Annotated in this window: 215 protein-coding genes and 2 pseudogenes (2 of these 217 running past the window's edge); 125 read left to right on the top strand and 92 right to left on the bottom strand. The window is 69.2% G+C overall.

Annotation, left to right across the window (positions count from 1 at the left end):
* The 3 genes in view from OCQ_RS24645 to OCQ_RS24635 are tightly spaced (at most 21 nt apart) and all read left to right on the top strand, a layout consistent with a single transcriptional unit that may run on beyond the window.
* Positions 1-827 carry the 3' portion of an NAD(P)H-dependent amine dehydrogenase family protein gene (locus OCQ_RS24645; RefSeq protein ID WP_014386054.1) on the top strand. 274 nt of this gene lie to the left of the window's left edge, so only the last 827 of its 1101 coding nucleotides appear in the window; its start codon lies off the left edge, out of view; its stop codon occupies positions 825-827.
* Positions 828-843: 16 nt separating this feature from the next.
* On the top strand, positions 844-1587 hold the full coding sequence (locus OCQ_RS24640; RefSeq protein WP_009956630.1) for a glucose 1-dehydrogenase: 744 nt from the start codon (positions 844-846) through the stop codon (positions 1585-1587).
* A 21-nt stretch (positions 1588-1608) separates the two neighbouring features.
* Positions 1609-2949, top strand: coding sequence for an FAD-binding oxidoreductase (locus OCQ_RS24635; protein WP_014386053.1), 1341 nt, complete (start codon positions 1609-1611; stop codon positions 2947-2949).
* A 72-nt stretch (positions 2950-3021) separates the two neighbouring features.
* Here the strand turns inward: OCQ_RS24635 and OCQ_RS24630 are convergent, their stop codons facing one another.
* The 4 genes from OCQ_RS24630 to OCQ_RS24615 all read right to left on the bottom strand — a co-directional run bounded on the left by OCQ_RS24630 (position 3022) and on the right by OCQ_RS24615 (position 5793).
* Positions 3022-3570 carry a TetR/AcrR family transcriptional regulator gene (locus OCQ_RS24630; protein ID WP_009955708.1) on the bottom strand — a complete coding sequence of 183 codons (549 nt, stop codon included), beginning with the start codon at positions 3568-3570 and terminating at the stop codon, positions 3022-3024.
* Positions 3571-3585: 15 nt separating this feature from the next.
* Positions 3586-4407: a thioesterase family protein gene (locus OCQ_RS24625; protein WP_014386052.1), complete on the bottom strand. Its 822-nt coding sequence runs from the start codon at positions 4405-4407 to the stop codon at positions 3586-3588.
* A gap of 18 nt (positions 4408-4425) precedes the next feature.
* Positions 4426-5244 carry an SMP-30/gluconolactonase/LRE family protein gene (locus OCQ_RS24620; protein ID WP_014386051.1) on the bottom strand — a complete coding sequence of 273 codons (819 nt, stop codon included), beginning with the start codon at positions 5242-5244 and terminating at the stop codon, positions 4426-4428.
* 72 nt (positions 5245-5316) lie between these two features.
* Positions 5317-5793, bottom strand: a complete 477-nt coding sequence (locus OCQ_RS24615) for an SRPBCC family protein (RefSeq protein WP_014386050.1) — start codon at positions 5791-5793, stop codon at positions 5317-5319.
* 132 nt (positions 5794-5925) lie between these two features.
* Here OCQ_RS24615 and OCQ_RS24610 point away from each other — a divergent pair, with 132 nt between their 5' ends.
* Genes OCQ_RS24610 through OCQ_RS24600 form a run of 3 tightly spaced genes read left to right on the top strand, consistent with a single transcriptional unit; the run spans position 5926 to position 8928 of the window.
* A complete protein-coding gene (locus tag OCQ_RS24610) occupies positions 5926-6816 on the top strand; it encodes an acyl-CoA thioesterase (RefSeq protein ID WP_014386049.1) in 891 nt (296 codons plus the stop codon).
* 15 nt (positions 6817-6831) lie between these two features.
* On the top strand, positions 6832-7752 hold the full coding sequence (locus tag OCQ_RS24605) for an LLM class F420-dependent oxidoreductase (RefSeq protein WP_014386048.1): 921 nt from the start codon (positions 6832-6834) through the stop codon (positions 7750-7752).
* Positions 7753-8928: an acyl-CoA dehydrogenase family protein gene (locus OCQ_RS24600; RefSeq protein WP_014386047.1), complete on the top strand. Its 1176-nt coding sequence runs from the start codon at positions 7753-7755 to the stop codon at positions 8926-8928. It abuts the gene before it with no gap.
* A 55-nt stretch (positions 8929-8983) separates the two neighbouring features.
* Here OCQ_RS24600 and OCQ_RS24595 read toward each other — a convergent pair whose 3' ends face one another.
* Both OCQ_RS24595 and OCQ_RS24590 read right to left on the bottom strand, forming a co-directional pair.
* Positions 8984-9691 carry a DUF427 domain-containing protein gene (locus tag OCQ_RS24595; RefSeq protein WP_041785299.1) on the bottom strand — a complete coding sequence of 236 codons (708 nt, stop codon included), beginning with the start codon at positions 9689-9691 and terminating at the stop codon, positions 8984-8986.
* Positions 9692-9840: 149 nt separating this feature from the next.
* Entirely contained in the window at positions 9841-10593 is a 753-nt protein-coding gene (locus tag OCQ_RS24590) for an SDR family NAD(P)-dependent oxidoreductase (protein ID WP_014386045.1), read from the bottom strand.
* A gap of 182 nt (positions 10594-10775) precedes the next feature.
* Between OCQ_RS24590 and OCQ_RS24585 the strand changes: the two genes are divergently transcribed.
* From OCQ_RS24585 to OCQ_RS24540, 10 genes are all read left to right on the top strand, one after another.
* Positions 10776-11945, top strand: a complete 1170-nt coding sequence (locus OCQ_RS24585; protein WP_014386044.1) for a CaiB/BaiF CoA transferase family protein — start codon at positions 10776-10778, stop codon at positions 11943-11945.
* 158 nt (positions 11946-12103) lie between these two features.
* A complete protein-coding gene (locus OCQ_RS24580; protein WP_009955720.1) occupies positions 12104-12667 on the top strand; it encodes a hypothetical protein in 564 nt (187 codons plus the stop codon).
* Between the two features lie 3 nt (positions 12668-12670).
* Entirely contained in the window at positions 12671-13375 is a 705-nt protein-coding gene (locus tag OCQ_RS24575) for an NIPSNAP family protein (RefSeq protein WP_014386043.1), read from the top strand.
* Positions 13376-13392: 17 nt separating this feature from the next.
* Complete coding sequence (locus OCQ_RS24570) at positions 13393-14613, top strand: cytochrome P450 (RefSeq protein ID WP_014386042.1); 1221 nt, start codon at positions 13393-13395, stop codon at positions 14611-14613.
* A gap of 1 nt (position 14614) precedes the next feature.
* A complete protein-coding gene (locus tag OCQ_RS24565; RefSeq protein WP_014381466.1) occupies positions 14615-15583 on the top strand; it encodes a zinc-binding dehydrogenase in 969 nt (322 codons plus the stop codon).
* Positions 15584-15593: 10 nt separating this feature from the next.
* Positions 15594-16352 (top strand): HpcH/HpaI aldolase family protein, encoded by a 759-nt coding sequence (locus OCQ_RS24560; protein WP_014386041.1) that lies wholly within the window; start codon positions 15594-15596, stop codon positions 16350-16352.
* The gene (locus tag OCQ_RS24555; protein WP_014386040.1) at positions 16349-16759 is read left to right on the top strand and encodes a nuclear transport factor 2 family protein; all 411 of its coding nucleotides are present in this window, start codon (positions 16349-16351) and stop codon (positions 16757-16759) included. The genes OCQ_RS24560 and OCQ_RS24555 overlap by 4 nt, the downstream gene beginning before the upstream one ends.
* Entirely contained in the window at positions 16756-17484 is a 729-nt protein-coding gene (locus OCQ_RS24550; protein ID WP_014386039.1) for an SDR family NAD(P)-dependent oxidoreductase, read from the top strand. The genes OCQ_RS24555 and OCQ_RS24550 overlap by 4 nt, the downstream gene beginning before the upstream one ends.
* Positions 17466-18986 carry a flavin-containing monooxygenase gene (locus tag OCQ_RS24545; RefSeq protein WP_139826555.1) on the top strand — a complete coding sequence of 507 codons (1521 nt, stop codon included), beginning with the start codon at positions 17466-17468 and terminating at the stop codon, positions 18984-18986. The genes OCQ_RS24550 and OCQ_RS24545 overlap by 19 nt, the downstream gene beginning before the upstream one ends.
* On the top strand, positions 18983-19906 hold the full coding sequence (locus OCQ_RS24540) for an alpha/beta hydrolase (protein ID WP_014386037.1): 924 nt from the start codon (positions 18983-18985) through the stop codon (positions 19904-19906). Before OCQ_RS24545 ends, OCQ_RS24540 begins: the two co-directional genes overlap by 4 nt.
* Here the strand turns inward: OCQ_RS24540 and OCQ_RS24535 are convergent.
* Positions 19903-21015 carry an alcohol dehydrogenase catalytic domain-containing protein gene (locus OCQ_RS24535; RefSeq protein ID WP_014943124.1) on the bottom strand — a complete coding sequence of 371 codons (1113 nt, stop codon included), beginning with the start codon at positions 21013-21015 and terminating at the stop codon, positions 19903-19905. The genes OCQ_RS24540 and OCQ_RS24535 overlap by 4 nt on opposite strands.
* A gap of 14 nt (positions 21016-21029) precedes the next feature.
* Between OCQ_RS24535 and OCQ_RS24530 the strand changes: the two genes are divergently transcribed.
* Together OCQ_RS24530 and OCQ_RS24525 are read left to right on the top strand one after the other, a co-directional pair.
* Positions 21030-21506 carry an acyl-CoA thioesterase gene (locus OCQ_RS24530; RefSeq protein WP_139826554.1) on the top strand — a complete coding sequence of 159 codons (477 nt, stop codon included), beginning with the start codon at positions 21030-21032 and terminating at the stop codon, positions 21504-21506.
* Positions 21507-21565: 59 nt separating this feature from the next.
* Complete coding sequence (locus tag OCQ_RS24525; RefSeq protein ID WP_041785297.1) at positions 21566-22006, top strand: SRPBCC family protein; 441 nt, start codon at positions 21566-21568, stop codon at positions 22004-22006.
* 158 nt (positions 22007-22164) lie between these two features.
* On the opposite strand, the gene OCQ_RS24520 is transcribed toward OCQ_RS24525, so the two are convergent.
* Positions 22165-22845, bottom strand: coding sequence for a GntR family transcriptional regulator (locus OCQ_RS24520; RefSeq protein WP_014386033.1), 681 nt, complete (start codon positions 22843-22845; stop codon positions 22165-22167).
* Positions 22846-23039: 194 nt separating this feature from the next.
* Between OCQ_RS24520 and fadD5 the strand changes: the two genes are divergently transcribed.
* The 14 genes from fadD5 (at position 23040) to OCQ_RS24450 (ending at position 38400) form a co-directional block, all read left to right on the top strand.
* Entirely contained in the window at positions 23040-24626 is a 1587-nt protein-coding gene (gene fadD5, locus OCQ_RS24515) for a fatty-acid--CoA ligase FadD5 (protein ID WP_009957279.1), read from the top strand.
* Positions 24627-24886: 260 nt separating this feature from the next.
* Positions 24887-25702 carry an MlaE family ABC transporter permease gene (locus tag OCQ_RS24510; protein WP_014381458.1) on the top strand — a complete coding sequence of 272 codons (816 nt, stop codon included), beginning with the start codon at positions 24887-24889 and terminating at the stop codon, positions 25700-25702.
* A 1-nt stretch (position 25703) separates the two neighbouring features.
* Positions 25704-26573, top strand: a complete 870-nt coding sequence (locus OCQ_RS24505; protein ID WP_008261964.1) for an MlaE family ABC transporter permease — start codon at positions 25704-25706, stop codon at positions 26571-26573.
* A 2-nt stretch (positions 26574-26575) separates the two neighbouring features.
* Positions 26576-27883, top strand: coding sequence for an MCE family protein (locus tag OCQ_RS24500; protein WP_014386032.1), 1308 nt, complete (start codon positions 26576-26578; stop codon positions 27881-27883).
* The gene (locus OCQ_RS24495) at positions 27880-28920 is read left to right on the top strand and encodes a virulence factor Mce family protein (RefSeq protein WP_009957839.1); all 1041 of its coding nucleotides are present in this window, start codon (positions 27880-27882) and stop codon (positions 28918-28920) included. Before OCQ_RS24500 ends, OCQ_RS24495 begins: the two co-directional genes overlap by 4 nt.
* Positions 28917-30479: a virulence factor Mce family protein gene (locus OCQ_RS24490; protein WP_009957841.1), complete on the top strand. Its 1563-nt coding sequence runs from the start codon at positions 28917-28919 to the stop codon at positions 30477-30479. The genes OCQ_RS24495 and OCQ_RS24490 overlap by 4 nt, the downstream gene beginning before the upstream one ends.
* Positions 30476-32089 (top strand): virulence factor Mce family protein, encoded by a 1614-nt coding sequence (locus OCQ_RS24485; RefSeq protein WP_014386031.1) that lies wholly within the window; start codon positions 30476-30478, stop codon positions 32087-32089. Before OCQ_RS24490 ends, OCQ_RS24485 begins: the two co-directional genes overlap by 4 nt.
* A gap of 8 nt (positions 32090-32097) precedes the next feature.
* Complete coding sequence (locus tag OCQ_RS24480) at positions 32098-33249, top strand: virulence factor Mce family protein (protein WP_009955415.1); 1152 nt, start codon at positions 32098-32100, stop codon at positions 33247-33249.
* Entirely contained in the window at positions 33243-34793 is a 1551-nt protein-coding gene (locus tag OCQ_RS24475; RefSeq protein ID WP_014381454.1) for a virulence factor Mce family protein, read from the top strand. Before OCQ_RS24480 ends, OCQ_RS24475 begins: the two co-directional genes overlap by 7 nt.
* Positions 34763-35443 (top strand): hypothetical protein, encoded by a 681-nt coding sequence (locus OCQ_RS24470; protein WP_014386030.1) that lies wholly within the window; start codon positions 34763-34765, stop codon positions 35441-35443. Before OCQ_RS24475 ends, OCQ_RS24470 begins: the two co-directional genes overlap by 31 nt.
* Positions 35440-36411: an RDD family protein gene (locus OCQ_RS24465; protein WP_014386029.1), complete on the top strand. Its 972-nt coding sequence runs from the start codon at positions 35440-35442 to the stop codon at positions 36409-36411. Before OCQ_RS24470 ends, OCQ_RS24465 begins: the two co-directional genes overlap by 4 nt.
* Positions 36408-36962, top strand: coding sequence for a hypothetical protein (locus tag OCQ_RS24460; protein WP_014386028.1), 555 nt, complete (start codon positions 36408-36410; stop codon positions 36960-36962). The genes OCQ_RS24465 and OCQ_RS24460 overlap by 4 nt, the downstream gene beginning before the upstream one ends.
* Positions 36929-37660 (top strand): hypothetical protein, encoded by a 732-nt coding sequence (locus OCQ_RS24455; protein WP_014386027.1) that lies wholly within the window; start codon positions 36929-36931, stop codon positions 37658-37660. The genes OCQ_RS24460 and OCQ_RS24455 overlap by 34 nt, the downstream gene beginning before the upstream one ends.
* Positions 37661-37734: 74 nt before the next feature.
* Positions 37735-38400, top strand: a complete 666-nt coding sequence (locus tag OCQ_RS24450) for a YoaK family protein (protein WP_014386026.1) — start codon at positions 37735-37737, stop codon at positions 38398-38400.
* Here OCQ_RS24450 and OCQ_RS24445 read toward each other — a convergent pair.
* The 4 genes from OCQ_RS24445 to OCQ_RS24430 all read right to left on the bottom strand — a co-directional run bounded on the left by OCQ_RS24445 (position 38393) and on the right by OCQ_RS24430 (position 42671).
* Positions 38393-39502, bottom strand: a complete 1110-nt coding sequence (locus OCQ_RS24445; protein ID WP_085976465.1) for a phosphodiester glycosidase family protein — start codon at positions 39500-39502, stop codon at positions 38393-38395. The two genes, OCQ_RS24450 and OCQ_RS24445, sit on opposite strands and share 8 nt — an antisense overlap.
* Positions 39503-39581: 79 nt before the next feature.
* Positions 39582-40985 (bottom strand): YhgE/Pip domain-containing protein, encoded by a 1404-nt coding sequence (locus tag OCQ_RS24440; RefSeq protein ID WP_014386025.1) that lies wholly within the window; start codon positions 40983-40985, stop codon positions 39582-39584.
* Between the two features lie 56 nt (positions 40986-41041).
* Positions 41042-41767, bottom strand: a complete 726-nt coding sequence (locus tag OCQ_RS24435) for a pirin family protein (protein ID WP_009955428.1) — start codon at positions 41765-41767, stop codon at positions 41042-41044.
* A gap of 25 nt (positions 41768-41792) precedes the next feature.
* Complete coding sequence (locus OCQ_RS24430) at positions 41793-42671, bottom strand: MarR family transcriptional regulator (protein ID WP_041785292.1); 879 nt, start codon at positions 42669-42671, stop codon at positions 41793-41795.
* A gap of 75 nt (positions 42672-42746) precedes the next feature.
* Here OCQ_RS24430 and OCQ_RS24425 point away from each other — a divergent pair, with 75 nt between their 5' ends.
* Entirely contained in the window at positions 42747-43880 is a 1134-nt protein-coding gene (locus tag OCQ_RS24425) for an NAD(P)H-dependent amine dehydrogenase family protein (protein WP_008261939.1), read from the top strand.
* Between the two features lie 151 nt (positions 43881-44031).
* Here OCQ_RS24425 and OCQ_RS24420 read toward each other — a convergent pair whose 3' ends face one another.
* Positions 44032-45444 (bottom strand): alpha/beta hydrolase domain-containing protein, encoded by a 1413-nt coding sequence (locus tag OCQ_RS24420; protein WP_014386022.1) that lies wholly within the window; start codon positions 45442-45444, stop codon positions 44032-44034.
* A 13-nt stretch (positions 45445-45457) separates the two neighbouring features.
* Complete coding sequence (locus tag OCQ_RS24415) at positions 45458-46510, bottom strand: sigma-70 family RNA polymerase sigma factor (protein WP_369751755.1); 1053 nt, start codon at positions 46508-46510, stop codon at positions 45458-45460.
* A gap of 35 nt (positions 46511-46545) precedes the next feature.
* Between OCQ_RS24415 and OCQ_RS24410 the strand changes: the two genes are divergently transcribed.
* The 4 genes from OCQ_RS24410 to OCQ_RS24395 all read left to right on the top strand — a co-directional run bounded on the left by OCQ_RS24410 (position 46546) and on the right by OCQ_RS24395 (position 50896).
* Positions 46546-47379, top strand: coding sequence for an alpha/beta hydrolase (locus tag OCQ_RS24410; protein ID WP_008261933.1), 834 nt, complete (start codon positions 46546-46548; stop codon positions 47377-47379).
* 144 nt (positions 47380-47523) lie between these two features.
* Positions 47524-48273 (top strand): DUF2786 domain-containing protein, encoded by a 750-nt coding sequence (locus OCQ_RS24405; RefSeq protein ID WP_008261931.1) that lies wholly within the window; start codon positions 47524-47526, stop codon positions 48271-48273.
* Complete coding sequence (locus tag OCQ_RS24400; protein ID WP_014386021.1) at positions 48270-48782, top strand: TIGR04338 family metallohydrolase; 513 nt, start codon at positions 48270-48272, stop codon at positions 48780-48782. Before OCQ_RS24405 ends, OCQ_RS24400 begins: the two co-directional genes overlap by 4 nt.
* Positions 48779-50896 carry a glycoside hydrolase family 3 protein gene (locus OCQ_RS24395; RefSeq protein WP_014386020.1) on the top strand — a complete coding sequence of 706 codons (2118 nt, stop codon included), beginning with the start codon at positions 48779-48781 and terminating at the stop codon, positions 50894-50896. Before OCQ_RS24400 ends, OCQ_RS24395 begins: the two co-directional genes overlap by 4 nt.
* A 42-nt stretch (positions 50897-50938) precedes the next feature.
* Here OCQ_RS24395 and mymT read toward each other — a convergent pair whose 3' ends face one another.
* The gene (gene mymT, locus OCQ_RS26375) at positions 50939-51085 is read right to left on the bottom strand and encodes a copper-binding metallothionein MymT (RefSeq protein WP_008261926.1); all 147 of its coding nucleotides are present in this window, start codon (positions 51083-51085) and stop codon (positions 50939-50941) included.
* 157 nt (positions 51086-51242) lie between these two features.
* On the opposite strand from mymT, the gene OCQ_RS24390 reads away from it, so the two are divergent.
* Complete coding sequence (locus OCQ_RS24390; RefSeq protein WP_008261924.1) at positions 51243-51899, top strand: O-methyltransferase; 657 nt, start codon at positions 51243-51245, stop codon at positions 51897-51899.
* Between the two features lies 1 nt (position 51900).
* Here the strand turns inward: OCQ_RS24390 and OCQ_RS24385 are convergent, their stop codons facing one another.
* The gene (locus OCQ_RS24385) at positions 51901-52884 is read right to left on the bottom strand and encodes an NAD(P)H-dependent flavin oxidoreductase (protein ID WP_008261922.1); all 984 of its coding nucleotides are present in this window, start codon (positions 52882-52884) and stop codon (positions 51901-51903) included.
* A 116-nt stretch (positions 52885-53000) separates the two neighbouring features.
* On the opposite strand from OCQ_RS24385, the gene OCQ_RS24380 reads away from it, so the two are divergent.
* On the top strand, positions 53001-53441 hold the full coding sequence (locus OCQ_RS24380) for an SPW repeat protein (protein ID WP_080588050.1): 441 nt from the start codon (positions 53001-53003) through the stop codon (positions 53439-53441).
* A gap of 64 nt (positions 53442-53505) precedes the next feature.
* Here the strand turns inward: OCQ_RS24380 and ilvD are convergent, their stop codons facing one another.
* The gene (gene ilvD / locus OCQ_RS24375; RefSeq protein WP_008261918.1) at positions 53506-55218 is read right to left on the bottom strand and encodes a dihydroxy-acid dehydratase; all 1713 of its coding nucleotides are present in this window, start codon (positions 55216-55218) and stop codon (positions 53506-53508) included.
* Positions 55219-55326: 108 nt separating this feature from the next.
* On the opposite strand from ilvD, the gene ricR reads away from it, so the two are divergent.
* From ricR to OCQ_RS24350, 5 genes are all read left to right on the top strand, one after another.
* Positions 55327-55617, top strand: a complete 291-nt coding sequence (ricR, locus tag OCQ_RS24370; RefSeq protein ID WP_008261917.1) for a copper-sensing transcriptional repressor RicR — start codon at positions 55327-55329, stop codon at positions 55615-55617.
* A gap of 119 nt (positions 55618-55736) precedes the next feature.
* Positions 55737-56981 carry an MFS transporter gene (locus tag OCQ_RS24365; RefSeq protein ID WP_008261916.1) on the top strand — a complete coding sequence of 415 codons (1245 nt, stop codon included), beginning with the start codon at positions 55737-55739 and terminating at the stop codon, positions 56979-56981.
* A 118-nt stretch (positions 56982-57099) separates the two neighbouring features.
* A complete protein-coding gene (locus OCQ_RS24360) occupies positions 57100-58140 on the top strand; it encodes a L,D-transpeptidase (protein WP_014386017.1) in 1041 nt (346 codons plus the stop codon).
* A gap of 148 nt (positions 58141-58288) precedes the next feature.
* Positions 58289-58888, top strand: a complete 600-nt coding sequence (locus OCQ_RS24355) for a TetR/AcrR family transcriptional regulator (protein ID WP_014386016.1) — start codon at positions 58289-58291, stop codon at positions 58886-58888.
* Complete coding sequence (locus tag OCQ_RS24350; RefSeq protein WP_014386015.1) at positions 58885-61140, top strand: molybdopterin-dependent oxidoreductase; 2256 nt, start codon at positions 58885-58887, stop codon at positions 61138-61140. Before OCQ_RS24355 ends, OCQ_RS24350 begins: the two co-directional genes overlap by 4 nt.
* On the opposite strand, the gene OCQ_RS24345 is transcribed toward OCQ_RS24350, so the two are convergent.
* Positions 61124-63112: a M13 family metallopeptidase gene (locus tag OCQ_RS24345; protein WP_008261910.1), complete on the bottom strand. Its 1989-nt coding sequence runs from the start codon at positions 63110-63112 to the stop codon at positions 61124-61126. The two genes, OCQ_RS24350 and OCQ_RS24345, sit on opposite strands and share 17 nt — an antisense overlap.
* 41 nt (positions 63113-63153) lie before the next feature.
* On the opposite strand from OCQ_RS24345, the gene OCQ_RS24340 reads away from it, so the two are divergent.
* Positions 63154-63837 (top strand): hypothetical protein, encoded by a 684-nt coding sequence (locus OCQ_RS24340; protein WP_014386014.1) that lies wholly within the window; start codon positions 63154-63156, stop codon positions 63835-63837.
* Positions 63834-64517 (top strand): hypothetical protein, encoded by a 684-nt coding sequence (locus OCQ_RS24335; RefSeq protein WP_008261908.1) that lies wholly within the window; start codon positions 63834-63836, stop codon positions 64515-64517. The genes OCQ_RS24340 and OCQ_RS24335 overlap by 4 nt, the downstream gene beginning before the upstream one ends.
* A 1-nt stretch (position 64518) precedes the next feature.
* Here OCQ_RS24335 and OCQ_RS24330 read toward each other — a convergent pair whose 3' ends face one another.
* Both OCQ_RS24330 and OCQ_RS24325 read right to left on the bottom strand, forming a co-directional pair.
* Positions 64519-65067, bottom strand: a complete 549-nt coding sequence (locus tag OCQ_RS24330; RefSeq protein WP_008261906.1) for a helix-turn-helix domain-containing protein — start codon at positions 65065-65067, stop codon at positions 64519-64521.
* Positions 65064-68120 (bottom strand): MMPL family transporter, encoded by a 3057-nt coding sequence (locus OCQ_RS24325; protein WP_009952659.1) that lies wholly within the window; start codon positions 68118-68120, stop codon positions 65064-65066. Before OCQ_RS24325 ends, OCQ_RS24330 begins: the two co-directional genes overlap by 4 nt.
* Before the next feature lie 341 nt (positions 68121-68461).
* Between OCQ_RS24325 and OCQ_RS24320 the strand changes: the two genes are divergently transcribed.
* Entirely contained in the window at positions 68462-69013 is a 552-nt protein-coding gene (locus OCQ_RS24320; RefSeq protein WP_041785834.1) for a hemophore, read from the top strand.
* Here OCQ_RS24320 and OCQ_RS24315 read toward each other — a convergent pair.
* A complete protein-coding gene (locus tag OCQ_RS24315) occupies positions 69010-70188 on the bottom strand; it encodes a lysylphosphatidylglycerol synthase transmembrane domain-containing protein (RefSeq protein WP_014386011.1) in 1179 nt (392 codons plus the stop codon). The genes OCQ_RS24320 and OCQ_RS24315 overlap by 4 nt on opposite strands.
* A 167-nt stretch (positions 70189-70355) precedes the next feature.
* Here OCQ_RS24315 and OCQ_RS24310 point away from each other — a divergent pair, with 167 nt between their 5' ends.
* Entirely contained in the window at positions 70356-71504 is a 1149-nt protein-coding gene (locus OCQ_RS24310; RefSeq protein WP_014386010.1) for an AI-2E family transporter, read from the top strand.
* 31 nt (positions 71505-71535) lie between these two features.
* On the opposite strand, the gene OCQ_RS24305 is transcribed toward OCQ_RS24310, so the two are convergent.
* Genes OCQ_RS24305 through trmB form a run of 3 tightly spaced genes read right to left on the bottom strand, consistent with a single transcriptional unit; the run spans position 71536 to position 75957 of the window.
* Positions 71536-74379 (bottom strand): MMPL family transporter, encoded by a 2844-nt coding sequence (locus OCQ_RS24305; RefSeq protein ID WP_041785289.1) that lies wholly within the window; start codon positions 74377-74379, stop codon positions 71536-71538.
* Positions 74380-74437: 58 nt separating this feature from the next.
* A complete protein-coding gene (locus tag OCQ_RS24300) occupies positions 74438-75160 on the bottom strand; it encodes an NYN domain-containing protein (protein WP_008261879.1) in 723 nt (240 codons plus the stop codon).
* 14 nt (positions 75161-75174) lie between these two features.
* A complete protein-coding gene (trmB, locus tag OCQ_RS24295; RefSeq protein WP_179960108.1) occupies positions 75175-75957 on the bottom strand; it encodes a tRNA (guanosine(46)-N7)-methyltransferase TrmB in 783 nt (260 codons plus the stop codon).
* A 156-nt stretch (positions 75958-76113) separates the two neighbouring features.
* Here trmB and OCQ_RS24290 point away from each other — a divergent pair, with 156 nt between their 5' ends.
* The 3 genes from OCQ_RS24290 to OCQ_RS24280 all read left to right on the top strand — a co-directional run bounded on the left by OCQ_RS24290 (position 76114) and on the right by OCQ_RS24280 (position 80742).
* Positions 76114-77214, top strand: a complete 1101-nt coding sequence (locus OCQ_RS24290) for a hypothetical protein (protein WP_014386008.1) — start codon at positions 76114-76116, stop codon at positions 77212-77214.
* Complete coding sequence (locus OCQ_RS24285) at positions 77211-78776, top strand: hypothetical protein (protein WP_014386007.1); 1566 nt, start codon at positions 77211-77213, stop codon at positions 78774-78776. Before OCQ_RS24290 ends, OCQ_RS24285 begins: the two co-directional genes overlap by 4 nt.
* A gap of 139 nt (positions 78777-78915) precedes the next feature.
* Positions 78916-80742 (top strand): phosphoenolpyruvate carboxykinase (GTP), encoded by a 1827-nt coding sequence (locus OCQ_RS24280; RefSeq protein ID WP_014386006.1) that lies wholly within the window; start codon positions 78916-78918, stop codon positions 80740-80742.
* Here OCQ_RS24280 and OCQ_RS24275 read toward each other — a convergent pair whose 3' ends face one another.
* A complete protein-coding gene (locus tag OCQ_RS24275) occupies positions 80743-81828 on the bottom strand; it encodes a GGDEF domain-containing protein (protein ID WP_014383463.1) in 1086 nt (361 codons plus the stop codon). It abuts the gene before it with no gap.
* 191 nt (positions 81829-82019) lie between these two features.
* Between OCQ_RS24275 and fadD4 the strand changes: the two genes are divergently transcribed.
* On the top strand, positions 82020-83549 hold the full coding sequence (gene fadD4 / locus OCQ_RS24270; RefSeq protein ID WP_014386005.1) for a fatty-acid--CoA ligase FadD4: 1530 nt from the start codon (positions 82020-82022) through the stop codon (positions 83547-83549).
* Positions 83550-83552: 3 nt separating this feature from the next.
* Positions 83553-84494, top strand: a complete 942-nt coding sequence (locus OCQ_RS24265) for an enoyl-CoA hydratase/isomerase family protein (protein ID WP_041785286.1) — start codon at positions 83553-83555, stop codon at positions 84492-84494.
* Between the two features lie 41 nt (positions 84495-84535).
* Here OCQ_RS24265 and OCQ_RS24260 read toward each other — a convergent pair whose 3' ends face one another.
* Together OCQ_RS24260 and OCQ_RS24255 are read right to left on the bottom strand one after the other, a co-directional pair.
* On the bottom strand, positions 84536-85033 hold the full coding sequence (locus OCQ_RS24260) for a CD225/dispanin family protein (RefSeq protein WP_008261870.1): 498 nt from the start codon (positions 85031-85033) through the stop codon (positions 84536-84538).
* An 85-nt stretch (positions 85034-85118) separates the two neighbouring features.
* A complete protein-coding gene (locus OCQ_RS24255; RefSeq protein WP_008261869.1) occupies positions 85119-86264 on the bottom strand; it encodes an acyl-CoA dehydrogenase family protein in 1146 nt (381 codons plus the stop codon).
* A 123-nt stretch (positions 86265-86387) separates the two neighbouring features.
* Here OCQ_RS24255 and OCQ_RS24250 point away from each other — a divergent pair, with 123 nt between their 5' ends.
* The 3 genes and pseudogenes from OCQ_RS24250 (at position 86388) to OCQ_RS24240 (ending at position 89924) form a co-directional block, all read left to right on the top strand.
* On the top strand, positions 86388-87404 hold the full coding sequence (locus OCQ_RS24250; protein WP_014386003.1) for a MaoC family dehydratase: 1017 nt from the start codon (positions 86388-86390) through the stop codon (positions 87402-87404).
* Positions 87405-87427: 23 nt separating this feature from the next.
* Positions 87428-88617: pseudogene (locus OCQ_RS24245) on the top strand (CoA transferase).
* Positions 88611-89924 carry an amidohydrolase family protein gene (locus tag OCQ_RS24240; protein WP_014386000.1) on the top strand — a complete coding sequence of 438 codons (1314 nt, stop codon included), beginning with the start codon at positions 88611-88613 and terminating at the stop codon, positions 89922-89924. Before OCQ_RS24245 ends, OCQ_RS24240 begins: the two are co-directional and overlap by 7 nt.
* 8 nt (positions 89925-89932) lie before the next feature.
* Here OCQ_RS24240 and OCQ_RS24235 read toward each other — a convergent pair whose 3' ends face one another.
* Entirely contained in the window at positions 89933-90832 is a 900-nt protein-coding gene (locus OCQ_RS24235) for an alpha/beta hydrolase (RefSeq protein WP_008261865.1), read from the bottom strand.
* Between the two features lie 174 nt (positions 90833-91006).
* Between OCQ_RS24235 and OCQ_RS24230 the strand changes: the two genes are divergently transcribed.
* The 5 genes from OCQ_RS24230 to OCQ_RS24210 all read left to right on the top strand — a co-directional run bounded on the left by OCQ_RS24230 (position 91007) and on the right by OCQ_RS24210 (position 96355).
* Positions 91007-91735: an alpha/beta fold hydrolase gene (locus OCQ_RS24230; RefSeq protein WP_014381419.1), complete on the top strand. Its 729-nt coding sequence runs from the start codon at positions 91007-91009 to the stop codon at positions 91733-91735.
* Between the two features lie 226 nt (positions 91736-91961).
* Positions 91962-92624: a class I SAM-dependent methyltransferase gene (locus OCQ_RS24225; protein ID WP_008261863.1), complete on the top strand. Its 663-nt coding sequence runs from the start codon at positions 91962-91964 to the stop codon at positions 92622-92624.
* A gap of 168 nt (positions 92625-92792) precedes the next feature.
* Complete coding sequence (locus tag OCQ_RS24220; protein ID WP_014385999.1) at positions 92793-93998, top strand: alpha/beta hydrolase; 1206 nt, start codon at positions 92793-92795, stop codon at positions 93996-93998.
* 44 nt (positions 93999-94042) lie between these two features.
* Entirely contained in the window at positions 94043-95452 is a 1410-nt protein-coding gene (locus tag OCQ_RS24215; protein ID WP_014385998.1) for a WS/DGAT/MGAT family O-acyltransferase, read from the top strand.
* A 126-nt stretch (positions 95453-95578) separates the two neighbouring features.
* Positions 95579-96355, top strand: a complete 777-nt coding sequence (locus OCQ_RS24210; protein WP_008261853.1) for a crotonase/enoyl-CoA hydratase family protein — start codon at positions 95579-95581, stop codon at positions 96353-96355.
* Here the strand turns inward: OCQ_RS24210 and OCQ_RS24205 are convergent.
* On the bottom strand, positions 96352-96942 hold the full coding sequence (locus OCQ_RS24205) for a TetR/AcrR family transcriptional regulator (protein WP_008261850.1): 591 nt from the start codon (positions 96940-96942) through the stop codon (positions 96352-96354). The genes OCQ_RS24210 and OCQ_RS24205 overlap by 4 nt on opposite strands.
* 98 nt (positions 96943-97040) lie before the next feature.
* Between OCQ_RS24205 and OCQ_RS24200 the strand changes: the two genes are divergently transcribed.
* The 3 genes from OCQ_RS24200 (at position 97041) to OCQ_RS24190 (ending at position 99596) form a co-directional block, all read left to right on the top strand.
* A complete protein-coding gene (locus OCQ_RS24200) occupies positions 97041-97583 on the top strand; it encodes a methyltransferase family protein (protein ID WP_008261849.1) in 543 nt (180 codons plus the stop codon).
* Between the two features lie 178 nt (positions 97584-97761).
* Complete coding sequence (locus OCQ_RS24195; protein WP_008261848.1) at positions 97762-99279, top strand: class I adenylate-forming enzyme family protein; 1518 nt, start codon at positions 97762-97764, stop codon at positions 99277-99279.
* Between the two features lie 20 nt (positions 99280-99299).
* On the top strand, positions 99300-99596 hold the full coding sequence (locus OCQ_RS24190) for a hypothetical protein (protein WP_008261847.1): 297 nt from the start codon (positions 99300-99302) through the stop codon (positions 99594-99596).
* A gap of 5 nt (positions 99597-99601) precedes the next feature.
* On the opposite strand, the gene OCQ_RS24185 is transcribed toward OCQ_RS24190, so the two are convergent.
* The 4 genes from OCQ_RS24185 to OCQ_RS24175 all read right to left on the bottom strand — a co-directional run bounded on the left by OCQ_RS24185 (position 99602) and on the right by OCQ_RS24175 (position 103016).
* Positions 99602-100267, bottom strand: a complete 666-nt coding sequence (locus tag OCQ_RS24185; RefSeq protein ID WP_172417544.1) for a TetR/AcrR family transcriptional regulator — start codon at positions 100265-100267, stop codon at positions 99602-99604.
* Entirely contained in the window at positions 100264-100395 is a 132-nt protein-coding gene (locus OCQ_RS27255) for a hypothetical protein (protein WP_014381414.1), read from the bottom strand. The genes OCQ_RS24185 and OCQ_RS27255 overlap by 4 nt, the downstream gene beginning before the upstream one ends.
* A gap of 277 nt (positions 100396-100672) precedes the next feature.
* Complete coding sequence (locus OCQ_RS24180; RefSeq protein WP_008261845.1) at positions 100673-102142, bottom strand: aldehyde dehydrogenase; 1470 nt, start codon at positions 102140-102142, stop codon at positions 100673-100675.
* A gap of 103 nt (positions 102143-102245) precedes the next feature.
* Positions 102246-103016: a class I SAM-dependent methyltransferase gene (locus tag OCQ_RS24175; RefSeq protein WP_008261844.1), complete on the bottom strand. Its 771-nt coding sequence runs from the start codon at positions 103014-103016 to the stop codon at positions 102246-102248.
* A 117-nt stretch (positions 103017-103133) separates the two neighbouring features.
* Here OCQ_RS24175 and OCQ_RS24170 point away from each other — a divergent pair, with 117 nt between their 5' ends.
* From OCQ_RS24170 to OCQ_RS24160, 3 genes are read left to right on the top strand one after another with little or no spacing between them, the layout of a single operon-like run.
* Positions 103134-104363, top strand: coding sequence for a TerC family protein (locus tag OCQ_RS24170; RefSeq protein ID WP_008261842.1), 1230 nt, complete (start codon positions 103134-103136; stop codon positions 104361-104363).
* Between the two features lie 41 nt (positions 104364-104404).
* A complete protein-coding gene (locus tag OCQ_RS24165) occupies positions 104405-105016 on the top strand; it encodes a DedA family protein (protein WP_008261841.1) in 612 nt (203 codons plus the stop codon).
* 46 nt (positions 105017-105062) lie between these two features.
* On the top strand, positions 105063-106229 hold the full coding sequence (locus OCQ_RS24160) for a glycosyltransferase family 4 protein (protein ID WP_008261840.1): 1167 nt from the start codon (positions 105063-105065) through the stop codon (positions 106227-106229).
* Here the strand turns inward: OCQ_RS24160 and OCQ_RS24155 are convergent.
* Positions 106213-107931, bottom strand: a complete 1719-nt coding sequence (locus OCQ_RS24155; protein WP_008261839.1) for a hypothetical protein — start codon at positions 107929-107931, stop codon at positions 106213-106215. The two genes, OCQ_RS24160 and OCQ_RS24155, sit on opposite strands and share 17 nt — an antisense overlap.
* Before the next feature lie 21 nt (positions 107932-107952).
* A complete protein-coding gene (locus OCQ_RS24150) occupies positions 107953-109266 on the bottom strand; it encodes a porin PorA family protein (RefSeq protein WP_158020471.1) in 1314 nt (437 codons plus the stop codon).
* Between the two features lie 119 nt (positions 109267-109385).
* Between OCQ_RS24150 and OCQ_RS24145 the strand changes: the two genes are divergently transcribed.
* Together OCQ_RS24145 and OCQ_RS27250 are read left to right on the top strand one after the other, a co-directional pair.
* Positions 109386-110621, top strand: coding sequence for an acyltransferase family protein (locus OCQ_RS24145; RefSeq protein WP_085977587.1), 1236 nt, complete (start codon positions 109386-109388; stop codon positions 110619-110621).
* A 148-nt stretch (positions 110622-110769) separates the two neighbouring features.
* Positions 110770-110898: a hypothetical protein gene (locus OCQ_RS27250; RefSeq protein WP_009957638.1), complete on the top strand. Its 129-nt coding sequence runs from the start codon at positions 110770-110772 to the stop codon at positions 110896-110898.
* Positions 110899-110930: 32 nt separating this feature from the next.
* On the opposite strand, the gene OCQ_RS24140 is transcribed toward OCQ_RS27250, so the two are convergent.
* The 3 genes from OCQ_RS24140 to OCQ_RS24130 form a co-directional block, all read right to left on the bottom strand.
* Positions 110931-111953 carry a methyltransferase gene (locus tag OCQ_RS24140; protein WP_014381408.1) on the bottom strand — a complete coding sequence of 341 codons (1023 nt, stop codon included), beginning with the start codon at positions 111951-111953 and terminating at the stop codon, positions 110931-110933.
* Between the two features lie 192 nt (positions 111954-112145).
* The gene (locus OCQ_RS24135) at positions 112146-113627 is read right to left on the bottom strand and encodes an AMP-binding protein (RefSeq protein WP_009957639.1); all 1482 of its coding nucleotides are present in this window, start codon (positions 113625-113627) and stop codon (positions 112146-112148) included.
* Positions 113620-114600 (bottom strand): phosphotriesterase family protein, encoded by a 981-nt coding sequence (locus OCQ_RS24130; protein WP_009957640.1) that lies wholly within the window; start codon positions 114598-114600, stop codon positions 113620-113622. The genes OCQ_RS24135 and OCQ_RS24130 overlap by 8 nt, the downstream gene beginning before the upstream one ends.
* 196 nt (positions 114601-114796) lie before the next feature.
* On the opposite strand from OCQ_RS24130, the gene OCQ_RS24125 reads away from it, so the two are divergent.
* The 4 genes from OCQ_RS24125 to OCQ_RS24110 all read left to right on the top strand — a co-directional run bounded on the left by OCQ_RS24125 (position 114797) and on the right by OCQ_RS24110 (position 119559).
* A complete protein-coding gene (locus OCQ_RS24125; RefSeq protein WP_009957641.1) occupies positions 114797-115732 on the top strand; it encodes a DUF5996 family protein in 936 nt (311 codons plus the stop codon).
* 248 nt (positions 115733-115980) lie between these two features.
* Positions 115981-117690: an acyl-CoA dehydrogenase gene (locus OCQ_RS24120; protein ID WP_009957642.1), complete on the top strand. Its 1710-nt coding sequence runs from the start codon at positions 115981-115983 to the stop codon at positions 117688-117690.
* A gap of 244 nt (positions 117691-117934) precedes the next feature.
* Positions 117935-118621 carry a TetR/AcrR family transcriptional regulator gene (locus tag OCQ_RS24115; RefSeq protein WP_014385994.1) on the top strand — a complete coding sequence of 229 codons (687 nt, stop codon included), beginning with the start codon at positions 117935-117937 and terminating at the stop codon, positions 118619-118621.
* Positions 118618-119559, top strand: a complete 942-nt coding sequence (locus OCQ_RS24110) for a R2-like ligand-binding oxidase (protein WP_014385993.1) — start codon at positions 118618-118620, stop codon at positions 119557-119559. The genes OCQ_RS24115 and OCQ_RS24110 overlap by 4 nt, the downstream gene beginning before the upstream one ends.
* Positions 119560-119563: 4 nt before the next feature.
* On the opposite strand, the gene OCQ_RS24105 is transcribed toward OCQ_RS24110, so the two are convergent.
* Entirely contained in the window at positions 119564-120982 is a 1419-nt protein-coding gene (locus tag OCQ_RS24105; RefSeq protein WP_026071133.1) for an NADP-dependent succinic semialdehyde dehydrogenase, read from the bottom strand.
* Between the two features lie 80 nt (positions 120983-121062).
* On the opposite strand from OCQ_RS24105, the gene OCQ_RS24100 reads away from it, so the two are divergent.
* Positions 121063-122709, top strand: a complete 1647-nt coding sequence (locus tag OCQ_RS24100; RefSeq protein WP_009957646.1) for an acetolactate synthase large subunit — start codon at positions 121063-121065, stop codon at positions 122707-122709.
* A gap of 18 nt (positions 122710-122727) precedes the next feature.
* Positions 122728-123201: a DUF309 domain-containing protein gene (locus tag OCQ_RS24095; RefSeq protein WP_008261822.1), complete on the top strand. Its 474-nt coding sequence runs from the start codon at positions 122728-122730 to the stop codon at positions 123199-123201.
* Positions 123202-123236: 35 nt separating this feature from the next.
* On the opposite strand, the gene usfY is transcribed toward OCQ_RS24095, so the two are convergent.
* Both usfY and OCQ_RS24085 read right to left on the bottom strand, forming a co-directional pair.
* Positions 123237-123512 carry a protein UsfY gene (gene usfY, locus OCQ_RS24090; protein WP_008261820.1) on the bottom strand — a complete coding sequence of 92 codons (276 nt, stop codon included), beginning with the start codon at positions 123510-123512 and terminating at the stop codon, positions 123237-123239.
* Positions 123513-123528: 16 nt separating this feature from the next.
* Complete coding sequence (locus OCQ_RS24085) at positions 123529-123966, bottom strand: hypothetical protein (RefSeq protein WP_225331558.1); 438 nt, start codon at positions 123964-123966, stop codon at positions 123529-123531.
* Between the two features lie 167 nt (positions 123967-124133).
* Between OCQ_RS24085 and OCQ_RS24080 the strand changes: the two genes are divergently transcribed.
* Positions 124134-124838, top strand: coding sequence for a helix-turn-helix transcriptional regulator (locus OCQ_RS24080; protein WP_008261816.1), 705 nt, complete (start codon positions 124134-124136; stop codon positions 124836-124838).
* Positions 124839-124883: 45 nt separating this feature from the next.
* Here OCQ_RS24080 and OCQ_RS24075 read toward each other — a convergent pair whose 3' ends face one another.
* Positions 124884-125441 carry a DUF488 domain-containing protein gene (locus tag OCQ_RS24075; RefSeq protein ID WP_014385992.1) on the bottom strand — a complete coding sequence of 186 codons (558 nt, stop codon included), beginning with the start codon at positions 125439-125441 and terminating at the stop codon, positions 124884-124886.
* A 19-nt stretch (positions 125442-125460) separates the two neighbouring features.
* Positions 125461-125673, bottom strand: coding sequence for a hypervirulence associated TUDOR domain-containing protein (locus OCQ_RS24070; protein WP_008261813.1), 213 nt, complete (start codon positions 125671-125673; stop codon positions 125461-125463).
* 88 nt (positions 125674-125761) lie between these two features.
* Between OCQ_RS24070 and OCQ_RS24065 the strand changes: the two genes are divergently transcribed.
* Positions 125762-126673 (top strand): LysR family transcriptional regulator, encoded by a 912-nt coding sequence (locus OCQ_RS24065; protein WP_008261812.1) that lies wholly within the window; start codon positions 125762-125764, stop codon positions 126671-126673.
* A gap of 109 nt (positions 126674-126782) precedes the next feature.
* Positions 126783-127937: an NAD-dependent formate dehydrogenase gene (locus OCQ_RS24060; RefSeq protein ID WP_008261811.1), complete on the top strand. Its 1155-nt coding sequence runs from the start codon at positions 126783-126785 to the stop codon at positions 127935-127937.
* Positions 127938-127961: 24 nt separating this feature from the next.
* Here OCQ_RS24060 and OCQ_RS24055 read toward each other — a convergent pair whose 3' ends face one another.
* From OCQ_RS24055 to OCQ_RS24025, 8 genes are all read right to left on the bottom strand, one after another.
* Positions 127962-128312 (bottom strand): DUF732 domain-containing protein, encoded by a 351-nt coding sequence (locus OCQ_RS24055; protein WP_008261810.1) that lies wholly within the window; start codon positions 128310-128312, stop codon positions 127962-127964.
* 19 nt (positions 128313-128331) lie between these two features.
* Positions 128332-129702, bottom strand: coding sequence for a PPE family protein (locus tag OCQ_RS24050; RefSeq protein WP_008261809.1), 1371 nt, complete (start codon positions 129700-129702; stop codon positions 128332-128334).
* A 14-nt stretch (positions 129703-129716) separates the two neighbouring features.
* Positions 129717-130967, bottom strand: coding sequence for a PPE family protein (locus OCQ_RS24045; protein ID WP_008261808.1), 1251 nt, complete (start codon positions 130965-130967; stop codon positions 129717-129719).
* A gap of 622 nt (positions 130968-131589) precedes the next feature.
* Positions 131590-132594 (bottom strand): ABC transporter substrate-binding protein, encoded by a 1005-nt coding sequence (locus OCQ_RS24040; RefSeq protein ID WP_008261807.1) that lies wholly within the window; start codon positions 132592-132594, stop codon positions 131590-131592.
* 238 nt (positions 132595-132832) lie between these two features.
* Positions 132833-134281: a lipase maturation factor family protein gene (locus OCQ_RS24035; RefSeq protein ID WP_008261794.1), complete on the bottom strand. Its 1449-nt coding sequence runs from the start codon at positions 134279-134281 to the stop codon at positions 132833-132835.
* Between the two features lie 98 nt (positions 134282-134379).
* A complete protein-coding gene (locus OCQ_RS24030; RefSeq protein ID WP_014385989.1) occupies positions 134380-138588 on the bottom strand; it encodes an alpha-(1->3)-arabinofuranosyltransferase domain-containing protein in 4209 nt (1402 codons plus the stop codon).
* Between the two features lie 58 nt (positions 138589-138646).
* A complete protein-coding gene (locus tag OCQ_RS26365; RefSeq protein ID WP_007769006.1) occupies positions 138647-138820 on the bottom strand; it encodes a DUF2613 domain-containing protein in 174 nt (57 codons plus the stop codon).
* An 86-nt stretch (positions 138821-138906) separates the two neighbouring features.
* A complete protein-coding gene (locus OCQ_RS24025; protein WP_014385988.1) occupies positions 138907-139101 on the bottom strand; it encodes a DUF2613 family protein in 195 nt (64 codons plus the stop codon).
* An 87-nt stretch (positions 139102-139188) separates the two neighbouring features.
* Between OCQ_RS24025 and OCQ_RS24020 the strand changes: the two genes are divergently transcribed.
* The 3 genes from OCQ_RS24020 (at position 139189) to OCQ_RS24010 (ending at position 142608) form a co-directional block, all read left to right on the top strand.
* Entirely contained in the window at positions 139189-140340 is a 1152-nt protein-coding gene (locus OCQ_RS24020; RefSeq protein ID WP_014385987.1) for a glycoside hydrolase family 3 N-terminal domain-containing protein, read from the top strand.
* Positions 140341-140684: 344 nt separating this feature from the next.
* Positions 140685-141329 (top strand): TetR/AcrR family transcriptional regulator, encoded by a 645-nt coding sequence (locus OCQ_RS24015; RefSeq protein WP_008261784.1) that lies wholly within the window; start codon positions 140685-140687, stop codon positions 141327-141329.
* A gap of 25 nt (positions 141330-141354) precedes the next feature.
* Positions 141355-142608 carry a chloride channel protein gene (locus OCQ_RS24010; RefSeq protein ID WP_008261783.1) on the top strand — a complete coding sequence of 418 codons (1254 nt, stop codon included), beginning with the start codon at positions 141355-141357 and terminating at the stop codon, positions 142606-142608.
* 20 nt (positions 142609-142628) lie between these two features.
* Here OCQ_RS24010 and OCQ_RS24005 read toward each other — a convergent pair whose 3' ends face one another.
* Positions 142629-143471 (bottom strand): MaoC/PaaZ C-terminal domain-containing protein, encoded by an 843-nt coding sequence (locus OCQ_RS24005; RefSeq protein ID WP_008261782.1) that lies wholly within the window; start codon positions 143469-143471, stop codon positions 142629-142631.
* Between the two features lie 9 nt (positions 143472-143480).
* The gene (locus OCQ_RS24000) at positions 143481-144845 is read right to left on the bottom strand and encodes a 3-oxoacyl-ACP reductase (protein ID WP_008261780.1); all 1365 of its coding nucleotides are present in this window, start codon (positions 144843-144845) and stop codon (positions 143481-143483) included.
* A 151-nt stretch (positions 144846-144996) separates the two neighbouring features.
* Between OCQ_RS24000 and OCQ_RS23995 the strand changes: the two genes are divergently transcribed.
* Positions 144997-146343: an acetyl-CoA C-acetyltransferase gene (locus OCQ_RS23995; RefSeq protein ID WP_008261765.1), complete on the top strand. Its 1347-nt coding sequence runs from the start codon at positions 144997-144999 to the stop codon at positions 146341-146343.
* 287 nt (positions 146344-146630) lie between these two features.
* Here OCQ_RS23995 and OCQ_RS23990 read toward each other — a convergent pair whose 3' ends face one another.
* On the bottom strand, positions 146631-148466 hold the full coding sequence (locus OCQ_RS23990) for an acyl-CoA dehydrogenase (protein ID WP_008261764.1): 1836 nt from the start codon (positions 148464-148466) through the stop codon (positions 146631-146633).
* Positions 148467-148626: 160 nt separating this feature from the next.
* Between OCQ_RS23990 and OCQ_RS23985 the strand changes: the two genes are divergently transcribed.
* The gene (locus OCQ_RS23985) at positions 148627-149688 is read left to right on the top strand and encodes an isopenicillin N synthase family dioxygenase (protein ID WP_170320617.1); all 1062 of its coding nucleotides are present in this window, start codon (positions 148627-148629) and stop codon (positions 149686-149688) included.
* 81 nt (positions 149689-149769) lie between these two features.
* Complete coding sequence (locus OCQ_RS23980) at positions 149770-150258, top strand: flavin reductase family protein (RefSeq protein WP_008261762.1); 489 nt, start codon at positions 149770-149772, stop codon at positions 150256-150258.
* Positions 150259-150278: 20 nt separating this feature from the next.
* Here OCQ_RS23980 and OCQ_RS26835 read toward each other — a convergent pair whose 3' ends face one another.
* The 5 genes and pseudogenes from OCQ_RS26835 to OCQ_RS23960 all read right to left on the bottom strand — a co-directional run bounded on the left by OCQ_RS26835 (position 150279) and on the right by OCQ_RS23960 (position 154534).
* Complete coding sequence (locus tag OCQ_RS26835) at positions 150279-150443, bottom strand: hypothetical protein (RefSeq protein WP_008261761.1); 165 nt, start codon at positions 150441-150443, stop codon at positions 150279-150281.
* A 124-nt stretch (positions 150444-150567) separates the two neighbouring features.
* On the bottom strand, positions 150568-151314 hold the full coding sequence (locus OCQ_RS23975) for a succinate dehydrogenase/fumarate reductase iron-sulfur subunit (RefSeq protein ID WP_003874034.1): 747 nt from the start codon (positions 151312-151314) through the stop codon (positions 150568-150570).
* Positions 151315-153259, bottom strand: a pseudogene (locus OCQ_RS23970) (fumarate reductase/succinate dehydrogenase flavoprotein subunit).
* A 46-nt stretch (positions 153260-153305) separates the two neighbouring features.
* Positions 153306-154133, bottom strand: coding sequence for a hypothetical protein (locus tag OCQ_RS23965; RefSeq protein WP_008261757.1), 828 nt, complete (start codon positions 154131-154133; stop codon positions 153306-153308).
* Between the two features lie 95 nt (positions 154134-154228).
* Positions 154229-154534, bottom strand: a complete 306-nt coding sequence (locus OCQ_RS23960) for a hypothetical protein (RefSeq protein ID WP_008261755.1) — start codon at positions 154532-154534, stop codon at positions 154229-154231.
* A gap of 105 nt (positions 154535-154639) precedes the next feature.
* Here OCQ_RS23960 and OCQ_RS23955 point away from each other — a divergent pair, with 105 nt between their 5' ends.
* On the top strand, positions 154640-155413 hold the full coding sequence (locus OCQ_RS23955; protein WP_014385984.1) for an isocitrate lyase/PEP mutase family protein: 774 nt from the start codon (positions 154640-154642) through the stop codon (positions 155411-155413).
* Between the two features lie 65 nt (positions 155414-155478).
* Here OCQ_RS23955 and OCQ_RS23950 read toward each other — a convergent pair whose 3' ends face one another.
* Positions 155479-155919 (bottom strand): Hsp20/alpha crystallin family protein, encoded by a 441-nt coding sequence (locus tag OCQ_RS23950; RefSeq protein WP_008261751.1) that lies wholly within the window; start codon positions 155917-155919, stop codon positions 155479-155481.
* Positions 155920-156147: 228 nt separating this feature from the next.
* On the opposite strand from OCQ_RS23950, the gene nirB reads away from it, so the two are divergent.
* Complete coding sequence (nirB, locus tag OCQ_RS23945) at positions 156148-158742, top strand: nitrite reductase large subunit NirB (RefSeq protein ID WP_080588047.1); 2595 nt, start codon at positions 156148-156150, stop codon at positions 158740-158742.
* Positions 158739-159107, top strand: a complete 369-nt coding sequence (gene nirD, locus OCQ_RS23940; protein ID WP_008261748.1) for a nitrite reductase small subunit NirD — start codon at positions 158739-158741, stop codon at positions 159105-159107. The genes nirB and nirD overlap by 4 nt, the downstream gene beginning before the upstream one ends.
* Before the next feature lie 12 nt (positions 159108-159119).
* On the opposite strand, the gene OCQ_RS23935 is transcribed toward nirD, so the two are convergent.
* The 7 genes from OCQ_RS23935 to OCQ_RS23905 all read right to left on the bottom strand — a co-directional run bounded on the left by OCQ_RS23935 (position 159120) and on the right by OCQ_RS23905 (position 166063).
* Positions 159120-159572 carry a TetR/AcrR family transcriptional regulator gene (locus tag OCQ_RS23935; RefSeq protein ID WP_008261746.1) on the bottom strand — a complete coding sequence of 151 codons (453 nt, stop codon included), beginning with the start codon at positions 159570-159572 and terminating at the stop codon, positions 159120-159122.
* Between the two features lie 31 nt (positions 159573-159603).
* A complete protein-coding gene (locus OCQ_RS23930) occupies positions 159604-160365 on the bottom strand; it encodes a sirohydrochlorin chelatase (RefSeq protein ID WP_014385982.1) in 762 nt (253 codons plus the stop codon).
* Entirely contained in the window at positions 160356-161507 is a 1152-nt protein-coding gene (locus OCQ_RS23925) for a uroporphyrinogen-III synthase (protein WP_085978391.1), read from the bottom strand. The genes OCQ_RS23930 and OCQ_RS23925 overlap by 10 nt, the downstream gene beginning before the upstream one ends.
* Before the next feature lie 89 nt (positions 161508-161596).
* A complete protein-coding gene (locus tag OCQ_RS23920) occupies positions 161597-163042 on the bottom strand; it encodes an MFS transporter (protein WP_043955461.1) in 1446 nt (481 codons plus the stop codon).
* A gap of 277 nt (positions 163043-163319) precedes the next feature.
* Entirely contained in the window at positions 163320-164237 is a 918-nt protein-coding gene (locus OCQ_RS23915) for a 5-oxoprolinase/urea amidolyase family protein (protein ID WP_014385978.1), read from the bottom strand.
* A gap of 33 nt (positions 164238-164270) precedes the next feature.
* Positions 164271-164945: a 5-oxoprolinase subunit B family protein gene (locus OCQ_RS23910; protein ID WP_008261736.1), complete on the bottom strand. Its 675-nt coding sequence runs from the start codon at positions 164943-164945 to the stop codon at positions 164271-164273.
* Positions 164946-165058: 113 nt separating this feature from the next.
* On the bottom strand, positions 165059-166063 hold the full coding sequence (locus OCQ_RS23905; RefSeq protein ID WP_041785277.1) for an ABC transporter substrate-binding protein: 1005 nt from the start codon (positions 166061-166063) through the stop codon (positions 165059-165061).
* Between the two features lie 181 nt (positions 166064-166244).
* Here OCQ_RS23905 and OCQ_RS23900 point away from each other — a divergent pair, with 181 nt between their 5' ends.
* Positions 166245-167636 carry an MFS transporter gene (locus OCQ_RS23900; RefSeq protein ID WP_014383439.1) on the top strand — a complete coding sequence of 464 codons (1392 nt, stop codon included), beginning with the start codon at positions 166245-166247 and terminating at the stop codon, positions 167634-167636.
* Here the strand turns inward: OCQ_RS23900 and OCQ_RS23895 are convergent, their stop codons facing one another.
* Positions 167637-168905 (bottom strand): DNA polymerase domain-containing protein, encoded by a 1269-nt coding sequence (locus OCQ_RS23895; protein WP_014385975.1) that lies wholly within the window; start codon positions 168903-168905, stop codon positions 167637-167639.
* A 57-nt stretch (positions 168906-168962) separates the two neighbouring features.
* Between OCQ_RS23895 and fadD2 the strand changes: the two genes are divergently transcribed.
* Complete coding sequence (gene fadD2 / locus OCQ_RS23890; RefSeq protein ID WP_038538862.1) at positions 168963-170651, top strand: long-chain-fatty-acid--CoA ligase FadD2; 1689 nt, start codon at positions 168963-168965, stop codon at positions 170649-170651.
* Between the two features lie 3 nt (positions 170652-170654).
* On the opposite strand, the gene OCQ_RS23885 is transcribed toward fadD2, so the two are convergent.
* The 4 genes from OCQ_RS23885 to OCQ_RS23870 form a co-directional block, all read right to left on the bottom strand.
* On the bottom strand, positions 170655-171017 hold the full coding sequence (locus OCQ_RS23885; RefSeq protein ID WP_008261730.1) for a hypothetical protein: 363 nt from the start codon (positions 171015-171017) through the stop codon (positions 170655-170657).
* 993 nt (positions 171018-172010) lie between these two features.
* Positions 172011-174212: an acyl-CoA dehydrogenase gene (locus OCQ_RS23880; protein ID WP_009954759.1), complete on the bottom strand. Its 2202-nt coding sequence runs from the start codon at positions 174210-174212 to the stop codon at positions 172011-172013.
* Between the two features lie 83 nt (positions 174213-174295).
* A complete protein-coding gene (locus tag OCQ_RS23875; RefSeq protein ID WP_014385973.1) occupies positions 174296-175426 on the bottom strand; it encodes an alpha/beta hydrolase in 1131 nt (376 codons plus the stop codon).
* A 1-nt stretch (position 175427) separates the two neighbouring features.
* Complete coding sequence (locus OCQ_RS23870) at positions 175428-176075, bottom strand: TetR/AcrR family transcriptional regulator (RefSeq protein WP_038537956.1); 648 nt, start codon at positions 176073-176075, stop codon at positions 175428-175430.
* 96 nt (positions 176076-176171) lie between these two features.
* On the opposite strand from OCQ_RS23870, the gene OCQ_RS23865 reads away from it, so the two are divergent.
* The 4 genes from OCQ_RS23865 to OCQ_RS23850 all read left to right on the top strand — a co-directional run bounded on the left by OCQ_RS23865 (position 176172) and on the right by OCQ_RS23850 (position 180575).
* On the top strand, positions 176172-176753 hold the full coding sequence (locus OCQ_RS23865) for a VOC family protein (protein ID WP_014385971.1): 582 nt from the start codon (positions 176172-176174) through the stop codon (positions 176751-176753).
* A gap of 36 nt (positions 176754-176789) precedes the next feature.
* On the top strand, positions 176790-177338 hold the full coding sequence (locus tag OCQ_RS23860) for a hypothetical protein (protein ID WP_014385970.1): 549 nt from the start codon (positions 176790-176792) through the stop codon (positions 177336-177338).
* 403 nt (positions 177339-177741) lie between these two features.
* Positions 177742-179217: a condensation domain-containing protein gene (locus OCQ_RS23855; RefSeq protein WP_014385969.1), complete on the top strand. Its 1476-nt coding sequence runs from the start codon at positions 177742-177744 to the stop codon at positions 179215-179217.
* Positions 179218-179219: 2 nt separating this feature from the next.
* The gene (locus OCQ_RS23850; RefSeq protein ID WP_014385968.1) at positions 179220-180575 is read left to right on the top strand and encodes a hypothetical protein; all 1356 of its coding nucleotides are present in this window, start codon (positions 179220-179222) and stop codon (positions 180573-180575) included.
* A 4-nt stretch (positions 180576-180579) separates the two neighbouring features.
* Here OCQ_RS23850 and OCQ_RS23845 read toward each other — a convergent pair whose 3' ends face one another.
* A complete protein-coding gene (locus OCQ_RS23845) occupies positions 180580-181242 on the bottom strand; it encodes a TetR/AcrR family transcriptional regulator (protein ID WP_009955646.1) in 663 nt (220 codons plus the stop codon).
* A gap of 81 nt (positions 181243-181323) precedes the next feature.
* Here OCQ_RS23845 and OCQ_RS23840 point away from each other — a divergent pair, with 81 nt between their 5' ends.
* Both OCQ_RS23840 and OCQ_RS23835 read left to right on the top strand, forming a co-directional pair.
* A complete protein-coding gene (locus OCQ_RS23840; RefSeq protein ID WP_014383431.1) occupies positions 181324-182232 on the top strand; it encodes an oxygenase MpaB family protein in 909 nt (302 codons plus the stop codon).
* Between the two features lie 97 nt (positions 182233-182329).
* Positions 182330-183907 carry a PPE family protein gene (locus OCQ_RS23835; protein ID WP_014385967.1) on the top strand — a complete coding sequence of 526 codons (1578 nt, stop codon included), beginning with the start codon at positions 182330-182332 and terminating at the stop codon, positions 183905-183907.
* A 34-nt stretch (positions 183908-183941) separates the two neighbouring features.
* On the opposite strand, the gene OCQ_RS23830 is transcribed toward OCQ_RS23835, so the two are convergent.
* Genes OCQ_RS23830 through rpmB form a run of 5 tightly spaced genes read right to left on the bottom strand, consistent with a single transcriptional unit; the run spans position 183942 to position 185299 of the window.
* Entirely contained in the window at positions 183942-184331 is a 390-nt protein-coding gene (locus tag OCQ_RS23830; protein ID WP_008261713.1) for a hypothetical protein, read from the bottom strand.
* Positions 184328-184591: a 30S ribosomal protein S18 gene (gene rpsR / locus OCQ_RS23825; protein ID WP_008261704.1), complete on the bottom strand. Its 264-nt coding sequence runs from the start codon at positions 184589-184591 to the stop codon at positions 184328-184330. Before rpsR ends, OCQ_RS23830 begins: the two co-directional genes overlap by 4 nt.
* Complete coding sequence (gene rpsN, locus OCQ_RS23820) at positions 184591-184896, bottom strand: 30S ribosomal protein S14 (protein WP_008261701.1); 306 nt, start codon at positions 184894-184896, stop codon at positions 184591-184593. Before rpsN ends, rpsR begins: the two co-directional genes overlap by 1 nt.
* A 2-nt stretch (positions 184897-184898) precedes the next feature.
* Entirely contained in the window at positions 184899-185063 is a 165-nt protein-coding gene (rpmG, locus tag OCQ_RS23815) for a 50S ribosomal protein L33 (RefSeq protein ID WP_008261699.1), read from the bottom strand.
* Positions 185063-185299, bottom strand: coding sequence for a 50S ribosomal protein L28 (gene rpmB / locus OCQ_RS23810; RefSeq protein ID WP_008261697.1), 237 nt, complete (start codon positions 185297-185299; stop codon positions 185063-185065). Before rpmB ends, rpmG begins: the two co-directional genes overlap by 1 nt.
* Positions 185300-185402: 103 nt before the next feature.
* On the opposite strand from rpmB, the gene mrf reads away from it, so the two are divergent.
* From mrf to eccE, 14 genes are all read left to right on the top strand, one after another.
* Entirely contained in the window at positions 185403-186602 is a 1200-nt protein-coding gene (mrf, locus tag OCQ_RS23805; RefSeq protein WP_008261696.1) for a ribosome hibernation factor-recruiting GTPase MRF, read from the top strand.
* Entirely contained in the window at positions 186599-186853 is a 255-nt protein-coding gene (locus OCQ_RS23800; RefSeq protein WP_008261694.1) for a type B 50S ribosomal protein L31, read from the top strand. The genes mrf and OCQ_RS23800 overlap by 4 nt, the downstream gene beginning before the upstream one ends.
* Positions 186854-186934: 81 nt before the next feature.
* Entirely contained in the window at positions 186935-187840 is a 906-nt protein-coding gene (locus tag OCQ_RS23795) for a class I SAM-dependent methyltransferase (protein WP_008261692.1), read from the top strand.
* 478 nt (positions 187841-188318) lie between these two features.
* Positions 188319-190172, top strand: coding sequence for a type VII secretion system ESX-3 AAA family ATPase EccA3 (gene eccA3 / locus OCQ_RS23790; RefSeq protein ID WP_008261690.1), 1854 nt, complete (start codon positions 188319-188321; stop codon positions 190170-190172).
* A complete protein-coding gene (gene eccB / locus OCQ_RS23785; RefSeq protein WP_008261687.1) occupies positions 190169-191788 on the top strand; it encodes a type VII secretion protein EccB in 1620 nt (539 codons plus the stop codon). The genes eccA3 and eccB overlap by 4 nt, the downstream gene beginning before the upstream one ends.
* A complete protein-coding gene (locus OCQ_RS23780) occupies positions 191785-195774 on the top strand; it encodes a type VII secretion protein EccC (protein WP_014385965.1) in 3990 nt (1329 codons plus the stop codon). The genes eccB and OCQ_RS23780 overlap by 4 nt, the downstream gene beginning before the upstream one ends.
* Positions 195775-195776: 2 nt before the next feature.
* Positions 195777-196085: a PE family protein gene (locus tag OCQ_RS23775; protein ID WP_008261668.1), complete on the top strand. Its 309-nt coding sequence runs from the start codon at positions 195777-195779 to the stop codon at positions 196083-196085.
* Positions 196086-196087: 2 nt separating this feature from the next.
* On the top strand, positions 196088-197578 hold the full coding sequence (locus tag OCQ_RS23770; protein ID WP_036429551.1) for a PPE family protein: 1491 nt from the start codon (positions 196088-196090) through the stop codon (positions 197576-197578).
* A gap of 64 nt (positions 197579-197642) precedes the next feature.
* A complete protein-coding gene (esxG, locus tag OCQ_RS23765; protein ID WP_008261664.1) occupies positions 197643-197936 on the top strand; it encodes a type VII secretion system protein EsxG in 294 nt (97 codons plus the stop codon).
* A 43-nt stretch (positions 197937-197979) separates the two neighbouring features.
* Positions 197980-198270, top strand: coding sequence for a WXG100 family type VII secretion target (locus OCQ_RS23760; RefSeq protein ID WP_008261663.1), 291 nt, complete (start codon positions 197980-197982; stop codon positions 198268-198270).
* Between the two features lie 20 nt (positions 198271-198290).
* Positions 198291-199193 carry an ESX secretion-associated protein EspG gene (locus OCQ_RS23755; protein WP_008261661.1) on the top strand — a complete coding sequence of 301 codons (903 nt, stop codon included), beginning with the start codon at positions 198291-198293 and terminating at the stop codon, positions 199191-199193.
* A 78-nt stretch (positions 199194-199271) separates the two neighbouring features.
* A complete protein-coding gene (gene eccD, locus OCQ_RS23750; RefSeq protein ID WP_085981113.1) occupies positions 199272-200696 on the top strand; it encodes a type VII secretion integral membrane protein EccD in 1425 nt (474 codons plus the stop codon).
* A complete protein-coding gene (mycP, locus tag OCQ_RS23745) occupies positions 200693-202102 on the top strand; it encodes a type VII secretion-associated serine protease mycosin (RefSeq protein WP_014381361.1) in 1410 nt (469 codons plus the stop codon). The genes eccD and mycP overlap by 4 nt, the downstream gene beginning before the upstream one ends.
* A gap of 2 nt (positions 202103-202104) precedes the next feature.
* Positions 202105-203136: a type VII secretion protein EccE gene (gene eccE, locus OCQ_RS23740; RefSeq protein WP_041785830.1), complete on the top strand. Its 1032-nt coding sequence runs from the start codon at positions 202105-202107 to the stop codon at positions 203134-203136.
* Here the strand turns inward: eccE and OCQ_RS23735 are convergent.
* Positions 203126-204313 carry an alpha/beta hydrolase family protein gene (locus OCQ_RS23735; protein WP_085978357.1) on the bottom strand — a complete coding sequence of 396 codons (1188 nt, stop codon included), beginning with the start codon at positions 204311-204313 and terminating at the stop codon, positions 203126-203128. The genes eccE and OCQ_RS23735 overlap by 11 nt on opposite strands.
* Positions 204314-204489: 176 nt before the next feature.
* On the opposite strand from OCQ_RS23735, the gene OCQ_RS23730 reads away from it, so the two are divergent.
* A complete protein-coding gene (locus OCQ_RS23730) occupies positions 204490-205269 on the top strand; it encodes a trans-aconitate 2-methyltransferase (protein WP_009955670.1) in 780 nt (259 codons plus the stop codon).
* A gap of 28 nt (positions 205270-205297) precedes the next feature.
* Here OCQ_RS23730 and OCQ_RS23725 read toward each other — a convergent pair whose 3' ends face one another.
* Complete coding sequence (locus OCQ_RS23725; protein ID WP_014385962.1) at positions 205298-206695, bottom strand: sulfatase family protein; 1398 nt, start codon at positions 206693-206695, stop codon at positions 205298-205300.
* Positions 206696-206764: 69 nt separating this feature from the next.
* Positions 206765-207433, bottom strand: a complete 669-nt coding sequence (gene bluB / locus OCQ_RS23720; protein WP_014381357.1) for a 5,6-dimethylbenzimidazole synthase — start codon at positions 207431-207433, stop codon at positions 206765-206767.
* Positions 207434-207480: 47 nt separating this feature from the next.
* On the opposite strand from bluB, the gene OCQ_RS23715 reads away from it, so the two are divergent.
* Positions 207481-207765 carry a hypothetical protein gene (locus tag OCQ_RS23715; protein ID WP_014381356.1) on the top strand — a complete coding sequence of 95 codons (285 nt, stop codon included), beginning with the start codon at positions 207481-207483 and terminating at the stop codon, positions 207763-207765.
* Here the strand turns inward: OCQ_RS23715 and OCQ_RS23710 are convergent.
* On the bottom strand, positions 207749-208231 hold the full coding sequence (locus OCQ_RS23710) for a mitochondrial porin family protein (RefSeq protein ID WP_014385961.1): 483 nt from the start codon (positions 208229-208231) through the stop codon (positions 207749-207751). The two genes, OCQ_RS23715 and OCQ_RS23710, sit on opposite strands and share 17 nt — an antisense overlap.
* Positions 208232-208311: 80 nt before the next feature.
* Here OCQ_RS23710 and OCQ_RS23705 point away from each other — a divergent pair, with 80 nt between their 5' ends.
* Both OCQ_RS23705 and OCQ_RS23700 read left to right on the top strand, forming a co-directional pair.
* A complete protein-coding gene (locus OCQ_RS23705; protein ID WP_041785273.1) occupies positions 208312-208998 on the top strand; it encodes a phosphatase PAP2 family protein in 687 nt (228 codons plus the stop codon).
* A gap of 55 nt (positions 208999-209053) precedes the next feature.
* Positions 209054-209713: a L,D-transpeptidase family protein gene (locus tag OCQ_RS23700; RefSeq protein ID WP_009955662.1), complete on the top strand. Its 660-nt coding sequence runs from the start codon at positions 209054-209056 to the stop codon at positions 209711-209713.
* A 4-nt stretch (positions 209714-209717) separates the two neighbouring features.
* Here OCQ_RS23700 and OCQ_RS23695 read toward each other — a convergent pair whose 3' ends face one another.
* The gene (locus OCQ_RS23695; protein ID WP_014383424.1) at positions 209718-210194 is read right to left on the bottom strand and encodes a nuclear transport factor 2 family protein; all 477 of its coding nucleotides are present in this window, start codon (positions 210192-210194) and stop codon (positions 209718-209720) included.
* Positions 210195-210252: 58 nt separating this feature from the next.
* Complete coding sequence (locus tag OCQ_RS23690; RefSeq protein ID WP_014385959.1) at positions 210253-210885, bottom strand: TetR/AcrR family transcriptional regulator; 633 nt, start codon at positions 210883-210885, stop codon at positions 210253-210255.
* A 38-nt stretch (positions 210886-210923) separates the two neighbouring features.
* On the opposite strand from OCQ_RS23690, the gene OCQ_RS23685 reads away from it, so the two are divergent.
* The 4 genes from OCQ_RS23685 (at position 210924) to OCQ_RS23670 (ending at position 216273) form a co-directional block, all read left to right on the top strand.
* Positions 210924-212153: a hypothetical protein gene (locus tag OCQ_RS23685; RefSeq protein ID WP_008261630.1), complete on the top strand. Its 1230-nt coding sequence runs from the start codon at positions 210924-210926 to the stop codon at positions 212151-212153.
* Positions 212154-212307: 154 nt separating this feature from the next.
* Positions 212308-214296, top strand: coding sequence for an Hsp70 family protein (locus tag OCQ_RS23680; protein ID WP_014385958.1), 1989 nt, complete (start codon positions 212308-212310; stop codon positions 214294-214296).
* Between the two features lie 132 nt (positions 214297-214428).
* Positions 214429-215820: a DUF7159 family protein gene (locus tag OCQ_RS23675; RefSeq protein ID WP_041785272.1), complete on the top strand. Its 1392-nt coding sequence runs from the start codon at positions 214429-214431 to the stop codon at positions 215818-215820.
* Between the two features lie 66 nt (positions 215821-215886).
* On the top strand, positions 215887-216273 hold the full coding sequence (locus OCQ_RS23670; protein ID WP_008261626.1) for a hypothetical protein: 387 nt from the start codon (positions 215887-215889) through the stop codon (positions 216271-216273).
* Between the two features lie 14 nt (positions 216274-216287).
* Here OCQ_RS23670 and OCQ_RS23665 read toward each other — a convergent pair whose 3' ends face one another.
* Positions 216288-216947 (bottom strand): DUF3060 domain-containing protein, encoded by a 660-nt coding sequence (locus tag OCQ_RS23665; protein WP_008261624.1) that lies wholly within the window; start codon positions 216945-216947, stop codon positions 216288-216290.
* A gap of 57 nt (positions 216948-217004) precedes the next feature.
* Here OCQ_RS23665 and OCQ_RS23660 point away from each other — a divergent pair, with 57 nt between their 5' ends.
* Both OCQ_RS23660 and OCQ_RS23655 read left to right on the top strand, forming a co-directional pair.
* The gene (locus OCQ_RS23660; RefSeq protein WP_008261621.1) at positions 217005-218024 is read left to right on the top strand and encodes an NADP-dependent oxidoreductase; all 1020 of its coding nucleotides are present in this window, start codon (positions 217005-217007) and stop codon (positions 218022-218024) included.
* Positions 218025-218140: 116 nt separating this feature from the next.
* A complete protein-coding gene (locus OCQ_RS23655; protein ID WP_009956078.1) occupies positions 218141-218968 on the top strand; it encodes a glycoside hydrolase family 16 protein in 828 nt (275 codons plus the stop codon).
* Positions 218969-218971: 3 nt separating this feature from the next.
* Here OCQ_RS23655 and OCQ_RS23650 read toward each other — a convergent pair whose 3' ends face one another.
* Entirely contained in the window at positions 218972-220507 is a 1536-nt protein-coding gene (locus OCQ_RS23650; protein WP_036429635.1) for a glycosyltransferase family 39 protein, read from the bottom strand.
* 71 nt (positions 220508-220578) lie between these two features.
* On the opposite strand from OCQ_RS23650, the gene OCQ_RS23645 reads away from it, so the two are divergent.
* From OCQ_RS23645 to OCQ_RS23635, 3 genes are all read left to right on the top strand, one after another.
* Entirely contained in the window at positions 220579-220884 is a 306-nt protein-coding gene (locus OCQ_RS23645) for a hypothetical protein (RefSeq protein ID WP_008261617.1), read from the top strand.
* 30 nt (positions 220885-220914) lie between these two features.
* Positions 220915-221589, top strand: coding sequence for a GAP family protein (locus OCQ_RS23640; RefSeq protein WP_008261616.1), 675 nt, complete (start codon positions 220915-220917; stop codon positions 221587-221589).
* Positions 221590-221655: 66 nt separating this feature from the next.
* A complete protein-coding gene (locus tag OCQ_RS23635; protein WP_008261614.1) occupies positions 221656-222327 on the top strand; it encodes a GAP family protein in 672 nt (223 codons plus the stop codon).
* Here OCQ_RS23635 and OCQ_RS23630 read toward each other — a convergent pair.
* Entirely contained in the window at positions 222315-223088 is a 774-nt protein-coding gene (locus OCQ_RS23630) for a hypothetical protein (protein WP_008261612.1), read from the bottom strand. The genes OCQ_RS23635 and OCQ_RS23630 overlap by 13 nt on opposite strands.
* 41 nt (positions 223089-223129) lie before the next feature.
* Between OCQ_RS23630 and OCQ_RS23625 the strand changes: the two genes are divergently transcribed.
* Positions 223130-224638, top strand: a complete 1509-nt coding sequence (locus OCQ_RS23625; RefSeq protein ID WP_008261610.1) for a bifunctional phosphatase PAP2/diacylglycerol kinase family protein — start codon at positions 223130-223132, stop codon at positions 224636-224638.
* Here OCQ_RS23625 and OCQ_RS23620 read toward each other — a convergent pair.
* The 4 genes from OCQ_RS23620 to OCQ_RS23605 all read right to left on the bottom strand — a co-directional run bounded on the left by OCQ_RS23620 (position 224574) and on the right by OCQ_RS23605 (position 228294).
* Entirely contained in the window at positions 224574-226013 is a 1440-nt protein-coding gene (locus OCQ_RS23620) for an FGGY family carbohydrate kinase (protein WP_008261608.1), read from the bottom strand. The two genes, OCQ_RS23625 and OCQ_RS23620, sit on opposite strands and share 65 nt — an antisense overlap.
* Entirely contained in the window at positions 226010-227413 is a 1404-nt protein-coding gene (locus OCQ_RS23615; RefSeq protein ID WP_014385954.1) for a mannitol dehydrogenase family protein, read from the bottom strand. Before OCQ_RS23615 ends, OCQ_RS23620 begins: the two co-directional genes overlap by 4 nt.
* A 44-nt stretch (positions 227414-227457) precedes the next feature.
* Positions 227458-227802 carry a DUF732 domain-containing protein gene (locus tag OCQ_RS23610; protein ID WP_008261604.1) on the bottom strand — a complete coding sequence of 115 codons (345 nt, stop codon included), beginning with the start codon at positions 227800-227802 and terminating at the stop codon, positions 227458-227460.
* Positions 227803-227955: 153 nt separating this feature from the next.
* Positions 227956-228294, bottom strand: coding sequence for a DUF732 domain-containing protein (locus OCQ_RS23605; protein WP_008261601.1), 339 nt, complete (start codon positions 228292-228294; stop codon positions 227956-227958).
* 391 nt (positions 228295-228685) lie between these two features.
* Here OCQ_RS23605 and OCQ_RS23600 point away from each other — a divergent pair, with 391 nt between their 5' ends.
* A complete protein-coding gene (locus tag OCQ_RS23600; protein ID WP_036389690.1) occupies positions 228686-229183 on the top strand; it encodes a hypothetical protein in 498 nt (165 codons plus the stop codon).
* Between the two features lie 148 nt (positions 229184-229331).
* On the opposite strand, the gene OCQ_RS23595 is transcribed toward OCQ_RS23600, so the two are convergent.
* On the bottom strand, positions 229332-230138 hold the full coding sequence (locus OCQ_RS23595; protein WP_014943058.1) for a L,D-transpeptidase: 807 nt from the start codon (positions 230136-230138) through the stop codon (positions 229332-229334).
* Between the two features lie 265 nt (positions 230139-230403).
* Here OCQ_RS23595 and OCQ_RS23590 point away from each other — a divergent pair, with 265 nt between their 5' ends.
* On the top strand, positions 230404-230686 hold the beginning of the coding sequence (locus OCQ_RS23590) for a hypothetical protein (RefSeq protein ID WP_014385952.1). Its footprint extends 497 nt past the window's final position; only the first 283 of its 780 coding nucleotides appear in the window; the start codon lies at positions 230404-230406; its stop codon lies beyond the right edge, outside the window.

The following is a 230686-nucleotide window of genomic DNA, read 5'->3' as shown; positions in this document are numbered from 1 at the left end:
CCGACGTCATGCGCATCCTGGCCGCCGGCATCAACGTCGTCGGATCCTCGCCGGGGCTGCTGCAGTACCCGTGGGGCGTGATGCCCGACAAATACATCGCCCGCGTGGAAGACGCTGCCAAGCAAGGCAATTCAAGCATCTTCATCAGCGGCGTCGACCCCGGGTTCGCCAACGACCTGATCCCGTTCGCGCTCGCCGGGACGTGTCAGCGCATCGAGCAGGTGCGCTGCATGGAGATTCACGACTACGCGTCCTACAACGGCACCGAGGTCATGGACTACATGGGATTCGCCAAGCCCATGGACGAGATCCCGATGCTGCTGCAGCCGGGCATCCTCAGCATCGCCTGGGGCACCGCGATCCGTCAGCTGGCGGCCGGCCTGGGCATCGAGGTCGACGAGATCACCGAGTCCTACCAGCGCGAGCCCGCGCCCGAGGACTTCGACATCGCGGTCGGCCACGTCGCCAAGGGGACCGTGGCCGTGCTGCAGTTCGAGATCCGCGGCATGGTCAAGGGCCACCCCGCCATCGTCATCGAGCACGTCACCCGGCTGCGGCCCGACCTGCGCCCGGACCTGCCCCAGCCCGCCGCGGGCGACGGCTCGTACCGCGTCGAGATCACCGGCGAGCCCTCCTACGCGGTCGACATCATTCCCAGCAGCCGCAAGGGCGACCACAATCACGCCGCGATCGCGGGCGCCGCGGGCCGCGTCGTCAACGCCATCCCGGCGGTGATCGCGGCGCCCCCCGGCATCCGGACCACGCTCGACCTGCCGCTGGTCACCGGAAAAGGCCTTTACGCACCAAGCACTTTGGTGACCAGTTAATCGAAAGGAGACCCAGGTGGGTCGCGTTGACGGAAAAGTTGCACTGATCAGTGGCGCCGCCGGTGGGATGGGCGCCGAAGACGCGCGCCTGCTCGTCGAGGAGGGCGCCAAGGTTGTCATCGGCGACATCCTCGACGACCAGGGCAAGGCGCTGGCGGACGAGATCGGGGAATCCGCGCGCTATGTACACCTCGACGTCACCCAGCCCGACCAGTGGGAAGCCGCGGTCGCGACCGCGGTCGGCGAATTCGGCAAGCTCGACGTTTTGGTCAACAACGCCGGCACCGTCGCGCTCGGCCCGCTCAGGAGCTTCGATCTGGCCAAGTGGCAGAAGGTCATTGACGTCAATCTGACCGGAACATTCCTGGGCATGCGGGTGGCCGTCGACCCGATGATCGCGGCCGGCGGTGGCTCGATCATCAACGTGTCGTCGATCGAGGGCCTGCGCGGTGCGCCCATGGTGCACCCGTATGTCGCATCCAAGTGGGGAGTGCGGGGCCTGGCCAAGTCGGCCGCCCTGGAGCTGGCAAAGCACAACATCCGGGTCAACTCCATACACCCCGGCTTCATTCGCACCCCGATGACCAAGCACCTGCCCGAGGACATGGTGACCGTCCCGCTGGGCCGGCCCGGGCAAGTGCGGGAGGTCGCAACGTTCGTGCTGTTTTTGGCCAGCGACGAATCGTCGTATGCCACCGGCAGCGAGTTCGTCATGGACGGCGGCCTGATCACCGACGTGAACCACAAGGACTTGTTCTAGTGCGGTGCTATAACCGCAATCATGCTGCGTAGGCTGGCCGGCCTGGTCGGATCGAATCACGTCGTCACCGACCCCGACGTGCTGGCGGCGCGCAGCGTCGACCACACCGGCCGCTACCGCGGGCGGGCGAGCGCGCTGGTGCGGCCCGGCTCGCCCGAGCAGGTCGCCGAGGTGCTGCGGGTGTGCCGCGACGCGGGCGCGCACGTGACGGTGCAGGGCGGCCGGACCTCACTGGTGGCCGGCACCGTCCCCGCACACGACGACGTGTTGCTGTCCACCGAGCGGCTGCACGCCATCGGGGACGTCGACACCGTCGAGAGCCGCATCGAGGTCGGCGCCGGAGCCACCCTGGCCGCGGTGCAACGGGCCGCGGCCGCGGCCAATCTCGTGTTCGGCGTGGACCTGTCCGCCCGCGACACGGCGACCGTCGGCGGCATGGCGTCGACCAACGCCGGCGGCCTGCGCACCGTCCGGTACGGCAACATGGGTGAGCAGGTGATCGGCGTCCAGGTCGCGCTGCCCGACGGCTCGCTGCTGCGCCGCCATAGCCGGGTGCGCCGGGACAACACCGGCTATGACCTTCCGGCGCTGTTCGTGGGCGCCGAGGGCACGCTGGGCGTCATCACCGGGCTGGATCTGCGGCTGCACGCCATCCCCCCGCACCGGGTGACGGCCATCTGCGGATTCGCCGACCTCGACGCGCTGGTTTCCGCCGGCCGGATCTTCCGCGACGTGGACGGCATCGCGGCCCTGGAATTGATCGACGGCCGGGCCGCCGCGCTGACCCGCGAGCATCGCGGCGTGGGGGCCCCGGTCACCGGGGACTGGCTGCTGCTGGTGGAGCTGGCCGCCGATCACGACCAGACCGAGCGCCTCGCCGGGCTGCTCGAGAACGTGCCGATGTGCGGTGAACCGGCGGTGGGCGTGGATCTTGCCGCGCAGCAACGGTTGTGGCAGGTGCGCGAATCACTCGCCGAGGTGCTCGGCGTGTACGGCCCGCCGCTGAAGTTCGACGTGTCGCTGCCGTTGTCGGCGATCAGCGAATTCGAAAGGCACGCCGTCGAATTGGTCAGCACGCACGCCCCCGGGGCGGTGCCGGTGCTGTTCGGGCATATCGGCGAGGGCAACCTGCACCTGAACGTATTGCGTTGCCCGGGCGAGCAAGAGCGGCACCTCTACGAGCCGATGATGGACCTCATCGCCCGCTGTGGCGGCAACGTCAGCTCCGAGCACGGCGTCGGCAGCCGCAAGCGGCCCTACCTCGCGATGTCACGCGAGCCCGCGGACATCGCCGCGATGCGCACGCTCAAGGCGGCGCTGGACCCGACCGGCTATCTCAACGCCGCGGTGCTGTTCGAGTAGCGCGCCTTCGCGAGCCCCTCGTTACCGACGCTGCTACTCGGGAAACGCGCTGCCAGTTACAGTTTCGCGGGGCTAGGACGAGCCCTTGATCCCGACCGCGTGGCGCAGCTGCGCCAGGAACTGGTCGGCGTCGTCGCTGCGCACGATGTAGTGCGAGATCGCGATCCGGATCACCGTCGCCGCCTTCACCGCGGAGTTGGGCCCGGGCAGGTGCCGCTGCAAGCCCTCGCGCATCTGCGGGATCACCCACGAGAACTGGGCGATGGTGTGCTCGGGCTCGACGTCGACCATGCGCACGCCGGAGTACGAATGCTGGTAATCGACGATGAACCGCAGCACGGCGTCGAGCTTGTCCACGCCCTTGAGACCCGCGGTGGCCTTCACGAGGCCGCTTTCGAAGATCTGTCGCTCGTAGGCCGAAAACGCCGACAGCAACTCCTCTTTGGAAGCGAACCAGCGGTACAGCGTCGGGCGGGAGACGCCCGCCTGGGTGGCCACGTCGGACAGGCTCAGCTTGGTCTTGCCGTTGCGGCCGAGCACCTCGGCGGTGGCCGCCAGAATGCGCTGACGGGTCGAGGTGTCAGTGTCGGCGATCGTCGTCGCCCGGATCGGGTGGCTCATGTTTTCGCCTCCACGTTAGGCCCGAGGCGGGCGCCGGCGCACCAGCACCGACTGCTGGATGGCGCCGACCGCGCCCTGTTCGTCGAACAATGTGCCGATCGTCGTCCCGATCCCGTCCGGCCCGTAACTGGTTTCCGCCCTGATCCCGATCCAATCACCATCGGGGACACGAAACACGTGCACGGCCAGATCGGTGTTGAGGAAGGTCCATTTGGTGATGTCCAGCTTGCTGCCGATGCCGTTGGCGCAGTCGGCGACCGCGAACAGCCGTTCCAGCTGGGTCATGGGCTCGCCGTTGACCAGATCGACGGTCGGGTTGATCCACGATTCGCCCGGGCCTTCGCTCAGCGGCTCGGTCAGCCACAGCCACTCGAGGCTGTGCACGTAGTTGCGGTCCCAGTCCTTGGCCTTGAGGTTGCGGTCGTAGGCCTCGGCCCTCGGCCGGGGCAGGGGAGCCGCGGCGTGCGCGAGCTCCTCGGTGTCCTGGTGCTGCAACCGCCAACCGGTGGCGCGCGCCACCGGCCGGGGAGCGCCGTCGGGACCCGGCGCCAGCATCTCGGCGCTGACGAGTTCGATCTGCTTGCCGGGCCGTTGCACCTGCGAGCGGACCCACAGGTCGCCCTCGGCCGGCACCCCGCCCAGCAGGTCGATCACGACCCGGGACAGGCGGGTGTCATCGCGCTGTTCGCAGCGCTCCAGCGCCCGGACCAGCAGCCCCGACACCGGACCACCGTGCTGGATCGCCGCCGACCAGGTGCCGCGCGCCAGGTCGGTCGCCCGGAACTTCTCGCCCGGCGCGTCGGCCGGGTCGATCAGCTCGTAGTAGGCGTCGGTCATCGTCAACCTCTTCGGGGGTCAGGGCAGGCCGGCGCCGGGAGTGGTCACCGTGACGGCGTCCAGCCGGGAAAGCCGGGTGCCGGCCAGGCGCTGAGGATAGGCGTCCGTGCTCGACAACAGAAACAGGGTGCGGCGCTGCGGGCCGCCGAGGGCGCAGGCGATGGCGACCCGGTCGCCCATGTCGATCCGGTCGGTCACGTCCCCGCCCGCCACGATCCGCTCGAACTGGTGGGCCAGGGTCATCGACGTCCACACCCCGCCCTCGGCGTCGAGCGCGATGCCGTCGGGCGGCCCGTCCAGGCCGTCGGCGAAGATCCGGCGGTCGGTCAGCCCACCGTCGCCGCCGATCGAAAACGCGGTCAGCCGCCGCCCGGTCGACTCGGCGACGATCAGCGTCTTGCGGTCCGGGGTGATCACCATCCCGTTGGGGAAGTCGAGATCCTCGGCTACGACGGTCGCGCTGTCGTCGGGGTCGAGGCGGACGATGACGCCGCCGCGCAGCGCCTGGCATCCGATGTAGGCGCGGCCCACGTCGTCGATGACCATGTCACCGAGGTTGGCCGGCGCCACGTCGGCGAGATCGGCGATGGTGGCGACGCTTTCGCCGTCGTAGCGCAGCACCCGCCGGTCCTCGGTCGACGCGATCAGCAGCGAGCCGTCGGGACGGAAACCCAAGCCCGACGGCGAGTGCCCGGGCAACGGCAGCGTGGTCAGCGAGCCCCCCATGGTCGAGGTGTGGACCGCCTCGCCTAGCATGTCGGAGAACCACAGCAGGCCCTCGAACCAGCGCGGCCCCTCGCCGAAGCAGAACCCGTTGGCCAGCGGCTCGGGGATCATCCGCTCATGCCTTTGGCCAACCTTCCGCTTTACAAAACACCGAAAAAGTGTCACGCACCGCGGGTACCGGTGTCAATCTGCCGACCGGGCGAGTTCTCGTGCGACGGCCTCGTGGTAGGCGTCGATCTTCGCCGGGTTGGCCTGGATGAAGAGCTGATCGGGCAGGGGCGCGTGCTTGTACGCCTCGATCGTCATGGTCCGGGAGAACAGCGTGACGTCCTGGCCCGGCCGGGTGAAGTGGTACGACACGGTGATCCTGCCCTCCATGCCGCCGTTCCCGTCGCGGCCATGGCCCAGGCGGCCGATCGAGGTGAACACGAACAGCGTCGGCCGCACGGCGGCGGCCAGCTGCCAGCGGAAGATCCGGTCGCCGTCGGGCCCTGCTTCCTCCCAGGTGTCACCCACCTTGAGGGGTAGGTCGGGCAACCCGCCGATGTGCGCGCTGCCGGGGTAGGTCTTGGTCCAGTTCAACGGGTTGGTGACGAAGTCGTAGACGGTCTCGGCGGACTGCGTGAACGCGGTCTCCGAAGTGGTGGTCACGATGCCCAATGGCGTTGCCTCCCTGCGCTTTTCGTCGGCGGGCTGGTCCGCCGGGCCGCGGTCTTGTTAGCCAAGCTTTACAAATCCTACTCAAAGTGTCACGCTGAGCCCTGAGCTGCTAGCGCGAGAGGTGGAGCGGATTTGACGAAAGCTTCCGAGGAGTCTCAGCAGACCGAGTGGACGGTGCAAGGCCTGCTGGATCTGTTTGACGTGCAGGCCGACGGGCAGGACCGGTTCACCGGCGAGACCGGCATCGCCGGCGGCGACGAACGTCAGGTGGTGGAGGGCACCCAGGTGCTCGCCCAGGCGATTGTCGCGGTGGCCAAACGATTCCCGGACAAGTCGGTGCGCTCGGCGCACGCCGTGTTCTCCCGAGCCGTGACCGTCGGCCCGCCGATCGAGCTGATCCTCGACGTCGTGGCCGAGGGCCGGTCCACCGCCACCGCCGTCGTGGCCGTGCACCAGAACGGCCGCCGGTGCCTGAGCATCACGGTGCTGGCCGACGTCCCCACCGCCGACGTCATCCGTCACCACCTGCCGCGCCCCGAGGTGGCCGCGCCGGCCGACGCCAACCCCTCAGCGATGCCGATGGTCGGCCGCGAGCTGCGCCTGGTGGACGTCGTCGACGTCAACAGCCCCGACGAGGTCGGCCCGCCGGAGCTCTACGCGTGGCTGCACTACGACCCCATCCCGACCCGCGACGACCTGGCCAAGGCGCTGCTGGCGTACTTCACCGGTCACCTGGGGATCTCCACCACCATGCGCGCGCACGAGGGCATCGGCACCGCCCAGGCGCACCTGACCGTGTCCACCGCGCCGATGAGCATCTCGGTCGCCTTCCACGAGCCGGCGCGCTGGAGCGGCTGGCTCCTCTACACCCATGAGAGCACCCAGGTGGGCGCGGGCATGTCGTACGTGCGCGGCACCGTGCACGCCGAGGAGGGGGAGCTGCTGGCGTCGTTCTCCCAGGAGGCGCTGATCCGCCCGCTGCGGACCAGCGACACCGCGATCGATTCCCGCGCGCGCTTCTGACGGCTGGAAAGTCAGATGCGCTTCACCATCACCCACCCGATGCACAGCCATCCCTACAACCCGGAATTGGTCAGTGGGGACGGCATCGGCAAGGTGGCCGCGGCCACCGAAGCGGCCGGGATCCACGGTTTCGGCTTCACCGATCACCCCGCGCCGTCGCAGCGGTGGCTGGACGCGGGCGGGCATGACGCGTTAGACCCCTTCGTCGCACTGGGTTTCGCCGCCGCCACCACCTCCACCCTGCGGCTGATTCCCAACATCGTCGTGCTGCCGTACCGAAACCCGTTCGTGGTGGCCAAGTCCGGCGCCACCCTGGATCTGCTGTCCGGCGGCCGCTTCACCCTCGCGGTGGGCGTGGGCTACCTCAAGCGCGAGTTCGCGGCGCTGGGCGTCAGCTACGACGAGCGCGCCGAGCTGTTCGAGGAAGCGCTGCAGGTGATCCGGGCCGTCTGGACCGAAGACGACATCTCCTTTGAGGGCAAGCACTTCAGCGCGCGCGGCATCACCGCGCATCCCCGGCCGCTGAGCAGCCCGCACCCGCCGATCTGGATCGGCGGCAACACCACCGCGTCGCGCCAGCGGGTGGCGCAGTACGGCGACGGCTGGTGCCCGTTTCCCGCCCCGCCCCAGTTGGCGCAGACCGCGGGCACGGCCACCATCGACTCGGTGCCAAAGCTCGCCGAGGGCATCGAGGACCTGCGACGCAGATGCGATGCGGCGGGCCGGGATTGGTCGGCGATCGACATCACCTTCACCAACTTCGAGGGCGGCAGCCCCGCCGATGACGCGTTCAACGCCGACGCGTACCTCGACGGCCTGGACAGGCTGGCGAAGCTGGGCGTCACGTGGGTCAGTGTCCACCTGCCCGGCGACAGCATGACGCACGCGCTCGAAACCCTCGACCGTTTCCGCACCCTCGTGATCGACGCGGCCTGAATGGACTTCTCCCGCGTCGCGCTCTCACCCGAGGACCAGGATTTCTACGATCAGTTCCGGGAGTTCATCGCCGAGCATGTCACCGATGAGGTGCGGCGGCGTGACCGGGAGACCGGTGAAAACTTCAGTGAACCGGTGCATTTGGCGTTGGGCGAAGCCGGCTATCTGGAATCGGACTGGAAGCTGGAGTCCGAGGGCGGCTTCAATCCGGTGCGCCGCCGGATCTTTCACCTCGAGATCGGTCGCGCCCACGCCCCGTGGTTCCACTGGGGCACCACGGCGGTCGTCGCGCGGTTGGTGCAGCAGTTCGGGGCGGCCGAACTCGTCGACGCGGTGCTGCCGGGCGTGCTGTCCGGCGAGATCCGGCTCTGCCTGGGCTACACCGAACCCGAGGGCGGCTCCGACGTCGCCACCTGCAAGACGCGCGCCGTGCGCGACGGTGATGCGTGGGTCATCAACGGGTCCAAGATGTTCACCTCGAACGCGCAGAACGCCAAGTACGTCTTCCTGCTCACCAACACCGATCCGCAGGGACCCAAGCACAAGAACCTGACCATGTTTCTGGTGCCGCTGGATTCGGAGGGCATCGAGATCCAGGGCATCCGCACGCTGGATGGTGACCGCACCAACATCGTGTACTACAGCGACGTGCGGGTCGATGACCTCTACCGGATCGGCGAGGTCAACGGCGGCTGGACGGTGATGCGGTTCGCCCTCGACGCCGAACACGGCATCACCGAGGTCCAAGACCATGGCCTGCAGAACATTTCGATGCTCTCCGAGCACGGCCAGCTGATGGCCGAGGCGGCCGACGGAGTCGCGGCCATCCTGGCCACGCCCGACGCCGACGGGCGCCGCCCGATCGACGACGAGGCGACGAAATACCGCCTCGGGCGCGCCATGGCCCGGATCGAGGCGGCCATGTCGACTCCCGGGATGTACGGGCGCGTGGGCCTCATCCAGACCATGCGGGAGGTCTCCCAGGAATTGATGGACCTGCTGGGGACGGCCTCGGCATTGCCCACCGCCACAACGGGTTCCGCGGACGACGGTGCCATCGAATTCATCTTCCGCCACGGCGTGCCCGCCGGAATCTACGGCGGCACCATGGAGGTGTTCCGCAACATGATCGCCCAGCACGAGCTGGGGCTCGGGCGTCCCAGCTACGGCCGCTGACTTTTGCCGCGAGAGTGTCACCACCGACGGCGGCACCCGGGAGATGCGTTGCCAGTTACACTCTCGCGGGATCGTGCGGGCCACCGGGCAGCTCGGCGAGCACGTCGGCGCGGGTGTCGTCGAAGCTGAGAAATCCCTTGATCGGCAGGCTTTCCGGCGGCGGATCGGGATAACACCAGGCGACGTCCTCGACGACACGCTCACCCGAGACCAGCGACCAATACGTCGCAAAGCCCTTGTAGTTGCAGTAACTCGACGTCTCGGAGCGCACCAGCAGATCGGTGCGCACGTGCGCCGGGTCGACATACAACCTCGGCTCGAGCGCCGTCTCGAAGAGGATCGTCGTGTCGTCGGTGTCGACCAGCGTGGTGCCGCCGACGCGGACGCGCAGGCGGCGCTGCGTCGGACGGCAGTCGACGCGGTGATAGGGATTGGGCGGGTAGTGCACGAGTTTGCGCCCCTCCTCGAACCACGTGTCCACCGCGTCCCAGGGAACGTGAACGAAACCGGGGGCCTCCGGCTCGGGCTCAGTCGGCAGGTCGCCGACGTCGTCGGGCGCGAAGACGTAGCTCAGCGGTCGGCCCCGCCGGTGCACCATCAGCGCCCGCTCGGTGTCGATCACCAGCCGCCCGTCCTTGACCGCCTGCACGCGCCGGGGATGCGGCTCGACGTACACAATCCCTTCTGGCCCGTCGGGTATCGCGGGCGAGAAGCGCCCCGCCGGATCGCTGCTGAGCGGTCCCCGCCCGGCCACCAGAGTCATGCGTTCCTCCCGGTTGCAACCACTCATCTAGCTCCCGCGTAGGCCATTGTGGTGCACACCGGCCTCGATCCGACAGACCCGGTTAGGGCGGGAGCCCGACTTGAGCGCGGCCGAGTAAGCGTGGCGGCATTCGGATTCGTGATTGAGAGTCAGGATGTGACGCGATCTCCGGGTGCGAGCAGGGCCGCGTACTGCTGCTCGAGCAGCTTGGCGACGCCCACCTGCCAGCGCTGCGCCAACGAACGCGACATCGGGTCGGGAAAGATCTCGTCGTCGCCGTTCTCCAGCCCGTCGAAGATGCCTTGCGCCACGGATTGCGGTGAGGCCTTGGGGATGTCGAGGCCTCGGGTCATGTCGGTGTCGACGGGACCGGTCAGCACCGCATGAACCCGCACGCCCCGCCCGGCCAGGATGACACGCAGCGATTGCGTGAGGGAGAACGCCGCGGCCTTGGAGATCGAATACGCCGGGATCAGCGGCAACGGCGCCAGGGCGTTCACCGACAGGTTGTTGACGATCGATCCCCCGGATCGCGTCAGCATCGGCAGGAAGGCCTGAATCACGTCGTACGTGCCGAGCAGATTCACCGCAAGGTGCGTCCGCAGTGCGGAGGCGTCGCTGAGATCGTCGTACACCGCCAGGCCGGCGTTGTTGACCAGGACATCGAGCGAGTCGACCCTGGCCGCGGCCCGCCGAATCTGCGCGGGGTCGGTGATGTCCAGGGCCAGCGGGGTCACGCGGGAATCGCCGTTGCCGGCCAAGGCCTTCCGGGTGCCGACGTACACCCGTCGGGCGCCCCGGCGTAAGGCCTCCGCGACCAGCGCGGCGCCGATGCCACGATTTCCCCCGGTGATCAGCACCGTCCTGCCTGAGATTGTGGCCACGATGACGGCCTCCTTCATTGATTGGTGTCGGATTGGGCAGGCCGCATAGGTGAGGTGGCTTGCCGCGGTCAGTCGTTGCGCGACGCCCGCATGTATTCCGATCCACGGGGCCGCCCAGATTCATCGGCGGGCAGATCAGAACGGCGAACCGGATGACCCGGTGGCATCGGGCGGCCGGCGCAGGGAGTAGGAACTTACGCATGGCGGGACCGGTGGAAGGCGTCAAGGTCGTCGAACTCGGGGTGTGGGTGGCCGGACCGGCCGCCGGCGGCATCCTGGCGGACTGGGGCGCCGACGTGATCAAGATCGAGCCGCCGACGGGTGACCCGGCGCGCATGTTCGGCCGCATGCTGGGCTGCGACATGGGCCTCAACCCGCCCTTCGAAATGGACAACCGCTCCAAGCGCAGCGTGGTCCTCGATCTCGGCACCGACGCGGGCCGCGCCACCGCGTTCGAATTGCTCGCCGGCGCAGACGTTTTCCTGACCAACGTGCGACCCGGCGCGCTGCAGCGTCTGGGGCTGGACTTCGAGTCGGTGTCGGCGACCAACCCCCGCCTGGTCTACGGGCTCATCACCGGGTACGGCGAAAACGGGCCGGACGCCGATCGCGCCGCCTTCGACGTGGCCGCGTTCTGGTCCCGGGCCGGGGTGGCCCACCTGCTCACCCGGCCCGGCGAGACGCCCCCGTTCCAGCGTGGTGGCATGGGCGACCACTCCGCGGGGATGACGATGGCCGCGGCCGTGTGCGCGGCGCTGCTCGCGCGCGAACGCACCGGGGCGGGCCAACTGGTGACCACCTCGCTGTACCGGCAGGGCGCCTACACCGTGAGCTTCGACCTGAACACCTACCTGATGAGCGGGCAGCCGATCGCGATCGGGCAACGCGAGTCGATGGGCAACCCGTGCATGAACAACTACGCCGCCCAAGACGGGCGGCGGTTCTGGGTCGTCGGCCTGGAGCCCGAGCGGCACTGGCCGGCCCTGTGCCGCGCCGTGGGGCGACCCGAATGGCGCGACGACCCGCGGTTCGCCGACGCCCGCTCCCGCGCGGCCAACTCGGCGGCGCTGATCGTCGCGTTGGACGAGATCTTCGCGACGCGCCCGCTCGACGAATGGGCGCAGATCTTTGCCGGCGAACCGGATTTCTTCTGGTCGCCGGTCAACACGCTCGAGGACGTCGTGGCCGACGAGCAGTTCCACGCCGCGGGCGGCATCGTCGACGTGCCCGACGGGGACGCGGCCGTGCCGATGGTGGCCACGCCGGCGGATTTTCACGGCACCCCCTGGGCACCGCGTTCTGCGGCACCGGAACTCGGGCAGCACACCGAGGAGGTCCTGGCCGACCTCGAGGCGCGCCGCGGGTCGTGAGGACCCGACCGGACCTTTACAAATTTCGCCGGAAGTGTCACGCTGTGCGGTGAGTCGCTTCACCCGACGCGTGCAGCGGCTCCAGCCCTTGAGAAAGCCGTGACAAGCGCGTGAGGCCCGCCAACGGAGTCGTTGGGGCCGTGGTGAGGAATGGATCGATGGTCGCTCCAACGTTCGACATCAGCAAGACCGACGCCGCCCGAGCAACCCAGGCCAACGCCGACGGCCTGCGCTATCGCCTGGACGTCGTCGCCGCCAGCGCCGTCGACGTCGTGCAATCGGCCGGGGGGTGGCTCTACGACCGGGCGATGGCCGGCTGGGAGGTGACGGTGCTGCTCCCGCAGGGCCGCGACACCCGCGCGCTGCGGATCCTGGGGGTGCGGGCGTCCGACCTCGAGCCGTCCCTGGGCGCGCTGGGTGCGGGCTCGACCAGCCTGGCCGTCAGCGCCGACGCGTTCACCGCCGACGCGCGGGTGCGCGACGCGGTGCTCGAGTCGCTGGATAACCGGCTGACGGAGGTCGCGTTGTGGGGCGACGGGTGGCCGCTGGGAGTGCAGCGTGCCACGACCCGCGCCCAGCACCTGCTCAGCGGGGCGGCGCGCATGTTCAAGGGCTATGCGCTTGCAGCAGAGGGTATTTCGGACGCCACGGTCGCCCCGACGGAGACGCTGCTGTGCGACGTGGGTTCGGGGGCCGACTCCGAGCTGATCCGGCTCGACTAGGCCATGAAGAAGTACTACAAACACGCGTTGCTCTACCTGCACGAGACGATCTCGCTGGGATCCGGGCGCAGCGACCGGTTCACCGAGGCCTTCGCCGACACCTACCAGCCGATGATGGAACAACTCGGCGCCCGGCTGTTCGCGATCTGGGAATCCACCCTGTACAACGGCCACTGGCCACAGGTGACGGTGATCTGGGAGATCGACGGGTTCGCCGATTACGCCAGGATCGGCGCCGCCCAGGCCCGCGGCGGCAGTCACGAGGCCGCCGCCGGCAAATGGTCGGCGTTCCTGGCCGACCTCGGCGCCTCGGGCGAGGGCCGCATCATGTACGCCGGCCCCAGCAACAGGACGCTCGCCCAGCTGCGCGAGGCCAATTTCACTGCGCCGCTGGTGATCCAGGAGATCATGCAGACCAAGCCCGGCCGGCAGGACGACTACATCCGGGAGCTCGAGCGGCTCTACGTGCCGTGGTCGGAACGCACCGGAAAACGCTGGCTCGGTTCGTTCACGACGACCTTCCGCTTCAACGAGGTCATCCACTACTGGGCGCTGGACGGGGGATGGGACTGCTTCGCCGAGCACTACCCGTCGTGGAAGGAGAGCCCACCCGCCGAGATCGTCACCTGGATGAGCGTGGCCCCCGCGTTGCGGGACGGGTGGGAAGATTCCATCCTGCAGGCTCTCCCGCCCTCACCCCTGCAGTGACCGAGCGCCAAGGACCCATGGACCACACCGACTTCAGCTACGACCCTTTCGACGCTGCGGTGATGGCAAACCCCTTGCCGTACTACCGAATCCTGCGCGACCAGCACCCGGTGTATTACATGCCGCAATGGGACACCTTCGCGCTGTCGCGTTTCGAGGACATCTGGAAGGTGCTGGAAGTCAACAACGGCACGTTCGTCGCCTCGGAGGGCACGCTGCCGGCGGCATCGGTTCTGGCCCAACACAACTCCGGACCGGTCGACGACCCGCCGCTGCACCCGCTTCCGTTCCACGCCATGTTCGACGCCGACCTGTACGGCGAGATCCGGCGCACACACTCCCGGCCGTTTCGGCCGCGTTCGGTCACCGACCTCGAGGGCAGGATCCGCGAGCTGGCCAACGAACGCCTCGACCTGCTGTTGCCGCGCGGCTCGTTCGACCTGACCCAGGACTACGGTGGCGTCGTGGTTGCCGCGATCGTCTGCGAACTCCTCGGCATTCCCACCGATCTCGCGCCGCAGGTCCTCGCCGCGGTCAACGCCGGCAGCCTCGCCCAGCCGGGTGTCGGCGTGGACACCGGGCAGGCGCGCCCGAACTATTTCGAGTTCCTGCTGCCCGCGGTCGCGCGCCGCCGCGCCGACCGGTCCGGGCCGCCGCTGGACGTGGTCGACGGCCTGCTCGGCTACCACCTGCCCGACGGCAGCGCCCTGGACGACATGGAAGTCGCCACCCAGATGCTGTGCATCTTCATCGGCGGAACCGAGACGGTCCCCAAGATCGTCGCCCACGGGCTGTGGGAGCTCAGCCGGCGGCCCGACCAGCTGGCCGCCGTGCGCGCCGATCCCGAAGGCAACGTGCCCGTCGCCCGCGAGGAGATGATCCGATACTGCGCGCCCGCGCAGTGGTTCGCGCGAACGGCGCGCAAGCCCTTCGACATTCACGGTCAGACCATCAATCCCGGCCAGCGCGTCATCACCCTGCTCGCCTCGGCCAGCCGCGACGAGCGGGAATACCCCGAGCCCGACGAGTTCATCTGGGACCGGCCCATCCGCCGCTCGCTGGCGTTCGGCCGCGGCCAGCACTTCTGCATCGGCTACCACCTGGCCAGGCTGGAAATCGATGTGCTGCTTGCCGAATGGCTGCGTCGGGTGCCCGACTACGCGATCCAGACCCACGCCGCCACCCGGTTGCCGTCCAGCTTCCAATGGGGCTGGAACAACATCCCGGTGGAGGTCTGAGGTGTGGTCCTACCGGCTCATCGCCCCGTATCTGTTCGAGCGGACGACGATCGCCGACACCGCCCCTGAGTCCCTGACCGACGGGCAGGTGCTGCTGCGGTTCCTGGCGGCCGGCGTCTGCGGCAGCGATCTGCCCGCGTTTCGCGGCGCCAAGGGCCGAATCCCCGGCGACGACGGCCGCAGCGGACCCGAGAAGGACGGCTTCCCCATCCACGAGGTCGCCGGCGAGGTGATCGCCAGCCGCCACCCCGCGCACCGCCCCGGGGACCTCGTCGTCGGCTGGGCCTCCGGGTTCGACGGCATGATGGAACGCATCGTCACCGACGGTGACGGTTTGGCGCCCTACGACCCGGCGCTGACGCCGGCGCAGGCTATCGGCCTGCAACCGCTGGCCTGTGTGCTCTACGCCTGCGAGCAGCTCGGCGATCTGGCCGGGCGGCGCGTCGCGATCATCGGCCAGGGATCGATCGGCCTGCTGTTCTCCTACGTCGCCAAGGCGGCCGGTGCGCGCCGCGTCACCGGGGTCGATCCGATCGACCGCCGCGATGTGGCAAGGGCATTCGGCGTCGACGAACCGGTGCGCGCCACCAGCGACCGCTGGGCGAGTCAGCTGGAACCGGGGGACCGCGCCGACGTCGTCATCGAGGCGGTCGGTCACCAGGTGGCCACCCTCACCCACGCCATCGACGCCACCGCCCCCGGCGGCACCGTCTTCTACTTCGGTGTCGCCGACGACGAGATGTATCCCATCAGCATGCGGGCCATGCTGCGCAACAACCTGACGCTGAAATCCGGTGTGACGCTTGACCGTCGGCGGATGCTGGAGCTCGCGAGCAAGTTCGCCGCCGAGCATCCCTGGCTGCTCGGCGCGTACCTCACCCACACGTTCGGCGTCGAGCAGGTGCAGGACGCGTTCGAGCTGGCCTGCCGACCGGTGGCCGAGCGCATCAAGATCGCGATCGCCGGGTGAGGGGCCGACCGTGACCGACGCTTCGCCGGGCAATCTGCAGCTGGCGCTCAGCAGCAAGCCCGCCATCTTCGGCGGCTGGGTCACCGGCCCCACCTGGCTGGGACCCGAGGAATTCGCCCGCGCCGGTTACGACTACGTCGGATTCGACGCCCAGCACGGCTATCTCGACGACGCCGGCATCGCCCGCATGCTGCGCCGCACCGAACACCTGCCGCTGGGCACCGTCGTGCGCCTGCCCAACGCCGACGCCGCACCGATCGGGCGGGTGGCCGACGCCGGGGCCGACGCCGTCGTCATCGCGATGATCGAATCGGCCGGCGAGGCCGCCGCCGCCGTGGCCGCCACCCGCTACCCGCCGGCGGGCGTGCGCAGCTTCGGACCGCTGCGCGCCAGCCTGGGGCACGACCCCGCCGCCCACGAATCCCGGATCGGCGTGTTCGCGATGATCGAGACCGCGGCGGCGCTGGCGGACATCCGCGAGATCTGCGGGGTCGACGGCCTGACCGGGATCTACGTCGGCCCGGCCGATCTCGCCATCTCGATGGGCGCCGGCGTCCTCGGTGCGACCCGGCATCCCGAGGTGCTCGACGCGATTACGCGCATCCACCGGGCGGCCTCGGATGCGGGGCTGGTCACCGGCATTCACGCCGGGGACGGCATGACGGGCCAGGCCATGGCGCGGCTGGGCTTCGGCATGATCACCCTGGCCGCCGAGTCCCAGGCGCTGCGGCGCGGGGCCGCCGAACACCTGCGTGAGGCGACGCAATGACCGCCTACCCGCCGGACGACGAGGCAGCGATCCGCGATTTGATCGCCGGCTACGCGCTCGCTCTCGACGCCGGTGATGTCGACGGTTGCGTCCGGCTGTTCGCCCCCGACGGCGAATTCCTGGCGTACGGCCGGACTTTCGCGGGCCATGACGGGATCGCCGACATGTTTCGCGCCGCGGCGCGCGGCCTGCATCTGACCGGCGTCTCGCGGATCACAGTCGACGGGGACCGCGCGAGCGCCCGATCGCAGGTGCTGTTCGTCCGGGCCGGCGACCTGCAGTTGCGGCCCGCCCTCTACGACGACGAGCTGACCCGCGTGGACGGCCAGTGGCGTTTCGCGCGGCGCCGGTGCCGCTTCATCACCAGCGGCGGATTGGCCGAGAGCCCGGAGGTGACGCCGGCATGAATCCACGTGTCGCACTGGTGACCGGCGCGGCCGGCGGGCAGGGCCGGGCCATCGCCGAACGGCTACGCGCCAAGGGGTTTTCGGTGGCGGCCTGCGATCGGCGGGCCGACGATCTCGCCGCCGCGGTGCGCGAATCGGGCGACGAGGAACTGATCGCGGTGGAGCTCGACGTCACCGCGGAGCGGCAGTGGGACTCCGCGGTGGCGGCGGTGGTCGAGCGCTTCGGGTCGCTGAGCACGCTGGTCAACTGCGCCGGCGTGCTGCACCGCGCGTCGTTGACCGAGGAGACCGCCGAAGGATTCGAAAACTCGTGGCGGGTCAACTGTCTGGGCGCGTTCCTCGGCATGCGCGCCACGCTCGAACACCTGCGCGCGGCGCCCGACGCCTCCATCGTCAACATCTGCAGCACCGGCGCGATCCGCCCGTTCCCCCAGCATGGCGCCTACGGCTCGTCGAAGTGGGCGCTGCGCGGCCTGACCCAGACCGCGGCCGCCGAACTCGCGCCCTCCGGCATCCGGGTCAACGCGGTGTTCCCCGGGCCGATCGCCACCACGATGCTCGACGAGACCACCCAGGCCCGGCTCGCCGCGGCATCGATGTTCGGGCGGATAGGCCGGGCCGACGAAGTCGCCGACGCCGTGGCGTTCCTGGTCTCCGGTGAGGCGTCGTTCATCACCGGCTCCGAACTCATCATCGACGGTGGTCAATGCCTGCAGATCCGATGACCGACCTGTCGGTCGGCATCATCGGCGCGGGCCCGGGCGGCCTGGCGCTGGGAATCATGCTGTCCCGCGCCGGTTTTGGCAACTTCACCATTTTCGACCGCGAGGATGGTGTCGGGGGCACCTGGCGGATCAACACCTATCCGGGACTGGCGTGCGACGTCAAGTCGCACCTCTACTCGTTCTCATTCGACCTGAACGCCCACTGGTCACGGCTGTGGTCGGGCCAACCCGAAATCCTGGACTACTTCCAGCGCAGCGCCGACAAGCACGGCCTGGGGCCGCACCTGAAACTGCGCACCGAAATCCGTTCCGCACGATGGGATTCGGACACCCAGCGATGGTGCCTGACCACCGCGACCGGCGAACGGCACCACTTCAACGTCGTCGTCTCGGCCGTGGGCCTGTTCACCCGGCCGCTGCTGCCCGACCTCGTCGAGGAAGAGCCCTTCACCGGAACGGTGATGCACTCGTCACGCTGGGACCACTCGATCCCGCTGGAAGGCAAGAAGATTGCGGTGCTCGGCACCGGATCGACGGCCTCCCAGCTGATCCCCGAATTGGCCAAGGTGGCCGGCACGGTGTATTCGGTGCAACGATCGCCCACCTGGATACTGCCCAAGCCCGACCGGCGCTACACTCGGGGGGAGCGCTGGGCCTTCGCGCACCTCCCGTTTGCCAAGAAGATCTACCGCACCCGGCTGTGGCTGCGCAGCGAATCCAACATCGCGGTGATCGAGCACGGCAGCGAAAAGACCGAGCAATTCACCGCCCTTGCCCTGCGGCTGCTCGAAAACACGGTCGACGATGAGGAATTGCGCCGCAAGCTCACACCGGACCACCCGATGGGCTGCAAGCGGCTGGTGTTCTCGTCGGACTACCTGCCCGCGCTGACCCGCCCCAACGTCGAGGTGCTGACCAGCCCGGCGCGCTCCCTGCGCGCCCGGTCCCTGGTCACCGAAGACGGCACCGAACGCGAGGTCGACCTGGTGGTGTGCGCCACCGGCTACGCCGCCGCCGACTATCTCGGGGAGCTGGACGTTTCCGGCGAACACGGAATCACGCTGCGGCAGGTCTGGCGCGACGGCGCGCACGCCTACCTCGGCATGGCCGTGCCGGATTTCCCCAATTTCTTCATGCTGTACGGGCCGAACACCAACGTCGGCTCCAACAGCGTCATCTTCATCCTCGAAGCCCAGGCGCGCTACATCGTGCGAGCGGTGCGGCACCTGCGCCGCCGCCGCAAACGCTACGTCGCGGTGCGTGCCTCGGCGCTGGCCGAGTTCGTCGCCAAGGTCGACCGCTGGATGGTGGGCACCGTCTGGACCACCCAGTGCAGCAACTACTTCCGCGCCCCCAACGGGCGCGTGGTCACCCAGTGGCCGCGCAGCGCCCGAACCTTCTGGGGGATGACGCGCAGGTTCAGGCCCGCCGACTTCCGTTTCGAACCGCCCGCCACCTCCGCCGCGCCCCCGGTCGCGGTGCCCGAGCGGGGCACCCGATGACGGAGCTCGACGGCGCCGACCGCCTCGACCCGGCGCTGCGCGCACTGGCGACCACGCGCACGGACTTCTCGGCCGCCGCGATCCAGCTGACGCGTGGACCGTTCAACGAACGCCGCCGCATCACCGCCGAGCAGACCGACGCCGGTGACGTCCGGATCGACGAGGACAACGCCGCCGGCGTCGGGGTGCGCATCTACCGCGGCGGCCCGGCCCCGGCGCCCACCGTCGTGTATTGCCACGCCGGTGGTTTCGCGCTGGGAAACCTGGACACCGATCACCGCCAGTGCGTGGAGCTCGCCCGCCGCGGGCGCTGCACGGTGGTGTCGGTGGACTACCGGCTGGCTCCGGAGCACCCCTATCCGGCCGGGCTCGACGACGCGAGCGCCGTGCTGCGCTGGGTGATCGACGACGCGGCGTCGCTCGGCGTGGACCCGGCGCGGGTGGCCGTCGCGGGCAGCAGCGCCGGCGCCGCCCTGGCCGCATGCCTGGCGCAGCGCGCCGCCGACGGATCATTGCCGCCGGTGGTGTTCCAGCTGCTGCACCAGCCGGTGCTCGACGACCGGCCCACCGGATCGAAGTCGGAGTTCCGCACCAGTCCCGCCTTCGACGGCGAGGGCGCCGAGCTGATGTGGCGCCACTACCTCGACCCAAAGGCCGCGCCGGAGGCCGCGGTGCCCGCACGGCGACCCGAATTCGCCGGGCTGGCACCGGCTTTGATCACCTGCGCGGAGATCGATCCCTTCCGCGACGAGGCCATCGACTATGCGCTGCGGCTGCTGCACGCCGGGATCTCGGCGGAGCTGCACGTGTTTGCGCGCGCCTGCCATGGATTCGACTCACTGCTGCCGGAATGGCCGGGCTCGCAACGCCTGTTCGCGCTGCAAGGCGAGGCGCTGGCCGGCGCGCTGCACGGCGACTAGGCGTCGAATCGGATCAGCTGGCGCACGGCGGTGCCGTCGGCCAGGTGGTCCATCGCCTCGTTGATCTCGTCGAGCGCGATCGTCGACGACACCAGCGATTGCACCGGCAGCCGGCCGGAACGCCACAGCTCGACGAACCGCGGGATGTCCCGGCTGGGCACCGCCGAACCGAGGTAGCTGCCGATCAGCGACCGGCCCTCGGCCACAAAACCCAACGGCGACACCGTGATCCGGGCGTCCGGCGGGGGCAAGCCGACGGTGATGGTGCGCCCGCCCGGCGCGGTCAAGGCGATCGCGGTCTCGAGCGCGGCGGGGTGGCCGACGGCCTCGACGACCACGGCCGCCTTCACCCGCGCGTCGTCGGCCTGCTGCGGCGTGTAGGCCTCGTGGGCGCCCAGGGCGCGGGCGGCGGCCAACTTGTCGGGCAACTGGTCGACGGCGACGACGCGCACGTCGTCATAGGTGAGGGCGGTGAGCAGCGCCGCCATCCCGACGCCGCCCAGCCCGACCACGGCGACCGTCTGGCCCGGCCGCGGCTGCCCCACGTTGAGCACCGCGCCGCCGCCGGTGAGCACCGCGCACCCCAACAGCGCGGCGACATCGGCGGGCACGTCGGGCGGCACCGCGACCGCGCTGGCCCGATTGACGACCGCGTGCGTCGCGAAACCCGAGACCCCGAGGTGGTGATACACCGGTTGGCCGGCCCGGCTGAGCCGGATGTCGCCGCCCAGCAGGGTGCCGGCGCCGTTGGCGGCGCTGCCCGGCTCGCACGGCGTCAGGCCTTCGGTCGCGCACGCCGCGCAATGGCCGCAGCGCGGCAGGAACACCAGCACCACCCGCTGGCCGACGGCCACATCGCCGACACCGTCACCGACCCGCTCGACGATCCCGGCGGCCTCGTGGCCGAGCAGCATCGGCACCGGGCGCACCCGGTTGCCGTCGACCACCGACAGGTCGGAGTGGCAGAGGCCGGCCGCCTCGATGCGGACCAGCACCTCGTCGCGACCCGGCGGCGCGAGGTCGACGTCGGCGATGCTGATGGGCCGCGACCGCGCGTAGGGCCGGGGCGCCCCGATGTGCTCCAGTACCGCGCCCCGAATTCCGGACATGCTGGAATACAACCATGGCGTCGGCTCCAGTAGTTCCCCCCGCCCCGGACGGGTTGACCAGCAACGACTTCCCGGTGCTGTGGCCGGTCGGGACGCGATGGGCCGACAACGACATGTTCGGCCACCTCAACAACGCTGTCTACTACCAGTTGTTCGACACCGCGATCACCGCCTGGATCAACACCGCCACCGGGCTGGACCCGATCACCACGGCGGCGCTGGGCATCGTCGCCGAGTCGGGCTGCCGCTACTTCTCCGAACTGCATTTCCCCCAAGACCTCACGGTGGGCCTGGCCGTGACCCGGCTGGGCCGCAGCAGCGTCACCTACCGGCTGGGCGTGTTCGAGTCCGGTGACGGCGACCCGCGGCCGATCACCGCGCTGGGACATTGGGTGCACGTCTACGTCGACCGGGTTACGCGCAAGTCCGTCCCGATTCCCGACCCGGTCCGGACCCTGCTGTCGACGGCCAGCGTCGGCGAATCGGCCTAGCTCCGGGCCCAGATACCGCCCTGCGCTGGGGTTTTCGCGCACCCCGTTATGCTGCGCGCATGCCAGTGTTGAGCAAGACCGTCGAGATCGGCGCCGACGCCGGGTTGATCATGAAGATCGTCGGCGATTTCGAGGCCTACCCGCAGTGGAACGAGGAGATCAAGGGTCTCTGGGTGCTCGCCCGCTATGACGACGGGCGGCCCAGCCAGGTGCGGCTCGACACCGATTACCAGGGCATGCAGAGCATGTTCATCCAGGCCGTGTACTACCCGGGGGAAAACCAGATCCAGACCGTCCTGCAGCAGGGCGACCTGTTCACCAAGCAGGAGCAGCTCTTCTCCGTGGTGGCCATGGGCGCTTCAAGCCTGCTGACCGTGGACCTGGACGTCGAAACGTCGATGCCGGTCCCGGCGCCGATGGTCAAGCAGCTCCTCAACAACGTCCTCGACCACCTCGCCGAGAGCCTCAAGCAGCGCGCCGAGCAGCTGGCCGCGACCTAGAAATTGGCGGCGACCCGCTTCGCCCGGCTAAGCCGCGCTCGCGATCGCCGCTAGGAGATGGCGGCGACCCGCATCGCCCGGCTGCGCCGCGCTCGCGATCGCCGCTAGGAGATGGCGGCGACCCGCATCGCCCGGCTGCGCCGCGCTCGCGATCGCCGCTAGAAGGGATTGCCGGCGCGGTCGCGCATCTCGGTCAGCCGGGCCGCCGCGTCGGTGAACTGCCATACGGTGTGCTCGATCACCGCGGCGGTGTCGCGGTGGCGCAGCGCGGCGATCAGCTTCCGGTGGTTGTCGACGGCGGCCTTGCCCCAGTGCGGATCGGCCGCGTACACCAGCACCGGCATGTAGCGGGCGGCGTTGAGCAGGAACCACGCCAGCTTGATCCGGCCGCTGGCCTGGTTGAAGACCCGGTGAAAGGCGAACTCGATGCCCGCGATGGTCTCGGCGTCGCCGGATCCGACGGCCGCGGCGAGCGACTCGTTGATGCGGTCCAGCTCGTCGATCTCGGCGTCGGTGATGTGGTCGGTGGCCGCGGCCGCCAGCTCCTTGGCGATCGAGGCCTGCAGCCAGAAGATGTCCTCGATGTCCTGGCGGGTGAGCGGCAACACGACGTGGCCGCGGTGCGGCTCCAGCTGCACCATGCCCTCGCCGCGCAACTTCAGCAGGGCTTCGCGCACCGGGGTGACGCTGACCCCTAGCTGGGCGGCGGTCTCGTCGAGACGGATGAACGTCCCCGGACGCAGCGTTCCGGACATGATCGACGCCCGCAGATGGCCCGCGACCTCATCGGACAGCTGAGCCCGCCGCAGCGGCCGCCGGCTCCTCGGCTGCATGGACATCGGTGCGTTCACAGGGTCTGCCAGGACTTTCAGTGACTTGGCGGGACGGGATTCAAGTTTTGACGGACCTTGACGGGCGCTTGTCGAGGACTTGTCAGTGGACCGTCAAAGCCATAGTGTGACCCACACAACACTATGTTTTATCAAATATCAACCTGGCGCAAGCGGTGCGCGAGTGAAGGGAAGTGTCGAGTTTGACCGCGCAATTGGCAGACCATCTGACAGAGCAGCCGTACCTCGCCCGGCGGCAGAACTGGGTGAACCAACTCGAGCGGCACGCGCTGATGCAGCCGAACGCGACCGCGCTGAGGTTCCTGGGCAAGACACTGACGTGGGGCGAACTGCGCGGCCGGGTGGCGGCGCTGGCCGACGCGCTGAGCCGCCGGGGTGTCGGCTTCGGCGACCGCGTCATGATCCTGATGCTCAACCGCACCGAGTTCGTCGAATCGGTGCTGGCCATCAACATGCTCGGCGCCATCGCCGTGCCGCTGAACTTCCGGCTGACCGCGGCCGAAATCGCCTTCCTGGTCCAGGATTGCGAAGCGCGGGTGATCATCACCGAATCGGTGCTCGCCCCGGTGGCAACCGGCGTACGCGACATCGAGTCGATGCTCGGCACCATCGTGGTCGCCGGCGGTTCGACCGACGACACCGTGCTCGGTTACGAAGACCTCGTCAACGAGACCGGGGAGTCGCACCAACCCGTCGACATCCCGAACGACTCGCCGGCGCTGATCATGTACACCTCGGGCACCACCGGCCGCCCCAAGGGCGCCGTGCTCACCCACACCAACCTGACCGGACAGACGATGACCGGGCTGTACACCAACGGCGCCGACATCAACAGCGACGTCGGGTTCATCGGGGTGCCGTTCTTCCACATCGCCGGCATCGGCAACTTGCTGACCGGGGTGCTGCTCGGCATCCCCACGGTCATCTACCCGCTCGGCGCGTTCGAGCCCGGGCAGCTCCTCGACGTGCTGGCGGCAGAAAAGGTCACCGGGATTTTTCTGGTTCCCGCGCAGTGGCAGGCGGTCTGCGCCGAGCAACAGGCGCGCCCGCGCGACCTGAAACTGCGGGTGATCTCGTGGGGTGCCGCCCCGGCTCCCGACGCGCTGCTGCGGGAGATGTCGGCGAGGTTTCCCGGCACCCAGATCCTGGCCGCGTTCGGCCAGACGGAGATGTCGCCGGTCACCTGCATGTTGCTCGGCGAGGACGCCATCCGGAAGCGCGGCTCGGTCGGCAAGGTGATCCCGACGGTCGCCGCCCGGGTCGTCGACGAGAACATGAACGACGTGCCCATCGGCGAGGTCGGTGAAATCGTTTATCGCGCACCAACTTTGATGAGCGGCTACTGGAACAATCCCGAGGCGACGGCGGAAGCGTTCGCCGGCGGCTGGTTCCACTCCGGCGACCTGGTCCGCATGGACTCCGACGGCTACGTGTGGGTGGTCGACCGCAAGAAGGACATGATCATCTCGGGTGGCGAGAACATCTACTGCGCCGAGGTGGAGAACGTCCTGGCCAGCCACCCGAGCATCGTCGAAGTCGCCGTCATCGGCCGGGCCCACGACAAGTGGGGCGAGGTGCCGATCGCGGTCGCCGCGGTGGCGGGCGAGGGGTTGGCGCTCGACGAGTTGGACGAGTTCCTGACCGAGCGACTGGCGCGCTACAAGCACCCGAAGGCGCTCGAGATCGTCGACGCGCTGCCGCGCAACCCGGCCGGCAAGGTGCTCAAAACTGAGCTGCGGATCCGCTACGGGGCCGCAAAAATCGACTAAATCCATTCTAGGGCAAGAGGTTTTAGGACCAGAAAGGAAATTGGGCAGGAGCTGTAACGTTTGCCAGTCGTTGGCGAAGGGTTAATTGTGCGGATGCGGTTCACACGTGCTTGGCCATCGGGTACATTCCTGTGGTCTCCGTTACTACTTGCCAGTAGGGAGCCGATGGTCACAGACGTCGAATCGGGGCGAGGAGGGGGCGTGCTATATGTTCCGCCGCGGCGCCGGACGGCGCGCGGTGACGGCCAGAGGGGGCAGCGGTGACTTCGACGTCGACTAGTCGACGGGGCCCCTACCTGGTCGGCTATGTGCGCGATCAACTGCAAACCCCGCTGGAGCTTGTCGGCGGGTTCTTCCGGATGTGCGTGCTCACCGGGAAAGCCCTGTTCCGCTGGCCGTTCCAGTGGCGCGAATTCGTCCTGCAGTGTTGGTTCATCATGCGAGTGGCGTTCCTGCCGACGATCATGGTGTCGATCCCGCTGACGGTTCTGCTGATCTTCACCCTCAACGTTTTGCTGGCGCAGTTCGGCGCCGCCGACCTGTCCGGCGCCGGCGCCGCGATCGGCGCGGTCACCCAGCTTGGCCCGCTCACCACGGTGCTGGTGGTCGCCGGGGCCGGGTCGACGGCGATCTGCGCCGACCTGGGCGCGCGCACCATCCGCGAAGAGATCGACGCGATGGAGGTGCTCGGCATCGACCCGATCCACCGGCTGGTGGTGCCCCGGGTGATCGCCGCGACCCTGGTCGCCACCCTGCTCAACGGCCTGGTGATCACCGTCGGCCTGGTCGGCGGCTACCTGTTCGGCGTCTACCTGCAGAACGTGTCGGGAGGGGCATACCTGGCCACCCTGACCACCATCACCGGCCTGCCCGAGGTCGTCATCGCGACGGTCAAGGCCGCGGTCTTCGGCCTGATCGCCGGACTGGTCGGCTGCTTCCGCGGGCTGACGGTGCGCGGCGGATCCAAAGGCCTGGGCACCGCCGTCAACGAGACCGTCGTGCTCTGCGTCGTCGCGCTGTATGCGGTCAACGTCGTGCTGACCACGATCGGCGTGCGATTCGGGACGGGGCACTGACATGTCGACGACCACCGTCTTTCGCTCCCGCTTCCCGCGGGCCGCAGAGAATCTCAACCGCTACGGCCTGGCCGCGGCGCGCGGGCTCGACGACATCGGCCAGATGGCGTGGTTTGGCGGGGTGGCCCTGGCGCACATCCCGCACGCGCTGCGCAACTACCGCAAGGAAACCCTGCGTCTGGTCGCCCAGATCGGGATGGGCACCGGCGCCATGGCCGTCATCGGCGGCACCGTCGCCATCGTCGGCTTCGTGACGTTGTCCGGTAGCTCCCTGGTCGCGATCCAGGGGTTCGCCTCGCTGGGCAACATCGGCGTCGAGGCGTTCACCGGATTCTTCGCCGCGCTGATCAACGTGCGCATCGCCGCGCCCGTCGTCACCGGCATCGCGATGGCCGCCACGGTCGGCGCCGGCGCGACGGCCGAGCTGGGCGCGATGCGCATCAGCGAGGAGATCGACGCGCTGGAAGTGATGGGTATCAAGTCGATTTCGTTTTTGGCGACCACCCGGATCATGGCCGGGCTGGTGGTGATCATCCCGCTGTACGCGCTGGCGATGATCATGTCGTTCCTGTCGCCGCAGATCACCACGACCGTGCTCTACGGACAATCCAACGGCACCTACGAGCACTACTTCCGGACGTTCCTGCGCCCCGACGACGTCTTCTGGTCGTTCCTGGAAGCCATCCTTATCACCGCGGTCGTCATGATCACCCACTGCTTCTACGGCTACAACGCCGGCGGCGGGCCGGTCGGCGTGGGCGAGGCCGTCGGCCGATCGATGCGCTTCTCGCTGGTGTCGGTGCAGGTTGTCGTGTTGGCCGCCGCGTTGGCGCTCTATGGCGTCAACCCCAACTTCGCGCTCACGGTGTAGCCATGCCAGCGCCGATCCAGACCAACGCCCCCCGGACCCCGCCGTACAAGTGGGCCGGGTTGGCGGCGCTGGTGATCGCCGCGCTGGTCCTCGGTTTCGTCTACGGCCAGTTCCGCGGCGACTTCACCCCCAAGACCAACCTGACGATGCTGGCGTCGCGGGCTGGGTTGGTGATGGATCCGGGCTCGAAGGTGACCTATAACGGGGTGGAGATCGGGCGGGTCGGCAGCATCGCGGAGACGGTGCGCGACGGCAAGCCGGCGGCAAAGTTCACGCTCGAGGTCTATCCGCGGTATTTGAAGCTGATCCCGTCCAATGTGAATGCCGATATCAAGGCGACGACGGTGTTCGGTGGCAAGTACGTGTCGTTGACGACGCCGGCGCACCCGTCGCCGCAGAAGATCTCGGCGCACACCGTGCTCGACGCGCGTTCGGTGACCACCGAGATCAACACGCTGTTTCAGACGATCACCTCGATCGCGCAGAAGGTCGATCCGGTCAAGTTGAATCTGACGTTGAGCGCGGCGGCGCAGTCGTTGGCCGGGCTGGGGGAGAAGTTCGGGCAGTCGGTGGTGAATGCGAACGCGGTTTTGGATGAGGTGAATCCGCGGATGCCGCAGGCGCGCAAGGACATTCAGCAGTTGGCGGCGCTGGGGGACACGTATGCGGACGCCTCGCCGGATCTGTTCGACTTTTTGAACAACGCGGTGGTGACCTCGCGCACGATCAACGCGCAGCAAAAGGATTTGGATCAGGCGTTGTTGTCGGCGGCCGGGTTCGGCAACACCGGCGCGGACCTGTTCACCAAGGGCGGCCCGTATCTGGCGCGCGGGGCGGCCGATCTGGTGCCCACGGCCCAGCTGCTCGACACCTACAGCCCCGAACTGTTCTGCGCGGTCCGCAATTACCACGACATCGAGCCCAAGGCCGCCTCGTTCCTGGGCGGCAACGGCTACTCGCTCAACAGCCACACCCAGGCCCTGTCCGGGCTGGGCCTGATCGCCAACCCGCTGTCGCTGGTCGCCGTCGCCGCGCTCACGCTTGGGCTCGGTGCCACGGCAGGTTTGGTCGGTGGGGCGCCCAACCCCTACGTCTGGCCCGAGAACCTGCCGCGGGTGAACGCCCGCGGCGGCCCCGGCGGCGCCCCCGGTTGCTGGCAGCCGCTCACCCACGATCTGTGGCCGGCACCGGAGTTGGTGATGGACTCCGGCAACAGCATCGCGCCGTACAACCACCTGGACACCGGATCGCCGTACGCGATCGAGTATGTCTGGGGCCGCCAGGTAGGGGATAACACGATCAACCCATGAAAATCTCCGGAACCATTACCAGGCTCAGCATCTTCTCGGTGGTGCTGTTGATCTTCACCGTGATGATCTTCGTGGTGTTCGGTCAGATGCGCTTCGACCGCACCAACGGGTATTCGGCGGAATTCAGCAACATCAGCGGCCTGCGGGCGGGCCAGTTCGTCCGCGCCTCGGGCGTCGAGGTCGGCAAGGTCGACAAGGTGGAGCTGGTCGACGGCGGCAAGCGCGCCCGGGTGAAATTCAACGTCGACCGCTCCATCCCGCTGTACCAGTCGACGACCGCCCAGATCCGCTACCTCGACCTGATCGGTAACCGCTACCTGGAGATCAAACGCGGTCAGGGCGAAGGCGCGGACAAGGTCCTGCCGCCCGGCGGGTTCATCCCCTTGTCGCGGACGACGCCGGCGCTCGACCTCGACGCCCTGATCGGCGGTTTCAAGCCACTGTTCCGGGCGCTCGACCCACAGAAGGTCAACACCATCGCGACCGCGCTGGTCACCGTGTTCCAGGGCCAGGGCGGCACCATCAACGACATCCTCGACAACACCGCGCAGCTGACCAACCAGCTCGGCGAGCGCGACCAAGCGATCGGTGAGGTCATCAAGAACCTGAACATCGTCTTGGACACCACGGTCCGGCACCGGCAGCAATTCGACCAGACGGTCGACAAGCTCGAGGTGTTGATCACCGGCCTCAAGAACCACGGCGACTCGCAGGCCGCGGGGTTCGCCCACATCAGCAACGCCGCCGGGACGGTCGCCGACCTGCTCGCCGAGGACCGAGCGCTGCTGCACAAGACGATCAACTACCTGGACGCCGTTCAGCAGCCGCTGATCGACCAGCAAGACCAACTGCAGGACTACCTGAAGAAGGTGCCCACAGCGCTGAACATGATCGGGCGCGCGATCGGCTCCTACGGGGACTTCGTGAACTTCTACGCCTGCGACATCACCCTCAAGATCAACGGTCTGCAGGCCGGCGGCCCGGTCCGCACGGTCCGGTTGTTCCAGCAGCCGACGGGTAGGTGCACGCCGCAATGAGAACACTGGAACCGCCGAACCGGGTCCGCATCGGGCTGATGGGCATCGTCGTGACGGTGCTCGTGATCGGCGTCGGCCAAAGCTTCACCAGCGTCCCGATGTTGTTCGCCAAGCCGAGCTACTACGGCCAGTTCACCGACTCCGGCGGCATCAACACCGGCGACAAAGTGCGTATCGCCGGCCTGGACGTCGGCAAGGTGGAGGGCATCAAGATCGACGGGGACCACATCCGGTTGAAGTTCTCCATCGGCACCAACACCATCGGCACCGAGAGCCGGCTGGCGATCAAGACCGACACCATCCTGGGGAAGAAGATCCTCGACGTCGAGGCCCGCGGCAACCAGCCGCTGCGGCCCGGGGCGAGTCTGCCGCTGGGCCAAAGCACCACGCCGTACCAGATTTACGACGCGTTCTTCGACGTCACCAAGGCCGCCCAGGGCTGGGACATCGACACCGTCAAGCAGTCCCTGCACGTGCTCTCCCAGACCATCGACCAGACCTACCCGCACCTGAGCCCGGCGCTCGAAGGGGTGGCCAAGTTCTCCGACACGATCGGCAAGCGCGACGAGGAGGTCAAGCACCTGCTCGCCCAGGCCAACCAGGTGGCCGGCGTCCTGGGGGATCGCAGCGACCAGATCGACCGGGCCTTGGTCAATGCGAAAACGCTCCTGGCCGCCTTCAACGAGCGCGGCCAGGCCATCAACGCCTTGCTGGCCAACATCGCCGCCTTCTCCGAACAGGTCAAGGGGCTGCTCGACGACAACCCGAACATCAATCACGTGCTCGAGCAATTGCGCACCCTCAGCGACATCCTGGTGCAGCGCAAAGACGACCTTGCCAATGGGCTCACCGAGGTCGGCAAGTTCCTGCCGTCGTTGAACGAGGCCATCGCCTCGGGACCGTTCTTCAAGGTGGTCCTGCACAACCTGGCCCTGTATCAGATTTCGCAGCCGTGGGTCGACGCGGCGTTCAAGAAGCGTGGGATCGACCCGGAGGACTTCTGGCGCAGCGCCGGATTGCCGGCCTACCGGTTCCCCGACCCCAACGGCACCCGGTTCCCCAACGGCGCGCCGCCCCCGGCGCCCCCGGTGCTCGAGGGCACGCCCGACCACCCGGGGCCGGCCGTCCCTCCGGGATCGCCGTGCTCGTACACGCCGGCGGCGGACGGGCTGCCCCGCCCCGACAACCCGCTGCCCTGTGCGGGTGCGGTGTCCGGGCCGTTCGGTGGACCGGGCTTCCCGGCGCCGGTGGACGTGATGACGTCACCGCCGAACCCCGCGGGCCTGCCACCCACGCCCGGCATCAATATCGCGGGCCGGCCGGGCGACCCGCCGCCGGACGTGCCCGGGACACCCGTCCCGTTGCCCACACAGGCGCCCCCGGGTGCGCGTACCGAGAACCTGGCGCCGGCCGGACCGGTGCCGCCGCCGTCGACGTTCGCGCCGGGGCTGCCGCCGGGTCCGCCGGCACCGCCCGGGCCGGGCAACCAGTTGCCGGCGCCGTTCATCAACCCCGGTGGAGCCGGAGGCAGCGGTGTCACGGGAGGTAGCCAGAATTGAGCACCATCTTTGACATCCGCAACATTCGACTCCCGAAGCTGTCCCGGGCGTCGGTGATCATCGGATCACTGGTGATCGTGCTGGCCCTCATCGTCGGCTACGTCGGCTGGAGGCTCTACGAGAAGCTGACCAACAACACCGTGGTGGCCTACTTCCCGGCGGCCAACGCTTTGTACCCGGGGGACAAGGTCCAGATCATGGGCCTGCGGGTGGGTGCGATCGACAAGATCGAGCCCACCGGCGACAAGATGAAGGTCACCTTCCACTACGAGAACAAATACCGGGTGCCGGCCAACGCGTCGGCGGTGATCCTCAACCCCACCCTGGTGGCCTCGCGCGCCATCCAGCTGGAGCCGCCGTACAAGGGCGGTCCGGTGCTGGCCGATAACGCCGTGATCCCCGAAGAGCGCACCCAGGTTCCGGTCGAATGGGACCAGCTGCGCAACAGCATCACCAACATCATCTCGAAACTGGGTCCCACCGCCGAGCAGCCGAAGGGCCCGTTCGGTGAGGTCATCGAGTCGTTCGCCAACGGGCTGGCCGGCAAGGGCAAGCAGTTCAACACCACGCTGAGCAACCTGTCGCAGGCGTTGACCGCATTGAACGAGGGCCGCGGCGACTTCTTCGCCGTGGTGCGCAGCCTGGCGCTGTTCGTCAACGCGCTGCACCAAGACGACGCGCAGTTCGTCGTGCTCAACCAAAACCTGGCCGACTTCACCACCCGGCTCGCGCACAACGACACCGACCTGTCCAACGCGATCCAGCAGTTCGACAGCCTGCTCACCACCGTGCGCCCCTGGCTCGACAAGAACGCCGGGGTGCTGACCTACGACGTCAACAACCTCGAGACCGCGACGAACGCGTTGCTGCAACCGGATTCGCTGAACGGTTTGGAGACCGCGCTGCACGTCCTTCCGACGGCCGCGGCGAACATCAACCAGATCTATCACCCGTCGCACGGATCGGTGGTCGCCATCCCGTCGATCACCAACTTCGCCAACCCGATGCAGTTCATCTGTAGCGCGATTCAGGCCGGCAGCCGGCTTGGGTACCAGGAGTCGGCCGAACTGTGCGCGCAGTACCTGGCGCCGATCCTCGACGCGATCAAGTTCAACTACCCGCCGTTCGGCTTGAACCTGTTCAGCACCGCCGAGACATTGCCCAAGCAAGTGGCCTACTCTGAGCCGCGGTTGCAGCCGCCCAACGGGTACAAGGACACGACCGTCCCCGGCATCTGGGTGCCCGACACCCCGACCTCGCACCGCAACACCCAGCCGGGCTGGATCGTCGCCCCGGGCATGCAGGGTCAGCAGGTCGGTCCCATCACCGCGGGCCTGATGACGCCGGAGTCGTTGGAAGAGCTCATGGGTGGCCCGAACATCGAACCCGTCCAGTCGAACCTGCAGACCCCGCCGGGTCCGCCGAACGCCTACGACGAGAACCCGATCCTGCCGCCGATGGGACTGAACGCCCCGGTGCCGATCCAGCCGCCGCCGCCCGGGCCGGGCGTGGCCCCGGGCCCCGTGGCGCCGACCCCGGCGCCGGTGTCCGCGCCCGCGCCGAACGCTGGCGGGCCGGCGTCGGCCGCTGACTTCGGAGGTGGCCAGTGACGAGCGCGATGAGGCTGATCCGCCACCGTGCGTGGCAGACGCTGGTGCTGCTGGTGGCCGCGATGGTGCTGAGCTCGTGTGGCTGGAAGGGCATCTCGAACGTCTCGATTCCGGGCGGCCCCGGCAGCGGCGCGGGTTCGATGACCATCTATGTGCAGGTGCCCGACACCCTGGCGATCAACGGCAACAGCAAGGTGATGGTGGCCGACGTGTTCGTCGGCTCGATCAAGGCCATCAACCTGAAGAACTGGGTGGCCACCCTGACGCTGGGCTTGGACAAGCACACCAAGCTGCCCAAGAACGCCACCGCCAAGATCGGCCAGACCTCGCTGCTGGGTTCGCAGCACGTCGAGCTCGCGTCGCCGCCGAACCCGTCGCCCGAGCTGCTCAAGGACGGCGACACCATTCCGCTGAAGAACTCGTCGGCGTATCCCACCACCGAGCAGACGCTGGCCAGCCTTTCATTGATCCTGCGCGGCGGCGGCATCCCCAACCTGGAGGTGCTGCAGAACGAGATCTACAACATCTTCAACGGCCGCGGCGAGGCGATCCGGTCCCTGCTCGGCAAGCTGGACACCTTCACCACCCAGCTCAACGCGCAGCGCGACGACATCACCCACGCCATCGACTCCACCAACCGGCTGCTGACCTACGTCGGCGGGCGGGCGGATGTCCTGGACCGGGTGCTCACCGACATCCCGCCGCTGATCAAACACTTCGCCGACACGCAAAACCTGCTGATCAACGCCGTCGATTCGGTGGGGCGCCTGAGCCAGGTCGCCGACCAGTACCTGTCGGAGGCGCGAGCGCCGCTGTACACCGACCTGCAGGCGCTGCAATGCCCGTTGAAGGAGCTCGGCCGGGCCTCGCCGTACCTGATCGGCGCGCTGAAGTTGATCCTCACGCAGCCGTTCGACATCGACACGGTGCCGAAGATCTTCCGCGGCGACTACATCAACATCTCGTTGACGCTGGACCTGACCTACAGCGCGGTCGATAACGCGTTCCTGACCGGGACCGGGCTGTCGGGAGCCCTGCGGGCGCTCGAGCAGTCGTTCGGGCGTGACCCCGAGACGATGATCCCCGACGTGCGCTACACGCCGAACCCGAATGACGCGCCGGGTGGACCGCTGGTGGAAAGGGGGGACAGGAATTGCTGACTCCCTTCATCCGACGCCAGCTGATCGCCTTCGGGATCCTGACCGTCATCTCGCTGCTCGTGCTCGGGGTGTACTACCTGCAGATCCCGAGCCTGATGGGCATCGGCCGGTACACGCTGAAGGCCGAGCTGCCCGCCTCGGGCGGGCTGTATCCGACGGCGAATGTCACCTATCGCGGCATCACCATCGGCAAGGTCACCGACGTCGAGCCGACCGAGCGCGGCGCCGAGGCGACGATGAGCATCGACAGCCACTATAAGATCCCGACCGACACGATCGCCAACGTGCACTCGGTCTCGGCCGTCGGTGAGCAATACCTGGACCTGGTGTCGAGCGGAAACCCCGGCAAGTACCTCGCGGACGGACAGACCATCACCAAGGGCACGGTGCCCGCCGAAATCGGGCCGGCCCTGGACACGGCCAACCGCGGCTTGGCGGTGCTGCCCAAGGAAAAGATCGGCCAGCTGCTCGACGAGACGGCGCAATCCGTCGGCGGGCTGGGTCCCGCCCTGCAGCGCTTGGTCGACTCCACCCAGGCCATCGTCGGCGATTTCAAGACCCAGATCACCGACGTCAACGACATCATCGAGAACTCCGGCCCGGTGCTGGACAGCCAGGTCAAATCGCGCGACAACATCGAGCGCTGGGCACGCAACCTGAACAGGCTCGCCGCCCAGTCCGCGCAGCAGGACCAGCGTCTGAAAAGCCTGCTGCACCAGGCGGCGCCGACGGCCGATCAGGTCAACGACCTCTTCAGCGGCGTCCGGGAGTCGCTGCCGCAGACGCTGGCCAATCTTGAGGTCGTCTTCGACCTGCTCAAGCGCTACCACACCGGCGTCGAGCAGGTCCTGGTGTTCCTTCCGCAGGGCGCGTCGATCGCCCAGACGGTGGCCGCCCCATTCCCGAACATGGCCGCGCTCGACCTGGCGCTGTCGATCAACCAGCCGCCGCCGTGCCTGACCGGCTTCATCCCGGCCTCGGAGTGGCGGTCCCCGGCGGACACCAGCATTCAGCCGTTGCCGACGGGCACGTACTGCAAGATCCCGATGGAGACACCGGCCAACAGCGTGCGCGGGTCGCGCAACATCCCCTGTACGGACATCCCGGGCAAACGGGCGGCCACCCCGCGGGAATGCCGCGACCCCAAGCCGTACGTTCCGGCGGGCACCAACCCCTGGTACGGCGACCCCAACCAGATCCTGACCTGCCCCGCGCCGGGAGCGCGATGCGATCAGTCGGTGCGCCCGGGCATGGTGATCCCCGCGCCGTCGATCAACAACGGGCTCAACCCCGCGCCCTCGGACCGGGTGGCGGGGACTCCCCCGCCCACCAGCGATCCGTTGTCGCGGCCGGGGTCGGGTAGCGTGCAGTGCAACGGCCAGCAACCCAACCCGTGTGTCTACACCCCCAGCGGGCCTCCCACGGCGGTCTACAGTCCCCAAAGCGGTGAACTGGTGGGGCCAGACGGGGTTAAATACTCCGTCGAGAACTCGACCAGAACAGGAGACGACGGATGGAAGGAGATGCTGGCACCAGCCGGCTGAACCCCATCGACACGGACGACGATTCGTTGAGCCCCGAAGACAAGGACGAGGATTCGACGGCACCCGACAGCGGAGCCGAGCAGGCCAATCCGCAGGGTGACCCCCAGGATCCGGCGGAATCCGGTGAGCCCGGTGCGACCGCGCCGCGCGGCCCGTCGCGGGTGGGACGCGGGTGGCTGGCCGCCATCGCGGTGCTGCTGGTGCTGTGCGCGGGCGCGATCGGGGCGGGGGGCTACCTCGCGCAGCGCTATCACCGCGACAGCCTGGTGATCGCCCGCAACGATGCCACCGCGCTCAAGGCGGCGGTCGAATGCGTCACGGCGACGCAGGCGCCGGACACCAACGCGATGACCGCGGCTGAGCAGAAGATCATCGAATGTGGCACAGACACTTTCCGCACGCAGGCCTTGCTGTACACCAGCATGCTCGTTCAGGCGTACCAGGCCGCGAACATCCACGTTCAGGTGTCCGATGTGCGGGCGGCGGTCGAGCGCAACAACCCCGACGGGTCGATAAATATCCTTGTCGCGCTCCGCGTCAAGGTGGCCAGCGATCAGACTGAGAACGAGACCGGCTACCGCCTGCGGGTGAAAATGGCCTTCGCCGAGGGGCAATACAGGATCTCCAAACTCGACCAGGTGACGAAGTGACGGTGGTGGTCGAACAGACTGCACCCACGGACGTCCCAGAGCCACCGCGGGAAGCCTTGGCGCCCTGGCATTCTCGCGTCGGCGCCTTCGCCATCGACGTGCTGCCGGGCGTGGCGGTGCTGGCGACGCTGGCGTTGGTGTCGCTCACGGTGCCGGCGCGCGGCGTGTGGTGGTGGGTGTCCATCTGCGTCATGGGACTCGCCGTCCTGGCGATGCTGGTCAACCGGTTGCTGCTGCCGACGATCCTCGGCTGGAGCCTGGGCCGCGGCGTGGCGGGCATCGCCGTGACGCGTCGCGGCGGTGAGGCCGCGGGGCCCTGGACGCTGCTGCTGCGCGACGCCGCCCACCTGCTCGACACCGCGACGGTGGTGGGATGGCTGTGGCCGCTGTGGGATTCGCGTCGCCGCACCTTCGCCGACATGGTGGCGCGCACCGAGGCGCGACGCCTGCAGCCGGACCAGGCGCCCCCGAACGTCCGGCGCTGGGCCGCGGGCGCGGTGCTGGCCGCGACGGCGGTGTGCCTGGGCGGTGCCGCGCTCAGCTACGGCGCGGCGTACGCCCCACAGCGGGCGAGCGATCAGACCCGCGCCGAAATCGCCACGCAGGGGCCCAAGATCGTGGCCCAGATGCTGACGTATGACCCCAAGTCGCTGCAGGACGACTTCGCCCGGGCGCAGTCGCTGGCGACCGACAAGTACCGCGGACAGTTGGCGGCCCAGCAGGACCTGGTGCGCAAGGGCACCCCGGTCATCAACGAGTACTGGGTCACCAACAGCTCGATCGAATCGGCCGCCCCGAACCGGGCCACCATGCTGCTGTTCATGCAGGGACGGCGCGGCGCGGCACCCGAGGTGCGCTACATCAGCGCAACTGTGCGGGTGAACTTCGCCAAGGGCGGCGGAAACGCTTGGCGCGTCGACGATCTCACCGTACTGTCCAAGCCGAAGCCGCCGGGGAACGGCAAATGAGCCCGCGCCGCAAGTTCACGCCCGGCGAGCGGCCACTGCTTGTCGAGCACCCGGTGCCGCCGCGGCAAGGATGGCTGGTGCCGCTGGCCGCCACGGTGGCGGCGGTGCTGATGGTCGCGGCGATCGGCGTCTGTGCGCTGATGTGGGGCTCCCACGAATCCCGGGCGCGCGCCGCCTCCCGGGACCGCGAGGTGCTCACCTACGTGACCGGATTCATGACGCAGTTCACCTCCATCGACCCGTTTCATGCCAACGACTACGTGAACCGGATACTCGCCCAGGCGACCGGCGATTTCGCCAAGCAGTACGAGAAGAACGCCAACGAGATCCTGCTTCAGGTCGCCCGTGCCGAACCGGCCACGGGCAGCGTGCTCGACGCCGGCCTGGAGCGATGGAACGACGACGGCAGCGCCAATGTCATGGTGGCCACGGCCATCACCACGAAATCACCGGACGAGAAACAGGTTTTGGAGAACGCCAATCGTTGGGCGGCAACCGCGACGCAGGAAGGTAACCAGTGGAAGATCAGCAACCTGCAGCAGGTGATCTGACCGCCGAGGACGAGGCGACCGTTGACGAGGCGACCGTTGCGGCACCGGACGACGCCGACGCCGGGGCCACCGACGACGCTACCGACGCCGAGGCTACCGACGACGCCACCGACGCCGAGGCTACCGAGGACGCCGCCGAGCAGGCGACGGACGGCCCGGCACCGGCGCCACGCAAGCGACGCCTCGCCGGCAAGGCATGGGCGATCGTCGCCCTGGTCGCCGCTGTGCTGTTCGTCGGCTCCGCCGGGTTCGCCGGCGCGATGGTGCAGCCCTACCTAACCGACCGGGCCGTCGCCGAAACGAAAATCAACGTCGCGCGCACGGCGGCCAACGCGATCACCACCCTGTGGACGTACACCCCGGAAAACATGGACACCCTCGCCGACCGCGCATCCGCCTATCTCACCGGCGATTTCGCGGCGCAGTACCGCAAATTCGTCGACGCCATCGTGGCGCCCAACAAGCAGGCCAAGATCACCAACCACACCGACGTCACCGGCGCGGCGGTCGAATCGCTCGACGACAACAACGCCGTGGTCATCATCTACACCAACACCACGTCGACCAGCCCGCTGACCAAGAACGTGCCGTCGCTGAAGTACCTTTCCTACCGGCTGTTCATGAAGCGCCAAAAGAGCCGCTGGCTGGTGACCAGGATGACGACGATCACCTCACTGGATCTGACACCGAAAACCTGACGCCGCAGCGACGGGCACGCCGAAATAGACTGCACCCCATGGCGGTTACCTCACCGGTCTCACAACGATCGACGGTGGCGGCGCTGCTGTTGCTGACGTTCGCGACGGGACTGGCCGACGCGATCAGTATCCTGGTGCTCGGCCACGTGTTCGTCGCCAACATGACCGGCAACGTGATCTTCCTGGGTTTCTGGCTGGCGCCGAGAACCAGCATCGACCTGACCGCCGTCGTGGTCGCCTTGCCGACCTTCGTGTGCACCACCGTGCTCAGCGGCCGGCTGTCCCGGCATTTCGGCGAGCGGACGCGGGCGTGGATCACCACGGTGCTGGCCACGGAGATCGTCCTGCTGGTTACGGTGGCAATCCTGGCGGGCGCGGGAGTGCTGACCTACCAACGGAATTCCACCCTCGTCATGATCGGCATCCTCGCCGTGACGTTCGGGCTGCAGCACTCGAGCGCGCGCCAGTTCGGCATTCCGGAACTCTCCACCACCGTGCTGACGTCGACGATCGTCAGCCTCGGCCTGGACAGCCGGCTGGCCGGCGGCACGGGTGAGCGCCAAAGGCTGCGGGTCGGCGTTGTCGTCACGATGGGCGCCGGCGCCTTCGTCGGCGCGACGATGTCGAGGTACACGGTCGCCCCGGTGTTCGTCGTGGCCGCGGCGGTGATAGCGACGAGCCTGCTGATCTTCAGGTTCGGGCCTGGTGCAACGAAAGGCGCTGCGGCCGTGGTTAGTTGAACGCGAGCCAGCTCGGCAGCGCCCGCTCGTGTGAGTCGCAGAGCACCTGTCGGGTGTCGCACGACCCCCTGGGGGAGCCGGCGCCGGCCCACATGCCGCCGGTGTCACGGCGCAGCACGATCGCCGAGGAGCCACCGCCGTCGAGCAGCACGGCGTTGTCGCTGCCCAGCCCGCGGAACAGGTCCTGCATGTTGTCCGGGGTGTAGTTGCCGCCCTCGAAGATGTACATCTCGTCCTTTTGCCGCGCGTAGGCCAACGCCGTTCGCGCGGCGCTGGGCCCGCCGTCGTGCAGCTGTTCGGTGTTGCCCGGCGCCAGCAGCCCGATGCCCGACACCGCCACGAACCTCTCGTTCTTGCTGAGCAGATCCTGGACGACCGGGGTCGCGGCGTCGTAATCCTTTTTTGTCTTGGGCCACACCACATACGGCGCGCCGCCGGACGGCAGGATCATGGTCGTCAGCGCGCTCCAGCTCTCGCCGCCGCCGGAGAGACCCTGCTTGCCGGGATAGGCGAGGGTGCCCGTGACCGCCTGGTTGGCGCGGCCCCGGCCATTGGTGTTGTCCACGAAGGCGCCCAACGGTGAGCTGCACCCGGTCTGGCGCCACGAACCGCCCTTTTGCCCGCGCACGTCGAAGAAGTTGGCGTTGATCGCGATCGTCGGCTGGCCCATGCGTTGCCACGCCTGCAGCGGTGTGTAGAGCTCCGAGGCCTGCCACAGCCCCTCCCCGGTGCGGGCACCGGGATTGTTCTCGCAGCGGGCCTGGTCGCCCTGGTGCGTGTCGACCAGCAGGTGCGGTGAGAGACGTCCGGCCGCGTTCTTGATGATCATCAGGTGGCCGCCGTTGTTCATCTCATACCAGCTGCCGGCGGCGTTGAGCATCGGCGCGGGATGGCCGGGGCCGAAGTTGTACACCAGGTAGGAACCGCGGGTGCTGCCGATGGCGTTGGCGAGCAGATCGCGCCCGTCGGCGGCTCGCGCCAGGGGCAGCCCGTTGGTGGCGGCCAGCGTGAAGCAGGCGAGGAGGGCGGTGCAGCACGCCGCCAGCCGGCGGAAGCTGGCGCGTCGGGTCAGCACGATAGCCCTTTCGGCCATGATCTGGATGCAACAGAGACATCATCAGCCTCATTAGTCACACTGTCAATAAAGATAACGAGCCGATGACGCTGGGGCCACGTGCGAATTACGTTTGCTCGCTGGAACTTTCGGGCTCGGCGACGTCCGGGGTTGATTCGGTGGCGGCGGGCTCGGCCCGCTTGCCGCGGCGGGCCTTGTGTTGAGCCTGGTGTTCCTGCGCGAGCGCCAGGGCGGCCGCGCCCTGGATCCGGTGAAAGCCCTTGCGGTCGTAGAGGTGCGTGACGATGCCGCCGAGCAGCAGGCCGATGACGAGGCCCACCGACGTCATGGTCAGCGCCTGGCTCAGGCCCGCATCCCCGCGGCCGCCGAAGTACAGCAGCGATCGCGCGCCCAGGAAAACCTGATGCATCGGCTCGAATTCGGCCAGCCATCGGAAGAAGGACGGCGTCGCCTCCAGCGGCACCGTGGCTCCGGCCGACGGCAGGCCGAGGATCACGAAGATGAGCATGCTCACCAACATCCCCGCCGTGCCGAGCACCGAGAGCAGCGAACTGGACGTGATGCCCACCGCGGCGATCGCGAACACGCCGAACGCCCAGAGCTGCCAACTGAGATCGATGGGCATACCGAGCGCGTCGGCGATCCAGACGTACACCGCCGAGGTGAGCAGCCCGAGCAGCACCATCATGGCCCACTTGAGCAGCAGCGTCTGGAATCTCGAGATCCTGACCTGCTCGGCGAATCGGTACACCGGGCCGAATTCGGCCGGCACGTAGCCGAGCAGCGCGTCGACCAGCGTGCTGACCACGATGCTGCCGGTGAACCCGGCAAGCAGGAGCAGCAGCGCGTAATAGAACGCGGACAGCCCGTTGCCGGTGCCATTGGGCAGCGGGTTGTAGACGACCGACTGGATCTCGATGGGGGCGGCCAGCCCCACCTGGGCCGCGCCGGGTAGCGGCGCGCCGCCGGTCTGCGCGGCCACCTCCGCTGTAACCCGTTGCCCCGCTATGCCGTTGGCCATGCCCATGGCCGTGCTGAGGGTTTGGCCGGCGATGCTCGCGCCCAGCGTGCCGGCCCGCGGGTTGGTGGAGACGGTGATCGACGGCCGTTCGGCGCGGGTCGGCGCCACGGCGCTGGTCCCGAAGTCCCGCAGCTTGGACGAGAAGCTGGGCGGTATCACGACCGACCCGTACACCCGGCCGGTGTCCAGTTGACGTTTGGCCTCGCCGCGGGAGAGCACGCGGACGTCGAACTTGTTCTTGTCCAACCCATTGACCAACCGGTCGGTGATCTGCGCACCCCCGGGGCCGGCGTCCTCGTTCACCACCGCGATGGGGAAATGGTGCAGGTTGGTGCTCGGGTTCAAGATGCCGCCGAGGTAGAGCGCGCACAGCGCCGACATCAGCGCCAACGTGATGATCAGGGGCGCCGCCCAGAACCGCACGGTGCGGATCGCCTTGATGTTGTGCTTGGGATTGGGCGCCGCGTGCTGCGCGTGCGACTGAGGCATGCCGACTCCTGTCTGTCGTGCCCACTCTATGGGCTGCGTCGCCGGCCCTCCATGTCTCAGTCGCCCAGCTTGGCGTGCATCTCCCACAGCAGCAGTTCCGAGGGCTCGCTCGCCGCCGCGCGGCGGCCGTCGGCGTCGGTCAATCGCACGGCGTCGCCCGCGTGCAACTCCCCGATCCCTTCGACGCTGACCCGGCCGCGGGCCAGGAAAAGATGCAGGTAGGGCGCGGCCGGGAGGTGCGCGGCCGCCCCGGCCCGCAGGCGCGTGCCGTGCAGCGCGGCGTGGCGGTTGTGCAGGGTGATGGCCGCGTCGTGGGTGGGGATGCCAGAGGCGATCGTCACCAGGTTGTCGTCCAGCATTTTCGGGTCGATCTCGTGCTGTTGGTAGCTCGGGTCGATGCCGGACTCGTCGGGTACCACCCACATCTGCACGAAATGCACCGGCTCGCTGGGGGAGTCGTTGCGCTCGGAGTGCAGGATGCCGCTGCCGGCCGACATGCGTTGCGCCAGTCCGGGATAGACGACTCCGTGGTTGCCGGTGGAGTCGCGGTGGGACAGTTCGCCGCGCAGCACCCAGGTCACGATTTCCATGTCCCGGTGCGGGTGCGTGTCGAATCCCGTTCCGGGGGAGACGATGTCGTCGTTGTTGACCAACAGCAACCCGTAGTGGGTGTTGTCCGGGTCGTAGTGGTCGCCGAAGGAGAACGAGTGCCGGGAGGTCAACCACGGCGTGGTGGTGACGGCCCGATCGGCCGCGCGGCGGATCTCCGCGGTGGCAGACATGATCCCAGCGTAATGCCCGGGCGGGTCAGCCGACCGCCGCGGTGAGCAGCCGCTGGGCGTGGCGGAGCGCGGCGTCGAGCTCGGGCAGAGTCAACCCGGTGGCGTGGCCCAGGTGGATCTCGATCTGATACTCCGGCTGGCCATCGGGGGAGAAGATCGGCAGCACGACGAATTCGGCGGTGGCCAAGTCCGTTTCGAGGACATCGGTGACCGACCGCAGCGTCACCATCGTCATCAGCGTGGTGAGCTGACGCGTGACGTGGGCCGTCGGCTCCAGCGAGGCCAGCACCTCGGCCAGCCGATGGTGCAGCGACTGGTGGGTGTCGTCGAAGCGCCACGCGCCATAGCCGCGGGCACGGATATCGGCCAGCACCCGCTGGTGCTCGGAGATTTCGGCGCGGGTGAGCCGGGGCATCACGCGATGCAGCCAGGCCTGGACGAAATCCTCGTCGCGCCAGGCCATGGCGACCAGGCCGAAGGGCGGGTCGATGGGAAAGCGCTGGCCCACAGCGTGTTCGCCGTCGGTGCCGTGGCCGACCGTGTCGACGGTGATCAGGTGCCGGGCGCCGATCTTCGACATCGAGCAGCCCGCGCCGAGCCTGTCGTGCAGGAAGCGCAGCGCGTCGCGCCCGCGGTCCAGCAGCGGAAACTGCTCGCGCAGCCCGTGCACCAGCCCGAACAGCCCGCTGCCCAGCACGTAGCGACGATCCCCGCGCCGCGCCACCCAGGCGCGCCGTTCCAACTCGGCCAGCACGAGGGCGCACGTCGAGGTGCTGATGGCGCAACGTTTTGCCAGTTCCGCCGATGTGAGCCCACCCGGCGAATTCGCCAGGGCGGCAAGGACATCCATCACCCGAGCCGTCGGCGGCGATTTGGGGCGTGGTTCGCCGCGCGCCTCCGCCATTGACGTAGCCACCGCCGCCTCCCTACGATCCGTCCAAAATGCCAGATTATACGTCCTAATATTAGGAGAACAATCGTGTTGAAGGTGGGGGTGTGGGGGCCCGGGTCCATGGGAGTGGTCGCCCTGCGTGGCGTGATCGACCATCCGGAGCTGCAACTGGTCGACGTCGTGGTGCACAGCGATGCCAAGGCCGGCCGAGATGCCGGGGAGCTGTGCGGCATCGCACCGGTGGGCGTGGTGGCCACCCAGGATCCGGCGGCCATGCTCGCCGGCGACGCCGACGCCGTGGTGTACGCCGCCGCCGCCAACCTGCGGCCACTGGACGCCGTCGAGGACATGGTGTCGATCCTGCGGGCCGGAAAGAACGTGGTGTCGTGTTCGGTGGTGCCGCTGGTCTTTCCCGACGCCGTCGACGCCGCGTTCACCGAGCCGCTGCGCCAGGCCGCGATCGACGGCGGGGTGTCGTTCTTCACCACCGGCATCGACTCCGGATTCGCCAACGACGTTCTGCCGCTGATGCTTACCGGCGTGTCGCGGGTGATCGAATCGGTGCGCGTGACCGAGATGTTCAACTACGCGACCTACCCGGACCGCTCCGCCGTCTACGAGATCCTCGGGTTCGGGCAGCAACCGGACTACCCGGCCTTCGCGGCCCAGCCGGGGATTTTCACCTTCGGCTGGGGGCCCGTGTTGCACCAGCTCGCCGCCGGGTTGGGGGTCAAGATCGACAACATCGAGGAGGCCAACGAGCGGATCCCCGCCGGCGAATCTTTCGACACGCCAACGGGGCACATCGCGGCCGGAACGATCGCGGCCATGCGCTCGACGCTGACCGGTTACGTCGGGGGGAAACCGACCTTCGTCCTCGACCACGTGACGCGCATGCGAGACGACATCGCCCCGGACTGGCCCCAGCCCCGCATCTGCATCGAGCCGAAGGACCTCGGTTACGGCCCGGCGTCCGGCCGCGGGTTGTACCGCGTCGAGATCGAGGGTTCTCCGAGCATGCGCTGCGAATTCGAGATGGCCGAAGACCACGACCACGATCTGGGGGCGCGCATCGCGGGCTCCTCGAGGATGGTCAACGCCATCCCCGCCGTGTGCGCCGCCGCGCCCGGGCTGCTCTCCGCGCTGGATCTGCCGCTGATCACCGGGAACGGCCTGGTGCGTCCGGTGCCGGGCCCGCCGCCCGACAGCCGGCTGTTCTAGTTGGTGACGGCGCGAGTGAGGAGGCGGGCAATCTTGCCTCGCCCGGTGACGGCGAGCGCCGGAACGGCGCGAGTGAGGAGGCGGGCAATCTTGCCTCGCCCGGTGACGGCGAGCGCCGGAACGGCGCGAGTGAGGAGGCGGGCAATCTTGCCTAGGACCGCGCGCCGGGGTACGTCGCGGCGGCGAGCTCCAGGATCTCGGCGCGGTCGGCCGCCAGAATGAATCCGGAGCGGATCGCCGCGTCGAGCGCGCCGGTGAAGCGCTCCAGGTATTCCGTGTTCCCGCCGGGATAGAGCCGGCGCAGCGTGGCGGCGTCGAAAAGCTCGCCGGAGCCGAAGATCATGGACATGATGCTTTCCTCGCCACCCAGCCCCGACGTCCGGGCGACCGGCACGTCCACCCAGGGGGTCCTGAGCCCTCCGCGGGCGAGGCCGTTGCCATCCAGAACCGGTTGCGGCCCTTCGGTTTCCCGGGCCTTAAGGGGTTCCGCGCTCGGCGCCGGCTCGCCGCTGGCGACCCACGTGTTGAGGGCGGCGAGCGCGGCCTGCACCACATAGTGGTGTTGCGGCCCGAAGTTGATGCAGTGCGCCAACTGCTGGCCCATCAGCATGTTGGTCGGCGTGTAGGCGGCGGCGATGTCCGCGAGCGGCGCCGACCCGCTGTCGATGAACGCGACCTGGATGGTGTAGTTGTCGGCGTGGGCGGCGCCGGCGATCTCCCAGACCCGCAGGTAGTTGCTGTCGGGCTGGCGGGCGAAGTAGTAGCCCTGCCGGGCTCCGCCGAACACGTCGGTTTCCGTGACGACCGTCAGCAGCGGGACGCGCAGCTCCGGGCGGAACGCAACCCCTTGCGGCTCTTCGGTTTCCGCGAAGATCGAGGTTCCGTCGAGCGGGGCGGCCGAGCCGAAACGGGAATGGACGAGGAACCCGTCGTAGCTGCGGGCCAACGGGTCGACGGCGTTGATGTAGGTCGTGAGGAACATGGCCGATTGCGATTCGCCCAGAGCGATGACGCGCCGCACGGGCAGATCCCCCAGCAGGGCCCGGCCTTCGTCGCTTTTGAGCAGGCCGCCGATCTGGGAGAAGATGTCGTAGCAGAAGGCGTCGCCCGGGTGGTGTAGGGGCGCATACCGTTGTGGGTCCTGGGTTTTCAGCGACATGTCCGCGCCGAGCAGGCTGTCGCCGCCCTCGACCCCCACCCGCTGCGCCGAGACCCCGACGTAGGCGTAGCCCGACCGGATGATTTCGCGGTGCGCCATCATCCATACCGCGGGAGCGTCGATGCCGCCGCTCACGTTGAGCCATTCGACCAGCACTGTTCCGTTGAATCGGGCCGGATCGGTGGGTGTCAACACCACGATCCGCGTCGTGAAATCGGCGGAGCCCGAGGGTGTTACGTCCCAGCGGCCATCGGGTCCCAACTCGGTCACCGGGGTATAGGACGAGGCCGTCGCGGAAACGAAGAATTCCTTGACGCGGTAGCCCACGTCGGCGAGGTCATAGGCGCTCAGCAGCAGCAGCGGCTTTCCGGGCGCGGCTGTGACCAGGGCGGTGGAATTCGTCATGTGCGCAACCTTCTTACTCCTGACCGGCGGACAGTGAACCGGGCAGCCCGAACTTCGTGAACAACGTCTCATCGAGGAACGCCACCACGTGAGACACCTTCTCGCCGTGCACATCCAGCACATGCAACTGGAAGGGGACATGCACGTCGCCGGCGCGCATGTACATCGCGGCGGCGAGCTGACCGTTGGCGACCAGCGGCAGCAGCCGCATGTCTCCGCCCGCCTCGGCCGGGCATTGCTGGTGGATCAGGGTCACGATGTCCGCCGCGCCCCGATACCAGCCGGCGTACGGCGGCATTTCCCAGATCGCCTCCGCGGTGAACAACTCCACCAGGCGGTCGATGTCGTAGGTCTCGAACGCGGCGATGTAGCGGGCCAGCAGGTCTTGGGCCTCGGGCGAATCCGGCGGCGCCAGTTGGTCGTCGGCGCTGGGACCGACGGCATCCAGTTGCGACCGGGCCCGCTGCAGCAGGCTGTTGACGGCGGTCGTGGTGGTGCCGACCGCCTCGGCGACCTCGGCGGAGCGCCACTGCAGCACGTCGCGCAGCAGCAGCACCGCCCGCTGCCGCGGCGGAAGGTATTGCAGCGCAGCCACGAACGCCAGCCGTACCGACTCCCGCGACCCGACGACCACCGACGGGTCCGCCGGGTGATCGGTCAACTCCGGCAGCGGCTCGAGCCAGGGCACTTCGCGGCGCTCCACCAGCTCCGCGGTCGGGTCCGAGCTCGGGGCGCCCAGGCCCACCGGCAACGCCCTGCGCCCCTTGCCCTCCAGCGCGCTCAGGCAGGTGTTGGTGGCGATGCGGTGCAGCCAGGTCCGCAGCGAGGACTTGCCTTCGAAACGGTCGTAGGACTTCCAGGCCCGCAGCAACGTCTCCTGCACCAGATCTTCGGCGTCGTGCAGCGACCCGGTCATTCGATAGCAGTGGGCGAGCAGCTCGCGGCGATAGGGCTCGGCCTGGGCCGAGAAATCGGTCCCCAGCACCGCGTCGCCTTCGGGGTCTTGGGCGAGAAGACTCACGCGGATGAGCCTACGCAGTGTCCGCAACCCCGGCCGGGATCCCAGCCATTACGCTGCACCTCAATGACTAGGACCAGCCGATGAACCGCACCGAACGCAGTTTCGACGGATTCGGCGGTGTGCGTATCGTCTACGACGTCTGGACCCCCGACACGCCGCCACGGGCGGTCGTGGTGCTGGCGCACGGTCTCGGCGAGTACGCCCGCCGCTACGACCACGTCGCCCAGTGCTTCGGGGCGGCGGGCCTGGTCACCTACGCGCTGGACCATCGCGGGCACGGCCGCTCGGGCGGCAAACGGGCGGTGGTGCGTGACATCCACGAGTACACCACCGACTTCGACACCCTGGTCGGCATCGCCGCGCGCGAACACCACGGCCTCAAGTGCGTCGTGTTGGGCCACAGCATGGGCGGGGGGATCGTCTTCGCCTACGGCGTCGAGCGCCCGGACAACTACGACCTGATGGTGCTGTCGGGGCCCGCGGTGGCGGCCCAGGACCAGGTGTCACCGCTGCTGGCCCTGGCCGCCAAGGTGCTGGGGGCCCTCGTGCCCGGCCTGCCGGCGCAGGACCTCGACGTCGACGCCATCTCGCGCGATCCCGCGGTGGTGGCGGCCTACAAGAGCGATCCGCTGGTGTACCACGGCAAGGTTCCGGCCGGCATCGGCCGCGCGTTGCTGCAGGTCGGCGAGACGATGCCGCAGCGGGCGCCGGCGCTGACGGCGCCGTTGCTGGTGGTGCACGGGTCCGAGGACCGGTTGATTCCCGTCGCCGGCAGCCGTCGGCTCGTCGAGTGCGTCGGGTCCACCGACGTCGAGCTGAAGGTGTATCCCGGCCTGTATCACGAGGTCTTCAATGAGCCCGAGCGCGAGCAGGTGCTCGACGATGTCGTCTCCTGGATCACCGCTCGGCTGTGAGCGGGCGTGTCGGACCGCTCCCGTACGTTGGCGCTAATGACCCGCACGGGCGATGAGGCGCAGAGCGCAGCGATGAGGAGGAACGGCGCTAATGACTCGCGCCGGTGACGATGCAGAGCGCAGCGATGAGGAGGAACGGCGCTAATGACTGACGACAAGATGCTGGCGCGCATCGCCGCGCTGCTGCGTCAGGCCGAAGGCACCGACAACTCCCACGAGGCCGACGCGTTCATGTCGGCCGCGCAGCGGCTCGCGACGGCCGCGTCCATCGACCTCGCGGTGGCGCGCTCCCATTCGGCCCAGCGTTCGGCCGCGCAGGCCCCGACGCAGCGCACCATCACCATCGGCGCGGCGGGCACCAAGGGGTTGCGGACCTACGTTCAGCTCTTCGTGCTGATCGCCGCGGCCAACGACGTGCGGTGCGACGTCGCGTCCAATTCGACGTTCGTCTACGCCTACGGGTTTGCCGAGGACATCGACGCCAGCCACGCCCTGTACGCCGGCCTGGTCGTGCAAATGGTGCGCGCGTCGGACGCCTACCTCGCCTCGGGCGCGCACCGTCCCACGCCGACGATCACCGCCCGGCTCAACTTTCAGCTGGCCTTCGGGGCGCGCGTGGGCCAACGGCTGGCCGAGGCCCGCGACGAGGCCCGGCGGGAAGCCACCAAGGACCGGCAACGTGCGCCGGGAACCGCTATCGCCTTGCGGGACAAGGAGGTTGAGCTCGTGGACTACTACCGCGGTGCGTCCAAGGCGCGCGGCACCTGGCAGGCCAGTCGAGCCTCGGCCGGGTATTCCTCGGCGGCGCGGCGCGCGGGCGACCGGGCCGGCAAGCGAGCGCGGCTCGGCAACAGCCCGGAACTCCCCGGGGCGCGGAGCGCGCTGAGCGGGTGACTCCCGGGAACTTCCCGCGGCGGGATTCTCAACGCTCCAGGGTCTATGCGGCCGAGGAATTCGTCCGCACGTTGTTCGACCGCGCCGCCCAGCACGGTTCACCCGCCGTGGACTTCTTCGGCACACAATTGACGCTGCCGCCGGAGGGCCGCTTCGGCTCGGTGGCCTCCGCCCAGCGCTACGTGGACGACGTGCTGGCGCTGCCGGCGGTGCGCAGCCGGTGGCCGGGGGTGGCCCCGTTGCGGGTCCGGCCGCGCCGGGCTGCCACCGCCGCGCACTACGAAAACCAGGACGGCGCAGGCGTTATCGCGGTCCCCGACCGTGACACCGCCGACTGGGCGCTGCGTGAGCTGGTGATGTTGCACGAAGTGGCGCATCATTTGTGCCGGGCCGAGCCGCCGCACGGCCGCGAGTTCGTCGCGACGATCTGCGAGTTGACGGAGCTGGTGATGGGACCCGAAGTGGGGCATGTGCTGCGCGTCGTCTACGCCAAAGAGGGTGTGCGGTGAGCGATCCCGACGAGAGGGCCCGCGAGATCGAAGCCCAGATGACCGACGACGAGCGGTTCTCCCTGCTGGTCTCGGTGATGGGCGCCGGCGACCTGTGGCCGGTGCGCGACGAACGCATCCCGGCGGACACGCCGATGAGCGCGGGGTACGTGCCCGGGATTCCCCGCCTCGGGGTGCCGCCCCTGCGGATGAGCGATGCCGGCCTGGGCGTCACCAACCCCGGCTACCGTCCGGGCGACACGGCCACCGCGCTGCCCGCCGGGCTGGCGCTGGCCGCGGGTTTCGATCCGGCGCTGGCCCGGTCCGCAGGCGAAGTGATCGGCTCAGAGGCGCGCAGCCGCGGATTCAACGTGCAGCTCGCCGGGGCGATGAACCTCGCGCGCGACCCGCGCAACGGCCGCAACTTCGAATACCTTTCCGAGGACCCGCTTTTGACCGCCGCGATGATCGCGGAGTCGATCGACGGCATTCAGCGCCACGGCGTCATCTCGACGGTCAAGCACTACTCGCTGAACTGCAACGAGACCAATCGGCACTTCCTGGACGCGGTCATCGATCCCGACGCGCACCGCGAGTCCGACCTGCTCGCCTTCGAGATCGCGATCGAGCGGGCGCAACCGGGCGCCGTGATGACCGCCTACAACAAGGTCAACGGCGTCTACGCCGCGGCGAACGATGTCCTGATCAACGAGGTGCTCAAGGGCGCCTGGGCGTATCGCGGTTGGGTCATGTCCGACTGGGGCGCCACGCCGAGCTGGGAGTGCGCGCTGGCCGGCCTCGATCAGGAGTGCGGCGCCCAGATCGACGCGCTGCTGTGGCAGGCCGAGGCCTTCGGCGCGCCGCTGCGCGACGCGTACGCCGAGGGCAGGCTACCCAGGGAGCGGTTGTCGGACATGGTCCGACGGATCCTGCGGTCCATGTTCGCCGTCGGTATCGACCGCGACGCCGCGCCGCCGGAGCCGGATCGGGCCGCGCACAACGAGATTGCGCTGCGCATCGCCCGCCAGGGGGTCGTGTTGCTGACCAACCGGGGAGCGCTCCCGTTGACGCCCGAGCCGGGCACGCGCATCGCCGTCATCGGCGGATACGCGCACCTGGGCGTGCCGGCCGGTTATGGTTCGAGCACCGTCGTTCCCGACGGCGGCTACGCGGGCGTGGTCCCGATCGGCGGCGCGGGGCTGGAGGCCGGGCTGCGCAACCTGTACCTGCTGCCGTCGTCGCCGTTGCAGGAGTTGCGAAACCAGTTGCCGCGGGCGCAGATCGAATTCGACCCCGGCATCAGTCCGGCCGAGGCGGCGCTGGCGGCGCGGCTCGCCGATGTCGCGATCGTGTTCGCGGTGCGCGCGGAAGGGGAGGGATACGATCTCGCCGACCTGTCGCTGCCCTGGGGCCAGGACGAAATGATCGCGGCGGTGGCGGCGGCCAACCCCAATACCGTGGTGGTGCTCGAGACCGGCAACCCGGTGAGCATGCCGTGGCGCGACGCGGTGAATGCCGTTGTGCAGGCGTGGTATCCGGGTCAGGCCGGCGCCCGGGCGAGCGCCGAGATCCTCACCGGCCGGGTCAATCCTTCGGGCCGGCTTCCGATCACCTTTCCCGCCGATCTGGACCAGACGCCTCGCCCGCGGCTACCCGGTGTCGGCACGCCGTGGGGGACCGCGAGCACGATCGAATACTTCGAGGGCGCCGATGTCGGCTATCGATGGTATGCGGCCAGCGGCCACGTCCCGATGTTTGCCTTCGGTCATGGCCTGTCCTACACCAGGTTTGACTACCGTGACCTGGTGGTCACCGGCGGGGAGACCATCACGGCCAGTTTCACCGTCGTCAATGCCGGCGACCGCGCCGGGGCCGACGTGCCGCAGCTGTATGTGACGGCGGAGCCCGGCGGACCGTGCCTGCGGCTGCTGGGATTCGAGCGGATCGAGTTAGAACCGGGCGCCAGCCGCCGGCTGAGGATCGAGGCCGATCCGCGCCTGCTCGCACGCTACGACGGCGGCGCCGGATGCTGGCGGATCGAGGCGGGCGATTACACGGCGGCCGTGGGCATTTCGGCGTTGGCCATGCGGCTCGCGGCGGGGGTCGAACTGACCGGCCGTACGTTCGGGCGATGACCCCCTCGGGCTGACGCCCGAACGTACGACCGGCCCGAGGCGTTACTCGACGGGGGTCAGCGCGTCGCCGCACGTGCAGCGGTAGCCCTCGCCGGCGCCCGAGCAATGGCAGGGCACCTCGATGCGGACACGGCAGCCGCAGCCTTCGTGACCGCACGTCAGCAGGGTCCCGGCTTCGTAAGTTGCCATTTGACTCACCCTTTTCTCCTGGTGTGACTCGTGCGGCGCGGTTCGGCCGCACCCCCACTATATACCCCCCATGGGTATACGTAAACGGTCGCGACGGGTTTCGTGGCGGGGACGGCTGTCGTGCGGGGGCCCGGCGGGCGCGGCTAGCGTTGACGTCATGAGCGAGAAACCGACCCCCCACGACGTCGACGCATTCCTGGACAGCACGGTGGTGGGCGACGATCCGTCCTTGACCGCGGCGCTCGAGGCCAGCAACGCGGCCGGCCTACCGCCGATCGCGGTGTCGGTGCAACAGGGAAAGTTCCTGAGCCTGCTCGCCGGCGCCATCGGCGCGCGGCGCATCCTCGAGATCGGCACCCTGGGCGGCTTCAGCACCATCTGGTTGGCGCGTGGCGCCGGGCCGCAGGGCCGCGTGGTGACGCTGGAGTACGAGCCGAAGCACGCCGAGGTGGCGCGGGGCAACTTGAAGCGCGCCGGCGTCGACGATCGGGTGGAGGTGATCGTCGGCGCGGCGCTGGATACACTGCCGACGGTCACCGGACCCTTCGATCTGATCTTCATCGACGCCGACAAGGAGAACAACCTGGCCTATGTGGAGTGGGCGGTCCGATTGGCCCGGCCCGGTGCGGTGGTGGTGGTGGACAACGTGATTCGCGACGGGCAGATTCTGCGGCCGCATTCCGACGATGCCAGGGTGCGGGCGACCCGCGAGACGCTGCAGGCGATGGGCGAGCACCCGCGGCTGGACACCGCGGTGATCCAGACGGTGGGGGCCAAGCACTGGGACGGCTTCGCCTTGGCGCTGGTGCAGTAGCTCAGCGCGGGGACAGGTCGGCGACCGCCTGCGCGGCGGAGGTGAGTTCGCCGATCCGCAGGGCGGCTTCACCGGCGTACAGGGCGGCGCCGTCCAGCCAGGAGTCGGGCACACCGGCCACCGGTGCCAGCGGCGTGAAGAACGGGAGGGCCGGCGACTGCAGGCGCATCAGTGCGCCCGCATCGAAATAGCCCAGCGCCGACAGGGGACGACTGGCCGCGTTGAGCGCCGCCGGCACCGCCTTGGCCCGCCCGTCGGCGCGGCACCACCGGCGCGTCGCCTCGTTGGGCACGACGCGGTGCCGTAGCGGCCAGCTCAGGCCGAACAGGTTTGTCTCGATCGTCCTGTCGGCCCGAAGGATTCGCCGCTGATACTCGCGGCTCGCGTTGGCCTCGTGCGTCAACAGGAATCGCGTGCCCGCGATGACACCGCTGGCGCCGCCGTCGAGCGCGGCGCGAGTGTCGGCGGCGGTGGCGACGCCGCCGGCCAGGAACACCGGTCGGTTCCCGGCCGCGCGCAGGGCGTGCGGGAGAAAATCCAGGGCCGGCACGGTCCCCACGAGGTGCCCGCCGGCCTCGCGCCCCTGAGCGATCAAACCGTCAGCGCCGCAGGCGATCGCGGCCCGAGCCTGCGCCTCGGTGCCCACCATCACGAAGACGAAGACCCCGGCGTCGCGCAGATGCTCGACGAGGCCCCGCTTGTCGCCGAACGCCAACACCACCGCGTCCACCCGGGCGTCGACGCAGGCCGCGACGTGATGGCGATGCACAAAGGGCAGCAACAGGTTTACCGCGACGGCACGACCCGGCGCCTGCTCGCGCACCTCGTCGATCGAGGCGCGCAGCCGGCGCGGGGTGTCGATGCCCAGCGTGCCGAGCCCGCCCGCGTTGGCGACCGCGGCCGCCAGGGCCGCCCCCGCAAGACCGCCGCCCATGCCGGCCTGTCCCACCGGGTGATCGAGCCGCAATCGATCCGCGAGGTCCATGCCTCAAGAGGCTACGCGGTTTCTCGAACTGGGCCGCGATCGAGCGTAATGTTGATCACAGATGGATGGGTGCAGCCCAGCTCAAAAGGCTTGCTGCATAACAGAAAGGTCACAAAATGAGTACAGTCCATTCATCAATCGATCACCACCCCGATTTGATGGCGTTGCGCGCCCGCTACGAGCGTGTCGCCGAGTCGATGAGTGCGCATTTCACCTTCGGCCTGGCGCTGCTGACGGGTCTGTATGTGGCCGCGTCGCCGTGGATCGTGGGGTTCAGCGCGACGAGGTCGCTCGCCACGTCTGACCTGATCGCCGGTATCGCGGTGGCGTTCCTGGCGTACGGGTTCGCCACGACGCTGGATCGCGCGCACGGCATGACATGGACGCTGCCGGTACTCGGCGCGTGGATCATCGTGTCGACGTGGATCCTGCCGGACGTCACGCTGACCACCGGCATGACCTGGTCGAATGTCGTCGCGGGCGCGTTGCTGACCTTCCTGGGTCTCAACGCCACCTACTTCGGCATGCGCACGCGCGCCACGGGAACGCACGCCTAGCCCCGAACTCGGTTAGGGCACAGGTCGATTCGCCGCCTGGCCGGGCGATCCGGTCAGGCGGAGATCAACCGCAGACTGCGCCGATGGCGGCCGAGCTGACCAGCTTGACGTACTTGGCCAGCACCCCGGTCTTGTAGCGCGGCGGCGGCGGTGTGAAACCCTTTCGCCGCGAATCGAATTCAGCCGGATCGGCGAGCACGTCGAGCACCCGGTTGGCGACGTCCAGCCGGATGCGGTCGCCGTCGCGCAGAAACGCGATCGGTCCGGCGTCCACCGCCTCCGGGGCGATGTGACCGACGCACAGCCCCGTCGTCCCGCCGGAGAACCGGCCGTCGGTCAGCAACAGCACGTCCTTGCCGAGACCGGCGCCCTTGATCGCGCCGGTGATGGCGAGCATCTCGCGCATGCCGGGTCCGCCCTTCGGGCCCTCGTAGCGGATCACCACCGCGTCGCCCTTGGTGATGGTGCCGTCCTCGAGGGCATCGAGCGCGGCCCGTTCACCGTCGAAAACCCTTGCGGTGCCCTCGAACACGTCGGAATCGAAGCCGGCGGACTTCACCACCGCGCCCTCGGGAGCCAGCGATCCGCGCAGGATGGTGATGCCGCCGGTGGGGTGAATAGGATTGCTCAGGGCCCGCAGCACCTTGCCGTCGGGGTCGGGCGGGGCGATCTCGGCCAGGTTCTCGGCCACGGTCGCACCGGTGACCGTCAGGCAATCGCCGCGCAGTAGGCCGGCATCCAGCAACGCCTTCATCATCACCGGCACGCCGCCGATGTGGTCGACGTGCGACATCACGTGGCGGCCGAACGGCTTGACGTCGGCCAAATGCGGAACCTTCGACCCGATCCGGCTGAAGTCGTCGAGCGTCAGCGCGACGTCGGCCTCGTGGGCGATGGCCAGCAGGTGCAGCACCGCGTTGGTGGACCCGCCGAACGCCATCACCACCGCGATGGCGTTCTCGAACGCCTCCTTGGTGAGGATGTCGCGGGCGGTGATCCCGCGCCGCAGCAGTTCGACGACCGCCGCGCCGCTGCGCCGCGCGAACCCGTCGCGGCGGCGGTCGGTCGCCGGCGGCGCCGCGCTGCCCGGCAACGACATCCCGAGCGCCTCGGCGGCGCTGGCCATCGTGTTGGCGGTGTACATGCCGCCGCAGGCGCCCTCGCCGGGGCAGATCGCCCGCTCGATGGCGTCGACGTCCTCGCGCGGCATCAGCCCGCGGGCGCAGGCCCCCACCGCCTCGAACGCGTCGATGATGGTGACCTCGCGCTCGCTGCCGTCGGAGAGCTTGGCCACCCCCGGCAGGATCGAGCCCGCGTAGAGGAACACCGAGGCCAGGTCCAGCCGCGCGGCGGCCATCAGCATCCCGGGCAGCGACTTGTCGCAGCCGGCCAGCAGCACCGAGCCGTCGAGGCGTTCGGCCTGCATCACCGTCTCGACGCTGTCGGCGATCACTTCGCGCGACACCAGGGAGAAGTGCATCCCCTCGTGGCCCATCGAGATGCCGTCGGACACGGAGATGGTGCCGAACTCGAGGGGGTACCCGCCGGCCGAGAACACCCCCTCCTTGACGGCCTTGGCGAGCCGGTCCAGCGAGAGGTTGCACGGCGTGATCTCGTTCCAGGACGACGCGACGCCGATCTGCGGCTTGGCGAAGTCCTCGTCTCCCATGCCTACTGCCCGCAGCATGCCACGGGCGGCGGCCTTCTCCAGGCCGTCGGTGACGTCACGACTACGCGGCTTGATGTCGGCGGTCCGAGCCGAATCGGTGGTGGGCATCGTTCAAGTATGCGCTGGCCAGTCGCGATGCCCGTTCCCGGGGTAATACCCCGTCGGGGTATAAGCTGGGATGGGCGGGCCAGACGGAGCGGCAGGGGTGAATCGACGATGACAGACGAACACGGGTACTCGCAGCAGAAGGACAACTACGCCAAGCGGCTGCGGCGCATCGAGGGCCAGGTGCGGGGCATCGCCCGCATGATCGAGGAAGACAAGTACTGCATCGACGTGCTGACCCAGATCAGCGCCGTCAACAGCGCGCTGCGGTCGGTCGCGCTGAATTTGCTCGACGAGCACCTGAGCCACTGCGTCACCCGGGCCGTTGCCGAGGGCGGCGACGAGGCCGACACGAAGCTCAGCGAGGCCTCCGCCGCGATCGCTCGCCTCGTCCGCTCCTGATCGCAGGGCGTGTTGCCGCGCCAAGTTGGAGGAACCGGTAGCCGGTGTGCGTACGGTATGGGGAGCGTGACCTCGGCGACGTTGCTCAGCCGATTGCGCACACCCAAGCGATGACTGTGATGACTGCCGAAACCGCCAACGCAGCCGCGCGAACGTGGACGCCACGGATCGCGGCTCAGCTCGCCATCCTCGCGGCCGCGGCCTTCACCTATGTCACCGCCGAGATCCTGCCGGTGGGGGCGCTGCCGGCGATCGCCCGCAACCTCAACGTCAGTTTGGTCCTGGTTGGGACCCTGCTGTCCTGGTACGCCCTGGTCGCGGCCCTGACGACGATCCCGCTGGTGCGCTGGACCGCGCACCTGCCGCGCCGCCGCGTGCTGGTCGCGAGCCTGACCTGCCTGACCGCCTCCCAGCTCATCTCGGCGCTGGCGCCCAACTTCGCGGTGCTGGCCGCCGGGCGGGTGCTGTGTGCGATCACCCACGGGCTGCTGTGGTCGGTCATCGCGCCGATCGCGACCCGGCTGGTGCCGCCCAGCCACGCCGGGCGAGCCACCACATCGATCTACGTCGGCACCAGCCTGGCGCTGGTCGTCGGCAGCCCGCTGACCGCGGCCCTGAGCCTGATGTGGGGATGGCGCCTGGCCGTCGTGTGCGTCACCGTCGCGGCCGCGCTCGTCACGGTCGCCGCCCGGCTGATGCTGCCGGAGATGGTGCTCACCGAGGATCAGCTGGCCCACGTCGGGCCCCGGTCCCGCCATCACCGCAACCCGCGGCTGATCATCGTGAGCGTGCTGGCGATGATCGCGGTCACCGGCCACTTCGTGTCCTACACCTTCATCGTCGAGCTCATCCGCAACGTCCTGGGCGTGCGTGGGCCGAACCTGGCCTGGGTGCTGGCCGCCTACGGGCTGGCCGGCCTGCTATCGGTGCCGCTGGTGGCGCGGCCCCTGGACCACCGCCCCAAGGGCGCCGTCATCCTGTGCATGACGGGTCTGACGGCCGCCTTCGTGGTGCTGACGGCGCTGGCGTTCGGCGGCCGGTCCGGCGCGACGACGGCGCTGATCGGCACCGCCGCCATCGTGCTGTGGGGGGCCATGGCCACCGCCGTATCGCCGATGATGCAATCCGCTGCCATGCGCAACGGGGCCGACGACCCCGACGGGGCCTCGGGCCTCTACGTGACGGCATTCCAGGTCGGCATCATGGCCGGCTCGCTGGCGGGCGGTCTGCTCTACGAGCACAGCGTCACGATGATGCTGATCGCTTCGGCGATCCTGATGGCGGTCGCGCTGGTCGGCATCGCCGCCAACCGGCGGATGCTCGACGTCCCCCCGCCGCGGCCGACAAGCTCACTCGATTCATAACCGCCCAGCTCAGAGGCGTGTTCTTGGCGGCTCCGGGGCCGCGGACGCCCGCCGGCGACGGTCGACGGCGCCCGCCCTATGCCAGACTGTGTCGGAGTAGACGAGTGGAGGTATGCATATGTCGGGCTGGACGAAGGCCTGGACTTTCAAGGGTCTCTTCGCCGCTCTGAACGTCACCGGCTGGGGCGCAGTGTTGACCCTGGCGCTGGTGCTGAGCGCCGCCCCCGCGCTGGCCGACCCGGACCCGGCTCCCGCCGACCCGGGCGCCGTCGCCGCCCCGCCCGGCCCACCCGCGCCGCCGGACCCCTTCGCGCCGCCACCCCCGCCCGACCCGCTGGCACCCCTGCCCCCGCCCGACCCGGCGGCGACGCCACCATGGCTCCCGCCCATGGCGGAACCCGCTGCGGCCTCGGCCGCCGGGCAGAACCCCACCCCGTTCACCGGGACGGCCCCGTTCGGGCCCCCCAAGATCCAGCCCGCCAACGGGTCGACCGTCGGCGTCGCCCAGCCGATCATCATCAACTTTCCGGGACGCGTCGACGACGCCGGCGCCGCGGAGGGCGCGGTCCACGTCTCGTCGGTGCCCGCGGTCCCGGGCAAGTTCTACTGGATGACCCCGACGCAGCTGCGCTGGCGGCCGTTGAGCTTCTGGCCCGCCCACACCGCGGTGACCGTCGACGCCGGGGGCACCGTGTCGAGCTTCCGCACCGGAGACACGCTGGTCGCCACGGCCGACGACGCCACGCATCAGCTGACCGTCACCCGCAACGGCACGGTGGAGAAGACGATCCCGATGTCGATGGGCATGACGTCCGGCAACCACCAAACCCCCAACGGCACCTACTACGTGCAGGACAAGAAGGCGTCGGTGGTGATGGATTCGTCCACCTATGGGGTCCCGGTCAACTCGACCTACGGCTACAAGGTGACGGTGGAGGACGCGGTCCGGTTCGACAACGTCGGCGACTACGTGCACAGCGCCCCCTGGTCGGTGGACGACCAGGGCAAGCGCGACGTCAGCCACGGCTGCATCAACATCAGCCCCTCCAACGCGAAGTGGTTCTTCGACAACTTCGGCGCGGGAGACCCGATCATCGTGAAGAACTCCACCGGCGGCAACTACAAGAAGAACGACGGCTCCGCCGACTGGATGAACTAGCTGTCCGAGAGCAGTCGCAGAATCGCCCGTTTCCCCCGCGAAATCGGGCGATTTTGCGTCTGTTGACCATCTCCTCCCCGAGGGGGCTTCCGCGGACCCGGCGGTTATGTATAGCATCATATATAACTTCGGCCCCTGAGGAGCGGCGATGCGCGGTCCACGCGACCGGATGGTGGTTTCGGCCGCCCTGCTGATCAGGGAGCGCGGCGCCCACGCCACCGCCATCTCCGACGTCCTCGAGCACAGCGGCGCGCCGCGCGGATCGGCCTACCACTACTTCCCGGGCGGGCGCACGCAACTGCTTTGCGAGGCCGTGGACTACGCCGGCGACCACGTCGCCGCGATCATCGCCGACGCCGCGAGCGGCCTCGACCTGATCGACACCCTGATCGACAAATTCCGCCAGCAGCTGCTCGACAGCGACTTCCGCGCCGGCTGCCCCATCGTCGCCGTGTCCGTGGAGGCGGGCGAGCAGGACGCCGAGCGCATGGCGCCGGTCGTCGAGCGCGCGGCGGCGGCGTTCGACCGCTGGACCGACCTGATCGCCCAGCGCTTCATCGCCGACGGCGTAGCCCGGGAACAGGCGGGCGAATTGGCGGTCCTGGCCACCACCGCGCTCGAGGGCGCGATCCTGCTGGCCCGGGTGCGCCGCGACCTGATGCCCCTCGACGTCGTCCGCCGCCAGGTGCGCGAACTGCTCTTGGCTACGTCGTCGTATCGGGTGACCGGAGAGGATGTCCCACAGTGACCACAGACACGACCGGTGAATGGCACTCCACCGCATGCATCCTGTGCGAATGCAACTGCGGCATCGTCGTTCAGCTCGACGATCGCCGGCTGGCCCGCATCCGCGGTGACAAGGCGCACCCGGCATCGCAGGGCTACACCTGCAACAAGGCGTTGCGGCTGGATCACTACCAGAACAGCCGCACCCGGCTGACCGCCCCGCTGCGCCGACGCGCCGACGGCAGCTACGAGGAAATCGACTGGGACACCGCGATCGTGGAGATCGCCGAGGGATTCAAGCACATCCGCGACACCTACGGCGGGGACAAGATCTTCTACTACGGCGGCGGCGGGCAGGGCAATCACCTGGGCGGGGCGTACAGCGGCGCCTTCCTGAAGGCGCTCGGCTCACGGTACCGCTCAAATGCGTTGGCGCAGGAGAAAACCGGCGAGTCCTGGGTCGACGGGCAGCTGTACGGCGGTCACACCAGGGGAGAGTTCGAGCACGCCGAGGTGGCGGTGTTCGTCGGCAAGAACCCGTGGATGTCGCAGAGCTTTCCGCGCGCCCGGGTGGTGCTGAACGACATCGCCAAGGATCCGGCCCGGTCGATGATCGTCATCGACCCCGTCGTCACCGACACCGCCAAGATGTCCGACTTCCACCTGCGGGTGCGGCCCGGCACCGACGGGTGGTGCCTGGCGGCGCTGGCCGCCGTCCTCGTCCAGGAAAACCTCTGCGACGAGACGTTTCTCGCCGAGCACGTGCGCGGCGCCGACACCGTCCGCGACGCGTTGCGCGACGTCGCGGTCGCCGACTACGCCCAACACTGCGGGGTCGACGAGGAACTGCTGCGCGCGGCGGCGCGGCGCATCGGCGCCGCGGCGAGCGTCTCGGTCTTCGAGGATCTCGGCGTGCAGCAGGCACCCAACAGCACGCTGTGCTCCTACCTGAACAAGCTGCTCTGGGTTCTCACCGGCAACTTCGCGAAAAAGGGTGGCCAGCACCTGCATTCGTCGTTCGCGCCGCTGTTCGGCCAGTTCTCCGGCCGCACCCCGGTCACCGGCGCGCCCATCATCTCCGGGCTGGTGCCCAGCAACGTGGTCCCCGAGGAAATCCTGACCGACCATCCGGACCGCTTCCGCGCCGTGATCGTGGAAAGCAGCAACCCCGCTCACTCGCTGGCCGATTCGACCGCCTGCCGCGAAGCCTTCCAGTCGCTGGAACTGATGGTGGTCATCGACGTCGCGATGACCGAGACCGCCAGGCTCGCCCACTATGTACTTCCAGCCGCGTCCCAATTCGAGAAGCCGGAAGCCACCTTCTTCAACCTGGAGTTCCCGCACAACACTTTCCAATTGCGCCGTCCGCTGCTCGAGCCGTTGCCGGGAACACTGCCCGAGCCCGAGATCTGGGCGCGGTTGGTGCGGGCGCTCGGCGTGGTCGACGACGCGGATCTGCGGCCCCTGCGCGAAGCCGCCCAGCGGGGTCGGCAAGCGTACGCCGAGGCCTTCCTGTCCGCCGCCGCCACCAATCCCACGGTGGCTCAGCTACTTCCGTACGTGCTCTACGAGACGCTCGGACCGACCTTGCCGGACGGGCTGCGCGGGGCGGCCGCCCTGTGGGGCCTGGCTCAGAAGACCGCGATGAACTATCCCGACGCCGTGCGGCGCGCCGGTCACGCCGACGGCAACGCCCTGTTCGACGCGATCCTCGACAACCCCTCGGGCGTGACGTTCACCGTCCACAATTACGAGGACGACTTCGCGTTGATCAGCCACTCCGACCAGAAGATCGCGCTGGAAATCCCGTCGATGCTCGACGAATTGGCAGCGCTGGCCCGGACCCCGGCCGAGCTGACCACGCCCGATTTCCCGATCGTGCTGTCGGTGGGGGAGCGGCGCGCCTACACCGCCAACGACATCTTCCGCGACCCGTCGTGGCGCAAACGCGACGCCGACGGCGCGCTGCGGGTGAGCGTGGAAGACGCCCAGGCCCTAGGGCTCGTCGACGGATGCCGGGCCCGCATCAGCACCGCGGCCGGCAGCGCCGAGGCCACCGTCGAAATCACCGAGACCATGCTCGCCGGACATGCCGCCCTGCCCAACGGTTTTGGGCTCGACTATCTCGACGACGACGGTCACACCGTGGTGCCCGGAGTGGCCCCGAACGCCCTGACCTCGATCGGGTGGCGCGACCCCTACGCGGGCACGCCGTGGCACAAGCACGTGCCCGCGCGCATCGAGGCGCTGACGCCGGTCAGTTCCAGATCTTGACCCGGCGCTCCGGTTCCAGGAACAGCGCGCCGGTGTCGGCGCCGTCGAACGCGTCGTAGAAGGCGTCCATGTTGCGCAGCACGCCGTTGCAGCGGAATTCCGGTGGCGAGTGCGGGTCCACCGCCAGCCGCCGGATCGCTTCGGCCTCGCGGGATTTGGTGCGCCACACCTGGGCCCAGCCGTAGAACACGCGCTGCACGCCGGTCAAGCCGTCGATCACGGGGGCGGGTTGGCCGTTCAGTGACAGCTGATAGGCCAGCAGCGCGATCGACAACCCACCCAGATCCCCGATGTTCTCCCCGACAGTGAACGCGCCGTTCACGTGGTGGCCGCTCGACAGCCCCCTCGGGATGTACGTGTCGTACTGCGCGATGAGGGCCTTTGTGCGAGCACCGAATTCGGCGCGGTCGGCGTCGGTCCACCAGTCGACCAGGTTGCCGTCGCCGTCGTACTTGGCGCCCTGGTCGTCGAAGCCGTGACCGATCTCGTGCCCGATCACCGCGCCGATGCCGCCGTAGTTCGCGGCGTCATCGGCCTCGGCGTCGAAGAACGGCGGCTGCAAAATGGCCGCCGGGAAGACGATTTCGTTCATCCCCGGGTTGTAGTACGCGTTGACCGTCTGCGGGGTCATGAACCACTCGTCCTTGTCCACCGGGCCGCCGAGCTTGGCCAGCTCGCGGTCGTGGTTGACGGCGTACCCGCGCTGGTAGTTGCCGTAGAGGTCGTCGCGGTCGATCACCAGCGTGGAGTAGTCCCGCCATTTCGCCGGGTAGCCGACCTTGGCGGTGAACTTGTCGAGCTTGGCCAGCGCCCGCTCCCGCGTCTGGGGCGTCATCCACTCCAGGTCGTTGATGCTCATCCGGTAGGCCGCCTGCAGGTTGGCCACCAGCTCGTCGATGCGCGCCTTGGCGCCGGGCGGGAAATGCCGTTGCACGTACAGCTTTCCGACGGCGTCGCCCATCAGGCTCTCGACCAGCGAGACCGCCCGCTTCCACCGGTCCCGGATCTGCTCGGTGCCGGTCAACCGGCGGCCGTAGAAGTCGAAGTCCGCGGCCACCACCTCGTCGGTCAGCCAGGCGGCCCGCGCGCGGATCACCCGCCACCGCGCCCAGCTCTTCCACACCTCGAGGTCCTCGCTGCGCCACAGCTCGGCGAATGACCGAACGTAATCCGGTTGGCGCACAACGACTTCCGCGAGCGCTTCGGGCTGGGTGCCCAGCGCGGCGACCCACGTGCCCCAGGCGAAACCCACCGACTCGTCGCGCAGTTCGGCGAACGTGCGCAAGTTGTAGGTGAGGTCGGCGTCGCGGCGCTTGACCACATCCCAATGCGCCTCGGCCAGCCGGGTCTCGAGCGCGACGATGCGCTCGGCGGTCCGGATGTGGCTTTCCGGGTCGCCGCCGAAGACCAGGCCGAACATCCGGGCGATGTGCCCGGGGTACGCCTCGAGCACCTCGGCGTGCTGTTCTTCGCGGTAATAGGACTCGTCGGGCAGCCCGAGTCCGGACTGGGTGAAGTGCACCAGGTAACGGGCCGAGTTCTTGGCGTCGGTGTCCACATACATCGCGACACCGCCGCCCACCCCGGTGCGCTGCAGGGCGCCGAGGGCGGCGGCCAGCGCGTCGGCGTCGGCCGCGTCGTCGATCACGGCCAGTTCGTCGAGCAGCGGGCGCACGCCGCGCCGCTGGACGGTCTCCTCGTCGAGAAAGCTCGCATACAGGTCGCCGATGCGTTGCGCGTCCGCGTCGCCGGCGGCCGCACCCCGCTCGCTGGCCTCGACGATCAGGTCCCGCACCTGCTCCTCGGCGCGGTCGTACAGCTGCCGGAAGGCGCCGTCGGTGGCCCGGTCCGCCGGTATCTCGTATTCGGCCAGCCAGCGGCCGTTGACGTGACCGAACAGGTCGTCTTGGGGGCGGATGCTGTCGTCTACGTAGCTCAGGTCGATGCCCGAGCGGAGGGCCGTATTCGTCACCCCGCCATCCTTCCATCTTTCCCGGGTGCGACGATCGGGCCATGTCCGAGGGCGCGCGCACCGAGCCACCTGCCGAAGAAGATGTCGTCGACGCCGGCGACGACGCCGAAGAGGGCGGCCACCCGACCGCCGACGACGCTGACGACGGCGAACCCGGCGATGGGGTCTTCTCGCATTACGGGGTGGCGTCAACGGTTCTCGGCGTGCTGTCGGTGGCCGCGGTCGTGCTCGGGGTGATCATCTGGTCCGGCCACCGCGACCAGGTCGCCGAGCGCGGTTATCTGAGCCGCGTCATGCAGACCGCCGCCGGGTGGACCAACGTGCTGATCAACATGAACAGCGGCAACGTCGACGCCAGCCTGCAGCGGCTGCACGACGGCACGGTCGGCGAACTCAACACCTACTTCGATGCCGCCGTGCAGCCCTACCGGGCGGTGGTGGAAAAGCTGCAGTCCAAGAGCGCCGGGCGGATCGACGCGGTGGCGATCGAAACCGTGCACCACGAGCTGGACGCCCAGCCCGGCGCCGACAGGCCCCCGGGGTCGGAATCGGTGACGACCAAGCTGCCGCCGTTCGCCAGCCGGACCGACTCGGTGCTGCTGGTCGCCACGTCCGTCAGCGAAAACGCCGGCGCCAAGCCGCAGACCGTGCACTGGAACCTGCGGCTGGACGTGTCCGACGTCGACGGCAAGCTGATGATTTCCGGACTGAGTTCGATCCGATGAGAAACATCTGGCGACTGTTCGCATTCGACATCGCGGCCCCGCTGGCCGCGATCGCCGCGTTGGTGGCCATCGGGGTGGTGCTCGGCTGGCCGCTGTGGTGGGTGTCGGCCTGCTCGGTGCTGGTCCTGCTGACCCTCGAGGGCGTCGCGGTCAACTTCTGGCTGCTGCGCCGCGATTCGGTCAGCCTCGGCACCGACGACGACGCGCCGGGGCTGCGGTTGGCGGTGGCCCTGCTGTGCACGGCCGCCCTGGCGGCGGCCGTCGCGACCGGATACACGCACTGGACGAAGACGGACCGCGACTTCACCGACGACTCCCGCAAGGTCGTGCGGATCGCCACCGGCATGGCCGAGGCCATGGCGTCGTTCAGCCCCACCGCCCCGACCGATGCGATCGACCGGGCCACGGCCATGGTCGTCCCCGAGCATGCGGCGGCGTTCAAGGAGCAGTACACCAAGTCCAGCGCCGAGCTGGGCCAGCACAAGGTCACCGCCCAGGCCGCCACGGTCTCGGCCGGCGTCGAGGCGCTCGGGCCGACGGCGGCCAGCGTCGCGGTGATCCTGCGGGTGACCCAGAACGCGCCGGGCCAGCCACCCAGTCAGGTGGCGCCGGCGCTGCGGGTGACGCTGACCAAGCGCGGTAGCGACTGGCTGGTCGCCGACGTGCTGCCGATCAGGTAGCTCAGTTGGATTCGGCCGAGGGGCCGGACTTCACCTTCACGAACCGGTCCGACAACCGGCGGATGCGGATCATCAGTGCGGCCGTCGGGCTGGTGCTGCCGTCGAGGTAGCCGCCCAGCTCCTCGGGGCTGACCCCGATGCGGGACGCGAACTCCTGCTGCGCGAGTCCCGAGCGGTCGATCAGTAGCCGCACGTGGCGGGCCACCTCGGCGCGCTCGTTGGCGTCCAGGTGGGTGCGGGCGCGCTCGAGCACCTCCCACAGCGCCTTGGCGATGCCGTAGGGGCGGGTGCCGCCGAGGACCTCTTCGACCTGGCGGGCGGTGCGCCCGTACGGGTCGCGCTTCAACGCGCCGGCGATGCGCTTCCAGGTGGCGATGTCACCGCCCTGCAGGGCCGACCGGATGGCGGCGGTCGGCCAGAACTCCACCGGCTGGTCCAGGTCCGGAACGGATCCGGACGGCCCCTCGGACGGGCCACCGCCGCGGTTGCGCTGTTCGGGGGCCGGCCGGCGGGGCGGCGGTGGGGGGCGTCGGTCGGATGCCAACGTCACCTCGCCTCCTCCAGCATCGCTACCGCCACGGACAGGCAGCGTTCCCTGATCCCCTCCCAGTCCGAGTTCGCGTCGGCTTCCGACCCCTGGTCTTCCGGGTAGTCGCACGGATCGGGATCTGCGAGTCGACGGACCAACTGGGTGGCGATGCATTGCCGCCTGGACGATTCACAACAGTAATACCTGTCCATTCCGGCCAGCACCACCGCGGCGGTCTCGGGTTCCATCGCATCCACCATGTCTGCAAAGTCGGCATAATCGCGGCGACTGTTACGGCACATGATGAGGTAGCCCTTGAGCCGCAGGGTCTCCGCGCCGGTCGGGACCAGCAACCGGTCGCCGGTGGGCAGCTGCACATGGGTCGTCTCCACCGGGCTGCGCCGCGCGTACCTCGGACGGTCGGTGGCCCCCGCCGGTGCGGCGTCCGGGTCGGTCTCGAGCGCGTCGATCGCCACCGACAGGCGGCCCCGCCACAGCGTCACCGGATGAACGGGCCGGTCCGACCCGGAAATGGCCTTGGCGATCCCGTTGCGCGCCGCCAGCCCGCCGACGAGCTTCTTGGGGCCCGACGAACCGTTGGCATGGCCGTTGGTGGCGGTCTTCCTGTCGGCCGCGGTCACCCCGACGGCGACCTTCTCCTCGCCCAGCGCTACCTGGTGGGGGATCTGCCCGGGCCCCAGGCCGCGGGTGCGTTCCTCGTCGGGGCCCGACGAAGCCTGACCGCGGCCGCGACCGCAGCCGCTGAAGGCCAGTGGATCGGTCACGCAGATGGCGTCGGGCGCCAGGTGCTTGAGCTTGGCGGCGGACTTGAGCACCATCCGCAGGTCCGCGCTGGGCGCCACCAGCGCCGAGATGTCGTCGGGAATGACGACGACGTCGCCGAGGTCGACCTCCGGCAGCGGCCGGTCGAAGTCGACCGACGGCAGCACGCGGGACAGCCACGGCGGCAGCCACCAGTTCCACTGCGCGAACATCGCCATCAACGCCGGAACCATCACCAGCCGCACCACGGTGGCGTCCACCGCGATCGCCACGGCACAGGCCACGCCGATCTCGGCCACCAGCGGCATGCCGGCGAAGGCGAACCCGACGAACACCGCGATCATGATCAGCGCCGCGCTGGTGATGGTGCGGGCGCTGGTGCTGACGCCGTAGGCCACCGCGTCACGGGTGTTGCCCGAATGCAGGAACCGTTCCCGGATGCGGGTGAGCAGGAAGATCTCGTAGTCCATCGACAACCCGAAGGTCATCGCGAGCACCAACGGGGGAACCGTGCTGTCGATCGAGCTGATCTGGGCGAAGCCGAGATCCTTCAGCCATCCCCACTGGAACACCATCACCAAACTGCCGTAGGCGGCCGCGACCGACAGCAACGTCATCAAGACGCCCTTGAGCGCCAAGAACACCGAGTGGACGGACACCAACAGCATCACGAACGCGATCAGCGCGACGAAGCCCAGCACCAACGGTTCGGTCGCCGACACCTGGTCGTCGAAGTCCTTGATCAGCGCGGTCGGGCCGCCGACGTCCACGCGCGCGGTCCCCAACTGTTGGACCTTGGGGAGCTCCGCGCGCATCCAGCCCACGGTTTCGCGGGCCCGCATGTCCTCGGGGTCCACCGACAGCACCGCGGACAGCAGCGCGCTGCCGTTGTCCTCGGCGTACTGGGGCGGTGACACCGAGACGATGTTCGGCGCCTGCGTCATCCGCTGGCGGACCGCGCCGACGGTGTGGCTGTGCTCGGGCGAGGCCGCCCCGCCCTCGGGGAAGTTGATCAGCACCCGGATCGGCCCGAGCGCGCCCGGACCCAACGCCTGGGCGGCGGCGCCGACGCCGGCGCGGATCTCGTGGGACGAGTCGAACTGGCGTAACAGGCTGTTGCCCAACACCATTGACGCCGCGGGCGCGGCCATCACGAGCAGCACCAGCGACGCCGCCAGCGCGGACATCCACGGCCGGCGCATCACCCATCCGATCCACCGGTTCCAGAACCGCGACTGGGTGCTTTCGGGCCGACGGGACCAGTGCAGGAAGCCCGACCGCTTGGCGGCCGCCCGGCCGAACGTCGCCAGCGCCGCCGGTGTCAGGGTGGTCGAGGTCAGCATCGCGACGGCGACGGCCAGGATCGCGCCGGTGGCCATCGACTTCAGCGCCGGGGTGTTGATCACGTAGATCCCGGTGAGGGACGCGACGACGGTCGCGCCGGACAGCACCACGGCCAGCCCGGAGGTCGCCATCGCGGCGTCGACGGCCTCGCGGGGCTGGCGCCCGCTGCGCAGTTCCTCGCGGAAGCGCATCAAGATGAACAGCGAATAGTCCACGGCCAGCGCGATCCCGAACATCGACACCGTCGAGGTCACGAACACCGACATGGTGGTGTACGCGGAGAGCAGGTACACCAGGCCCATCGTCACCACGACCGTGCACACGCCCAGTGCCAGAGGGATCGCCGCGGCGGCCAGTGAGCCGAACACGGCGAGCAGGACGATGAGGATCACCGGCAGGTTCCACCGTTCCGCGGCGGCGATGTCGTGCTTGGTGTTGGCGGCCGCGGCGGCGCTCAGCGCGCCCTGGCCGATGACGTAGAGCCGCACCCGGCCGTTGGCGGTCTGGCCGGGCTGGTCGCCCTTGATGCCGACCTTCGTGCGGAGCTTCTTGGCGACGTCGCTGGTGTTGCGGGAATCGAGCCGCACCGACAGCACGTAGGGGCGATCGGGTTGCGGCGGCCGCTGGGTGGGGTTGGGGATCTCCGAGGTGCCGGGGACCTCGGCGGTGAGCCGTCGCAACTGTGCGACCGCCTCGTTCATGTCCTGGTAGGTGGCGTCGGCGCGGGGCGCGGCCACCAGCGCCAGCGATGACCCGCCCTGGTCGTGGTAGAGCTCCTCGAGCTGGTCGTGGACCGCCAGCGATTGGGAACCGGCCACGTCGAAACCGCCGCCGGTGAGGTTGCCGGATTGCGTCAGCGCCAGGTAGACCGCAGGAACCAACGCCAGCAACCAGCCTGTGAAGACCAACCAGCGGTACTTACGCAGGCTGCGGCTGAGGCGCATCATCAACTGCTGGATTTTTCTCGCTCCCCGGTTCTCGCGTAACGCGTGCAGGCGAGGATACCGGAGCACGCTGTGGTTTATGTGGGGTTATGTAGTTCCTGAGCTGCGGTGACGGCGTCGTTGCCAAGAAGCTGCGGAGTCGTTGTGAACCGGTGACCAAGCGGGATCTCGGTCACATCCGCAGTTCGCGGCTGGCCGGGCGATATCGGCGGTGGCAGGATGTCGGTTGGCCTGGCGGGTCCTCGGGGGATTCAGGGGGACCCGGCCATCGGTAAGGCCGTCCATTGCAGCTGTTTGCGACGCGCTCATCCGTGGCGGTCCGCGCAAACTGTGAGGAGTTCTCGATGACGACAGGCAGCGCTGGACGGCGTGGCAAAATCTTGGCCGGCCTGATCGCCGCCGCCGCGCCCGGCGCCGCCCTCGCGGTGCTCGCCGGTCCGCCGGCGACCGGCGCCAACGATCCGTGCGCGGCCAGCGAGGTCGCCCGCACCATCGGCTCGGTCTCGAAGTCGATGGGTGACTACCTGGATTCGCACCCCGAGACCAACCAGACGATGACCTCGATGCTGCAGCAGCAGGCGGGGCCGCAGTCGCTGAGCGGGCTGAAGAGCTACTTCGACGCCAACCCGAAGGTCGCCGGGGACATGACGTCCATCGCGCAACCCCTGACCAGCCTGTCGCTGCAGTGCAAGCTGCCGATCTCGATCCCGCAGATGATGGGCATGATGCAGCAGGCGCAGGGGGCCGCGGGCGCCCTGCCCGCGCTTCCCGGTAACCCCCCGGGCGCCTCCCCGCTGGGCGGAACGGCCGCCCCGCCCGCCGCGCCGCAGCCCGCTCCTCTCCCTGCCGGCACCAACCCGCTCTCGGGCCCGCCGCGCGGAAACACCGTCGGCTAGCTGTCCCGGCCCTCGGTCTCCGGGTTTCGGTCGGGCGGCAGCGGCCCCTGCAGGGCGGCCTCGGTCGGGTCGGCGGAAGCGTCGCCCGGCTGCGGCACGATCGGCAGCGGACCGGTGATCGGGTCGTCGTCGGAGTCGTCGACGTTCTCGGTGCGGAACACGAAGAAGAACACCACCCAGCCGACCGCGGCGATGAGCAGCCAGCTGATCAGCCGGTAGATCAGCATGGCCGAGATCGCGCTCGACAGCGACATCCCACTCGAGACCAGCCCCGGCACCAGCACCGCCTCGACGACCAGCAGACCGCCGGGCATCAGCGGGATGGTGCCGACCGCGCGGGCGGCCGCGTAGGCGACGGTCAACCCGGCCACCGACGCGTGGTCCCCTGCGGCGTACGCGGCGAACCCGAGGCAGGCGACGTCGGCGACCCAGTTGAACATCGACCACCCGAACGCCACCCCCAGGTCGCGCCGGCCCAGGCTCACCGATTCGAGTTGCCTCAGCGTCTCGCGCCACTTGTCCAGGCCGGTGTCCGCCGGCCGCCCGCGAACCGAGTTGACCCACGCCAGAACCCGGCTGCCGATGCCCTCGATCAGCTCCGGCCGCGAAGCGACGGCCTGCGCCAGGAGCAGCAGCGCGACGAAACCGCCGAGGGTGAACAGCAACGAGAACGGGTTGTTCTTCGCGCCGAGCAGGAAAGCCCCGCCCAACCCGAGCAAAGCCAATCCCACCGCCTGCAGCACGCCCGACATCACCAGCTGCCACGACGCCACCACCGTCGAGGCGCCCCAGAGCCGCTGCTGGCGAAACAGGAAAGTCGCCGACAGCACCGGTCCGCCGGGCAGCGTGGTGCTCAGCGAGTTGGCGGCATAGAACGCGGCCTCCGAACGCAATTGCTTGACGTGCACCCCGGCCGACCTGAGCAGGGTGCGCTGGATCTGAGCAAAGCTGTGCATCGACGCGGCCGCCGCCACCACCGATGCGAGCAACCACCACCAGTTCGCCTCGTACAGGCTCATCCAGCCTTTGGCCAGCTGATCCCAGCCCAGTGAAACCTCGACGGCAAGCACGATGGCAACCATGCCGAGGATGACCCACCGCACCCACCAGTACTTCCCGCGCGGGGTTTGTTCGCGCGGGAAGTCGAGATGGTGGGCGGGCGCGTCGTGCGACACGTGATTTAGGGTAACGGTGCAGGTGGCGCGGCGATCGCTGCGCGCCGCCGACTGTGTCGCCGTCGTGACCGGATCGTGCCGGCTCCGACGGCTGCAGGCGACCCGCAGGCGCCTCGGAACGGGTTCGGAGCGGCACCAGCGCCCCTTGCGGCCGATAGGCTGGCCAGATGTCAGCAAACATCGACGACGCCTCGGTTGAACCCGTCATACGCAAGACCGCAGCCTGGGCGTGGCGGTTGCTCGTCATTTTGGCGGCCGCGGTCGCCCTGTTGTGGGTGATCCAGAAGCTGGAAATCATCGTCGTTCCGGTGCTGGTGGCGCTGCTGTTGAGCGCGTTGCTGCTGCCGGTGGTCGACTGGCTGGACCAACGGGGCCTGCCCCGTGGCGGCGCGGTGGCGTTGGTGTTGCTGGGCGGCTTCGCGATCCTGGGCGGCATCCTGGCCTTCGTCATCCTGCAGTTCATCGACGGTCTGCCCGGTCTGACCGAACAGGTGGCGCAGAGCATCGAGTCGACCCGCCGGTGGCTGATCAACGGGCCGACGCATCTGCGCAGCGAACAGATCGACAGCGCGGGCAACGCGGCGATCGAGGCGCTGCACAACAATCAGGCGAAGCTGACCAGCGGTGCACTGTCTACCGCGGCTACCGTCACCGAGCTGGTCACGGCGGCGGTGCTGGTGCTGTTCACGCTGATCTTCTTTCTCTACGGCGGGCGCAACATCTGGCAGTACGTGCTCCAGGTCATCCCGTCGGACGTTCGCGCCCGGGTGCACGAGGCTGGCAAGGCCGGGTACGGGTCGCTGATCGGGTATGTGCGGGCCACCTTTCTGGTGGCGCTGACCGACGCGGCCGGGGTCGGTGCCGGCTTGGCGATCATGGGCATCCCGCTGGCGCTGCCGCTGGCCTCCTTGGTGTTCCTGGGTGCCTTCATCCCGCTGATCGGTGCGCTGATTTCGGGCCTGCTGGCCGTGGTGGTCGCCCTGTTGGCCAAGGGCATCGTGTACGCGCTCATGACGCTGGGTGTGTTGATCGCGGTCAATCAGGTCGAGGCCCACCTGCTGCAACCGCTGGTGATGGGCCGCGCGGTCTCGATTCACCCGCTCGCCGTGGTGCTGGCCATTGCCACCGGCGGCGTGCTCGCCGGGATCGTCGGCGCGCTGCTGGCCGTCCCGACGGTCGCATTCCTCAACAACGCGTTCCAGGTGCTGCTGGCGCCGAATCCCGAGGCGGAAGCCGAAAGACAGACCGAGGAGGCGGACGAGACGAACGCCATCCTGCAAGCCGAACCGGACAAACCCGGGGACGGCTCCGGCTGATACAGCTTCAGCAGGCGCCGAAGCGCTTGCCCTATAGCCGTCCCTCGCGCCGCAGCAGATCCGCCGCGGACAGCCCGCCGCCGGAGCGGCGCCGCTGCCGCGCCGGGTCTCCGTTCTCGGCCTGGCCGCGCGGGTTCACCTGCTCGCCGGCGGCGTCGCTGTTGGTGTCGTCGGGACGGTTGCCCGGGACGGGGATGGCCCGCGTCTGATCGCCGGACGGCGGCGTCGCCGGCGCCGGGGGCCGCTTCGGCGCCTGCGGTGCCTGCGGCGCCTTTGGTGCGGCCGGCCGGTCCCGGGCAGGGGCGCCCTGTGCCGAGAACCGCGTCGTCTTGGCTTCGGTCGGCTGACTGGGCCGGGCCGGGATGCGGGTGGTGTCCACGCTGTCGTCGGCCCGGGTGGTCGACGCGCTCGGGGTGGGTTCCTTTGCGGGCCTGGGTTCCGGCGCCGGCCGCGCCGATCGCGACGGCTCCAGCGGCGCGGGGTGGGTGGGGTCGTGCGGCGGACGCGGCGCGGCGGCGACCAGGCTGGCCGCCACCGGCGGCCGCGCGGGGCGCCCGTTGAGCGTCGGCCGCTTGCGCTCGTCGGGCAGATCGATCTCGCCCAGCCCGATCTTGTTCTGCAGGCGCCGGGCCCAGCGCGGCGCCCACCAGCAGTCGTCGCCGAGCAACTTCATCACCGACGGCACCAGGAACATCCGGACGACCGTCGCGTCCAGCAGCAGCGCCGCCATCAGACCGAACGCCAGATACTTCATCAACACCAGGTCGGAGAACACGAACGAGCCCGCGACCACGGCCAGCACCAGCGCGGCGGCCGTGATCAGGCGGCCGGTGGTCGCGGTGCCGATCCGGATGGCCTCGGCGGTCGACATGCCGCGTTCGCGCGCCTCGACCATGCGCGAGACCAGGAACACCTCGTAGTCGGTGGCCAGGCCGAAACCGACGGCGACAACCAGCGCGATGACCACCACCATCAGCGGGGTCGGCGTGAAATTCAGCACCCCCGACAGGTGACCGTCGACGAAGATCCACGTCAGGATTCCCATCGTGGATCCCAGCGTGAGAGCGCTCATCACCGCGGCCTTGACGGGCAACACCACCGAGCCGAACGCCAGGAACATCAACAGCATGGTGGCGCCGAGCAACAGCACCAGCATCAGCGGAGCCTTGTCGAACAGGCTGTGGATGCTGTCCTGCTCCAGCGCCGGGGTGCCGCCTACATAGAGGTTCAGCCCCTTCGGGGGGTTGACCGCCCGCAGTTCGGTGATCTTCTTGGCGGCGTCATTCTTGTTGACCAGGCCGTTCTGGATCACCCGCACCGAGCCGTCCTTGGGCACCGTGGTGCCGTTCGGGCCGGCGACGCAGGGATTGCCGGCGATGGTCGGGCAGGCCCGCTCCTCCCATTGCTTGTCGGTGAACCCGCCGATCGAGGAGATCCTGTTGCGGATGTCGGCCACCTGCTGGTCGGTGACCTTGCTGTGGTTGTCGCTCTGGATCACCACCGTCAGCTGCTCGGTGCGGTAGCCGGGGAATCGCTTGTCGAAGTGTTCCTGCGCCAGGCGCACGGCGTTGTCGGGCGGCAGATACTTCTCGCTCATGCCGCCGAACGAGAGGTTGCCGAGCGGGATGACCAGCAGGATCATGCCGACGGCGATCGGGATGGCAAACGCCAACGGCCGCTTCATCACCCAGTTGACGAGTTTGCCCCAGAAGCCGGCCTCGACCTCCTCGCGGGTCTTGGTCTTCTGCAGCCGGTCGGCGAGCCAGTTCAGGTAGGCGCGTGAATACTTCCAGTTGCGCAGGAACGGCACCCGGAACGCGGTCCGCACGCCCAGCGCATCGACGTGGCGGCCGAGGATGCCCAGGCACGCGGGCAGGAACGTGATCGACAACAGCGCGGCAAGCCCTACCGCCGCGAAGATCGCGTAGGTCAGCGAATGCACGAAGCCCTGGGGCAACACCAGCAGGCTGGCGCTCGAGGCGATGATCAGCACCGCCGAGAACGTCACTGTGCGCCCGGCCGTCATCACGGTTCTTCGCACGGCGGCCTCGGTGTCGTAGCCCTCGGCGATCTCCTCGCGGAACCGGCTCACGACGAACAGCCCGTAGTCGATGGCGATACCCAGGCCGATCAGCGAGACCACCGGCTGGGCGAAGAAGTGGACCGGCCCGAACAGGGAGACGAGCCGCAGGATGCCCAGCGAGCCCGCAATGCTCAGCCCGCCGACGATGGCCGGCAGGCCGGCGGCGACCGCGCCGCCGAACACCAGGAACAGGACCACTGCCACCAGCGGCACCGCGAGGACCTCCATGCGGCGCTGGTCGGTCGCGATCGTGCCGGTCAGGGCGTTGGCGATTGGCTCGAGGCCGGCCAGCTCCACGTTGCCGCCGCCGAGCTTCTGCAGGCCGGGCGCGATGGCCTTGTAGTTGTTGAGGATGCTGTCGTCGTCGTCGCCCTTGAGCGGAACGCTGACGAAGGTGTGCTTCTTGTCCTCGCTGACCATCCCCTTGATCACGGGGTTGTCGCTATTGGGGGCCGCCAGCCAGCCCGCCCACCCGACGACCTGGTCGGGATGATCGGCCTTGAACTTGTTGAGCTCGGCGACGACCTTGTCCCGCCACGCCGGGTCCTCGACCGTCTTGCCGTCGGGGGCGGTGAACGTCGCGACCACGTGGCTGGTGCGGTCGCGGCCGTAGGTCTCGTCCCCCAGCACCGAGGCTTTGACGGATTGACTGCCGTCGTCGTAGAAGCCGCTCTGTGTAACATGCTTGCCCAGGCTGATGCCGAAGACGCCGCCGAGCAGACACAGAGCTACCGTGACCCCGATCACGATGTACCGATACCGGTACACAGTTCGACCCCACCAGGCGAACACGCAAGCTCCTTACTGGATCGTCTTAGTCGTCAACGACCCGCGCACTGGTTTTTCAGTGTCACACACGCGCGGTCAACAGCGCTGACAGCGGCCGGAATGGCTGCAGCCATGCGCCCTGGTCAGGCAGCGAATCTAGGCCGATCCGCGGCAATGGTTCCCGGAAGACGCCGGCGATCTCCTCCAGGTCAACGAAGTCCAAGGTATCCGACGCTAGCGCCCAACTCGCATGTTCGCGAAATCCGATCACTTGGACGCTGGTGCCGCTCCGGGCGATCTCCTCGAGCGGTTGGCGGAACGCCTGTCCGTCGGCCGAGGCCACCACCAGGGCCGCCAGCCCTTCGGTCCGCCGGAGTTCGATATGGGCCAGCATGTCGCGGTCGACGTCGCTGTCCTCATCGATCTTCGGCTTGGCGAACACCGCGAACCCAACGTTACGCAATGCGTCCACCCAAGGCCGGACGACGTCGGCGCTGCCCGGCGCGATGTTGGTGAACACGGTGGCCTCGGGCTCGACGACGACGCCCGGTCGCTGCGCGCTGATCTCGGCCGTGCGCGACAGCAGCCAGCGTCCCAGGGCGTCGAACCGCGGGCGTTCCAAGGCGGTCGGCCGGCGACCCAGGATCGAGCCCAGACCCATGTCGAGGTTGGGGGCGTCCCACACCAGCAACACGCGTCCGCCGGACGGCGAAAAGCCGCCCAGGGCGCCCACGCCGTCGTCCGGCAGCACCGCCGGCGGCGCGACGGGTTCCGCTCCGGCGTTGGTCGTCTCAGTCAGGCTCATCACTCATCGCCTACTCATCGTTTAAGCCAAACGAACTCGGTGACGGCGCTGCCCGCTTCTTGGGCTTTCGTCTCGTACTTGGTGGTCGGGCGGACAGTCGAGATGGGCAGCGGGGTTTCGGGCTCCGCCCGGCGCAACCGGGACTCGCCCGCGCCGACTTCGGCGATGTGCTCGGCGTAGCCGGCGTGGTCCGTCGCAACGTGGAGGACACCACCAGGGAGTAGCCGGTCGGCTATCAAGCCAACCGTGCCCGGCTGCAGGAACCGGCGCTTGTGGTGCCGCGCCTTGGGCCACGGATCGGGGAAGAAGACGCGGACCCCGGTCAGCGAAGCCGGGGCGATGAGCCGCTGCAGCACGTCGAGCGCGTTGCCGCGGACCAATCGGATGTTGGTCACCGCGTCGCGGTCGATCGCGCACAGCAACTGCGCCAGCCCCCGCCGGTAGATCTCGACCGCGATCACATCGACGTCGGGCTCGTCCTTGGCCATCGCCAGCGTCGATGTGCCGCTGCCACAACCGATTTCGAGCACCAGCGGCGCCTGGCGCCCGAACCACGAGCGGGTGTCCAGCGGCGGCTCGTCGCCGACGGTCCCGTCGGCGGGGGCGCCCACCGACAGGCCGAGGTCGGGCCAGCGCCGCTCCCACGTCTGGCGCTGCGCGTCGGACAGCGCGGATCGTCGCGACCGAAACGCCGTCGCGGGCAGGTAGCGCTGGTCGGGGCGGGCCGATTCCCCGATCGGCGTGTCGGCAGACATCGCCACCCCGCGCTGCGCATGCATTTGTCCATGGTGGCCTATAAACCTCGGATGTAGCCGCCCCTGGTCCGGATTGATACCCAACAGTTGCCTTGAACTGGTAACTGATTAACGGTGGCTCGCTTCTTGGCGACGTGAATGCCACCATTCGGTGGGACCGACGGGGCGATCGGGTCATTCGGACCGAACAGGCGGGGTATGAGGGGACAAGGACACCAGATTTTCGTCGACGAGCTGACGCGGTTTGCCGACGGCGTCGTCGATCCGCGCGTGACGGCGATCGCCAGGCGAACCGCCGCACCCCTGCGCGTCGTGGTTCGCGGCCGCCGGGGGGTCGGCCGCCGCACGGTGGCCCGCGCGCTGGACCGCGCGGGAACCGCGTCGGGGATCGCGGCCGACCTCCAGCTGAGCGCGTCGGCGCCCGATCCCGGCGCGGACGCGGTGGTCTACGTGGTCGCCGAGGTGGTCAAGCCCGAGGACGCCCACGCCATCGCGGCCGCCGCGCAGCCGGTGGTGGCGGTGCTGAACAAGGCCGACCTGTCGGGCCGGCGCGGCGACGGGCCGATCGCGGCGGCCCGGGCGCGGTGCGCCGATCTGTCGGCGCTGATCGGCGCTCCCATGGAACCGATGATCGGCCTGCTCGCGGTCGCGCTCGACGAACTCGACAAAGCCGACGACCACGCGCTGTGGGCGGCGCTGCACACGCTCGCCACGCACCCCGGTGCCGCGGCGTGCCTCGACGGCTCGTTCGCCGGGTTCCTGGCGGCGGACGGCCCGGTGCCGACCGGCGTGCGTCAGCGCCTGCTGGACACCCTCGACCTGTTCGGCACCGCGCTGGCCGTCGCCGCCATCCGCCAGGGCAGGACCCCGGCGCAAGTGCTCACCCTGCTGCGCCGGGTGAGCGGTGTCGACGCCGTCCTGGGCAAGGTCGGCGCGCTCGGCGCCGAGGTTCGCTACCGGCGGGTGCTCGAGGCCGTCGGGGAATTGGAGGCGCTGGCCGTGGGCGGCGGCGGGCTGGGCGAGCAGATCGGCGGATTCCTGTCCCGCGACGACACGGTGGTCGCCCGGATGGCGGCGGCCGTGGACCTGGCCGAGGCCGCCGGGTTGGACGCGGACGATTCCGGGTTCGCCGACGCGGCTCGCTACCCGTCCGCGCACCTGCCCCGCGCGGTGCGATGGCAGCGCTACAGCCGCGCCTCGATGAGCGAACTGCACCGCACCTGCGGCGCGGACATCGCCCGCGGATCGCTGCGGCTGTGGTCGCAGGCCCGCGCGTCACTGCCGGGGGAATCCTGGTGAGCGGCGAGGGAAACAACGATCCCGTCGCGCAGGTGGATGCGTTGGTGGCAGCGGCCGCGCCGGACCTGGATCCGCCGGCCGTGCACCGCTGCGACGTGGTCCTGGTGACCGGCCCGTGGATGGCCGGGGTGAGCGCGGTGGCCACGGCGCTGCAAGGCCGCCTGCCGCAGCACAAGTTCGTGGAGTCGACGGACCTGGGGCCCGGCGAGGTGCCGATGGCGGTGGTGTTCGTCGTGTCCGCGGCGGCCCACTTGACTGCCTCCGACTGCGCGCTGCTGGACGCCGCGACCGAGCACACCGACGCGGTGGTGGGGGTGGTGTCCAAGATCGACGTGCACCGGGGTTGGCGTGAGGTGGTCGACGCCAATCGCGAAGCGCTGGCCGCACATTCGCCGCGCTACGGCCGGGCGCCGTGGGTGGGCGCGGCCGCCCTGCCCGATGCCGGTGAGCCGGACGTCGACGCCCTGGTCGCCGCCGTCTCGGCGCAACTCGACGACCCCGACCTCGCCCGGCGAAACAGGTTGCGGGCGTGGGAATCTCGCCTACAGACCGTCAAACGGCGGTTCGACCGCGACGTCGAGGGATCTGGTCGTCGCGCGCGGGTCGAGGCGCTGCGCGAGGAACGCAGCACGGCGTTGCAGCGGCGGCGTCAGGCGAAGAGCGAACGCACCATCACCCTGCGCGGCCAGATCCAGCAGGCTCGGGTGCAGTTGTCGCACTCCGCGCGCAACCAATGCGCGACGGCGCGCACCGAGCTGCAGGAACACGCGGCCGGGTTGTCGCGGCGCGACATGTCCGGGTTCGAGGCGCACACCCGCGCCCGCCTCGACGAGGTGGTGGCCGAGGTCAGCGACGGCACGGACACGCAGCTGTCCGACGTCGCGCAGGCGGTGGGTGTGCCGGTGGACCTGCCGGCCCTCGAGAAGATGCCGGAGGTCGACGTCTCGGCGCCGCCGCTGAAGTCGCGCCGGCAGGAAACCTGGCTGATGATCGTGCTGGGCGTCGGCTTCGGGCTGGGGGTGGCGCTCACGCTGAGCCGGCTGCTGAGCGGCGTGGTCTCGCGGCTCAACCCCGCGCTGGCGGTCGTCGCGGCGGTGGTGTGCGTGGCGATCTCGGTGGCGCTCACCTTCCTGGTGATCAACATTCGCGCCCTGCTGCATGACCGGGCGCTGCTGGACCGCTGGGCGGGCGACGCGACGTCCTCGCTGCGCTCGGTGGTCGAGGAACTGGTCGCGACCCGGGTGCTGGTCGCCGAGTCGGTGCTCAGCAAAGCCTTGCTCGCCCACGACGAGGCCGAGAACGCGCAGGCGTCCGCCGCCGTCGGCGTCATCGACACCGAACTGCGCGAGCACGCCATGGCCGCCGCGCGGGCCGCGGCCGCGCGGGATCGGGAGATGCCCGCGGTCGCCGCCGCCCTGCGGGCGGTGCGTGCAGAACTCGGAGAACCGGGTATACAACCGGCTGAAAGTCCCGCCGAAACCGGCGACGGTGACGAAACCGAAAAACCCGCTTCGAGGAGCGAAGATGGCGACCCGTCGGGAGCTTCTGAATCGTTGTTGTGAGAAGGCTTATACCTGCCCGAGACTTCCCCGACAAGTTCCTCACGATAACCTGTAGTTAACGCCACCAAGTCCTTAATTATGTGGGCGACGGCATACCGAGCAACACAAGCCCGATACGCAACGGATCCAGGAGAGTTCGATGACCTCAGCGACCATTCCCGGTTTGGACACAGCACCCACGAAGCACCAGGGCCTGCTGTCATGGGTGCAGGAGGTTGCCGAGCTCACCCAGCCCGACCGGGTGGTGTTCGCTGACGGCTCCGACGAGGAGTTCAACCGGCTGGCCGCGCAACTGGTCGAGGCCGGCACGCTGAAGAAGCTGAACGAGAAGAAGCACCCCAACTCCTACCTGGCGCTGTCCGACCCGTCCGACGTGGCGCGCGTGGAGTCGCGGACGTTCATCTGCACCGAGCAGGAGAGCGGCGCCGGCCCGACCAACAACTGGATGGACCCGTCCGAAATGCGGTCCATCATGACCGACCTGTACCGCGGCTGCATGCGCGGCCGCACCATGTGGGTGGTGCCGTTCTGCATGGGCCCGCTCGGCGCCGACGACCCGAAGCTGGGTGTGGAGATCACCGACTCCGAGTACGTCGTCATCTCGATGAAGGTGATGACCCGGATGGGCAAGGCCGCGCTGGAGAAGATGGGCGACGACGGGTTCTTCGTCAAGGCGCTGCACTCGGTGGGGGCTCCGCTGGAGGAGGGCCAAAAGGACGTCCCGTGGCCGTGCAACGACACCAAATACATCACCCACTTCCCGGAGACCCGCGAGATCATGAGCTACGGCTCGGGTTACGGCGGTAACGCGCTGCTGGGCAAGAAGTGCTACTCGCTGCGGATCGCCTCGGCCATGGCCCACGACGAGGGCTGGCTGGCCGAGCACATGCTGATCCTCAAGCTCATCTCCCCGGAGAACAAGGCGTACTACTTCGCCGCGGCGTTTCCGTCTGCCTGCGGCAAGACCAACCTGGCCATGCTGCAGCCGACCATTCCGGGCTGGCGCGCCGAGACGCTCGGCGACGACATCGCCTGGATGCGGTTCGGCAAGGACGGCCGGCTGTACGCGGTCAACCCCGAGTTCGGTTTCTTCGGCGTCGCGCCCGGCACCAACTGGAAGTCCAACCCCAACGCCATGCGCACCATCGAGGCCGGCAACACCGTCTTCACCAACGTCGCGCTCACCGACGACAACGACGTGTGGTGGGAGGGCCTCGAGGGCGACCCGCAGCACCTGATCGACTGGAAGGGCCGCGACTGGACGCCGGACTCCGACGAGAAGGCCGCCCACCCGAACTCGCGCTACTGCACGCCGATGTCGCAGTGCCCGATCCTCGCGCCGGAGTGGGACGACCCGCAGGGCGTGCCGATCTCGGGCATCCTGTTCGGCGCCCGCCGCAAGACCACGGTCCCGCTGGTGACGCAGGCCCGCGACTGGCAGCACGGCGTGTTCATGGGTGCCACCATGGGCAGCGAGCAGACCGCCGCCGCCGAGGGCAAGGTCGGCACCGTCCGCCGCGACCCGATGGCCATGCTGCCGTTCCTGGGCTACCACGTCGGTGACTACTTCCAGCACTGGCTCGACCTGGGCAAGAACGCCGACGAGTCCAAGATGCCGAAGGTGTTCTTCGTCAACTGGTTCCGTCGCGGCGACGACGGCGGCTTCCTGTGGCCGGGCTTCGGCGAGAACAGCCGCGTGCTCAAGTGGATCGTCGACCGCATCGAGCACAAGGCCGGCGGTCAGGACACCCCGATCGGCATCGTGCCGAAGGCCGAGGACCTCGACCTGGACGGGCTCGACGCCAGCGGCGACGAGGTCGCCCAGGCGCTGGCGGTCAACCCGGCCGAGTGGCGCGAGGAACTGCCGCTGATCGAGGAGTGGTTCGAGTTCGTCGGCGACAAGCTGCCGACCGGCGTCCGCGACGAGTTCGAGGCGCTCAAGCAGCGGCTGTCCGAAGCGGGCTGATCAGCCCGCCAGCCGCGAATTGGGGCTGGCCTTCTTCTGCGCGTACATCAGCTCGTCGGCGCGGGCGAGTAGTTCGCCCACGTTCGCGGTGTCGGAAACCGGCGCCCGCACGAAGCCGATGCTGGCCGAGAGACGGTAGGGCCGTTCACTCGTCTTGTTGAAATTCCCGAACGCGAGCGCGAGCCGCTCCTCGAGCGACGGGGTGTCGCCGTCGCTTTCGGTGATCATCACACAGAATTCGTCGCCGCCGATGCGGGCGAGGATGTCGGACTCGCGCCGGATGGTGCGCAGCACCCCGGCGACGTCTTTGATCAGTTTGTCGCCCGTGTCGTGGCCCAGCTCGTCGTTGACCTTCTTGAGGCCGTCGACGTCGAGGAAGGCGAGCACGCAATTGTGGCCGAGGTGGTGCGACCCGCGCAGTTTCTGCTCGGCCAGCAGGTAGAAGCCGCGACGGTTGTTCAACCCGGTCAGCTCGTCGGTGACCGACAGCCGGCGGATCTCCTCGTTGGCGTCCTCCAGGGCGGCGGTGCGGTCGCGCACCCGCCGTTCCAGCTCGGAGTACACCCGCACGTTCTCCATCGCGATCGACGTCGAGTCCGCCAGGGCCTGCAGCAGGTGGACCTCCTGGTCGGACGGCTGGTGCCGGCTGGCCCAGTAATTGCCGATCGCGCCGATCGGCTCGAGCTTGCGGATGGGCACCATCACCAGGCTCTTGACGAAGGTGGGGCGGTACAGGGCGTGCGGGATGCGCGGGTCGCCGTAGATGTCGGGGATCACCGCCGCGTCGCGGTTGAGCATCGCCCAGCCGCTGATGCAGGACCCGATGGGGAAACGGCTGCCCTTCCACAGCGGGGCGATCGCGTCCTCGTCGGCGTAATAGCAGCTGTCGTTGTCGCGGAGCACGAACGTCGCGCCGTCACAACCGGTGAGCTCGCGCGCCGAGGAGCGGACGATGCGCTGCAGGTCGGGCAGGGTGCGCGCCAGCGACAGCTCCTGAATGGCGTGCACGAGCCGCTCCATGCCGTCGACATAGTCGGAATCGGCGAACGAAGATGCGGCAGGCTCCGATTCTTGCTCGGCGGTCATGCGCACCTCCGTGCGGCAGTGGCGTATCCCGCCGCGCGTTGCTGACCAAGGTCGGGTTCCAGGGCCCACGGCGCTCTACTTGACTGCATTATGGCTGGCGCCGCGCGCCCCGCGCCGGGATTGACGCAGAAACTCGCCGGGTCCACCCACCACTTAACACCCGTCAAGTTTGGCGGCGGTACAGTCTGCGCATGCAGATCCGCCCGTATATCGGCGCCGACAAACCTGCTGTCATCCTGTACCCGTCCGGCACGGTCGTCACCTTCGATGACCTCGAGGCCCGCGCCAATCGCCTGGCGCACCGGTTCCGTCAGGCGGGCCTGCGCGAGGGTGACACGGTCGCCATCCTGATGGAGAACAACGAGCACATCCACGCGGTGATGTGGGCTGCTCGCCGCAGCGGTTTGTACTACGTGCCCATCAACACCCATCTGACCGCGGCGGAGGCCGCCTACATCGTCGACAACAGCGCCGCCAAGGCGATCATCGGCTCGGCCGCGCTGCGCGACACCTGCGCCGGCCTCGCCGAGCAGCTGCCGCGCGGGCTACCGGAACTGTTGCTGATCGCCGCCGAGAAGCACGACGAGGGCCTGCCGGGCTGGGAGCGCTACCCGGAATGCGTTGCCGGCCAACCGGATACCCCGATCGACGACGAGATCGAGGGTGACCTGCTGCAGTACTCGTCCGGAACCACCGGCCGGCCCAAGGGCATCAAGCGCGAATTGCCGCACGTTCCCCCGGCCGACGCCCCCGGCATGATGTCGGCGCTGGTCGGCTTCTGGATGACGCCCGATTCGGTCTACCTGAGCCCCGCGCCGCTGTACCACACGGCGCCGTCGGTGTGGTCGATGAGCGCGCAGGCCGGCGGCATCACCACGGTGGTGATGGAGAAGTTCGACGCGGAGGGCTGCCTGGATGCCATCCAGCGGCACCGGGTCACCCACGGACAGTTCGTGCCGGCGATGTTCACCCGGATGCTGAAACTGCCTGATGCGGTGCGTCATTCGTACGACCTGAGCAGCCTGCAGCGGGTGATGCACGCCGCGGCGCCGTGCCCGGTGGAGATCAAGAAGCAGATGATCGACTGGTGGGGTCCGATCATCGACGAGTACTACGCCTCCTCCGAGGCGCACGGGTCGACGCTGATCACCGCCGAAGATTGGCTGGCGCATCCGGGTTCGGTCGGCAAGCCCATGGGGGGCGCCGTGCACATCCTGGACGAGAACGGCGACGAGCTCCCGCCCGGCCAGGCCGGCGAGATCTACTTCGAGGGCGGGTATTCGTTCGAATACCTCAACGACCCAACGAAAACCGCGTCATCGCGCTCCAAGCACGGCTGGGCCACCGTCGGCGACATCGGCTACGTCGACGACGAGGGCTACCTGTACCTGACCGACCGGCGCCACCACATGATCATCTCCGGCGGGGTCAACATCTACCCGCAAGAAGCCGAGAACCTTCTGGTCACACACCCCAAGGTGATGGACGCGGCGGTGTTCGGCGTTCCCGACGACGAGATGGGCCAGCGCGTCACCGCGGTCGTGCAGACCGTCGACCCCGCGGACGCCACCGACGCGTTCGGCGATGAGCTGCTGGCCTGGCTGCGGGATCGCCTGGCGCACTACAAATGTCCGCGATCGATCGCCTTCGAAGCGCAGCTGCCGCGCACCGACACCGGCAAGCTCTACAAGAATGGGCTGATCGAGAAGTACTCGGTGTGACCGATGCTCCGGGTGGTCGACCTGTCGAGCGCGCCGGAGGACGGTCCGGCGTCGCCGCCCGGCGTGATCATCGCCGTCGGCTCGGCCGACGACATCGCTAGGGCCGGAACCTGGCTTGACGCAGCGACTTTCACGCTGACCGAGGACGCCTGCGCCGACCGCCGGGTCATCACCGTCGATTCCGTGTCCGACGCGCTGGTCGAGCTGACCGATCGCTGTCGACGTTGGCCGCACGCCGGCGGGATCTGTGACGACGTATTGCGCGCGGTGGATCCCGAGGGGCCGACGCTGGCCGGGGTGGTGGCCGAGTCGCTGGGGTATTCAACGCTGCAGTCCGGCCCGGAGTTCGCGCGGTGGCTACAGGAGCGCGGCCGGGTCCGCATGCCCGACATCGCCGACCCGGTACTGGCGGACCGTGACGGCGACATCCTGCGCATCGCCTTCAACCGGCCGCAGCGCCACAACGCGTTCTCCACCGACGCCCGCGCGGCGCTGTTGGAGGCGCTGTCCGTCGCGCAGCTGGATCCCTCGGTCACCGGCATCGTGTTGATCGGCAACGGCCCATCGTTTTGCAGCGGTGGAGATCTCGCCGAATTCGGCACCTTCGCCGACCCGGCGAGTGCCCACCTCGCCCGCACCCGGCACAGCCCCGCCCTCGCGCTCGACGCGCTGACCGCGCGACTCGGCCGCGCGTGCCGCGCCGAGGTGCACGGCCGGGTGATGGGCAGCGGACTGGAGATGGCCGCGTTTTGCGGGTGGGTCACCGCCCGCGGCGACGCGGTGTTCGGGCTACCCGAATTGGCGCTCGGCCTGATCCCCGGCGCCGGCGGCACCGTCAGCGTCACCCGGCGGATAGGCCGGTGGCGCACGGCGTATCTCGTGCTGTCCGGCCACACCGTGGACGCCGAGACCGCGTTGGCCTGGGGGTTGGTGGACGAGGCCTAGCGATCGCGCCGCGGCACGCTCGACGTGGCCCGGGTTCGGCGTCAGAAGCCCGAATACGTGGTCGTGGTCGTCGAGGGCAGATGGGAGACGACCAGCACCCCGGCGACGACGTAGATCAGCACGAAGATCACCGCCGCGACGACGCCCACGATGGCGCCGATGATGGCCCACTTCTTGGCGTTGTTGGCCGCCTCGTGCGCCTCGGCGTAGCGGCCCTGCGCCCACAGCCCGGAGACCTTGTTGGAGTACACAATCGAGACGATCCCCAGCGGCAGGCAGCACAGCACCGTGCACAGGATCGCCCAGACCAGATAGTTCTCGGGTTCCGGCTGGCCCTGCCAGCCCGGCTGGGCCGCGGGCCATCCCGCGGGCGGCTGACCCGGCCACGCCGGCGGCGGCTGCGGCGGATACCCCGGCGGCGGCTGACCTTGCCAGTCCGGCGGCGGTTGGCCTTGCCATTCCGGTTGTTGCCCTTGCCATTCCGGTTGTTGCCCGGGCCATTCAGGCGAACCGCCGGGCGGCGCGGGAGGATAACTCATGGCGGCTGCCTTTCCCTTTGGTTCGGAAGTCAGGCAAATATACTCCCAAACGCCGTTCTGCCGCCGCGCGATTGACAAGCCCGCGTCAGATCCCGCCGCGGGTCACCAGTTGCCGGGCGATCACATTGCGCTGGATCTCGTTGGTGCCTTCACCGACGATCATCAACGGCGCGTCCCGAAAGTAGCGTTCGACGTCGTACTCGGTGGAATAGCCGTAGCCGCCGTGGATTCGCACCGCGTTCAGCGCGATCTCCATCGCCACCTCGGAGGCGAACAGCTTGGCCATCCCGGCTTCCATGTCACAGCGTTCACCGCTGTCGTAGCGCTCGGCGGCGTAGCGGGTGAGCTGGCGGGCGGCGGTGAGTTTGGTCGCCATGTCGGCCAGGTAATTGCCCACCGACTGGTGCTGCCAGATCGGCTGCCCGAAGCTCTCCCGCTGCTGGGCGTAGGCCAGCGCATCCTCGAGCGCGGCGGTGGCCACGCCCAGGGCGCGCGCCGCCACCTGGATGCGGCCCGTCTCGAGTCCCTTCATCATCTGTGAAAAGCCCTCGCCCGCAACGCCACCCAGTATCGCCGTTTCCGGCACCCGGTAATTGTCGAAGGACAGCTCGCAGGACTCCACGCCCTTGTAGCCCAGCTTGGGCAGGTCCCGCGACACCGTCAGCCCCGGCCCGTGCTCGACGAGCACGATCGAGATGCCCGTGTGGCGCGGCTTGGCGTTCGGGTCGGTCTTGCACAACAGGGCGATCAGCCCGGAGCGGCGGGCGTTGCTGATCCAGGTCTTGGACCCGTTGATCACCAGGCCGCCCGCGTCGTCGCTCAGGGCGGTGGTCGCCATGTTCTGCAGGTCCGAGCCGCCGCCGGGCTCGGTCAATGCCATGGTGGCGCGCACCTCGCCGCCGGCCATCGGCGGCAGGTAGGTCCGTTTCTGCTCCTCGGTGCCGAACAGCGTCAGCAGCTTGGCGACCACGGTGTGCCCGCCCATCGCGCCGGCCAGGCTCATCCAGCCCCGCGCCAGTTCCTCGGTGACCCGCACGTAGCAGGGCATGGACACCGGCGAGCCGCCGTACTCCTCGGGCACGGCCAGCCCGTAGATGCCGATCCGCTTCATCTGCTCGATCCACGCCTCGGGATAGGTATTGGCGTGTTCGGTCTCGCGCACGCTCGGCTTGACCTCGCGGTCGATGAACGCCCGCACCGTCGCGACCAGCATGTCCTCTTCGTCGTTCACCTATGAGCACCTCGTCGATTCGCGCCGAACGTCGACTTGCTGGGGAAAATCGGCACCAGCAGGTCGACGTTGGGCCTGATCCGGATTGACCCTCGATTCCACAGCCTGCCAGCATGTGGCGTTGTGACTAGTGACGGGTATGCGCGGATTCGCGAGGGTGGGCCGTACTTCGACGACCTCTCGGTGGGGCAGGTGTTCGACTGGGCGCCGTCGATGACGCTGTCGTCCGGCCTGGCGGGCGCGCACCAGGCGATCGTTGGCGACCGGCTGCGCCTGGCGCTCGACGCCGATCTGTGTGGGGCGGTGACGGGGCTGCCCGCCCCGCTGGCCCACCCGGGGTTGGTGTGTGACGTGGCGATCGGCCAGTCGACGCTGGTGACCCAGCGGGTCAAGGCCAACCTGTTCTATCGCGGCCTGGTGTTTCACCGGTTCCCCGTCATCGGCGATTCCCTCTACACCCGCACCGAAGTGGTTGGGCTGCGGGCCAATTCACCCAAGCCGGGCCGGGCCCCGACGGGCTTGGTGGCGCTGCGGATGATCACGATCGACCAGGCCGACCAGTTGGTACTCGACTTCTACCGTTGCGGGATGCTGCCCGCCGGACCGGATTTCGATGCCGACAACGCACCGCACGACGATCTGTCCACCATCGGCGCCGACGTGCCCGGCCCGGCCCACGATCCCACCGCGCAATGGGACGGTGAGGTTTTCCGCACCAAGGTGCCCGGGCCGCACTTCGATCCCGCTCTGGCGGGATCGGTGCTGCACAGCACCGCCGACGTCGTCACCAATGCCCCCGAGCTCGCCCGGCTCACCCTGAATATCGCTGCGACCCATCATGATTCGCGGGTCGGCGGGCGCCGGCTGGTGTACGGCGGACACACCATCGGGCTGGCGCTCGCGCAGGCCGGCAGGCTGCTGCCCAATCTGGTGACGGTGCTGGGCTGGGAGTCGTGCGATCACACAGGTCCCGTACACGAGGGCGACACCCTCTACAGCGAGCTGCACATCGAATCCGCCGAGCCGACCGAGCATGGGGGAGTGCTCGGGTTGCGGTCGCTGGTGTATGCCGCCGGTGACGCGGAGGGCGGGCCGGACCGGCCGGTGCTGGATTGGCGGTTTCGCGCGCTGCAGTTCTAACGACGATGCGCGCCACGAGCACAATGGGGGGCGTGAGCTCGGCCGCAACCGCCTGGGGAAGCAGCGGGCTGGCCTACCTGACCGGCCCGCCCGACGGACCCGCCGACTTCTCCCGCGCCCGCGTGCTGTCCCGCGCGCACGAGGTGGCCGCGGCGATCGGCGGCCGCTGGGGCATCGACGTCGACGCGGCCGGGCTGCTGACCGGCCGGGCCGCCCTGCGGGGCCTGACCCGCGCCGGCCGGGTGTCGCCCGGCGGCGCCACCCGCCTGCTCGCGGCGCGGGACGGCTGGTGCGCGCTCACCCTCTCCCGCGCCGACGACCTCGCCGCCGTCCCGGCGCTCCTGCAGGTCGACGACGCCGCGGTCGACCCGTGGCCGCAGCTGCGACGGTGGGCCGCCACCCGTGCGGTCCCCGACATCGTCGAGCGGGCGGCGCTGCTCGACATCCCGGCGGCGGGCCTGGGCGAGGCGACGGCCGCGCCGCCGCACACACGCCGCATCGGACCGCCGGCGCCACCGCGCGCGCCGCGGGGATGCTGGTGGCCGATCTGTCCTCGATGTGGGCGGGCCCGCTGTGCGGTCGGCTGCTGGCCCACGCCGGGGCGACGGTCGTCAAGGTCGAAAGCCCTCGCCGCCCGGACGGAACCCGCGCCGGGGACCGAACCTTCTTCGACTGGATGAACCACGAAAAGCTGTGCTATGGCATCGATTTCGACAGCCAGACCGACGAATTACGCGAGCTCCTCACGGTCAGCGACGTCGTCATCGAGGGCTCCCGCCCGGCCGGGCTGGCGCGCCGGGGCCTCGGGCCCGACGACGTCGCGCCACGACCGGGCCGAATCTGGTTGCAGATCACCGCCTATGACGGGCGCCGGCCGGGATTCGGGGACGACGCCGCCGTCGGCGGCGGCCTGGTCGGGACCAGCGCCGAGGGGCCGGTGTTCTGCGGCGACGCCATCGCCGACCCGCTGACCGGCCTGCAGGCGGCGCTGGCGGTGGCCGAATCCCTGGCGCGCGGCGGCGGCGAATTGATCCGCCTCTCCATGGCGGCCGTCGCCGCGACCTACGCGGCGCTGCCCACGGGGCCCTCGGAGTCGCCCGCGCCGGTGTCACCGCCGCTAATGCCGCCGGCGGCGCCACCCGCGTCCGGGCTGGGCGCCGACAACGCGGCGGTGCGCCACCTCGTCGGCCAAAGACGTTGCCCGTCATGCTGATTCGTCAGGCGACCCTGCTGGATGGGACCGTGACCGACATCCGCGTTGGCGCGCAGATCGAGGAGATGGCGCCCTCGGGCGAGGGTCTGACCCCGCGGGCCGGCGAGGGCGTGCTGTACGCGGGCGGCGGAACCGTGCTGCCCGGGCTGCACGACCACCACGTGCACCTGCGCTCGGCGGCCTCGGCGCTCGATTCGTTCTTCGTCGGACCGCCCGGGGTCAGCACCGAAGCCGAGCTCACCCAGTTGCTGGCGAACGCCACGCCCGGGCCCGACGGGTGGATTCGCGCCGTCGGCTACCACGATTCGGTCGCCGGGGAACTCGACCGGACCGCTCTGGACGCGATGGTCCGCAGCGTGCCCGTGCGCATCCAGCACCGCAGCGGCGCGCTGTGGATCCTCAACTCCGAGGCGCTGGGCCGGATCGGCCTGGCCGAACACCCCGACGGGCGACTGCGCAGCGCCGACGACGGCTGGTCGCAGGCCCTGGACCGACGCGAAACCGACCTCGCCGAACTCAGCCGCCGCATCACGGCGACCGGCGTCACCGGGGTCACCGACGCCACCCCCGACCTCGACGCCGACGACAGGGCCTTGCTGGCGGCGGCGCACGGCCGCGGCGAGTTCCGGCCACGGGTCAGCTTCCTGTCCCCGGGCAAGAAAATCCTGCACGACGACCGCCTCAACCTCGACGGCCTCACGGAATGGATTGCCGGCCAGCACAACACGGGCCAACCGGTCGCCGTGCACTGCGTGACCGCGGCCCAGCTGGTGGTGACCATCGCCGCCCTGCGCGCGGCCGGCGGCCACCCGCAGGACCGCATCGAACACGCCGCGGTGGTGCCCGACGACAACGTGGCCGACCTCGCCGAGCTCGGGGTCACCGTGGTCACCCAGCCCAACTTCGTCGCCGAGCGCGGCGATCAGTACCTCGCCGAGGTTTCCGCCGCCGAGCACGATCAGCTGTGGCGCGTCGCGGCGCTGCGCGACGCGGGCGTGCCGGTCGCGCTGTCCACCGACATGCCGTTCGGCCACGGCGACCCGTGGACGGCGATGCGCGCCGCGGTGCACCGCACCACACCGAGCGGTGCCGTTCTGGGCGCCGACGAATGTGTCTCGCCGTCAACGGCTTTGACGATGTTTCTGGGCTGCGCGGATCGACCGGACCGGGTGCGCGCGGTGCGCACCGGGCAGCCGGGCGACCTGTGCGTGCTCAGCGAGCCACCGGCGACGGCGCTGGCCGAGCTGGACGCCGGCATGGTGGCCGCCACCGTCATCGGCGGCGAGCTGGTGTACTTCGCGATGTGACCCGGCGGTCAGGACGCCGGGGCGAGCGCGGCGCGCAGGATGTCGCATTGGCTGCCGAAGAACTGTTGCGACACTTGAAGTTTCGGCGCGATCAGGTCGAACCCGTGGAAGGCGCCGGGAACGATCTCGACCTGGCACGGCACCCCGGCGGCTTTCAGCCGTTCGGCGTAGGCCAGGTCTTCGTCGTGGAACAGGTCATGGGTGCCCACACCGATCCATGCCGGGGGCAGCCCGCTCAGGTCGTCGCGCCGGGCGGGCACCGCGACCTGCGGGTCCGCGCCGCCCAGGTATGCGGCCCAACCGAATCGGTTGCTGCGGTTGTCCCAGAGCCGGTAGTTCGCGCTGGGCTCGGTCGCCGAACTGCGGTCGTCGAGCATGGGATAGGTCAGCAGCTGGAACGAGGGGCTCACCTCGGCGCGGTCGCGGGCCAGCAGGGCCAGGGCCGCGGCGAGGCCACCGCCGGCGCTGGCACCCCCGATGGCCACCCGGTACCGGTCCACCGACGGCAGCCCGGCGAGCCAGGTCAGCGCCGCGTAGCAGTCTTCCAGCGGTGCGGGGTACGGATGTTCGGGCGCCAGGCGGTATTCCACCGACGCCACGGTGATGCCCAGCCGCCTGCTGAACCCGCTGCACAACCGGTCGTCCTGCTGGGCGGTGCCGATCACGTATCCACCGCCGTGAATCCACAGCAGCGCGGGCGTCGGCTCGCTGACACCGGCCGGCCGGAACAGCCGGACGCCGGCCCCGGACTCGAGGGTGATCACCTCGACGTCGCGGACGGGCTTGCCCAGTCGCGCCCGCCAGTCCATCGCCGCCCGCATGATGGGCAGGGTGCGTGGGCCGACGAGCCGCCGGGGAGCGAAGCGGGCGAGTTTTTGCAGGTCAGGATGAACAGCGTCGTTCGTCACCGATCCAGTATCACCGACGGGGAAAATGAAGGGACCGCTATCGGTGTTCTGCCGTTCATGACACGAGGAGGCCGCGTGCCCGCAAACGTCCCCCACCTCGCCACGCGATTGGTCGACACGACGCTCGGGACGCTTCGGGTCCAGGTGAGTGGCGGAACCGGTCCCGCGGTCCTCATGTGGCCGAGCCTGCTGATGACGGGCGACCTGTGGGCCGGGCAGGCCGCCCGGTTCGGCGACAGCCATCGCCTGGTGCTCGTCGACCCGCCCGGCCACGGCGGCAGCGCGCCGCTGAGCGGGCCGTTCAGCTTCGCCGACTGCGCGCGCTGCGTCGTCGACCTGCTGGACGGGCTCGGCATCGACCGCGCCCACTTCGTGGGCAACTCCTGGGGCGGGATGATCGGCGGCACCTTCGCCGCGCTGCACCCCGAACGGCTCGACCGCGCCGTGCTGATGAATTGCACCGCCTCCAAAGCCGGTGTCGCACAAAAGATTCAGTACGCCGCCATGCTGTGGCTGGCGAGACTGCTCGGCGGCATCCGGCCGCCGCTGACCCGGTCGAGCATCCGCGCCTTCCTGGGGCCGACCACGCTGCGCACCCGCCCGGACGTGGTCGAGGCCGTGCGGACGAACGTGGCTGCGGTGAACGCCGATTCGGTCCGCTGGGCGGTGCACAGCGTGGTCTCGGCCCGGCCCGATCAGCACGCCCTGCTGGCGCGCGTCACGGCGCCGGTGCTGGTGGTCGCCGGCGCGGAAGACGCCACCTTCCCGGTGGCCGAAACCCGGGCCATGGCCGAGTCGATCCCTACCGCGTCCTTCACCGTCCTGGACGGGGTCGCGCACCTCGCGGCGCTCGAGGACCCCGCCCGGGTGAACGCGCTGCTGGAGTCGTTTCTGTTCGGGTGACGCGGCGCCGCTATCGAACCGAAACACGCGTTGCCACGTAGCCCTAACGGGCCCGTGCAGGGCCCACAAGGCAGTGGATTAACCGAACCGCGATCGGGGTATCGGTGCAATGCTGGCGAACGTGCTTGCCGTCAGCTTGTGGGGTTTGTCGGCTCGTGTTCGCTACGTCCCGCCTGGGGCCGCGCGTCGCAGGCCGCCCGATCGGCCGCGACGCGAGGGGCGAGACATGCTGGGGCAGCTATACGATCGGGCACTCGGCGGGGAGCGATGTTGGATCCGCCATGACGACGGCGAACTGCGGCCGCTGCCGGCGCACCGCTGGTTGGGCGTGCGATGTCCCCCCGACGGCTCAGGCGGATCCGGTGACGCCGTCGACGAGGTTTTCGACGAGGCCGTCACCCAGATGTGCACCGGGCCGACCATCGAGCTGGGCTGCGGTCCGGGGCGGTTGGTGGCGAGACTGATCCAGCGGGGCATCCCCGCACTCGGTATCGACCGATCCGCGACCGCGATCCAGCTGGCGGGCCGGGGCGGTGCGCCGGCCCTGTTGGGTGACGTGTTCGAGGAGCTGCCCGGAACGGGCTTGTGGCAGACGGTGTTACTGGTCGACGGCAACGTCGGGCTCGGTGGAGACCCGCTGCGGATTCTCGCGCGCGCCTTCGAGTTGTTGGCCCGCGGCGGCCGTTGCATCGCCGAATTCGAAGCCGAGACCATCGGCATCCGGTCGCGCTGGGTCCGCCTCGAGTCGTCGTGCGAGGTCGGGCCCTGGTTTCGCTGGGCCACCGTCGGGGTGGACAGCGCCGCCGCGCTGGCCGCGCAGGTGGGGCTGACGCTGACCGGCGTCCGCCTGATCGGCGACCGGGTGATCGCCAGCCTGGCGGCGGTCTGAGCGTGTCGCGCGCAGCTAAATCAGGCGCACGTAGCGAACCGCCAAATGCGTTCCAAACAGGGTGAATAACCCCGTCAGCGACACCCCTGGGCAAAGCGTGAGCGCAACCATAGCCGGTTCTACGTAAACACCGGTTTCGGCGACCTGCCCGGGGGTACAGTTCCCGACATGACGGCGAACCGACCGGGTTTCACACCGTGGATGAAGTGGTTGCTGCGGGCCGGTCCCGCCGACTATGCGCTGGCGCTGAGCGTGGCCGGGGCGTCGCTGCCGGTTGTCGGCAAACACCTCGAGCCGCTGGCCGGCATCACCGCCATGGGCGTGTGGGGCGCGCGGCACGCACCCGAGGCGATCTCCGCGGCGAAAAAGGACTGGTTCACGCCGGGGATCAACGACGCGCGGCGCCGGGACCGTGAGAGCACGCGGCAGGTCTCCCTCGCGGCGTTGCGGGGGGTCGTGTCGGCGGCGGACCTCGAGATGGATTGGCCGGCGGCCGAACGGACACCGCCGATCTGGGACGGCCTGCGCCAGCGGCGCCACCTTTATCGCCGGGGCGTCCACTACGGGGACCACCCCGCACAGGTGCTCGACGTCTGGCGCCGCAAAGACCTGCCCGCGCAACCCGCGCCGGTCCTGATCTTCCTGCCGGGCGGCGCCTGGGTGCACGGCAGGTGCATGGGTCAGGGGTCCGCGCTGATGTCGCGGCTGGCCGAGCAGGGGTGGGTGTGCCTGGCGGTCGACTACCGCGTCGCGCCACACCACCGCTGGCCGCGCCACATCGTCGACGTCAAAACCGCCATCGCGTGGGCGCACGCCAACGTCGACAAGTTCGGCGGCGACCGCAATTTCGTTGCGATAGCGGGGTGTTCGGCCGGCGGCCACCTGTGCGCGCTGGCCGGGCTGACCCCCGACGACCCGGAGTACCGGGCGAAGCTGCCCGAGGGTGCGGACACGTCGGTGGACGCGGTCGTCGGAATCTATGGCCGGTACGACTGGGAGGACCGCTCCACGCCGGAGCGCGCCCGGTTCGTCGAATTCCTGGAACGGGTCGTGGTGAGAAAGTCGATCGCCCGTCATCCCGAAGTATTCCGGGCCGCCTCGCCGATCGCCCGAGTGCACCGTAATGCGCCGCCCTTCCTCGTGATTCACGGCAGCAAGGACAGCGTCATCCCGGTGGAGCAGGCGCGCAGCTTCGTCGAGCGGCTGCGGACGGTGTCGCATTCGACGGTGGGCTACCTGGAGTTGCCGGGCGCGGGCCACGGATACGACCTCATCGACGGCGAGCGCGCCGGCGCGGCGGCACACGTCGCCTCCCTGTTCCTCAACCAGGTTTATCGCACCAAGACACGGATCGGGGCAAAAGAGGTTATCTGAGCCGGCGCCGCTGAGTATGGTCCCTCTATGGGTAAGGGGCAGCGGTGAAGAGGCTTAGCGGCTGGGACTCGGTGCTGCTGTACAGCGAAACGCCGAACGTGCACATGCACACCATCAAAGCCGCCGTCATCGAACTGGACGTTGATCGGCGTTCCCTGGACGTCGACGCGTTCCGGCAAGTCATCGCCGGCCGGCTGAACAAGCTCGATCCGTTCTGCTACCAGCTCATCGAGGTCCCCCTCAACTTCCACCACCCGATGTGGCGGGAAAACTGCGAGGTCGACCTCGACTATCACATCCGTCCCTGGCGAGTGTCGCCGCCCGGGGGCCGCCGCGAGCTGGACGAAGCCATCGGGCAAATCGCCAGCACCCCGCTCGACCGCAGCCGCCCGCTCTGGGAGATGTACTTCGTGGAAGGGTTGGCCAACAACAGGATTGCGGTCGTCGGCAAAATTCACCACGCGCTCGCCGACGGCGTCGCATCCGCGAATTTGTTGGCCCGCGGCATGGACCTGCAGCCGTGCCCGGACGGCGGACCGTACATGTGCGACCCGCCCCCGACCACGCGGCAGCTCGTCGCCTCGGCGCTCGCCGACCACGTCCGCCACGTTGGGCGGCTGCCGCACACGATCCGCTACACCGCGCAGGGTTTGGGCCGGGTGCGCCGCAGCACACGCAAGTTCTCCCCGGAACTGACGCGGCCGTTCGAGCCGCCGCCGACGTTCATGAACCACAAGCTCACCCCGGAACGCCGGTTCGCCACCGCCACACTGGCCCTGGCCGACGTCAAGGAGACCGGCAAGCGGCTCGGGGCGACGATCAACGACATGGTGCTGGCCATGTCGACGGGCGCGTTGCGCACCCTGCTGTTGCGCTACGACGGCAAGGCCGAGCCGTTGTTGGCTTCGGTGCCAATGAGTTTCGACTTCTCGCCCGAGCGGATCTCCGGCAATCGTTTCACCGGCGTGCTGGTCGGCCTGCCGACCGATTCCGACGATCCGCTGGAGCGGGTGCGGTGCAGCCACGAGAACGCGATCGCCGCCAAGGAAAGCAACCAGCTGATGGGACCGGAGTTGGTCAGCCGGTGGGCGGCCTACATGCCGCCGGGCCCCACACAGGCCTTCTTCCGGTGGGCGTCCGGCCGCGATGGCCACAACAAGATCCTCAACCTGAACATCTCCAACGTCCCCGGGCCGCGCGAGCGCGGCCGCGTGGGCGGTGCGCTGGTCACCGAGATCTATTCGGTGGGCCCGTTGACCGCCGGCAGTGGGCTCAACATCACCGTGTGGAGCTATGTCGATCAGCTCAACATCTCGGTGCTCGCCGACGGGGCCACGTGCGAGGACCCGCACGAGGTCACCGACGCCATGGTCAACGATTTCATCGAAATACGCAGGGCCGCAGGGATTTCGGAGAAGCTCACCACAATCGAAGCCGCGATGGCGCCGGCCTGACCGGGTCGGCACGGTCGCTGACCGCGCGCGGGCGGTAACCCGAATCTCGCCGGGCCGTTAACGCCATTCCCGTCGACCGTTACCATCGGTCCGACAAGTCAGTAGCGTGACGAACAAGGGAGCACCGTGAGCGAAGAGGCCAACGAACCCGAAGTCCTGGTCGAACAGCGGGACCGGATCCTCATCATCACGATCAACCGGCCGAAGGCCAAGAACGCGGTCAACTCCGCGGTGGCCAACGGCCTGGCCGCCGCCGTCGACCGGCTCGACGACGAACCCGGCCTGTCGGTCGGCATCCTCACCGGCGCGGGCGGCTCGTTCTGCGCGGGCATGGACCTCAAGGCCTTCGCCCGCGGCGAGCTCCCGATCGTCGAGGGCCGCGGCATGGGCTTCACCGAACGTCCGCCGGTCAAGCCGCTGATCGCGGCGGTCGAGGGCTACGCGCTGGCCGGCGGCACCGAGCTGGCGTTGGCGACCGACCTGATCGTGGCCTCCAAGGACTCGGCGTTCGGCATCCCGGAGGTCAAGCGCGGCCTGGTCGCCGGGGGCGGCGGGCTGCTGCGGCTGCCGCAACGCATCCCGTCCGCGATCGCCATGGAGCTGGCACTGACCGGTGAAAACCTGAGCGCCGAGCGCGCGCACGCGCTGGGAATGGTCAACGTCCTCGCCGAGCCCGGATCGGCGCTGGACGCGGCGATCGAGCTGGCCGAGAAGATCGCCGCGAACGGGCCGCTGGCGGTGGCCGCCACCAAGCAGATCATCGTCGAGTCCCGCGGCTGGAGCCCCGAGACCATGTTCGCCGAGCAGAACAAGCTGCTCGCCCCGGTGTTCTCCTCCAACGACGCCAAGGAGGGCGCGATCGCCTTCGCCGAGAAGCGCCCGCCCAAGTGGACGGGCACTTAATCGGTCAGGTAGCGCTGCAGCGTCGGCCCCAGCCGGCCGACCAGGTCCTCGATGCTGGTCGACGCGAGCGGCTCGATCTTCAGCTGGTAGCGCGCGAAGGCGAGCCCGGCCAGGTGGCTGGCCACCAGCTCGACCCGTAGCTCGGCATCGGCAACCCCGAATTCCGTCGCGACCCGCTCGGCGATCGGGCCGGCGAGGCTGTCGTGCAACACCTTTCGCGCCTCGGGGTGGATCGCCGCCGAACGCCACAGCGTCAGGAACGGCTCGAACACGGCGCCTTGTTCCCAGTGCTCGAGGAAGCGGCGCGCCAGCCGTTCGCCGACCCGTTCGGTCCCCTCGTCGAGCAGCGTGGCCAGCTGGTGCAACGGGTGCTCGGGACCGGTCAGCGTGGACGCGGTGAACAGACCTTCCTTGTTGCCGAAAAAGTAGTAGACCATCGCGACGTCCACACCGGCGTCGGCCGCGATTGCGCGGACGGTGGCCCGTTCGTACCCGTCGCGCATGAAGCGTTCGCGCGCCGCATCGATGATGCGCTGTCTGTTCACTTGGCCGGTGCGCCACCGGCCGGCGCGCCGCGCTGCTGGCATGCGCACCAGAATACTTCAACAAGCGTTGGCGAATGCCGTCGCGCGGCGTACCTTAGTTGTTGAACGAAGGTTGAAGTATTAGCTGAAGGAGGCCTTCAATGGTGACGAGGACGCGGCGACGCCTGTGGTGGCGCCACCTGATGTCGGTCCTGTTGTTCCCGGCGACGATGACGCTCGTGGTGCCGGCCCTGATCGTCGGCACGGCCGGCGTGCACGAGCCGCGCCTGGATGCCGCGCCGACGATCGCGCTGATCACGGTCGGCTGCGTGCTGATCGCCGCCGGCCTGGCCCTGATGATCTGGACGAATGTGCTGTTCGACCGGGTGGGCGAGGGGACGCTCGGGCTGGGCAACGTGATGGGGGAGCCGGTCCATCTGGTGGTGCGGGGCCCGTATCGGCACGTGCGGAACCCGATGATCACCGGCGTGCTGTGCATCCTGCTCGGCGAGGCGGCCATCATTGCATCGGGCCCGCTATTGCTTTGGTTCGCAATCTTTTTCACGTTCCAGGCCATCGCCATCCGGTTCTGGGAGGAACCCCATCTCGCCGAGCGCTACGGCCGTGAATACGTCGACTATCGAAGCAACGTGCCGCGCTGGATCCCGCGGGTCTCGGCCTGGGATCCGCCCGCCCGCTCCTGAGGCGGTGGCAAGCGCCGGCACCGATCGCAACTCGGGGTTCCCGTCCCACCGTTGCCGTCGAGGGACCCGCCGTGACCAGGGCGCCCGTCGCGCGGCAAGCTCGGCATCGAGGGACAATCCGGCTGAGTTACACTGCAGACGAGATTTGTAAAGGGCCGGGAATCCAGAAGGATCGAGGATGAGCATTTCGTTGCTGCTCGAGATGGCCGTGTCCGGCGACGCCGAGCGCACCGCGGTGGTGTCCGGCGATTTGCGGCTGACCACGCAGCAGCTCAGCGATCTTGCCGACGGCGGCGCGGGGGTGGTCGCGGCCTCGGGAGCCAAGCACCTGGTGTACGTGGGCACCGGCGGCGCGATGCTGCCGGTGTTGATCTTCGCCGCGGCGCGCGCCGGGGTGGCGTTCACGCCGATCAATTACCGGCTCTCCGCCGAGGGCATCCAGGCGCTGATCGAGCGGCTGCCCGAGCCGTTGGTGGTGGTCGACGGTCGCTACCGGGAGATGATCGGCGGCGTGTCGGACCGGGTGATGGTGTCCGACGACTTCCTCGACGCCGCCGGCGGTGCCGAGCCCGCGGCGGAATTCCCCGATCCGGACGCCGTCGCGATCGTGCTGTTCACGTCGGGCACCACCTCGCAGCCCAAGGCCGTCGAGCTCTCGCACAACAACCTGACCAGTTACGTCACCGGGACGGTGGAATTCGGGGCGGCCGCCGACACCGATGCCGCGCTGATCTGCGTGCCGCCGTACCACATCGCCGGGGTCAGCGCCGCGCTGTCGAATCTGTATGCCGGCCGCAAGATGGTGTACCTGCCCAATTTCGATGCGCAGGAATGGGTTCGGCTGATCAACACGGAGAACGTGACCACCGCGACGGTGGTGCCGACCATGCTCGACCGCATCGTCACGGTGCTGGAGAACGGGGACGGGCCGGCCATCGAGTTGCCGTCGCTGCGCAACCTCGCCTACGGCGGCTCCAAGGTCGGTTTGCCGCTGGTTCGCCGGGCCCTCGAGCTGCTGCCCGACGTGGGCTTCGTCAACGCCTACGGCCTGACCGAGACCAGCTCGACGATCGCGGTGCTGACACCCGACGACCATCGCGCGGCGCTGGCGGCGTCGACTCCGGAGGGCGCGCGGCGGCTGGGGTCGGTCGGGCAGGCGGTGGCGGGCATCGAGCTGCAGATCCGCGACGAGGCCGGCAACGTGCTGCCGCCGGGCGAGACCGGTGAGCTGTTCGTGCGGGGCGAGCAGGTCTCGGGCCGCTATACCGGGATCGGTTCGGTGCTCGACGAGAACGGCTGGTTCCCGACCAAGGACATCGCCATGCTCGACGACGAGGGCTACCTGTTCATCGGTGGGCGCAGCGACGACACGATCATCCGCGGCGGCGAGAACATCGCGCCCGCCGAACTCGAAGAGGTCCTGGTCGAGCACCCCCACGTGCGGGACGTCGCCGTGGTCGGGGTCGAGGATCCGCAGTGGGGCCAGGCGATCGTCGCGGTGGTGGTGCCGGCGCCGGGCGTCGACCCCGACCCCGCGGAACTGCGCGAATTCGTCCGCAAGAGTTTGCGCGGATCACGCACCCCCGACGAGGTAGTGTTTCGCGACGAGCTGCCCACCACCGCCACCGGCAAGGTGTTGCGGCGGGAGATCATCCAGACCCTCACGGAATTGCGCTCCGCGCCGGCCCAGCAGTAAGCGATCAAGGACGGAAATCAATGATCAAGAACGGAACTCGTCTCGCCAGCCAGGTATGCGACACCCAGGTGATCGTCGTCAGAAGCGCGGACAGCCTCGACGACCTGCGGTGTGGCGGTGCGCCGATGGTGCCGGTGGGCGCCGAGCGCTCGGGCGAACTGGACCCGGCGTTCTCCGACGGCACGGTCATGGGCAAGCGCTACGTGGACGAATCCGGCGCCGAGGTGCTGGTGACCAAGCCCGGCGCCGGAAGCCTGAGCATCGGGCAGACCGCGCTGCACCTCAAAGAGGTCAAGCCGCTACCCGCGAGCGACTGACGACGTCACTGCGAGCCGGCAGGCTTGCCCGGGATCTTGTTCCGGAGAACGAATTCCTTTGCCTTGATCAGGAATTCGAGCTGCTCACCCACTTGGTGTAGTGGGCCTGCGTTGCGGGTCGACCGCGACAGGACGATGGCGCCCTCCAGCGCGGAGATCGACATCACGGCCAGCGACGCGGCGTCAGCGTCGTCGAAGCCGTCATTGACGAACGCGCGGGTGAGCGCGGTGCACCAGCGGCCCAGGATCGCGCCGGCCTCGGTGGAGAGCTTGGGCCCGTCACCGTCGGAACACCCGATCGCCGCCGCCACCACCGGGCAGCCGGCGGTGAAGCCGCCCTCGGTGAGCAGCCGCTCCCAGTACCCGACGAACTCGGCCAACAACTCCCGGGCGCCGCGCCCGGCGGCGTCGTCGATCAGGGCGGTGATGGAGTCGCCGGAGTAGCGCAGCGCTTCGGTCAGGATCTGATTGCGCCCGTCGGGAAAGTGGTAGTAGACCGAGCCACGCGGGGCGCCACTGCGGGCGAGCACCGCGTCGATCGTCACGCCCGCGGCGCCGCGCTCACGCATCACCTCGGCGGCGCTGGCCAGCATTTTTGTCCGGGTGTCCCCGCGCTTCGTCGGGGCGTCACCGATAGTCGGCACTGTCGTACCTCCCGAGGCTGGCGTCATGCAGCGTGCGAGTGGCGCAGCGCCGGCCAGTGCATATGACGCGGGCTGAAGCGGAATGTCCGGCGCCGCAACTCTGGCATCTCGCGGGTGAATTGATAGCCGGCGACGTTGAGCTCAATGATCCACATGGTGTTCTCCCGGCCTGTGTGCGGCCCTTGATTATGCTAAGAACCATATAAGACATCCGTAAATTAAGCAATTTCTCAGGCGAAATGTGACGTACGCCGCACAAACAGGGCGCGTCGGCGCGGCGGTCCGCACTTGCGGCCGCGTGAACCGGCCGAAAATATGCTCTATTGCATAACCGCTAGAACGCGGCCAGGGACGGCCCCCCAAACGCCGAACGCGCACCCACGGCGAAAAATCGGCAGATATCTCGCCCTGCGTGCACGTTCGACGCGGGATTTAGCTTTCGATCGTGTGGCCCATCGGCATCAGCACGCTCTTCTGCTGGGTGAAGTGCTCGACGCCCTCGGGTCCGTTCTCGCGGCCGATGCCGGAGTTCTTGTAGCCGCCGAACGGGCAGCACGGGTCGAACGCGTACCAGTTGATCGCGTACGTCCCGGTGCGGATCTTCTCCGAGACCTCGATGCCCCGCTGCACGTCGGCGGTCCACACGCTGCCGGCCAGCCCGTACACCGAGTCGTTGGCGATCTTGATCGCATCCTCCTCGGTGTCGTAGGGGATGATCGAGAGCACCGGCCCGAAGATCTCCTCCTGGGCGATCGTCATCTTGTTGTCGACGTCGGCGAACACCGTCGGCTGCACGAAGAAGCCGCCGTCGAGGCCCTCGGGACGGCCGCCGCCGCACACCAGCCGCGCACCCTCCTCGATGCCCTTGGCGATGTAGCCCTCCACCCGGGCCCGCTGCTTCTCCGAGATCAGCGAACCGATCTGGGCGGCCGGGTCCGACGGCAGGCCCACCGGCAGCGCCTGCACGAAAGTGCTTACCGCGTCCACGATTTCGTCGTACCGCGAGCGCGGAGCCAGGATGCGGGTCTGGGCCACGCAGGCCTGCCCGGTGTTCATGATCCCGGAGAACACCAGCATCGGGATCGCCGAAGGCAGGTCGACGTCGTCGAGGACGATGGCCGCCGACTTCCCGCCCAGCTCCAGGGTGCACGGCTTGAGCATGTCGGCGGCGCGACGGCCGATCTCCTTGCCCACCGCCGAGCTGCCGGTGAAGGAGAAGATGTCGACGTCCGGGTTGGAGGTCAGCGCCTGCCCGGTCTCGATCCCGCCGGGCACCACCGACAGCACGCCATCGGGCAGCCCCGCCTCGGCGAAGGCCTCCGCCAAAGCGTTTGCGCTCAGCGGTGTTTCGGCCGCCGGCTTGAGCACCACCGTGCAGCCGGCCAGCAGCGCCGGGCCCAGCTTGTTGACCGCCAAAAACAGCGGCACGTTCCAGGCCACGATCGCGCCCACCACACCGATCGGCTCGCGGTGGACGATGCTCTGCCCGTAGCCGCCGGTGCGGACCTCTTTCCACTTGACCTGGTCGACGGCCGGGCCGGCGAAGAAGTTCAGCGCCCCGATCGAGCTCATCCAGTGCATCGTTTCGACGGTCGTCGGCGGCTGGCCGGTCTCGGCCGCGAGCAGCTGGGTGAACAGGTCCTTGCGCTCCTCCATCACCTTGAGCGCGTTGGCGATGACGGCGGCGCGCTCCTTCGGCGGCGTGGTCGGCCACGGGCCGTTGTCGAAGGCCGCGCGGGCCGCGGCGACGGCGGCGTCGACGTCGGCCGCGGCGGCCAGCGGCACCTTGCCGACGTAGTCACCGGTGGCCGGACAGGTCACCTCGATCACCTCGGAGGTCGACGGTTCCGTCCACTTGCCGCCGATGAAAAGCTTGTCGTATTCGGTCTTAGCGTCTGTCATCTTCCGCCACTCCTCCTGCTTGTTCAGATCGCACTGCCCTGTCATCGTCGTCGGCGGGCATGCGCGCCACCCTACCCAAGCCAGGGCAAAACGAGAACACGTTTCACTCTTGGGGTTGCAGGACCAGCACCAGATTGCTCACCAGGAACTCGCGCAGCACCGGCACGCCCGTCAGCCACCACGCCCATCGCGGGTGGTAGCGGGGAAATGCGGCCAGCGCGGCGCCGGTGTTCGCGGCCCACGTCAGGCCGTCGGCCGCCGACACCTCGAACAACGACGACCCGTAGTTGTTTTTGGCGGGATGGCCGTGCTTGCGCGCGTAGCGCGCCGCGGCGCGCTCGCCCCCCAGGTAGTGGGTCAGGCCCATCTCGTGTCCGCCGAACGGGCCCAGCCAGACCGTGTAGGACAGCACGGCCAGCCCGCCGGGCCGGGTCACTCGCAGCATCTCGGCGCCGAGTTGCCAGGGCCGCGGCACGTGTTCGGCGACGTTGGACGACAGGCAGATGTCCACCGAATCGTCGGCGAACGGCAGCGCCATGCCCGACGCGCGCACGAAGGTTCCCCCGGCCGCCGCGTCGGCGGGTCCGGCCGCGTGCATCTCGCCCGGGTCGGGCTCGACGCCGACGTAGTCGAGTCCGGCGCGGGCGAAGGCCGTCGCGAAGAAGCCCGGCCCGCCGCCGACGTCGAGCAGCGTGCGGCCGGCGGGGGAGTCCGCGTGGGCGGCGCGCCACAGGTCGCTCACCATCGCCACGGTGTCGGCGGCCAGCGCGCCGTAGAAGCGGGCGGGATCGGTCTGCTCGTAGCGAAACTCCGACAGCAACCGCACCGAGCGGGCCAGCGTCGCCCGGCGAGCGAAGAGGTCGGTCACGGCCACCGGCCAACCCTACGGCCGGGCGCGCAACCGGGCGCGCACATAGTGTGGCGGCAAAGAGGGTACGGAAGCGACGAAGACCCAGACGACGGCTCCGACGAAGGTGGCTCAGGCAGCGAAATGGATGTTCCCGATTGGGTGTGGGCCCTGACCGTCTTGGCCATCGTCGGGCTGTTGGCCTTCGACTTCTTCTTCCATGTCCGCAAGGCGCACGCCCCGACGCTGCGGGAGGCCGCGCTGTGGTCGATGGCCTACGTCGGCATCGCGCTGCTGTTCGGCGTCGGCCTGCTCGCGTTCGGAGGCCACGAGGAGGGCCCGGAATACTTCGCCGGGTACGTCACCGAGAAGGCGCTCTCGGTCGACAACCTGTTCGTCTTCTTGATGATCATGGCCAGCTTCCGGGTGCCGCGCGAGGATCAGCAGAAGGTGCTGCTGTTCGGGATCGTCTTCTCGCTGATCGCGCGGACCGGCTTCATCTTTCTGGGCGCCACGCTGATCAACACGTTCGCATGGGTCTTCTACCTGTTCGGGCTGATCCTGCTGCTCGCCGCCGGCGGCGTGCTGCGGCCCGACGAGCGCGAGGAATCCCACAAGGCCGACAACGTCGTCATCCGGATCGCGAAGAAGGTCCTGCACACCACCGAGCACTATGACGACGACAGGTTGTTCACGATGGTGGATGGCCGGCGCGCGATGACGCCGATGCTGCTGGTCATGGTGGCCATCGGTGGAACGGACATCTTCTTCGCGCTCGACTCGATCCCGGCGATCTTCGGCCTCACCCAGAACGTCTACATCGTGTTCACCGCGACGGCCTTCTCGCTGCTGGGCCTGCGCCAGCTGTACTTCCTCATCGAGGGCCTGCTGGACCGGCTGGTCTACCTCTCGTACGGCCTCGGGGCGATTCTGGGCTTCATCGGCGTCAAGCTGATCCTGCATGCGCTGCACGAGAACAACGTCCCCTTCATCAACGACGGCGAGCCGGTCTCGCTGGTCGAGATCAGCACCTACCTGTCGCTGGCCGTGATCGTCGGCGTTCTGGTCGTCACCGTCGTCGCCTCGTTGCTGAGCCCCATGGGCAAGGCCCGGACGGCCATCGCCGGCGCCCGGCGGCACGCGACGGCCTATCTCGACTCCGAATACACCCACGACGCGGGCGAACGCGAGCGCATCTTCCGCAAGCTGCTGGACGAGCGCGACCAGATCCTCGCGCTCGGTCCCAAGTACCGCCAGCTGGTCCGCGACGAGCCGGCGCTGATCGACCTGTTCGACCGCGCGGCCGCCAAGCACGACGAAGCCGTCGGCCGCGGCGAGGCCGAGCCGTTCGTCAGGATGGGCCTGACCTCCTGAGAAGCCGGCCGCCGGCGCGCGCTGTGTAGTGTTGCGCTCTAGTGTTCGATTCCCTGCTTGATGCGCTCGGCAACTCGTGGTGGGCGTATCCGCTGATCCTGGCCTCGTGCACTTTCGACGCCATCCTCCCCCTGTTGCCGAGCGAGACGGCGCTGCTGACCGGCGGCATCCTTGCGGCCAACGGTTCGATGCTGCTGGGCTGGGTGATCGTCATGGCGGCCATCGGCGCGTTCGTCGGCGACAACCTCGCGTACGCGATCGGCCACTCGGCCGACGACTTCGCCCGCCGCTGGATCACCCGCGGCGAGAAGGGACAGCGCAGCCTGGACTGGGCCCACCGGGAACTGGAGCGGCACGGGGGCCCGCTGGTGATCGTGGCCCGGTTCCTGCCCGGGGGCCGCACGGCCACCACCATCGCCTGCGGCGTGCTGGACTTCCCCTATCGCCAGTTCGTGGTGTTCGACGCGATCGGCGCCGTGGTGTGGGCGACGCTCAACACCCTGATCGGCTACATCGGCGGCAACGCGTTCGCCGATAACACGGTCGCGGCGTTCGCGGTGGCGTTCGGGACGGCGCTGGCGCTGGCCGGGATCATCGAACTGATCCGGTGGGTGCGCCGTCGCGCCCGGCAGGAAGGGCGGGTGCGGCGCTAGCGGTCCCGCATGGCGCGCCGACCGATTCCCATTAGGCTGACCGGTGATGTCTGCTCTGCGCTCGGTCCTGCTGCTGTGCTGGCGCGATACCGGGCACCCGCAGGGCGGCGGCAGCGAAGCCTATCTGCAGCGCATCGGTGCGCAGCTGGCCGCCTCGGGGATCGACGTCACGCTGCGCACCGCCCGCTATCCCGGCGCGGCGCGCCGCGAAGTCGTCGACGGCGTGCGGATCGACCGCGCCGGTGGCCGGTACTCGGTGTACGTCTGGGCGTTGCTGGCGATGGCGGCGGCCCGGCTCGGGGTGGGCCCGCTGCGCAAGGTGCGGCCCGACGTGGTCGTCGACACCCAGAACGGGTTGCCCTTTCTGGCGCGGCTGGTCTACGGCCGCCGCGTGGTGGTGCTGGTGCATCACTGCCACCGCCAGCAGTGGCCGGTGGCCGGCCCGGTGCTCGGCCGGCTCGGCTGGTTCGTCGAGTCGACGCTGTCGCCCCGGGTGAACCGGCGCAACCAGTACGTGACGGTGTCGCTGCCGTCCGCGCGGGACCTGGTCACCCTGGGCGTCAATGGCGCGCAGATCGCGGTGGTGCGCAACGGCCTGGATCTGGCGCCGGCGCAATCGTTGTCGGGCCCGCGCGCGGCCGCGCCGCGCGTGGTCGTGTTGTCGCGGCTGGTGCCCCACAAGCAGATCGAGGACGCGCTCGAAGCGGTCGCGGCGCTGCTGCCGCGGACGCCGGGCCTGCATCTCGACATCGTCGGGGACGGCTGGTGGCGCGAGCGGCTCGTCGAGCACGCGCGACGGCTCGGCATCTGCGCCGCGGTGACGTTCCACGGTCACGTCGACGACGTGACGAAACACCATGTGCTGCAAGCGGCTTGGGTGCACGTGCTGCCCTCGCGCAAGGAGGGCTGGGGGCTGGCGGTCATCGAGGCGGCCCAGCACTCGGTGCCGACCATCGGCTACCGGTCCTCGGGCGGCCTGTCGGACTCTATCGTCGACGAGGTGACCGGGATCTTGGTGGACACCCACGCCGAGCTGGTGGACCGTCTCGAGGAACTGCTCGCCGATCCGGTGCTGCGCGACCAACTCGGCGCCAAGGCGCACACCCGCAGCGGCGAGTTCTCCTGGGCGCAAAGCGCCGACGCGATGCGCGGCGTGCTGGACGCGGTGCACTGCGGCCGCACGGTGCACGGACTAGTCACCGGGCGGGGCTGACCGAGGCGCGGCGCCGCCACGCGCCGATTCCCGCGCCGGCGCCGCCCGCGACCAACAACGCCAGCCACGCCGCATGGGCGATCACCGTCGCCGCCCGGCGATCGGCCGACACCCCGGCGCTTTGCCCGCCGACCCGGTAGAGCGCGATCGCGTCGTCCCGGTAGACCGGCGCCAGCGCGCCCAGGGTGCGGGCGGCCGCCCCCATGTCGCCGGCGCTGTCCGATTCCACCACCAGCCATCCCACGCCCGCCGCCGCCAGCGCCGACGGATCGGGCCCGGCCAGAAGCAGCCGCTGCACTTCGCGGGCGTGCGCGCCCTCGCCTGCGATGGTGGACCCCGAAATCACCAGGTCGCCGCTGCTCAGCACCTCGGCGCGCACCCAGCGCGGCAGCGGGTCCAGCACCGGCGCGGCGCCCGACCAGAAGAAGAGCCGCATCGTCCCGGCCGGCAATACCGCCACCGCGGCCGGCCGTGCGTTGATCGCCGCGGCGACGGCGGTCCAGCCGTGCGGGTAGTGCACCGGCGACACCTTGCCCCACACCCCCCAGGCCAGGTCGGGCAGCGCCAGGAGCAGCGCCAGGCAGCAGACGAGCGCCGCCGCAACGTCCGCAGGCGGCGGCGTCCGCCGTCGCAACGTCACCACCGCGCCGGCGCCCGCCACCGTGTAGCCGGGCACGGCGAGCGCCACCCACTTCTGCCCGTCGCGCAGCACGCCGAATCCCGGCACGGCGTCGACCACCGCGCCCAGCAGGTGCAGGCCCGGCCCGGTGGCCAGCGCCGCGGGAACCAGCACCGACACCGCGGCCAGCACCAGCAGCGGAACCGCCACCGACCGGCGGGCGACCGCCGGCAGGCCCGCCGCCACGATCCCGAGCAGCACCACGGCCGAGGACACCGCGAAAAGCGTGGCGCGCGAAGCGGGTACGGCGTCGCCGTTCCAGATTCCGCCGAGGCTGGCCAGGCTGGCGAGCGTGCCCAGGCCGGGCTCGGCGCGCGGCGCGAACGCCTCGACCCCCAGCCGGTTCGCCGCGGTGTGGGCGGTCAGCGAAGCGCCCAGCGCCGACGCGACCAACCACGGCAGCGCGGCCACCAGCGCGACGCCCAGCGCCGCCGCGGCGCACCACCGGCGCGGCCAGGGCCCGGCCGTGCCGTCACCCGGGGCGGCCACGCAGACCAGCGCCACCGTCGCGGCCAACAGCAGCCCGGTCGGGGTCAGACCGGCCAGCGCGATCCAGAAGGCCAGCCCGAACAGCGAGCCGGATCCCGCGCGCAACGTCAGCATGGCCGTCGCCACCCAGGGCAGGCAGCCGTAGCCGACCAGCAGGCTCCAATGGCCCTGCAGAAGTCGTTCGGCGACATAGGGATTCCAGATCGCCAGCGTGATCGCGACGAACTGCCCGGGCGCGCCCGCAGGCGGCAGGGCCACCTCGACGAGCCGGGCCGCGCCCCAGCCCGCCAGCCACAACCCCACCACGAGCAGCGCTTTGACCACGATGCCGCCGTCGACCACATGCGAGGCGAGCGCCACCGCGAAATCCTGGGGGGTGGCGCGCGGCGCCGAGGTCAACCCCAGGGCGGTGTCGGACAGGTATGACCGCGGCGTCGAGACGGCGTCACGCAGCAGCAGGTACCCCGGGGCCAGCAGCGGCCCGACCACCAGCAGCGCCAGGACCAGTGCGTACCCGGGTCGGGTCCAGCGCACGGCTACCGCATCCGGGCCGGGCTATTCGCGGTCGTGCGGGCCGGGCGGGTTGGACTCGGTGGGGCCCGCCTCGGTGGGCTCGTCCGGGCCGGACGGTCCGGGGGCCCCAGGCGAGCCGGCCGAGCCGGGCGGATCCCCACCGGACTCCTGGCGCAGATCGGGACGCTGGGTGGGCAGCTTCTCCGTCTCGGCCTCGGCCCCGGGCACCGGCTCCTCGAGGCCGCTGCGGCCGAAGAAGTCCTGATCGCCGCGATCCAGGCCGGGGTCGGTCAGCGCGCTCTCGCTGCGCAGGCTGAACGAGGCGAGCAGCCCCCCGCCGACCAGCGCGATCAGCCCGACCGCGGTGAACGTGATGGGCAGCACCCGCGACCACAGCGCCAGCCGGTCGCGCTCGTCGCGGGCGGCGTTGACCTGGGATTCGACGGTGTCCTCGTTCGAGGTGACCTTGTAGTCGGCCAGCGTGAGCTCCGGCTTGAGCGGGTCCCGGGCGAAGTAGTGGTCGGCGTGCACGGTCTGCTTGACGATGGTGCCCGACACCGGGTCCACCCAGAACGTGCGCTGCGCCGCGTAGTAGCGGGTCATGGTGATCTGTTCGTTCGGATCGCCGCCCTGGACGCCCCACATCGACGCCGACGTGGTCTGCTTGGCGTCCTCGTTGCCGGCCAGCAGCGACGGGTACGCCACCGGGGCCACCAGCTTGCCGTCGGCGTTGTAGCCGACGTTCTGGGTGAACTTGTAGGTGGTCAGCCCGTTGACGTCTTCCTCGGTGTCGTAGTTGACGTCGAACGGCTTCTGGGCGATCGGATCGAAGTAGGGATAGGTCTTCTTCTCGGTGTGGAACGGAAACCGGTACGACAGCCCGTCGTGCCGCAGGGGCATCGCCGTGGGCGGGTTCTCGTCGTTCACGGCGCGCGGCTTCTGGACCGAGCCGCCGGTGTGGGTGTCGTCGGAGACGGCCAGCGCGGTCTTGCGGTTGAGCGTGACGGTGTCGACGATTGCCAGCAGCAGCCCGCTGTCCTTCTGCTTGTCCGTGCGCCGCAACGAACTTCCGACCTGCAGGGTGACCACGTCGGCGTTGGCGGGCGACTCGACGCTGATCTGCTGCTGGGAGACCAGCGGCACGTTCTGGTTGACGACGACGTGGTCGGTGGACAACGACGCGGAGTCCAGCGCCGTCCCGGTGCCGTCGCCGACCAGCGTGGCGTCGAGGTCCAGGGGGACCTTGGTGATCCTGCTGGTGGTGTACGTCGACAACAGCAGCGCGGCGATCAGCAGGGCGGCTCCGAGTCCGATGATCCCGCATGCGGCGAACCGCAACATGACTGCTCGGTTCACGTCGCTGTGCCCTCCTCATGTCCTTGCATTTCTCAGCCGCGACCCGACCCGAGCGAGCAGCCCGGGGCAAACTCGTTTGACCCTAACAGCAGAAAGTAAGGCGGCGGCTTACGAACCTGATGCTCGCGCGGGCGGGTCCTTCGGGTGTACCCATTCGCCGGGCAACCCAGCACGGGCACACTGTGGTGGTGAGCGACGACCAGCGGGTGGGCGGGGTGCGCAGCTTCCTGCCGGCGGTGGAAGGGATGCGCGCCTGCGCGGCGATGGGCGTGGTGGTCACCCACGTCGCCTTCCAGACCGGGCACTCCAGCGGCGCCTCCGGCCGGCTGTTCGGCCGGTTCGACCTCGCCGTCGCGGTGTTCTTCGCGCTGTCGGGTTTCTTGCTGTGGCGCGGACACGCCGGGGCGGCAAGGGATCTGGGACCCCGCCCCCGCACCGGCCACTACCTGCGGTCCAGGGTCGTGCGCATCATGCCCGCTTACCTGGTGGCGGTCGTGGTGATCCTGACGCTGCTGCCCGACGCCGACCACGCCAGCCCGACGGTGTGGCTGGCCAACCTGACGCTCACCCAGATCTATGTGCCGCTCACGCTGACCGGCGGGCTGACCCAGATGTGGAGCCTGTCCGTCGAGGTCAGCTTCTATCTGGCGCTGCCGGTGCTCGCGCTGCTGGCCCGCCGGCTCCCGGTGCGCGCGCGGGTGCCAGCGATCGCCGCGCTGGGGGCGCTGAGCTGGGCGTGGGGCTGGGTGCCGGGCCACGCGGCCGAGGGCGTCAACCCGCTCAACTGGCCGCCGGCGTTCTTCTCCTGGTTCGCCGCCGGCATGCTGCTGGCCGAGTGGGTCCACAGCGGCGTCGGGTTCCCGCACCGCATCGCGCGTCACCGCCTGGTGATGGCCGTCGTCGCGGCGGCGGCCTACCTGGTCGCGGCCTCGCCGCTGGCCGGGCCGGAGGGTCTGGTGCCCGGCAAGCCCGCGCAGTTCGCGGTGAAGACCGCGATGGGCGCGCTGGTGGCCTTCGCGTTGGTCGCGCCGCTGGTGCTGGACCGGCCGGACACGCCGCACCGGCTCTTGGGGACCACCGCCATGGTCACCCTGGGCCGCTGGTCCTACGGCCTGTTCATCTGGCACCTGGCCGCGCTGGCCATGGTGTTTCCGGTCGTCGGGACGTTTCCGTTCACCGGCAACATGCCGACGGTGTTGGTGCTGACCCTGGTCTTCGGGTTCGCGATCGCCGCCGTCAGCTACGCGCTGGTGGAGTCGCCCTGCCGAGAAGCCTTGCGGCGCTGGGAGAAACGCGAGCGACCCGCAGATTCCGCGCAGGCCGTCGATGCGGAGGCGGACGCGATCGCGCCCTAGCCGCTGCGGTCCGTCTATCGTTTCCAGCGCGTCAGCGCCAACCGAAGGGCAGGTTCACCGGCGCTGACAGGCTGATACGTTCGTCGGGGTGCGCACGAGATTCGACTTCGACTTGACAACGGCATCGCCTCATGGGGTCGTCGAACTCATGACCGATTTCTCGCCCAACCGACCGCACCGCTGGCCGGCATTGTCGGCCAAGGCGTTCGAGGTGTATCACGTCGGCGCGACCGAGGCCGATGTCCGCGAGGGCCAAGACTTTCCGGTGTCCACCTAGACGTCTGCTGGTGCTATTGGCATGACATACCGCTAGCTGGGCACGGCTTCGATGACGCAGAGCGGCCCTGCCGTCTGCACCACGCGCTGCAGCCGGAAGCCGCCCTGCCGGAGTAGGTCGGTCCACTGCGTGAGGCTGCGTTCCAGTGCGCCCGCCATTACCAGCATCTCCATATCGGCGTAGTGGCCGAGGAATTCGCGGTCGTGATCGGGGACGACCATCTCCAGCAGCAGCAGCGTCGCGCCCGGAGGGGCCGCGGCTTTGACGGTGCCCAGGATCGCGACGGCCTTGTCATCGGGCCAGTCGTGGATGACGTTCTTCATCACATAGGCGTCAGCGGCCGGCACGCTTTCGAAGAACGACCCGCCCGTCACGGTGACTCGGTCGGCGACACCGTGCCCGGTCAACACCGGTGGCGCCCCCTCGACCGCCTCGGGGAGGTCGAACAGCACGCCGCGGGCATCGGGGGCGGCGGCGAGAATCGACGAGAGTAGCCGGCCGTGGCCGCCACCGATGTCGGCGATGACACCGAATTGGGTGAAGTCGTAGGCCGCGACCACCGCCGCCTCCAGCACCGACGACGTGGAGGTCATGGCGCTGTTGAAGATCTCCGCGAACTCGGGGTCGTCGCGGAGATAGTCGAAGAAGTCCTTACCGAACACTTTCGGGGGGTTCGGCTCTCCGGTGCGCACCGCGTCGGCCAGCCGCGTCCAGTTCGCCCGGTGCTGCGGCGAACCGAAAAGCAGGGCGGCCCCACGCGTCGAGACCGGCGAATCGGTGCGCAAGGTGTCGGCCAGCGCGTTCAGTGCGAAACGGCCGTCGCGGCGCCTGCGAAACACGCCGCGGCTGATCAGCAACCGCATCAGCCGCGCCACGCTGTCCGGGTCGGCCCCGATGCGCCCCGCCAGTTCCTCCTTGGTCAGCGGGCCCGCGGCCAGCTCGTCGGCGATACCCAGCTGCGCGGATGCCGAGATGGCCTGCGACAGAAAGGCGCCGAAGATGATGTCGATGACCGCGATCGGCGGGGGAGCCAGGCGCAGGTATAGCCGCCCCACATGATGACGGACTCGTTCGACCGCGCGAGCCACCCGGGCGGGCGGCAGTTTCGGGGTCGATGACGGTGACTTAGGCGGCATCGTTCTCCATTACCCGGTGATGACAGGACTCGACAAGTATCACTTCTTGCTCTCGAGCGCCCCCCGCCGCCTCATATCGAGTGGCTTGCCGCCGATTTCGAAGGTGTCGGGTCAGCCGGCTTCCGCGGTCTGGAGCCGCTGCAGGATCCGGTCCCGCACCGCCGAGCGGCGGGCCTTGCCGGCGTCGTCACGCAACGGGGTGTTGACGAGTTCGATGAAGTCGGGGCTGGGTGGAACCTTGTACGCCGCCAGGTGTTCGCGCAGGAACGCCTGCACGCCAACGGAATCCAGGGTGGAGCCGTCGGCCGTGTGCACCAGGGCGTAGGGCACCTGGCCCAGGTCCCCGTGCGGAACTCCGACGACCAGACACGACAACACGTCCGGGTGCGCCGACAGCGCGTTCTCGATTTCGGCGGGGTAGACGTTGCGGCCGCCGACGGTGAACATGTCGACCCGCCGGTCCGACAGGTACAGGAAGCCGTCGTCGTCGAAATACCCGAGGTCGCCCAGCGAGTCCCAGCCGTCGCGGCTTTTCGCCGTGGCGCCGACGTAGCGGTAGGTGGGCGCGCTGTCTGGCCCGGGCCGCATGTAGATCTCGCCGACCACGCCGGGCGGGCACGGGTTGCCGTCGTCGTCGAGCACCTTCATCTCGCCGGCGACGACCACGCCCACCGAACCCCGGTGCGCCAGCCACTGGTCGCCGGAGATGAAGGTCAGCGCCTGTAATTCGGTGCCGCCGTAGAGTTCCCACACTTTCTCCGGGCCCAGCAGGTCGATCCAGGCCTGCTTGATGGCCGGCGGGCACGGCGCCCCCAGGTGCCAGAACCGTCGCAGCGACGACAGGTCGTACGAGGCGGGGTCGGCGTGATAGACCGGCAGCGTCCGCTGCATGATCGTCGGCACCGTCGTCAGGAACGTGACGCGATGATCGGTGATCAGCCGGAGGAACTGAACCGGATCGAACCGGCTCATCAGCACCAGGTGATGGCGCATCAGCAGGGCGATGGTGGCGGTGGTGAAGCCCGTGTTGTGGCTCAGCGGCACCGGCACCAGCGTGGTGTCGCCCTCCTGGGCGCCCAGCGGGTAGCCGATCAGCGGCGGTATCCGGCTGTCGCCGCCGGATTCGATCAGCTTGGGCCGCCCGGTGCTGCCGCCGGATCCCATCGCCTTCCACACCGGCGACACCGCCTCGGGCAGCGCGCCGTCCGGCAGCGCCGGATCGGGCACGAAACCCGCTGGCACGCAGGGGAATTCGACATGATCGCGCCCCACCAACAAGGCCGGTGGCCGCAATTCGAGCAGGCCCGCCAACTCCGCGTCGGGCAGCCGAGCCGACAGCGGCTGGGGCACCGCGCCCAGCTTCCAGCAGGCCACGGCGGCCTGGATCCACTCGATCGAGTTCGGCAGCACCATGGTCACGTAGTCGCCGACGCCCACGCCCCGCTCTGCGTAGGCCCGGGCCAACCTATTCGTCGAGCGGTCGAGCTCGGCCCGGGTCAGGGTCACCCCGTCACAGGTGACGGCGGGCTCGTCGGGGGCGAGTTGGGCTAGCTGCGAAATCTGGGTGCCGATCGGCGGGACCGGCTCACTCATAGCCACCCTGACGCTCGAAGATGCGGCGCGGATTGTCGACCAGCATGGTGTGCAGCTGCTCGTCGGTGACGCCGCGCTCCTTGAGCGCGGGGATGACGTCGTTGTGGATGTGCAGGTAATGCCAGTTCGGGGCCATCTGCGGCACCAGCTCTTCGGGGAGCGCGTCGAAGTAGCAGTTGGCGTCGTGGGAGAGCACCATCCTGTCGGCGTGCCCACGCTCGCACATCTCCGCCACGATCCGCACCCGCTCCTCGAACGGCGAGATCACGTCGAGGCCGAACCGATCCATGCCGAGGTAGGAGCCGGCGGAGATCAACTCCTCGAGGTAGCCGATGTCGGTGCTGTCGCCGGAATGGCCGATCACCACCCGGGTCAGGTCGACGCCCTCCTCCTCGAAGATGCGTTGCTGCTCGAGGCCGCGTCGCAGTCCGGCGTGGGTGTGCGTGGAGATCGGCACCCCGGTGCGTTTGTGCGCCTGGGCGACGGCGCGCAGCACCCGCTCGACGCCGGGGGTGATGCCGGGCTCGTCGGTGGCGCACTTGAGGATTCCGGCCTTGATGCCGGTGTCGGCGATGCCCTGCTCGATGTCGCGGACGAACATCTCGGTCATGATCTCCGGGCCGCCCAGCAATCCGCCGGGGCCCTCGTAGTGGAACCGGAACGGCACGTCGTTGTAGGTGTAAAGCCCGGTCGCCACAACGATATTCAGCTCGGTGGCCGCCGCGACGCGGGCGATCCGCGGGATGTACCGGCCCAAACCGATCACCGTGAGGTCGACGATGGTGTCCACGCCGCGGGCCTTGAGCTCGTTGAGCCTGTCGATGGCGTCGGCCACCCGCCGTTCTTCGTCGCCCCAGGCTTCGGGATAGTTCTCGGCGATCTCGGTGGTCATGATGAACACGTGCTCATGCATGAGCGTGACGCCGAGGTCGCTGGTATCAATCGGTCCACGTGCGGTATTCAGTCGCGACACGCATCCGATGCTAGAGCTCCGGCCGCCTGAATTCGACGGGTTCGAGGACCTTACCTCCGCGCATCGCTCGTGCACCGGCCGTACCAGTGGATATGACGCATCGGATGACCGCAGAAACGTGCGGCACGTTCCCGTTCTGGTAGCGGGCAGCTGCGGCGGGTACCCGCGAACTGAGCCGCATACAAGGGGAGCCGACATGGACGCCGCAACCGGGACCGATCGATGGCCGTCGCTACGGGTCGACGACTGGACTCCGACTCGCGAAACGCTGCACATGTGGACCCAGATCGTCGGCAAGGTCCGCATGGTGCGCACGCCGATGGTCAACCACTGGTGGCAGGTGACGCTGTACGTGAGCCCGCGCGGATTGACCACGGGCGCGATACCCCACGAAACCGGGGTGTTTGACATAGAATTCGACGTCATCGACGCCGTGCTGCGGATTCGTCACAGCGACGGGCGACAAGTCTCGGTGCCGTTGACGGCCAAACCGGTGGCGCAGTTCTACGACGAAACCATGTCGGCCCTGGACGATTTGGGGGTCGCGACACGCATCAGCGCCAGCCCCAACGAGGTGGATCCGGCCATCCGGTTCGCCGAGGACCATCAGCACGCCTCCTATGATTCCGACGCCGCGCGCTTGTTCTGGCGGCAACTCCTGCAGGCGCACCGGGTGATGAGCCAGTTTCGCGCATCGTTCATCGGCAAGGTCAGCCCGGTGCATTTCTTCTGGGGGGCAATGGATCTGGCGTGTACACGGTTTTCCGGGAGGCCGGCGCCCAAACATCCCGGCGGCGCACCGAACTGCGGCGACTGGGTGATGGTCGAGGGTTATTCGCACGAATTGAGCAGCTGCGGCTTCTGGCCCGGCGGCGGTGAGGAAGGCGCTTTCTACTCCTACGCCTACCCGCAACCGGACGGCTACGCCGACTACCCGATAGCGCCCGCTGCGGCGCATTTCAGTGCAGACCACGGTGAATTCGTCCTGCCCTACGAGGCGGTGCGCATTGCCGAGGATCCCGACGGGGATTTACTGCAGTTCCTGCAAACGACTTACGCGGCCGCCGCGGACCTCGGCCGCTGGGATCGCGGCGCCTTGGAGGCCGATCCCGACCGGTGGCAAAAGCCGTGAGCACCACGCCGATCGCGGACTATGCCCTGCTCTCGGATCGTCATACCGCTGCGCTGGTCAGCCGCGGCGGGTCGGTCGACCGGCTGTGCATGCCGCGATTCGACTCACCGTCAGTGTTTCGGGCGCCTGCTCGACGATGACGCCGGGTGCCGCCGGCTCGACGGCCTCCTGCGCACAAGTGCCCCGACGGGCGCGCCGTTGCAGTACCGTCACCCTCGTCTGCGTCGAGAACCGCTGGGAGTCCCGCCATGTTGCTCAACCCCAATCACCTGCAACGCCAGTACCCGGACCGCCGCTCGGCGGAGATCATGGCCGCCACGGTCGACTTCTTCGAGTCCCGGGGCAAGGCGCGGTTGAAGTCTGACGACCACGAAAGGGTCTGGTACTCCGAGTTTTTGGACCACATCGGTCGGGAGCGCATCTTCGCGTCGCTGCTGACGCCGTCGGCCTACGGTGCCCCCGACTGCCGCTGGGACACCTACCGGATCAGCGCGTTCGCCGAGATCGTCGGCTTCTACGGGCTCAACTACTGGTACCCCTTCCAGGTCACCGCCCTGGGTTTGGGCCCGATCTGGATGAGCGCCAACTCCGACGCCAAGCGCAAGGCCGCCGGGTTGCTCGAGGCCGGCGAGGTGTTCGCGTTCGGCCTGTCGGAGCAGACGCACGGCGCCGACGTCTACCAGACCGACATGAACCTGACGCCCTCCGGCGGGGGCTGGGTCGCCAATGGGGAGAAGTACTACATCGGCAACGCCAACGTGGCCCGGATGGTCTCCACCTTCGGCAAGTTCGCCGGCGCCTCGAAGAACGACGCCGAGTACGTGTTCTTCGCCGCCGACTCCCAGCACGAGCGCTATCAGCTGATCAAGAACGTGGTGAACTCGCAGAACTACGTCGCCAATTACGCGCTGCGCGACTACCCGGTGACCGAGGCCGACATCCTGCACCGCGGCCCCGAGGCGTTCCACGCCGCGCTCAACACCGTCAACGTCTGCAAGTACAACCTCGGATGGGGCGCGGTCGGCATGTGTACCCACGCGATGTACGAGGCGGTCACCCACGCGTCCAATCGCATCCTGTATGGGACCGTCGTCACCGACTTCACGCATGTGCGGCGGCTGCTCACCGACGCGTATGCGCGGCTGGTCGCGATGCGGCTGGTCGCCACCCGCGCCTGCGACTACATGCGCAGCGCGTCAACCGACGACCGCCGCTACCTGCTGTACAGCCCGCTCACCAAGGCCAAGATCACCAGCGAGGGCGAGCGCGTCATCACCGCGCTGTGGGACGTCATCGCCGCCAAGGGCGTCGAGAAGGACACCATCTTCGAGGCCATGGCCCGCGAAATCGGCCTGCTGCCCCGGCTGGAGGGCACCGTCCACATCAACATCGGGCTGCTGGGCAAGTTCATGCCCAACTTCCTGTTCGCCCCCAACGACGCGCTGCCGTCGATCGGCCGCCGGGATGACGCCGCCGACGACACCTTCCTGTTCGCGCAGGGCCCGACGGGCGGCCTGGGCAAGGTGCGCTTCCACGACTGGCGCGCGCCGTTCGAGAGCTTCGGCCACCTGCCCAACGTCGCGCTGCTGCGCTCGCAGGTCGACGTGCTGGCCGAGATGCTGGCCAGCGCCACCCCGGATGCCGCGCAGCAGAAGGACATCGACTTCGCGTTCGCCGTCGGTCAGCTGTTCGCCACGGTGCCCTACGCCCAGCTCATCTTGGAGGAGGCCGGGCTCTCGGGTGTCGACGAGGGATTGCTCGACGAGATCTTCGCCGTGCTGGTCCGCGACTTCAACGCCTACGCCGTGGAGCTGAGCGACAAGCCCGCGACGACGGACGCCCAGGCGCGCTACGCGATGCGGATGATCCGTCGCCCCGTCCACGACCCGTCGCGGTACGCGCAGATCTGGAAGGAGCACGTCCTTCCGCTCAGTGGCGCCTACCAGATGCGCCCCTAGGTTCGTTGCCTTCGGCACCCGGGCGTGACTGTGCCGTCACGCCCGGCGCCGGACGTGACTCTGCCGTCACCGTCGGCAAGCAAACCCCCGCCTGAAGTTCGCTCACCGAGCCCCCGGCCGGGCGGGCGTTGGGATTCGAGCGCCCAGGCCGCCGGGCACTCGGCGAGGCGGCTGGACCCGACCCCTTGACTGTGACGCAGGTCACCGTAATATGACCAGTGGTCATCGAAGCGAGGAGCCAGCATTGCCGACGGTCACCTGGGCGCGCGTCGACCCCGCTCGTCGCGCCGCGATCATCGAAGCCGCGGAGGCGGAATTCGGGGCGCACGGCTTCTCCCGTGGCAGCCTCAACGTCATCGCGCGCCGAGCGGGCGTCGCCAAGGGCAGCCTGTTCCAGTACTTCGCCGACAAGCGCGACCTGTACGCATTCATCGCCGACATCGCCAGCCAGCGGGTGCGGGCCTACATGGAGGGCCGCATCCGCGAACTCGACCCGAGCCGGCCCTTCTTCGAGTTTCTGACCGACTGGCTCGACACCTGGGTGGCCTACTTTGCCGACCACCCGCACGAGCGCGCGCTGCACGCCGCGGCGACCCTCGAAGTCGACACCGAGGCCCGCGTCAGCGTGCAGAACGTCATCCACCGCCACTACCTGGAAGTGATGCGCCCGCTGGTCCGCGACGCGCACGTGCGCGGCGACCTGCGCGCCGAGTCGGACACCGACGCGCTGTTGTCGTTGCTGCTGTTGATCTTTCCGCACCTGGCGCTGGCGCCCTACATGCGCGGGCTGGACCCGATCCTCGGGCTCGACGAGCCCACCCCCGAGCAGCCGGCGCTGGCCGTGCGCCGGCTCGTCGGCGTGCTGGCCGCGGCATTCTCGGCGGACTCCTCCGTCAACTCAGCCCCCCAACGATCTGAGGAGGTCTCATGAATCGAACCCGAATCGCCTCGATGGCCGAGGGCGGTCTCAACTGGGATAGCTTGCCGCTCAAGCTGTTTGCGGGCGGCAACGCGAAATTCTGGAATCCGGCCGACATCGACTTCTCCCGCGACCGGGAGGACTGGGAACGCCTCACCGAGGACGAACGCAGCTATGCGACGCGGTTGTGCGCCGAGTTCATCGCCGGCGAGGAATCGGTGACCCAGGACATCCAGCCGTTCATGGCCGCGATGCGGGCCGAAGGCCGGCTGGGTGACGAGATGTACCTGACGCAGTTCGCCTTCGAGGAAGCCAAGCACGTCCAGGTGTTCCGCATGTGGCTCGACGCCGTCGGCATCACCGAGGACCTGCACTACTTCCTCGACGACGTCCCGACCTACCGCACCATCTTCTACGAGGAACTGCCGGCGTGTCTGAACGCGCTGACGCTCGATCGGTCGCCGGCCGCCCAGGTGCGGGCGTCGGTGACCTACAACCACATGGTCGAAGGCATGCTGGCGCTGACCGGCTACTTCGGCTGGCACAAGATCTGCGTGGAACGCGGCATCCTGCCCGGCATGCAGGAGCTGGTCCGGCGGATCGGCGACGACGAGCGCCGCCACATGGCGTGGGGCACCTTCACCTGCCGTCGCCACGTGGCCGCCGACGACGCCAACTGGGGCGTCTTCGAAACGCGCATGAACGAACTCATGCCCCTCGGGCTGCGGCTGATCGAGGAGGGCTTCGCCCTCTACGACCCGATGCCGTTCGGCCTGTCCGTCGACGAGTTCATGCAGTACGCCTCCGACAAGGGGATGCGGCGGTTCGGCACCATCTCCAGCGCCCGCGGCCGGCCGCTCGGCGAGATCGACCTGGACTACTCGCCGCTGCAGCTCGAGGACACGTTCGCCGACGAGGACGAAAAGGCGCTGGCGGGCGCGTCGGCCTAGCAGCTCACTCGACCTTGTCGTCGCCCGACGAGGAGCCGCTTTCGGATTCGCCGACCCAGACGGTCTTGGCGTTGACGAACGCGCGGATGCCCAGGCCCGCGAGTTCGCGTCCGTAGCCGGACCGTTTGACGCCGCCGAACCCCAGCTCGGGGTAGGACACCGTCATCCCGTTGATGAAGACCTGGCCGGCCTCGATGTCGTCGATGAAGCGCTGCTGCTCGGCCTCGTCGTTGGTCCAGGCGTTGGACCCCAGGCCGAACGTGGTGGCGTTGGCGATCTCGATGGCCTCGTCGATGTCGGCCGCCCGGTACATCGACGCGACGGGCCCGAACACCTCCTCGGTGTAGAGGGCCATGTCCTTGGTGATGTCGGTGACCACCGTGGGCGGGTAGAACCACCCCGGCCCGTCGATGGGCTTGCCGCCGAGGCGGATGGTGGCGCCCGCGGCGGCGGCGTCGTCGACCTGCTTGGCGATCTCGTCGCGGCCGGACTCGGTGGCCAGCGGGCCCACGTCGGTGTCGGGGTCGGTCGGGTCGCCGACGGTGAGCGCCTGCATGCGCTCGGTGAACTTGTCGACGAACGCGTCGTAGATGTCGGTGTGGACGATGAACCGCTTTGCGGCGATGCAGGATTGGCCGTTGTTCTGCACCCGTGCGGTGACCGCGGTCTTGGCGGCCTCGTCCAGGTCCGCCGAGGGCATCACGATGAACGGGTCGCTGCCGCCGAGCTCGAGCACGGTCGGCTTGATCTCGTCGCCGGCGATGGCCGCCACCGATTGGCCGGCCGGCTCGCTACCGGTCAGGGTGGCCGCCGCGACGCGCGGGTCGCGCAGGATGCGCTCGACGGCGCCCGAGGAGACCAGCAGGGTCTGGAAGCAGCCCTCGGGGAAGCCCCCGCGGGTGATGACGTCGGAAAGGTACAGCGCGCTCTGGGGGACGTTCGAGGCGTGCTTGAGGATCCCGACGTTGCCGGCCATCAGCGCCGGGGCGGCGAACCGCACGGCCTGCCACAGCGGGAAGTTCCAGGGCATCACCGCCAGCACGACGCCGAGCGGTTGGTAGCGGATGTAGGCCTTCTTCGCGCCCACCGCCTTGGCGTCGGCCGGCTCGTCGGCGAGCAGCTGCTCGGCGTGCTCGGCGTAGTACCGAAAACCCTTGGCGCACTTCAACACCTCGGCCTTGGCCGATTTCAGGGTCTTGCCCATCTCCAGCGTCATCATGGCGGCGACGTCGTCGGCCTCCGCTTCCAGCAGGTCGGCGGTGGCGTTTGCCCACCCCGCGCGCTGGGCAAACGTGGTGTTGTGGCGGTAGTCGAGGAAGCGTTCGTAGGCACGGGCGATCGCGGCATCGACTTCTTGATCGGTGGCCGGGGTGAAGGTCTTCACCGTCTCGCCGGTAGCCGGGTTAATGGTGGCGATGGGCACCTGGCCCTCCTTCATCGGATGAGTAGCTGAAAAGTCCAACACCCACCCTGCCACTATCGTTCCTTCAAGGGAGGTGCCGGATGAGCAGAGCCGCCGAGTTGATCGTCAAGTGCCTGGAAAACGAGGGCGTTTCCGTCGTGTTCGGGGTGCCCGGCGAGGAGAACATCCGATTCGTGCAGGCCCTGGCGGCGTCGCCCATCCGCTACGTGCTCACCCGGCACGAACAGGCCGCGTCCTTCATGGCCGAGATGTACGGCCGGGTCACCGGCCGGGCGGCGGTGGTGTCGGCCACCCTGGGGCCCGGCGCGATCAACATGCAGCTCGGCGTCGCCGACGCCACCACCAACAGCACCCCGCTTGTCGCCATCTCCGCGCAGGTGGGCCACGACCGGGAGTTCAAGGAGTCACACCAATACGTCGACCTGGTGTCGATGTTCGCCCCGATCACCCGGTGGGCGGCCGGCATCCCGACCCCGCGCGCCATCCCCGAGATGGTGCGCAAAGCGTTCAAGCTCGCCGAGTCCGAACGCCCGGCCGCGGTCTATCTCGCGGTGCCCGAGCACATCGACGCCGACGAGAAGGATTACGACCTGGGGCCGTTGCCGCGCAACGTCGTGCGCCCCGACGCTCCGGCGCCCCGCCAGGTGGAACGCGCCGTCGCAATCCTGCGCAACGCCAAGCGCCCGGTGGTGCTGGCCGGGCACGGCGCCGCGCGCGCCGACGCCACCAAAGCCCTGGTGCGCTTCTCCGACGAGTTCGGCATCCAGGTGGCCAACACCTTCCACGGCAAGGGCGTCATGCCCGACGACCACCGCAACAGCATCGGCACGCTGGGCTTCATGCGGCACGACTACGTCAACTTCGGGTTCGACAACGCCGACGTCGTCATCGCCGTCGGCTACGAGTTGCAGGAATTCGACCCGGTCCGCATCAACCCCCAGGCCGATAAGAAGATCATCCACATTCACCGGTTCCCCGCCGAGGTCGACGCGCACTACTCGGTCGACGTGGGGATCATCGGGGACATCAGCGATTCGCTGAACGCCCTCACCGACGCGCTGTCCGGTCACAGCTTCAGCCACGCCGCCGACGTGCCCGGGTCGGGCCTGCTCGCCGAGGAATTCGCCCGGGGGCAACAGGATTCGCGCTACCCGCTGGCGCCGGCGCGGGTGGTCGCCGACACCCGCGCGGCGCTGGGCCGCAGCGACGTCGTCCTGGTCGACACCGGCGCCACCAAGATGTGGATGGCCCGGCTCTACCCGACGTACGAAAAGAACACCTGCCTGATCTCAAACGGCCTGTCCACCATGAGCTTCGCCCTTCCCGGGGCGCTCGGCGTCAAGCTGGCGCAGCCGGAGTCCAAGGTGCTGGCCGTCGTCGGCGACGGCGCGTTCCTGATGAACTCGCAGGAGATCGAGACCGCCGTGCGCGAGCGGATACCGCTGGTCGTGCTGATCTGGGAGGACGGCGGGTACGGCCTCATCGAATGGAAGATGGATCTCGAACTCGGGGCGCACTACTACGTGAAATTCAACAACCCGGACGTGGTGACGTACGCGGAAAGCTTCGGCGCCAAGGGATATCGGATCACTCATGCCGACGAACTGCTCCCGACGCTGCGCGCCGCGCTCGACGACGAGGGCGTCTCGTTGATCAGCTGCCCGGTCGACTACTCGGAGAACCTGCGGCTGACCGACCGGCTCGGCGAGCTGGACGAAACGCTGTGATTCGGGAATCCATTGCCGATGACCGAGCGTGATCGCGACGAATCGGGCCGGCCGCGCAGCGCCCGACCCCGCGACGCCCTGGGCCGGCCCCTGCCGCCGGGCAGCGAAGGCGTTCCACGCATTCCGGACGACCTGGCGCTGGCGCCGGTCGAGACGCTGGCATACGCCCAGGATCTGCTGGACCGAGGCCTCGCCTTCAACGCCCATGAGGTGCTCGAGGCCGCCTGGAAGAACGGACCGGCCGACGAGCAGGCCCTGTGGCAAGGCCTGACGCAGCTCGCGGTGGGGATCACCCACGCGCAGCGTGGCAACGTCAAGGGTGCGACCACGCTGCTCAGCCGTGCCCGCGCCCATCTGGCGCAGCAGGATCGGCCGGCGCCGCACGCCGTTGATGCGGCCGGGCTGGTGGACTTCGCCGATGCGCTGATCGACGCCCTCGCCGCCGGGGCGGATATCACCGCATCGCGGCTACGGCCCCGCCTGACGGCCTGAAATGGCCGGCTCGCCAACGGGATCGGCGCGTCCCGTTACCCGTCTTGTTGATTCTCCAACAGCGTGACCCGGCGAAGTTCCACAACGAACCACAAGGTTGCGGCGACGGTGGCGAGTAGCGCGATGATCGCCACCGTGCTGAGCCATTCGTAATGCTGGTAGGCGGCGACGGCCAAGCTGGCGATGATGCCGCACAATGCGACCCCCAGCAGAATGAACCCGGGCCAAAAGAAGTTGTCCTTCATCGTGAGACCGGCGCGTGGGTGTGCCGTCCGATGACGATCGGTCGGGTCGTGATGTGTGTCTCCCATGGTTCCCTCTCGTCGGTCAATTCCGCAGTGACTCGGCAACTTTGGGGAAGCCGATATCACGGGGAACGTAGACGTCGAACAGCAGGATCGCGCCGATCGTCGTCACGAGCCAGACCATGACCGTCGCGGCGAGCCACGATGCGCCGCCGTAGATGCTGAGTCCGTGCGTCGACACCGAAGCCAGGCTCATCGCGCCGATGGTCAGGGTCAGGCCGGTGCAGCCCAGCAGCAGCGACGCGTATCCATGGGGCAATTTCAAGATCTTCACCGACAGGGTCGTCTGCGTTACCGAGAAGAACACCACGGCAACGATGAGGCCCGATGCCGTCAGCACAACGTGGGGAACGGTCCTCGCCGCCAGCGCCAGCCCGATGGTCCAGGTGGCCGACCGCGCGGCGGTCCGGAGCACAAAGTGCTTCACGACACCGGGCGCTTTACCACGGCGATATCGCATCGTGGTCGGCGATGCGCGCGGGTAGCCTGATCGTCGAACCGATGGATGTGGGCGGCGCTGGTTGGCAAGGTGACCATGGCGGCTCCTGAAAACTAACAGATAAGTAATTAAACTTTAGAAATTATTCGCTGTAACGTCAAGACTTTTGTGATTTAGAAGTGGGCGCGATGGACCAACTGCAACGCGATGCCGCCGGAATCGGCGCCCTCGCCGACCCCGTGCGCTACGAGCTGTATCAGTTTGTGTGTTCGCAGCCCGGACCGGTGAGCCGCGATCAGGCGGCCGAAGTGGTGGGAATCGCCCGGCACCAGGCGAAGTTTCATCTCGACCGGCTGACGGCCGAAGGCCTGCTGGAATGTGACTACGCCCGGTTGACCGGCCGGACCGGCCCGGGAGCGGGGCGCACCTCGAAGCTGTACCGACGTGTCCGTCGCGACATCGCCGTGAGTTTGCCGCAACGTCAGTACGAGTTGGCCGGGCGGCTGATGGGCCGGGCCATCGTCCAATCCCAGCAGAGCGGCGCGCCCGTCGTAGAGGTGTTGCACCGCAACGCCCACGACTACGGCCGGAGCATCGCGGAGAGCGCGCTGAGCGCGGCCCGCCGGCGGCCGGCCGACGCGCGTGCGGCGCTGAAACTGGTGGCCAGCTTGTTGCGGGAGTATGGCTATGAACCGGGTCACGACGACGACGGCGTGTATCTGGTCAACTGCCCGTTCCATGCGCTGGCTCAGGAACAGACCGAATTGGCCTGCGGCATGAACCACGCGCTGATCAACGGGATGGTGGACGCGATGACCCCGCGTTGCCTGGATGCCCGGCTGCAGCCGACGCCGGGCCGGTGCTGTGTGGTGGTCGCGGCAAGCGCTGACTAGCTCACGGCGCTGCCGCGTGCCAAACCCGTTGCCTCAGTGTGTTATTCAGGCACCGCCGGCGTCCGCCGGGTACGTCACCCGCCCGCGCTCGTCGACGACGGGTGTGGCGCCCCATTGTCCGAGTCGATGCTCACGCGGCGCGGATCCGCTGATGAGGTGCCATACCGTCCAGCCCTGGGCGACAAGGCTGTTCGCGATCAATTGCCGATGGCATCGCCACGGCACGGGCTCACCGCACATGATCGCCACGCGGTGGGAGCGGGCGAGCGTGATCAGTTCCGCCAGGCCGCGCTGGTATTCGTCGGTGAGGGTGTAATCGGCGTAATTCTTGAAGCTGGCGTTCTGCCAGCCCGCGTTGATGGTGGGGTCGACGCTTTGCCGGCCGCGTCGTCCCCCGAGCGCGGGAAGGTGGAGGTAGCCGATGCCGGCGTCGCCGAGCCAGCGCGCCATCTCCGCACTGCGGAACTGGGGATTGCGTCGCGAGCCGGGCTGGGCGCGCACGTCGACGAGCAGGTCGATGCGGGCCTGATCGAGGGGTTCCAGGAAGGTGGGCACCGGGCATGTCCAATGCCCGATCGTCCAGATCTCGCCGTCGTCGCTCATGGTGGTGTCGCGGCGTGTCCTAGTCGATCTTCTCCAGGGCGTCGCCCTTGTGCATCGCGATGTGGTCGGTTTTGTCGCTTCTGATCTCGTATTGCGGGTCGTCTTTCGTGCAGTGCCGTTTGTGGCCCTTGTACTCGGTGTCGCGGGTGTGCTTCTTGACCACGATGCCGCTGACGTGACCGGCTTCCGAATTCCATCGGACGTGGTCCCCGACCTCGAACTGTTTGGCCACCGTGCGCCTCCTTCGCGTGCGTTGTGGTTCGCTGCGTGGGTTCCCCCACCACTGCGACGAGTAACCGTGCGCGTGGTCGAATGGGCGCATGCTGTTTCGTCAGCTGGAGTACTTCGTCGCGCTCGCGCAAGAGCGCCACTTCGCGCGCGCCGCGCGGGCGTGCTACGTGTCGCAGCCCGCGCTGTCGGAGGCCATCCGCAAGCTCGAATCCGAACTCAACGTCCCGCTGGTGCGGCGGGGGCAGCGGTTCGAAGGCCTCACCCCCGAAGGCGAGCGGCTGGTGCCCTGGGCGCGGCGCATCCTGGCCGACCGCGACTCGCTCAAACGGGAGGTCACCGCGCTGCAGGCCGGGCTGACCGGCGAGTTGCGGCTGGGGGTGGTCCCGGCCGCATCGACCACCGTTGCGCTGCTTACGGATCCGTTCTGTGCCGCGCATCCCCTGGTGCGGGTCCGGCTCGAGGTCAATCTGCGATCGGCCGGCATCGTCGAACGCGTCCGCAAGTTCGAATTGGACGCCGGCATCCTCTATCCGGACCAACAGGACACGGCCGACCTGCTGGTCACCCCGCTCTACCACGAACAACCGGTGCTCATCGCCGCCGCCGAGCTGCTGGGCGGCGAGTCGGACACCATCGCGTGGTCGGATGCCGTGCAGCTGCCGCTGTGCCTGCTCACCCAGGGCATGCGCGGGCGCCGGGTCATCGACGACGCGTTGGCCACCCACGGCCTCGAGGTGACACCGCAGCTGGAAACCGACTCCGTGGCAGCGTTGTTCGCGCACGTGCGCACCGGCCGGTGGGCGAGCATCGTGCCCCAACCGTGGATCCACACCCTGGGCATCCCCGCCGGGGCCAGCGTGCTGCGACTGCGCCGGCCCTCGGTCACCGCGCTGATCGCGTTGGTCACCAACCGGGCCGAGCCGGGTTCGTTGCTGGCGCGGGCGTTGCGGCGGACCGCGCGCGAGGCCCGCATCGGCGCCACGCTCTCCGAGCGGTCCTAGCCCCCGTCTCCACTGATCGGCGTCGCCTATCAGCCAGTCGGAATCGCGTCTTGGACAGCCCGTGGCCGCGCCGTGAGACTGGGGTTGATCGCCAGTTAAGGAGAATTCAATGGCCAAGTGTGTGATGGTGCTTTATCCCGACCCCGTCGACGGATACCCGCCGGCCTACGCGCGCGACAGCATCCCGACGATCCACGGATATCCCGACGGCAGCACCGTGCCGACTCCGTCAACGATCGATTTCACGCCCGGTGAGTTGCTTGGCTGCGTGTCGGGCGCCCTCGGGCTGCGCAAGTTTTTCGAAGACGCGGGCCACGAACTGGTGGTGACGTCGGACAAGGACGGACCCGACTCGGAGTTCGAACGCGCGTTGCCCGACGCCGAAATCGTGATCTCGCAACCGTTTTGGCCGGCCTACCTGACCAAGGAGCGCATCGCCAAGGCGCCCAAGCTCAAGCTGGCCCTGACCGCCGGCATCGGCTCGGACCACGTGGATCTGGATGCGGCCAAGGAGCGCGGGATCACCGTGGCCGAAGTGACCTACAGCAACAGCATCAGCGTCGCCGAGCACGCGGTGATGCAGATCCTGGCACTGGTCCGCAATTTCGTCCCGTCCCACCGGTGGGCCGTCGAGGGCGGCTGGAACATCGCCGACTGCGTCGAGCGCGCTTACGACCTCGAGGGCATGGACGTGGGTGTGATCGCCGCCGGACGGATCGGGCGTGCGGTGCTGCGCCGGTTGGCGCCGTTCGACGTCAACCTGCACTACACCGACACCCGCCGGTTGGCACCGGAGGTCGAAAAGGAACTGAACGTGACGTTCCATCCCACGGTGCAGGAGCTGGTGCGGGCGGTCGACGTGGTCTCGATCCACTCGCCGCTGTACGCGGACACCCGCGCGATGTTCGACGAGAAGCTGATCTCGACGATGCGGCGTGGCTCCTACATCGTCAACACCGCCCGCGCCGAGGAGACCGTCCCGGAAGCGATCGCCGACGCGCTGCGCAGCGGGCAACTCGGCGGTTACGCCGGCGACGTGTGGTACCCGCAGCCCCCGCCGGTCGCCCATCCGTGGCGGACGATGCCGAATAACGCGATGACGCCGCATGTTTCGGGGACGACCCTGTCGGCGCAGGCGCGCTACGCGGCCGGCACCCGGGAGATCCTGGAAAGCTGGTTGGCCGGCACGCCGATCCGTCCGGAGTACCTGATCGTCGAGGGCGGCAGGCTCGCGGGCACCGGGGCGCTGTCCTACCAGAAGTAGTCGCGGGCATCGGCCAGTTGGCGCTCAGCCCCCGCCTTTGCCCTTGCTCTCTTCGAGTTGTCCGGGGCAGTAGGCCTTCGCCGATATCGTGGCGAATTGGGCGGCGCCGTGGGTGGTCAGGGCGGGGTTGTTGTCGCGTATGTCGGTGAGGAGTTGCAGGCCGGATACGCCGCGAGTGATCATGCCGCACACCGACTTTCCCGCGGCGACGGCCTGGCCGGGGTCCTTGAAGCTGATCCCGACGGTGTGGAGGTCGGACAGGAAGGATCCGTTGTTGTCGTCGGCGGGTGCCTCGTCCTCGCCCGGCGTGGCGTGTGCGGGTGCCGCGAGCGTGATGCCCAGCGATACGGTGAGAAGCGCGAGCAGCCGTGTCATGGAGCCTCCTTCGGTGTGGTTATCCCAGCTGGGATTCGGGGTGTGCGGCGGCGGGCGTCGGTTCGTCGTTGACGTGCACGGCGTGCACTCCGGGTGTGGTTCTGAGTTGGGCGACCAGGTCGTCGAGGCCGGACTCGTCGACGTTCCAGTGCTGCACCTGGTCGGGCATTTCTTGTAGTTGGGCGATGATGCGGTCGAGTTTGACCGGTTGGGTGCGGCGCTGGCCGGCGATCGCGCGGGTCTGGATCCCGGTGGTGGTGTTGATGACGCGGGCGGCGGGGCCGCCGAGTGCGCCGCCGGCCAGGCTGCCCAGGGTGGCGTCGTTGACCAGCTCGGCCGGGAAACCCGCCGCGGCGGCCGCGGCCGCGCTGGTGGCCGGCAGTGCGGTGGAGGCCAGCCGGATGGCGGGGGCGGCGGTGGCCCAGCTCGAGGGCACCGACAGCTTTCCCACGGTCGGCGCGGTGCCCAGCACCGCCGATACGGGACGCACCGGGACGCCGGCGCCAAGGCCTCCGGGGGAGGCCAGACCCGCGCCCAGCGAAGCTTTGGGCAAGCCGGCGCTCCAGGGGGCATAGACGAAGGCCCCCTTCCATTCCGAGACGCCCAGGCCGCCACTGGCGCCGACGACGTTGGTCCAGGTGGCCTGCCCGCCGACGCCCTTGACGCTGGAGAACAGCGCCTCCCACAGCGGCGCGACCTCCTTACTGCCGGTCATGCCCTCGATCAGCTTCTGCCACGATTGGGTGTATCCCGTGGTAAGCGAGTTGATGTAGTCCTGCAGCTGTTGCGTCCACGAGGACGACGAGCTCGACGCCGCGGCGGCCGTGGTGCTCGCCTGAGCCGCCGACCCGGTGTCCTTGCTGACAGCGGGCGCCTGCTCGAACGGCGCCAGCTCCCCGGCGGACTGGGAGGCGGCGGCGTAGCCGAACATCGCGGTGACGTCTTGGGACCACATCTGGGCGTATTCGGCTTCGGTGGCCGCGATCGCCGCGCCGTTTTGCCCCAACAGGTTGGTCGCCTGCAGCGCTGCCAGCTGGGTGCGGTTGGCGGCGATCAGCGCGGGCGGGACGACGGAGGCCAGCGCGGCCTCATAGGCGGCAGCCGCGGCTTGGGCTTGGGCGGCAGTCTGCTCAGCGAGGCCCGCCGTGGTCGAGATCCAGTTCACGTACGGTGCCGCGGCGGACGCCATGGAGTCCGACGACGGGCCCTGCCAGTCCTCGCCGATGAGTTCGGAGATCGCCGCGCCGTACGAGGATGCGGTGGAATGCAATTCGGCGGCCAGCGCCTGCCATGCGGCGGCCGCGGACAGCATGGGCGCCGCGCCGGGGCCGGCGTAGAGCTGGATGGAGATGACCTCTGGTGGGAGCGCTGCGAAATCGGTGAAAACCATGGCGGTGCCTTTCCTTATTTCGGGTTCGGCGGGATCACGATGACCGTGGAGGTGGTGGCGATGTCATCAACGGCCACCGCCCCGGGCACCCGGACCGCCGGCCCGGCCACCGCGCGGGTGGCGCTGCCCCCGACGGCGCGTCCGGCCAGGCTCGACAAGGCGGTGGGGCCGAACAGGCCCTGGCCGGGGTTCATCGTCATCGCGGGTGCGGCGTCCAGCATCGTCTCGGGCAGCTCGGCGGCCAGGGTCCTGATCGCGGGCGCGGCCGAGGCCCAGTTCGCGGGAACCGACAACGATCCGACCACACCGGCACGACCCACCGCCGCCGACACCGTTCCCGCACTCGGTGCCTGAAAGGAGGTGGCGCCGGTCAGCAGATCGCTGTGCAGCAACGGGGCCAGAACCCCATGGAGACCCTTGGGATGCAGTGTGGGGTCGACACTTTGAACGTTGCCGCCCATCGCCTTGGTGTTGAGCGCAAGCTGATAAAAACCCTTCCCCGCGTCTGCGACCCCGAGCGGCGAGTAGGGCCCGGTCAGGGTGCTGAGGAAGCTGTTGAAACTTTTCAGGCCTCCCGTGGCTTCCCCGAGACCGAGCGAGATTCCCGGCGACGTCGTCGCCGCGGTTTGTGCCGCGGCCGGGGCCTGCGAGAGCGCCTGGGAGACCGCGGTTTCCACATTGGAGCTCGCCGAGGACTGAGTCGCGGCGGCGACCGCGGTGGTCTGGTTGGTTTCCGCGCTGCCGTCGGTGGTCGTCGGCGGCGTGGTGAACGGTGCCAGTTGAGTCGCGGCCGCCGAGGAACCCGCATAGCCATACATCGCGGCCGCGTCTTGGGCCCACATCTCGGCGTACTGGGCCTCGGTGGCCGCGATGGCCGGGGTGTTTTGGCCCAGGATGTTGGTCGCGACCAGTGTCGCCAACAACGCCCGGTTGGCCGCGATCACCGGCGGCGGCACCGTGGCCGCGAAGACGGCCTCGTACGCGCCCGCCGCCGCCTTCGCCTGACTTGCCGACTGCTCGGCCTGCGCGGCGCTGCCGATCAGCCACGCGACGTACGGCGCGGCCGCGGCCGCCATCGACGTCGACGAGGGGCCATTCCACGCGGTTCTCAGCTCTGCGACGACGGACCCGTAAGACGCTGCCGTGGCGCGTAATTCGGACGCTAATCCGTCCCAGGCGGCCGCGGCGGCCAACAACGGGGCCGGCCCGGGGCCTGAGTAGATCCTGCCGGAGTTGATCTCCGGCGGTAACGCTCCGAATTCCATTTGTTTCCTCCGCCTCCGGCCGCGAACACCACGGACCCCGCGCTCGTCCTTGCCGATAAGGTTGGTCTTCAACAACATTGAGCAACTTCGGTCGGCACCCGCCAGTGGATGCCAGTTGCTTGAAATGTTCGGGTGCTCAGAAGACTAGCCAGCTCTGCCCGAAGAGCTCGTGGCAAATGCAGGCCGACGCCGGGGGAACACCGCGTTCGAATGGCAAGGCCTGCAACGCAGCGGTTTGATTGGCAAGGCGCCGATAGCCCCGTCTACCTCGGGCGAATTCGTACACGTCCCAGAGTGAAAACACGATCAACACCCGGCAAACATGAGCGTGCCAGGGGGTTTCCTCAATAAAAATCTCACCATCCAAAATTCGCTGCCCCGCACCGGGCGCGGTCATCCGCGTGCGCTTGACCAGAGTCCACTGGCAACACGACGTCGCCGTCGCGGCCCGGAATCACCGGCGCAGCGACGACCGCGAATGTTGTTTCGCTCCACAGCCTCCGGTGCCTGAGCCGGCCGCCCCGGCGGCGTCAACCGATGCGAACACCACTACGTCGGCCTTGCCGCGCCCACTATCGCGGGGCGGTCTGGCCTCGTCATCAGAAGTCCCACCTCATGCGGGTCAGTGAGTTTCGGCGGCGGTGGCGGCAAAGCGACGATCCACCCAGTTGCCGAAGCGCGGTGCGGACTTGATCTGGCCCGCCGCCGCCAGTAGGTCGGTGAGGCGCTGTTCGGCGTCAATCACGGTGTCGTCGAGGGGGATCGGCTGTCGCAGAGTGCGCCCCTGCGCGACGGCGGCGACGGCGGGGTCGATGCCGGCGGACCCGGCGTACTGAGCGGCCCACTCCTGCGGGTGCTCGCGCGCCCAGACCGCGGCTCGGGTGTATCGCGCCAGCAGATCCGCCAGGGCGGTGTTCCGTTTGGCGTCGGCCAGCGTTTGGTCGGAGGCGATCCCGAACGAGTACTTGTACTTGCGTGTGACCAGGCCCCGCACCGGGAGTTGCTGTTCGGCCTGCGCGGTATAGGGATCCCACACGGCCCACGCGTCGACCTGGCCATTGCGGAATCCCGACAGGGCGTCGGCCGGTTGCAGGAACACCAGGTGGACGTCGTCGGGTTTGAGTCCGGCCTTGTCGAGCTGATCAAGCACATTGGCGTGCGCCGAACTGCCCTTGGCCAGCGCGATGGTTTTGCCTCGCAGGTCGGTGACGGAGTGAATAGGCGAATCGGCGTGAACCAGAATCTGATCGCCGGGGCCCCCACCGTCGAATGCGGACACCACCTTGATGCGGGCGTTGGCGACCGCGCCGAAAATCGGTGGGGTGTCACCGGTGATGGCGAAATCGATCTTGCCGGCGGCGGCGGCCTCGACCATCGGTGGTCCCGAGGTGAAGGTGGAGAATTCGATCCGGTACGGAAGGTTCTGCAGCTCGCCGGCGGCCCTCAGCATGGCTTCGGTGCCAACGCTCTTTTGATCGCCGACCTTGAGAGTCAGGTCGGCCAGCTGTGACAGCGGAACTCGGTCCGGCACCGCGCCGGGGCCGGCGGCCTGTTGGCGGGAGACGCACGCCGGCAGCAGCAGAGCGATGGCAGCCAGCAGTAGCGCGGTATGGCGTCGTGTCGACATCGAGCTCCTCAGATCAGGACACCGAGCTGGCTGAGCACGTCGGTGCGGTACCCGGGACGGGGCCGGTTGGCACGGGATTCGCGCAGGCAAGGCTGCGGCGCTGTGGAAGGCGAGGCTATGGCAGATCGGTTGGGCGGACAACGGTTTGAATTTCCGTGAACGCAACCGCGCCTAGAGGGGGTTCACGCGGCCTTGCGTCGCGTCCTGGCCGATACGACCGGTGACGCCGAGATTGGCCTCAATTGGTGGTGGTAGGTGTCGACAACGTCATGGGCGGCGCATAGCCACCCACCAGGGCGCGATGCCACCACGCCCGGTCGCGGCGCAGCTCGGCCGGGGTGGTGAAGCGGTACTGGTACAGCTGGGCGCGCACAAACCGCGGTGGCGCATCCGGGAACGGGTTGTGGCGCAACAGACGCAGGGTCGGCCGGTCGTTGCGCAGCAGCCGCTGCAGGAACGGCCGCAGCCAGGGCTGCGCGTAGCCCGGCGAGATCGCGGCGAACCACATCAGCCAGTCCAGGCGCAGATGATAGGGGGCCCACTGTCGCGGCAGCCGGCGCGGCCCACCCGGCTTGCCTTTGAATTCATATTCCCGCCAGACGGTCTGGTCGCTGAGCTGGTCATCGTCGGTGCCCTCGATCACCACCTCCCGACGGATCCGCCCGATGCTGCCGAAGGCCCCGTAGGTGTTCACCAAGTGAAATGAGTTGAACGACATGTTCATTCGCTGGCGCGACGACAACATGTTCCGTATCGGCCAGTAGCTCATGAACAGCACCGCCGCCGACACCGCGGCAACCAGGACCGCAAACCACGCGGGCGCCGCCGGGCCGTCGTGCGCCGGGACCAGCCCCCCGGGAAGCAGCGACGCGACCGACGCGTCGTCGATGGCGCTGCACGCCAACAGAATCGTCACCCAGTTCAGCCAGGCGAAGTTGCCCGACGCGACCAGCCACAGCTGCGTGATGACGATGATCGCCGCGGCCACGCTGGCCACCGGCTGCGGCGCGAACAGTCCGAACGGCACGATCAGCTGCGCGAAATGGTTGCCCGCCACCTCGACCCGGTGCAGCGGTTTGGGTAGGTGGTGGAAGAACCAGCTCAGCGGCCCGGGCATGGGCTGCGTCTCATGGTGGTAGTACAGACACGTCAGGTCGCGCCAGCACGGATCGCCGCGCATCTTGATCAGCCCCGCACCGAATTCGACTCGGAACAACAGCAATCGGACCATCCACAACGTCAGCACCGGGGGCGCCACGTCTTCGTTGCCGAGAAAGATCATCAAAAACCCGGTCTCGAGAAGCAACGACTCCCAACCGAACGAGTACCAGGTCTGCCCGACGTTCACGATCGAGAGATAGAGCACCCACAGCACGAGCCACATCGCCATCGCGGCCCACAGCGGCGCCGCGTCGGCCGCGCCGGCGGCGACGGCCGCCGACAGTGCCGCGCCGAACCAGGCGACCGCCGCGAACAGCCGATCGGAGTAGCGCAGATGAAAGATGCTCGGCGTGCGCCAAAACGACTGCGCCGCCACAAACCGCGGAATGGGCAGCATCCCGTGTTCGCCGATGAGTGCGCGGAATTGCGCGGCCGCCGCGACGAACGCCAGCAGATAGATCGCCGCGGCGCCGCGCTCGAGGACCAGTCTGCCCACCCAGTATTCGGGCGCGGAAAACCAGGTCATGGCGCTCACTCCCCGATCGGCGGCTGTCGCACCGACCGCATATCCAGTCAATCAGCCGATAAACGGGGGTAGCCACTACGCGCCAAAACTATTCGGCACTATTCGTCGCCGGACCGGCGCTCCCGGTCGGGCATGACGATCACCGAGGCGGTCAGCACCGCGAGCGAAACCAGCGCCAGCAGTTGGACGTTCGCCGAATGACCCGCGTAGCCGTCCGCCGAGCGCCAGGGCTGGCGCGACAACGCCGCCCCCGCCACAATCAGCCCGCCGGCGCTGCCCACCAGGGCGAGGCGTTCCCAGCGCCGGGCGCGCAGCGCGTAGCGCAACCCCAGGGCGGCGCCCATCACGACGACGCCGCCGGCGCCGGCGATCAGCGCCCCGGCGGCCAGCGCCGGGACCGCCGCCCATGCCCCGGGCCGCCATGGTTGCGTGGGGGCGCCCGCGTCGCGGGTTCGGGTGCGCCAGAACGCCAGCAGCGCCAGCAGCGGCAACAAGGCCAGTCCCACCACCAGTCCCGCGCGGTAGAGCGGGTTGGAGGCGAACGTCAGCGTGATGGTGCCGGGGTCGCCCGCGGGGACCACCCACCCCTGCTGCCAGCCGTTGACGGCGATCGGCGTCAGCCGGGCCCCGCTGCCGGTGCGCGCCACCCAGCCGGGGTTGATGCTTTCCGGGATGACCATCACCCGGGGGGTGGCCGACGGGGGAGCCTGGACCTCGCGCCGGGCCGGTCCCCATGCCCGCCAGGACGAAAGACGTTCGGCCCGCGCGCTTTCGGGGGCCCGCGAGGTCGACAGTTGGGCCCCGTCGACGACGAACTGCGCCCCCGGGCTGATCAGCAGCTCCTGGTCGCCGGCGGGCAGCGCGATCGGATCGCGGTCGCACGGCACCGCAGCCAGGGGCTGATCGTCAAGTATCGCCCCGACGGTGGTGTGGATCGCGGTGTGCACGAACCGGCCCGCGACCGCGATGACCGGGCCGCGATCGCACCCGAGGAAGATCTCCCGGCCGCGGTTGCGGGCGGCGTCGGCGGGCGCGATCGCGTTGCCGTCGGCGCCGAGCGCGGCCACCTCGGCCAGCCCGGGCGGCTTGAGCTGGTCGAAGCCCAACGCGTTGCGGTCGATGACGTCGTCCCAGTCCAGCAGGCTGAGCGTCACCGTGTCGGTCACCCGGGGCTTCAGCGCGAGCGTCTGCGCCCCGCCTGAATCGGCCTTGACCGCCGCCACTTGCGGGCCGTCACCGAGGTTGACGGCCACCATCGTCGGACGCACGGGCAGCGCCGCCCGGCTGGGCACCAGCCGCAACCCGGTGACCTCGGTGGGTCGAGGCAGCCTCAGCGTCAGCGTCGGCGGGGTCTTGTGCTGCACCACCCGCTGCGGCGCCGTCCAGGCGGTGGCCGGGTCGCCGTCGGTGCCCGCGTAGGCCGAGCCCAGCACATCGACCGCATCCGAATCACCCTGGGCAACAGTCGCATCGGGCTCGGCGATCAGGGCGGCCAGCTTCGGGCCCTGCCGGGGCCGCACCCACACCGTCGGGGTCACCGACACCGGCGCCGGCACGGTCAACGTCCGGCTGAAGTTGACCGGCTCCTCCGGGGTGAGCGCCATCGACGGCGCGCAGCGCACGGTGTCGGGCGCCGGGGCGCAGCCGGGCCTGCCGAGCAGTTCCGAGCCCAGGTCCCACCCTGCGATCGGGGCGCCGGGGGGCGGCCCGGGCACCCGCACGGTGTGCCGCAGGTCGACCTGGTGGGCGAACCCGGACGCGTCGTACTGGGTGATCGTCAGGTCGGTGATGCCGAATTGCACGCCGGCGGACCCGTCATCGGTGCCCGCGGCGGTGATCCGGACCCACGGCGTTTCACCGTAGGGGAGCGCCGCGGCGAGCGGCTTGCCCGGCTCGTCGAACCGCAGCGTGGTGCTGCCGGTGGCGGTTTCGATCAGGATGCGGCGGACCTGGGCGCCGACGGCGGTTGCACTGGGGGTCAACGTGATTGCCGCATTCGTCACGGGGTGGTCGAAATCGATCCGCATCCACTGGCCGACGGCGGCCTGCAGCGAGTTGGACACCCAGGCGGTCGCGGAGTCCCCGTCGATCGCGGCGGCCGGGGAGGTCGCCGGGGCGACGTCGGGCATGGCGGTGGAATCCGACGACGAGCTCGACACGGTGATCCGCCCGCCGGTCCACGCGCCGGCCACCGGCTCCGCGCCCGGGACGGGATAGTCCGGCACCCGGTTGTAGGTGTGCCGCGCGTCGCCGGGGGCCCGGATCGCCGACGAATGTTGGTCCACCCGACCGTAATCCGTCTCCCGGGTCACCGGGGTGTCGGTGACGGTCACGCCGCCTCCCGGCGGCAGCGGCAGCCCGGCGGCGCCCGCGTCGGCGGTCAGCAGCGCCGGGCCGAGCGGCGGCTGGCCCAGCAGCCGCCGCCGTTCGTCCAGGCGCAGCAACGCTTCCGGGCCGCCGTCGACGCGGGCCAGCCGGTCGGCGTCGACGAGGTAGGGCGCGGCGGGGTCACTGACGTCACCGCCGCCGGTGACCCGGTAGATCTCGACCGCCGGGTAGCGCGGCCGCAACCCGCTGTCGGCGACGAAGCCGGCCAGCGTTCCGGGGCCCACCGGGGCGCCGAACTGCGCCACCTTCCGCAGCCCCGGCGAGCCGTCCACGGCGCGGTGCACCAGGATCGGGCGCGCCGAGCGCGACGTGTCGGGATCCAGGTCGTTGCGCACCGCAAGGTAGGAAATACCTTGGCGCGCAAGGGTATCGGCCAATCCCGCCGAGGGCCGGCCGGCGGCGAACAGGCGCTGCACCGAATCCAGCGCCCGGATGGTCTGCGGCGGGGTCAGCGGGATCGAATCGCGCACCCCCCACGGGCTGCTGCCCAGCACCTGCAGCGGCTCGTCGTGGCTGGTGCCCCACACCTGCGTGGCGAACGGCGCCCCCGGCACGACGAGCACCCGCCCGGGTGTGGGGGCGCCCGTGTTGTGCTCGGTGAGCCAGTCGGCGGCCTCATGCCAATACGGCGGGATGGCGGTGAACGTCCCCGGCGGCGCCAGCCGACCGGTCCACGCCAGCGAGGTGCTGACCATCAGCGCCGTCAGGACCACCATCGCGGCCGCCACCCGCCTGTCGCGCTCCGGGTGGGCGAACGCGCGCAGCCACACCGGCGTCGGGGCGGCGCCCGGCAGCGGTATCCGGCCGAGCAGGTGGGCGATGCCCAGCGCCACCGGGATGCCGATCACCGACCCCAGCTTGTGCACGTTGCGCAACGGGGCGCCGCCGGCGTCCAGGAAGGCCTGCACCGCGTGCGCCACCGGAGAGCCCAGCCCGCCGCTGTAGCCGACGGCCATCAAGACCGCCCCGACCAACAGCATCGTGACCAGGCGGCCACGCGCCGGCATGGCGGCCGAGGCCAGCCCCGCCAGCCCGGCCGCGGCGACCAGGCAGGTGCCCAGGATGGCCGCCGATCCGGTCACCAGCGGGGCGCCCGCGGTGGCGTTGGGCGCCACGTACGGGGTCCAGCTGTCGGTCCCGCGCAACATCTCGGTCAGTGACGACCATTGCGTTGTCACACCGGAGGATTCGATGAAGTCCAGGAACGGCGGGCTGATGGCGCGCAGCATCACCAGCGCCACCACCCACCACAGCGTGGCCAGCAGCAGCGCCAGCAGCCACCACCCGGTGTAACGCCACCACCGCCGGTTCGGTCGGTGGCATGCCCACCAGATCACCGCGGGCAGGCAGCCGGCCAGTGTCGCGATGGCGTTGACCGCGCCCATCAGCGCGACGGCCAGGCCCGCCCGGGCGGCCAGCGCTCGCACGGACCGATCCGTCGACGCCCGCAACGCGAGGATCGTGGGCAGCAACACCCAGGGCGCCAGCATCATCGGCAAGGTTTCCGACGAGATCGATCCGAGGGTGGTCAGCACCCGCGGCGACAGCGCGAACGCGGCCGCGGCGATCACCCGCGACGCCGGGCTGCCGATCCGCAGCGCCTCGGCGACGCGCATCAGCCCCCAGAAGCCCGCCGTGAGCAGCAGCGCCCACCACAGCCGCTGCGTGATCCAGCCGGGCACGCCCAGCGCGTGACCGATCAGGAAAAAGGTGCCGTGCGGAAACAGGTAGCCGTAGGCCTGATTCTGCGCCTGCCCGAACGGCAGCTCGCTGTTCCACAGGTTGGTCGCGCGCGCCAAAAAACGCAGGGGGTTGGCGGTCAGGTCGAGCTTCGTGTCGGGGGAGATCCGCCCCGGCGACTGGGCGAACGTCAACGCCAGCGCGATCGCGCCGACCAACCACAACCAGCGGCGCGACACAGCCGACGAAGTGAGGGTCGTCTCCGCGGGCTCCGGCCGCGCTGCCCCTACCTCGCCGCTAGCTACGGTTGCCGTACTCGACCCGGTTGAGCACTGACGACTGCGGATCGCCCCCGGGAAGTGGCGGCTTCGTGTCTTGCTGGACCATCAACGTGATCCCGAAGATCGCGGCCGCGCCGAGCAACAGGCCAACCACAACGCTCGCTGCGGCGGGCGCAACGATCCGGTTCATCGACGGCTCCTGGGTAATTGCGGGGCTTGCGGTCGTGACTTCAACCTAGCGCCAACCTAGCAGAAGAGCGTTCGACCGAGCGCTCGTCACCAGTGCAGACAGTGTCCGTGGAAACAGCGGTCGCCGTATTGCACCTGATAGGGCAACGCCGGGCGCGCCGGCGCCTGCACGCGGACGGCGGTGTCGTCGGCCACCGCGAGCGTGATGCCGACCGTCGTCGCGATCCCGACGGCCAACCCCGCCGCGATGCTGGCCGCGGCCGCCACCGTGAAACCGCTCATCGCCTGCTGACCTCCCCTGATGGGCAACCTACCGCTTGTGCCCCCTGGGGCCGGGGACGAAACGCCCCCCTGTGAAAGCATGGCCCGATGGCATTTTCGCGCACCTTCGCCGTGCTTGCGGCCGCGTCGGCGCTGGTGGCCGGCTGCGGCCACCACCCCGCGCCACCCGCCCACTCGTCGACGTCGAGTAAGCCGGCGGCCGCGCCCGCGCCCCCGGTGTGCGCCGACCCGGCGGCGGTGCCGGCCGCGCTGGGCATCCGCGACAAGCTGGCCCAACTCCTGATGGTGGGCGTGAAGAACGCCGATGACGCCCGGGCCGTCGTCAACGGCTACCACGTCGGCGGGATCTTCATCGGCAGCTGGACCGACCTGACGATCTTCCAGGGGCCGTTGGCGGACATCAGCGCCAAGGCGGGACCGCTGCCGCTGGCGGTCAGCGTCGACGAAGAGGGTGGCCGGGTGTCGCGGCTGAAGACCCTGATCGGCACGTCGCCGCCGGCCCGGGAGCTGGCGCAGACACAAACCGTCCAGCAGGTCCACGATTTGGCCGCCGACCGCGGCCACAAGATGCGCGACCTGGGCATCACCGTCGACTTCGCTCCCGTGGTCGACGTCAGCGACGAGGACGACGACGCCGTCATCGGCAACCGTTCCTTCGGCGCGGACCCGCAGACGGTGACCGACTACGCCGGGGCGTACGCGCAGGGCCTCCGCGACGCCGGGCTGCTGCCGGTGCTCAAGCATTTCCCCGGGCACGGGCACGGCTCGGGTGATTCGCACACCGGCGGGGTAGTCACGCCGCCGCTCGCCGACCTGCAGACCAGTGACCTGGTGCCCTACCGGTCGCTGGTGGCCGCGGCGCCGGTCGCGGTGATGGTGGGCCACCTGCAGGTCCCGGGCCTCACCGGCGATGTCCCCGCCAGCCTGAGCCCCGAGGCGGTGCAATTGTTGCGCAACGGCGTCGGCTACAAGGGTCCGCCGTTCACCGGCCCGGTGTTCAGCGACGACCTGTCCAGCATGGCCGCCATCTCCGACCGGTACGGGGTGTCGGAGGCGGTGCTGCGCAGCCTGTTGGCCGGCGTCGACGTCGCGCTGTGGGTCACCACCGACGAGGTGCCCGCGGTGCTGGACCGCTTGCAAAAGGCCGTCGCCTCAGGCGAACTGCCGACACGACGGGTGGATGAGGCGCTGGTGCGGGTGGCGAAGATGAAGGGCCCCGGCCCGACCTGCGGGCACTAGCGGCGATCGCGAGCGCGGCGTGAGCCGGCCGCCGCAACCTTGAGTGTGAACTGACGGCTTTGAGTGTGCAGTGGCGGCGCGCCCGATCGGCGTGTCGCCGCCGCAGATTCACACCGAAAGCCAACGATTCACACTCGACGGGCCAAGGCGAGGCGAAGACGGGGCAAGGCGCGGCGAAGACGGGCCGAGGCGCGGCGGCGAAGAGGGGCGCGGCGGGGCCGGCGAAGCGGGTCGCCGCATAGTCCACCCCGGGCGAAGCGGGTCGCCGCCGTGGGCACTAGTGCTGTGCGGTCCGGCCGCATTGCTTACTCTTGAGTCAGATAGACGGGCTAGAGAGGCGAGCGATGGCGGGTGGTACCAAGCGATTACCGCGCGCCGTGCGCGAGCAGCAGATGCTCGACGCCGCCGTGCAGATGTTCTCGGTCAACGGCTACCACGAGACCTCGATGGACGCCATCGCCGCCGAGGCGCAGATCTCCAAGCCCATGCTGTACCTGTATTACGGCTCCAAGGAGGACCTGTTCGGTGCCTGCCTGAACCGGGAAATGACCCGGTTCATCGACGTGTTGCGCGCCGACATCGACTTTCGCCAGAGCCCGAATGACATGCTGCGCAACACGATCGCGTCGTTCATGCGCTACATCGACGCGAACCGGGCGTCGTGGATCGTGATGTACACCCAGGCCACCAGCTCGCAGGCGTTCGCCCACATGGTGCGCGAGGGACGCGAGCAGATCATCGACCTGGTCGCCGGGCTGATGCGGGCCGGCAGCCGCGCGCCGCGGCCGGACATCGAGCACGAGATGATGGCCGTGGCGCTGGTGGGCGCCGGCGAGGCGGTGGCCAATCGGTTGTCCACCGGCGATATCGATGTCGACGAGGCGGCCCAGCTGATGATCGACCTGTTCTGGTACGGCCTCAAAGGCTCACCGGAGGAGCGGGAAGCGGCCCGGTCCCAGTCGGACGGCTCGGACGCCGCCGGCGACTAGACCCCTCCTTCGTCAGGTGGCCCCGATGCCCGTCGCCCGCACGGACCGCGGCAACCTCGACTTCTTTTGCGCGGTCGTCATCGTCGGGTTGCTGGCCGGCGTCGCCGGGTTGGCGACGACGCTCGTGCTGCGGGCGGTCCAGCACGCGACCTACCACTACAGCTTCGGCACCCTGCTGGCCGGGGTCGCCGCCAGCAGCCCGATACGCCGCGTGGTCGGCCCGATGATCGGCGCCGCGTTGGCCGCGCTCGGGTGGTGGCTGCTGCGGCGCCGCACGGACGTGCCGCCGCTGGCGGAAACCATCGCCCGCCGAGAACGCGTGCCGCGGCTCTCGTGGAGCATCGACGCCATGCTGCAGGTGGTGCTCGTCGGGTCGGGAGCATCGCTCGGCAGGGAAGGGGCGCCACGCCAATTCGCCGCGGTTCTAAGCGATTTGGGAACCGGATGGCTCAAGCGGCTCTCCGGGCGCGACCGTGAGATCCTGCTGGCCTGCGCGGCCGGGGCGGGGCTGGGCGCGGTGTATGCGGTCCCGCTGGCCGGGGCGCTCTTCTCGACCCGGATCTTGCTGGGCACCTGGCACCCGCGCGCGGTGGGCGCGGCGTTCCTGTCCTCCGGCCTGGCGGTCGCCATCGGCTCGGCCATCACGCGCGATCAACCCAACCTGCAGTGGCCGATCGAGGAATCGACCTATCTGTTGACAGCGCACGGATTGCTGTTGGCGCCGGTGGCTTTCGCGGCGGGCTGGGCCTTCAACCGGTTGATGGCCGCGGCGCGGCCGCCGCGCCCGGTGCGAAGCTGGGTGCTGATCCCGGCGCTGGCCGGGGCGGGCCTGGTAATGGGCGTCTGCTCGCATTGGTGGCCCGAGTTACCCGGCAACGGCCGCAGCATCCTGACGGTCAGCCTGGCCAGCGGCATGACCCTGGTGTCCGCGCTGGCGATCCTGGCGTTGAAACCCCTTCTGACAGCGTTGTTCCTGCGCGCCGGGGGTACGGGCGGGCTGCTGACGCCGTCGCTGGCCACCGGCGCGGCGGCGGGGGCGGCGCTGGTGCTGGCGATCAACTGGGCGAGCGGGACGCACCTGCACGTGCCGGCGGTGTCGCTGGCCGGCGCCGCCGGTGTGCTCGCGGTGACCCAGGGCTCGCCGATCTGGGCGGCGATTTTCGTGTGGGAACTCGCCCGCCCGCCGCTGTGGTTGTTTGCGCTGTTCCTGCTGACCGCGACCGCCGCCCACGCGCTGAAAGTGCTTGCCTGCGGGCGCGGTTCGACGCACGCCGGCTAGCCGGTCGCCACCGGTAGAAGCTAAAGCGGCCGGACTGTGCCGGTCAGGTGCGGGTATCCCTTGGCGATGTTGCGCAGCGAAAGGTCCCAGCCGTCGTCGTTTTCGTCGATGTAGAGACCGGCCGTCGCGGGCAGCACCAGCGGCTTGCCGAAGCGCACCGAGTACCGAGCCGCGTCCGGGATGGCCGCCTCGATGTTGGCCAATACGGCCGCGGCGCTGAACATTCCGTGCGCGATCACGGTGGGGAATCCGAACAGCTTGGCCGCGATCGGGTTGGTGTGTATCGGGTTGTGATCGCCCCCGACGACGGCGTAGCGCCGGATCAGGCCCGGGCTGATGCGCAGCACGGTGGGCGGTGGCGGCAGCTTGGGCTGTTTCTGCGGGGGCGGTTTGGGTTCGTCGGACAGGCTGGTGCGTTGCTGGTGCAGGAAGGTCGTGACCTGGTGCCACGCGGTGTCGTTGCCGACGCTGACATCGGTCACCAGGTCGACCAGCAGACCTTTGCGGTGTTCGCGCAGGTTCTCGGCGTGCACGTGCACGCCGACGGTGTCGGTGACCGCGATGGGGCGGTATTGGGTGATGTGGTTTTCGGTGTGCACCGAACCCATTGCGGCGAAAGGAAAGTCGAACCCGGTCACCAGCGACATCAGCGCCGGAAAGGTCAGCGCGAACGGGTAGGTCAGCGGCACGCAGTTGCCGTAGCGCAGGCCGGTCACCGCCGCGTACTCGGCGACGTTCGTGCGGTCGATGGGCAGTTCCTCGATGGTGACCGTGCGGGTGGGCAGTCCGCCGCCGCGGGACACCACCGGCAGGGCTCCCGCGGCCGCGCGCAGCAGATTCTTCAGGCCGCTTGGCTGGTTCATCAAGTTCTCCTATGCGCCCAGCATGGCCTGGCCGCATACGCGAATGACGTTGCCGGTCACCGCGTTCGAGGCCGGGCTGGCGAAGTAGGCGATGGCCTCCGCGACATCCACCGGCTGGCCGCCCTGCAGCAGTGAGTTCATCCGGCGGCCGACCTCGCGGGTGGCCAGCGGGATGGCGGCCGTCATCTGGGTCTCGATGAATCCCGGTGCGACGGCGTTGATGGTGATGCCCTTGTCGTAGAGCTCCGGGGCCAGCGCCTGGGTCAGGCCGATCATCCCCGCCTTGGTGGTGGCGTAATTGGTCTGGCCGCGGTTGCCCGCGATGCCGGCCATCGACGACAGGCCGATCACCCGGCCGCCCTCGCCGATGCTGCCGTTGCCGACCAGCCCCTCGGTAAGGCGCAGCGGGGCAAGCAGATTGACGGCCAAGACGGCGTCCCAGCGCGCATCGTCCATGTTGGCCAGCAGCTTGTCGCGGGTGATCCCGGCGTTGTTGACCAGGACGTCGGCGTGGCCGCCGTGATGCTCGCGCAGGTGCTCGGTGATCTTGTCGACGGCGTCGGGGGCGGTGACGTCGAGCCACAGCGCGGTGCCCCCCACCCGGCTGGCCGTCTCGGCCAGCGCCTCGGCGGCCGATTCGACGTCGATCGCGACGACGCGCGCACCGTCGCGGGCGAACACCTCGGCGATCGTCGCGCCGATGCCGCGGGCCGCGCCTGTCACGATGGCGACCTTGCCGTCCAGCGGCCGTTCCCAATCACCCGGCGGTGTGGAGTCCGCCTCCCCGACGTAGAACACCTGGCCGTCCACGTACGCCGACTTGGCCGACAGGATGAACCGCATGGTCGATTCCAGGCCCGTCGCAGCGGGTTTGGCGTCCGGCGACAGGTACACCAGCGCGACCGTGCTGCCGTTGCGCAGCTCCTTGCCCAGCGAGCGGGTGAAGCCCTCCAACGCGCGCTGGGCGATCCGCTCGTGCGGGTTGGCGGCGCCGTCGGGCGTGGTGCCGACCACCGCCACGCGGGCCGAGTGGCCCAGGTTGCGCAGCAGCGGGGTGAAGAACTCGTACAACCCCTTGAGCCCTTCGGGCGTGGTGATGCCGGTGGCGTCGAAGACCAGCCCGCCGAACTTGTCGGCCCAGCGCCCGCCCAGGTTGTTGCCGACCAGGTCGTAGTCGGCGTCCAGCGCCGCGCGCAGCGGCTCGACGACTCTGCCCTGCCCGCCGATCAGCAGCGCCCCGGCCAGCGGCGGATCACCGGCGCGATAGCGGCGCAGCGTCTCGGGTTGGGGAACACCGAGCTGCTTGGCGAGAAACGAACCAGGACCGGAGTTGACGATCTGAGAGAACAGATCGGACGAGACCTTGGGAGCCACCGGAGCTACCTTCCATGTTCTTGCGAAGTCGGGGTATGCCTACAGCACAACCGTATCGAGGACGAACTTACTGCAGAGTAAGAACAGTGGGTAGTATGGCCCCAGACGGGCGAATCCCAAACCGATAGACCGCACGAGCACGGAGAAAACAGTGGCCCCTGCAAGTTCTGAGGCAAGTACACCGGCTGCTCAGCGCAGCTCCGAGCGGCGGCGCGTCGCCATCCTGGGCGGCAACCGCATCCCGTTCGCCCGGTCCGACGGCGCCTACGCCGAGGCCTCCAACCAGGACATGTTCACCGCCGCGCTGGGCGGGCTGGTGGATCGCTTCGGGCTGGCCGGCGAGCGGCTCGGCGTGGTGGTCGGCGGCGCCGTGCTCAAGCACAGCCGGGACTTCAACCTCACGCGCGAATGCGTGCTCGGTTCGCAGCTGGCGTCGTACACGCCGGCGTTCGACCTGCAGCAGGCGTGCGGCACCGGCCTGCAGGCGGCCATCGCCGCCGCCGACGGCATCGCGGCCGGCCGCTACGAGGTGGCCGCCGCCGGCGGGGTGGACACCACCTCCGACGCGCCGATCGGCCTCGGCGACAACCTGCGCCGCACCCTGCTGAAGTTGCGCCGCGCCAAGTCCAACGTGCAGCGGCTGAAGCTGGTGGGCACTCTGCCCGCGACCCTGGGCGTGGAGATCCCGGTCAACAGCGAACCGCGCACCGGGCTGTCCATGGGGGAGCACCAGGCGATCACCGCCAAGCAGATGGGCATCTCGCGCGTCGCCCAGGACGAGCTGGCCGCCGCCAGCCACCGCAACATGGCCGCCGCCTACGACCGCGGCTTCTTCGACGACCTCGTCACGCCGTTTTTGGGGCTGTACCGCGACGACAACCTGCGAGCGGACTCGTCGGCCGAGAAGCTGGCCAAGCTGCGGCCGGTGTTCGGCGTCAAGGCCGGCGACGCGACGATGACGGCCGGCAACTCGACCCCGCTGACCGACGGCGCCTCGGTCGCCCTGCTGGGCACCGACGAGTGGGCGGAGGCCCACTCGCTCACACCGCTGGCGTACCTGGTGGACTCCGAAACGGCGGCGGTCGACTACGTCAATGGGCGGGACGGCCTGCTCATGGCGCCCACGTACGCGGTGCCGCGGCTGCTCGCCCGCAATGGCCTGAGCCTGCAGGACTTCGATTTCTACGAGATCCACGAGGCGTTCGCGTCGGTTGTGCTGTGTCATCTGCAGGCGTGGGAATCCGAGGAGTACTGCAAGGGGCGGCTGGGGCTGGACGCCGCGCTGGGCTCGATCGACCGGTCCAAGCTCAACGTCAACGGCTCCTCGCTGGCCGCCGGCCACCCGTTTGCCGCCACCGGCGGGCGGATCCTGGCTCAGGCCGCCAAGCAGCTCGCGCAGCGAAAGGCCGAGCAGAAGGGCGCGGGCAAGCCGGTGCGCGCCCTGGTCTCGATCTGCGCGGCGGGCGGCCAGGGAGTGGCCGCGATCCTGGAGGCCTGACCGTCGGGCCCATGAGATGGGTCACATCGGGTTAGCGATCGAAGGCGGCGGGTATCCGTGACCCCGGATGGCCCCGTGTTGTGGTCTGACCCCCCGACCCCGACGGCAATACGGGGCATCCCCCGGAACGACCGCCTGTCGGTCTTGGCCGATGGGCGTCCGAAAAGGGCCGCCGCTGGAGTGAGGGGATCCAGCGGCGGCCTTTTTGGTGTTCTGACGGTCAGACCGACGCAAAATCCCCCGCCTCGCACGCGAGGCGGGGGATTTGTGCGTCCCTACGAAGCGGCCTAGAAGGCGGCCTCGTCGAGCTCCATGATGTCGTTGTCCAGCGTCTCGATGACCTCGCGGGTGCTGGTCAGCATCGGCAGGAAGTTCTTCGCGAAGAACGACGCCACCGCGACCTTGCCCTCGTAGAAGGCCTTGTCGTCACCGCTGGCGCCGGCGTCGAGCGCCGCCACGGCCACCGCGGCCTGACGCTGCAACAGCCAGCCGATGACCAGGTCACCGACGCTCATCAGGAAGCGCACCGAACCCAGACCCACCTTGTAGAGGCTGGTCACGTCCTCCTGCGCCGCCATCAGGTAACCGGTCAGCGAGGTCGCCATGGCCTGAACGTCGGTCAGGGCCTTGGCCAGGTACTCCCGTTCCGTCTTCAACCGCCCGTTGCCGGACTCGCTGTCGACGAACTTCTGGATCTGCTCGGACACGTGGGCCAGCGCCACACCCTTGTCGCGGACGATCTTGCGGAAGAAGAAGTCCTGCGCCTGGATGGCGGTGGTGCCCTCGTAGAGCGAGTCGATCTTGGCGTCCCGGATGTACTGCTCGATCGGGTAGTCCTGCAGGAAGCCGGACCCACCGAACGTCTGCAGGCTCTCGGTCAGCTTGGCGTAGGCCTGCTCCGAGCCGACACCCTTGACCACCGGCAGCATCAGGTCGTTGACCTTCACGGCCAGCTCGGCGTCCACACCGTGCAGGGCCTCGGCCACCGAGGCGTCCTGGTAGGTCGACGTGAACAGGTACAGCGCCCGCAGACCCTCGGCGTAGGCCTTCTGGGTCATCAGCGACCGGCGCACGTCGGGGTGGTGCGTGATGGTCACCCGCGGTGCCGTCTTGTCGGTCATCTGGGTCATGTCCGCGCCCTGGACCCGGGACTTCGCGTACTCCAACGCGTTCAGGTAACCCGTCGACAGGGTCGCGATGGCCTTGGTGCCGACCATCATGCGGGCCTGCTCGATCACGTCGAACATCTGCGCGATGCCGTTGTGCACCTCGCCGACCAGCCAGCCCTTGGCGGGAACGTCGTGCTGGCCGAAGCTCAGCTCACAGGTCGCCGACACCTTCAGGCCCATCTTGTGCTCGACGTTGGTGACGAACACGCCGTTACGCTCGCCCAGCTCACCGGTCTCGAAGTCGAACAGGAACTTGGGCACGAAGAACAGCGACAGGCCCTTGGTGCCGGGTCCGGCGCCCTCGGGGCGCGCCAGCACCAGGTGGAAGATGTTTTCGAACAGGTCGCCGGAGTCGGCCGAGGTGATGAATCGCTTCACACCGTCGATGTGCCAGGACCCGTCGTCCTGCTTGACAGCCTTGGTCCGCCCGGCGCCGACGTCGGAGCCGGCGTCCGGCTCGGTGAGCACCATGGTCGAACCCCAGCCGCGCTCGGCGGCCAGGACGGCCCACTTCTTCTGCTCCTCGGTGCCGAGGTGGTACAGGATGTTCGCGAAACCCGCGCCGCCGGCGTACATCCACACGGCGGGGTTGGCGCCCAGGATGTGCTCGTGCAGCGCCCACAGCAGCGACTTGGGCATTGCCACGCCGCCGAGGGCCTCGTCGATGCCGACCTTGTCCCACCCGGCCTCGATGACGGCGTGTACGGACTTCTTGAAGGATTCCGGCAGCGTCACCGAGTGCGTCTTCGGGTCGAAGACCGGCGGGTTGCGGTCGCCCTCGACGAACGAGTCGGCGATCGGCCCCTCGGCCAGCCGGCTCATCTCGTTGAGCATTTCGTTGGCGGTGTCTACGTCCAGGTCGCTGTATTCGCCCTGGCCCAAGGCCTTGTCAACGCCCAATACCTCGAACAGGTTGAACGCCTGGTCGCGGACGTTGCTCTTGTAGTGGCTCACTACGGTCCTCCTCGTTGAGAATGCCACTTGTGGTTGGGTACTAGGTCTAAGTTACCCACCAGTAACAACACCTAAAATATCGTTAGCGTCAGTGGGATGCAAGCGGATGTGAGCTAGATTTCATTGCCTAATTAACCAACCGGTTGGGAAGGGTGCGCCGATGCCGTCGAAAACCCGCGCTACCTGCGGAGACGGGCGCGGGACGGGCGATGTGCCGGGCGTCACTGCGGTGCCGGTCGTCGACCTGCGGGCCGATCCGGCGCGGTTGCGGGACGGTCTGCGCGAGGCCGCCCACCGGGTCGGATTCTTCTATCTGACCGGCCATGGGGTCGCCCCGGAATTGGTGACGCGGATGCTCGAGGCCGCGCGCCGGCTCTTCGCGCTGCCGCAGCACGACAAGGACTCGGTCGCCATGGTGCGCAGCCCGCATTTCCGCGGCTACACCCGCCTGGGCGGCGAGGTGACCCGCGGCGAGGTGGATTGGCGCGAGCAGATCGACATCGGGCCGCAACGTCCGCCGATCGGCGGGCTGGGCAAGTCCGACTACCGGTGGCTACAGGGTCCCAACCAGTGGCCGGCCGCGCTGCCCGAGCTGCCCGGACTCGTCGAGGAGTGGGACGCCGCGCTGTCGGCGGTGGCCCGCACCCTGCTGCGGCACTGGGCGGCCTCGCTGGGCAGCCCGGCGGACGTGTTCGACCCCGCCTTCGCCGAAACCCCGGCCACGCTGATCAAGATCATCCGCTACCCGGGGCGCGCGGCCGGCTCCCAGGGCGTGGGCGCGCACCGGGACGCCGGGGTGCTCACGCTGCTGCTGGCGGAGCCGGGCAGCCGGGGCCTGCAGGTGCGGCGGGCGTTCGACGACGCCTGGATCGACGTCCCCCCGCGCGAGGGGGCGTTCATCGTCAACATCGGTGAACTGCTGGAGGCGGCGACGCGCGGCTACCTGCGGGCCACCGAGCACCGGGTCAACCTGCAGGGCCCGGCGACCGACCGGATCTCGGTGCCCTACTTCTTCAATCCGCGCCTCGACGCGCGGATACCCGTGCTCGCGCTGCCCCGCGAACTCGCGGCGGGCACCGGGACTGACTGGGCGGCGTCGCAGGATCCCGCCGACCCCATCTTCTCGGTCTACGGCCGCAACGCCTGGAAGAGCCGGCTGCGCTCGCACCCGGATGTCGCTTCCGCGCATGGGTATTCGGCAGAGCGCTTAGAAAACGAGTAAGGGTGTCCGCGCCGGGACGATGCGCGCCGGGTAGGGTCGGACCCGAAAATACGTCTGGCGCTCTAGGGGCGAAAAAGTCCGGTGAACTCGAACAACAAGCTGACAGCGTCGTCACTTCGTGAGGCCTTCGGTCATTTTCCGTCTGGTGTGGTGGCCATCGCCGCCGAGGTGAACGGAACCCGGGAAGGGCTGGCCGCCAGCACCTTCGTGCCGGTCTCGCTGGACCCGCCGTTGGTGTCGTTCTGCGTGCAGAACACCTCGACGACCTGGCCCAAACTCAAGGACCTGCCCATGCTGGGCATCAGCGTGCTCGGCGAGGCGCACGACGAGGCCGCCCGCACGCTGGCCGCCAAAACCGGCGACAGGTTCGCAGGCCTGGAGACCGTCTCCCGGCCCACCGGGGCGGTGTTCATCAAGGGCACCGGCCTGTGGCTGGAAAGCGCCATCGAGCAACTCGTTCCCGCCGGTGACCACACGATCGTCGTGTTGCGGGTCAGCGAGGTGACCGTGGACGCCGACGTGGCGCCCATCGTGTTCCACCGGAGCAATTTCCGCCGCTTGGGCGCCTGAACCGGGGCCGCCGGCGCGCGCTAGGGCCGGTGGCTGAGTTCTTCCCGGAAGCCCTGGATGCGGCTCTCGAGTTCGGCGGCGTCGTTGTGCCGCCCCTCCTTCTGCGCGAGCTGGGCGCGCACGGACAATTGCCGGATTGCGGTCCGAATGTTGTTGATGCTGGCGGTTTCTCGCCTGGGTTCCATGAGCTGCCTTTCCGGTCGTTGGTACAGCGGCCGTCCATCCGGACGGCCCGACAGGATGCAGGTTGGTTACCCGGGTACCGCGACGCCCTAACCCCGCCAGCCGGTGAGGGCGCGGCGGGAGCGCTCAGCGACGGAACAGCTTGTTACCGAGCCAGACCACCGGGTCGTACTTGCGGTCGGCGACGCGCTCCTTCATCGGGATCAGCGCGTTGTCGGTGATCTTGATGTTCTCCGGGCAGACCTCGGTGCAGCACTTGGTGATGTTGCAGTACCCCAGGCCGTGCTCTTCCTGGGCGTCCTTGCGCCGGTCCCGGGTGTCCAGCGGGTGCATCTCCAGCTCGGCGATCCGCATCAGGAAGCGGGGGCCGGCGAACGCCTTCTTGTTCTCCTCGTGGTCGCGGACCACGTGGCACACGTTCTGGCACAGGAAGCATTCGATGCACTTGCGGAACTCTTGGGAGCGCTGGACGTCCTCCTGCGCCATCCGGTACTCGCCGGGTTGCAGGTCCTTGGGCGGCGCGAAAGACGGTATCTCGCGGGCCTTCTCGTAGTTGAACGAGACGTCGGTGACCAGGTCCCGGATCACCGGGAACGTCCGCAGCGGCGTGACCGTGACGACCTCGTCCTCGGCGAACGTCGACATCCGGGTCATGCAGAGCAACCGCGGATAGCCGTTGATCTCCGCGGAGCACGAGCCGCACTTGCCCGCCTTGCAGTTCCACCGGACCGCCAGGTCGGGCGTCTGGGTCTGCTGCAGGCGGTGAATGATGTCGAGGACGACCTCACCCTCGTTGACCTCGACGGTGAAGTCCTGCAACGCACCGTTGGCGTCGTCGCCGCGCCACACCCGCATCGTCGCGTTGTAGGTCATTTACTTCTCCGTCCTGGGTGTCCGCCCTGGATGCCCGGCGAGCTCCTCGTCGGTGTAGTACTTCTCCAGCTCGGCGATGTCGAACAGTTCCAGCAGATCGGGCCGCATCGGCGTCTGCTCTTTCTTCGTGATGGTGATGTCGGGGATCACCGCGCCTTCAACGTCGCCTGGCTCGGCGACTGCCTCGCAGACCAGCAACAGCTTGCGCCACGACGAGTCCATCGACGGGTGGTCGTCGCGGGTGTGCCCGCCCCGGCTCTCGGTGCGCTGCAGCGCGGCCTTGGCGACGCATTCGCTGACCAGCAGCATGTTGCGCAGGTCGATGGCCAGGTTCCAGCCCGGGTTGTAGCGGCGCTGCCCCTCCACATGCAGGTTCTTGAACCGCTCCCGCAGCTTGTCGAGCCGGGCCAAAGCCTCGGAGATCTCGTCGGCATTGCGGATGATGCCGACCAGGTCGTTCATCGACTGCTGCAGCTCGAGCTGCAGGGTGTAGGGGTTCTCGCCGGGGCCGCCGCCCGCCGGCGCCTCGAAGGGGGACAGGGCCCGCTTCGCCGCCGCCTCGACGGCGCCGTCGCCGACCGTCGGACGGCTGCTCAGCGCCCGCACGTAGTCGGCGGCGCCCAGGCCGGCGCGCCGGCCGAATACCAGCAGGTCCGACAGCGAGTTGCCGCCCAGCCGGTTCGAGCCGTGCATGCCGCCGGAGCATTCGCCCGCGGCGAAGAGCCCGGGCACGGTGGCCGCCCCGGTGTCGGCGTCGACCTCGACGCCGCCCATCACGTAGTGGCAGGTCGGCCCGACTTCCATCGGCTCCTTGGTGATGTCGACCCCGGCCAGCTCCTTGAACTGGTGGTACATCGACGGCAGGCGGCGGTTGATCTCCGCCGGCGTCAGCCGCGACGCGATGTCGAGGAAGACGCCGCCGTGTGGGCTGCCCCGGCCGGCCTTGACCTCGGAGTTGATCGCGCGCGCGACCTCGTCGCGCGGCAGCAGGTCAGGGGTGCGGCGGGCCGAGTCGTTGTCCTTGAGCCACTGGTCGGCCTCTTGCTCGGTCTCGGCGTACTGGCCTTTGAAGACCGGCGGGATGTAGTCGAACATGAACCGCTTGTCGTCGGAGTTCTTCAGCACCCCGCCGTCGCCGCGAACGCCCTCGGTGACCAGGATCCCCTTCACGCTCGGCGGCCACACCATGCCCGTCGGGTGGAACTGGACGAACTCCATGTTGATCAGGGACGCGCCCGCCCGGAGCGCCAGGGCGTGCCCGTCGCCGGTGTACTCCCAGGAGTTCGAGGTGACCTTGAACGACTTGCCGATGCCGCCGGTGGCCAGCACCACCGCGGGCGCCTCGAACAGGATGAAGTTGCCGCTTTCGCGGATGTAGCCGAACGCCCCGGCGATCGCGTCGCCGTCCTTGATCAGTTCGGTGATCGTGGTTTCGGCGAACACCCGGATGCGGGCCTCGTAGTCGCCGAGCTCGGCGTAGTCCTCCTGCTGCAGCGAGACGATCTTCTGCTGCATGGTGCGGATCAGCTCCAGGCCGGTGCGGTCACCGACGTGCGCCAGCCGCGGGTAGGTGTGCCCGCCGAAGTTGCGCTGGCTGATCTTGCCGTCCTTGAGGCGATCGAACAGCGCGCCATAGGTTTCCAGCTCCCAGACGCGGTCCGGGGCCTCCTTGGCGTGCAGTTCGGCCATCCGCCAGTTGTTGAGGAACTTCCCACCGCGCATCGTGTCGCCGAAGTGGGTCTTCCAGTTGTCCTTCGGGTTGGTGTTGCCCATCGAGGCCGCGCACCCACCCTCGGCCACTCACCGTGTGTGCCTTGCCGAACAGGGACTTGCACACCACCGCGACCCGCAGGCCGCGTTCGCGCGCCTCGATGACCGCGCGCAATCCCGCGCCGCCGGCGCCGATGACGACTACGTCGTAGGCATGCCGCTCGACATCAACCATGAAAACCCTCGCTAGCTACGTTCTGATTTGTAAGTCAAATGGCTTTTCAGCCAACGAATCTCAGGTCGCTGATGGCGCCGCTGGCCACCAGTGCGATGTAGAAATCGGTGAGCATCAGGGTGCCCAGCGTGATCCAGGCGAACTGCTTGTGCCGGGTGTTCATCGCGCTGACCTGCGTCCAGATCCAATACCGCACAGGGTTTTTGGAGAAGTGCTTGAGTCGCCCACCGGTGACGTGCCGGCAGGAGTGGCAGGACAGCGTGTAGACCCACAGCATGATGACGTTGCCCAGCAGGATCAGGTTGCCCAGCCCGAAGCCGAATCCGCCCGGCCCGCTGTCGGAATGGAACGCGACGATCGCGTCGTAGCTGTTGACGATCGAGATGAGGCAGGCGATGTAGAAGAAGTACCGGTGGGTGTTCTGGATGATCAGCGGGAACTTCGTCTCGCCGCTGTAGTGCACGCGGGGCTCGGCCACCGCACACGCGGTGGGCGACTGCCACACCGTGCGGTAGTAGGCGCCGCGGTAGTAGTAGCAGGTCAACCGGAACAGCAGCAGGAACGGCAGCGACACCGCCGCATACGGCAGCCACCACACGTCGGGCAGGAACTGCGGCCAGATGTCGCCGGCCTCACCGCAACCCTTGCTGACGCACGGCGAGTAGAACGGCGTCAGGTAGTGGTATTTGGGGACAAAGAAGTAGTTCTGCTGGAACGCTCGTGCCGTCGCGTAGATGACGAATGCGGCGAAGCCGAGGTCGATCCTCAGCGGCGACATCCACCACCGGTCGGTACGGAGGGTCCGCTGCTGGATACGGGCGCGCGTGGGTGAAAAGACACCGGACGCAGGACGGTTCGCCGTGGGTGCGCTCATCTAGTTGTTCCTCTTCGAACGGGCTGTCTGTCGAAGGGTACACAGAGAGAAGGCCCCCTCCAGCGGGGGGCATGGAGTCGGGGCGCTCGGGTTGTTCAGGCCCTGTTGTGACCGCCGACGCCCTCGTCGTCGACATCACGCCAGAATTCGCTGTCGTACTGGGTGTCGGGGATGACGATCTTCTCGCCCGACTGCTGCACGGTGGCGCCCGCCAGGTCCAACTCGGACACGTCGGTGTCGAGCAGATCGACGTCGGACAGGATGCGGTCGGCGTCGATGACGATGCGACGCATCGCGGGGCTGTCGCCGTATCGCGACCGCAGCGAGCTCACGCACCGCCGCAGGCCGCCGATCAGATCGTGCAGTTCGGCGAATTCTGTCGTGCCAGTCGTGCTCGTCAACGCATCTCCTCGGCAGTGTTTCGGATCACAGTACGTCCCCAATACTATCCACGGCACAGGCGAACGTCAGACCATTGAGCTCCGACGCCAAGGGAGCAAACACTGATGACGGGCCCCAACACGCCGGCCGAGCGCGCCGCCACCCTGTTGAAGCTGCACCGGCCGGGCAACCCGGTCATCCTGCCGACCGTGTGGGACGCCTGGTCGGCGCGACTGGCCGTCGGCGCGGGATTCGCCGCGCTGACCGTGGGGAGCCATCCGATGGCGGACTCGATCGGCAAATCCGACAACGAGGGCATGTCGTTCGACGACGTGCTCACCCGCGTCGCGCAGATCACCGCGGCGGTCTCGGAAACGGAAGGCGTCCCGGTCTCGGTGGACATCGAATCCGGCTACGGACTTCCGGCCGACCGCCTGATCGAGGGCCTGCTCAGCGTCGGGGCCGTCGGGCTGAACATCGAGGACACCGTGCACTCGGAGGGCGGACGGCTGCGGTCCGCCGAGGAACACGCCGAGCTGGTCGGCGCGCTGCGGTCGGCCGCCGACGCGGTGGGGGTGCATGTGGTCATCAACGCCCGGACCGATCTGTTCCTGCGCCAAGACGGCGAGGAGTCCGATCGCGTCGACCGCGCCGTGGCACGGCTGAATCAGGCGGCCGCCGCCGGCGCCGATGTCCTGTACCCGGTCGGCCGCCACCACCCCGACACGTTGCGGCGCTTGACCGCGGAGTTGGTGTTGCCGGTCAACGCGATCGCGCTGCCCGACCAGGACGACCCCGCGGCCTTCGGTCCGCTGGGCGTGGCGCGAATCAGCTTCGGGCCCTTCCTGCAGGCCGCGCTGACGGGCCGGGCCAACGAGCTGCTCGCCCGCTGGGGCTGACGCGCAGCGACGCAAAAGCCCCCGACACGCGGTGCGTGCGGGGGCTGTTGCGTCTCGTCGGCGCCTTACTTGGTGATCGCGATGCGTTGCGCCTGGTTCCCGGCGTACGCGCCGCTGACCCGCACCGTCAGCACTCCGGCGTCATAGGACGCCGTGATGGCGTCGCCGGTGACGTGGGCGGGCAGCTGGAACGACCGGCGGAACGAGCCGTACCGGATCTCGCGCAGCGTCCGGCCGTCCTTCTCCTCCGCGTGCTCGTCGCGGTGTTCGCCGTGGATGACCAGGCGACCCCGGTCGACCTCGACGTTCACGTCCCGGTCGACGTCAACGCCCGGGAGCTCGACACGTACGACCGCGTCGTCACCGTCCTTGACGATCTCGGCGGCGGGGCGCCAACCGCTGCTCAGCGGGTTGTTCCAGTCCGCCGCGGCGGCGGGGCCGAAGAAGTCGCGCAGCCACCGGTCGGTGTCCCAGGCCGGTCGCGACCACAGTGCGAGGTTGCTCATGGTGCTTCCCCTTTCGATTCCTTGATCTTCGTTGTGAGATTCCTGTGACCGGCGCTCCGATGACCGGCTACTAGTACAAACATGAGTCGACCACGCTTAAGTTCCAACTGGCTGTTCGCCGGCAGCGAACGATCAATCACAGCCGTCCCTGTGAGTTGTGAGATCCTCGTCATAGGACTGTCACATTGCGCGAAAAAGACGTAATTTCTGGCCGTTACTCTCAAAGCCATGTCTGCAGACGGGATTTCGCGCGCAAGCTGTGCGCCGCGTCACATCATCGTAGTCGGACATGGCATGGTGGGCCACCGGTTCGTCGAGGCGCTCCGCGCCCGCGACACCGAGGGCCGTTGGCGCATAACGGTTTTCGCCGAGGAGACCGACGCCGCCTATGACCGCGTGGGGCTGACCTCCTACACCGAAAGCTGGGACCGCAAGCTGCTCGCGCTGCCCGGCAACGAGTACGCGGGCGACGACCGGGTCCGGCTGGTGCTGAACCAGCGGGTCACCGAAATCGACCGCGCGACAAAGTCGGTGCTCACCGCCGACGGGCGGCGCCACGACTACGACACCCTGGTCCTGGCGACCGGCTCCTACGCGTTCGTGCCGCCGGTGCCCGGCCACGACCTGCCCGCCTGCCACGTGTACCGCACGCTCGACGACCTCGACGCCATCCGCGCCGACGCCCAGCGCGCGGCGCAAAGCTCACACGCGACCGCGGGCGTGGTCATCGGTGGCGGCCTGCTGGGGCTGGAGGCCGCAAATGCGCTGCGCCAGTTCGGGTTGCGGACCCACGTCATCGAGATGATGCCGCGACTGATGGCGCAGCAGATCGACGAGGCCGGCGGCGCGCTGCTGGCCCGGATGGTCGGGGACCTGGGCATCTCCGTGCATGTCGGCACCGGCACCGAGTCGATCGAATCGGTCGACCACCCGGACGGGTCGACGTCGGTGCGGGTGCGCCTGACCGGCGGGCAGGTGGTCGACGCCCGCCTGGTGATCTTCGCGGCCGGGATCCGGCCGCGCGACGAACTGGCGGTCGCCGCCGGGCTGACGCGCGCCGAGCGCGGCGGTGTGCTCACCGACGTGTCCTGCCGGACAAGCGATCCCGACATCTACGCGATCGGCGAGGTCGCCGCGATCGGCGGCCGGTGCTACGGCCTGGTGGGTCCGGGCTACACCTCGGCCGAGGTGGTGGCCGACCGCCTGCTGGACGGCGTCGCGGAGTTCGGCGAGGCGGACCTGTCCACGAAGCTGAAGCTGCTGGGCGTCGACGTCGCCAGCTTCGGTGACGCGATGGGCGTCACCGAGAACTGCCTCGAGGTCGCCGTCAACGACGCGGTGAACCGGACGTACGCGAAGCTGGTGCTCTCCGACGACGCCAAGACCCTGCTCGGGGGCGTCCTGGTCGGCGACGCCTCCTCCTACGGGGTGCTGCGGCCGATGGTCGGCAGCGAGCTGCCCGGGGATCCGCTCGCGCTGATCGCGCCGGCCCAATCCGGCGGCGGCGAGGCGTTGGGCATTGGGGCGCTGCCGGATTCGGCCCAGATCTGCTCGTGCAACAACGTCACCAAGGGCGATCTGAAGTGCGCGATCGCCGACGGCTGCGCCGATGTGCCCTCGCTGAAGTCGTGCACCTCGGCCGGGACGTCGTGCGGGTCGTGCGTGCCGCTGCTCAAGCAGCTGCTGGAAGCCGAGGGCGTCGAGCAGTCCAAGGCGCTGTGTGAGCACTTCAGCCAGTCGCGCGCCGAGCTTTTCGAGATCATCTCCGCCACCGAGCTGCGGACCTTCTCCGGACTGCTGGAGCGCTTCGGTCGCGGAAAGGGTTGCGACATCTGCAAACCCGTGGTCGCCTCGATCCTGGCGTCCACCGGTTCGGACCACATCCTCGAGGGCGAGCAGGCGTCGCTGCAGGACTCCAACGACCACTTCCTGGCCAACATCCAGAAGAACGGCAGCTACTCGGTGGTGCCGCGGGTCCCCGGCGGCGACATCAAGCCCGAGCACCTGATCCTGATCGGCCAGATCGCCCAGGACTTCGGCCTTTACACCAAGATCACCGGGGGCCAGCGCATCGACCTGTTCGGCGCGCGGGTGGACCAACTGCCCGAGATCTGGAAGCGCCTGGTCGACGGCGGCATGGAATCCGGGCACGCGTACGGCAAGGCGCTGCGCACGGTGAAGAGCTGTGTGGGCACCGACTGGTGCCGTTACGGGCAGCAGGATTCGGTGCAGCTGGCCATCGACCTCGAACTGCGCTACCGCGGCCTGAGGGCGCCGCACAAGATCAAGATGGGCGTCTCGGGTTGCGCGCGGGAGTGCGCCGAAGCCCGCTCCAAGGACGTCGGCGTCATCGCCACCGAAAAGGGCTGGAACCTCTACGTCGGCGGCAACGGCGGGATGACCCCCAAGCACGCGCAGCTGCTGGTCAGCGACCTCGACACCGAGACGCTGGTCCGGTACGTCGATCGGTTCGTCATGTACTACATCCGCACGGCTGACCGGCTGCAGCGCACCGCGCCGTGGGTCGAGTCGCTCGACGGCGGTCTGGACCACGTGCGCGAGGTCGTCTGCGAGGACTCACTGGGCCTGGCAGCCGAATTCGAGGCCGCGATGGAGCGGCACGTGCGCAACTACAAGTGCGAATGGAAGGGGGTGCTCGACGACCCGGACAAGCTCTCGCGCTTCGTTTCGTTCGTCAACGCCCCCGACGCCGTCGATTCGACGGTGACGTTCACCGAGCACGCCGGGCGCAAAATCCCTGTGTCCATTGGCATGCCGACGGTTCGCGAGCACAACTCCGAAGGAACGAGGAAGGTATCATGACGCTTCTCAACGACATTGCCGTGTGGACGAGCGCGTGCGCGTACGACCACCTCATTCCGGGCCGCGGCGTCGGCGTGCTGCTCGACGACGGTTCCCAGGCCGCGTTGTTCCGGCTCGACGACGGGTCCGTGCACGCGGTGGGCAACGTCGACCCGTTCTCCGGGGCGGCCGTGCTGTCCCGCGGCATCGTCGGCGACCGCGGAGGCCGCGTCACGGTTCAGTCGCCCATTCTCAAGCAGGCGTTCTCGCTCGAAGACGGTTCCTGCCTGGACGATCCGAGCGTTTCGGTGCCGGTGTACCCGGTGCGGATCACCGCAGACGGCTTCGTGCAGATCGCCCGCGACGCCGAGGCCCGGGCGGCCTGAGCGCGCGACCGCTCACCGGGTGATGTCGCCGACCAGGTAGCGCTGCATCGTCGGACCGATCGCGTCGACCAGCGCGTCCACCGACATCGAGTGCAGCGGCTCGGAGCGGATGCCGTAGCGCATGATGCCCAGGCCCACGAGCTGGGAGGCGCACAACGAGGCCCGCGTGGCCGCCTTGTCGGCGCCGAGGATTTTCAGCAGCGGGCCGAAGACCGGGCCCACGAAATTGCTTTGGACGATTTCGGCGGTCTTGGCCATGCCCGTGGACGCGACGGCGCTGGCCGCGAACGGCCCACCCCCGGCGGCATCCCAGGTGGTGATCAGCATCGTCAGGGTCCGGCGGCCGATTTGATTGACCCCTCCGGTGACGAGCCGGTCGATGAATTCCGGTGTGCCGAACGGCAAACGCAGCGCCTTGGCGACCGGATCAAGGATGCCACGCGACGGCTCTTCGCGACGGGGCATGGTGCCAGGATCGCCGGTTCGAGCCCAAAGATCAAGGAATTGGCCGTAACGCGCGCGTGTGGGTGACCTGTTGGGGGGCCGATCGACGCGACGCATGCCGGGCGGTGGCGGCCAGGGCGGGCGGCAGGGCGCGGCGGAAGCGGTTCGCGATCAGGCGCGCCAGGCCGGGATGGGTGCCCAGCGGTTGACTGACCAGATCGGCGCCGCAATCGTGCAGCCGTTGTTGGAACAGGCCGTCGGCCAACAGGTAGGAGGCGACCACGACGCGTCCACCGCGGCGCCTCGCCCGGTCGACGGACTCGTGCAGTTGCGGGTCCCCGGTGGCCGCGAACGCCAGGCTCACCCGCGATCCGGTGAGCGCCGACAACAACGTCGCCGTGGTGTGCAGGTCGGCGCGGGCCTTGTCGTCCGAGGTTCCCGCGGCCGCCAGAATCACCGAATCGCCCGGCCGCCAACCGCATTTCAGCAGCTGATCGCCGACGATCCGCGCGACCTGCCCGCTCGGGCCCAGCGCGGGGGTGACGGTCACGTTCGGATGACCGCTGATCGCGATGTGGGCGGGCAGGTCGGCCCGGACGTGATATCCGCGCGACAGGAACGCCGGCACCACGATCGCCGGCCGGCCGGCGGCCATCGCTGTGGCCAGCACCTCGCTGGGGGTGGGTCCCACCACGTCGACGAACGCCACGTCGACCGGGCTGCGGACGAGCGTACTCACCTGTGCCGCAAGGTCTTCGACCATCGCCACGCCGCCGGGCCTGCGGGTGCCGTGCGCCACCAGGATCAGTGCCATGGGGATTCGTCCGGATGGTCGATCGCGAGCCGGTAGCCACGCTTGACCACCGTCGCGATGATGTTCTTGTCGCCCAGCGCCGTTCGCAGCCGCAGCACGGCCGTGTCGACGGCGTGGGGATCGTTGCTGTTGCCGGGAAGCACCCGCAACAGGTCGTTGCGCGCGACGACGTCGCCGGGGCGCTCCGCCAGCGCGCGCAGCGTCGCCATTCCCGATCCCGACAGGGACCGCGGCGAACCGTCGACCAGCACGCAGGTCCCGCGGATCTCCATCTCGTGGCCGGCGGCCCGGATGGTGGTCGAGCGAAGGGTCGGGAGCTCCTGGGCGATGTGACGGGCCAACGCCCCCAACCGCATTCGCTCGGGCGACGACGTGGGGACCCCGGCGCGGAGCAGGGGCTGCGCGGTGACCGGGCCCACGCACATCGCGTGCACGTCGCTGCGAAGCGCTTGCAGCAGTTGCTCTTCGACGCCCAACTCGCGGCTGCGCTCCAGCAGCGCCGCGCCCGCGGGCGCCGAGGTGAAGGTCACCGCGTCGAACTGCCGCCGGGCGACCGAGGTGACGAGTTGGTCGAACTCGCCGCCGGCCGGCGTTGGTTTCCAGCGATATACGTGGATGGGGACCACCTGGGCGCCCGCGGACCGCAACCCGTTGAGGAATTCCGGGAACGGATCCCAGGTGTCGGCCGCGCCGTGCAGCTGGACCGCGACCCGCTTACCGGCGACATCCGATTCGAGCAGGTAGCGCAGGACCTCGCTCGACGATTCGGACCTGGGCGACCACTCCTCGTGCAGTCCGGCGGCGCGCAAGGCGCCGGTCGCCTTCGGCCCGCGGGCCACGATCCGCGCCCGGGACAGGGACGCCAGCAGCTGGGTGGCCAGTCCCCAGCCGTCGGCCGCGGCGACCCAGCCGCGGAAGCCGATGCCGGTGTGCGCCACCAAGATATCGGGAGGCTCGGCGATGACCGCTTCGGTGTGGCGCTGCAGTTCTTCGTCTTCGGGCAGCGCGATGAGGTCGATGGCCGCGGCGCTGGACACCTCCGCGCCGTTGCGGCGCAGCAACGCGCACAGCTCTTCGGCCCGGTTCGCCGACGTCACGGCGATCCGGTAGCCGGTCAGCGGCGCGGAGTCTGGTGGGGCCAGTTGGGGGGCCATATGAAGTGTGTATGCCTGCGACATTTCGGTTGCGTTACCGGGCAATTGCTGTGGCATTGCCCGTGTTGCGAGTCCGCTCACACACGGGCGGCCTCGGCTTCCGCCCGCGCCCCGGAGCGGCCCGGGGCCGAGACGGGACGCCGGACGTAGACCATCCAGGTCATGATCGCCGCACCGACGTAGGAAGCCAAAAACGCCCAATACGCCGCCGTTTCGGTGCCGGTGCTCAGGTAGGACTGCCGCAGCGCCAGGTTGATTGCCACGCCGCCGAACGCGCCGACCGCGGAGCAGATGCCGATCAGCGATCCCGACTGCGCGCGCGCCCAACGACGACGGTCGTCCTCGCTCATGGCCAGCCCGCGACTGCGGGCCTCGTAGACCGTCGGGATCAACTTGAACACCGACCCGTTTCCCATGCCGGACAGGACGAACAGCACCATAAAACCGGCGACGCAGCCGATCATGCTGACGGAACGTGTTACGGCGTGCTGGTCCTCGAGGGCGCTGATGGTGACCAACAGCGCGGCCGCCAGGGTCATCCCGGCGAGGACGCCAAGGGTGACGCGGCTGCCGCCGATGCGGTCGGCCAGCCGCCCCCCGTAGATGCGCGCCACGGAGCCCAGCAGGGGGCCGACGAAGGCGACCTGGGCGGCGTGCAGCGCGGCGTGCTTGGCGGTTTCCCCGCTTTCCAGGAAGTGGACCTGCAGCACCTGCCCGAAGGCGAAGGAGAACCCGATCCAGGAGCCGAAGGTGGCGATGTAGAGCAGCGAGATGACGTGGGTGTCGCGCTCGAACAGGATCGAGCGCATGGTGCGCAGCTGGGTGCCATGGTGGACGTTGTCCATGACCAACGCGGCCGCGATCCCCACGGCGACGAGCAAGACCAGGTAGATCGCGCACACCCAGTACGGGGCCTGGTGCCCGGCGGTGGCCAGCACCAGCAGGCCGATCAGCTGGATCACCGCGACGCCGAGGTTGGCGACGCCGGCGTTGACCGCCATCGCGGCGCCCTTGAGGCGCTGCGGGTAGAAGGCGTTGACGTTGGCCAGCGAGGCCGCGTAGTTGCCGCCGCCCAGCCCCGTCAGCGCGGCGCACAGCACGAAGAGCCACAGGGGCAGGCCGGGGTTGGCCAACAGGGCGATCGTGCCCGCCGTCGGGATCACCAGCACGAAGGCCGAGAACGTCGTCCAATTGCGACCGCCGAAGGCGGCGATGCCCAGGGTGTAGGGGATCCGGGCGCAACCACCGACCAGGGTGGCCACCGCGCCCAGCAGCAGCTTGTCGCCCGCGGAGAAACCGTAGACGGCGCCCGGCATGAACAGCGCCATGACGGGCCACAGCGTCCAGATCGAGAAGGCCACGTGGTCACCCGCGATGGTGCCGAGCAGATTGCGCCGGGCGATCTTCTTGTTCCCGGCCTCCCAGGCCGCCGCGTCTTCGGGATTCCAGTCCGCGATGCGATGGCTGCGGCGCGGCGAAATCACCTGGGCGCGTTGGCATATGGACGCTGCGCGTGCGTGCATACCGATCCCTCTCTTTGGAAGCAGTTCGGGGTCTGGCCGGCGACGCGCGTGGGCGTCCCGCATGAAGGGGCATGCCCCGCCGTAGGTTTCCGATGCTCACATCTAGGACGCGAGCGGGTCAACCGGAATCGGCCGATATGGGCTGTTAGTTGATTACCAGTTATCTGGTAAGTCCCTGAAGGTTGCCGGCGCGCGCGAATGCCGATCGCCGCCAAGTGATCTCACGCCGGTGCGTCGGACTTTGTGAGCTGTCCTACAGTCGAACGCCGGAATTGCGTTAGCCGAACGGCCAACTCGCGACGCCGGCCCCGGCCACGGCGCCGATCGGGGTACGCGGCCGCGCCCAGTGCAGCCGCACCGACTGGCCGGGCCGCACCTGGGCGACCTTGTCGACGTCCTCGTCGATCACCACACCCACCACCGGATAGCCACCGGTGACCGGGTGGTCCGGACCGAGGATCACCGGTAAACCGTTGGGCGGCACCTGGATTGCGCCACGGGTGGCACCCTCGCTGGGCAGCTGCCGGTCCGGGTGGAGGCATTGCAGGGGACGGCCGACCAACCGCATCCCCACCCGGTCGCTGCGATCGGACGCCACCCAAGCGGTGCGCACCAGCGCGTCGGGGTCGAGGAACCAGTCGTCGCGCGGCCCGGGCACCACGGACAGCTCGACGACGCCGCCGGTGATGGCCGCCACCGGCGCCTGGTCCAACTCGGGGTAGTCCGCGGTGTGCTCGCCGATCGGCAGCCGGTCCCCGGCCCGCAGGGGTGAGGGCCCGATGGCCGACATGACGTCGTAGCTGCGCGAGCCCAGCACCGGCTCCACGCAGATCCCGCCGCGGACCGCGAGGTAGCTTCGCAGCCCCGCCCGCGGGGCGCCCAAAGAGATCACCTGACCGTCGCGCACGTGCTGAATGCTGTTGGTGCCGAACTCGATTCCGTCGACGGTCGGATCGGTGTCGGCGCCCGTCACCGCGATGTCGACGTCGCTGCCCCGGACCCTGGTCGCGAACCCGCCGAACGTCACCTCCACGGTGGCGCGGTCGTCGGGGTTGGCCACCAGCCGATTGGCCAGTTTGTGCGCTCGCCGGTCGGCGGCCCCGGACCGGCTGACGCCGAGGTGGGCCAGTCCCGGCCGGCCGAGGTCTTCGACGACGGCGAACGGCCCGGTGCGCAGGATCTCCAGGACTGCCACGACTGCCTCCTTGAATGGTGCGGCCCGGTTGGGCTAGACGGCCCGGAACTGAACCCACATGCCTTGCATCAGCAACGCAGGGTCCGGGCGCTGCAGGTCCCACAGGACCGCGTCGGTGTGGCCGATGAGTTGCCACCCGCCGGGGGATTGCCGGGGATAGATCGCGCTGAATTCTCCGGCGAGGGCGACGGATCCGGCCGGCACGGCGGTCCGCGGCTCGGGACGCCGGGGCACCCGCAGGCGCGGGTCGCCGTCGACCAGGTACGCGAAACCGGGTGCGAATCCGCTGAATCCGACCCGCCACAGGGTGGCGGTGTGGGCGTCGATCACCTGCGGGATGGTCAGCCCGGTGTGGCCGGCGACCTCGGCGAGGTCGGGGCCGTCGTAGACCACGTCGATCACCACGTCGGCGCCGCGCTCGGACGGGGCCGGTGGCGTGGCGGTGACGCGCATCGCGTGCAGCCTCCGGCGGACGACGCCCTGGCGGCGTGGGCCGTCCAGCTTCACCAGCACGGTGCGGGCGGCCGGCACGACATCGACCACGCCCGCGATCGGCTCGGAGCGCAGCGCGGCGGTCCACGCCAAAACCTCTGCGGCACTGCCACATTGCACCATCAGCGCCCGGTCGCCGTAGTCCAGGACGGTGTTGCCGGCCAGCTCGGTCGGCAGTTCGTGGGCCAGGTCGCCGCTAAGGTCCGTCACGCTCATTACTCGACGGTAACCCCGGGATCGGGGCTCGTGCGAGGGGCGGCGGCGGGATTTTCGAGCACTGCCAGAGCTGCCTTAGCAAACGCTCAAACAGCCAGGATGCGCGCGAGCGGCTAGCCCAGGATTTTGGCGAGCAGCGGGGGCAGTTGGTCGGCGACGAGGGGGTAGCTCAGCGGTGAGGCGAAGGCGATCGCGCCGGCTTGCTCCGCGGTGGTGAAGATGTGGCGGTTCTGCGCGGTGGTCAGTGACCCGGCCACCTCGGGGTCGGCCAGCAGGGCCTTCTGATCGTCGGGGTTGCGGGTCGTCCAGATCACCACGTCGGCCGAATCGAGCACGGACTTGATGTGATCGCGCGGGATGACGGCGCGCTGATCGGTGCCGAACGGTTTGATGGTGTCGGCGATGACCAGCCCCATCTGGTTCAGGAAATCCGTGCGCCAGCCCGCCATGGTGGCCACGACGGTCCCCTGCCACAGCGCGCCGTGCATCAGCAGCGCCTTCTTGCCGGTCCACTGCGGGTTTCTCTTGCCGACGTCGGTGAACTTCTGGTCGACACCGTCGACCAGCGACTTCATCTGGTCCGCCTGGAACACGGCCTGCCCGACGGCGGCGGCCTGCTCCTTCCACGGTTCGAAGAAGGCGTCGCCCCCGGATTGCGCGACGGTCGGGGCGATCGCCGACAGTTTCTGATAGGTGTCGGCGTCGAGGCCGGCGTTGACGGCCACGATCAGGTCCGGTTTCAGCCCCGCGATCTGGTCGACCGGGATGCCGTTGTCCAGGTTCAGCACCACCGGCCGCGCGCCGCCGAGCTTGGGCGCGGCCCACGGCCAGACCGCGAACGGCTGGTCACCGAACCAGTTGGTCACCGCGATCGGCACCACACCGACGGCGAGGAGGTCGTCCTGCTCGGTGAAGCCGGCGCTGACGACGCGCTTGGGCGGCTCTTTGATGACGGTCTGACCGAACAGGTGGGTGAGGGTCACCGATCCCGGCGTGGCTCCCGGTGCGGATTTGTTTGACGAGCACCCCGCCGAAAGCGCCGAGGACCCGGCCAGCGCGGCGACGCCGGAAGCCCCTGCGAGCTGCAAGAATCCCCGTCGATTCCATCCCTGTCGCATCGCGTGAGAGTATCGCGTTCCGCCACCCGGCGGCTCGCGTTGCAGAGTTCTGACAAACGCGCCCGCCCCGTTGCGATTTCTGCGTATCGCCCGCGTAACTGTGCACACCCGGACCGGTAACAGTGCCTCTCTAGCGTCAAGTGGTCACCGCCCGCGCCTACCCACAAGGGAGTCCCACCAGATGACCACGACCCTCAGCCCGGCATCGCAGCCCGCGCCGACGCGCGAGCGTCCTGCCGGACGGCACTGGATCGACGACTGGCGACCCGAAGACCCGGAGTTCTGGGAGGCGACCGGCAAGCCGATCGCCCGCCGCAACCTGATCTTCTCGATCTTCGCCGAGCACGTCGGGTTCAGCGTGTGGATGCTGTGGAGCATCGTCGTGGTGCAGATGACCGCGGGCGCGCACGGGCTGCCCGCCGCGTCCGGCTGGGCGCTGACCCCCAGCCAGGCGCTGTGCCTGGTCGCCGTCCCCAGCGGGGTGGGCGCCTTCCTGCGGCTGCCGTACACCTTCGCGGTGCCGATCTTCGGTGGCCGCAACTGGACGACCATCTCGGCGGCGCTGCTGCTGATCCCGTGCCTGCTGCTGGCCTGGGCGGTGAGCCATCCCGGCATCCCGTTCGCGGTCCTGGTGGCGGTCGCGGCGACCGCCGGCTTCGGCGGCGGCAACTTCGCCTCGTCGATGGCCAACATCTCCTTCTTCTACCCGGAGAAGGACAAGGGCTGGGCGCTGGGCCTGAACGCGGCCGGCGGCAACGTCGGCGTCGCCGTTGTGCAGAAGATCATCCCGCCCGTCGTCGTCGCCGGCGGCGGGGTGGCCCTGGCGCGCGCCGGACTGTTCTACGTGCCGCTGGCCGTCGTGGCCGCCGTGTGCGCGTTCGGATTCATGAACAACCTGAGCGAGGCGAAGGCCGACGTGAAGCCGGTGTGGCAGTCGCTGCGCCACCCCGACACCTGGGTCATGTCGCTGCTCTACATCGGCACGTTCGGGTCCTTCATCGGCTACTCGGCCGCCTTCCCGACCCTGCTCAAGACGGTGTTCGGCCGCGGCGACATCGCGCTGACCTGGGCCTTCCTCGGCGCCGGCATCGGGTCGGTGATCCGGCCCCTCGGCGGCAAGCTGGCCGACCGGATCGGCGGGGCGCGCATCACCGCCGCCAGCTTCGCGCTGTTGGCCCTCGGGGCGGCGGCCGCGCTGTGGTCGGTGCGCGCGGTCAACCTGCCGGCGTTCTTCGCCAGCTTCATGTTCTTGTTCGTCGCCACCGGCATCGGCAATGGCTCGACCTACCGGATGATTTCGCGGATCTTCAAGATCAAGGGCGAGCTGGCCGGCGGCGATCCGGACACCATGGTGCAGATGCGGCGCCAGGCCGCCGGCGCGCTGGGCGTCATCTCGGCGGTGGGCGCCTTCGGCGGCTTCATCGTGCCGCTGGCCTACGCCTGGTCGAAGTCGGAGTTCGGCAGCATCGAGCCGGCGCTGCGGTTCTACATCGCGTTCTTCCTCGCCCTGCTGGGCGTCACCTGGTACTGCTACCTGCGCAGGCACAACGCGATAACCCGGGTCGGGATCTAATTACGGCTGCTGCTTGCCGCTGTAGTTGGCCCAGGGGCTGTAGTCGGCGATCAGCTCCTCCTGCGGCGGCCGCTGGTCCTCAGGAACGTGCTGCAGGTTGATCCGGATCCGGTACCAGATCGAGCTGGGCCCGCGCATGCCGTCGACGAGGACGTCGACCGGCTGCAGCCGCTCGGCCGCCGCCGGATGGCGGCCGCGCCAGGCGTCCAGCGCCGCCATCGCCTCGTCCTTGGTCTTGGTGCGGGCGATCTCGATCAGGGGCATCGAGGATTGACGCCGGCCGCCGGTGCCCTTGTCGCGCTTGCCCGACCCTTTGGGCGCCCGCTCGGGAGGCCCCATCTCCTCGGCCAGCACCAGCAACCGGTCGAGGTCACCGACCGCGTCGTCCATTCCCTCCCAGGGGTCACCGATCTCGGCGAACCGCGCGGGCACGGTATCGATCGTGAACGCCTCGGGCCGGCACCCGGCGACCTCGTCCCAGTGCAGCGGGGTCGAGACCCGGGCGTCGGGCGTCGCCCGCACCGAATAGGCCGAGGCGACCGTGCGGTCCTTCGCGTTCTGGTTGAAGTCGACGAACACCCCCTCGCGTTCTTCCTTCCACCACCGGCTGGTCGCCGCCTCGGGCACGCGCCGCTCCACCTCCCGGGCGACGGTCTGCGCGGCCAGGCGCACCTGGCGGAACTCCCAGCGCCGGGCGATGCGGGCGTAGATGTGGAAGCCGCGCGACCCCGACGTCTTCGGCCACGGGGTCAGGCCGTAGTCCTCGAGCACCTCGCGCGCCACCAGGGCGACGTCCACGATGCGCCGCCAGGAGACCCCGGGCATCGGATCGAGGTCGACGCGCAGTTCGTCGGGATGATCGAGGTCGTCGGCGAGCACCGGGTGCGGATTCAGGTCGACGCAGCCCAGGTTGATCGCCCAGGCCAGCCCGGCGGCGTCGCGGATGACGGCCTCCGCCGCGGAAGTGCCTCGCGCGTAACGGAGTTCGGCGACGTCGACCCAGTCCGGCCGTTTCGCCGGCGCGCGCTTCTGGAACACCGCCTCTTCGGTGATGCCCTTGACGAAGCGCTTCAGGATCATGGGGCGCCCCGCCACGCCGCGCAGCGCGCCGTCGGCCACGGACAGGTAATAGCGGACCAGGTCGAGCTTGGTGTAGGGGCCCGATGTTTTGTGGCCGTCCGCGCGGGGGAACACGACCTTGTCCGGATGGGTGACGGTGACCTCGCGCCCGGCCACCTCCAGCAAAACCGGACGGGTCATGCGGTTCATGTTAATTCGCCAGAATTTCTGGCCGTGCTGAGACGGACGTCACATATGGTGGATTCCATGCCTAACCTCCTCGGCCTGCCCGGTCAGGCCTCCAAAGCGGTAGCAAAACTGCACCAGTACGTCGAGCGCGGCTCCGCCGAACTGCACTACGTGCGCAAAATCTTCGAGTCGGGCGCGTTCCGGATCGAGCCGCCGCAGAACTACGCCGCGATGGCGGCCGACATCTACAAGTGGGGCGAGTTCGGCATGTTGCCAGCCCTCAACGCGCGGCGCCATCCCGACCGCGCGGCGTGCATCGACGAAGAGGGCGAATTCTCCTACCGCGAACTCGACGAGGCGGCGCACGCGGTGGCCAACGCGCTGATCGAGAAGGGCGTCAAGGGCGGCGACGGCGTCGCCATCCTGGCCCGCAACACCCGCTGGTTCCTGATCGCCAACTACGGCGCCGCGCGGGTCGGCGCGCGCATCATCCTGCTCAACAGCGAATTCTCGGGTCCGCAGATCAAAGAGGTGTCCGAGCGCGAGGGCGCCAAGCTGATCATCTACGACGACGAGTACACCAAGGCCGTCAGCAAGGCCTCGCCGGAGCTGGGCAAGCTGCGGGCGCTGGGGACCAACCCGGATAGTGACGAGCCGTCCGGCAGCACCGACGAGACGCTGGCCGACCTGATCGAGCGCAGCAGCAAGGAGCCCGCCCCCAAGGCGGCCAGGCACGCCTCGATCATCATCCTGACCAGCGGGACCACCGGCACCCCGAAGGGCGCGAACCGCAGCACCCCGCCGACGCTGGCGCCGGTCGGCGGAATCCTGTCGCACGTCCCGTTCAAGGCCGGCGAAGTGACGTCGCTGCCGGCGCCGATGTTCCACGCGCTGGGTTATCTGCACGGCACGATCGCGATGTTCCTGGGCTCGACGCTGGTGCTGCGCCGCAAGTTCAAGCCGCCGCTGGTGCTGCAGGACATCGAGAAGTACAAGGTGACCGCGATGGTCGTCGTCCCGGTGATGTTGTCGCGGATCCTCGAAGCGGTCGAGAAGATGGACTCCAAGCCCGACCTGTCCAGCCTGAAGATCGTGTTCGTGTCGGGATCGGCGCTGGGGGCCGACCTGGCGGAGCGCTCGCTCAAGGACCTCGGCCCGGTGATCTACAACATGTACGGCTCGACCGAGATCGCCTTTGCGACCATCGCCGAACCCAAGCACCTGCAGTACAACTCGTCGACCGTCGGGCCGGTCGTCAAGGGCGTGCGCGTCAAGATCTACGACGACAACGGCAAGGAGCTGCCGCAGGGCGAGGTCGGCCGCATCTTCGTCGGCAACGCCTTCCCGTTCGAGGGCTACACGGGCGGGGGCAAGAAGCAGATCATCGACGGCCTGTTGTCGTCGGGCGACGTCGGCTACTTCGACGAGAACGGCCTGCTCTACATCAGCGGGCGTGACGACGAGATGATCGTCTCCGGCGGCGAGAACGTCTTCCCGGCCGAGGTCGAGGACCTCATCACCGGGCACCCCGACGTCGTCGAGGCCACCGCGATCGGCGTCGACGACAAGGAATGGGGCCACCGCCTGCGCGCCTTCGTGGTGAAGAAGGACGGCGCGGACCTCGACGAGGACACCGTCAAGCACTACGTGCGCGATCACCTGGCCCGCTACAAGGTGCCGCGCGAGGTCATCTTCCTCGACGAGCTGCCGCGCAACCCCACCGGCAAGATCCTCAAGCGCGAGCTGCGCGAAATGGAGATCGAATAGGCCTCAGCGCCGTTCTTTGATGGCCCGGGTGATCTGGGCCGTGAGCTTCGGGTCGACCAGGAGTTGGTCGATCAGCGCGGTGAGCACCTCTTGCCCGGTCACGCGGGCGACGCCGAGCCGATCGGCCGCCTCGCGCTGCCAGATGTCGAGGGCCCGGTGAGTGGCGGCCGCCAGGTCGACGGTCCGGCGGGTCCGCTGGGTGCGCCCCGCCTGGTTGGCCGACGGCTCGCTGGCGATGCGCTGGCCGCGGGGCTGCCCGAGGCTGAGGCGCTCGGTTGGCGCGGCGTCTCCGGCGGGGCCGCCCGCCGGGGTGGGGGCGCGAAAGGATCCGGCGCTGGGTCCGTTGGGACTGGGCTTGAAGTTCACTTCGGTGTCTTCCTCCGTGAGTGCGGATCAGTAAATCAGCGCTCGTCGCCTATGTGTCAATACTGATTCTCTCACCGACGCCACCCTAAGTCGCGTCGCCGGGCCGCGGACGGCCCGGGTGGGACGCCGACGGATTTACGCGCGGCTGCGCGACGCCGGATGCAGGCGAAAGCGCAAATTCCTGCAAATAGCTGACGTCGGTAAAAACGGGCGACAGCATTGCGGTGATCCGACGACCCGTGGTCGGTAATTCGGAGACGAATCAGTGGATCTGACAATGCGCATATTCGGACTTCAGTAAATACGGTAGGCTCGCGCAGTACATCAGTATACGGGATACTACCTGCGGGTATAAGCCGATCACCGTGCGCTGGCTCAGTATTCGCGGATAAATGAATTGCGTAAATAGGGATTGATCAGCGCGCGTTGGATTGGGCGCTATCACGTCATTGTTGCGCAATTCACACCGCAAAAGCCCTGAATTCGCTTGTTTGCTTAGAAATGTCCGGTTAGCGTTTTAAGCATCGATATCAAGTCTTTGAAAGGAGCGCCCTCGATGATCTCGTCAGCATCGTTACGTGGCGCGGCCGTAGGTGTTGTGGGCGCCGGAGCCGTGGCGGGCGCGCTGCTCTTCGGCGGCGCCCCCGTGGCTTCGGCCGCCCCCGGGCCGAGTCACTCCACAAGCTTCGCCAGTGCCGGGCCGCAGAGCGGACCGGGCTTCATTCCCGAGCGCCCCGGCGGTCGTGGATGGGGTGGCCATGATGGTCGGGGATATGGCAATTGGGGTCCCGGCGGCTGGGGGCACGGTGGCTGGGTCCACGGGCCCGGCTACTGGAAGCCCCAGCACTGGTGGAACTGGTGGTGGTGACCACCATATCCGCGCGGTAGCCGGCCATCACCGACACGCCAACCCTCGGGATGGACGGCCCGCGTATGGGGGGAACCATGCCGGCTTGACTCAGTCAGGCCGGCATGGCCCATTTCTGCGCCCGGTTACGGATCGCGCGGCAGGCCCAACAACCGTTCGGCGATGATGTTCAGCTGCACCTCGGACGTCCCGCCGTAGATGGTGGTCGCGCGGCTGGCCAGCAGGTACTCGCCCCATTTGCCGGGCAGTTGGTCGGTGTCGCCGATCGCGGCGTCGGTCCCGAAGGACGAGACCGCGAATTCGGCGTAACCCTGGCCGGTGCGCATCGACAACAACTTGGAGATCGCCGCCGACGGCATCGCGTCCCCGCCGGCCAGCGTCAGCAGCGTGGAACGCAGGTTCAGCACCTTGGCCGCATGGCCCTCGGCAATCAACTGACCGGCGCGGTGCTGCGCGACCTGATCGAACTGCCCGTCACGAACGAACTCGACGAACTGCGACAGCGTGGCCAGGAAGTTCGCCTCGCTGCTGCCGATCGACACCCGCTCCGCGGTCAGCGTGTTGCGGCTGACCTCCCAGCCCCGGTTCACCTCACCGAGCACGCACTCGTCGGGCACGAACACGTCGTCGATGTAGACGGTGTTGAACATCGCGTTGCCGGTGAGCTCGCGCAGCGGCTTGACGTCGACGCCCTCGCTCTTCATGTCCAGCAGGAAGTACGTGATGCCGCTGTGTTTCGGCGCGCTGGGGTCGGTCCGTGCGAGCAGCGCACCCCACTGCGAGAACTGCGCGGCGGTCGTCCAGATCTTCTGGCCGGTGATGCGCCACCCTCCGTCGGTCCGGGTGGCCTTCGTGGACAGGCCGGCCAGATCCGAACCCGCGCCGGGCTCGGAAAACAGCTGACACCAGATCATCTCGCCGCGGAAGGTCGGCGGCAGGAACCGCTGCTTTTGCTCCTCGGTGCCGAACGCCACGATCGACGGGACGATCCAGGTGGCGATGCCGGTCTGGGGCCGCTTGACCCGCCCGGAGGCGAACTCCTGCGCGATGATGATCTGCTCCACCGGCCCGGCCGCCCGGCCCCACGGCTTGGGCAGGTACGGCAGCACCCAGCCGCCCTCGGCGATGGCGACCTTGCGTTGCTCGCGCTCGATCTCCTTGAGCGCCGCCACTTCAGCCCGGATCTCCGCCCGCAGCTTCTCGGTCTCGGGATCGAGGTCGATGTCGACCGCGCGCATCCCGGTGGTGGTCGCGGTGTCGACCACCTTTTGCGGGTAGTCCGAGCTGCGGCCGAAGGAGGCGGCCAACATCAGCGCCCGGCGGTAGTACACGTTCGTGTCGTGCTCCCACGTGAAGCCGATCCCACCGTGCACCTGAATGCAATCCTGCGCGCACCGTTGAGCGGCCGCCGGCGCCAGTGTCGCCGCCACGGCGGCGGCGAACTCGACGTGGGAACCCGCGGTGTCCCAACGGTTTTCGCGGGCCTCGTCGATCGCGCGGGCGGCATCCCACACCGCAGCCGTGGCCCGCTCGGTGTCGGCGATCATCTCGGCGCACTTGTGCTTGATGGCCTGGAATTGGCCGATCGGCCTGCCGAACTGCTCGCGGATCTTGGCGTAGCTCGACGCGGTGTCGGTCGCCCAGCGCGCCACGCCGATGGCTTCGGCGGACAGCAGCGTCGTCATCAGCGCGTGCGCGGTGCCCATGCTCAGGTTCGTCAAGACGACGTCGTCGCCGACCTCCACGGCGTTGGCCCGCACGTCGGCGATGGGCCGCAACGGGTCCAGGCTTTTCACCGGCTCGATCTCGAGCTGGTCGGCGCGCAGCACCACCCACGCCTCGCCGCTGTCGATCGCGACGGGCAGCACCAGCAGCGACGCCTGCGCGGCGGCGGGGACCGCGCGGAGCTCGCCGCGGATCACCAGAGAACCGCCCTGCCGGGTGGCGGTCAGCGCGCAGCAATTCAGGCCGTAGGCGGCGATCTCGGCGCCGGATGCCAGCCCGGCGAGCACCTTGGCGTCCGGGTCGTGCGCGGAGATCAACGCGCTGGCGATCGCGGACGGAACGAAGGGGCCCGGCACCGCCCCGTAGCCGAATTCCGCGAGCACGATGGCCAACTCGAGAACGCCGAAGCCCTGCCCGCCGACGGATTCCGCCAGATGAACGCCCTGCAGGCCCTGCTCGGCCGCGGCCTGCCAGTACGGCGGCGGGTTCTGGACCTCCGTCTCCATCGCCTCGTGCAGCGTCTCGGACGGGGCGATGCGCGCCACCAGCGCTCGCACGGAATCGGCCAGTTCTTGATGCTCGGGATTTATCGCGATCGGCATTGGTCGCCTTCCGTTGCTGCAGGACGCCGTCTCGGCCAAGTACCTTCCAAGCTAACAACCAGTCGGTTGGTTGACGACATCACCTACCGCCACCGCTTGCCGATCCATCCGGCGACGATGTCGGCCTGCTCGCTGCGGGCCCCGGGGGTGGTGAAGTAGTGATCGGTGTCCACCGAGGCCCGGGTCTTGTCCGCGCCGGCGAGGGCGTCGAAGATGCGTTGCGCGTCAGAGGGAAACACCCCGGTGTCGGCGTCGGCGTTGATCACCAGGGCCGGACACCGGATCCGAGCCAGGTGCGGCTCGGCCCGGGTCTGGGCCACCCGCAGGCTCCACATGCCCAGCCAGTTGCGCAGCGTGCACGCCGCCACGATGCCGTGCGCCGAGCGGTTCGCCTTGGCCGGGACACCCGCATAGCACATGTTGGGCTGCCGGTTGGTCGGCTCGATGCCGGGATCGACCATGCGCGGGTCGGCCCAGGTGCGCATCACCGAAAACGGGCGATCGGAAAACCCCGCCGCGCGAACGCGTTTGAGCTCTCTTTCGGCCCAGTCGGTGATGGCGTGATTGCGCGCGACCTGCGCGCTGCGGTACCGGGCGAGGAACTCCGCGGTGTAGGGCGGCCCATTGCGCCCGTTGAACAGGTCGAGATCGGCGTCGGTGGCGACGGGATCGTTCTCGTCGACGACGGCGGCGTCCATCCAGGCGGTGAGCACTTCGGGTCGCCCGGGATGGGCGGCGGTGGCCACGTAGCCGTCGGCGGCCGGCAACTCGGTCACCCCGGCCGCGGGGCGCATGCCTTCCAGCGGGGTCACGTTCGGCTCGACGGCCTGGGACTGGTAGGCGGCCATCAACGACCCCCCGCCCGAGTTGCCCAGCAGCACAACGGTATCCACTCCCTGCACCTCGCGCAGCCAGCGCACCCCCACCCCGATGTCCACCAGCGCGTGGTCGAGCAGGAAGCTGCTTTCGAAGCCGCGGAACCTGGTGTTCCAGCCGAGGAATCCGATGCCGCGAGTGGCCATGTAGTCGGCGAGGTAGTGCTCGGAGAAGTCGATCTGGTAGTGCGCCGCGATCATCGCCACCTTGGGCTTGCGTCCCACCCCCCGGTGATACAGCCCCTGGCAGGGGTGCCCGCCGGCGCCGGCGCGCCCGGCCGTAGGCGACGGCAGCCCGACGAACTCGCGGATGACTCCGGCACCGGTGCGACGAGTCAATTCAGCGGTCCCCCTCAGTGGCGTAGATGGCCCGGTAATAGATGTTGGCCAGGGTTTGGATGCAGGCCTCGTCGTCGGGTTCCCCGCGTGCCGAACCGAGTTGGATGTAGCAGAACTGGTTGAACATCGCCACGATCGCCTCCGCGATCAGCTGCGGGTCGTCGTCGCGGCAACGGCCCTCGGCCTGCGCGCGACGGACCGATTCGGCGATGAAAGAAATTGGTATCGAGCAGATTTCGGCCCAGTACTGGGCGAAGTCGTCGTTGATCATCGCCAGCTGTGACACGCTGATCACCTCGGCGAGCCGGTTGCGGTAGGTGTGCCAGTGCGCGGCGGCCGCCCCGTACGCGCGCTCGCGATCGGTCAACCCGTGCTGGGTCACCGCCAGCGCGCGCTGGTTGGCCTCGTCGCGGAAGCGCAGCGCCCATTGGCGCACCATCGCCTCTTTGGACTCGTAGTAGTTGTAGAAGGACGCCGCCGAGCGGCCGGCCTCCGCGGCGATGTCGGCGATGGTCGTGGCCAGGACGCCTTTGCGCGCGATGACGGTCCGGGCGGCCAGATCGATCGCGGCCTGCGTCCGCCTGCCGCGATGCGTGGGCAGCTCCAAGGGGGGCCCGCTCCGGTCAGCAGGGGATGCCGCGGTGGACACCGGCGCACCTCCCTGGGCCAAAACTGAATCTGATGTTAGATTCAGATTCGGATCTTGGCCAGGCTCGTCGAGCCGGGAACCGAGGGGAGCCGCACGATGATCAAGCCGCACAACACCAACGCGGAATTCGAACTCGGCGGGATCAATCATGTCGCGCTGGTGTGCTCGGACATGGCCAAAACCGTCGACTTCTACAGCAACATCCTGGGCATGCCGCTGATCAAGTCGCTCGATCTGCCCGGCGGGGCGGGCCAGCACTTCTTCTTCGACGCCGGCAACGGCGACTGCGTCGCCTTCTTCTGGTTCGCCGACGCCCCCGACCGGGTGCCGGGCATTTCGTCGCCGGGCGCCATCCCCGGCATCGGCGACATCACCAGCGCGGTCAGCACGATGAACCACCTGGCCTTCCACGTGCCGGCCGAGAAGTTCGACGCCTACCGCCAGCGACTCAAGGACAAAGGGGTGCGGGTCGGGCCGGTGCTCAACCACGACGAGAGCCCCATGCAGGTCTCGGCGACCGTGCATCCCGGCGTCTATGTGCGCTCGTTCTATTTCCAGGACCCCGACGGCATTACCCTTGAGTTCGCCTGTTGGGTGAAAGAATTCGAAAGCGGCGACGCGACGGCCGTGCCCAAGACCGCCGCGGACCGCCGGCCCCCGGTGGGCGCCGGTCGCTGATCGCGCCGCTGCTCCGCGAGTCGGAGAATGCTAGGTATGACCGACGGCATTTTGACCGACGAACAGATCGCCGCGCTTACCCCCGGGCAGCGCCGCGACCTCATCTCCCGGCTGGAGCGGCCCCTCGGCGAGGTCATCGACCCGGACTTCCTGGACCGGGTGCGCCGCGTCCGGCTGAGTCTGATGATCGGCGGTTCCATCGCGATGGTTCCCTGGCTGGGGTACCTGGCGATGACGCTGCCCGAGAAGTACGTCGCCCACAACTGGCCGGTCACCTGGATCGGCTTCGATGTGCTGCTGGTCGCCTTCATGCTGACGACGGCCGCGCTGGGGTATCTGCGCCGCCAGCTGCTGGTGCTCGCCGCGTTCACCACCGGGGTGCTGCTGATCTGCGACGCGTGGTTCGATCTCATGACCGCGGGCCCCAAGGACGTGTGGCTGTCGGTGGTCACCGCGCTGCTGATCGAGGTGCCGCTGGCGATCTTCATGATCTTCAGCGCCATGCGCATCCTGCGGCTCACCATGATGCGTTTGTGGCTGCTGCGTCCCGGCATGCGCCTCTGGGAGCTGCCGCTGTTCCCGTGAGGCGGTGCGGGTTTGGCCCGCGCACCGGCTCGAGGGCCGGACAACTGTATCCCGACTTGCGGGCGTAGCGGGCCGAATCGGCGATAAGTCGTCGCGAATCGACCCCGCCCGGCGTGGCCAGGGCCGTTGAGGGGGAAAAGATTACTGCACCGCCGGCGATCTCGCGGCGGAATTCGAGTCTTGACAAAACCGCGAAATCTTCGCCTGCGTCAGCTAGCGTCCACAGCAGCGACATAGGGGTATGAGCGGCGGGGTAGTTCACCAACACAGGCGAAAGTCCGTCGGACAATTTCAAGCGCGACACACATCGACGATCCTCGAAAAGCCAAGCGCCAACCGCACTTCCAGCACCCCCAGACCGCCCCGCAAACGTCGTCGTCTCACAGCACAAGGACTCGAGGAAATGGTCGCACTCGGAAATATCAACGAATGGCACCCGCCGCACGGCCCGGTCACCATGTGGATGGCCGCACCCGACGCACGCGAAGCGGCCCGCGCCGCACGGCGAAGCGACCTAGCGCCGAGTTACCAACAGAATCAACACCTCTGGGCCTCCTACCAAGGCAAGGCCATGAACCGCCAGCTGCCCCGTCTGATGATCGTCGCGTGGGACATCCCCGGCACCTGCGACATTGCGGCGATGACGGCGACGATCAACGCCCACGTTCGCCGCCAGGACACCTATCACAACTGGTTCGAGTACGACAACGGCACGTTCGTGCGCCGGGTGATCGACGATCCCGAAGCGATCGAGTTCGTCCCCGTGGCGCTGGGGCACAAGACCGCGGACCAAGTCCGCGCCCATGCCTTGACCACCACCCCGGACACCCTCGAGTGGGGCTGCTTCACCTACGGAATCGTCCAGCACGCCGACTATTTCACGTTCTACGCGAGCGTCGACCACCTGCACATCGACGGCTTGTCGGCCGCCCTCATCTTCCTCGATGTCCACCTGACGTATCAGGAACTCGCGCAGACCGGGCACCAGCCCGCCGGCCTACCGGAGATCCGCAGCTACCGCGACTACGTTGCGCGCCAACGCGAGAAGGCGGCGACGTTGACGCTCTCGTCGCCCGAGATCAAGGACTGGATCGAGTTCGCCCGCGACACCGACGGCGACTGGCCCAGTTTCCCGCTGCCCCTTGGTGACACGTGGTCCAGCACCAGAGGCGACCTGTTGACGGTCGAGCTGATGAATGCCGAGGACACTGAGTCTTTCGACGCCGCCTGCGTGGCGGCCGGCGCCCGGTTCATCGGGGGAGTGCTGGCCTGCACGGGCCTGGCCGAGCACGAATTGACCGGCAAGAAGACCTATCACGGGTTCACGGCCAAGGACACCAGGACACCGGGCGTCGACTCGATGACCGTGGGCTGGTTCGCGAGCCTGATTCCGATCACGGTGCCGACCGCCGGCGAGACGTTCGCTCAGGCCGCCCGGACGGCGCAGAAGTCGTTCGACGACGCTCAGCGCCTCGCCGACGTGCCGGTCGAGCGGGTGCTGGAGCTGGCCACCCCGGACGAACTGGGCATCAAGCTGCCCACGCAGCTGCCGATGATGTTGTCGTTCCTCGACTTCCGCAAGATCCCCCTCAACGGGTTGTGGGCGGAGACGAAGTTCGGCACCTACGGCGACAGCCTGTCCCACGGCGGGGTGAACATGTGGATCAACCGCCAGGCCGCGAACACCACGGTGACGATGTCCTTCCCGGACAACGCGATCGCGCGGGAGTCGGTGCTGCGCTACATCGCGACGCTGATCCAGGTGTTCGCGCGTGTCGCCAGGCCCACCGGGGACGAGCCAATTGTGGTTGTGCCCCAGGTGAACCCGGACGACACATTCGCTCCGGCGCCGGACACGGACGATCACGAAGCGGCGTAGCGATGAGCAACGTGCTGGACCTGGCCGACCAAACACTCTTCCTGGGTGAGCGGGCGACGGGTGCCACCAGCTTGCTGCAGTGCGTCTGGGTGTACGACCGCGCCGTCGACGTCGGTGGGCTGCGTGAGTTCCACAGCCACCTCGGCCGGGGGCGGCTGTCGCGGCGAGTCGAGCGCTCCGCCTTGCCGTTTGGCCGTCATCGCTGGGTGGCGGCCGCCGAGTGCTCCCCCTTGGAGATCGTCGCGCCGCCGCGGGAGCGCGAGGACATCGACGCGTGGCTTGACGAGCAGACCCACAAGCGACCGGACGCCGAGCGTGGGCCCGGATGGCACTTGGCGATGCTCCCGCTGTCCGACGGCGGCGCGGTGGTGAGTCTGGTCACCACCCACTGCCTCACCGATGGCGTCGGGCTGTGCGAGGCCCTGGCCGACGCGGCTCGCGGACGCGGCGACCGGACCCGCTGGCCCGCAGCGGGAGGCCGGCGGCGCTGCCAAGCCCTGCGCGAGGACGCGCGCCAAACCGCGCACGACGCGCTCGATGTCGGCCGCGCCGTCGGCGCCGCGGCCCGGATGCTCCGGCAGGGCCGCGACGGCACCGCGGCCGTCGCCCCGCCACGCGGGAAGCGGCCCGCGCCGCCGGCCGCGCCCGACGACCCCATCGTCCTGCCGATGGAGACGATCTTCGTCAGCGCCGACGACTGGGACGCGCGCGCAACCGCCTTGGGCGGCACCAGCAACGCGCTGCTCGCCGGGTTGGCGGCCCACCTCGCCCAGCGGGTGGGGCGGGTGGCCCCCGACGGCTCGGTCAACATCGGCATGCCCGTCAACGAGCGCGCCCCGGGCGACACGCGCGCCAACGCGGTCACGAACGTCGACGTCACGCTGGGGTCCGCGGCGATCACCACGGACCTGCGCGAGATCCGCGCCGCCATCAAGCGGGCGCTGGTTCGCCATCACGACGAGCCCGACGAGCGGTGGGCGCTGCTGCCCCTCGTCCCGCTGATCCCGAAGCCGGTGTTTCGGCGGTTGCTCAGCGTGGTCACCGGCGGCGCGGCGACCGTGGTGTCGTCCAATCTCGGCGCGCTCGACCCGGCCGCCAACCGGCCGGACGGCACGGACGCCGACTACTTCGCCATGAAGTCGGTGTACCCGGGCGTGACCGCCGCGACGATGCACCGCACCAACGGGGCCCTGGCGTTGCTGTCGGGGCGGGTCCACGGCCGGGTCTTCATCTCGGTCCTCGCCTACGAATTGGGCCGCCGCAATTCGAACGAGGGTCTGCGACAAGCGCTTTCCAAGACGCTGAGCGACTTCTCGCTGACCGCGACGACGGGCTGGCACACGGTCTGCCCCGTGTGAGCCGCTAGGCCTCGGCCCGTGTTTCGGTGAGCCGGTACAGGTTTGGCTCGGCAAGCTCGTCGAGCAGGGCGGCCAGGTGATCGACGAGCTCACCCGGTTCGAGCCGGACGTCACCGGCCAGCCAGGCGCTGATGGTCTGCCCGACCCCGCCGACCACGAAGTGCGCGGCGGCCTTGATGCGATCGTTTGCCGGCACCTGAAGCGCGTTGCCGACATGCTGGCCGGACAGCATCGCGAACAGGGCGCTGGACTCGGCGCGTTTGCGCACCACCACGGGGTCGGCCAGCTGCGTGCTGAACAACAGGCGGCCGACGCGGGCGTCGTCGGTGATGGTCCGCACGATGTTGGCGATGCCCGCGCGGGTCTGCTCGTCGGCGGGCACCGTGGCGACCGCGGCCTGCGTGGTGGCGGCCAGCTCGGCGACCACCCAGTCGAAGACGCAGGAGACGAATTCGTCCTTGTCGGTGAAGCTCTCGTAGAAGTACCGGGCCGCCAGCCCGGCGCGGCGGCACACCCCGCGGACGGTGACCGCCGAGATGTCCGGCCGCTGATCGCCGAGCAGGTCCAGGCCGGCGGCCAGGAGCCGGTTACGGCGGGTGGCCAGGCGTTCGGCGGCCTCCACCCCGCGATACGGCCGCGCGCTGGACGTGTCGCTCATGCGGACCATCTTGACACTAACGCCGCGGCGCGACAATATCAGGAAACAAGCGTTCGCACATTAGCGGCCGCGCTGCGGGAGGATCTGACGATGGCAACTCACCAGTCGGTGCAGGCACCGATCGGGCACGTCGAGCGCGGGGCCACCGATCCGCCGCGCCCGCAGCGGCGCAGGCGCGGGCGGACGCTGGGCATCGACGAGGGCCTGATGGGCGTCGCCCTGCTGGCCGGTCCGGCGAACGTGATCATGCAACTCGCGCAGCCGGGTGTGGGCTACGGCGTCATGGAAAGCCGCGTCGAAAGCGGCCGGGTCGACCTGCACCCGTTCAAGCGGGCCCGCACCACGTTCACCTACCTGGCCGTGGCGACCAACGGCAGCGAGGCCCAGAAGGCCGCCTTCCGCCGGGCCGTGAACAAGGCCCACGCGCAGGTTTACTCGACGCCGGAAAGCCCGGTGTCCTACAACGCCTTTGATCCCGCGCTGCAGCTCTGGGTGGGGGCCTGCCTGTACAAGGGCGGCCTCGACATCTACCGGATGTTCATCGGTGAGCTCGACGGCGAGGACGCCGAGCGCCACTACCGCGAGGGCATGGCGCTGGCCACGACCTTGCAGGTGCCGCCGAAGATGTGGCCGGCCGACCGGGCGGCGTTCGACCGTTACTGGGAAGAGTCGCTGGCCAAGGTGCACATCGACGACGCGGTGCGGGAATACCTGTACCCGATCGCCGCCAACCGCATCCGGGGCGTGAAGCTGCCCGGCCCCATCCAGCGCCTCTCCGAGGGCTTCGCGCTGATGATCACGACGGGCTTCCTGCCGCAACGGTTCCGCGACGAGATGCGGCTGCCCTGGGACGCGACCAAGCAGCGGCGCTTCGACAGGCTGATCGCCGTGCTGGCCACGGTGAACCGGTATCTGCCGCGGTTCATCCGGCAGTTCCCGTTCAACGTCTTGCTGCACGACCTGGACCGCCGGATCAAGAAGGGGCGGCCGCTGGTGTAGCGGCCCGCGGCGGGGCGGTGCCCGCCAAGTTGATAACGACAATCATATTCATTAAGCTCTCCTCAGTCTGGTAAGCCCTCCAGCCCGAGGAGTACCTATGACGGCGCCGATCTTCATGGCCTCGCCGCCCGAAGTGCATTCCGCTTTGCTCAGCAGCGGCCCCGGCCCCGGGCCGCTGCTGGCGGCCGCCGGCGCGTGGTCCGAGCTGAGCGCCGAATACGCTTCCGCCGCAGAACAATTGAGCACCTTGCTGGCGGGGGTGCAGGCGGGGGCGTGGGAGGGACCCAGCGCGGAGTCCTATGTGGCCGCGCACGCCCCCTACCTGGCGTGGCTGACAAAATCCAGCGCCGACAGCGCCGCCGCCGCCACCCAGCACGAGACCGCCGCGGCCGCCTACACCGCCGCGCTGACCGCCATGCCGACGCTGCCCGAACTCGCCACCAACCACGTCGTCCACGGGGCCCTGGTGGCAACGAATTTCTTCGGCGTCAACACGGTTCCGATCGCGGTCAACGAGGCCGACTACGCACGGATGTGGACCCAGGCGGCGACCACGATGTCGACCTACCAGGCGGTGTCCACCGCCGCCGTCGCCGCGACACCGCAAACCGATCCGGCGCCGCCGATCGTGAAATCCGATGCGTCAAGCGATGATTCGGGTGACGAGGATCACGACCCCAAGATCGACAATCCGTTCAACGACTTCATCGCCAACATCCTGAAGAACTTGGGCATCAACTGGGACCCGTCCGAGGGCACGGTCAACGGCCTGCCCTACGACGCCTACACGAATGCCGGGCAGCCCATCTTCTGGGTGGTGCGCGCCCTGGAACTGCTCGAGGATTTCGAGCAGTTCGGCTATTACCTGGTGCACAATCCGGCGTTGGCCTTTCAGTACCTGGTGCAACTCATCCTGTTCGACTGGCCGACGCACATCCTCGAGATTTTCATCAGCCAGCCGGAGTTGTTGGCGCCCGCGCTCCTCCTCGCGGCCGCGCCCCTCGGCGCCGTCGGCGGATTCGCCGGGCTGGCCGGCCTCGCCGCCATCCCCCAGCCCGCGGCCCTCCCGGTGGTGGCCGCGCCGCCGCCGCCGACGCCCAGCATCCCGCCCGCCATCGCCATGGCCCCCACCGCCCCCGTCGCGCCGGTGGCGGCGCCGGCCTCCGCCCCGGCACCGGCGCCCGCCCCCACGGCGACCACCGTGACCGCCGCTCCCGCCGCACCCGCTGCGGCGCCGGCCGCGGCGGGCTTCTTTCCTCCGTACGTCGTCGGTCCGCCCGGAATGGGAACGGGCTCGGGGATGGGGGCGAGCGCCAGCTCCAGCGCGAAAAGGAAAGCGCCGGAACCGGATAGCGCCGCCGCCGCGGCGGCCGCGGCCGCGCGCACGCGCAAAGCGGCCCGGGCGCGGCGGCGCCGGGGCGCGACGGACCGCGGGTACGGCGACGAGTTCATGGACATGAATGTCGATGTCGACCCCGATTGGGCCGCGTCGCTGGCATCCGATCGGGGTGCCGGCACGCTGGGATTCGCCGGCACCGCCGAGCGTGAGGCGGTCGCCGCGGCGGCCGGGCTGACCCGGCTGGCCGGGGACGAATTCAACGGCGGCCCAACGGCACCGATGATGCCGGGCACCTGGGGCGACGACGGTGCCGACGAGGCGGGCCGCGACGGCTAGCGCCCCGGCACCCCATCGCCGGGTTCGTCAGGCGTCAGTTGCGTCGATGCGAGTCGCGCGTCCAGCGCTGATGCCGATCGAGTTGCCTTGGGACGGGGATGTTTTCCCATTGACCGAGCACCAGCCAGTCGCGCAGCGCCGCGGCTGAATCGCTGTCGGCGATGGGTCCTATCCACCGCGCCGGGCCGCTGGCCACCCGATCGTTCGTGCAGGGCTGGACCAGGGCCATCACGCCCCCGCCGGTCGGCCGAGAGGCGCAGGTGAGTGGTCCGAGCATGCAGGCGACCGAGACCAACATGGAATGCGGGCAGCGCCGGATGGCGGGGCGCAATTCGTCGATGACCGACAGTCGATCGTCGACGGCGCATGCGGCACAGACGATTACGGTGAACGGGCGATCGGTGCCGCGGCGTGGGGACGTCAAGGCGCCGTGTGCCGTCCGGGGTAGGGCAGGAGCGCCATTTCGCGGGCGTTCTTGATGGCGGCCGCGACCTGTCGTTGTTGTTGGACGGACAGGCCGGTCACCTGGCGGGAACGGATCTTGCCGCGTTCGGAGATGAACACCCGCAGCGTCGCCGTGTCTTTGTAGTCCACCGTGCGCAACCCGAGGCTGTCGAGCAGATTCCTCTTGGGCGAGCGGGCGGCGGGCGCGGTGGCCCGGCGACGCGCGACTTTTCTGGCCATCACCAGCTCGCCTTCCGCACGCCGGGGAGCTGGCCGGCGTGGGCTAGTTCGCGGACCCGGACCCTCGACAGCCCGAACTTGCGGAGGTGGCCGCGGGGTCGGCCGTCGACGGCGTCGCGGTTGCGCACCCGCACCGCGCTGGCGTCGCGGGGCTGGCGCGCCAACTCGTCCTGTGCCGCCGCCCGTCGCTCGGGGGTGCTCGCCGGTGAGCGGATGATCTTTTTGAGTTCGGCGCGGCGTTCGGCGTAGCGGGCCACGATCGCGCGGCGACGCTCGTTCTTGACGATCTTGGATTTCTTGGCCATGGTCAGCGCTCCTCGCGGAAGTCGACGTGGCGGCGGATGACGGGGTCGTATTTGCGCAGGACCAGTCGGTCGGGGTCGTTGCGTCGGTTCTTGCGGGTGATGTAGGTGTAGCCGGTGCCCGCGGTGGACCGAAGTTTCACCAGGAGACGGATCTCGTTGCGCGCCATCAGATTCGCTGCCCTTCGCGGCGCAACCGCGCGACGACCGCCTCGATGCCGTCGCGGTCGATGACCTTGATGCCCTTGGCGCTGACCCGTAGCCGGATCCGGCGGTCCTCCGAGGGCAGGTAGTACGTCTTGAGTTGGATGTTCGGCGACCAGCGCCGACGGGTCCTGCGATGGGAATGCGACACCGCGTTACCGAAACCCGGCCGCCGGCCGGTCACCTGGCAGTGGGCGGACACCTGCACCTCCACATCTCTTATTGAAAATCATTTTCGACAAGGTCCCCCACGGACGGTACCGTAGGAACGGCTTAGATGAAAATGATTATCAATAAGGAGGACGATGCGGACGCCCGTCATCCTGGTCGCCGGCCAGCGGGACACCGACGCCGTTGTGGGCGCGATGCTGCAGACGCCGGGAACGCTGGTCGTCGAGCACCGATTCGACGGTCACGTGGTGCGCCGCACGACGGCGTCGCTGTCCGACGGCGTGTTGACCAGCACCGAGAACGGACTGGAACTCGCGCACGGCTGTGTCTCGTGCACCATCCGCAACGACCTGTTGGTGCTGCTGCGCCGGCTGCACCGCCGCGACGACGTGGACCGGATCGTGGTGCACCTGGCGCCCTGGTTGGAACCCGAACCAATCTGCTTGGCCATCAAGCACGTTCGGGTGCGGGTGGCGCCGGGGTACATCGACGGGCCCGCGGCCCTGGACGTGGCGATCGCCGCCGTGGTGACCTGCGTCGATTCGGCGGCCTGGCTGGACCAGGCGTTGGGGGAGGAGGAACTCGACGACGGCCGCACCCACGCCCAGGTGGTGATCGGACAGGCCGAGTTCGCCGACGTCGTCGTGCTCGACCGCGCCAACCCGTTCGTGGCGGCCGTGCTGCGTCGCCTGTCGCCGCGCGCCCGCGTCCGCGTGGGGGCCGGCGGCATCGAGGACGCACTGAACAACCTGTACCGCGACGCGCGCCGCGGCCGAAGCGACGACCCGCACGGCCCGCTGCTGGCTGGGCAGCCGCCGCTGGAGTCCCGCGGTCCGATCAGCCTGGTGGAATTCAACGCCCGTCGCCCCTTTCATCCGCAGCGCCTGCACGCCGCCCTGGATCTGTTGCTCGACGGCGTGATCAGGACCCGGGGACGGCTGTGGCTGGCCAGCAATCCCGACCGCGCGATGTGGCTGGAATCGGCCGGCCCCGGGCTGCGGGTGAGCTCGGCCGGCAAATGGCTGGCGGCGATGAGCGGGCCGGAGCGCGACGGCGTCGACGCCGAGCGACGCGCGCTGGCCGCGCTCGGCTGGGACGACCGGCACGGTGATCGGCATACCGCGATGGCCATCCTGGTGTGCGGCGCCCGGACCGACGAGGTCCTCGACGCCCTGCGCGGCGCGCTGCTCACCGAGGAGGAGATGCGGAACCCGCGCACCTGGATCGCCTACGACGACCCGTTCGGCGATTGGCACGAGGATCCGTGCGCGGAATTGACCGAGGCCGCCGACAACGTGGCCGGCCACACCCAGCAAGGCAAGGACCCTTCATGAAGCCCGGCGTGCATCCCGACTACCACCCCGTCGTCTTCCAGGACGCCACCACCGGCGCCATGTTCTTGACGCGGTCGACCCGCACCAGCCCGCGGACGGTCGAGTGGCAGACGGCGCGGGGAACCCGGACCTATCCGCTCGTCGTCGTCGACGTCACCGCCGACTCCCACCCGTTCTGGACCGGCAGCCGCCGCATCGTCGACAGCGCGGGACAAGTGGAGAAGTTCCACCGCCGCTACGGTCGCCGGTAGCCCGTACCGCGCCGACGCGCTCCACTACCGTTGCGCGCCAGCCGAAAAGGGGCCGAGTCGCGGCGGCGTACTGTGGGCGGGGTGCGAAGCGAAGGCGATACCTGGGACATCACCACGAGCGTGGGCTCGACCGCGTTGTTCGTCGCGACCGCGCGGGCGCTGGAGGCGCAAAAGCCCGACCCGCTGGCCGTGGATCCGTACGCGGAGATCTTCTGCCGCGCCGTCGGCGGTGCCGCCGCCGACGTCCTCGACGGCAAGGACCCCGACCACCAGCTGAAGACCGCCGACTTCGGCGAAAACTTCGTCAACTTCCAGGGCGCCCGCACCAAGTACTTCGACGACTACTTCCGGCGCGCCGCCGACGCGGGCGTGCGACAGGTGGTGGTCTTGGCGGCGGGCCTGGACTCGCGCGCCTACCGCCTGGACTGGCCGGCCGCGACCACGATCTTCGAGCTCGACCAGCCGCAGGTGCTCGACTTCAAGCGAGAGGTGCTCGCCGGCGTCGGCGCCGAGCCGCGCGCCGAGCGCCGCGAGATCGCCATCGATTTGCGCGAGGACTGGCCGCAAGCCCTGCGCGACAGCGGCTTCGACCCGGCCAAACCCTCGGCGTGGATCGCCGAGGGCCTGCTGATCTATCTCCCGGCGAGCGCCCAGGAGCAGCTGTTCACCGGTATCGACGGGCTGGCCGGTCACGGCAGCCACGTCGCCGTCGAGGACGGCGCCCCGATGAACCCCGAGGACTTCGAGACCGCCGTCGCCGAAGAACGCGCGGCCACCGCGCAGGGCGACCAGCGCGTGTTCTTCCAGCTGGTCTACAACGAGCAGTGCGCGCCGGCCACCGAGTGGTTCGGCAACCGCGGCTGGACCGCGGTCGGCACCCCGTTGGCCGACTACCTGCGCGAGGTCGGCCGCCCGGTGCCGGGGCCGGAGACCGAAGCCGGCCCGATGATCGCGCGCAACACGTTGGTGAGCGCCGTCCGCACCTGAGCCCTCGGGCGGATTTCACGGAAGGCCGGGCGAGTTCGCTCGGGCAGCGACCAACGCCGGAACTTTTTCGGTCCGCCAGCCGACTAGTGGCTGCGTGATCGTTCCACCGGCCTGCGGGTCGGGGCGATCGTCGAGCACAACCCGATCGTCGAGGAGTCCTTGCCATGACCGCGCCGGTGCGGACGATGTCGTGCCTGATCCGCTCGGCCGAGCCGGTGGGCGCCGAGGTGGCGTGCCGAGATTGAAAATGAAAATGATTTTCAGTAAGGTGAGGCCTTGCTGTGAGGCCGCACGGCGTGCGGCTGTGAGTATGCCGAAAATGCGGCTAAACCCTCTCCAGAACGTCCTCATCGGCGGTAGAAGAAGGGCAGTGCAGTGGTGAGTCGGACAGGCCCAAACGCCTCGACAGTTAGCTTATGCAATGCTAACTTCAGGCGGGTCAGGTTAGGGGAGACTACATACATGAAAAGACGCGGCCGTGGAACACGGTGACACCGGCATGCTCACAGTTCAGCCGGCCAATTCGCGCGTGGACACGCGCGTTGACGGCGACGTCGTCAGCCGGTTCGCCACCTGCTGCCGCGCGCTGGGCATCGTCGTCTACCAACGCCAGCGGCCGGCCGACCTGGCCGCCGCGCGTTCGGGTTTCGCCGCGCTGACCCGCATCGCCCACGATCAATGCGACGCGTGGACGGGGCTGGCGGCTGCCGGAGACACGTCCCTGCGGGTGCTCGAGGCGGTGTCGCGCACCGCGGCCTCCGCGGGCGTGCTGCAGCGCCAGGTCGACCTGGCACCCAACTCGCTGGGCTTCCGCTACGACACCGGACTGTATCTACAGTTCCGCGCGACCACTCCCGACGACTTCCACCTTGCCTACGCGGCCGCGCTCGCGACGGCGGGACGGTTTGCTGACGCCGACGCGATCGTCGCGGGCCTGACGACCGAGCGACCGAACTGGCGTGAGGCCCGCTGGGTGTCCGTCGTCATCAACTACCGCGCCGAGCGCTGGTCGGACGTCGTCAAACTGCTGACCCCGATCGTCAACGACACGGACCTGGACGAGGCGTTCTCGCACGCGGCCAAGATCGCGCTCGGCACCGCGCTGGCCCGGCTGGGCATGTTCGCCCCGGCGCTGTCCTATCTGGAGGAGCCCGAGGGGCCGGTCGCGGTGGCGGCCGTCGACGGCGCGCTGGCCAAAGCGCTGGTGCTGCGCGCCCACGTCGACGAGGACGCGGCGAGCGAAGTGCTGCAGGACCTGTACGCGGCCCACCCCGAGAACGAACAGGTCGAACAGGCCCTGACCGACACCAGTTTCGGCATCGTGACCACCACGGCGGCGCGCATCGAAGCCCGCACCGATCCGTGGGATCCCGAAACCGAGCCCAGCGCCGAGGATTTCGTCGACCCCGCCGCCCACGAACGCAAGGCCGTGCTGCTGCACGAGGCCGAACGCCAGCTCGCCGAGTTCATCGGCCTCGAAGAGGTCAAGAACCAGGTGTCGCGGCTGAAGAGCTCGGTCGCCATGGAGCTGGTCCGCAAGCAGCGTGGGCTCGCGGTCGCGCAGCGCGCCCACCACCTGGTCTTCGCCGGCCCGCCCGGAACCGGTAAGACCACCATCGCCCGCGTGGTCGCCAAGATCTATTGCGGCCTGGGGCTTTTGAAGCGGGAGAACATCCGCGAGGTGCACCGCGCCGATCTCATCGGCCAGCACATCGGCGAGACCGAGGCCAAGACCAACGCGATCATCGACAGCGCGCTCGACGGCGTGCTGTTCCTCGACGAGGCCTACGCGCTGGTCGCCACCGGCGCCAAGAACGACTTTGGGCTGGTGGCCATCGACACGCTGCTGGCGCGGATGGAGAACGACCGCGACCGCCTGGTGGTCATCATCGCGGGGTACCGGGCCGACCTGGACAAGTTCCTGGACACCAACGAGGGCTTGCGTTCCCGATTCACCCGCAACATCGACTTCCCTTCCTACGCACCGTCGGAACTGGTCGAGATCGCGAACAAGATGGCCGAGCAGCGCGACAGCATTTTCGAAAAGGCCGCGCTCGACCACATGGAGGAGTTGTTCACGAAGTTGGCGACCGAGTCGACACCCGACGCCAACGGGATTTCGCGACGCAACCTGGACATCGCCGGTAACGGTCGATTCGTGCGAAACATCGTCGAACGCTCCGAAGAAGAACGAGAGTTCCGGCTCGACCATTCGGAACACGCCGGAACCGGCGAATTCAGTGACGAGGAGCTGATGACGATCACCGACGACGACGTCGCAAGGTCGGTTGAGCCGCTGCTGCGCGGCCTCGGGCTGTCGGTGCCGGCATGACGTCCAATCAGCAACCCGACGAACGCCGTTCGTTCTCGTCTCGGACCCCGGTCAACGACAATCCCGACCAGGTCGAGTACCGCCGCGGCTTCGTCACCCGGCACCAGGTGAGCGGCTGGCGTTTCGTGATGCGCCGGATCGCCTCCGGTATCGCGTTGCACGACACCAGGATGCTCGTCGACCCGCTGCGCACGCAGTCGCGCGCGGTGGCGATGGGCGCCGTCCTGCTGGTCACCGGTTTGGCCGGCTGCTTCGTGTTCTCGCTGATCCGTCCGAACGGGACGGCGGGCACCAACGCCGTGCTCGCCGACCGGTCCACCGCCGCGCTGTATGTCCGTGTCGGTGAGGATCTGCATCCGGTGCTCAACCTGACCTCGGCCCGACTGATCACGGGTCGGCCGGTGGACCCGACCATGGTGAAAAGCAGTGAGCTGGACCGGTTTCCGCGCGGCAACCTGATCGGCATCCCCGGTGCGCCGGAACGGATGGTGCAAAACCCCTCGACCGATGCGAACTGGACGGTGTGCGACGCGGTCAGCGAGCCCGGGGGGCACGCCGCACACAGCACCGGTGTCACGGTGATCGCCGGCCGGCCGGACAGCAGCGGCGCCCGCGCCGCCACGCTCCCGCCGCGGCAGGCGATGCTCGCCGACCGTGACGGCACCACGTGGCTGTTGTGGGACGGCAAGCGCAGTCAGATCAACCTCACCGACCAAGCGATCACGAACGCACTTGGCTTGGGGCAGGGCAACTCCGAGATCCCCGCGCCCCGCCCGATCGCCCTGGGCCTGTTCAACGCGATTCCCGAAGCCCCGCCGCTGACCGCGCCCGGCATCCCGAACGCCGGTGCGCCGGCGCCCTTTACCGTGCCGGCACCGATCGGTGGGGTCGTGGTGTCCTACACCCTGGACCAGAGCTCCTCCGGGGCGCCGCGCTACTACGCGGTGTTGCCGGACGGCCTGCAGCAGATCTCGCCGGTGCTCGCCGCGATCCTGCGGAACACGAATTCCTATGGGCTGGACCAACCGCCGCGGCTGGGCGCCGACGCGGTGGCCAAGCTGCCGGTGTCGCGGATGCTGGACACCGCGCGGTACCCCGACCAGCAGGTCGGGGTGGTGGATGCGGCCAAATCGCCCGTCATGTGCGCCTATTGGAGCAAGCCCGCCAAGGCCGCCAGCAGCTCGGTGAACCTGCTGACGGGCTCGGCCCTGCCGGTCGCCGAATCGATACGCACCGTCGACCTGGTGGGCGGCGGCTCGCCGGCCACCGCCGCCCGCGTCGCCCTGGCGCCGGGCACCGGCTACTTCACCCAGACCGTCGGCGGCGGGCCGAACTCGCCGGGCGCCGGGTCGCTGTTCTGGGTCTCTGACACCGGTGTCCGCTACGGCATCGACAACGAGGCCGAGCACTCGGCCGCCGGGCAGAACAAAACCGTTGAGGCCCTTGGCCTTACCGGGTCGCCGGTCCCGATCCCGTGGTCGGTGCTGTCGCTGTTCGCGAGCGGCCCGACATTATCGCGCGCCGACGCGCTGCTGGCACACGACGGGCTGACGCCCGACCAGAAGCCCGGCCGCGTCACTGCCGCTGCTAGGGAAGCCGAGGGAGCCCCCCGATGAGCCGACTGATCTTCGAAGCGCGCCGCCGGCTGGCGCCGCCGGTGACCCGCAAGGGCACCATCGCCATCGAGGCCCCGCCCGAGCTGCCGCGGGTGATCCCGCCGTCGTTCCTGCGCCGCGCGATGCCGTACGTGCTGGTGATCCTGATCGTCGGCATGATCGTCGCGCTGTTCGCGACCGGAATGCGGTTGATCTCCCCGCAGACGCTGTTCTTCCCGTTCGTGCTGCTGCTCGCCGCGACGGCGATGTACCGCGGCAACGACAACAAGACGCGCACCGAGGAGGTCGACGCCGAACGCGCCGACTACCTGCGCTACCTGTCGGTGGTCCGGGACAACATCCGCACCCAGGCCGCCGCGCAGCGCGCCGCCGCGCAGTGGTCCCACCCGGAGCCCGCGGCGCTGGCCGCCGTGCCCGGATCGCGCCGTCAGTGGGAGCGCGACCCGCACGATCCCGACTTCCTGGTGCTGCGGGCCGGACGCCACCACGTGCCCCTGGCGACCGCGCTGCGGGTCAACGACACCGCGGACGAAATCGACCTGGAACCGGTGTCGCACAGCGCATTACGCAGCCTGCTCGACACCCACCGCACGGTGCGTGACGTGCCGACCGGGATCGACCTGGCCAAGGTCTCGCGAATCACCGTGCTGGGCTCCGAGGACGAGGCGCGCTCGGCGATGCGGGCCTGGGTGGCCCAGGCGGTCACCTGGCACGACCCGACCGTGCTCGGGGTCGCGCTGGTCACCCCCGACCTCGAGAGCCCGGACTGGTCGTGGCTGAAGTGGTTGCCGCACATTGACATTCCCGGTGAGCTCGACGGCGTCGGGCCGGCCCGCTTGATGGCCACCAACGTCGACGAACTGGTCGCCAAGCTGGGGTCCGCGCTAGTCGACCGCCCGGCGTTCACCGGCGAACCCGCCGACGCGCTGCGGCACCTGCTGATTATCGTCGACGACCCGGACTACGACCTGAACGCCTCGACGCTGGCGATGGGCCGCGCGGGCGTCACCGTCGTGCACCGCGGCGCCACCGCCCCGCACCGCGAACAGTATTCGGACCCCGAGAAGCCGATCCTGCGCATCACCGCGGCGGACGGCGCGGGCGCCCGGACCCACTCCATCGAGCGTTGGCAGACCGGCGGCTGGCAGCCGTACATCGACGACGCCGACCAACTGGGCGCCGACGAGGCCGCCCACCTGGCGCGCCAGCTGTCGCGCTGGGACTCCAACCCGACCCACACGGGGTTGCGTTCGGCGGCCACCCGGGGCGCCACGTTCACCACGATGCTGGGCATCCCGGACGCGTCGCAACTGGATGTGCCGACGCTGTGGGCGCCGCGGCGTCGCGAGGACGAGCTGCGCGTTCCGATCGGGGTCACCGCGACCGGTGAGCCGCTGATGTTCGACCTCAAGGACGAGGCCGAGGGCGGGATGGGCCCGCACGGTCTGATGATCGGTATGACGGGATCGGGTAAGTCCCAGACCCTGATGTCGATCCTGTTGTCGCTGTTGACGACTCATTCCGCGGACCGGTTGATCGTCATCTACGCCGACTTCAAGGGTGAGGCGGGGGCCGACAGCTTCCGCCACTTCCCGCAGGTTGTCGCGGTGATCTCCAACATGGCCGAAAAGAAGTCGCTGGCCGACCGATTCGCCGACACGCTGCGCGGCGAGGTGGCCCGCCGGGAGACGCTGCTGCGCGAGGCCGGCCGCCGGGTGCAGGGCAGCGCGTTCAACTCGGTGGTCGAGTACGAGAACGCCATCGCCGCCGGGCACGACCTGGCGCCGATCCCGACGCTGTTCGTGGTGGCCGACGAGTTCACGTTGATGCTGGCCGACCACCCGGAGTACGCGGAGCTGTTCGATTACGTTGCCCGCAAAGGCCGTTCGTTCCGCATCCACATCCTGTTCGCGTCGCAGACGCTGGATGTCGGCAAGATCAAGGACATCGACAAGAACACCTCCTACCGCATCGGGTTGAAGGTGGCCAGTCCCAGCGTGTCCCGCCAGATCATCGGGGTGGAGGACGCCTACCACATCGAATCCGGCAAGGAGCACAAGGGCGTGGGCTTCTTGGTGCCCGCGCCGGGCGCGACCCCGATCAAGTTCCGCAGCACCTATGTCGACGGCATCTACGATCCGCCGCAGAAGGCCAAATCGCTTGTGGTGCCGTCTATCCCGGAGCCCAAGGTGTTCACGGCCGGGCGGGTCGAGCCCGATCAGGACACCGTGATCACCAGCCCCGACGAGGTCGAACTGACCGGGCCGCCGCGCAAGCTCATCGCCACCATCGGCGACCAGCTGGCCGGGTACGGGCCGCGCGCGCCGCAGTTGTGGCTGCCGCCGCTGGACGAGCCGATCCCGGTGAGCGCGATGCTGGCCCGGGCCGGTGTGCCGCCGCGGCAGTGGCAGTGGCCGCTGGGTGAGATCGACAAGCCGTTCGAGATGCGCCGCGACCCGCTGATCTTCGATGCCGCGTCGTCGGCCGGGAACATGGTCATCCACGGTGGCCCCAAGTCGGGGAAGTCGACTGCGCTGCAGACGTTCATGTTGTCGGCGGCCAGCCTGCACTCGCCGCGCGAGGTCACGTTCTACTGCCTGGACTACGGCGGCGGAAAGCTCCGTGCGATGGAGGGCCTGGCGCACGTCGGCAGCGTCGCCTCGGCGCTGGAGCCCGAACGGATCCGTCGCACCTTCGGCGAGCTCGAGCAGCTGCTGTTGTCGCGGCAGCGCCGGGAGGCGTTCCGGGACTCCCGCGGTGGGGTCCCCGACGACGGGTTCGGCGAGGTGTTCCTGCTCATCGACAACCTCTACGCGTTCGGCCGTGACAACACCGACCAGTTCAACACGCGAAACCCGTTGCTGGCCAAGGTCACCGAGTTGGTCAACATCGGGCTGGCGTATGGCATCCACGTCGTGGTCACCACGCCCAGCTGGCTGGAGGTGCCGCTGTCGATGCGGGACGGCCTGGGGTTGCGGCTCGAGCTCAAGCTGCACGATCCGCGGGACAGCAACGTGCGGGTGGTGGGCGCCCTGCGCCGGCCCGCCGAAGCGGTGCCGCACGACCAGCCGGGTCGCGGATTGACCATGGCCGCAGAGCATTTCCTGTTCGCCACCCCGGAGCTGGACCAGATCGCCGCGATCAACGACCGGTACCCGGGTATGGCGGCGCCCCCGGTGCGGCTGCTGCCCACCAACCTCGCCCCGGATGCCGTCGGGTCGCTGTACCGCGGGCCGGAACAGGTGGTCATCGGCCAGCGCGAGGAGGACCTCGCGCCGGTGGTGGTCGACTTCGCCGACAACCCGCTGCTGATGGTGTTCGGTGACAGCAAGTCGGGGAAGACGACGCTGCTGCGCCACCTCATCCGCACGGTCCGCGAACACTCCACGCCGGACCAGGTGGCCTTCACGGTGCTGGATCGACGGCTGCACCTCGTCGACGAACCGTTGTTCGCCGACAACGAGTACACGGCCAACATCGACCGCATCATCCCGGCGATGCTGGGGCTGGCCAACCTGATCGAGTCGCGCCGGCCACCGGCCGGCCTGTCGCCGGCCGAGCTGTCGCGCTGGACGTTCGCGGGCCAGACGCACTACCTGATCATCGACGACGTCGACCAGATTCCGGATTCGCCGGCGATGAGCGGCCCCTACGTCGGGCAGCGCCCGTGGTCTCCGCTGATCGGGTTGCTGTCGCAGGCAGCCGATTTGGGGATCCGGGTGATCGTCACCGCGCGGGCCACCGGTTCGGGACACGCGTTGATGACCAACCCGCTGCTGCGCCGCTTCAACGACCTGCAGGCCACCACGTTGATGCTGGCGGGCAACCCGCAAGACAGCGGCAAGATCCGCGGCCAACGATTCGGCCGCTTGCCGGCCGGGCGGGCGATCCTGTTGGGCGACAGCGATGGTCCGACGTACGTGCAGTTGATCAACCCCTTGATCGGGGAATCCGTAATGGCAAGTGAAGCGCAACGGGAGGAGTAGAGATGACGCTGCGAGTGGTTCCCGAAGGACTGGCCGCCACCAGCGCCGCGGTGGAGGCGCTGACGGCACGGCTGGCCGCCGCACACGCGGCGGCGGCCCCGGCGATCACGGCGGTGGTCCCGCCGGCGGTCGATCCGGTGTCGCTGCAGACGGCCATGGGATTCAGCGCTCAAGGCCAGGAGCACTCGGCCATGGCGGCCCAGGGCGTCGAGGAGCTGGGCCGCGCCGGTCTCGGCGTCGGGGAAGCCGGCGCAAGCTATCTCGCGGGTGACACCGCGGCCGCTGCGACGTTCGGGATCGCGGGCGCCTGACGATGACTGCCCCCCTCGCCCCCATCTGGATGGCGTCGCCACCAGAGGTGCATTCGGCGTTGCTGAGCGCCGGTCCGGGACCGGGGCCGCTGTTGGCGGCCGCCGGTGCGTGGACCTCGCTCAGCGCCCAATACGCCACGGCGGCCGGGGAACTCAGTGCGCTGCTGGGGGAGGCGCAGGCGGGCGCGTGGGAAGGGCCGAGCGCCGAGCAGTATGTGGCGGCCCACCTGCCGTACCTGGCCTGGCTGCAGCAGGCCAGCGCCGACAGCGCGGGCGCCGCGGCGCAACAAGAGGTCGCGGCGACGGCGTACACGGCGGCGTTGGCGGCGATGCCGACACTGGGGGAGCTCGCCACCAACCACGCCGTGCACGCGGTGTTGGTGGGGACGAATTTCTTTGGCATCAACACCATTCCGATCGCGGTCAACGAAGCCGACTACGCGCGGATGTGGGTTCAGGCGGCCACCACCATGGGCACCTACCAGGCCGTCTCGGGTTCGGCGCTGGCCGCGGCGCCCCGCACCATGGCCGCGCCGACCATCGTCAATCCCGGGAGCGAGACCAACAACCTCACGTCCAACGCCGCACAGAACACCGGGGACTGGTGGCAGAACTTCATCCAGCAGTTGTCGAAGTTCCTGCAGGACTTCTTCCAGAACATCCAGCAGATGCTGCAGGACTTCTTCTCGAACCTGCCGGCGTTCCTGGCGGCCAACGGACCGCTGCTGTTCTTCATCGCCTACCAGGTGTTCTTCAACGCCGTCGGCTGGCCGACCTGGGGCGCGATCCTGACCGCACCGTTCCTGATTCCGCTGCTGCTGGGGATCGGCCTCAGCTCCCTGCTCACCACGCCGGCCGAGGCCGCGCCGGAGGCGGCGGCCCCGGCCGCGGTGGCCCCCGTGCTGGCGTCGAACAAGCCGTCCATGCTGCCGGCGGTCGCCATGGCGCCGACGGTGGCGACTCCCGCCGCCGCCCCAGCCACCACAGTCGCGGCCGGCACCGGCGCGCCGGCGGCCCCGGCGCCGGCGGCGGCGGCCGGAAACTTGGCCTACGTGGTCGCCTACGGCGCTGACCCGGACACCGGCGTCGGTCCCACCCTGACCGGGCGCGGCGGGGCCAAGGCGCCCGCGGCGACGATCCCGGCGGCCGGCGCGGCGGCACCGGCCCGCGCCGAGGCGCGGGCTCGGCGCAGGCGGCGAGCCGCGCTGCACGACCACGCCGACGAATTCGCGGACATGGAATCCGATTTCGGTGTGCCCCCGGACTACGGCGACGAGGAAGAGCTGGCTGCCGCGGTGGCTTCGGCCCAGGGGGCCGGACCGCTCGGGTTCGCCGGAACCAAGCAGAGGCAGAAGGCGTTTCAGGCGGCGGGATTGACCAAGCTGGCCGACGACGACTTCGGCGGCGGCCCACGGATGCCGATGGTGCCCGGCACGTGGGAGCAGGACGCCGTCAACGGTAGGGGCCCAGCCGAACCGGGGAAGGGGGGATAAGGCAGTCAGCCACATCCAGGTGAACTACTCCAAACCCCAACGGACGCAATAGAAAGGAATCACCATGAGTATGTTGGACGCTCATATCCCGCAGTTGGTTGCCTCGCAGTCGGCGTTCAGCGCCAAGGCCGCGTTGCTGCGCAGCACGATCAGCCAGGCCGAGCAGGAAGCGATGTCGGCGCAGGCCTTCCACCAGGGCGAGTCCTCGGCGGCGTTCCAGGCCGCGCACGCGCGGTTCGTGGAGGTCGCCGCACGGGTCAACACGCTGCTGGATATCGCCCAGGCCAACCTCGGCGACGCCGCCGGCACCTACGTGGCCGCGGACGCGGCGGCCGCCTCCGGTTACACCGCGTTCTGATCCAGCCACCCTTAGACGCCACCAAACCGCGAAAGGACTTCTGATGTCGCAGATCATGTACAACTACCCGGCGATGTTGAGCCACGCCGCCGACATGTCGGGCTACGCCGGCACGATGCAGGGGCTCGGCGCCGACATCTCCGCCGAACAGGCCACGCTGTCCAACGCCTGGCAGGGTGACACCGGTATGACCTACCAGGTGTGGCAGGCCCAGTGGAACCAGGCCATGGAAAGCCTGGTGCGCGCGTACCAGTCGATGGCCAGCACCCACGAGGCCAACACCATGTCGATGCTGGCCCGCGACCAGGCCGAAGCCGCCAAGTGGGGCGGCTAGTTCGTGGCTGAACGAGCCTGATGGAACCAGCTCCCAACGCCGTCGAGCTGACGGTCGACCACGCGTGGTTCATCGCGGAAACGATTGGGGCGGGAAGCTTCCCGTGGGTATTGGCAATCACCTGCCCCTATCGTGATGCCGCGGAACGCAACGCGTTCCTCGACCGTCAGAAGGCGGAGCTCACCCAGATGGGCCTGGTATCGGAAGGCGGGCTCATCAACCCCGCGGTTGCCGAGTGGATCAAAGTGGTGTGTTTTCCCGAGCGGTGGCTCGACCTGCGCTACGTCGGCCCCGCCAAGGACGCCGGTGCGGCCGGCGGCGCCGGCGAGCTACTGCGCGGCATCGTCGCGCAGCGCGCCGGGGCCGGCGGCCGGCCGTCGAGGACGGTGGTCGCGTTGCGCAGCGCGCAGCTGATCACGTTCACCGCCATGGACATCGACGATCCGCGCGCCCTGGTTCCGGTCCTGTGCGTCGGGCTCGCCCAGCGGCAACCGGCTCGGTTCGACGAGTTCAGCATGCCGACCCGGGTGGGCGCCCGCGCCGACGAGCGGCTGCGTTCCGGTGCTCCACTCGCCGAAGTCCTTGACTATCTTGGTATTCCGCAATCGGCGCGTCCTGTGGTGGAGTCGGTGTTCAACGGGTCGCGAAGCTACGTCGAGATCGTCGCCGGCTGCCACCGCGACGGTCGACACTCCACCACCGAGGTGGGTATGAGCATTGTCGACGCAAGCGAGGGCCGGGTCCTGGTCAGCCCGTCCCGCGCGTTCGACGGCGAGTGGGTTTCGACCTTCGCGCCCGGCACCCCGTTCGCGATCGCCGTCGCGATCGAACAATTGACCGCCCAATTGCCCGACGCCGGATGGTTCGCCGAACACCGGCTAGCACGAGACTTTTCGAATTCAACACTGTCCGTCCAACACTGAAAGAAATAGAGAAGAGAGCACGATGTTCCAGGAACGGCCGCAACAATCTTCGAGGGTCCGGTGACGTCCGGAACCGTCATGCCGATCGTCCGCGTGGCAATTCTCGCGGACAGCAGGTTGACGGAAATGGCCCTGCCCGCCGAGCTGCCGCTGCGCGAAATCCTGCCCGCGGTCCAGCGTTTGGTGGTCCCGGCCACCGCGAACGGCGACGGCGAGGACGCCTCCGGCTCGCGCGGCGCCGCCGAGGTCGGTGGCGCGACCCAACTGAGCCTGGCGCCCATCGGTGGCGCGCCGTTCAGTCTGGACGCGAGCCTGGACACGGTCGGCGTCGTCGACGGTGACCTGCTCGCGCTGCAGCCGGTGCCGGCCGGCCCGGCCGCACCCGGAATCGTCGAGGACATCGCCGACGCCGCGATGATTTTCTCCACCTCTCGGCTCAAGCCTTGGGGCACAACGCATATCCAGCGTGGCGCGCTGGCCGCGGCGATCGCCGTGGCCTTCCTGGCGACCGGCCTGTCGGTCACCTACCGCGTCGCCACCGGCGCGCTGTCCGGGCTGGTTGCGGTCAGCGCGGTGGCGGCGCTGACCGCGATCGTCGGCCTGCTCGTCACGGCGCGCTCGGCGCGCACCGGCACGGCGCTGTCGATCGCCGCGCTGGTGCCCATCGCCGCCGCGCTGGTGCTGGCGGTGCCGGGCAGGTTCGGCCCGGCGCAGGTGATGCTGGCCGCGGCCGGGGTCACCGCGTGGTCGCTGATCGCCTTGATGGTGCCTAGCGCCGAACGGGAACGTATCGCCGGATTCTTCACCGCGACGGCGGTGCTGGGCGCCGCGGTGCTGCTGGCCGCCGGAGCCGAATTGCTCTGGCACGTCAAGCTGGTCGCCATCGGCTGCGGACTGATCGTGGCCGCGCTGCTGGTCACCATCGAGGCGGCGCAGATGTCCGCGCTGTGGGCCCGTTTCCCGCTGCCGGTCATCCCGGCGCCCGGGGATCCCACGCCGTCGGCGCCCTCGCTGCAGGTGCTCGAGGACCTGCCCCGCCGGGTCCGGATCAGCGACGCCCACCAGAGCGGATTCATCGCCGCCGCGGTGTTGCTCAGCGTCCTGGGCTCGGTCACGATCGCGCTGCGCCCGGAGACGCTGAGCGGCGCGGGTTGGTACGTGGTCGGGGCGACCGCCGCGGCATCGGTGCTGCGCGCCCGGGTGTGGGATTCGGCCGCCTGCAAGGCATGGCTGCTCGCCCAGCCCTTCCTGGCCGCCGGCGTGCTGCTGGTGATCTACACGGCGACGGGACGCTACGGCGCCGCCCTCGGTGCGGCCGTGGTGCTCCTGGCGCTCGTGGCGGTGTGGATCGTGCTGGCGTTGAACCCGGGAATCGCTGAGCCGGAGAGCTATTCGCTTCCGGTGCGCCGGCTGGTGGGCTTCGCCGCGGCGGGACTCGACGCCTCGCTGATCCCCGTCATGGCGTTCGTGGTCGGGTTGTTCAGCCTGGTGCTCAATCGATGATTCGATCGGCATCAGCCTGCTTCGCGGCGGTGTTGGCCCTGTTGCCGGCCACCGCGACGTGGACGAGTCCGCCGGCTTTCGCGATCAGCCCGCCGACCGTCGATCCCGGCGTCCCCCCACCGAGCGGGGCGCCGGGGCCGGTGCAGCCGATGGAGCAGCGCGGACCGTGCGTGACGTCCGGGGTCATCCCGGGCAGCGATCCGGGCGCCCCCACGCCCAGCCAGTCGGCGCTGAATCTGCCTGCGGCATGGCAGTTCTCGCGTGGCGACGGTCAGCTGGTCGCCGTCCTCGACACCGGGGTGCGGCCGGGTCCGCGGCTGCCCAATGTCGAGCCGGGCGGCGACTTCGTCGAGGCCACCGACGGCCTGACCGACTGCGACGGACACGGCACGCTGGTCGCCGGGATCATCGCCGGCCAGCCGTCGCCGGACGACGGGTTCTCGGGCGTGGCCCCCGCGGCGCGGGTGGTGTCGATCAGGACGTCGTCGGCCAGGTTCTCCCCCCGCACGCCGGGCGGCGACCCGCTGATGGCGCGGGTGTCGACCGAGGTCACGACCCTCGCCCGGGCCATCGTGCACGCGGCCGACCTCGGCGCCCGGGTCATCGACGTCGGCTCGGCCACCTGCCTGCCCGTCGACCGCCCCGTCGACCAGGCCGCCCTCGGCGCCGCCGTGCGCTACGCGGCGGTGGACAAGGACGCGGTGATCGTGGCCGCCGCGGGCAACAGCGGACCGACCGGATCGTTCGCCGGTGGGACGTCGTGCGAATCCAACCCGCTCACCGACCTGAGCCGTCCGAACGATCCGCGCAACTGGGCCGGCGTCACCTCCGTGTCCATCCCGTCGTTGTGGCAGCCCTACGTGCTTTCGGTGGCGTCGCTGACCCCGGAGGGCCAGCCGTCGAAATTCACCGTGGCGGGCCCGTGGGTGGGTGTCGCGGCGCCGGGCGAGCGCATCGTGTCGGTGGGCAACGGTGACGGCGCGGGCCTGGCGAACGGCCTGCCCGACGACCATCAGCAACTGGTCGCCCTCAAGGGCACCAGCTACGCGGCCGGTTACGTCGCCGGCGTCGCGGCGCTGGTGCGCAGCAAGTATCCCGATCTGTCCGCCACCGCGGTGACGCATCGCATCACCGCGACCGCGCACAACGGCGCCCGCGACCCGTCCAACGTGGTCGGCGCCGGCAGCGTGGACCCGGTGGCCGCGCTGACCTGGCAGTTGCCCGCCGGCGACCAGCCGAGCGGGGCGGCGGCCAAGCAGGTCGCTCTGCCTCCGGCCCCGGCGCCCGAGAACACCACACCGCGGACCGTCGCGGTGGTCGGCACCGCCGTGCTGGCCGTGCTGGTCGCCGTGGCCGGCGCGGTCACCACCATCGCCGCACGCCGTCGAAAGGACCCCACCCCGTGAAGATGTCGATACCTACCCCCGGGAGCGGGCGAATCACGTTGGCGCTCTTGGCCATTGTGCCCGCGGTTATGGCCTACCCGTGGCGATCGCCACGAGACTACTGGCTGCTCGGCATCGCGGCGGCCGTCGTGATCGTGCTGTTCGGCTGGTGGGGTGGCCTGTATTTCACCACCTTGGTGCGCCGCCGCCTGGCGATCATCGGGCGCGCCAACGCGTTCACCCCGCAGCCCCCCGCCACGGCGACCACCGCCCTGGTCCGGGTGGGCGCACCGGAGGACGACTCCGATGTGCTGCCGCTGCCGCTGATCGCCGGCTACCTGGACCGCTACGGCATCCGGGCGGACAAGATCCGGATCACCAGCCGGGACAACGCCTCCGACGCGTCGCGGCGCGAGACCTGGATCGGGCTCACCGTGTCGGCGCCGGAGAACCTGGCCGCGCTGCGGGCCCGCTCGCCGCGGATCCCGCTGCAGGAGACCGCCCAGGTCGCGGCGCGGCGCCTGGCCGACCACCTCCGCGAGATCGGATGGGAAGCGACCGCCGTCGCACCCGACGACGTTCCCCGGCTGTTGACGTCCAACCCCCGCGAGCGGTGGCGCGGCGTGCAGCGCGGCGCATCGGATTACATTGCGGCATACCAGATCCGGGTGGATGAGGCCTTGCCGGAGACGTTGGACGCCATCCGGTCACATGCGGCCCGCGAGACCTGCACCGCGTTGGAGATCGCCGGCGACAAGGCCCACCCCACCGTCGCGGTGGCGTGCGCGTTCCAGACCGACACCCCGCCGGAGCGCACGGCGCCGCTGGACGGGCTGACCCCGCAGCGCGGGAACCACCTGCCCGCACTGACGGCGCTGGACCTGTTGTCGACGGCGCGGCTGGACGGACACACGACCGCGCCCGCGGGCCTGCTCGCCCAGCTGCACTGGCCCACCCTGGTCGGCGGGGCCCATCGGGCGTCGTCGGCCGGCGGCCCGGAAACCAACTCGGCAACCACCGAGACCACCGACACCCTCGAGGCCGCTAGAACATGACCTCCTGCAGGAACGCGGTCATCCGGCGCAGGTAGTCCAACTGGCTCACGTGCAACACGTGGCTGCCCGGAAACCAGTGCAGCGCACAGTGATCCCAGTGCCGCCATAGCTTGACGGCGTGGTCCGGCGGCGCCATCCGGTCGCCGAGGCCGGTGATGATCATCCGGCGGTCCCGGCCGACCAGCGGCGGGTAACTGAGCGGGCAGTGGTACGCCATGCCGGCGCTCAACGCCTCGTGGCTGATATCGGAGAGGCGCAGGCCCATCCGCACCAGCTTGTTGGCCGGGAACCATTCGTCGAACAGCGTCGCGGGAGTGACGACCGGGCAGTTGGGGATGGCGGCCTCGAGCCGATCGTCGGCGGAGGCCACCAGCGCCGAGGTGTAGCCACCCAGCGAGATGCCGGTGAGCGCGATCCGGTCGACACCGGTGTGGCGCAGGTAGTCGATGATGGAACGAAAGTCGTGCACGGCCTGGGCCATCGCCTCGGCGAAACCGCTGAGACCGCCGGCGAAATAGCCGAAACCGCTGAAGGGCGAGAACTTTTCGGCCCGCTTGCCGTGAAAGGGCAGCGTGTACATCAACACGTCGTAGCCCGCCCGGTAGTACCAGGGCAGCGAGAAGAACCGCCCGTTGGCCAGATACCACGACCCCATGAAGCCGTGGATGACGCACAGCGTGGGCCGCGGCCCGTCGTCGTGGCGCCAGTGCTGCGCGCGCACCATGTTGTTGGATCCCCACGCGCTCCAGCGCGCGCGCATCGCGGGGTTGATCGCGGTGAAGCTGCTGGGGAACGCGATGTTGTCGACCGTGCCGCGCGCGACCCACTCCGCCAGCGGGCTGGCGCGACGCGAGGTCACCCGCGGCAACTCGGTGGGCGCCGGAAAGGACCGCGCGGGATCTCCCGCCGCCCCCAGCTCGGCGTAGAAGTCGAGGTTGCTCCGCTCGGTCGAGGCATCGGATTGCCGCAGGGCGCCCGCGACCACGAACGGTGTCACCGTGGTGGTGAGCAGCGAGGCCACCCAGGTGCGCAGGGCCAGATCACCGAGGGCCGATGCCTCGACTACCATTCGCTGACGGGGCGACAACGCCGAGTGGGGGGGTAATCCGCCGGCGCCGGCCGGCACATCGGCGCCGGGAACGTCTGGAACGGGGACCGGCGGGTCGATCGGATCCATGTCGGGCGCCACGAACGCCGATGGTAGCCGGACGGGCTCGCGCTTCCAGGATGTTCGACCGGTTTCGGTCGCTACGGTCTTATCCCGGGACCACGGCGGTGATGCCGGTGCACCATAGGGGTAATACGGTTTGCTATCAGCCGGCTAGCGACGGCGCGTTGATCAGGAGGACCGACATGTGGGACCCGGACGTCTACCTGGCCTTTGCCGATCACCGCGGCCGGCCCTTCTACGATCTGCTGTCGCGGGTGGGCGCCGAGCGGGCGCGCCGCGTCGTCGATCTCGGTTGCGGGCCCGGACACCTGACGACATACCTGGGCCGGCGCTGGCCGGACGCGGTGATCGAGGCGATGGACAGCTCCCCGGAGATGGTGGCCGCCGCCAAGGAGCGCGGCATCGACGCCGTCACCGGCGACCTGCGCGACTGGAAGCCCCAGCCCGACACCGACGTGGTGGTCAGCAACGCGGCCCTGCACTGGGTGCCCGAGCATGCCGACCTGTTGCTGCGGTGGGCGGGCGAGCTGGCGCCCGGATCGTGGATCGGGGTGCAGATGCCGGGCAACTTCGAGTCCCCGTCCTACGCGGCGGTGCGGGCGCTGGCCCGCCGTGAGCCGTATGCGAAGTTGTTGCGCGACATACCGTTTCGCGTCGGTGCGGTGGTGCAGCCGCCCGCGCACTATGCCAACCTGCTGCTGGACGCGGGATGCCGGGTCGACGTCTGGGAGACCACGTATCTGCATCAGCTGACCGGCGAGCATCCGGTGCTGGAGTGGATCACCGGCACGGCGCTGGTCCCGGTGCGCGAGCGGCTCGACGACGACACCTGGCAGCAGTTCCGCGAGGAGTTGATTCCGCTGCTGTCCGACGCCTATCCGGCGCGCTCAGACGGCTCGACGATCTTCCCGTTCCGGCGGGTCTTCGTCGTCGCCGTGGTGGGCGGCGCGGGCCGCGCGTAGCGGGTCGCCACCATCGGACCAGCCGCGACTATCGCTGCGCGGGCTTGCCTTCTTCGATGCCCCGGTCGGCGGCGATGGCCGACCGCGGGGTCGGCTTGGCGCCGTGATGGATCTGCAGGTACGTCTCGGTGTACCGCGCGGCGATGCGGGTGCCGGCGAACTCCGAGGGGATGACGTCGCCGGTGCGCTGGCGCCAATCATGCAGCAGGACAGCGAGATCGGCCGCGACGTCCTCGACGTCCGCGCCGTCGTCGGCCAGCAGGTTGGTGGTTTCGGTGGGATCGGCGCGCAGATCGTAGAGCTCCCGCTCGGACCGCGGCGCCGTGACGAGCGGGGCCACGGCCACCCCCGACGGGCTTTCCTCGATGTCCCAGGGCAGATCCAGCAGCGGCCGCGACGCGTAGTTCTCGATGTAGCTGTAGTCCTTGGTGCGGATCGCGCGAATCGGATCGAACGAGTCGTGATAGGTCTTCATCGTGTACACCTCGTCGCGCACCGGCGTGGCGGGCGGGTCCGCCTCCAGCAGGACGCCCGCGTGCGACACACCGTCGACGTCGGCGGGGGCGTCGATTCCCAACAGCCCCAACAGCGTTGGCACCAGGTCGACGGCGCTGAACAGCTCGTCGTAGACGCGTGGCGTCACACCCCGGTCAGTGGGTGGCCGGATGATCATGCCGATGCCGGTTCCCGCGTCGTACAGCGTGGATTTCGCGCGAGGGAACGCCGGGCCGTGGTCGGTGAAGAACACCACCCAGGTGGTGGCGTCTAATCCCGTGTCCGCCAGCGTGTCCAGCAACCGCCCGACGGCGGCGTCGGCCGCGCTGATCGCCCCGTAGAAGGCGGCCAGGTCGCCACGCACCTCGGGGGTGTCGGGCAGGTAGTCGGGCAGCTCGACGTCGGCGCCCTCGGCCGGGGTGTATCGGTCCTCGGGGTAGGGGCGGTGCGTCTCGAAAAACCCGGCGGTCAACAAAAAGGGTTGTCCCACCAGGCCATCGGCGCTTTGCCGCAACCATTCGTCGGCCTTGTCGGCGACGTAGTCGCAGTAGGAGTTCGATACGTCGAACTCGTCGAAACCCAGCCGCTTAGGGTAGGACGTCTCGTGCTGCATGCCGAAAAGCGCTGAATACCAACCCGATTCGGACAGGATTTGGGGGAGTGTGCGGATTCCGCTGCGGTATTCCCAGCCGTGGTGCGCCAGGCCGATGAGGCCGTTGGATTGCGGATAGCGTCCGGTGAACAGCGACCCGCGCGACGGCGAGCACAGCGGCGCGGTGGCGTGCGCCCGGGTGAACAGGATGCCCTCGGCCGCAAGGCGGTCCATTCGCGGGCTCGACACGTCCGGGTGCCCGTAGACGCCGAGGTAGCGGCCCAGGTCGTGCCAGTGCACGATCAGCACGTTGTCCTTGCCCGGCGTCAATTGCGTCACCTCTCACCTTGCCCCGCGACCGGCGACGATACCGCAACGTGCTGCGGCGATCCCCGCCGCGTCGGCTCGTCAGGCGGACGGGAGGCGCCCCCACCGGTTCTCGCAGACGAACTCCGACAGCGGCCGCGCCACGGCCCAGCCGTCCAGTTCGAGGGCCGGGCGATCGGGGAATTCGGGCACCGGCCCCAGGCACAGGATGGCCACCGGCTCCGCCCCGTCCGGCATGTCGAGCAGCGAGGCCAACCGTTGCGGATCGAAGAGCGACACCCAGCCCATGCCGAGCCCTTCGGATCGCGCTGCCAGCCACAGGTTCTGGATGGCGCACGACACCGACGCCAGGTCCATCTGCGGCAGGGTGCGCCGCCCGAACACGTGCTTGTCGCGGTCGTCGCCCAGCGCCACCACCAACAGTTCGGCGCAATCGAGGATGCCCTCCACCTTGAGCGCCAGGAATTCGTCGCCCCGCTCGCCCAGCGCGGCGGCCGTGCGCGGGCGTTCCTCGTCGACGAGTGCGTGGATGCGGCGCCGCAGCGCATCGTCGGTGATCCGGATGAAGCGCCACGGCTGCATCAGCCCGACGCTGGGCGCGGCGTGCGCGGCCTGCAGCAGGCGTGCCAGCAGCTCCTCGTCCACCACCGCGCCGGGAACGAACCGGCGCATGTCACGGCGTTCGGAGATGACGCGATAGACGGCGCGCCGCTCCTGCGGGCTGAATGCCTGATCGGTCACGTCAGCCATCGTAGGAAATCCGCATTAGCGTGGACGTGTCCCGAAGGGAGTGTCCCGTGAAGCCTTCCGATGTCCTCGAGCAACTGGCCGCCGATCCCGCCGCCGGCCGCGGCTATGGCGAGCCCTACCAGACCCCCGACGGCACCACCGTCATCGTGGTCGCCAAACCGCTGGGGGTCTTCGCCATCCGCGACGGCCGGGCCACCTGGACGCCGGCCGTGGACGCGAATCGCATCGCCCTGATCGGGGTGGTCACCGGCCTGCTGGCCGGGGTGATCGGCAGCCTGGCGGTGCTGCGGCAGCCGCCGTGGCCGCGGATCACGATCAGGGACTATAGGTAACGCCAACCGCGCGGAAGACGTATTCCGGCGGCATGTCGAACGCCAGCGACCGCCGCGGCAGGGTGTCGAGCACCTCGGCCGGGATGGCGACCTTGTAGTGCAGCGACAACTCGCCGCTGAACTTTTGGTCGACCGCGGAGACATCGACGTCGACCTGCAGGCCCGTCGACGAGATCTCCACGTTCGCGGCGCCGGTCTGCGGCGCGTCCCAGCGCACGCTGACGGTCGGGCCGGCCAGCCGGGGCAGCATCGACAGCGTTGCCAGCACCCGCTCCGAGGTCAAGGCCAGCGACCCCGTGTAGCTGGCGACGCCGTGCGGCAACCGCACCCCGGGGATGGTGCCGCTGAAACGCCGGGTCACCGCGACGTAATCGGCAAGGTAGATAAGGCCTTCCGATTCGACCTGGGCGTGCAGCTCGTCGGGCAGCTTGCCGATGCCGAACAACCTGCGGACAAAGACGGCCATACCGCCAGTATGACCGCGCGGCGCGACTCCGTGGGGCGGGCGCACGGCCGCCGCCGCGGCCGTGCTGGTATCGGTGGGTGATGACCCGCCCGAGGACGCCGTTGGCCGCCGGGATCGCCGCGCTGGCCGCGGCGGTGTACGCGCTCATGTGGGTGGGCTACCGCCAGCACTGGGCGTGGCTGTACCGCGTGGACTGGTCCCTGCTGGACGGGGCGCGGGCGCTGGCGATCAAGCACCCGTCGTGGCTGCGGTTCGCCGAATCGGTGTCGTTCGTGCTGGGACCGGGCGCGCTGGCCGTGCTGGGGATCTCCGTGACGGTGCTCGCCCTGGTGATGCGCCAACTGCGGGCCGCGCTGGTGCTGGTGCTGGCGTGCGCGCCGTGCAACGAGTTCGCGACGGCGGCGGTCAAGGCGCTGGCCGACCGCCCGCGGCCGCCGACCATGCTGGTCCCGGCGGCCGCCACCTCGTTTCCGTCCGGTCATGCGCTCGAGGCGACCGCCGGGCTGCTCGCGATGCTGTCGTTCGCGCTGCCGATGATGAACGTGGCGGTGCAGCGCATCGCGGTCGCCGCGGTGGCGGTGGCGCTGCCGGCGGTCGGCCTCTCCCGGGTGGCGCTGAACGTGCATTACCCGTCCGACGTACTGGCCGGCTGGTCGCTGGGATACCTGTATTTCCTGGTGTGCCTCTGGGTTTTTCGTCCCCCCGCCCCGACCGTCCGAGCTAAAGCCCTGCGGCGGTGGGCATTTGGTCACGGCGCGGTGACCTAACCGGGGCTAAAGCTTTACTTGACCGCGAGGATGCGCGGGTCTGACGATGGAGTGCATGCACCGACTGCTCACGTCACTGTGCGCTGCGGCGTGCGTGATTTTCGCCTCGGTGGTGCTCGCGCCGATCGGCGCGGCTGCCGGCGCTCCCTGGTTCGCGAACGCGGTCGGCAATGCGACACAGGTGGTTTCGGTGGTGAGCACCGGCGGCTCGAACGCGACTATGGAGGTCTTCCAGCGCACCGGCACCGGCTGGCAGTCGCTGCGTTCCGGCATTCCCACCCACGTCGGTTCGGCGGGGATGGCGCCGCAGGCCAAGAGCGGCGTCCCGGCCACTCCGATGGGCGTCTACACCCTGGACTCCGCCTTCGGCACCGCGCCGAATCCCGGCACCGGGCTGCCCTACACCCAGATCACCGGGGGAAACTACTGGTGGAGCGGCGACGACCACAGCGCCACCTTCAACTCGATGCAGGTGTGCCAGAAGGCCCAGTGCCCGTTCAACACGGCCGAGAGCGAGAACCTGCAGATTCCGCAGTACAAGCACGCGGTCGTGATGGGCGTCAACAAGAACAAGACCCCGGGCGGGGGCGCCGCGTTCTTCTTCCACACCACCGACGGCAAGCCCACCGAGGGGTGCGTGGCCGTCGACGACGCTCAGCTGGTGTCGATCATGAAGTGGCTGCGGCCCGGCGCCGTCATCGCCATCACGAAGTAGCGCCTCAGTCGGTGGCGATGGCGCGACCGGGTTTGAGCGTGAAGTTCATGCCCTCCAAAGACATTGTGGCGTCATAGGTTCGGTCGTAACCGGTGCCGCTGATCTTCCACCCGGCCTCGGTGCGGCGGTAGGTGTCGCGGTAGAAGGCCGCCCCGATCAACATGAAGTTCAGGTCGGACACCATGACCCGGTCCTGCAGATACCAACTGCCCGTTGCGGTGTCGCCGGTGACGGTGATGTCCGGATGGGTCACCCGGTGCTCGGTGATGACGTTCGCGGGCAGCGACGTTCGCATGTACTCCACCAACTCGGCGCGGTTGGTGAAGTGCAGCTCGTTGCCGATCGACGGCCCGTAATCGGCCTTGATGTCCTCGGCCAGGGTGTCGGCGAAGTCATCCCAATGCTTGGTGTCCAGCGCGCGCAGATACCGGTATTTGACTTGCTTGATCGCTTCGATATCGGCGAGATCGTCGAGGGTCATCAGGTCATTGCAGCACACGCTGGTGCGCCGTCCGCGTTCGCATCGAAGAGCCGGCGGGTCACGTGTCGTGGTGGGCGAGGTAGGAGGTGACCATGTCGATCAGGGCACGCCGTTCCAGGCTCCAATCGATGGCCGTGCCCGTGACCATCTGCGCCAGCACCACACCGCGCAGCGTGGCCCAAATGACCTCGGCCACACCGGCATGCGCGGGTTCGGTGGTGATCAACCGCCCCAGCTGGCCGATCGCGGCGTTCATGTCGAGAAGGTGGCGCCGCGACGACGGGTCCGGGCCGCCGCGGGTCTCGCGCAGGATTTCGAAGGCGGCCATCGACGTCGGGCTGCTGTAGCAGCCCCACGCGCTGTCGACGACGACCTCGATGCGTTCCCGCAGCGGCAGCTCGCTGACGTCGGCCGACGACAGGCTGTCCACCAGGCGGGCCACGCCGTCGTCCACGACGGCCATCAGCAGGCCGTTGCGGTCCCCGAAGTGGTACTGGATGACCCCCCAGGTCACGCCGGCGCGTTCGGCCACGTGCTTGGCGGTGGCGGCGGAAAACCCCTCCTCCACGATGCAGCGGACCGTCTCATCGATGATCTTCGCCCGGGTGTCATCGCCGCGCTTGCGGGGCGCGGTGGTACGCCGAGTGGGCCCGACGGGGCGACCGGGCGGCTGGCCGGCAACGATGGACATTGTTGACTTTATAACATAGCCGAGTCTATTTTTGGGGCGTGAGCAGCCCCTCGCGATACGCGCAACTGTCCCGTGACGAACTCGTCGTCCTGGTTCCCGAACTGCTGCTGATCGGACAGCTGATCGACCGGTCGGGGATGGCCTGGTGCATCTCCTCGTTCGGCCGCGACGAGATGGTCCAGATCGCCATCGAGGAATGGGCGGGCGCCAGCCCGATCTACACCCGGCGCATGCAGAAAGCGCTGAACTACGAGGGCGACGACGTGCCCACGATTTTCAAGGGCCTGCAGCTCGATATCGGTGCGCCACCGCAATTCATGGATTTCCGCTACACCGTCCACGACCGTTGGCACGGCGAATTCCAGCTGGACCACTGCGGCGCCCTGCTCGACGTGGAGCCGATGGGCGAACAGTACGTCTTCGGGATGTGCCACACCATCGAGGACCCGACCTTTGACGCCACCGCGATCGCGACCAACCCGCGCGCGCAGGTGCGCCCCATCCACCGCCCGCCGCGAACGCCGGCGGACCGGCATCCGCACTGCGCGTGGACCGTCATCATCGACGAGTCCTACCCCGAGGCGCAGGCCATCCCGGCCCTGGAGGTCGTCAGCCAAACCCGCGCCGCGACATGGGAACTCGACCCCATCGATCGCTCGGACGAGGGGCAGGCGGACTACTCGGGCCCGTTGCTGTCCGACTTCGACTTCGCCGCCTTCTCGCATTCGGCGCTGGTCCGGATGGCCGACGAGGTGTGCCTGCAGATGCACCTGCTGTATCTGTCGTTCGCGATCGCGGTGGCCGCGCGTGCCGCCGGCGACGACGAATCCCTCGGCGTGTGCACCCGCGGCCTGATCGGCATCGCGGGCGTGGCCGCCGAACGCATTCACCGCGCGCTGAAGCTTCCGGGCGGGGCCGAAGGCGTCCTGCGGGTGCTCGAGCTGCACCCGCTGCTGAACCCCGCGGGCTACGTTGTCGCCGAGACGGAGTCGAACCGGCTGCACGTCCGCCCGTCGCCGGCGCACGACGACCGTGCCTGGATCTCGTTGTGCTCCCCGGAATCCGTGCAGCCGCTGCAGGCGATCGCCACCGCGGTGGATCCGCGCATCGAGGTTCGACTTAGCGGAACCGCCACCGACTGGACCGCCGAACTGGTTGAAACCGACTCGCCCACCGAGGAACTGCCAGAGGTTTCGGTGGTCCGGGTCAGCGGCGGATCGACCTTCCAGTTCGAGCCCAGGCGTTCGCTGCCGCTGACGGTGTTGTAACGAAAAGCTACTTGTCAAGGGGTTTTCGGTACCGCTTCGGTGACGCAAGTGCATCGAGCGGATACCAATGACATTGCGAAGCATCGGCTTTGGGCGTGTCCGAGGCTATGGTTAACGCTGGCCACCGACCCCTATAGACGAAGGTTTTCGCTCTATGTACGACCCACTTGGGTTGTCGATCGGGACCACGAACCTGGTCGCTGCGCGTAATGGAAGCCCACCGGTTAACCGCCGCTGCGTGCTCACCCTTTATCCGCACTGTGCACCGAAAATTGGTGTGCCCGAAGAGAATCCGCCGCTAGCCGAACCCGGCGTGCCGATGAGAAACTTCGTCGAGCGCATCGGGGACTCGGTCGCGCTGGTGTCGCCCGACGGTTCCGCGCATGATCCGGAGCTGCTGACGGTGGAGGCCCTGGACGCGATGGTGCTCGCCGCCGGCGCCGATGCGGCGGCTTCGGAGATCTCCATCGCCGTTCCCGCGCACTGGAAACCGAGCACGGTGCAAGCGCTGCGCGACGCCCTGCGGACGCATGTGGGGTTCGTCCGAAGCGGAATGGCGCCCCGCCTGGTCTCGGACGCGATCGCGTCGCTGACCGCGGTGAAATCCGAGCTCGGCCTGCCCGACGACGGCATCGTCGGGCTGCTCGACTTCGGCGGCAGCGGCACGTCAGCCACCCTGGTGAACATTGCCGGTGACTTCGAACTCGTCAGCGCCACAATGCGCTACACCGCGTTGTCCGGCGACGAGATCGACCAGGAATTGCAGCTGCGCGCCTTCGAGGAGCTGGGCCACGGCAGCGGCCTGGACCCCGGCAGCACCGCCGGTGTCGGGCAGCTCGGCGAACTCAGGGAACAGTGCCGCGCGGCCAAGGAACGCCTTTCGGTCGACATGGCCACCGACATCGTCGCCGAGCTGGGCGGGCGCAGTTGCAGCCTGACGGTGACGCAGGACGACCTCGAAGAGCTGATCCAGGATCGGCTGACTGGCTTCATCTATGCCTTCGACGACATGCTGGTGCGCTACCGCAAGAGCTGGTCGGACCTCGCGGCGGTGGTCACGGTCGGTGGCGGGGCACGCATTCCGCTTGTGACCGAACGACTTTCGATGCACGGGCGCACGCCGATCCTGACGCCGTCGCAGCCGGCCTTCGCGGCGGCCTGCGGCGCGCTGATCCTGGCCTCCCGCGGGGGCGAGCTGGATCTGCGGACCCGCACGTCGATCGGGCTGCTCGCGACGGCCGACGCCGCCGGCGACGTCGTGGACCTGGGCGCCGGCGACGTGCTGGTGATCGACGACGAGGCGCTCACGGATCGCGAACTGGCGTGGTCGCAGACCGACGACCCCGGCGACCTGCGGATGCGATTCGGCGGCGAAACCTACGACGAAGACGGTCCGGCCGGCTGGTCGATGCGGCTCAACGTCATCGACCCACCCCGGGAACGGCGGCCCTGGCGGCGCCTTCGGATCTCCCAGCTGATCATCGGGATGTCCGCGGTGGTCGCCATGACCGCGGTCGGCGGCGTGGCCTACACGCTGACCGGGATCGAGAACCGTCAGGCCCCGCCGGCGCCGTCGGTCGCGCCGCCGCCCGCGCCGTCCGTCAAGCCTGCGGCGCCGGCTCCGGCCGCCCCGCCGCCGCCCACCGCCGTGCCCCCACCCCCGCCGCCGAGCGCGCAACCCGTCCCAAGTCCTGCGCCGCCGCCGCCCGAACCCCCGCCGTCGCCGGCACCGCCACCGCCTCCGGTCTTGGTGACCACGGCGCCGCCGGCGCCGGTCTACACCCCGCGGCACACGGCACCACCGACGACGACCGCGCCGCCGCAGCCGACGGTCACCACTACGGCCCCGCCGTCACCGACGGCCACGACGACGTCGCCGCCTCCGCCCACGAGTGAGGAGCCCGTCACCACCAGCACCACGACCACGGTGCCCATGACGACGGAGTGGATCCACGTCCCGCTGCTGCCGGTGCCGATACCGATCCAGGTTCCGCAGAAGCAGGCCCCGGCGACCCCCCAGTACCCGCAGTACTCGCCGCAGTACCCGTCGAACGAGTATCCGCAGTACCAGCCGTATCCGGGGAATGAGTATCCGCAGTATCCGGGAAGTTCGCAGAATCCCTACTGGGGCCCGGGTTATTAGCGTCGGTCCTGCTTAGGCGGTCCATCTGCGCGGCCATGCGCGCGCGGGTAACGTTTGTGTCACCAAGTTCGGATGGGGTTTCCCCGTCATGCCCTCGCTCGGGGGGCGTTCGAAAGACCTTGGAGGCGTTACGTGGACATCGTGCTTGGGGTGTCGATAGCTCCCGGGACGGTCCGCCTGGTAGCGATCGAAGGCCAAGACGCCGACGGTGTGACCGTCGAACAAGAAGAGTTCGAGGTGGGTGCCGCCGGCAATGCGGTCGATCGGGTGATCGACGCGATCGGCGGCACCCGCGAAGGAGTGGTCGAGGGCGGCCACCGGTTGAGCTCCACCGGGGTCACCTGGACGAACCCCGCCGACGTCGCCGCCCTGCGGGCGGCCATCAACGCCAGCGATCTCGGCGACGTGATGATGGTCGCGCCCTTGCTGGCTGCGGCCGCGCTGGCGCAGACGGTCGGCGACGCGCTGGCCTACGAGCGCATCGCGATGCTGTTCGTGGAGACCGCCAGCGCGACGCTGGCCGTGGTCGAGGTCGGCGACGGTTCCATCGTCGACCTGCACCGGCGCCGGATCACCGGCACCGCGGCGCCCGCCGAGCTGGCGACGATGGTCGCCGGTCTGGACGCGGGCGGGTCCGCGGCGGACGGCGTGTTCATCGTCGGCTGCGGCGCCGACATCGTTGCGCTGAAACCCGCGATCGAGGCGGCCACCTCGCTGCGGGTGACCGGACCCGAGGAGCCGGACATGGCGCTGGCCCGCGGGGCCGCGCTGGCCTCGGCGAACGCGCCGCTGTTCGCGTCGTCGACCGCGGCCCTGGCCTACGCCCTGGACCCGGGCACCGGGGAATTCGGCCCTTTGGCCGTCGGTCCGAGCCACCTCGACCTGTGGGGCGACGCCGGCACGGGCACCGGTTTCCGCGCGTACAGCGCCCTGGCCGACGACGCCGAGGAAGACGAAGACCAGCGGCCTCCGCGCCGGAGCCGCGCCATGCTGCTCGCCGGCAGCGCCCTGGGCGGCATCGCCGCCGTGATCGCCGGGGTCGTGCTGGTGACGCTGACGGCGGATCAGCCGACCGGTGAGGGGCACAACGCCGGCGTCAGCGTTGCCACCCCCGGCATCCAGCTGCCGGCCGCGCCGCCCAGCACCCCGCCCCAAGCGCAGCCGCCCGCCCCGAGCACGTCCCCGCCGGCGCCCGCGCCCACCGCCGAGGTGGCCGCCCCCGCGCCCGCGCCCGCCCCGATCGCGCAGCAACCCGCGCCGCAGACCACGGCCACGTCGGCGCCCCCGGCGCCCGTCCGTCGCGCCCCGACCCGCCAAACGCCGCAGTACGTGCCCCAACCGGTAGAGCAGGCGGCCCCCCCGCCGGCCGCGCCTGCCCCCGCGCCCCCGCCGGTCGCACCGCCGCCGCCGCCACCGGCCGCGCCGCCGCCGCCCAGGCCCGCGCCGGTGACCATGTACCTGCACTTCCCGTTCGTCACCGTGCCGATCCCGATCACCCCGCCGGCGCCGCCCCCGGCCCCCTAGCACGTGGCACACGCGCGGAGTTGAGCGCACACTGGCAATGACGGCACGCGCTGGCGAGGAGGTCGGATGGGCGAGCACGGTGGGTTCGGATTCGACCCGGACGAATTCGATCGCATGATCCGCGAAGGCAGCGAAGGGCTGCGCGACGTGTTCGAGCGCGTCAGCAGGTTCGTCGCCGCTCCCGGTGGCAGGTCGGGCTGGTCGACGATCTTCGAGGACATGTCGCGGCGACCCCGCCCCGCGCCCGAGACCGCCGGCGAGGCCGGCGAGGGCGTGTGGGCCATCTACACCGTGGACGACGGCGGCGGCGCGCGCGTCGAACAGGTCTACGCGACCGAGCTCGACGCCCTGCGCGCGAACAAGGACAACCTCGACCCGAAACGCAAGGTGCGGTTCCTGCCCTATGGCATCGCGGTCAGCGTCCTCGACGACGACTCCGAAGAGACTGCGTAGCAGTCGTTTTCGGCTCAGCCCTGGGTGACGACGTTCGAGTCGCCGGAGTTGCTGATCTTCGGCGTGCCCGAGTGGTAGGTCACCTTGTTGTTGAAGCCCGACGCGGTGATGGCGTCGGCGGCCTCGATGGTGACCGCGTTTTGCACCCCGGAGACCGAGAGGCTGGCGCAATGCCCGGTGATCGTCACCGTGTTGGACACGCCGCTGACGCTGACGATGTTGTCGTTGCACGCGATGGTCCGGCTCTCGTTGATGCCCGCGACGCTGAGCCGGGCGCCGCGCGGCGGGGCGGGTGAGGTCGACGGCGCTGCTCGCCGCGAGGCCGACGGGGCGGGACTCGTCGAGACGCTCGGCGGCGAGGTGATGAATGACTTCACGCCGGAAATCTGGTGTGCGGCAAAGGCGGCGATGCCTCCCGCGAGTGCGATCACACCGATCACGATGACGGTGCCAAGGATCCACCACACGCGGTTGCCCGAGGGGCTCGGCGGCGGCGGTCCGGTGACCGGGCCGCCGTAGGTCCACGCCGGCGGCGGTGGCGGGGCGCCCGGGGTCGGCGGCGGATGGGCCTGGCCGGCGGACGCGGAGCTGCCCTGCTCTGAGGCCCACGCCGACTCGGCGAGCGGGCGCTCGAGTTCCCGGATCCGCTCTTCCGGGTCATCGTTTGCTGCCATGCATTGAATATGCCATTCGCTTCTGCGTTTTCGGCCCGTTCGGTAGTTTTGGGGATCGTGCCCGATTTGCCGAACCGCCAGGTGTTGTTGCGTCGTCGCCCGTCGGGGCTCGTCCGGCCCGACGACACGGAAATGGTCACCGCGCCCGCGCCCGAACCCGCCGAGGGGGAGGCGCTGCTGCGCACCACCTACGTCGGCATCGACGCGGCCGCCCGCACCTGGCTCGACGACCAGCCCAGCTACCTTCCGCCGGTGCAGCTGGGTGAGGTCATCCGCGCGGCCGGCATCGGCGAGGTGGTCGCGTCGCGGTGTGACGCGTTCGCCGTCGGCGACGTCGTCACGACGCTGACCGGGTTTCAGGAATACGTGATCATCCGCGACGACCTGTTCAGCACGCCGATCCCGGGCGAGGACGACCAGCTGGCGATCATGTCGGTGTACGGGCCGACCGGCGCCACCGCCTATTTCGGGATGACCGACATCGGCCGACCGCAGCCCGGGGAGACGGTGGTGGTGTCGGCGGCCGCGGGGGCCACCGGATCGGTGGCCGGGCAAATCGCCAAGATCGCCGGCGCCCGGGTGGTGGGCATCGCGGGCGGCCCGCAGAAATGCCGGGCGGTGGTGGAGGACTTCGGGTTCGACGCGTGCATCGACTACAAGAACGACGACATCGTCGCGGCGCTCAAAAAGCATTGCCCGCAACGGGTGGACGTCTACTTCGACAACGTGGGCGGGCCCATCCTCAACGCCGTGCTGGGCCGGCTGGCCCCCCGCGCGCGGGTGGTGCTGTGCGGCGTCATCTCCAGCTACCTGACCGGCGACCACCCGGGGCCGGCGAACTACGTGAACCTGTTGTCCAAGACCGCGCTGATGCAGGGCTTCAACGCGCTGGACCAGTGGGGCCGCTTCGACGAGGCGTTCGCCGCGCTGCGCGGCTGGGAGGCCGAGGGCCGACTTCACCACCGGCAGACCATCTTTGAGGGCATCGAGTCGTGTGTCGACGCCCTCAACGGCCTGTTCACCGGCGTCAACGTCGGCAAGACGCTGGTCAAAATCAGCGAACCCGGCGCGCGCTGAGGCCGCGGGATGCGCCGCACCCCCACCGCGTGGTGTTATAACACCGTTTGCGAGAGTTGCCTGGGGAGAGCGCGCCGGGCTTGACGTGCCGGCTTTCAACGATGGGTGGTTTGTAGATGGATCGTCGCAGCATGATGTTGATCTCGGGGCTCGGCATGCTGGGGGCTGCGATGCGCTTGCCGGGTGCCTGGGCCACCCCGCCGGCGCCGCAGGCGCCGCCGGCCGCCGGCGGCGGGCCCTACATCTTCGCCGACGAGTTCGACGGGCCGGCCGGCTCGCCTCCCGATCCCGGCAAGTGGACGATTCAGACCTGGCAGGACGACGTGTTCCCGCCCGTGGAGGGGATCTACCGCGACGATCGCCAAAACGTGTTCCAGGACGGCAATTCCAACCTCGTCCTGTGCGCAACCCACGATCTGATGAGCAACACCTACTACAGCGGCAAGCTGCGCGGCAACTTCCGCAGCATGATCAACCAGACCTGGGAGGCGCGGATCAAGCTGGACTGCTTGTTCCCCGGCCTGTGGCCGTCCTTCTGGGGTGTCAACGAGGACCCGCTGCCCGACGGCGAGGTCGACATCTTCGAGTGGTACGGCAACGGCGACTGGGCCCCCGGCACCACGGTCCACGCGGCGTCCAACGGGAAGACCTGGGAGGGCAGGTCGATTCCCGGTCTGGTCGACGGCAACTGGCACACGTGGCGAATGCACTGGGGCGAAGAGGGATTCGAGTTCTTCCGGGACGGGGCGCAGTACTACAAGGTGCCCAACAAGCCCATCCACGTCGCCGGCGGCGCGCCCGACGACTTCCGGTGGCCGTTCAACAACCCCGGCTACTGGATGACCCCGATGTTCACGCTCGCCGTAGGCGGGGTGGGCGCCGGTGACCCCGCCGCGGGTGTCTTCCCGGCGTCCATGCTGGTGGACTACCTGCGCATCTGGTAGCGGTCATTTCGTGGCTTTGAGCACCTGAACCAGGTTGAACTGCCACCGCTCGACCAGCCGGAAGCCCAGGTCGTGCGGCACCGCGAACGCCGGGGTCGGCCCGTAGCGGGGGCCCGGCGGCAGCGCGGCGCCCCGCTCGTGCGCCGGCTGTGACGGGTCGGCCTGGGTGATGATCCAGACCACGCCGCAGTGGCTCAACGGCTTGGCGACGACCTCGGGGATGAGGTTGGTGTCGAAGACGTCGTTGCGGTCGGTCGCGCGCTGCCACAGCGTCAGGTCGACCAGCTTGCGATAGGCATCCGGGCGAGCCGCCAGCAACGGGCGCATGGGGGCCGGCATGAACGTCACCGTGTCGTTCACCAGCAGACAATCGCCCGGCGCGGCCCGCGCGGTGATCAGGTCGGCCACCTGGCTGTAGTCCATCCCGTATTTGGCGTACGGGTTGCGCTGCGCCCGAACATAATTCGGCGCCGCCGCCACGGCGAACAGGCCGACCAGCGCCGCGGTGACCCAGGGCCTGGCGGCCACCGCGCCGCCGCAGACCCCCAGGATCAGCGCCATCGCGGGCGCGGTGAACGACAGGTAGCGCGGCGTGTAGATCGAGTGCACCAGCACCGAATAGGTCAGGATCGCGGCGGTGGGAATGGCCAGCCACCCCGCCGCGAGCACCAACAGCTGCCGCTCCGATGGCGCCAGCCGCGCGGACCCGCTGAGCCACAACACAATCGCCGCACACATCAGCAGCGCCGCCAGGATGGCGAACGGGGGGCTTCGCTCGAAATACTGTTGCATCACCACGTCTTCGATGGTGCGGTGACCGATCGGGGCGACCCAGCTGATCTGGTGCGCCTGGCCGGCCACCGTCAACAGGAACGGCAACACCGCACCCACCGCCACGGCCGAGGCAGTGGCGAAGCGCGCCAACACGGTTCGGCCGCGGTGGAAGACGACGACGAAGACGACGTACGCCCCCAGCAGCAGCGCGATATACGCGTCGAGCACGATCGAGAGGGCCAGCGCGACACCGTAACCCAGCCACAACCGCCGGGTGTCGCGGCGCGCGGCGTGGACGAGCAGGACCGTCAGCCACACCGCGGCCATCATCGACAGGGCATAGGGCCGCGCCTCGATGCCCGCCCACGTGGTGCGGGGCAGGATCGCGCAGAACGTGCCGGAGGCGATCGCGACTGTCCGCGACGAGAACTGCTTGCCCAGCACCACCACGCCGGCGGCCGCGCCCCCCGCCGCCAGGCCACTCGGCGCGCGCGACCAGAACTCGGTGGCCGGAAAGACCTGAAACCACCCGTGCATGAGCAGGTAGTACAGGCCGTGGACGGCATCGACATTGCCCAGCATGTGCCACATCTGGGCCAGCGAACGGCTGTAGGAGGCCGAGATGGTCGCGGCCTCGTCGTACCAGAAGGAGGGCCGGGCGGCCCCGGCCATGCTCACCGCGACGGCCAGCGCCGCGACGAGCAACGGGTCCAGCGCGGCCGCCACGGCAGGCCGGCGGCTGCCGAGCACGCCGGGGCTGAACACATCGCTATGGTGCCAGAACGGCCCGGGAGGATCGGCCGACCGGGCCCCTGATTCGAACGTATGATCGATCAATGGGACGGCTCGCATCGATCGGGTACAACGGCCAACCGGTCCGTGACCCGTTTCGCGCGGTCCGCCCGCCCATCGCCGTCCTGGTCGACCTGACGGTGCTGTTCCCGCGTGAGCCGCACCGCTCGGGGCGCTATCAGCCCAACGGGCTGCAGCTGCACAAGGTCGTCGAGGGCCGGCTGAGCTGCTGGGCCCTGTGCGAGCAGGGCGACTGGTGGGGCCTGGTGACCTATCCCGTCGCCTACGGATCCCGGCGCAAGACCGTGACGCACTGGGTGCCGGCCTGGACGCTGCGCCGCAAAGCCTGACCGCACCGCGCAATGCGATGATTGCTGCCCGTGGACGCAAGTTGGGCCTCGGTCCTGAGCAAGCTCGTCGCGCTGGCGGCCGTCATTGCGCTGTCACCGATCACGGTCATCCCCGCGGTGCTCGTGCTGCACGCGCCCCGGGCGCGCCCGGCCAGTCTCGCCTTCCTCGGCGGCTGGCTGGTGGGGCTGGTCGCCTTCACGGCGGCGTTCGTCGCCGGCTCGGAGGCGCTCAGCGGCTTCCATGCGACCCCGCCGAAATGGGCGTCCTGGGTGCGCCTGGTCTTCGGGGTGGCGCTCCTCGCGCTCGCGGCGTTCCACTGGTTCACCCGGCACCGCCACCGCAGCATGCCGCGGTGGATGCGGTCGTTTTCCACGCTCTCCCCGGCGCGCGCCGGGGTGGTGGGGGCGGTCCTGGTGCCGCTGCGGCCCGAGGTGCTCATCCTGTGCGCGGCGGCGGGTTTGGCCGTCGGCAACAGCAGCCTGAGCGCCGGCGGCGAGTTGGTCGCGGCCGCGATCTTCGTCGTCGTCGCCGCGTCGACGGTGGCGATCCCGATCCTGGCCTATGCCGGCTCGGGTGACCGCTTCGAGGGAACGCTGGAACGTCTCAAGGCCTGGATGGAGGCCAACCACGACGCGATGCTGGCCGTGATCCTGTTCCTGATCGGGTTGATCGTGCTCTACAACGGGATTCGCGCGCTGGCCTGACCCGCGTTCGGCCGACTCCGGCGCGTTTCGGCGTCACTTCGGCACGGCAATGGGAGGATGCCGCCCATGGCAGGAAGCTGGGGCACGGTGCTGACCGGGCTCGTTCCGCTCGGACTGGTCATCTCGCTGTCGCCGCTCACGGTCATCCCGGCGGTGCTGGTGCTGCAGGCGCCGCGGCCGCGGCCGAGCAGCCTGGCGTTCCTGGGCGGTTGGCTGCTCAGCCTGGCCGCGCTGACGGCGCTGGCCGTCGCGGCCTCCGGGCTGCTCGGCGGCTTGGACAAGGCGCCGCCGCGGTGGTCGTCGTGGCTGCGCGTGGTGCTGGGCGCGGCGCTGATCGCGTTCGGCGTTTACCGGTGGCTCCGCCGAAACGACCAATCCGAGTCGCCGGCGTGGATGCGCTCGTTCGCCAACATCACCCCGGCCCGCGCCGGGATCACCGGCGCGGTGCTAGCCCTCGTGCGCCCGGACGTGGCGCTCATCTGCGTCCCGGCCGGATTGGGGATCGGCACCAGCGGGCTCGGCGTCGCCGGCGACTGGGCGGCCGCCGCGTTCTTCGTCGCCATCGCGGCCTCAAGCGTCGCGATCCCGATCCTGGCCTACGTGGCCGCCGGCAGCCGCCTCGACGACACGTTGGCGCGCCTCAAGGACTGGATGGACCGCAACAACGCCGCCCTGCTCGCGGCCGTCTTGGTGGTGATCGGCGCGATGGTGCTCTACCACGGGATTCACGCCCTGTAGCCGCCGTCGGCCAGGCCGGCGTCGGCTTCGAGCCTGTTGGTCGCCCCAAAGGCCAACTCGCGGAACAACTCCCGACCGTAGCCGGTGAGCATGCCCAGATAGCCGCGGGCCGCCCATTGCTGCGCGTGCCGCTCTTCGTGGTGCAGCACCCGGTCCAGGTCCAGCCGGGTGCAGCGCGGCGCGCCGTGCCCGTCAAGGCACCAGGTGTGCCCGGAGGCGACGACCCGGCACAGCTGCTCTGCCGGGTCGTCGAGCCGGCCCAGGTTCACCATGAAGATATCGCCCCACGTGGTGCCGCCCCGCTGGCTGAACAGCCGCTGGATCCAGTTGCCGCCCAACCCCATCAGCATGCCGTTGGGGGTGGTGACCAGGCGCCCCCCGTTGCGGTGCACGAACGGGACGTCGCGGGTGTAGCTCCAGCCGTTTGCCTGCTGCCGCAAGCGGATTCGGGTCACCTCGGCGGCGCAGTGAGGGGTGGCCGGGAAGTCGGTGGGTCGCTTGCCCGCCGCGCCGTAATCGCTGCCGGCGTTCAGGATGTAGGTCATCAGCGCCGCCGCGCGAGCGTCGCCCCCGCCGGCGCTGGGCGGCAGCAGGAAGAAGGATTGGCCGGCCGGGTCCTTGATCTCTTGCATCCTCGCGAGGACCACGAAGCTGGCGCGCGTGATGTCGTGGCGCCGGCTGATCTCGGCGAGCGCGTGCGGGGGCACGCCGCGGCGCTCGGCGTTCTCCCGCCATCTCGTGCAATAGCCCTGTGCGTCCATGTCTTTCCGATCGATTGTCACCCATGGTTAGGGTGGAGCGAATGAACAGGCGGCCCTGGCGACGCGCGCGCGGCGTCAAACAGATCACCCGAGGACTCGGCACGCTGGATCGCGAGCTGTTCGACGCGATCGCCGAGACGGACACCCCGCTGCTGGACACGGTCATGCCGCGGTTGACGCGCGCGGCCGACCATTCGAAGCTGTGGCTGGCCATCGGCGCGGCCCTGCTGGCCACCGGCAGGCACAGCGCGCAGCGCGGCGCGACCCGCGGGCTGGTGACGCTGGCCGCCACCAGCCTGGTCACCAACCAGTTCGCCAAGCGCATCCGGCGGCGCCCGCGTCCCGGCTACGACTTGGTGCCCCTCGTCCGGCAGGTCCGCCGCCGCCCGACGTCGAATTCCCTGCCGTCGGGGCATTCGGCCAGCGCGGCCGCGTTCGCCGTCGGGGTCGGCCTGGAGAACCCGCCGCTGGGCTTCGGGCTGGCGCTGCTGGCCGGGCTGGTGGGCCTGTCGAGGGTGGCGACCGGCGCGCATTACCCGGGCGACGTCGTCGCCGGGTTCGGGATCGGGTCCGGCCTGGCCGTGCTGGGTGGCCGCCTCGTGCCGCCGATCGTCGAAACCGCCCTTCCGCGAACGGAACCGCTGCGCGTCGAGACGCCGCCGCGGCCGGACGGCGCCGGCGTGGTCCTGGTCATCAACCCGGAGTCGGGCAGCGGCACCGGGGCCCGCGTGCTCGACGAGGTGCGCGCCGAGCTGCCGAAGGTGGACATCCGCGAGCTGGGTCCCGACGACGACCCCGTCGAGGTCTTGCGTGGCGCGGCCGCCGGCGCCGAGGTGCTCGCGGTGGGCGGTGGCGACGGCACGGTGGCGGCCGCGGCCGGGGTGGCCATCGACGCCGGGCTCCCGCTGGCGGTCTTCCCCGCCGGCACGTTCAACCACTTCGCCAAGGACATCGGCTGCGACACCGTGGCCAAGACCGTCGACGCGATTCGGCGCGGCAGCGTGGCGTGCGTGGACCTGGTGTGCCTCAACGACTCTCAGATGGTGCTCAACACCGCCAGCATCGGCGCCTACCCGGCGTTCGTGCGGCGGCGCGAAAAGCTCGAGAAGCGCATCGGCAAGCCGCTGGCGGGTCTTTACGCGATGCTGCGCACGCTGCGCAAGGAAGAGCCGGTGCGCATCTGTTACGACAACAAGACCCTGCTGACTTCGCTGTTCTTCCTGGGCAATTCGCTGTACCTGCCCACCGGTTTCGCGCCGGCGCGGCGGACCCGCATGGACGACGGCCTGATCGATGTTCGCATCCTCGAGGCGGGCCGGCCATGGGCCAGGACCCGGATCCTGACCGCGCTGGCGCTGGGCCGGCTGGAACGCAGCCCGCTCTACCACGAGTTACAGGTGCCCGAATTCAGCTTCAGCGCCGTCGACGGCCCCACGACCGTTGCCCGCGACGGCGAGGTCGGGGACAAATACGACCAGGCCCGCTTCACCGCGAAATACCGGATCCTTCCGGTGTTTCGTCCGCTTCCCGACGCGCGGCCCCCTCGGTGAGATCGCGCACCCGCGCGTAGCGGGCGGGCACCTCGGGCGAGGGTTCGGCGGTGTATTCGTGCGTCGGCGGCGGCTCCCACGCAGGCGGCCGGGGCGAGCCGCTCAGCGCCCAGGCCGCCTGCCGCGCCGCGCCCGCCGCGACGTACTGCGCCGGGGCGGGCGCCAGCACCGGCATGCCGAACACTGCCGGCGCTATCTCGCGCAGCGCCCTGGATTGCGCGCCGCCGCCGACCAGCAGGATGCGGCGCGCGACGACACCGCGCGCGGCCAGATGCGCGACGCCGTCGGCGAGCGAGCACAGCAGTCCCTCCACCGCGGCCCTGGCCAGGTTGGCCGCGTTCGCGTTGGAGACCCGCAGGCCGTGCAATGCCCCGGTTGCGTTGGGCCGGTTGGGTGTTCGCTCACCTTCGAGGTAGGGAACCATGACCACACCTTCGCTGCCCGGGGGCGCCGACAGCGCGAGCGTCGACAGCTCGTCGTGATCGACCCGCAGCATCGCGGCCGCGGCGTCGAGCACCCGCGCGCCGTTGAGCGTGCACACCAGCGGAAGGTAGCGCCCGGTGCCGTCGGCGAATCCGGCGACATACCCCGCGTCGTCGCGGACCGGATCCGCGGTGACCGCGGCCACCACCCCCGACGTGCCGATCGAGACGATCACGTCGCCCTCTTGGGCGCCGAGGCCCAGCGTCGCGGCGGCGTTGTCGCCCAGACCCGCACCGAATAGTGTTGTGCCACTGCTTGTCCCGTCGGATGGGCCCAGCACGGTGGGCAGCCGCGGACGTCGGCCGCGCAGCGCCAGTTCCAGCAGATCGAGGCGGTAGTCGCCAGTGGCGGCGTCGTAGTAGCCGGTGCCGCTGGCGTCGCTGCGATCGGTCGTCAGCCCCGCGATGTCGGCGTCACCGCGCAACCGCCACGTCAGCCAGTCGTGGGGCAGGCAGACCGCCGCGGTGCGGTCCGCGTGGCGCGGCTCGTGGTCGGCGAGCCAGCGCAACTTCGCCACGGTAATCGCGGCCAGCGGCACGACGCCGACGGCTTGGGCCCACGCGCGCGCCCCGCCCAGCTCGCGCACGAGGGCGTGCGCGGCGTCGGCCGAGCGCACGTCGTTCCACAGCAGCGCGGGCCGCACCACCGCGCCGGTTTCGTCCAGGCACACCATGCCGTGCTGCTGCGCGCCGACGGCCACAGCATCGACGCCATCCAGCCCGCCCGCGTTCGCAATGGCCTCTCGCGCGGCGGATTCCCAAGCGCGCGGGTCGATTTCGGTCCCGCTCGGGTGGCCGGCCTGGCCCTCGCGGACCACCGCTCCGGTCTCGGCGTCGCACACCAGCACCTTGCAGGATTGCGTCGAGGAGTCGATCCCGGCGACCAGCGTCATGACGCGTCGTCCCCGACCAGGGCCCGCAGCGTGGCGCGCGCGCCGCGGCGGTGCAGGCAGTCCAGGGTCCACCGGTAGGCGTCGCGGAAGCGCGGGGCGTCGATGAGGTCGCCGAACACCGGGCGGTTGGCCAGAAACGCGTCCTGGTCGTCGCGTTGCGAGCGGGCGAGCGGCACCAACGTGTCGGACAGCCGGTCGATCACCTCGATCGGTTGGCCCTGTTCGTCGACGCCCTCGGCGTAGCGGGCCCAGCTCGCGACGATCGCCGCGGACAGCCGCACCGGACCGCCGGTGCGCAGATTGTCGTGCACGACCGGCAGCAGCCATTTCGGGATGCGGTCCGAGGAGTCGGTGCACAGCCGGGCGACGGTGTCGCGCGCGTAGGCGTTGGCGAACCGGGGGAGTAGTTGGTTGCGGAACTCGGTCAGCCCCGGGATTCGTGTCAGCGTCGGCATGGCCTCCGAATCCAGGTAGCGGGCCAGGAATTCGGCGATCACCGGATCCTGGGCGGCCTCGTGCACCAGGCGGTATCCGGCCAGGTATCCGAAGTAGCACAGGCCCTGATGGCCGGCATTGAGCAACCGCAATTTCATTGCCTCGTACGGCGCGACGTCGTCGACCAGCTGCACACCGGCCTGGTCCAGGGGCGGGCGCCCGTCGGCGAAGTCGTCCTCGATCGCCCACATGGCGAACGGCTCGGCCACCACGGGCCGGGCGTCGCGCACGCCGTATTCGGCCTCCAGCCGCTCGGCCACGTCCGGCGTGGTCACGGGCGTGATCCGGTCGACCATCGAGTTGGGAAAGCGTGTCTTCTGGTTCATCCACTGTGCGAGTTCGGGATTGGTGCGCTGTGCGTAGGACGTGAATGCGCGCCGCGCCGTGTCCCCGTTGCCGACGATGTTGTCGCAGGACACGACGGTGGGGGAGGGCAGGCCGCGCGCCCGGCGCCGGTCGCACGCCTCGGTCACCAACCCGAACACCGCGCTCAGGGGCGGCTGGTAGCCGCCCTCGGTGATGGTGAGTGAGATGATCCGGGTTGCCGGGGCGGCGAGCAGTTCGATGACCGCGTCGGGATCCTCAGGCGCATAACGGAAGTCGACGATGGAGCCGATGACCCGCGGTTCCCGCGTGCCGTCGGGGTGTTCGAGGGTCAGCGTGTACAGGTGGTCCTGGTCGCGCAGCGCGTCGCGCATCTGTTGGTCGCCCGGCAGCACGCCGACACCGCAGATGCCCCAGTCCCGCGCGAGCCCGGCGTTGAGCAGCCGGTCGATGTACATAGCCTGGTGGGCGCGGTGAAAGCCGCCGACACCGAAATGCGCTATGCCGATGCCGATTTGGCTGCGGTCATAGGTCGGGACGGGGATGTCGAGACCGGTCAGGTTCCGTGCGTTCAGCTTCACTCGAGTGTCACCTTAGCGCGGAGTCCGCTGCGGCTAGCTGATTGCTAGGCGTTGGGGCAGAGGTCGCGCAGGGCGAAGATCACCACGTCGGCGGCCTGGCGGCCGTTGATCCCGCCGGAGCCCTGGTCGGCATCGGAGCGCTGCAGCGCCAGCAGCTCCAGCTGCTGCGGCGAAGCGCCCCACGAAAGCTGCTGACACAGATCCGCGCCCATCTGCAACAGCGCGTCGTCGCCGCCGTCGACGGCGTGGATCCCGGCGTTGTGCAGGTCGTTGAGGAAGGCGGCCTGGTCGGCCCGCGCCGGGCCGGCCCAGGCAATTCCCGAGATCAGAAGTGGACCCAACGTCAGCGCCGCTCCGATGAACCGGCCGTGCAGCCTGCGTGCCGCCATCCCACGTTCTCCTTGTGTCTTTGCGCGATGCGGATGATGCACCTTTACACAAAAGTGCATGGACCGCCGCGCGGGAGATCCGGAGGATGAATAGTCGGCGAAGACTGGCCGCGCGGCTGCGCGCGCGGTGTGCGAGGACTCAGCTCGGCGTGGCTAGCTTGGGCACAGATCGCGCATGGCGAAGACGACGATGTCGCCGGCCTGCTGGGGGCTGAGGCCGCCGGCTCCCTGTCGTTCGTCGGAGCGCTGCAGCGCCAGGCCCTCGAGCTGCGCGGGCGGGGCGCCCCAGGAAATTTGCTGGCAGATGTTCAGGCCCGCCTCCAGGAGTGCGGCGTCGCCGCCGGTCACGGCGTGGATCCCGTCCTTGTGCATGTCATTGAGAAAGCTGGCCGCGTCGGCCTGCGCGGGGCTGGCCCAGACGAGGCCGGCGAGAAGCGGGGCACCGAACAGCGCCGAGGCGATGAAACCGCCAGCTAGACGACGTGGTGACATATGCCCTTCCCCTCTGTCTGTCAACGGTTGCTCTCACGGTGTTCACTTCTATGTAACCTCCTGGACAGACTTTGTGCATCAAAAATTCCCTGTGAATGACCTGCGGGTAAATAAAGTCCGCGGGATTCGAAGTCGGCGGCCGACCCCGGGAGAAGCCCCAGAACGCATGCGTGTCGGCGCAGGTCAGCGATGTCCGTCGGCGGTGTTCCGATTCGTGACAGCGTTGTGACGTCACCATTTGGAAACGGCGCGGTGCGGCGTGGCTCGTGTCGCGTGTCGGCTGCTGACAATTGGCCCGGTCGTGAAGGACGGCCTCGGTACGGCTAGGCGGGCCTGCTGCACTGATTGATTGCGGAAATAGCTGAGCGTGAATGAAGGAGAGTTGGCGCTGATGGCGATCGTCGATCGGTTCAACATGAAAGTAGTTGCCGGCGCTGGGTTGTGCGGAGCAGCTATAGCGTTGAGCCCCGACGCGGCGGCCGCCCCGCTGATAACGGGCGGCCACGCGTGCATCCAGGGGCAAGCGGGCGACGCGGCGCCGGCCGCCGGAGGTCCCGTGGCCGCGGGCGCGCCGGCGGACATGTGCGCGGCGCCGCTCACTGACATGTCCGGCGTGCCCATGGCCGTGCCCGGACCGGTGCCGCTCGGTGCTCCGGTGCCGATCGTGCCGCCACTGCCGCTCGCGCCGCCCGTGCCGGTCGTGCCGCCGGTGCCGGTGGTGCCCGCCGGTGCGCCGCTGATCGCCCTGGGCGGGCCGGTGGCGGGTGCTCCCTTGGAGGCGGCCGCTCCGATCATCGACATGGCCGGGGTGAAGGACGCGCCGACCGGCCCGGCGCCCACCGGCGGGCCGACGTCCGGTCAGCCGATTCGCCCGGGCCCCGCGAGCTGAGCCCGAACGTGTGCGGGCCCCTGGTTCCTACCAGCGGGCCCGTTCCGTTGCGTGCCCCAACACAATCGAAGCTCCGCACCCGTCTTGCATGTGGGTGCGGAGCTTCGTTTGCGAGGGCCGCTTGACGCAGCCCGGTCTGACTGAGGCGCTAGTCCTGGACGATCACCGGGTCGCCGACGTTGACGTGGTTGTAGTACCACTCGGCGTCATCGGGGCTCAGGCTGATGCAGCCGTGGCTGACGTTCTCGAGCCCCAGTGATTGGACGGCCCAGGGGGCCGAGTGCACGAACAGTCCGCGGTTGGTGATGCGGACGGCGTAGTTGACCGTGAGCAGGTAGCCGTTGGGGTCGTCGACGGGGATGCCGACGCTGCTCGAATCCATGGTCACCGCAGGCTCTTTCGAGAGCACGGTGTACGAGCCGACCGGCGTCGCGTATTCCGGCCTGCCGAGCGAGGCCGGCATCACGCCCTGCTCCCCGAAGTGCGGGCGATGATGCGGCGCCGGGAGTTGGGTCGGCGGTCCCGCCTCGGCCCCGTCGATGCTCACGGTGAACGTGTGCTGCGAGATGCTGGCCACCCCGATGACGGCGGGACCGGTTTTGATCTCCGAGGTCGCCTGGCCCACCGTCAGCGCAATTGTGCTGTGCGCCGGCCAGTATCGATCGGGCACCCACTGGACGACCTTGTTGTCGAGCCATTCGAACTTGCCCGTCATCGCGGGCGTCGACTTGACCTCAACCGCCCGCTCGGCCGCGCTCCGGTCGGTGACCGGACCACGGAACGTCACCACCACGGGATGCGCCACGCCCACGACCTCGCCGCGCGCCGGTGAAACCGACGCGATGGCAGGACCATGCGACAGGTTGGCCGACGCGAGGCCCACACCGGCCGGCGCTACGACCATTCCGGCAGCGACCCCGACGACCCCAAGAACACACCGAACACCGGTCCGCATGGCCTCAATTCCCTTTTAACTGACATCGTTGCAATAGGGATGATAAATGGCGTCTGACCTGCGAAAGCGCAAGGGCACGTGGATATTCGGCCACGCAACGGTCACGTTTTGACAACGGGAGGTTTGGTTCGGCGGCCTGGCGACGGGACGCGGGCGCTTCCAGCGAAGCGATCAGCGGAGCTGTTGACGATGGATCGCGCCGGCAATATGGTCAACTGGCTGATATCAACTACTTGACACCGGCTGTCGAATCAGAGGTTGCGTCATGGAATCACCGGACCTCGCTCGTCCGTTTGCACCGCACCGTCAGCGCGCCTATGTAGGCCTGCTGACGGTCGTCGGCGTCGTCTTCGTCTTCATGACCATTGCGGAGGCCACCCGGCTGCTACCCCCGACGCTGACGGTGGATGTGGCGGCGAATTTGATCTTCGGCATCCCGGTGCTGCTGCTGCCGCTCATCCTGTTCTGGAAGGGAAGGGGAGAGCAGCGATCCCGTCTGCAGCTTGCGGCCGAGCTGACACTGATCTACATCCCTCTGACGGCGGGAA

The sequence above is a fragment of the Mycobacterium paraintracellulare genome (genome assembly GCF_000276825.1).
Classification (GTDB): Bacteria; Actinomycetota; Actinomycetes; order Mycobacteriales; family Mycobacteriaceae; genus Mycobacterium; species Mycobacterium intracellulare.
This window is presented reverse-complemented; position numbering and strand designations above follow the sequence as displayed.

Coding starts and splice junctions, on each gene's coding strand:
- OCQ_RS24635 (WP_014386053.1), top strand. CDS start 1,609: ATGCTGCGTAGGCTGGCCGGCCTGGTCGGATCGAATCACGTCGTCACC.
- OCQ_RS24630 (WP_009955708.1), bottom strand. CDS start 3,570: ATGAGCCACCCGATCCGGGCGACGACGATCGCCGACACTGACACCTCG.
- OCQ_RS24625 (WP_014386052.1), bottom strand. CDS start 4,407: ATGACCGACGCCTACTACGAGCTGATCGACCCGGCCGACGCGCCGGGC.
- OCQ_RS24620 (WP_014386051.1), bottom strand. CDS start 5,244: ATGATCCCCGAGCCGCTGGCCAACGGGTTCTGCTTCGGCGAGGGGCCG.
- OCQ_RS24605 (WP_014386048.1), top strand. CDS start 6,832: ATGCGCTTCACCATCACCCACCCGATGCACAGCCATCCCTACAACCCG.
- OCQ_RS24600 (WP_014386047.1), top strand. CDS start 7,753: ATGGACTTCTCCCGCGTCGCGCTCTCACCCGAGGACCAGGATTTCTAC.
- OCQ_RS24595 (WP_041785299.1), bottom strand. CDS start 9,691: ATGACTCTGGTGGCCGGGCGGGGACCGCTCAGCAGCGATCCGGCGGGG.
- OCQ_RS24590 (WP_014386045.1), bottom strand. CDS start 10,593: ATGAAGGAGGCCGTCATCGTGGCCACAATCTCAGGCAGGACGGTGCTG.
- OCQ_RS24585 (WP_014386044.1), top strand. CDS start 10,776: ATGGCGGGACCGGTGGAAGGCGTCAAGGTCGTCGAACTCGGGGTGTGG.
- OCQ_RS24580 (WP_009955720.1), top strand. CDS start 12,104: ATGGTCGCTCCAACGTTCGACATCAGCAAGACCGACGCCGCCCGAGCA.
- OCQ_RS24575 (WP_014386043.1), top strand. CDS start 12,671: ATGAAGAAGTACTACAAACACGCGTTGCTCTACCTGCACGAGACGATC.
- OCQ_RS24570 (WP_014386042.1), top strand. CDS start 13,393: ATGGACCACACCGACTTCAGCTACGACCCTTTCGACGCTGCGGTGATG.
- OCQ_RS24555 (WP_014386040.1), top strand. CDS start 16,349: ATGACCGCCTACCCGCCGGACGACGAGGCAGCGATCCGCGATTTGATC.
- OCQ_RS24550 (WP_014386039.1), top strand. CDS start 16,756: ATGAATCCACGTGTCGCACTGGTGACCGGCGCGGCCGGCGGGCAGGGC.
- OCQ_RS24545 (WP_139826555.1), top strand. CDS start 17,466: ATGCCTGCAGATCCGATGACCGACCTGTCGGTCGGCATCATCGGCGCG.
- OCQ_RS24540 (WP_014386037.1), top strand. CDS start 18,983: ATGACGGAGCTCGACGGCGCCGACCGCCTCGACCCGGCGCTGCGCGCA.
- OCQ_RS24535 (WP_014943124.1), bottom strand. CDS start 21,015: ATGTCCGGAATTCGGGGCGCGGTACTGGAGCACATCGGGGCGCCCCGG.
- OCQ_RS24530 (WP_139826554.1), top strand. CDS start 21,030: ATGGCGTCGGCTCCAGTAGTTCCCCCCGCCCCGGACGGGTTGACCAGC.
- OCQ_RS24525 (WP_041785297.1), top strand. CDS start 21,566: ATGCCAGTGTTGAGCAAGACCGTCGAGATCGGCGCCGACGCCGGGTTG.
- OCQ_RS24520 (WP_014386033.1), bottom strand. CDS start 22,845: ATGTCCATGCAGCCGAGGAGCCGGCGGCCGCTGCGGCGGGCTCAGCTG.
- OCQ_RS24505 (WP_008261964.1), top strand. CDS start 25,704: ATGTCGACGACCACCGTCTTTCGCTCCCGCTTCCCGCGGGCCGCAGAG.
- OCQ_RS24500 (WP_014386032.1), top strand. CDS start 26,576: ATGCCAGCGCCGATCCAGACCAACGCCCCCCGGACCCCGCCGTACAAG.
- OCQ_RS24495 (WP_009957839.1), top strand. CDS start 27,880: ATGAAAATCTCCGGAACCATTACCAGGCTCAGCATCTTCTCGGTGGTG.
- OCQ_RS24490 (WP_009957841.1), top strand. CDS start 28,917: ATGAGAACACTGGAACCGCCGAACCGGGTCCGCATCGGGCTGATGGGC.
- OCQ_RS24480 (WP_009955415.1), top strand. CDS start 32,098: ATGAGGCTGATCCGCCACCGTGCGTGGCAGACGCTGGTGCTGCTGGTG.
- OCQ_RS24470 (WP_014386030.1), top strand. CDS start 34,763: ATGGAAGGAGATGCTGGCACCAGCCGGCTGAACCCCATCGACACGGAC.
- OCQ_RS24460 (WP_014386028.1), top strand. CDS start 36,408: ATGAGCCCGCGCCGCAAGTTCACGCCCGGCGAGCGGCCACTGCTTGTC.
- OCQ_RS24440 (WP_014386025.1), bottom strand. CDS start 40,985: ATGCCTCAGTCGCACGCGCAGCACGCGGCGCCCAATCCCAAGCACAAC.
- OCQ_RS24435 (WP_009955428.1), bottom strand. CDS start 41,767: ATGTCTGCCACCGCGGAGATCCGCCGCGCGGCCGATCGGGCCGTCACC.
- OCQ_RS24430 (WP_041785292.1), bottom strand. CDS start 42,671: ATGGCGGAGGCGCGCGGCGAACCACGCCCCAAATCGCCGCCGACGGCT.
- OCQ_RS24420 (WP_014386022.1), bottom strand. CDS start 45,444: ATGACGAATTCCACCGCCCTGGTCACAGCCGCGCCCGGAAAGCCGCTG.
- OCQ_RS24410 (WP_008261933.1), top strand. CDS start 46,546: ATGAACCGCACCGAACGCAGTTTCGACGGATTCGGCGGTGTGCGTATC.
- OCQ_RS24405 (WP_008261931.1), top strand. CDS start 47,524: ATGACTGACGACAAGATGCTGGCGCGCATCGCCGCGCTGCTGCGTCAG.
- mymT (WP_008261926.1), bottom strand. CDS start 51,085: ATGGCAACTTACGAAGCCGGGACCCTGCTGACGTGCGGTCACGAAGGC.
- OCQ_RS24390 (WP_008261924.1), top strand. CDS start 51,243: ATGAGCGAGAAACCGACCCCCCACGACGTCGACGCATTCCTGGACAGC.
- OCQ_RS24385 (WP_008261922.1), bottom strand. CDS start 52,884: ATGGACCTCGCGGATCGATTGCGGCTCGATCACCCGGTGGGACAGGCC.
- OCQ_RS24380 (WP_080588050.1), top strand. CDS start 53,001: ATGAGTACAGTCCATTCATCAATCGATCACCACCCCGATTTGATGGCG.
- ilvD (WP_008261918.1), bottom strand. CDS start 55,218: ATGCCCACCACCGATTCGGCTCGGACCGCCGACATCAAGCCGCGTAGT.
- ricR (WP_008261917.1), top strand. CDS start 55,327: ATGACAGACGAACACGGGTACTCGCAGCAGAAGGACAACTACGCCAAG.
- OCQ_RS24365 (WP_008261916.1), top strand. CDS start 55,737: ATGACTGCCGAAACCGCCAACGCAGCCGCGCGAACGTGGACGCCACGG.
- OCQ_RS24360 (WP_014386017.1), top strand. CDS start 57,100: ATGTCGGGCTGGACGAAGGCCTGGACTTTCAAGGGTCTCTTCGCCGCT.
- OCQ_RS24355 (WP_014386016.1), top strand. CDS start 58,289: ATGCGCGGTCCACGCGACCGGATGGTGGTTTCGGCCGCCCTGCTGATC.
- OCQ_RS24340 (WP_014386014.1), top strand. CDS start 63,154: ATGTCCGAGGGCGCGCGCACCGAGCCACCTGCCGAAGAAGATGTCGTC.
- OCQ_RS24335 (WP_008261908.1), top strand. CDS start 63,834: ATGAGAAACATCTGGCGACTGTTCGCATTCGACATCGCGGCCCCGCTG.
- OCQ_RS24325 (WP_009952659.1), bottom strand. CDS start 68,120: ATGATGCGCCTCAGCCGCAGCCTGCGTAAGTACCGCTGGTTGGTCTTC.
- OCQ_RS24320 (WP_041785834.1), top strand. CDS start 68,462: ATGACGACAGGCAGCGCTGGACGGCGTGGCAAAATCTTGGCCGGCCTG.
- OCQ_RS24310 (WP_014386010.1), top strand. CDS start 70,356: ATGTCAGCAAACATCGACGACGCCTCGGTTGAACCCGTCATACGCAAG.
- OCQ_RS24300 (WP_008261879.1), bottom strand. CDS start 75,160: ATGAGCCTGACTGAGACGACCAACGCCGGAGCGGAACCCGTCGCGCCG.
- OCQ_RS24290 (WP_014386008.1), top strand. CDS start 76,114: ATGAGGGGACAAGGACACCAGATTTTCGTCGACGAGCTGACGCGGTTT.
- OCQ_RS24280 (WP_014386006.1), top strand. CDS start 78,916: ATGACCTCAGCGACCATTCCCGGTTTGGACACAGCACCCACGAAGCAC.
- OCQ_RS24275 (WP_014383463.1), bottom strand. CDS start 81,828: ATGACCGCCGAGCAAGAATCGGAGCCTGCCGCATCTTCGTTCGCCGAT.
- fadD4 (WP_014386005.1), top strand. CDS start 82,020: ATGCAGATCCGCCCGTATATCGGCGCCGACAAACCTGCTGTCATCCTG.
- OCQ_RS24265 (WP_041785286.1), top strand. CDS start 83,553: ATGCTCCGGGTGGTCGACCTGTCGAGCGCGCCGGAGGACGGTCCGGCG.
- OCQ_RS24260 (WP_008261870.1), bottom strand. CDS start 85,033: ATGAGTTATCCTCCCGCGCCGCCCGGCGGTTCGCCTGAATGGCCCGGG.
- OCQ_RS24240 (WP_014386000.1), top strand. CDS start 88,611: ATGCTGATTCGTCAGGCGACCCTGCTGGATGGGACCGTGACCGACATC.
- OCQ_RS24230 (WP_014381419.1), top strand. CDS start 91,007: ATGTGGCCGAGCCTGCTGATGACGGGCGACCTGTGGGCCGGGCAGGCC.
- OCQ_RS24225 (WP_008261863.1), top strand. CDS start 91,962: ATGCTGGGGCAGCTATACGATCGGGCACTCGGCGGGGAGCGATGTTGG.
- OCQ_RS24220 (WP_014385999.1), top strand. CDS start 92,793: ATGACGGCGAACCGACCGGGTTTCACACCGTGGATGAAGTGGTTGCTG.
- OCQ_RS24205 (WP_008261850.1), bottom strand. CDS start 96,942: ATGCCAGCAGCGCGGCGCGCCGGCCGGTGGCGCACCGGCCAAGTGAAC.
- OCQ_RS24200 (WP_008261849.1), top strand. CDS start 97,041: ATGGTGACGAGGACGCGGCGACGCCTGTGGTGGCGCCACCTGATGTCG.
- OCQ_RS24195 (WP_008261848.1), top strand. CDS start 97,762: ATGAGCATTTCGTTGCTGCTCGAGATGGCCGTGTCCGGCGACGCCGAG.
- OCQ_RS24190 (WP_008261847.1), top strand. CDS start 99,300: ATGATCAAGAACGGAACTCGTCTCGCCAGCCAGGTATGCGACACCCAG.
- OCQ_RS24185 (WP_172417544.1), bottom strand. CDS start 100,267: ATGACGCCAGCCTCGGGAGGTACGACAGTGCCGACTATCGGTGACGCC.
- OCQ_RS27255 (WP_014381414.1), bottom strand. CDS start 100,395: ATGTGGATCATTGAGCTCAACGTCGCCGGCTATCAATTCACCCGCGAG.
- OCQ_RS24180 (WP_008261845.1), bottom strand. CDS start 102,142: ATGACAGACGCTAAGACCGAATACGACAAGCTTTTCATCGGCGGCAAG.
- OCQ_RS24170 (WP_008261842.1), top strand. CDS start 103,134: ATGGATGTTCCCGATTGGGTGTGGGCCCTGACCGTCTTGGCCATCGTC.
- OCQ_RS24160 (WP_008261840.1), top strand. CDS start 105,063: ATGTCTGCTCTGCGCTCGGTCCTGCTGCTGTGCTGGCGCGATACCGGG.
- OCQ_RS24145 (WP_085977587.1), top strand. CDS start 109,386: ATGCTCGCGCGGGCGGGTCCTTCGGGTGTACCCATTCGCCGGGCAACC.
- OCQ_RS27250 (WP_009957638.1), top strand. CDS start 110,770: ATGACCGATTTCTCGCCCAACCGACCGCACCGCTGGCCGGCATTGTCG.
- OCQ_RS24135 (WP_009957639.1), bottom strand. CDS start 113,627: ATGAGTGAGCCGGTCCCGCCGATCGGCACCCAGATTTCGCAGCTAGCC.
- OCQ_RS24125 (WP_009957641.1), top strand. CDS start 114,797: ATGGACGCCGCAACCGGGACCGATCGATGGCCGTCGCTACGGGTCGAC.
- OCQ_RS24120 (WP_009957642.1), top strand. CDS start 115,981: ATGTTGCTCAACCCCAATCACCTGCAACGCCAGTACCCGGACCGCCGC.
- OCQ_RS24110 (WP_014385993.1), top strand. CDS start 118,618: ATGAATCGAACCCGAATCGCCTCGATGGCCGAGGGCGGTCTCAACTGG.
- OCQ_RS24100 (WP_009957646.1), top strand. CDS start 121,063: ATGAGCAGAGCCGCCGAGTTGATCGTCAAGTGCCTGGAAAACGAGGGC.
- OCQ_RS24095 (WP_008261822.1), top strand. CDS start 122,728: ATGACCGAGCGTGATCGCGACGAATCGGGCCGGCCGCGCAGCGCCCGA.
- usfY (WP_008261820.1), bottom strand. CDS start 123,512: ATGGGAGACACACATCACGACCCGACCGATCGTCATCGGACGGCACAC.
- OCQ_RS24085 (WP_225331558.1), bottom strand. CDS start 123,966: ATGCGATATCGCCGTGGTAAAGCGCCCGGTGTCGTGAAGCACTTTGTG.
- OCQ_RS24080 (WP_008261816.1), top strand. CDS start 124,134: ATGGACCAACTGCAACGCGATGCCGCCGGAATCGGCGCCCTCGCCGAC.
- OCQ_RS24075 (WP_014385992.1), bottom strand. CDS start 125,441: ATGAGCGACGACGGCGAGATCTGGACGATCGGGCATTGGACATGCCCG.
- OCQ_RS24065 (WP_008261812.1), top strand. CDS start 125,762: ATGCTGTTTCGTCAGCTGGAGTACTTCGTCGCGCTCGCGCAAGAGCGC.
- OCQ_RS24060 (WP_008261811.1), top strand. CDS start 126,783: ATGGCCAAGTGTGTGATGGTGCTTTATCCCGACCCCGTCGACGGATAC.
- OCQ_RS24055 (WP_008261810.1), bottom strand. CDS start 128,312: ATGACACGGCTGCTCGCGCTTCTCACCGTATCGCTGGGCATCACGCTC.
- OCQ_RS24050 (WP_008261809.1), bottom strand. CDS start 129,702: ATGGTTTTCACCGATTTCGCAGCGCTCCCACCAGAGGTCATCTCCATC.
- OCQ_RS24045 (WP_008261808.1), bottom strand. CDS start 130,967: ATGGAATTCGGAGCGTTACCGCCGGAGATCAACTCCGGCAGGATCTAC.
- OCQ_RS24040 (WP_008261807.1), bottom strand. CDS start 132,594: ATGTCGACACGACGCCATACCGCGCTACTGCTGGCTGCCATCGCTCTG.
- OCQ_RS24035 (WP_008261794.1), bottom strand. CDS start 134,281: ATGACCTGGTTTTCCGCGCCCGAATACTGGGTGGGCAGACTGGTCCTC.
- OCQ_RS26365 (WP_007769006.1), bottom strand. CDS start 138,820: ATGAACCGGATCGTTGCGCCCGCCGCAGCGAGCGTTGTGGTTGGCCTG.
- OCQ_RS24025 (WP_014385988.1), bottom strand. CDS start 139,101: ATGAGCGGTTTCACGGTGGCGGCCGCGGCCAGCATCGCGGCGGGGTTG.
- OCQ_RS24020 (WP_014385987.1), top strand. CDS start 139,189: ATGGCATTTTCGCGCACCTTCGCCGTGCTTGCGGCCGCGTCGGCGCTG.
- OCQ_RS24015 (WP_008261784.1), top strand. CDS start 140,685: ATGGCGGGTGGTACCAAGCGATTACCGCGCGCCGTGCGCGAGCAGCAG.
- OCQ_RS24010 (WP_008261783.1), top strand. CDS start 141,355: ATGCCCGTCGCCCGCACGGACCGCGGCAACCTCGACTTCTTTTGCGCG.
- OCQ_RS24005 (WP_008261782.1), bottom strand. CDS start 143,471: ATGAACCAGCCAAGCGGCCTGAAGAATCTGCTGCGCGCGGCCGCGGGA.
- OCQ_RS23985 (WP_170320617.1), top strand. CDS start 148,627: ATGCCGTCGAAAACCCGCGCTACCTGCGGAGACGGGCGCGGGACGGGC.
- OCQ_RS26835 (WP_008261761.1), bottom strand. CDS start 150,443: ATGGAACCCAGGCGAGAAACCGCCAGCATCAACAACATTCGGACCGCA.
- OCQ_RS23975 (WP_003874034.1), bottom strand. CDS start 151,314: ATGACCTACAACGCGACGATGCGGGTGTGGCGCGGCGACGACGCCAAC.
- OCQ_RS23965 (WP_008261757.1), bottom strand. CDS start 154,133: ATGAGCGCACCCACGGCGAACCGTCCTGCGTCCGGTGTCTTTTCACCC.
- OCQ_RS23955 (WP_014385984.1), top strand. CDS start 154,640: ATGACGGGCCCCAACACGCCGGCCGAGCGCGCCGCCACCCTGTTGAAG.
- OCQ_RS23950 (WP_008261751.1), bottom strand. CDS start 155,919: ATGAGCAACCTCGCACTGTGGTCGCGACCGGCCTGGGACACCGACCGG.
- nirB (WP_080588047.1), top strand. CDS start 156,148: ATGTCTGCAGACGGGATTTCGCGCGCAAGCTGTGCGCCGCGTCACATC.
- nirD (WP_008261748.1), top strand. CDS start 158,739: ATGACGCTTCTCAACGACATTGCCGTGTGGACGAGCGCGTGCGCGTAC.
- OCQ_RS23935 (WP_008261746.1), bottom strand. CDS start 159,572: ATGCCCCGTCGCGAAGAGCCGTCGCGTGGCATCCTTGATCCGGTCGCC.
- OCQ_RS23930 (WP_014385982.1), bottom strand. CDS start 160,365: ATGGCACTGATCCTGGTGGCGCACGGCACCCGCAGGCCCGGCGGCGTG.
- OCQ_RS23920 (WP_043955461.1), bottom strand. CDS start 163,042: ATGCACGCACGCGCAGCGTCCATATGCCAACGCGCCCAGGTGATTTCG.
- OCQ_RS23910 (WP_008261736.1), bottom strand. CDS start 164,945: ATGAGCGTGACGGACCTTAGCGGCGACCTGGCCCACGAACTGCCGACC.
- OCQ_RS23905 (WP_041785277.1), bottom strand. CDS start 166,063: ATGCGACAGGGATGGAATCGACGGGGATTCTTGCAGCTCGCAGGGGCT.
- OCQ_RS23900 (WP_014383439.1), top strand. CDS start 166,245: ATGACCACGACCCTCAGCCCGGCATCGCAGCCCGCGCCGACGCGCGAG.
- OCQ_RS23895 (WP_014385975.1), bottom strand. CDS start 168,905: ATGAACCGCATGACCCGTCCGGTTTTGCTGGAGGTGGCCGGGCGCGAG.
- fadD2 (WP_038538862.1), top strand. CDS start 168,963: ATGCCTAACCTCCTCGGCCTGCCCGGTCAGGCCTCCAAAGCGGTAGCA.
- OCQ_RS23880 (WP_009954759.1), bottom strand. CDS start 174,212: ATGCCGATCGCGATAAATCCCGAGCATCAAGAACTGGCCGATTCCGTG.
- OCQ_RS23865 (WP_014385971.1), top strand. CDS start 176,172: ATGATCAAGCCGCACAACACCAACGCGGAATTCGAACTCGGCGGGATC.
- OCQ_RS23860 (WP_014385970.1), top strand. CDS start 176,790: ATGACCGACGGCATTTTGACCGACGAACAGATCGCCGCGCTTACCCCC.
- OCQ_RS23855 (WP_014385969.1), top strand. CDS start 177,742: ATGGTCGCACTCGGAAATATCAACGAATGGCACCCGCCGCACGGCCCG.
- OCQ_RS23850 (WP_014385968.1), top strand. CDS start 179,220: ATGAGCAACGTGCTGGACCTGGCCGACCAAACACTCTTCCTGGGTGAG.
- OCQ_RS23845 (WP_009955646.1), bottom strand. CDS start 181,242: ATGGTCCGCATGAGCGACACGTCCAGCGCGCGGCCGTATCGCGGGGTG.
- OCQ_RS23840 (WP_014383431.1), top strand. CDS start 181,324: ATGGCAACTCACCAGTCGGTGCAGGCACCGATCGGGCACGTCGAGCGC.
- OCQ_RS23835 (WP_014385967.1), top strand. CDS start 182,330: ATGACGGCGCCGATCTTCATGGCCTCGCCGCCCGAAGTGCATTCCGCT.
- rpsR (WP_008261704.1), bottom strand. CDS start 184,591: ATGGCCAGAAAAGTCGCGCGTCGCCGGGCCACCGCGCCCGCCGCCCGC.
- rpsN (WP_008261701.1), bottom strand. CDS start 184,896: ATGGCCAAGAAATCCAAGATCGTCAAGAACGAGCGTCGCCGCGCGATC.
- rpmG (WP_008261699.1), bottom strand. CDS start 185,063: ATGGCGCGCAACGAGATCCGTCTCCTGGTGAAACTTCGGTCCACCGCG.
- mrf (WP_008261696.1), top strand. CDS start 185,403: ATGCGGACGCCCGTCATCCTGGTCGCCGGCCAGCGGGACACCGACGCC.
- OCQ_RS23800 (WP_008261694.1), top strand. CDS start 186,599: ATGAAGCCCGGCGTGCATCCCGACTACCACCCCGTCGTCTTCCAGGAC.
- eccB (WP_008261687.1), top strand. CDS start 190,169: ATGACGTCCAATCAGCAACCCGACGAACGCCGTTCGTTCTCGTCTCGG.
- OCQ_RS23780 (WP_014385965.1), top strand. CDS start 191,785: ATGAGCCGACTGATCTTCGAAGCGCGCCGCCGGCTGGCGCCGCCGGTG.
- OCQ_RS23775 (WP_008261668.1), top strand. CDS start 195,777: ATGACGCTGCGAGTGGTTCCCGAAGGACTGGCCGCCACCAGCGCCGCG.
- OCQ_RS23770 (WP_036429551.1), top strand. CDS start 196,088: ATGACTGCCCCCCTCGCCCCCATCTGGATGGCGTCGCCACCAGAGGTG.
- esxG (WP_008261664.1), top strand. CDS start 197,643: ATGAGTATGTTGGACGCTCATATCCCGCAGTTGGTTGCCTCGCAGTCG.
- OCQ_RS23760 (WP_008261663.1), top strand. CDS start 197,980: ATGTCGCAGATCATGTACAACTACCCGGCGATGTTGAGCCACGCCGCC.
- OCQ_RS23755 (WP_008261661.1), top strand. CDS start 198,291: ATGGAACCAGCTCCCAACGCCGTCGAGCTGACGGTCGACCACGCGTGG.
- eccD (WP_085981113.1), top strand. CDS start 199,272: ATGCCGATCGTCCGCGTGGCAATTCTCGCGGACAGCAGGTTGACGGAA.
- mycP (WP_014381361.1), top strand. CDS start 200,693: ATGATTCGATCGGCATCAGCCTGCTTCGCGGCGGTGTTGGCCCTGTTG.
- eccE (WP_041785830.1), top strand. CDS start 202,105: ATGTCGATACCTACCCCCGGGAGCGGGCGAATCACGTTGGCGCTCTTG.
- OCQ_RS23735 (WP_085978357.1), bottom strand. CDS start 204,313: ATGGATCCGATCGACCCGCCGGTCCCCGTTCCAGACGTTCCCGGCGCC.
- OCQ_RS23730 (WP_009955670.1), top strand. CDS start 204,490: ATGTGGGACCCGGACGTCTACCTGGCCTTTGCCGATCACCGCGGCCGG.
- bluB (WP_014381357.1), bottom strand. CDS start 207,433: ATGGCTGACGTGACCGATCAGGCATTCAGCCCGCAGGAGCGGCGCGCC.
- OCQ_RS23710 (WP_014385961.1), bottom strand. CDS start 208,231: ATGGCCGTCTTTGTCCGCAGGTTGTTCGGCATCGGCAAGCTGCCCGAC.
- OCQ_RS23705 (WP_041785273.1), top strand. CDS start 208,312: ATGACCCGCCCGAGGACGCCGTTGGCCGCCGGGATCGCCGCGCTGGCC.
- OCQ_RS23700 (WP_009955662.1), top strand. CDS start 209,054: ATGCACCGACTGCTCACGTCACTGTGCGCTGCGGCGTGCGTGATTTTC.
- OCQ_RS23695 (WP_014383424.1), bottom strand. CDS start 210,194: ATGACCCTCGACGATCTCGCCGATATCGAAGCGATCAAGCAAGTCAAA.
- OCQ_RS23690 (WP_014385959.1), bottom strand. CDS start 210,885: ATGTCCATCGTTGCCGGCCAGCCGCCCGGTCGCCCCGTCGGGCCCACT.
- OCQ_RS23680 (WP_014385958.1), top strand. CDS start 212,308: ATGTACGACCCACTTGGGTTGTCGATCGGGACCACGAACCTGGTCGCT.
- OCQ_RS23670 (WP_008261626.1), top strand. CDS start 215,887: ATGGGCGAGCACGGTGGGTTCGGATTCGACCCGGACGAATTCGATCGC.
- OCQ_RS23665 (WP_008261624.1), bottom strand. CDS start 216,947: ATGGCAGCAAACGATGACCCGGAAGAGCGGATCCGGGAACTCGAGCGC.
- OCQ_RS23655 (WP_009956078.1), top strand. CDS start 218,141: ATGGATCGTCGCAGCATGATGTTGATCTCGGGGCTCGGCATGCTGGGG.
- OCQ_RS23645 (WP_008261617.1), top strand. CDS start 220,579: ATGGGACGGCTCGCATCGATCGGGTACAACGGCCAACCGGTCCGTGAC.
- OCQ_RS23635 (WP_008261614.1), top strand. CDS start 221,656: ATGGCAGGAAGCTGGGGCACGGTGCTGACCGGGCTCGTTCCGCTCGGA.
- OCQ_RS23630 (WP_008261612.1), bottom strand. CDS start 223,088: ATGGACGCACAGGGCTATTGCACGAGATGGCGGGAGAACGCCGAGCGC.
- OCQ_RS23625 (WP_008261610.1), top strand. CDS start 223,130: ATGAACAGGCGGCCCTGGCGACGCGCGCGCGGCGTCAAACAGATCACC.
- OCQ_RS23620 (WP_008261608.1), bottom strand. CDS start 226,013: ATGACGCTGGTCGCCGGGATCGACTCCTCGACGCAATCCTGCAAGGTG.
- OCQ_RS23610 (WP_008261604.1), bottom strand. CDS start 227,802: ATGGCGGCACGCAGGCTGCACGGCCGGTTCATCGGAGCGGCGCTGACG.
- OCQ_RS23605 (WP_008261601.1), bottom strand. CDS start 228,294: ATGTCACCACGTCGTCTAGCTGGCGGTTTCATCGCCTCGGCGCTGTTC.
- OCQ_RS23600 (WP_036389690.1), top strand. CDS start 228,686: ATGGCGATCGTCGATCGGTTCAACATGAAAGTAGTTGCCGGCGCTGGG.
- OCQ_RS23595 (WP_014943058.1), bottom strand. CDS start 230,138: ATGCGGACCGGTGTTCGGTGTGTTCTTGGGGTCGTCGGGGTCGCTGCC.